The organism is Mesorhizobium sp. USDA 4413 (genome assembly GCF_056280365.1).
Genome location: NZ_JBVPRP010000001.1, coordinates 7,501 through 228,435 on the forward strand (window position 1 = coordinate 7,501; position 220,935 = coordinate 228,435).

A 220,935-nucleotide genomic window follows, 5' to 3' on the forward strand; every position below is an offset into this window, starting at 1 on the left:
TGGAAAAGGTGGTGCGGGATGCCAGCAACGGTTTGAGCGACGGCGCCGTCCAGGTCGCAGCGCTGCACTATGTCGATCCGCAGCGATTTGGCGACGCCTTCGCCGAATCGATGGCCGGCTCCTACGACGTGAAGATTACGCAGGAAAATGTTTCGGTGGCGCCGCGTGCCACCCCCGACGACCAGACGCCGGCATTCGCCGAGGAAATCATTCCCTTCACCAGGGACACCGATATCGCCGAGGCTTATGCCGATTCGGGCTACACCGGCGACGACGCCACCGGCATGGCGGAAGCGATCGGCAAACTGTTGAACGCCACGGCGCTCAAGGCCGGAACGGTGCTGCGCGTCGGTCTGGAAGTGCGCGGCGATATCGCCAAGGTCGTGCGCACCAGCGTCTATGACAAGACCACGCATATCGTCACCATCGCGCTCAACGACCGCGGCCAGTATGTGCCGGCGCAAGAGCCGGAGCCCAATCCCGAGCTTTTGACGGCGTTCGACGATTCGCAGCCCGTCGTGGTGCGCGGAAATCTTCCCAATATCTATGACGGCATCTACCGCGCCGCCTATTCCTACGGCATGTCGAAGGCGATGACGCAGAAGCTGATCAAGCTTCTCGCCTCCGACGTCGATTTCCAGTCGCGGATCTCGCCGGCCGATCGCCTCGAGGTCCTGTTCTCGCAGCCCGACGGCGACGACCAGACCTCCGACAATTCCGAGCTCCTTTATGTATCGGCGACCTTCGGCGGCCAGACGAAGAATTTCTACCGCTTCCAGATGCAGGACGGCAGCACCGACTATTTCGACGAAAACGGTTCGAGCGCCCAGCAATTCCTGCTGCGCAATCCACTGCCCGCCGGCAAATTCCGCTCCGGCTTCGGCGCACGGCGGCACCCGATTCTGGGCTATGTGCGCATGCATACCGGTGTGGACTGGGCGGCGCCCATCGGCACGCCGATCATCGCCGCCGGCAACGGCGTCATCGAGAAGGTCGGCTGGGCCGGCGGCTACGGCAAGCAGATCATCATCCGCCACGCCAATGGCTATGAGACCTCCTACAATCACCAGAGCGCTTTCGCCCAGGGCATCGAGCCCGGGATGCGCGTGCGCCAGGGCCAGGTGATCGGCTATCTCGGCCAGACCGGCCTCGCCACCGGTCCGCATCTTCACTACGAGCTGATCGTCAACGGCACCAAGGTCGACCCGATGCGCGTGCGCCTGCCGGTCGGCAAGGTGCTGAAGGGCGACGATCTCGTTGCCTTCAAGCGCGAGCGCGAGCGCATCGACGATCTTCTGAAGCAGGAAGACGGCAACGCGCTGAAGGTCGCCAGCGCCAAGACTGATTCGCAGCTTCCCAATTAGTCGCGCGAATTATTTGCCCGAACCCTCGCCTCGCCGCGGCCAGGGCGACGCCTGCCCGGGCACAGTGAGCCAGGCAATGATCGACGACAACAGGCAAAGCAATGTCGTGACAGCGGCGACTGCAGCAAAAGCCGAATCGCTTGCCGTAATCCGCACCGCGTCGAGATTGGCCGCCAGCCCGGCCGTGGGCGGCTCGCCGAAACCGGGCATACCGACAGGGTTGCCGGTCAGTCGCGCATAGACGAAAGCCGCCAGCGAGCCCATTGCAGCCACCGCGATCAACCCGCCGACGCGCGAGACGGCATTGTTGATGCCTGATGCAGCCCCCGTGTCCTTGTCGTCGACCGAGGTCATGACCGCCGTCGACAGTGGCGACACAACGAGCGCCATGCCAAGCCCCATCAAGGCCATCAGCGGAAAGGCGCCGGTCCAGAAATTGTGGATGCCGGCATGAGAGAGCAGGGCGAGCCCGGCAAAGGCGATGGCAACGATGAAGCTGCCGGCGGCGATCGGCAGACGCGGGCCGATCTTGTCGGACCACTGGCCGACCGGCCCCGACAGCAACGCGATCGAGGCCGACAACGGCAGGAAGATGAATCCGACCTCGGCCGAGCTCAATCCCCAACCAGCGATCAGAACCATCGGCAGGTAGAAGAGATTCGCCGACAGCGCGAAATAGAGGAAGAAGGTCGCCAGATTGGCGCCGGCGAAGGCGCCGATGCGAAACAGGCCGAGATCGATCATCGGCTCGCGCTGCCAGCGCTCGTAGAGAATGAAGACGAAAAGCAGGACGACGCCGGCGACGATCGCAGGCCCGGCCATCATCCCGCCGCCCTCGGCGTTCATCGCCGTCAATCCATAAGCCAATGATCCGAACGCCAGCGTCGCCAGTGCCGCCCCCGTAAGATCGAGGCTGCGTTTTTCAGTGGGCTGGTCGGCCGGCACCTTGGCCAGAAGCAGATAGATCGAGATCAGTCCAAGCGGCAGGTTGATGGCGAAGATCGCGCGCCAGACCCCATTGCCGAAAATCGTCAAAACGAAGCCGCCCAGAACGGGGCCGAGCGCCGTGGTCAACGCCGATGCGGCGGCCCAGATGCCTATCGCCCGGCCGCGTTCCTTCTTCGGATAGGCATTGGCGATGATGGCGAGGCTGCCCGGCACCATGATCGCGGCACCGATGCCCTGGATGGCGCGGAAAACGATCAACATGGCCGGGTTGGGCGCCATCGCGCAGGCAAGCGAGGCGGTGATGAACAGCGCGATCCCGGTCACGAAGGCGCGCCGCAGGCCAAACCGATCACCGGCAGCGCCCCCCGCCAGGATCAGCGCCGACAGCGTCAGCGCATAGGCGTTGGAAATCCACTGCGCCTCGGCCAGGCTGGCGCCGAGGTCAACGCGCAATGCGGGCATCGCGATCGCCAGGATCGAGCCGTCGATAAAGCCGAGCGCCGAGGCGAGGATCGCCGCCACCAGCACGAATTTTCGCTGCGTCTGAGGACAGAACGTGCCGTTCGCCCGCGTGGGCGAATGCAAATCGGCAGTGATTTCGTTCGTGGATGACATGAACCTCTGCTTAGCCCTCCGGCAGTTGCGCAACAACAAGCCAGAGCATCGCTGTTCTTGAAACCAGATGACGCTGGAGCGTCATGCCGAAAACTGTGAATTGGTTTTTTGCGCTTTGATCGGAGCCGCATCGGGAGACGAGCGCCAATCCTGATGCAAACCGCCGGCAGCGTGCTAGGTTCCATCATCATGCGTGAGGGGGGAAGCCATGAAGCGGCCGCTCGAACCGTCAGCGGAAGGACGCGGACGCATTGTCGGCATAACCGACGGTGTCTTCGCCATCGCGCTGACCTTGATCGTGCTGGAGATCAGGGTGCCGTCGCATGAGGCGGTGCATTCGGAGGGCGAGCTGCTTGCCGCGATCCTGGCGCTGGCGCCACGATTCCTGACCTATGCGCTGAGTTTCCTGACGCTGACCATCTTCTGGTTCGGCCAGCAGGCGCAGCATGGGCTGATCGCAAGGTCGGACCGCAGGCTGGCGACGCTCAACCTGTGCTTCCTTGCCTTTATCGCGCTGCTGCCGTTCTCGACCGACCTGCTGGCCGATTTCCTGGAATTCAGGATGGCGGTGCTGGTCTACTGGCTGAACCTGCTGATGCTTGGCGCCACGCTGTTCGCGAGCTGGTGGTATGCCGACAGGAACGGCATGGTCGCCGAGGATGTGGACGCCGAGACACGGCGCACCGTCTACAATCGCATCGTCAAGGCGCAAATTCTGTGGGCGGTGGGCGCGGCGCTTTGCCTGATCACGCCGCTGCTCAGCATCGTCTTCATCCTGCTGGTGCAGCTTATTTACGCCGCCGCGCCGCGCAGCTCACTGCTGCGTAAACTCATCGGTTGAGGTCCCGCCGACCTCCGCGATTGTTGCTCCGCCGACGAACTCCACCGTGACGCCCGGCGACACAAGCTTGGCGAGCTCGCGTGCATCCCAGTTGGTCAGTCGGACGCAGCCATGGCTCTCGGTCTTGCCGATCTTGGAGGGGTCGGGCGTGCCGTGGATGCCGTAGGTCGGCTTGTCGAGCGCGATCCAGACCGAACCGACCGGACCGTTCGGCCCCGGCGGGATGGTCAGGATCTTGTCATTCTGGCCCTGCTTGAAATTGATGTTCGGGTTGTAGGTGTAGTTCGGGTCGAGCGCGATGCGCGAGACGGCATGGATACCGGTCGGCGACGGCGTGTCGGCCGAGCCGATGGTCGCCGGATAGGCCGCGACCAGCTTGCCGCTGCCGTCATAAGCGTAGACTTCCTTCTTGGTCTTGTCGGCGACGATGCGCGTTACCGGCGTCGAGACCAGCTTGCCGAAATTGGCGACCTTGATCATCGTGCCGGGGCGATTGAAATCCACGCCCTTGTTGATCGACTTCAGATAGGTCTCGTCCATGTGGAAGCGTTCGGCCAGCGCCTCGGTGACCGAGGTGTAGCACATGCAGTTGAGCTTGGCCTTCTGGCTGTAATCCTCAGGAATCGAAGCCACATAAGGGCCGGCCACATCTTCCGGCGTGATCGTATAGTTGGCGAACGGGTCGCCGCCCGACTGGGCGAGCGCCGCCTGGATGGCGACCGCATCGGTCGATTTCAGATTGGTGCCGTTTATTTCGTTGTAGGCGGCCAGCGCCTTGTCGACATTCGAGCCGAAGCGCCCGTCGATCACGCCGGGCGAAGCACCGCCGCGATCGAGCAGCACCTGCAGCGCGGCGACGTCCTGGCGCACCCCGAGCGACAGCGACGGATCGACCGTGGCCTTGCCGCCGGTGTTCGGCGGCGGCTGGACGTCCGGATTGGTCTGGATCACTTCGCCCTGGCCCTGCTGCTCCGGATCGATCGACGCCTCGTTCAGCGGCTGGCGCTTGATGGTGTTGGACCTCGGCGCCTCCGGATAGGTGGTGGCGTAGCCTTCGTCATTGTCGAACGCCGGCGGATAGGCATCGACGGAATTGTCGTCATATTCGTCGACCGGCGGCGGGATGACGCGGCCGTTCTCCTCCAATTGCCGCCGGCGGAAACGGGCCATGTCCTCGGGGTCGTCGAGATAATATCGGTCGTCCTCGGCCGGCGCGCGACCGAGCTCCTGCATCCGCATCTGCCGGCGCAGCGCGCGGCGGTCGAGCCTGCTTCCCGGCGGCTGGATGGCGATCACCTTGCCGGTGTCGGCATCGACCAGCACGCGGTTGCCCCTTGCGTCGTAATAGATGTCGATATTGCCTTCCTGGGCCAGCATCAACGCGCCGCGCTGGGCGGGCCGTGTCGCCTGCGGCGCACCATCCACGCTCGGCGTGGCGAACGCACTGGAGGCCACCAGCCCGGCCGCGAGTGCCGAAAGGGAAAAGATCAAGCGCAGCATGGGGTTCTAGCTCTCCGGTCGACTGGGCTCCTGGCGGGCGAATCTTCGCCAGCAAACCAGTTATCCAAATTAAGGTTCCGATATGAACCGGGCATGAAGATGGCGGTTCTCCGTTGCCTGGAGGAATATCGGCCAACGCATGTCGCGCAAAAACTGTGCCGCGGCTTTGCGAGGACAACATGCATAGATCCTTAAAGCATGTCTTCCGAAAGCGAACCGGTCTCAAAAGCTCGCGACGCGCTTCAGGACGCGGCTAGGCCCAATTCCTTGCGTGCCTGTTTGGTCAGTTTGAGGCCGACCAGGCGATGGCTCTCGCGCAGATAGTCCTTGAGCGCCGCATCATCCATGCTTTGGCTTGTCTGACGCTGGATCCATTTCATGCCGCGCGAGGCAAGATAGGGCGCCGGCCGGCAGCCCGGCTGGTCCTTCAGAACGTCATAAGCCATCTCGGAACATTTGAAGGTGACGAAAAGCTGCCCGCCCTCGTTCCAGCCGCCGATGGCAAACACCTTGCCGCCGACCTTCCAGACATGGGCGCCACCCCACTGAACGACATGCGTCGTGGCAGGCAGCGAAGCGCAGAAGCCGTTGTAATCGTCGAGCGTCATCGAGTCCTTCCCAGCCATTCGAATCGGCAGCCGATTATGCGCAGTCACCGTAAATAACAAAGCGCGCCGCACCGGTCCGGTGCGACGCGCTTCGCGTTCATTCAAGTTCGATCAAGATCAGGCGGCAGCTTCGGTCGCCACCACGGTCGGCTTCGAGCGGAAGTTCAACCGGTCGGAGCCCGCCGTGACCTTGACCGTCGAACCGTCGAGGATCTCGCCGAGCAGGATCTTCTCCGCCAGCGGATCCTGCAGTTCCTTCTGCATCACCCGCTTCAGCGGCCTGGCGCCATAGGCCGGGTCGTAGCCCTTCGATGCCAGCCACTCGATCGCGTCATGATCCAGCGACAGCGTGATCTTGCGGTCGGTGAGCAGGTTCTCCAGCCGCCTGAGCTGGATCTCGACGATGCGGTCCATGTCCTGACGGCGCAGCCGGTGGAACAGGATCACCTCGTCGACGCGGTTGAGGAACTCCGGCCGGAACGAGGCTTTCACCACGGCCATCACCTCGTCGCGCACGGCATCGACATCCTGGTCGTCGCCAAGATTGACCAGATATTCGGCACCGAGGTTGGACGTCATGATGATCAGCGTGTTGCGGAAATCGACCGTGCGGCCCTGACCATCGGTCAGCCGGCCGTCGTCGAGCACCTGCAACAGCACGTTGAACACGTCCGGATGCGCCTTCTCGATCTCGTCGAACAGCACGACCTGATAGGGCCGGCGCCGCACCGCTTCGGTCAGTGCTCCGCCTTCCTCATAGCCAACATAGCCGGGAGGCGCGCCGATCAGCCGGGCGACGGAGTGCTTCTCCATGAACTCCGACATGTCGATACGCACCAGCGCGGTCTCGTCGTCGAACAGGAAGCTGGCCAACGCCTTGGTGAGCTCGGTCTTGCCGACGCCGGTCGGTCCGAGGAACATGAACGAGCCGATCGGCCGGTTCGGATCCTGCAGTCCGGCGCGGGCGCGGCGCACGGCCTTGGACACCGCCTGCACGGCTTCGCCCTGGCCGACGACCCGCTTGCCGATCTCGTCTTCCATGCGCAAGAGCTTCTCGCGCTGCCCTTCCAGCATCTTATCGACCGGAATGCCGGTCCAGCGCGACACGACATGCGCGACATGGTCGGGCGTGACCACCTCTTCCACCATGCCGGTCTTGCCGTCCTGCGCCTCGGCTTCCTTGAGCTTCTTCTCGAGCTCCGGGATCTTGCCATAGGCAAGCTCGCCGGCGCGCTGAAACTCGCCCTTGCGCTGCGCGATCGCCAGTTCGTTGCGCGACTCGTCGAGCTGCTTCTTCAGGTCGGCGGCAAAGCCAAGCTTCTGCTTTTCAGCCTGCCACTTTGTGGTCAGCTCGCTCGATTCTTCCTCGAGGTCGGCAAGCTCCTTCTCCAGCCGGGCAAGCCGGTCCTTCGAGGCCTCGTCCTTCTCGACCTTCAGCGCCTCACGCTCGATCTTGAGCTGCATGATGCGGCGATCGATCTCGTCCAGCGCCTCGGGCTTGGAATCGACCTGCATGCGCAGCCTGGAGGCCGCCTCATCGACCAGATCGATCGCCTTGTCCGGCAGGAAGCGGTCGGCGATGTAGCGGTTGGAAAGCGTCGCCGCCGATACCAGCGCGGAATCGGAGAGATGCGCACCTTGTGATGCTGCTCGTATTTCTCCTTCAGGCCACGCAGGATCGAGACAGTGTCCTCCACAGTCGGCTCGTCGACGAAGACGGGCTGGAAACGGCGGGCAAGGGCGGGGTCCTTCTCGACATGCTTGCGGTATTCGTCGAGCGTGGTCGCGCCGACGCAGTGCAGTTCGCCGCGCGCCAGCGCGGGCTTCAAAAGGTTCGACGCATCCATCGCGCCGTCGGCCTTGCCGGCGCCGACCAGCGTGTGCATCTCATCGATGAACAGGATAATGTTGCCGTTGGCCGAGGTGACCTCGTTGAGCACGGCCTTCAGCCGCTCCTCGAACTCGCCGCGATATTTGGCGCCGGCAATCAGCGCGCCCATGTCGAGCGCCATCAACTGCTTGTCCTTCAGCGATTCCGGCACGTCGCCATTGACGATGCGCAGCGCCAGGCCTTCGGCGATCGCCGTCTTGCCGACGCCCGGCTCGCCGATCAGCACAGGGTTGTTCTTGGTGCGCCGCGACAGCACCTGGATGGTGCGGCGGATCTCGTCGTCGCGGCCGATGACCGGGTCGAGCTTGCCGGAGCGGGCGTCGGCGGTCAGGTCGCGCGCGTATTTCTTCAGCGCGTCATAGCCTTGCTCGGCGCTGGCCGAGTCGGCGGTGCGGCCCTTGCGGATATCGTTGATGGCCTGGTTGAGCGCCTGCGCGGTGACGCCCGCCTTGGACAGGATGTCGGCGGTCTTGGCCGACTTCTCCATGACAAGCGCCTGCAGCAGCCGTTCGACGGTGACGAAGCTGTCGCCGGCCTTCTTGGCCAGGTCCTCGGCGGTCGAAAACATCTTGGCGAGAGGCTGGGCCAGATAGAGCTGGCCATTGCCGCCCTCGACCTTGGGCATGGCTTCGAGCGCGGCCTCGACGCCGAGCTTGACATCGCGGGCGCTGCCGCCGGCGCGCTCGATCAGGGACGCGGCAAGGCCCTCGTCATCGTCGACGAGCACCTTCAGAATATGTTCGGGGGTAAATTGCTGGTGGTTGCGCGAGAGCGCCATGGTCTGCGCGGACTGGATGAAACCGCGCACGCGCTCCGAGTATTTCTCAAGATTCATGTCTGTCTCCTTCCGTCACCGGCCCGCTTTGCGGCACCGGATCAGATTGCGGTGACGGACCCGCCCATAAGAGCCGAGCCCTGTTCAGCCGAGATATGGTGTATGGGGTGCGGTCCCTCAAGAAGCCTTGACGTCGATCAAAGCAGAATATTCCAGCTGCGCACGAACGAAAACGGCGGAGATTGCTCTCCGCCGTCTGCAATGCCCGGAATGGCCGTCCGGATCAGTTGTTCGCGTCGGCGGCGACAGGCTCGCCGGGGGCTTCGCTGGCAACGGGCGCCGGCTCGTTGGCGACCGGCTCGATCGCCCGGTCCGCTTCCTCGGCCGGCTTGGCGCTGGCGTGATCGCCATTGCCCACCGCGCTGCGCGTTTCGCCTGAACTTTCGGAGCCGGCAGCTTCGGGGCTCAAGCCCTCCTGCTGGTCGCCCTGCTGGCCATTGCCGGCCTGATCGGCATAATTGCCGCGCGGGCGCCGCGGGCGCCGGGGCCGACGGCCGCCACCGCCATTGTCCATGGCGGCCTCGTTGAGCTCGGCCTGGGCTGCGAGCGCGGCCGGCGAGAAACCATCGAACTGCGGCGTCTGCTCACCCTGGGAGCCGGCCTCGCCGGCTGTCTCGGGCTGCGCCTCATTGCGGCGGTTCTGATCGAACTGCTGGCCGCCCTGCTCGCCACGCTGGCTATTTTCACCGCGCTGGCCGTTCTGGCCATAGCCGCCGTTGCGGCGGTCGCGATGCCGGTCGCGACCATTGTTGTCGCGGCGATTGCTGCTATCGCGTCCGTTTTCCTGGTTGTAGGCGAGTTCCGCCGGCGTGCCTTCGATCACCGGCTGCGGCCCGGAGCCGTTCGCCGGCGCCCCGGCGCCGTTGCCGGCGTTGTCGAACTCGTCGCGGTCCTCATCGAGATCGTCATCGAACTCTTCGCGGTTCTGCGAAACGTTCTGGATCGGCATCTGCGCCTGTGCGGCGGCAATGATGCGATTGTAGTGTTCGGCGTGCTGGAGATAGTTCTCCGCCATCACCCTGTCGCCCGAGCTTTGCGCGTCACGGGCGAGTGCGGCGTATTTTTCGGCGATCTGTTGAGCCGATCCGCGGATCTTCACGTCCGGGCCGTTGCTCTCGTAAGTGCGGGTCAGGGGATTCGGCCCCTTGCGGTTGTTGTTGTTGCCACCGCCGCCATTATTGTTGCGACCGCGCATGCGCCTGTTCTGCTGTTGTGGCCTCATTAGACTCTCTTCATAGTGAATTTTCGAAAAGCTCTTTACGAACGGAGGCGCTCATGCAGCCAGCCGTTTCGTTTCTTCACCGGCGTTCGCCCGCATCAATTGCGTTGGCGCCACGTGCCATCCTGTTCCGGTTACGTCACTTGCCGGGTGATTCCCGCACGAAGCTTGGGCGTCGTTTGCGCAAGAAGGCAGCTATTTCCAAGGAAAACCGAATCGCTGGGAGCACTGCCTGCTTCGTCTCATCCGGTTGAGCCGGACCCTAACTGCATTCCCCGGTATTGCCAAGCGGTTTTTTCGCACTGCATCAGGGCTTTCAACGCTCGAATACCAGAACTCTGTCGTTGCCGCCGAGGTCCGGGTAGGCTCCGGCAAGCCCGTAGCCGGCTGCCGCGAAAATCCCGGTGACCTCTTTTTTCTGCGTGTGGCCGATCTCGACCGCTACCTTGCCTTGCGTTTCCAGAAATCCCGCCGCCTCGGCGGCGATGACCCTATAGGGATCCAAACCATCCGCGCCGCCGTCCAGGGCCCAGTGCGGGTCGAAATCGCGGACCTCGTCCTGCAGATTTCCGATGTCTCGACTGGGTATATAGGGAGGGTTCGAGGCAATTACATGGTAGCGGCCCGAAACTTTTTCGAACCAGTTGGAATGCAAGGCTTTGAAGCGCTCGCCAAGCCCCAGATTCCGGGCGTTTCGGGCGGCAGTCGCCAATGCGTCGGGCGAAATGTCGACGCCCGTCGCGGTCGCCGCCGGGACAGCACCTAGCAGGGCCAGCGCGATGGCGCCGGTGCCGGTGCCGAGATCGAGAATACGGCATCCGCCAAGCCTTTCGGCCGTTGCCCGGGCGAAGGGCAGGACGGCGTCGACCAGCGTCTCGGTGTCAGGCCGGGGCTCCAGCGTCTCCGGCGACAGCGACAGGCGCAAACCGTAGAATTCGCGGTAGCCGAGGATGCGGTGCACCGGTTCGCCTGCGACGCGACGCGTCAGCGCCGCTTCAACGGCCGAAAGCGCCGCCGAACCCACCTCGTGCCCCGGCTCGGCGATCGCCCGGGTGCGGGTCGTGCCGGAGAAATGCTCGACGATCAGCCGGGAATCGAGTGCCGCATCGTCGATGCCGGCGGCGGCGAGACGCTCGCGCGCCGCCCTAAGCAGCGGCCCGAGCGCGGCGGGCAGTCGATCAGCCATCGAGGCTCATATCGGCCAACAGCTTCGACTGATGGTCGGCAATTAGCGCGTCGATCACCTCGTCGAGCTCGCCCATCATCACCCGGTCGAGCTTGTAGAGCGTGAGGTTGATGCGGTGGTCGGTGACGCGCCCCTGCGGGAAGTTATAGGTGCGGATGCGCTCTGAACGGTCGCCCGAGCCGACCTGCGATTTGCGCGACTCCGAGCGTTCTTCATCGGCCCGGCTGCGCTCCAGGTCATAGAGGCGCGCGCGCAGTATCTGCATGGCGCGCGCCCGGTTCTGGTGCTGCGACTTCTCCGCCTGCACCACCATGATGCCGGTCGGCAGATGGGTGATGCGCACCGCCGAGTCGGTGGTGTTGACGTGCTGGCCGCCGGAGCCTGAGGCGCGCATCGTGTCGATGCGGATGTCCTCGGGCCGGATCTCGATATCGACCTCCTCTGCCTCGGGCAGGACGGCGACCGTCGCCGCCGAGGTGTGGATGCGCCCGCCGGCTTCGGTTTCCGGCACGCGCTGGACACGGTGCACGCCGGATTCGAACTTCAGATGCGCGAACACGCCCTTGCCCGATACCGAGGCAATGATTTCCTTATAGCCGCCGACCTCGCCTTCGCTCGCCGACACCACCTCGAAACGCCAGCCGCGCGACGCGGCGTAGCGCTCATACATGCGGAACAGATCGCCGGCGAACAGCGCCGCCTCGTCACCGCCGGTGCCGGCGCGGATTTCGAGAATGGCATTCCTCTCGTCGGCCGCATCCTTGGGCAGAAGCAGGATCTGGATGTCCTTCTGCAGCGCCTCGATGCGGCTCTCGACCTCCGGCAGGTCCGCCTCGGCCAGCGCCCGCATGTCGGCGTCGGTCGTCTTGTCGCCCAGCATCGCCTCGAGATCCGCCTGCTCCTGCTCGGCGGCGCGCAACGCCCGGATCTTGCCCACCATCTCCTGGATGTCGGCATATTCGGAGGCCATTTTGACATATTGATCGGCGGCGGGTCCGGCCGCCATCTGCGCTTCGAGCATGTCGAAACGCTTGACGACTTGATCCATACGGTCGCGGGGCAGGTTGATCATGATGGAGGCTATAGCGGAATCGAACGGTCGTCGGCAAAGGCCTGAAGCAAGGCCCGCATCGGCGTCCCTTGGCTGGGCGCCATCAGGTTGTCCTTGAAGAAGTCTTTCAGCTCCTGCAGCGGCAGCTCGGTCAGCATCGCCTTGACCGGGCCGATCGAGGCCGGTGACATCGAGATCGAGCGGAAGCCCAGGCCGATCAGCGCCATGGCCGAGATCGGCTTGCCGGCAAGCTCGCCGCAGAGCGTCACCGGCGTGTTGTTGCGCACGCCGGCATCGGCAATCGTCTTCAGCACCCGCAGGAACGGCGCCGAAAGCGTGTCGAAGCGGTCGGCGAGTTGGGTGTTGCCGCGATCGACGGCCATGACGAACTGGAAGAGGTCGTTGGAGCCGACCGAGACGAAGTCCACCGCCTTCATCAATTCGTCGAGCTGGAACAGGAGCGAGGGCACTTCCAGCATCGCGCCAAGCTTGAGGCTGGTGGGCAGATGATGGGCAAAGCGCGACAGATGCCTCACCTCGCGATCGATGATCTCGCGTGCCTGCGCGATCTCCGACAGCTCGGTCACCATCGGCAGCATCAGCTTCAGCTCACGGCCGCCGCAGGCCTTCAGCAGCGCCCGGATCTGCGTCCTGAGCAGGCCTGGGCGATCGAGCGTCAGCCGGATTGCCCGCCAGCCGAGCGCCGGGTTCTCTTCCTGCACCGCCCCTTTGAAATAGGGCAGCACCTTGTCACCGCCGATGTCGATGGTGCGGAAGGTCACCGGCTTGCCGCGCGCGGCCTCGAGCACGTCGCGGTAAAGCCGCTCCTGCGCCTCCGCGCGCGGGAAGGTCGAGGCGACCATGAACTGCAATTCGGTGCGGAAGAGCCCGATGCCGGCGGCGCCCGACTCGCTCAGCTGCGGCAGGTCGACGGCAAGACCCGCATTGATCAGGAGATCGACCGGTACGCCGTCCTTGGTCAGCGACGGCTTCTTGCGCAGTTCCCGGTACACTTCCTGGCGCCGCGCCCGGAATCGGACTTTTTCGGCGTAAGCGGCTTCCAGGTCGGATTGTGGCCGAAGATGGATGGTGCCTTCCTCGCCGTCGACGATGATAGCGTCGCCGTTTTCCGCCATGGAAACGGCGCCCTTCATCTGGCCGGCCACCGGAATGCCCATGGCGCGCGCGACGATGACGACGTGGCTGGTCGCAGCGCCGTCCTCCAGGACCAGGCCGCGCAGCTTGTCGCGCGGATAGTCGAGCAGTTCGGCCGCGCCCATCGAGCGGGCGACGATGATGGCGTCCTTGGGCAGCGAGGCCGCGACGTCTTCCGGGCCGCGACCCATCAGCTGGCGCAGGAGCCGGTTGGCGAGGTCGTCGAAATCGCTCATCCGCTCGCGCAGATAAGGGTCGGTCATATGCAGCATGCGGGCGCGCATGTCGCTCTGCACCTTCTCGACCGCCGCTTCCGCCGTCAGGCCGTTGCGGATCGCCTCTTCCAGCCGGCGCACCCAACCGCTGTCATTGGCGAACATGCGATAGGCCTCGAGCACCTCGCGGTGCTCGCCCTCGAAGGCGACCTCGCGCCGCTCCAGCATGTCGTCGATGGAGAGCCGGAGCGAGCCGAGCGAGGATTGCAGCCGGCGGATCTCCTCCTCGCTGTCCTCGTTGAAGAGGTTGGTGACGACGATGCGCGGCTCGTGCAGCACGACATGGCCGAGCCCGACGCCTTCGTTGAAGGAAAGACCGGTGAAGCTCACTGGCCGGCGCAGGTCGAGCTCCAGCCCGGGCCGGGTGAGGCGCGCGAGATCGCCGGTGGCGATCATCTCGGCGATCACCATCGCCGTGGTTTCCAGCGCCTCGACCTCGTCGTCGCGGTAATGGCGCATGGTCTTGTTCTGCACCACCAGCACGCCCAGCGTGCGCCCTGCCCTCAGCACCGGCACGCCGAGGAAGGAATTGTAGATCTCTTCGCCCGTCTCCGGCAGATAGGCGAAGGCGGGATGCTCCTGCGCGTTGGAAAGGTTGAGCGGCCGCGCGCTGGCGGCGATCGTGCCGACCAGGCCCTGCCCCAGCCTGAGCTGCGCCAGGTGGACGGCGTTGGGGTTCAGACCCTCGGTGGCGTAAAGTTCGAGCACCGAGTCCGCGCGCAGCACGTAAAGCGAGCAGACTTCGGCGACCATGTTGGAGGCGATGTCGCGCACGATGCGGTCGAGCCGCTCCTGCGGCTCCAGCGGCTCCTGCATGAGCTCGCGGAGCCGTTTGAGCAGAACGCGCGGGCCACTGGCCGTATCACGCATCGCGGCTTGTTCTCCAATGGGCATTTCGCCCGCCGCAGTTTCTCCCGCGGCCGGCGTTCACGCAACAACTGACTCAGTTCTTGCTATTGCTTATCCAGACCGTAGACGGAATGCAAAGTGCGAACCGCCAGTTCCGTATAGGGACCGTCGATCAATATCGAGATTTTGATCTCGGACGTGGTGATGGCACGGATATTGATCGCCTTGTCGGCCAGCGCCTTGAAGGCGGTGGCGGCGACGCCCGCGTGGCTCCTCATGCCGATGCCGATGACCGAGACCTTCGACATGCCGGCTTCCGACTGCACGACATCGTAGCCGACTTCCGGCTTCAGCTTCTCTAGGACGGCAAGCGCCTTGTCGACATCCCCGGACGGCACGGTGAAGGTCATGTCGGTGAACTTGCCGTCCTCGGAGATGTTCTGGACGATCATGTCGACATTGATGTTGGCCTCGGCCAGCGGGCCGAAGATGCCGGCGGCAACGCCTGGGCGGTCGCCGACGCGGCGCAGCGAAATCTGCGCTTCGTCCTTGGCGTAGGCAATTCCGGTGACGACCTGCTGTTCCACGATCTCTTCCTCGTCGCAAATGAGCGTTCCGGGCGGATTGAGCAAATCCCCCATTCCGGGCGCATCGGGATCGTCGAAGGACGACCGCACGAAGGTACGCACCCTGTGTACCATGGCAAGCTCGACCGAGCGCACCTGCAGCACCTTGGCGCCGAGCGAGGCCATTTCGAGCATTTCCTCGAACGAAATCTTGGCGAGACGCCGTGCTTTCGGCTCGATGCGCGGATCGGTCGTGTAGACGCCGTCGACATCGGTGTAGATGTCGCAGCGGTCGGCCTTGACCGCCGCGGCGATCGCCACGGCGCTGGTGTCGGACCCGCCGCGGCCGAGCGTCGAGATGCGGTTGTCCGGTCCGATACCCTGGAAACCGGCGATCACCGCCACCTGGCCCTCGCCGAAACGCTTGATCAGGAAGGCGCCATCGATGTCGAGGATACGCGCCGCGCCATGCGCGTTGTCGGTCTTGATCGGGATCTGCCAGCCCTGCCAGGATCGTGCATGGACGCCCATGTTCTGCAGCGTGATCGCCAGAAGACCGGCGGTGACCTGCTCGCCCGATGCGACAACGGCGTCATATTCGCGCGCATCGTGCATGGGGGATGCTTCGCGCGTCCAGGCGACCAGCTCGTTGGTCTTGCCAGCCATGGCCGAGACCACCACGGCAACATCGTGGCCGGCATCGACCTCGCGTTTGACATGGCGCGCAACATTGCGGATGCGGGCGATGTCGGCGACCGAGGTTCCGCCGAATTTCATCACGATACGCGCCATGGGAGCGAAATGCCTTTGACTAAAGCCGGCTCAAGGCCGGAACGGGTGGAAACGCCTGGGGAAGCCCGGCGCCGGAATGCGCGGCCTCCTTAGCCAAAACAGCAAGGCTTCGCAAGCGAGCGCGGCCATAAGCAGCCCGCCACCGTCTATCCTGACAGAATCCTGTCGCCGATCATGCCATAAGATCACCGAAACGGCCCGATGGAGATTCTGATGACCGAGACACTTGAAATCGTCACCTTCCGGCTCAAGCCCGGCACCGAAGCCGACTTTGTCGCCAACAACGGCATCATGACCGACTGGCTCACCCGGCAGCCGGGCTTTCTCAGCCGGCATCTCGGCAGGCGTGAGGATGGAAGCTGGGTGGACGTCGTGCGCTGGCAGAACCTCGATCAGGCCCAGGCGGCAGCCGACCGCATCATAGCCGAGATCGGCGACAGCAAGGCCGTGCAGGCAATAGAGCCGGCCAGCGTCACCATGAGCCATGCCGAGGTTGCGCTGTCGCGCTAGGCCCGGCACAAGCCCACATCTCCCGCTGGGCAAACGGCTCAGGCAGCGCTTTGCCACAGGCCCGGATAATCGAGAACGAAACCGGCCGACGAGACCGTCAGGACAGCCTCATAGCCGAAGGCCGGCGCGGCATAGGCGTAGCGGTTTTCGTCCAGTCGCTTATAGGTCTGGTCGAGACGCGTGAGCCTGAGCTCGGGAAAAGCCAGGTAGGCGGCAGGAGCCGGCGTCGCCATGCCGACAACAAGGTTGAAGCGACGGACCGCCAAGAGGTTCGTGGCCGGCGTGAAGCCAAGGTCGACATCGACGAGACCCGCGGCTTCGGCCTGGCCCACGCCGTTCAGCATCCATTGGCCATCGGCTCGCCGCTCGACCTCGTAATGCAACTCCTTCACGCCGGCAAAGCCCTTGACGCGCGCGAAGCGCGTACTCCAGCCGGCATCGCAATCCACCGCATAGGCAAGGCTGCAGGGCTGGCCGTCATGGAGGAAAAGCGCATGCCCCTGGAGACGCCAACCGCTCTCGGTCGCGCAAAGCATGCAGGCATCATGGCCTTCCAGGTCAAGACGGCGCCAGAGGATCGAGGGCTGCATGATCGGGTTCCTTTTCGACAGTCTATGCCGTCCATTCGTGCGAAGTCGCAGTCCCGTTTCGCCATCACTCCGACCAAGCTGCCACGTGCTGACAGTGGGAGAGCTTGGCAACAGCTGAAAAAACCTGCCTTGACATTCCCTCCCCCGCACCCGACTTCCTAACGTCCGAGGAGGCCTACTATGCCAGAACCCCGCCGATCGACCATCGATGCAGGAGAAGTCGAGCGCTTCTCCGCCCTTGCCGCCGAATGGTGGAACCCGAACGGCAAGTTCCGTCCGCTGCACAAGTTCAATCCGGTGCGGCTTGCCTATATCCGCGACCAGGTGGCGACGCGTTTCGGCCGCGATCCGCGCGCGGCTAGGCCGTTCGAAGGCCTGCGCTTCCTCGATATCGGTTGCGGCGGCGGCTTGCTGTGCGAGCCGATGGCCAGGCTTGGCGCCGAAGTAGTCGGCGCCGACGCTTCCGCCACCAACATCGAAGTGGCCAAGCTGCACGCGGCGGAGGCCGGCGTCAACATCGACTACCGCGCCACGACCGCCGAGGCGCTGGCCGAAGCCGGCGAGACCTTCGACGTCATTCTCAACATGGAAGTGGTCGAGCATGTCGCCGATGTCGACCTCTTCGTCGCCAAATGCGGTCAGATGGTCCGCCCCGGCGGCATCATGTTCGTCGCCACCATCAACCGCACGCTGAAAGCGCTCGGCCTTGCCATCATCGGCGCCGAATATGTCCTGCGCTGGCTGCCGCGCGGGACCCATCAGTTCGGCAAGCTGGTCCGGCCGGAGGAACTGGCAAAAGCGCTGGGCGCCGCAGGCCTCACGGTGATCGACCGCACCGGCGTTATCTATCATCCGCTGGCCGACCGCTGGCAGAAGTCCAGGGACATGGATGTCAACTACATGATGCTGGCGGAGAAAGCCTCGGTCTGAGTTGCGCAGCTGAAGCGTTCGTTCTTACGCCGCCTGGCCTTGCATCCGAGTGCTTGTCAACCCCTGTGCCTTGGTCGTGATGAAGACGCCGGCGGTGATGATGGCGGCGCCCAGCCAGGTCAGCAGGCGGTAATGCTCGCCGAGGAAGATCGTGCCGGCGAACAGGCCGACAGCCGCCGCCACATAGCCGATTTGGCTGAGATAGACCGGGCCGCCGACCGCCTGCAAGCGGAAGAAGAAGGCGAACATCGCCGAGGCCGACGCTACTTGGCCGACCACCACCAGCGGCACGCCGCCGAGCGGGACGAAGGCCTGTCCGCCCAGAAGTGCCAGAATGCCGATGACCAGGAGCGTGGCCGAGGCCAGGTGGCTGCCGACGGCAAGCTCGATGGGCCCGGTGCCGTCCGGCCAGTCGATGGTGCGGTAGATGTTGCCGGCGGCAAGGCTGACCGGGATGAGCAGGCCGATCGCCACCCAGAAATAATCCGCCGGCTGGCCGGCCTCGCCACGCGTTAGTGCGACCATCACCGCGCCGACGAAGCCGACGGCGATGCCGATCACGCCGAGCAGATTGGGACGCCGGACACCGAGCAGGATCGACAATACCAGCGTGATGACCGGCGACAGCGTGAACATGATGCCGGTGTAGCCGGCGCCGAGATGCGGGATCGCCGAGAACATTAAAAGATTGGGAATGGCATAGGAAATCGCTGCAGTGACGAAGAAGTAGCGCAGTTTGTGCGGCGTCAGCCGGATGCGCTCGCCGCGCAGCAGAAGCGCCAAGAGCAGCACGCCGCCGGCGCCCAGCGAAATGACGAAGGCCCAGACCATCGCCAGCACTCCGGCCACGGTCGCAAGCTTGCCGAAGGGCAGCGTCATGCCGAGCAGGCCGCCCGTCACCACCAGAAGGCCGATCGCCGAATCCCAGAGAAATCTCATCGGACAGTCCTGTCGCTGCGCGACCGCTTGGCGGCCGGTTTAATCTGCGGTAAGATAGCGTAAAGATTCTTTATGTCAAGATACTTTTCGGTGAACCATATGGATAGAGCGGGCAGGGCCATGGAACAGTGGCGGCGGGAACGGCCGGATCTCGATGTGTCGCCAATGGGCGTCATCGGGCGTCTGAACGAGGCCTCGGCGCTGATCGCGCGCGACCGGCTCGCCCCGGTCTTCGCCCGCTTCGGACTGCAGATGGGCGAATTCGACGTGCTAGCGACGTTGCGCCGTTCCGGCGCGCCCTGCGCGCTGACGCCAACCGAGCTCTACGAGGCGACGATGGTGACGTCGGGCGCCATGACCGCCCGTCTTGACCGGCTGGAAAAGGCCGGACTGATCCAGCGCGCGCCACACCCCAGCGATAGGCGCGGCGTTGTCGTGCAGCTCACCGCGAGAGGCCGCGAACTCACCGACGACGCGCTCACCGCCCATGTCGCCAACGAGCATGAAATCCTCGCCGGCCTGACGCGCGAGGAGCGGGACATACTGGCGAAACTGCTGGAAAAACTGATCGGAAGCTTAAGCTCGCCGTCTTAGTTCCGGTCGTCGGGAAAGCTCGGGATCGGCATGAACTCGACGCCGTCTTCTATGAGGCTTTGCGCCTCTTCCGGTGTCGCCTCGCCATAGATGCCGCGCGGATCGGTCTCGCCGAAATGGATCTTGCGCGCTTCCTCGGCGAACTTGTCGCCGACATAGTCGGCATTCTCGCGTATCTTATCGGCCAGCGCCTTGAGCTGCGCGAGCGCCTGTTTTTGCGCCTCGCCCATGGCCAAGGCCACTTTCTCCTGCTTGCGCGAGGTCGAAACGGCCGGCGCCATCAGCGCCTTCTCGACCTTGTGGGAGCCGCAGGTCGGGCAATCGACGAAGCCGCGCTTTTTCTGGGTGTCGAAGTCGTCATTGCTGCGGAACCAGGCTTCGAATTCGTGCTCGCGTTCGCAGATCAGGGAAAAGCGGATCAAGAGGCAGCACCCCTCAGACGCGGCGCCTCGCTTGTCCCGGCATTGACGGTGAAATCCCGCGCATTCCTGAGATTGGGGATCTTGCGGCGCGCGGCAAGCGACTGGGCCGGATCGATCTCGGCGACGATCACGCCGGGCTCGTCATGCGCGGCCTCGGCGACGATGCGCCCCCACGGGTCGACGATCAGGGAATGGCCATAGGTCTCGCGCCCGTCCTCATGCAGGCCGCCTTGAGCGGCCGCAATCACATAGGCGCCGTTCTCGATGGCGCGGGCGCGCAGCAGCACATGCCAATGCGCCTCGCCGGTCTGGCGCGTGAAGGCGGCGGGCACCGTCAGCACCTCGGCTCCTGCAACCGCCTCGGCGCGGAACAACTGCGGGAAGCGCAGATCGTAGCAGACGGCAAAGCCCAGCCTCGTTCCGTTGATGTCGGTCACGGCCGCTTCCGTTCCCGGTTCGTAGGACGCGGATTCACGCCAGCTCTCGCCATTGTCGAGATCGACATCGAACATATGGATCTTGTCGTAGCCTGCAATCAGGGTGCCGTCGGGCGAAAACAGGAACGCGCGGTTGGCGAGCTTGCCGTCGGCGCGCAGGATCGCCGTCGAGCCGATATGCAGATAGATGCCGAGCTCCTTCGCCAGCCTGCGCGCGGTGGCGACGACCACGTCCTTGTCCTCGGTGGTGAAGGCGGCTGCTCCCGCCTGCTTGTCGCGGATCAGCGCGCCGGTCATTTCGGGTGTCTGGACGTAGGCGGCGCCCTGGCCGGCAGCCTGCCGGACCAGAACCTCCATGTCCTTTGCGTTGCGCTCCGGGCTGGTCCCCGAACGCATCTGCACCGCCGCCGCCTTGAAAACCCCCATGATCAAGCCCTCGCTCCGTTGGCAAGCAGCACGTCAAGCCGGCCCTGTGACTCCAATTCATGGAGATCGTCGCAGCCGCCGACATGTGTGTCGCCGATGAATATCTGCGGAAAAGTGGTGCGCCCATGCGCCCGCGAAATCATTTCCTGGCGCAATTCCGGCGAGAATGAAGCGTCATGCTCGGTATAGGCCACACCCTTGCGCTCGAGCAACCGCTTTGCGGCCGTGCAATAACCGCACATCATCCGCGTATAGATCGTCACATCGACCATCGATCAGCAATCCTGCCTGCGCATATCGCCCGACAGTTGTGCGAGAACGACATGCACCAAAACAACAACTTAAGCACTATATAGTTGCAGACTCATCGGGCCGAAAGTCCCCCGGCAGCACGCGGGCGAAAGTGAGGATGTCGACCGCCCCGGCGCCGCCTCTCTTCAACGCCTTGGCAACCGCCCTCACCGTGGCGCCGGTGGTGTAGACATCGTCGACGACCAGCACCCGGCGCCCCGCTATCTCGATTTCGGCGTCCGGTGGCACACGGAAAGCGGCGCGGACATTCTCCTCGCGCTCGTGCCGTTCGAGCCCGACCTGCTGACGCGTCAGCTTCACGCGCCTGACCGCGGACGGCGAGAAGGGCAGCCCGCCGAGCTTTGCAACGGCCCGTCCGAGTTCCGCCGACTGGTTGAACTGACGCCGGAAGAAGCGCCGCCAATGCAACGGCACCGGCACGACTAGGTCGGCCTCCGCGATCAGCTCCGCGCCGGCACGCATCATCCACTTCGCCATCCAGGGCGCGAGGTCGGTGCGATCCTGATATTTCAGCCCCTGCACCATCTGCCGCGCGACGCCCGAATAGATGACGGCCGCCCGAGCCCGTTGGAAGGGCGGCGGATCGGCGATTGCCTCGGCAGAAAGAAACCCCTCACCCATGTCGTGGGTGAAGGGCGTGCCCATCACTGGGCACCAGGGTTTTTCCAAAAGCCTCAGCTTCGGCCAGCAGGCGCCGCACAAGACGCCGGGCTGCGATACATGGCGACGGCAGCCGGCGCAAACCGGCGGAAACAACAGCCGCGCCGGCCAGGCAAGCGCCTGCCGCGTCATATCCTGGATCGCTATGCTCTTGATCTTGTGCACCGGATCGGCCACGTGAAAAGAAACCGCGCGTCACCTTAACACCACTCCGGCACGCGCGGACAACAGGAAGCTTTCATTGCAGCCCTTGATCGACACCGCGCTCTGGCTCGCGCGCAAGCGCCGGGCTCTCGCCCGCCCCGTCGAAGGCGCCGATTTCCTGATGCGCCGCACCGCGGAGGATCTTGCCGACCGGCTGGGTGCCGTCGAACGCCGCTTCGGCAAGGCGGCCGCACTGTTTTGTCAGACATCGGCGGCGGCACAGGTGCTTGCCGACAGCGGCAAGGTCGGCGAAATCCTGCGCGTCGAGATGGACGAAGCGCTTCTCGCCGGCAATCCCGGCCTGGTGGCGACGCCGGAAACCGTGCCGTTCGAGGAGAACAGCCTCGATCTAGTGGTCTGCCTGCTCTCGCTGCACGCGATGAACGACATTCCCGGTGTGCTGGCGCAAATCCGCCGGGCGCTGCGGCCGGACGGCCTGTTCCTCGGCGCTCTCGCCGGCGCGGGCACATTGGCGGAATTGCGCGAGAGCATGCTTGCGGCCGAGACGGAGCTTTACGGCGGCGCGAGCCCGCGCATCCTTCCCTTTACCGACGTGCGCGACGCGGGCGCGCTGCTGCAGCGCGCCGGCCTTGCGTTACCCGTTGCCGATGTCGAAACGGTCGCGGTGCGTTACGACACGCTGTTCGACCTTGCCGCCGATCTGCGCGCCATGGGCGAAACCAACGCTCTTCTCGCTCGCAGCCGCCGGCCGGCCGGCAGACGCCTGTTTGCCCGCGCCGCCGAAATCTATGCCGAACGGTTCTCGGATGCGGACGGCCGTATCCGAGCAAGCTTTCCGATCGTCTGGATGTCCGGCTGGGCTCCCGACGCTTCGCAGCAGAAGCCGCTCAGGCCGGGATCCGCCACGGTCTCGCTGAAGGCGATCTTGGAGAACCCGTCGAAGGGCTGAGCCGACGTTCTAGTGAGCGAAGGCGTTGACCAGTCTGCTGTTGTTGTCTGAGAATAGCCACTGGAGCGCATCCGCGGCCTTGCCGATGCCGCCAACGATGACAAGCGACAGCACGGTGAGGATCAGACCATATTCAATAGCCGTGGCGCCCGATTCATCTTCTATGAATTGCTGCAGCAGGTTTTTCATGGTCATCGATCCCTCTTGTCGGCAACCATAGTCCCTACCCGTTAAGAAAGGTTAACAGCAAAAGCTTAACAGCGGGTGAAACAGCCGCTTCTCGGTGAATTTATTAACCACGTCAGCACTCGCCGCTGCGGCTGCCGTCGTTGCGGATGACGCAGATTGAACTGGGCATTGGCTGCAGCACGCTGCGGCGCACGGTATATGTGTTCAGGCGATGGCCGATCGATCCGGTCGCCGTCATGTCGAGCCCGCCGGGGAAGCCGTCGCGGGCGCTTTGCGGCCGGGTCTGGTTATCCAGGAAAGGCGTCGCGATCAGCGCCAGCGCCACCGCGGCCGAACCGAAGAGAAGCGTGATCCGCAGGATGCCCATGCCGGCGTCCACCGCGCGGAAGCCTCGATCGGGCCGGATCGAGTCCCAGTCTCTTTGAAGGCTCATGCCGTGTTTCCCAATCATCGAGATCTCGCCGCGCGAACGGCCTCGTGCAATTTTTCACGTCGAGATAAATCTTCGATTAACGCTGGCTAAGCGGCTCCAGGAAAACATGCGGCAACATCCGCAGTCTTCGGAAACGGTTGGCGCCGCGAAAGCACGCCGCGAAATCACAAAAGATCGATGAGAAACTGGATCAGCGGCGCGTCGGCCGGCGGCATCGGATAGTCGCGCATCTGCCGCGGCCTGACCCATTTGAGCCCCTGCCCTTCCCTGGGCTGTGCGATGCCGCGGAAGCGGCGGCAGATATAGAGCGGCATCAGCAGATGGAAATCGTCATAGGAGTGGCTGGCGAAGGTAAGCGGCGCCAGGCACGGAATCTCCGTCTCGATGCCGAGCTCCTCGTGCAACTCGCGGACCAGGCACTCCTCCGGCGTCTCGCCGGGCTCGACCTTGCCGCCTGGAAACTCCCACAGCCCTGCGAGCTGCTTGCCCTCGGGGCGCTGCGCCAGGAGCACGCGACGGTCAGCGTCGACCAGCGCGCAGGCGGCGACCAGGAGCAGGCGCTTTCCGGTTGGTTTGATCTCGCTCATGCGCCTGGCGGCCGTCGATAGTGATAGCGATAGACTTCCTCGAAGCCGAGCGACCGGTAGAGCGAGAGCGCCGGTAGATTGCTGGCCTCGACCTGCAGCCAGGCCTCGCGCGCGCCGCGCAGCCGCGCCCATTTGAGCGCGGAGAGAATGAGGTTGCGGCCGTGGCCCTGTTTGCGTGCGGATTTTTCGGTGGCGACCTCGAACAGCCCGGCGAGGTCGCCGTCATGGACGCAGATCAGCGTCGCCAGCGCCTCGTTGCCGTCCTCCAGCGCGAACAGCCCCGCCTCCGGCTGGATGGCGCCGATGACCTCGGACAGGCCGGGCCGCAGCGATGCGTCCGAGCCGCTCGTCCTGAGCGACGCGCCGATGAAGCGGCTGATGTCCTTGAGCGGTATCTGGTCCATGGCCGCGCCAAGCTCGAGGTCCTTCAGCGGCAGCCGCATCACCAGGGATTCGTCGAACCTGTTCCAGCCGGCCTTGTCGAGATGCGTGGACAAGACCTGCCCCGACAGCGGCGACATGCGGAAGGTCAGCGGCCTGCCATAGGCGTCGAACCGCCTTGCGGCGCGGCCGATGCGCTCCTCGATGGCGTGCGTGTCGCCCGGATCGAGCGGATTGACCGTGTTGAGGCGCTTGGCGGGGTGCCCGGCCGTGAGCCGCACCACCCAGGTCCCATCATAATGGACGGCGGCCGCCGGCCAGGCGCGAAAACCCGCCGCCTCGTAGCGGCGCACGATTGCCAGCACGCTAGCCGGATGCCTGGACACCGGCGCCATCAGCTCCGGTAATCGCCGTTGATGGCGACATATTCCTTGGTGAGGTCGCAGGTCCACACCGTCGCCTTGCCCCGGCCGATGCCGAGATCGGCACGGATGCGGATGTCGTCGCGCTTCATATAGGCCGAGGTCGCTTCCTCCGAATAGGCCGGATCGCGCTCGCCCTCATGCGCCAGGCGGTGGTCGCCGAACCAGATCGACAGCCGGTCGCGATCGGCGGGCTCGCCGGCCTTGCCGACGGCCATGACGACGCGGCCCCAATTGGCGTCCTCGCCCGCGACCGCCGTCTTGACCAGGGGCGAATTGGCGATCGAAAGCGCAATGCGCTTGGCCGAACGCGCCGATTTGGCGCCGGTGACGGTGACCTCGACCTGCTTGCGCGCGCCCTCGCCGTCGCGCACCACTTGCAGCGCCAGCGACTTCAGCACCTTGCCGAGCGCCCGGCGGAACGCGCCGAGCCGCACGTCCTTCGGATCACTGATCGCCGGCGCCCCGCGCGCGGCCGCCTTGCCGGTCGCGAAGATAAGCAGCGTGTCACTGGTCGAGGTGTCGCTGTCGACGGTCACCGCATTGAAGGTCTTGGCCGTGCCGCGCGACAGCAGGTCCTGCAGCACGGGGGCGGTGATCGGCGCGTCGGTGGCGATGAAGGAGAGCATCGTCGCCATGTCGGGCGCGATCATGCCGGCGCCTTTGGCGATTCCGTTGATGGTCACGTCCGCGTCACCGAGCTTGACCGTCTGGGTCGCCACCTTCGGATAGGTATCTGTGGTCATGATCGCCTTGGCCCCCTCGGTCCACAGATCCGGCTTGCCGTCCTTGACCAGGCCGGCCAGCAGATGGCTGAATTTCGTGGTGTCGAGCGGCTCGCCGATGACACCGGTCGAGGCCAGGAACACTTCGCTCTCGGAACATCCCGCGGCCTTTGCTGCGGCCTCGCCGGTCAACGCCGTCGAAGCCTTGCCCTTCTTGCCGGTGAAGGCATTGGCATTGCCGGAATTGACCACCAGCACGCGCGCCTTGCCGGCAGGCAGGTTCTGGCGGCAGAAGTCGACCGGCGCCGACGGACATTTCGACCTGGTGAACACGCCGGCGACCGCCGTGCCCGGATCGAAGACCATGGCGAGCAGGTCGGTCCGATTCTTGTATTTGATGCCGGCTTCGGCGGTCGCGATCCGCACACCCTCGATGACCGGCATCTTCGGATATTTCTTCGGCGCGAGCGGCGAAATCGTAGCGGACATCGGGACCCCGGTGCGGCAAGAACACAAAAGGAAGGCCGGTTTGCCCGATAGCGCGCCCCGGCGCAAGGGGCGTTCTGGCCGCGCCGTTCCGGCTTGGCGGCGGCTCTGCAATCGGAAACGCGTCGTTTCGTTTCGTCGCCGAAGCCAATATGATCGGCGGCAGATTCACCGGCTAAGGAAGACCTCGATGGGCGAAGCCGCCGCTCGCGGGCGCAAGTCGATCGGCGCGAAACGCAATCCCGAGAGTGCCGATGCCATCGTCAGGGCCGCCGAGGCGGTGTTGCGGGAGGCCGGCTATGCCGGCTTCTCGATCGAGGCCGTGGCCCGGCGGGCGCGGGCGGGAAAGCCGACCATCTATCGCTGGTGGCCGAGCAAGGCGGCGCTGCTGATCGAGGTCTACCAGCGGCAGAAGCGCGTCGAGACGCCCGACACCGGAAACATTGAGGACGATCTGGTGGGCTTCCTGGAAAATCTCCTCGCGCATTGGCGCGACACCCCGTCGGGCAACATCTTCCGCTCGCTGATCGCCGAGGCGCAGTCGGACGAGGCAGCCGCCGCAGCGCTTGCCGAATATTCGAAGGGACGCCGCAGCCATACCGGCCGGATGATCGAGCGCGCCAAGATGCGGGGCGAGGTGGCGGCCGATGTCGATGCCGGGATCGTCGCCGACCTGATAGCGTCCTACGCCTGGCGGCATCTGCTGACCGACCGCCTCGACGACAACGAGGCGGCGATCCGCGCCGCCGTGCGCTACCTCACGCGGGGGATAACGACCGCCTGAGCCCCGGAAAGCGAAAGGGCGCCTACAAGGCGCCCTTTGCAGAACCATCCGGCGGATGCGGTTACTTGCCGCCTTCCAGCGTATCGACGTCCTTCTTGAGCTTCTGGTCCGGGATCTCGACCTTGGCGGCCGCGCGCAGGTCCTTGACCATGGCGAAATACTTGTCGCGGATCACCGCCTGCTTGGCCTGGTCCTTGACGTCGTCGAAGGCCGGCGGCTGCTTGGCGCGCTTGTCTTCGAGCTTGATGACGTGCCAGCCGAACTGCGTCTGCACCGGCTCCTTGGTGTATTTGCCGACGTCGAGCGCGAAGGCCGCCTTGTCGAATTCCGGCACCATCTGGCCCGGTCCGAACCAGCCGAGATCGCCGCCGTTGGTTTTGCCCGAGGGGTCATTGGTGTGTTCGTTGGCGAGCTTCTGGAAGTCGGCGCCGCCGTCGAGCTGCTTGATGATCGCCTCGGCCTCTTCCTTTGTCTTCACGAGGATGTGACGCGCATGCACTTCGTTGACCGGCGGCGTGTTGGCGATCTCCTGGTCGTAGCGGGCGCGCACTTCGGCGTCCGTCACCTTGTTGACCACTTCCTTCTCGACCACTTCGCCATGCAGGGCGCGGGCCTGCAGGAAAGCCATGCGGCGCTGGAAGTCGGCGTCCTTGTCGAGGCCGCTGTCGACCGCCTTCTTGGCCATGACGCGGATTTCGATGGCCGCCGAAAGGGCGGCCGCGCGGCGCTGGTCGGGCGGCAGTTGCGCGAACTGTTGCGACAGTTCGCCTTCGGCGAGCTGCAGGTCGGCCTCGGTCAGTTTCTCGCCATTGATGGTGGCGACCACGGCATTGGGGTCGACCGGCTTCGCGGGAGCGGCGGCAGGCGCGGCAGCATCCGCGGGCTTGGTCTCCTGTGCCATCAGCGGCGACAGGCAAAGAGCCGAGAGCCCGAAGGCCAGACCGAGGCTGGCGAGCGAGGCGCGGCGGAACGACAGGGACATCGAGAGAAACTCCAATGGGGATTGCCAATAAGGATCGCGTGAGCGAAAGGGTTCCTGATCAGTCGGATTGTGGCGGAATTTGGCGCTACCCATAGGGCTAACGCGGCGTTGACATCGATTGAGCCCCCTCTTATCTGTCCAACGACTTGGCGTCCAGAACCGTTTTCCGGGCGCTTTTTGCGTTTGTCCGCATTCACGCGGATTTGATGGGCCCGCCCGGTGCCTGTCGCAAACGGCTAAAATTGCTATCGAAAGGACCATTGGATGGTCAGTCTCGGCGGTCTCGCCCGTAAGGTTTTCGGTTCTTCCAACGATCGCCGCGTTAAGGCGACCCGGCCCAGGGTCGAAGCCATCAACGCCATGGAAAACGAGATGCGGGCGCTTTCCGACGCCGAGCTTGCGGGGCGCACTGAAAAGTTCCGCCAGGATCTCGCCAACGGCGCTTCGCTCGACGATCTCCTGGTTCCGGCCTTCGCCACGGTACGCGAAGCGGCCCGCCGCGTGCTCGGCATGCGGCCTTTCGACGTCCAGCTGATCGGCGGCATGGTGCTTCACAATGGCGGCATCGCCGAGATGCGCACCGGCGAGGGCAAGACCTTGGTCGCCACCTTGCCCGTCTACCTCAATGCGCTCGCCGGCAAGGGCGTGCATGTCGTCACCGTCAACGACTATCTTGCCAAGCGCGACGCCGAATGGATGGGCCGCGTCTACAAATTCCTCGGCCTGACCGTCGGCATTATCGTCCACGGCCTTTCCGACGATGAGCGCCGCGAGGCCTACGCCTCCGACGTCACCTATGCCACCAACAACGAGCTCGGCTTCGACTATCTGCGCGACAACATGAAGTATGAGCGCTCGCAGATGGTGCAGCGCGGACATTCCTACGCCATCGTCGACGAGGTCGATTCCATCCTGGTCGACGAAGCGCGCACGCCGCTGATCATTTCCGGTCCGCTCGAGGACCGTTCGGAAATGTACAACACCATCGACGCCTTCATGCTGAAGCTCGGCCCGGCCGATTACGAGGTCGACGAGAAGCAGAAGACGACGATCTTCACCGAGGACGGCACCGAGAAGCTGGAAAATATGCTGCGCGACGCAGGCCTGTTGAAGGGCGAGTCGCTCTACGACGTCGAGAACGTCGCCATCGTCCATCACGTCAACAACGCGCTGAAGGCGCATCTGTTGTTCCAGAAGGACAGGGACTACATCGTGCGCAACGGCGAGATCGTCATCATCGACGAGTTCACCGGCCGCATGATGCCCGGACGCCGCTATTCGGAAGGCCTGCACCAGGCGCTCGAGGCCAAGGAGCATGTGCAGATCCAGCCGGAGAACCAGACGCTGGCCTCCGTCACCTTCCAGAACTATTTCCGCCTCTACAAGAAGCTTGCCGGCATGACCGGCACGGCGCTGACCGAGGCCGAGGAATTCGCCAACATCTACAATCTCGAAGTCACCGAGATCCCGACCAACCTTCCGGTCGCCCGCAAGGACGAGGATGACGAGGTCTACCGGACGGTCGACGAGAAATACAAGGCGATCGTCAAGGAGATCCGCGACGCCCGCGATCGTGGCCAGCCGATCCTGGTCGGCACCACATCGATCGAGAAATCCGAGCTGCTGGCCGAGCGCCTGCGCAAGGAAGGCATCAAGGACTTCGAGGTGCTGAACGCACGTCACCACGAGCGGGAGGCGTCCATCGTCGCGCAGGCCGGCAAGCCCGGCGCCATCACCATCGCCACCAACATGGCCGGCCGCGGCACCGACATCAAGCTCGGCGGCAATGCCGAGATGCGCATCGCCGAGGAGCTTGGCGACATGCCGCCCGGACCCGAGCGCGAGGCCCGGGAAAAAGAGATCAATGACGATGTCGAGCGGCTGAAGGAAAAGGCGCTCGCCGCCGGCGGCCTTTACGTGCTGGCCACGGAACGCCACGAATCGCGCCGCATCGACAACCAGCTGCGCGGCCGCTCCGGTCGACAGGGCGATCCGGGCCGCTCGAAATTCTTCCTGTCGCTGCAGGACGATTTGATGCGCATCTTCGGCTCCGAGCGCATGGACGGCATGCTGCAGAAGCTCGGCCTCAAGGAAGACGAAGCGATCATCCACCCCTGGATCAACAAGGCTCTCGAGAAAGCGCAGAAGAAGGTCGAGGCGCGCAACTTCGACATCCGCAAGAACCTCCTGAAATATGACGACGTCTCGAACGACCAGCGCAAGGTGGTATTCGAGCAGCGTCTCGAGCTGATGGACGGCGAAGGCCTGTCCGAGACGATCGCCGAGATGCGCGAAGGCGTCATCGAGGAGATCGTCGCCAAGAACATTCCCGAAAACGCCTATGCCGAGCAGTGGAATGTCGCCGGCCTCAAGGAGGAGGTGGCGCAGTATCTCAATCTCGACCTGCCGATCGAGGAATGGGTCAAGGAAGAGGGCATCGCCGAGGACGACATCCGCGAGCGCATCACGGCCGCGGCCGACGCCGCCGCCAAGGAGCGCGCCGACCGCTTCGGCCCGGATGTGATGAACTATGTCGAACGTTCGGTGGTGCTGCAGACGCTCGACCATTTGTGGCGCGAGCACATCGTCAACCTCGACCATCTGCGCTCGGTCGTCGGCTTCCGCGGCTACGCCCAGCGCGACCCGCTGCAGGAATACAAGGGCGAAGCCTTCGAGCTGTTCCAGGCCATGCTCGGCAATCTGCGCCAGGCCGTCACCGCGCAGCTGATGCGCGTCGAGCTGGTGCGCCAGGCGGCCGACGCGCCGCCGCCCGAAGCGCCGGAGATGTTCGGAAGCCATATCGACGGCTCCACTGGCGAGGACGATTTCCAGGGCGGCGAGACCGCGCTTCTGATGCGCCAGGACACCAACGCCGTCGTCGCGCCGGAAAATCGCGACCCGAAGAACCCCGCGAGCTGGGGCAAGATCGGCCGCAACGAGCTCTGCCCCTGCGGCTCCGGCAAGAAGTACAAGCACTGCCACGGCGCTTTCGCCTGACGCTTATTTCCTTCTCCCCGTTCAACGGGGAGAAGGTGCCCGAAGGGCGGATGAAGGGCAGCGCCGGCGTTCCCGCGATCACGGTAGAACGTCGAGTTAGGCTTTCCTGGCAACCAGTGAGCACAGGTTTGCGTTGGCAGGCGGCATGCCTGCGGGATTGGCCGAAACCCTCATCGCGATCGTCATTCTAGGGCGGAGCAGGAGCGAAGCTCCGTCGCGAAGACCCTAGAATCCATGCCGTTACCTTCGCCAAGGCGTGCAGCGGAGCAGAATTCTGCACCGTGGCGGCGCTTCCAGATCATGGAATGGATTCTATGGTCTGCGCTGCGTCGCTTCGCTCCTTGCTCCGCCATAGAATGACGAGGTTGGGGCGGCTTCAGCCAATCCCCGGTGTTTGCGCTGATTTCACACAAATGGATGGAAAATCCTGCACTAAGACAAACGTCAACTTTTCAAAATCGTTGTGTCGGGCAAACTAGGTGCGTTTCGCCGTTTCCGTGAAACCGCGAAACGCACTGACCATCACACCAGCCCCGACGCGCGCGCCGCGGCCGCCGCCTCGCCGCGCGAGATGACTTCCAGCTTCTCCAGCACCGCCGAGACGTGGTGATCGACCGTCTTGGGCGAAATCGTCAGATGCGCGGCGATCTTCTTGTTCGAAAAACCCCGCTCGAGAAGTTCCAGGACTTCCATCTGGCGCTGCGTGAGGCCGGCCTGGTTGGCACGCGTCGCCTGTCGCGGTCCTCTCGCGATGTGACTGACGCCGCTTTCGCGCATAAGGCTGCGCGCATGCTGCGCGACCGCCCTCGCGCCGAGATCCGCGAAAATGGCGAGCGCCTGGCGCTGCGCCGCTTCGTCGCCGCGCAGCAAGGCCATCGCCTGTTCGAAAGGCGCGCCCATTTCAGCCCACAGCGCGGCGGCCGCGCGCCAGTCGCCGGTCAGTTGCAGGCGATGCGGCTCCGCCATGCCGTCCGTGTCGGCGGGATCCGAACCAGGCGACAACAGCTCCCGCCAGACAGCGAGTTCGCCGAACACGGCCGGCGTTGGCGCGAGGCTTTCGGCAACCGAAATCAGGCGCAGGGCTTCCTGCCTGTCGGCTTGCCGGAGCCAGGCCAATTCGGCCAGCACCCCGGCAAAGGCCACGAGGCGCTGCAGCTCCATGCCCTTGTCCAGAAACCGCCTCATCTCGTCGACGATCGGCTCGGCCGACGGGTCGCCGCGGCGGATGCGCAACCTTGCCAGGGCCACCAGCGACGGATAGCGCACGAGCGGCGTCGTTGCATCGTCGTCGACCACCTCATGCGCCACTGTCGCGGCATCGTTCCAAAGGCCGCGCCGGAGCAAAAGCTGCGCCTGCACGCCGCGCATATAATCGCGCCATGTCGCGAGATCGTTCTCGACGCAATAGCCGATGCCGCGATCCAGGAACGATGCCGCCTCCTTGAAGTTGAGCCTGTTCATCTCGACGCAGGCGCAGTTCGTGAAGGCGCGCGCCGCATGCTCCTGGAAGTTGCCCGACAATGCGATTCCCAGACTACGGGCGAGATCGCGCCGCCCTTTGGCAAAATCCAGCCAATGTCCCGCAGCCCCGACATTGTTCAGCGCATGACAGAGAATATCCGGCCGGTTGAGCCGCTCCGCCAACTCGACCGCCTTGCCGCCGAGGGAAAGCGTGTCGTCGAGCCGCTCGGCGAGCATCGCCAGTTGCGAGAGGTTCGAATAGGCCATCGCCAGCTCGGCGCTGCCGGGGGCAGTCTCCAGAAGTTCCACGGCCTGCTCGCCGAAACGGTCGGCCGATTCGCGATCGCCGAGCAGATAGGCGAAGCGCGACAGGCACCTGAGGCTATCGCCTTCCTTGAGCCGGTCGCCCAGTGCCTGGCGCAGCACGCGCGCCCGGTCTTGCGCTTCCATCGCCGCGTCGACACGGCCGATCAGGTGGCATTCGAAGGCATGGCCTTCGTAAAGCTCCGCCCGCTTGTCTATCGGCAGAACATCCGCATAGCGCAGGGCGACTTCGTAATAGCCCGCCGCATCGCGATGCGCGCCGACGCGGGAAGCCTCGCGCGCGGCGACCGGCGCGAGTTGGCGCACCACGTCCAGGTTTTGCGCTTCCACGGCATGATGCACCAGCCTCGCGGTGGCGACCTGCGGATTGTCCCGCAAGGCTGCCAGGGCGCGCTCATTGTATTCGCGCCGTTTGCTTGGCGTCAGCGCCATCTCGATGGCCGTGCGGGCGATCTCGTGCCTGAAGGCATAGCCGTCGCCGAAATCCTCGAGCAGTCCATGGGAGACACATTCGGCCAGCTGGCCCGCCTCGGCAATTCCGCATAGGCCGCTGAGCGCCCAGGCGTCGGCGCGGCGCGGAAACACCGACACCGCGTCGAGCATCGAGCGAGCGCCCGGCGACAGTTTCTCGGCGCGCGCCAGCACGGCGTCGCGCACGCTTGCCGGCAACGCGCCATCGCCTTCGGCAGCGAGCAGCTCGGTTACGAAGAAGGCGTTGCCGGCGCTCGCCCGGTAGATTGCGTTGCCGTCGCGCTCGGCCGCTTCGGCCAGCGAGAGCACCGCGCTTTCGCTGAGCAGCGGAACGTCGATGCGCACGACATTGCCGGCCGGGATCTCGCCGAGCGCCCGGCGCACGCGCATTTGTCCTTCGCTGCGATCGGTTCTGGCCGTGATGAGAAGCAATATGTGGCTGTTCGCGATACGCCGTCCGAGAAAGCGGACGAAGTCGAGCGTCGCGTCATCGGCCCAATGTAGGTCTTCGATGACGAGCAGGCATGGGCTTTTGGCCTCAAACACGTCGAGCGCCTCCGAAAACAGCGGCAGCCGTTGCACCTGGCGGTCGTCCCGCGGCAGCTCCCACTGCCCGTTGCGCGCCAGATCGTAAAGCGGCCCCAGCGGATCCGGAATGGACAGGTCCTCGCAGGCGCTGCGAAGCACGGTCAGGCCATCGTCCAGCCGGCTCGCGAACGCTTCGACCAGCGCCGTCTTGCCGGCGCCGGCCTCACCCGAAACGACCACAACGCGGCCGCGGCCCGCTGTTGCTTCCGCCAGCAAGGTGTCCATCTGCTGCAGCTGCGGCTGCCGTTCCAGAAGCATCATCGCTCTCTCGCGAAATCGGAATTCCATCGTGGCGGGCCGCCGCCGCGATAGCTTGGGAAACGGCACAGAAATGTGACTTTCCACACATTAGGGTGCCATCTTCCACATAAAACGTTCCAAAGATAGGGAATCGTCCCGGCCAATATAGGGAATGGCTCCGATGCGCGGTGTTTGCGGACATGGTGGGATCGGCCTTGCTCGAACGAGCACAGGGCAATTCCGGGAAAGTGCGCAGCGGTTGGGCTCGGCGACTTCGCTACAGCCGCCCGTCCGGAATTGCGTGGAGACTTGGAATCCAATCACGAAAGGAACGACGATCGTGCCACGTTATCTGGTTGAACGCACATTCCCGGAAGGCCTGAACGTACCGATGAACGATGCCGGCGCCACAGCGATGGGCGGCGTCATCGCCCGAAATGCGGAAAAAGGCGTCACCTGGGTGCAGTCCTTCGTCTCGCCCGACAAGTCGAAGAGCTTCTGCATCTACGACGCGCCCTCGCCGGAGGCGATCCGCAGCACGGCGCAGAAGAATTCGCTCCCCGTCGACAAGATCACGGAGGTGCGGGTCCTCGACCCCTACTTTTACCGCTGACCGGACAGACCATGTCGGGCAGATCAGTCCCGTCGCCGGCGGACCTGACGCCGTGCCAGAGGACGAGGCTGTATCCGCCGCGGCGGATATCGTCCCGCCATGGTGCGGCTACATGCGACGGGCCCTGTCGGCGCTGCTTTCGCCCTTGCGGAGCCGGCGCCGCCTTCTGCCGCCTCAGGACGATTACCTGAGACGCGATATCGGCCTGGAAGAGCGCCCGAGCGAATACTGGGACTATTGGTGGCATCACCGCTGATGAGAAGCGCCCTTCCTTCTCCCCGTTTCACGGGGAGAAGGTGGCCCGAAGGGCCGGATGAGGGCGGCGCCTGCGATTGCGACTGGCCGCCGCTCGCGCGCGAGGAGGGGTGCTTTTCTGTCGAGAAGGAATCCTTCCGCAAAGGAGTGCTCCCACGCTAACTTTCGAAAGCCGGCTCCGCCCCTCATCCGCCTGCCGGCACCTTCTCCCCGTATAGCGACGGGGAGAAGGGAAGCTCTCCACCCAACCGTTTCTTAAGGTGTTTCCGATAGATCGAAACCCTGGAAAGAGGCGGAAAACGGAGAGTTTTGGGTGCGCTTTTCCGCGGCGACGACTGCCGGGCGGTTCCTGCCGCAGCGCTGGGCGCTGCGCATGCGGCCGTTGCTTGGCCGCATCGACGCCGTGCTGTTCACCGCCGACGAGCGCGGTGAAGCCGGGCGCATGTCGCTGATCGCCTTTTCCATCCGCATCATCAGCGCCTTGATCGCCTTTGTCAGCCAGGTGCTGATGGCGCGCTGGATGGGATCGTTCGAATACGGCATCTCCGTGCTGGTCTGGGTGACGATGGTCATCGTCGGCAATCTCGCCTGCCTCGGCTTCCATACCTCGGTCATCCGCTTCATTCCCGAATATCGCGAGCGTGGCATGCTGGCCGAGCTGCGCGGCATCGTGCAGGCGAGCCGCCTTTTCGTGCTCGCCGCCTCGACCCTGGTTGCGGGCCTCGGCGCGCTTGGCGTGTGGCTCGCCTCGAATTGGATCGAGAACTATTACGTCATCCCCTTCATCCTCGGCGTCATCTGCCTGCCGATGATCGCGCTCGGCGATCTGCTCCAAGGGCTGGCGCGCGCCAATTCCTGGGCGCTGCTGGCGCTATCGCCCACTTATCTGGTGCGCCCGGTGCTGATCCTGTTGTTCATGGCGCTGATGCTTGGCCTGCACTACGTGCCCGACGCCAAGACCGCGATCTTCGCTTCGATCGCCGCAACTTATGTCACCACGCTCGGCCAGCTGATGGCCGTCACCTCGCGCATGGACAAGAAAGTGCCGGCCGGACCGAGGACCGTGCATTTCGGCCACTGGATGCTCGTCTCGCTGCCGATCTTCCTGGTCGAGGGCTTCTTCTTCCTGCTCACCAACGCCGACGTGCTGATGGTGGGCGCCTATCTCGATCCCAATGACGTCGCCGTCTACTTCGCCACGGTGAAGACACTGGCGCTGGTGCATTTCGTCTACTTCGCGGTCAAGGCCGGCGTTGCCCAGCGCTACGCCCAGTTCACCCATGGCGAGCCGCACCGGCTCGCCGCCTTCGCCCGCGAGACCGTCTCCTGGACGTTCTGGCCTTCGCTGCTGATGGCGCTGCTGGTGCTGGCGCTGGGCGAGCCGATGCTGGTGCTGTTCGGTCCTGAATTCACCGCCGGCTATCCGCTGCTCTTCCTGCTGGTGCTGGGCGTCGTCGCGCGCGCCGCCGTCGGCCCCTGCGAGAGCCTGCTCACCATGAGCGGGAACCAGAACATCTGCGCCGCAGTCTACGCCATGACGCTTGCGCTCAACATCGGCCTCAACGTGATCCTCATCCCGCTCTTCGGCCTCTGGGGCGCGGCGATCGCCACCAGCCTCGCCATGGTGTTCGAGGCCAGCGCGCTCTCCTTCACCGTCTGGCGCAAGCTCGGCATCGTGATGGCGATCTTCGTGCCTGCAAAGAAGGAAATTGCCTGATGGCCGCCGTCCCATTGCTCGAAGAGACCAGCGGCGGCCCTGCCGGCGCCATGGTCTCCAACCTTGCCGGGCTGGCGCGCGAGGCCGACCCGGCCCATATCGAGCTCTTCGCCAGCAACAGGCCGGAACGCAAGCTCGCCATCTATCCGGCCTCGGCCGGCTTCGACCTCGTCGAGGAGCTGGACTATCTCAGCGCCCGCACGATCGAGCCCAATGTCTTCTTCAACCCGCGCTTCCTGGCGCCGGCGATGCCGCGGCTGGAAGACCGCGAGGTGCGGCTGGCCGTCATCCGCGACGGCGACGAGTACCGCAACCGACTGCGCCTTCTGGTGCCGTTCTCGGTCGAGCGGCCGGCGATCCCGCTCGGCGTTCCGGTGATGCGCACCTGGTCGAGCCCGTTCGGCCCGCTCGGCACGCCGCTGGTCGACCGCGACGATCCGATCGGCGTCATCGAGGATTTCTTCTCGATGCTGTCGAGGCCGCATCTCAAGCTGCCCAGGGTCTTCGTGCTGCCCGATATGCGCCTCGATGGTCCGGTCGCGAGCCTGCTCACCTCCTTTGCCGACAGCCGCGGCCTGACCCTGGTGACCACCGGCAAGGTCGAACGCCCGGTGCTCGAGAGCGACGCAGACGGCGAGGACTACCTCAAGGCGTCGCTGCGCGCGCATCACTATCGAGAATTCCGCCGCCTGAAGCGGCGCCTTGCCGATCAAGGCAGGCTCGAGCACATCGTGGCGCGCGGGCCGGACGAGATCCGCCACGCCATCGAAAGCTTCCTGACACTGGAAGCGGCCGGCTGGAAAGGCCGCGAACGCACCGCAATGGCGATCGACCGCTACCGCGCCGCCTTCGCTCGCGAGGCGGTGCACAGGCTGGCCGAGCAGGACATGTGCCGCATCCACCTCTTGACGCTCGACGGCCGCACCATCGCCTGCCTGATCGTCTTCGTCGAGGCCGGCGTAGCCTATACGTGGAAGACGGCCTATGACGAAACGCTCTCCGCCCATTCACCGGGCACGCTTTTAATGATCGAGGTGACCAAGCAGCATCTCGACGACCCCAACATCGTCATGACCGATTCCTGCGCGGTTCCGGACCATCCGGTGATGAGCCGCCTATGGGCGGAGCGCAAGCCGATGGGCACGCTGGTGATCGGGCTGACGCCGGACGCCGACCGAACGGCCCGTCAGGCCGCCTCGCAACTGCACCTCTACCGCGAGACCCGCAACATGGCGCGCATCCTGCGCAATCGCATGCGGAGCCTGCTGAAAAGACGCTAGATGGGCGGCAAAACACCGGCTATGGCTAGCGGCGCCCGGACCCGGCCGGCCCTCACCACAAAGCACTTCCAGATGATCGATATCGTCCTGCGCCTCGCCCGCTTTTGTGCGCCGCTTGTCCTGCTCGCCCTGTTTCCGGCTCGAGCCCTCGCCGATACTTGCCCGGAGGATTGCTCAGACCCGCCGCCCGCGCCGGTCAACATCTACAGCCAGACCACTTCCGGCCATCTGAGCCCCGCCACGGCCGGCGCACTGCCGCGCGTCTATGTGCCGAACCGCTCCTCCAACTCCGTCTCGGTCATCGACACCGTCACCTTGAAGGAGGTCGGCCGCTTCCCGGTCGGCAGCAAGCCGCAGCATGTCGTGCCGTCCTGGGACTTGAAGACGCTGTGGGTCGCCAACAACGGCACCGGCAGGAACGGCAGCCTGACGCCGATCGACCCGATGACGGCCAAGCCCGGCCAGCAGGTTGCGGTCGACGACCCCTACAATCTGTATTTCATGCCGGATGGCAGCGCCGCAATCGTCGTCGACGAGGCGATGAGGCAGCTCGATTTCCGCGACCCGCACACCATGGCGTTGAAATCGAGCCTGCCGACCCCGACCTGCCCAGGCATCAACCATGCCGATTTCTCTGTCGACGGCTCCTATGCGATCTTCACCTGCGAATATGGCGATGGCGGCCTGGCCAAGATCGACCTGAAGAACCAGAAGGTGCTCGGCCATCTCGACCTCTCCAGGATGGGCATGCCGCAGGACATCCGGCTCTCGCCCGACGGCAAGGTCTTCTATGTGGCGGACATGATGAATGACGGCGTGTTCCTGGTCGACGGCGACAGTTTTCAGGAAATCGGCTTCATCCCGACCGGCATCGGGACGCATGGCTTCGTTGTCAGCCGCGACGGCAAGCGCCTCTACGTCTCGAACCGTGGCTCGCACAAGATGGAACAGGGCAAGGCCAAGGGCCCGGGCAGCGTGACCGTGATCGACTTCGCCACCCGCTCAGTGGTCGCGCAGTGGCCTATCCCCGGCGGCGGCAGCCCCGACATGGGCAATGTCAGCGCCGACGGCAGGCAGCTCTGGCTCTCCGGCCGCTTCGACAGCGAGGTCTATATGATCGACACGGTGAGCGGCGCGGTGACCAAGATCCGCGTCGGCGCCGAGCCGCATGGCCTCACCGTGTGGCCGCAGCCTGGGCGCTACTCGCAGGGGCATACGGGGAATATGCGGTAACGTGCTTCACCTGACCTGCCAAGCGAGCTCGTGGAACAACGGCCTGCCGCCGAAAGCGCGCAAAAGGATGGCCCGCCATCGGAAGCTCGCAGAGCGAAGGATGGTGCCCCTAGCCGGGATCGAACCAGCACTCCTTGCGGAACTCGATTTTGAGTCGAGCGCGTCTACCAATTCCGCCATAGGGGCTCAGGCCGGGCGGCCTGGATGGGCGCGGACTATACGGGCGGATGGGTGTTCGTCAACTGGCCTGTTGCGGATTTGCTTGCGCAACCGGCGGCATTGCCCCACCCTTCGGCCTCGTGGCGACGCAGACATTGTGCGTCGCGGAAAATCTTTCTAGACAGGCGAAGCCTCAAGCGCCTCGCATCCGGAAGCTGGATGCGGCGCTTTGGGTCCTTGTCTTCCTGCCTGCCGTTGCCCACAACCGCCAGGCGTCTCGGGTGCCATTGATTAGAGCAAAGTGCGCTGCGGTTTTCCGTCAGGAATTGCGGCAACTGCATTAGGAGAGCCGATGCTTCGCCGACTTTACGACTGGACCCTGTCGCTGGCGGCGCGCAAATCCGCCGAATGGTGGCTGGCCTTCATCGCCTTCGTCGAAAGCTCGGTGTTCTTCATACCGGCCGACGTGCTGTTCCTGCCCATGGCGTTGGCGGCCCCCAAACGCGCCTATCGCTACGCGCTGACCGCCACGGCTGCGTCCGTGCTGGGCGGCATTGCCGGCTGGCTGATCGGCTACTATGCCTACGATACGATAGCACGCCCGATCCTGGAGCATTTCGGCGGCCTTGCCACGTTCGAGAGGTGGCAGTCGTCAGGCGCCGGGTTGATGCTGGTGCTGCTCGTCACATCCGGCGCCGCGCACCTGCCGCCGATCAAGGTGGTCACCATTCTGGCCGGGGCGCTTCACGTCAATCTTTTGGTCTTCATCGTCTCGTCCATCCTGGCGCGCGGCGCGCGTTTCCTGCTGCTTGCCTGGCTGCTGCGCCGCTATGGCGAAGAGATCAGGGAGTTCATCGAAAAGCGCTTGGGATTGATTGTCGGCGCCGGCGCCGCTGCCCTGATTTTGCTCTATATTCTCGTCAGATACGCCCACGGATAGCGACGCAACAACGGACCCCATCATGACCGCGACCATGAATGCCGACACCGGACGCCAGCGCACGCGCGCGGCGCTCTTTCTCGCCGTCGCCATGGCCGCGACCGTCGGCTCGGCGCTCGCCTTCCAATATATCGGCGGCTACATCCCCTGCCATCTCTGCCTCGAGCAGCGCACGCCCTATTATATCGGCGTGCCGCTGATGGCGATGGCGGCGATCGCCTCGATGCTCAGCGCGCCGGCCTGGGTGACGCGCGGGCTGCTCGGGATCGGCGGCTTGCTGATGCTCTACGGCCTCTATCTCGGCGTCTACCATTCCGGCGTCGAATGGGCGTGGTGGCCGGGGCCGGCCGACTGCACCGCCGGCGCCGGTCCGGTCGACACCGGCGGCAAGGGCGTGCTCGACGCACTCGACAAATTCGTGCCGCCCTCCTGCGACAAGGCCGCGCTTCGCATCCTGGGCCTGTCGCTCGCCGGCTGGAACGCCATCGCCAGCCTCATCCTCGCCGCCGTCGCCTTCCGCAGCGCATTGTCCCGCGACTGAGCCAATTTTCTACCGGACGGCACGGCGGAGAGTTCGTCCAGAAACTCGCCAGCCCGGATTGGCTGGCGCGGCTTTCGAGAACCGGAGCGGAGCGTACTTAAGTACGTGAGCACCGGAAGCGCAGAAAGCTGCGGCAGACGGCCGGGCTCGCGGATTTCTGCCGAACTCTAGGGTTCGAGTTCGACATCCCAGTACAGATAATCCATCCAGCTTTCATGCAGATGGTTGGGCGGGAACAGGCGGCCGTTGTTGTGCAGATCGTGCACCGTCGGCTGATAGGGTTTCTGCAGCGGCCACATCTTGGCCTGCGCCGGCATCATCCCGCCTTTACGAAGATTGCAGGGCGAGCAGGCGGCGACGACATTCTCCCAGGTCGTCGCCCCGCCGCGGTGGCGCGGGATGACATGGTCGAACGTCAGGTCCTCCGGCGTTCCACAATACTGGCACTGGAAGCGGTCGCGCAGGAACACGTTGAAGCGGGTGAAGGCGGGGTGCCTGGACGGCTTCACATAAGCCTTGAGGCTCACCACGCTCGGCAGCTTCATCGAGAAGGTCGGTGAGGGAAACGGCGTGCTCGTATTCGGCGACGATGTTGACCCGGTCGAGGAACACAGCCTTGATGGCATCCTGCCACGACCAGAGCGACAGGGGGTAATAGCTGAGCGGGCGGTAGTCCGCATTCAGCACCAGCGCGGGAAGCCCATCCGGAGATACGGCAACCGTCACGTCCTTCGCCTCCTTCGTTCTAAACCGAACGGCGCGGATACTGTAAGCCCGACATGACAGGGATGTGAAGCGGATTGTCTCTCGCCGAGACTCTCAAAAACGCATGATTTTCATGCTTTTTCGGCCATTTCGACGGGAGGCGCCGCGTCCCTGCCCTTCAGTTCACGGTAGTAGGCCCAAAAAAGCCGCGACGCGACACCCCGCCAGGGGCTCCATGATTCGGCCAGCCGGATAAGCATTTTTTCCGGCGGACGCGGGTCGATGCCGAGCGCATGACCGACCGCCGTCTGCAGCGCGACGTCGCGCGCGGGGAATACATCCGGATGGCCGGCGGCGAACAGCAGATAGCATTCGGCCGTCCATGGGCCGATGCCGGGCACGGCCGTCATCGCGGCGATCGCCTCGCCGGCGTCCAGGGCGCACAGGTGATCGAGATCCAGCCCCCCGGCCACCGCTTCGGCGACGGCGAGCAGGCCGCGCTGCTTCGGCCGCGACAGCCCGGCCTCGCGAAACACGTCCTCGCCGGCGGCGAGGATTGCCTGCGGCGTCAGCGGATCGACCAGCTTGACCAGTCGGCCGAAAATGGCGTCAGCGCTGGCGCGGGAAACTTGCTGCGAAACGATAATGGAAGCAAGGCTTCTGAACCCCGGCTCCGACAGCCGGAGCGGCACCTCGCCCGCCTTGCCGCGCACTGTCTCCAGCCGCGGATCGATCCGGCAGAGGGCGTCGAGCCCTGCCGCAATATCGTCGAGCGAGGCGATGCGTTGCACGTTCTTGTTCCCAGGGCGCCCGCGAAGTGGCAATTGATGGCTTAGTACCAATTGGCAAAAGCGCCTTTCAACCCGAATGCCGCCTGAAAGATGACGCTCCTGACATTCCGCCTCGCGCCGAGCCCCAACGGCGAATTGCATCTCGGCCATGCTTACTCGGCCCTGCTGAACCAACAGATGGCGGCGCAAGCGGGCGGACGCTTGCTGCTGCGCATCGAGGATATCGACATCGCCCGCTGCACGCCGCAATTCGAAGCCGGCATTTTTCGCGACCTCGAATGGCTGGGACTGCGCTGGGAACAGCCGGTGCGTCGCCAGTCGGAACATTTTGCCGAATACCGGGCGGTGCTCGACCGGCTGATCGCCGAGGAGCTCGTCTATCCGGCTTTCATGAGCCGGGGCGAGCTCCGCGCCTTCATCGCCGAGAGAGGCGGCCGCCACTGGCCCCGCGATCCGGACGGCGTCCCGCTTTACCCGCCGCTCGACAAGGCTCTGCCGGCCAGGGAGCGCAAGCGGCGCATCGCCGAGAACATGCCCTTCGCATGGCGGCTTGATGTCGAGGCGGCGACGGCGCGCCTCACGGCCGGCCTGGCATGGACGGAGTTCAACGACGAGACGATGTCCGCGACGCGGGCGGTCGAAGCACGACCCCAGGCCTGGGGCGATGTCATCATCGCTCGCCGTGACGTCCCGACCAGCTACCATCTCGCCGTCGTCCTCGACGACGCGCTGCAGGGCGTCAGCCATGTCGTGCGCGGCCAGGACCTCCATGCGGCGACCGGGGTGCAGCGCCTGCTGCAGGATCTGCTCGGCCTCTCGCCGCCGCGCTATTTCCACCACCGCCTGATCCTTGGCCCGGATGGCCGGAAACTGTCCAAGAGCTTCAAGGACACAGGTCTTGCCGCGCTTCGAGAGGCTGGAATGTCGCCGCAGGACATCAGGCGACTGGTCGGCTTATGACCCGAGGCGGGCCATCCCGGCCTTGATAGTACGTGAGCACCGGAAGCGCAGGAGGCCGCCGTTCGCAGGCCGGCTCGCCTGAATATCGGCGCGTTGGCTAGAGGCGGGCCATCCCGGCCTTGATCAGCGCCAGCACGCTGATGAAGGAAAAGGCGCCGCCCAGCCCCCAGGCGACCGCCAGCTTGAGGTCGCTCAGGCTGATGCCATGCTTGTGGGCGATCACCACCGCGGCAAAAAAGCCGAAGATGAACAGCAGCGTGTTGCCGGTCGGGCCGAAGCCGCTCTCCTTCATGATCGCGTCGAGCGCCGTGCCGAAGAAGAAGCCGAAGCCGGCGATGATGGCGAAGCCGAACAACAGCGAGCTCGTGTCCAGATGCAAAAACATGCCTCACCGTGGCGCGACGACGCGCCATGCCCCTGTTGGCACGGTTTGTTGAATTCGACTTAGCTTATGAATCAACCGTTTCGTTTTGCTTGCGGGATTGATCGGCATTAGAGCAAATGCCGTCATCAACCGTTCACCCCGGCAGCCTCCCCTCATGCAGAGCATCAAGCGGTTCATTCCCGCCTCCTTCGTCGTTCTGTGGGCGACAGGCTTCATCGGCGCGCGCTACGCCATGCCCTGGGCGGAACCCTTCACCTTCCTTGCCATCCGCTTCGTGATCGCAGCGATCCTGTTTGCCGGCCTCACCGTTCTCATCGGCTCGCGCAAGGCGACGCGCGACGAGGCGCTGCACGCGACGGCGGCCGGCGTCCTCATGCACGGCATCTACCTCGGCGCCGTTTTCTGGGCGATCCACCGGGGCATGCCTGCCGGGTTTTCGGCGCTGATCGTCGGCCTGCAGCCGCTGATCACCGCCGTGCTCGCCGGAAAATTCCTGGGCGAAGCGATCCTGCCGCGCCATTGGGCAGGCCTCGCCGTCGGCCTGCTCGGCGTCGTCATCGTGCTGTGGCCGAAGCTCGGAGCGGTCGGCGGCGGGGTGACCGCGGCAACACTGATCGCCTCGCTCGTCTCGGTGCTCGGCATGAGCGCCGGCACCATCTGGCAGAAGCGCTATGCCTCCGGCGGCGATCTCGTCTCGGCGACGATGTGGCAATATGTCGGCGGCTCCGCCGTGATGATCCTGGGCTCGCTCTCCTTCGAGACGCGCGCCGTCACCGTCAATGGCGAGTTGATCTTCGCCATGGCCTGGCTGGCCCTGGTGCTGTCGGTCGGCGCCATATTCCTGTTGATGGTGATGATCAGGGACGGCGAGATGTCGAAGGTCGCCTCCCTGTTCTACCTGGTGCCGGCCGTGACCGCCGTCATCGCCTGGATGCTTTTCGACGAGCAGCTCAACCTGCTGCAGATCGCGGGCATGGCGATCGCGACCCTTGGCGTCGCGCTGGCGACGGCGGGGCAGGGGAAGGGAAGAGGAATTGAGGAACTGAGGAACTGAGGAACTGAGGAACTGAGGAACTGAGGAACTGAGGAACTGAGGAACTGAGGAACTGAGGAACTGAGGAAGGCGGCAATAACTTGCGCTGTGTTTTTCTTCAATTCTTCATTTCTTCAGTTCTTCAATTCTTCAGTTCTTCAGTTCCTCTGCCCGGCGCCAACTCACCCGACCCTCGCCCGCGCCTCCAGATACCGGCTGATCGCGGCGTTGAGCTCGCCGCCAAGGATGAAGATCGCCGATATGATGTAGAGGAAGACGACCGCGATCATGATCGATGCGAGTCCGGCATAGGTCGTCACATAGGACGAGAAATGGTCGAGATAGGTGGCGAAGATCGTCGACCCGACCAGCCAGGCAATCAGCGTGAAGACGATGCCCGGTATGATCGAGACGAAGCGGCGCTTGCCGGCCGGCAGCCAGATATGCACCGAAAACAGTCCGATGACGATCACCGTCGAGGCGATCACGTAACGCCAGATGGTGATCGTGCCCATATAGGGCTTGATCCATTCCAGATGCGCTTCCGCCAGCCGCGCGAGCAGCGGCGCGAACACGAGAAGCACGCTGATGGCGAGAAAGCAGGCGGTGGCGATCAGGACGAAGATGATGCTTTGCACGCGGCGGTGGATGATGCCGCGTGTCTCGGTGACCCGGTAGGCGCGGTTGAGCGAGGTGCGCAGCGCCTCGATGCCATTCGAAGCAAAATAGGCCGCAAGCAGCACGCCATAGGTCAGCAGGTCGGTGCGCCGGACCGTGAGCACGTTCTGCACCTCATGCGCGATCGGCTTGGCGATCTGCTCCGGCCATGTGTCGAAGACCAGGTGCACGGCCGTGTCGGCGAAGGCGCGCGCGCCCAGGAAGCTGGCAAGCGTAGTGGCGAAGATCAGGAACGGAAACAGCGCCATCAGCGAGGTGATCGCCAGATGGCTGGCCATCGCCCAGCCGTCATCGGTGGTGAAATGGCCTATCGCATCGTAGAGCACGCGCTTGAGGGCGACGATATTCCGCAACAAGGGCCCGCGCTCCGCTCGATTGTGTCAACGCCGCGAATATGGGAAGTGATTGCGGCAAATGGCAACCCCAGGTCCCACAACGCGCCCCGCCGCCGAAGAGTTGCGCACCGTCATCGTCACCGGGGCCTCCTCCGGCATCGGCGCCTATTGCGCGCGGGCGCTGAAGGCGGAAGGCTGGCGGGTCTTCGCCACGGCGCGCAAGCCGGGCGATATCGCCGCGCTCGAGGCCGACGGCATCGAGGCCTTCTATCTCGACTATCGTGAGCCCCAATCCATCGCGGCATTGGTCGAGGAAGTGCTGGAGCGCACCGGCGGCCGGCTCGACGCGCTGTTCAACAACGGCGCCTACGCCCAGCCCGGCGCCGTCGAGGACCTGCCGGTCGCGGCACTTCGCGAGCAGTTCGAGGCCAACTTCTTCGGCTGGCACGACCTGACCCGGCGCATCGTGCCGGTCATGCGCCGCCAGGGGCACGGCCGCCTCGTCCACTGCTCCTCGATCCTCGGGCTGGCGCCGGTCCGCTTCAGAGGCGCCTATTCGGCCTCCAAGCACGCGATCGAAGGGCTGATGCTGTGCATGCGCCAGGAGCTCGAAGGCAGCGGCATCCACCTCTCGCTCATCGAGCCGGGACCGGTGACGTCGAAGATCGCCAGCAACGGCCTCGCCTGGTTCTTGAAAAACATCGATGTCGAGAATTCCGTCCACCGCGCCGACTATCAGGCGCAGCTCGCCAGGCTTCAGGCCGGCGGCAGCGTGTCGAAGCTGAAGCCCGGGCCGGAGATCGTGCACGCAGCACTGCGCCACGCGCTTCTGTCACAGCGCCCGCGCCCGCATTATGTGGTAACGCTGCCGGCCAGGATCGGCGTGGCGCTGAAGCGCATCCTGCCGGCGTCCCTGCTCTATCGCGTGCTCGCCAGGCGCGCCTGACCGAACCCGAACCGGAGCCAGCCAGATGCTCATCGTCTTCAAGATCCTTGCCATCGTCGCGATGGCCGCCGTGGTGATCGTGCTGGTCCGCGGCCTGATCAACATGATGCGCGGCGGCTCGGGCATCACCTCGAACAAGCTGATGCAGGCGCGCATCATGCTGCAGGCCGTGGCCTTGGCGTTGCTGTTGCTGGTGGTCTATTTCACGCGCAAATAGTGCGGGCTCAGCGATTCCAGGAGAAGATGCAGACGGTTTTCCGGCCGCAATCGTATCAGGAAAGTCGCTTAAGGAGGATGGCGTGGTCAAGCTCAACAAGATCTACACCCGCACCGGCGACGACGGCACGACAGGGCTCGGCACCGGCGAGCGGCGGCTGAAATCAGACCTGCGCGTCGACGCCTACGGCACCGTCGACGAGGCCAATGCCTGCATCGGCATGGCCCGCATCCACACCGCCACCGAACATCCCGCGATCGACGCCATGCTGTCGCGTATCCAGAACGATCTGTTCGATCTGGGAGCCGACCTTGCCGTGCCGGACGACGGCAAGCCCCTGGACTTCGAGCCGCTGCGCATCGTCGCCGTCCAGACCGATCGCGTCGAACAGGACATCGACGCGCTCAACAAGGAACTGCAGCCGCTGAAATCCTTCGTGCTGAACGGCGGCACGCCGGCCGCGGCCGCGCTCCATCTTGCCCGCACCGTGGCGCGCCGCGCCGAGCGCCTGATGGTGGCGCTGGCGCAGGATCCGGCCGAGCATGTCAACCGCGAGGCGCTCAAATACATCAACCGCGTGTCGGATTTCCTGTTCGTCGCCGCCCGTGCGGTCAATGACAATGGAAGGGCCGACGTGCTATGGGTTCCCGGCAAGAACCGCTGAATCCGGAGGCGGGGGAGGCCCGATGTTCATCCCGCTTTACGACACCAACAGGCTGCGCCACATCCGCCTGCAATATGTCACCATCGGCCTGATCGTGGCGAATGCGCTGGTCTATCTGGCGACCACGCTTGGCGGTGAGAACTTCACCAATGCCGCCGTTCTCGGTCTCGGCTTCATCCCATCGGTGGTTCACGACAAGGTCGAGCTGTCGCCCGAATTCGTCGTCATCCCCGAGAGCCTCAGCTACCTCACTTATTCGTTCCTGCATGCCGACATCTTCCATCTCGGCGGCAACATGCTGTTTCTCTGGGTGTTCGGCGACAATGTCGAGGATGCGCTCGGCCACCTCCGCTATCTGATCTTCTATCTGGCCTGCGCCGTCGCCGGCGCCTTCTTCCAGGGGTTGGTGGCCTGGGACTCGCAAGTGCCGCTGATCGGTGCCTCGGGGGCCATCGCCGGCGTCGTCGCCGCCTATCTGATCCTCTATCCCCGGGTGAAAGTCTGGGTGCTGGCCTTTGCCCGCATTCCGTTGCGCATCCCGGCCTTCATTCCGCTGATCCTGTGGATCCTGTTCCAGGTCGTGATGTTTGCGCGAGCCGCTGTGGGCGGCGACGAGGACCAGATCTCCTGGGCTTGCCATATCGGCGGCATCATCGCCGGATCGATCCTGGTGCTGGTGCTGCGCAGCCGCGGCGTGCCGCTGCTGGCCGGCGCCGACGGCGAGCCGGACCCCACGCCGAACATCCAGCAGCCGCCTGTCCCCGTCGAGCCGGCGGCGGGCGATCCGGCGCAGCCGGCGTCGCAATGGGGCCGTGGAGCAGCGACGCGCCGGGACTGAACCGATTTGGGTGCGTCGTGGGATATTGACGCGCCGGTTTGCCGCCACTACGGAAACGGCACCGCTGGGCGGATATTCCGCCCATAATGTCGGCTTTCGACAACTCTGACAGGGCGCACGCTGCTATAGCGCCCCGACTATCTCAGGAGAGGTGACAGGAAAATGAAGATCCTTGTGCCCGTGAAGCGGGTTGTGGACGCCAACGTCAAGGTCCGGGTGAAAGCCGACGGACTGGGCGTGGAGCTTGCCAACGTCAAGATGGCGATGAACCCGTTCGACGAGATTGCCGTCGAGGAAGCGATCCGCATCAAGGAAGCCGGCAAGGCGGAAGAGATCATCGTCGTCTCGATCGGTCCGCAGCAGGCGCAGGAGACGCTGCGCACCGCGCTCGCCATGGGCGCCGACCGTGCCATCCTGGTCAAGACCGACGAGCAGACCGAGCCGCTCGGCGTCGCCAAGGTGCTGAAGGGCGTGGTCGAGGCCGAGAAGCCCGGCCTCGTCATCCTCGGCAAGCAGGCGATCGACGACGATTCCAACCAGACCGGCCAGATGCTGGCCGCACTCCTCGGCTGGTCGCAAGGCACCTTCGCCTCCAAGGTGGAGCTGGCCGGTGACAAGGCCAAGGTGACGCGCGAAGTCGATGGCGGCCTGCAGACCGTCGAGCTGAAGATGCCGGCGATCGTAACCGCCGACCTTCGCCTCAACCAGCCGCGTTATGCCTCGCTGCCCAACATAATGAAGGCCAAGAAGAAGCCGCTCGACGAGAAGAGCCCGGCCGACTTCGGCGCCGACGTCAAGCCGCGCCTCAAGGTGATCAAGACCGAGGAGCCGGGCGGCCGCAAGGCGGGTGTCAAGGTAACGTCGGTGGCCGAGCTCGTCGAGAAGCTGAAGAACGAAGCCGGCGTGCTCTGAGGAAATCCGATGAGGCCGGCCTGCAAACGGCTGGCTTCTGCGCTTCCGGTGCTCACGTACGGATGTACGCTCCGCTCCGGTTCTCGAAACCAACCGTTTTCGGCTCGGCCTGACCGGATTTCAGGGAGCCTTGAAGACGAAAGTCAGGGATAAAACAATGGCAATTCTGCTTATGGCCGAACACGACAATGCAAGCCTTTCCGACCAGACCGCCAAGGCGCTGTCGGCCGCGCTCCAGATCGGCTCGGATGTCGACGTGCTGGTCGCGGGCAATGGCGCCAAGGGCGCGGCCGATGCCGCCGCCAGGCTGAAAGGTGTTCGCAAAGTGCTGCTCGCCGAAGCCGACGAGCTTGCAGAGCGCCTCGCCGAGCCGACCGCGGCTCTCGTGGTGTCGCTTGCGGGCGGTTACGACACGATCATCGCGCCGGCGACCTCCGCCGGCAAGAATATCGCCCCGCGCGTGGCGGCGCTGCTCGACGTCGCGCAGGTATCGGAAATCATCGAGGTGGTCTCGCCCGACACGTTCAAGCGGCCGATCTATGCCGGCAACGCCATCCAGACCGTGCAGTCGACCGACGCCAAGAAGGTCATCACTGTGCGCACGGCTTCCTTCTCGGCGGCGCCGGAAGGTGGTTCCGCCTCGGTCGAGACAGTCGGCGCCGCAGCCAATCCCGGCCTGTCCTCTTTCGTCGAGAACAAGCTTTCCGAGAACGACCGTCCGGAGCTGACTTCGGCCAAGATCATCATCTCCGGCGGCCGCGCGCTCGGCTCCTCGGAGAAGTTCCAGGAAGTCATCCTGCCGGTCGCCGACAAGCTCGGCGCCGCGGTCGGCGCCTCGCGCGCCGCGGTCGACGCCGGCTATGCGCCGAACGACTGGCAGGTCGGCCAGACCGGCAAGGTGGTTGCGCCCGACCTCTACATTGCCGTCGGCATCTCCGGGGCCATCCAGCACCTCGCCGGTATGAAGGATTCGAAGGTCATCGTCGCCATCAACAAGGACGAGGAAGCGCCGATCTTTCAGGTTGCCGACTACGGACTGGTCGGCGATCTCTTCGTCATCCTGCCGGAGCTGCAAAAGGCGCTTTGACGCGGTCAGTTCTGGCATATTAAAATCCGAAGGGTGGGGTAGACGAAGTCGCCCCGCCCTTTTAGTTTGCACTGCACAAAAAGCAGGCCGCCAAGGTCTGAGCCATTCCGGCGGTTTGCATCGGAATTGCTAGGAACAAACAAGCAGGAGCGTTCAAGCGGAATTGCTCCGGACGGGATTGGGGTCATGAGCAAGATCGAGACGATCGGCATTGTCGGCGCGGGCCAGATGGGTGGCGGTATCGCCCATGTTTCGGCGCTGGGTGGCTACAAGGTCCTGATCCACGACATATCGGCCGACCGGATCGAGAAGGGCATCGCCACCATCAGTGGCAACATGGCCCGCCAGGTCGGCTCCGGCAAGCTCGATGAAAAGGCGCGCAATGAAGCGATGGCGCGCATCTCGGCCGCCCCGGACATGGCCGACCTCGCCGCCGCCGACCTTGTGATCGAAGCGGCGACCGAGGACGAGACGGTTAAGCGCAAAATCTACGCGCAGCTCTGTCCGCAGCTCAATCCGGAAGCGATTCTCGCCACCAACACCTCGTCGATCTCGATTACCCGGCTTGCCGCCCAGACCGACCGCCCCGAGCGCTTCATTGGCATCCACTTCATGAACCCGGTGCCGGTGATGAAGCTGGTCGAGCTGGTGCGCGGCATCGCCACGGAGGATCAGACCTTCGAGGCGGCCAAGACCTATGTGAAGCACCTCGACAAGACGATCACCGTCTCGGAGGATTTCCCGGCCTTCATCGTCAACCGCATCCTTTTGCCGATGATCAACGAGGCGATCTACACGCTCTACGAAGGCGTCGGCACGGTCGATGCCATCGATACCGCCATGCGGTTGGGGGCCAACCACCCGATGGGGCCGCTGCAGCTCGCCGATTTCATCGGCCTCGACACCTGCCTGTCGATCATGCAGGTTCTGCATGAGGGCCTGTCGGATTCGAAATACCGCCCCTGCCCGCTGCTGGTGAAATATGTCGAAGCCGGCTGGCTCGGCCGCAAGACCAGCCGCGGCTTCTACGACTATCGCGGCGACCATCCGGTGCCGACGCGCTGATCTTTTCCGATTGAACGTCCTCGCAGCGGCAAAGGCGTGACGCCGTCTTTCGCAACATCGTCATCAGGCGAAGCGTCGTCGGGCGCGGCGGAAACGCAGCCGCGGCCGTCTTGACGGCATAGCAGGCGGCGTCGGCCCGGGCGATGATCTCGCCGACGTCGCCGCAGCGAGCGGCGGCGACCGCTCCGCTAACCGGCAAACAATTGCCGGCATGATTAAGGTACTGTTTCCAAAACAGTACCGAAGATCGGTGCGGTGCCTACCAGCGCACGAACAGCCGCCCGCCGATGGCGCCGAGCAGCGTCAGGAAGGCGATGGCGATCGTATACCAGGTGGCGACGAAAAGCGGCGAATCGTCGAAGCAATGCGCGGCATAGAAGGTTGCCGCGAGCCCACCCGCGAGCAGGCCGGCCACCGCGCCCGCCAACACCGGCCGCGTCGGCGCGCCGTAGCGCAGCATGCCGAGGAAGACCGCCAGCGGACCGATGCCGATCAGCGGGATGAAACTCATGCAGATCATCATGTTCGAGCCGATAAGCCGCTTGCCCCAATCGGCCTCAGGCACGACGAAGAGCTCCAGAACCACCGCCAGCGCGACCAGAAGCGGCGCGGCGAGCATCCAGGCCATCCTCCGCCTGGTCGAAGCGCCCGGCACCGACAACGCGCGGATCAGCGCGAAGGCCCTGGCCGCGAGAACCAGCGTGAACACGAATTTCGACGTGAAGCGCATCGTGTGCATGGCGGGCATGATGTCGGGCCGCGGCCCGATGGTCGCAAAGAAGACTGCCCCAGCGATCACCACGGCCACGCCTACCGCCAGCCACCAGGCCTTGCCGAGCGGCATCGCCTTGTCCCGGGCGTCGGCGTCGAGCGCTTTGATGAGATCCTCTGTCCTCATATCACTGTCGTCCAAACCGTTTGGCGATCGCGGTGAGGCCGCGATGCAGCGATACGCGCACCGCCGTCTCGCTGATGCCGAGCTTCACCGCCGTCTCGCCGATCGAATGACCGTCGACCGAGATCGAGGACACCACCGAGCGCTGCGCCGGCGGCAGGCCGTCGAGCGCCCGGTTGATGTCGCGGTCGCTCACCGTTTCCGCCTCCGGCTCGGCGAAGGTTTCGGCGATCTCGTCGATCTCGACCTCGATGCGCCGTCCGCGCCGGCGGAACGCGTCGATGAGCTTGAAGCGGGCAATCGCATAGACCCAGGGCAGCACCGGCGCATCCTCGCGCCAGGTGTGGCGTTTGACGTGAATGGCCAGCAAGGTTTCTTGCACGACATCCTCTGGGTCGACCCCGCCCTGTACGATCTTGCGCCGGACAAAGCCGCGAATGAGAGCGGCAATCCGGTGCAGAAAGTCGGCATATGCCCTTTCATCGCCCGCGATTGCAGCCCTGAACAGCCCTGAGAGCTCGGCCTCGTCCTTGCCGGTCACAGAGTCCACTCCCCCGATTTTCGTGCTTCGGCCCTGGTTTGTTACGTGGTCGGCGAAATAATGTCCAAGCCAAACCATCGCAAAATCACGAAAGTTTGCGGATCATGCTTTACCGCAAGGTCGGATCACGCCTTGCCGATCGACAGGGAGTTTTTCAGGAACTTTAACCCTTTGCGTGCGGTCAATTTTCGGCGCCTCTTTCGGTACCTCCGTCTTAGCTCCGCCAACATCTCTAAGTGGCTCTTGTCGATCTGAGGGACAGAAGCCGCATCGCGAGCTGCCGGGAGCGCAAGCAGGGCGTCAGCATGCATGTTGGCGTAAGGCGAAGAATCATAGGTATCGAAGGGCGTGGGCGGATAGCTCAGTATCGTAGGGTTGGTGTTAATCTCGAACACTTGGATGCGGCCTTCCACGAAGGCGTAGTCAATGCGACCGTAAGAAATTCGGGCCATCTCAAAGACCTTCTGAAGTTCGACCGCATGCGGGTGCGTGCGGACGTACAGATGATGCTCATCCAAATGCCGGCCCGACAAACCACGTCCTGGGTCCTTTATGAACCAGTCGGTGCTCGCGAAACAGTGCTGGGCGTAACTCTTGTCGCCGACCCGATAGGCTGAATATTTTCGGTAGTATCCGTCTGCCTCGGGCTTGGACCCAAACTCGACGAGCATGGGGCTAGCCCAAGTCAGGGTCTGCAGCTCGACGAAGCTTGATTCGACCTCCGTCAGAGATCGCAGGAGGCGCGGGGGCTTGTAAGCAGCGCCGACCTCGTCGCGCAGGAACACCGGATACCGCAACGAGTCCGGTAACGAATGGGGTCTGAACACGCGGAAATCATTGATCCCCTCATGGAACAGCATGCGCAAGAGATCGTATCGCCGGAGGCTGTCGCAAGGATGGTTGAGTTGAGCCAACTCAGGGCAATTCCGCTCAATCTGGTCCCGAATTCGGCCCGCTTTGGCGACTTCGGTCGAATTTAGCCGATCCATGTCCGACCAGATGATGGTTCCCCGCTCGACCCTCAGGAGCAGATCGATTTCGTCATACCCGACCAGACGAAAAATGCGCTGAAGGTCTGTCCGATAATAAAGAAGCAGACAGGCCTGCGTATACGAATGCGATCGCTGACAAACATAAAAAATCATGATTTCACCCACCCTCCCCCAAACTGCCTGGGCGGGTGACAAAATCAAGGTCTTCCTCTTATAAGATTGTGCTCAGACAACCTACTTTTCGAAAATGACAAAAATCACGTTTCATAGGATTGAAGAGAGCGACATTCCGCGTATGGCGGCAATGGAAGCAGCATCATGGGGTTCTTTGGGCGCAGACGAGACGACAATCCGCCAGCGTCTGTCGCTTGGTCACACCATGATCGCAGCCGTTCGAGACACGGTCATCGCCGGAGCCGTCTGCTTTGTGGAGACCATTCAGGACCCGCGCGACAGGGCGACCTTCCCGGCAACCTTTACCGCTTATTCTTCCCTTGCGCGCTCCGCTCCTCCAAAATCTCTCTATGTCTACAATCTGGGCGTACGCCCAGAGTTTCGGGGAACACCTCTCTCGCGACGGCTATTGGCACGTCTTGTTGATTATGGTCGCGAGGCAGGGACGCGCTGGATAGTCGGCGACGGCCGCTGTCCTTCTTATGGCGGAGCTCAACAAGATTCTCCGGACAAGGTAGCGATAAATGCCGGCTTCCGAAGAACGATTGACGAATGGCACCGCACCGGAAGCATGCCGTCTGTCAGCGATTTGACCCAGGATCCTTTGCTCAACTTCTATCATCGGCTTTTGAAATGCGAGTTTCTTCATCTTGCGCCGGCCTTTCTTCCCGAAGACCTTAGCTCTGGCGGGTATCGAGTTATTTTTGCAGTTGATCTCTGTAAATGACTGAGCATCGAGACTTGTTCGATCCGTTAGCACTCGGCAGCGATCCATTTCCGGCGTTCGCCAGCCGACGCAAGGCGGGCGGCAGCGCTTGGGGGAGGCCGCCATACCCCGAGTTGAACGGGGCTTTGTATGTGTTCAGTCACAAACTCGTTTCCGAGGCCCTGAAACATCCTCTGCTCCTGCAGGCCCCGCCTGGCGCATACCAGGAGGTCCGGCAGAAGATCACATCGAGCGACGCGCTCGGCCTTCTAACCCGATCGATGCTGCTGTCGGATCCACCCCGTCACCTGCAGCTGCGCCGGCCGTTGTCGGGCCAGATGACCGGTTCTGCCAGCCATGGCATGATCGCAGATCTCCGGCGAGATGCATTGGCGCTCGCCCGCGCCGCCGTAACCGGCCGACGGTTTGACGCAATCCGGGAGCTCGCCATACCGTTTTCGGTGGGCGTGCTCGCCAATATACTTGGGATCGACATCGAGGACCCCTCACGCGTCGCTGACCTCGCGCAACGCATGGCCGATGCGCTGGACGTCAGAACGGCCCAGGTCAGCGAGGATGCGAATCAGGCCTGCCGCGAGTTGTCGGAATGGGTAAATCACATCCTTCAGACCGGCAGGATTCGCTCCGGCGGCCTGGTTGCTCGCATGCTTTCAGAGGCAGAGTTGGGCAAATGGGAGAGGGATGATGTCGTAGCCAATGTGGTGTTCCTGCTTTTCGCCGGTCAAGCAACAGTGGTGGACACGTTTGGAAATGCCCTCCTCGCGCTGTCCGCATTCCCGGAGCAGCTGGAGCTGTTGGAGAGCCAGACAGTGTCTTGGCAAACCGCTGCCGAAGAACTGTTGCGGTACTGCGCTCCCGTGCACTACGCAGGAGCACGCATAGCTGCCGAGGGACTGCAATTTGCTGGCCAATTCATCGAGGCCGGGCAAGCTGTCGTACCCGTATTGGCCAGCGCCAACCGGGATGAAGCAGTCTTTCTAGCCGGCGACAGCTTGGATCTAAGGTCGCGAGTACCGTCTACTCTCACATTCGGCACGGGCCTGCATATTTGCTTGGGGCAACATGTCGCGAGGCTGGAATTGGCTGTCCTGCTTGAAGCCGTGTTCACGGTCGCCAAGGGCTGGCGACTGGACCTTGAGGCCTGCGTCAGACGACCATCGGTTCTCCTGTTCGGCTTGAAAAGCGCGCCGATGCTGGCTCGACCAGATCCATGACTATCTGCCCGAATCCGACACCCGGCGCTTCCACCAGAAGCCGCGAGCGACCAATTGAAGCGGCGCCGCAATGTTGACTTTCTCAATCAGGTATCGATAGGTGCGATCCGATTGACCCCCTGTCTCCAGTTTTGAGGACGATGCCCATGAAGATTGCCCTTTCCACGCTTGCCGGCGCCGTGCTGGCGCTCGGCCTGATCGCCGGCCCGGCCATGGCCGAGGATCAAGGCATCATCGTCTACAATGCTCAGCATGAGAGCCTTGCCAAGGAATGGGCGAAAGGTTTCACCAAGGAAACCGGCATCAAGGTCACGCTGCGCAATGGCGGCGATAGCGACTTCTCCAACCAGATCGTCGCCGAGGGAGCGGCCTCGCCGGCCGACGTCTTCCTGACCGAGAACTCGCCGGCCATGGCCCTGGTCGAGGCTGCCGGCCTGTTCGCGCCGGTCGACGCCGATACGCTGGCCCAGGTTCCGCAGGAATACCAGCCTTCGAGCGGCAAGTGGGTCGGCGTCGCCGCCCGCAGCACCGTCTTCGCCTACAACAAAGACAAGCTCAAGGAAGACCAGCTGCCCAAGTCGCTGCTCGACCTCGCCGATCCAAGCTGGAAGGGCCGCTGGGCCGCCTCGCCGTCCGGCGCCGACTTCCAGGCTATCGTCAGCGCGCTGCTCGAGCTCAAGGGCGAAGCCGCCACCGCCGATTGGCTGAAGGCGATGAAGGAGAACTTCACCGCCTACAAGGGCAACTCGACGGTGATGAAGGCGGTCAATGCCGGCGAGATCGATGGCGGCGTGATCTACCACTATTACTACATCGGCGATCAGGCCAAGACCGGCGAGAACAGCAAGAATGTCGGCCTGCACTATTTCAAGAACCAGGACCCGGGGGCCTTCGTCTCGATCTCCGGCGGCGGCGTGCTGGCTTCCAGCAAGCATCCGAAGGAAGCCCAAGCGTTCTTGAAGTGGGTGACCGGCAAGGGCGGCCAGGACGTGCTGAAGAACGGTACGTCCTATGAATATGCGGTCGGCAAGGATGCCCAGTCCAACCCGAAGCTGGTGCCGCTGGCCGATCTGCAGGCGCCGAAAGTCGATCCGGCAAAGCTGAATTCCAAGAAGGTCATCGACCTGATGACGCAAGCCGGCTTGCTTTAGTTCGCGTTCGTCCTAAAAGGGCGAACGACCGTGCTCCCGCGGCAATTCGCCTTCCGCGGGAGCGTTTTTATTTGGAGATCGCTTCGTCGAATGACGATCGGCTGCGCTTCGAGCCGCTTACGCGGCCTGTCAGATCGCTTCCGCCATGCGGCGTCGGCGACATGGTGGCGCGCCTGATGCAGTCGGCGATCGACACGACCCCGGCAAGACTGCCGGCGTCCGGGATGAAGAAGCGGCGGTCCACGTCGTGGATCACGCTCGCCGCGGCTCTCATCTCGCTTCTCGCGCTGCTGCCGCTCGCCTTCATCGTCTGGGTCGCGATCCAGACGGGCTGGGACACGGTGGTGGCGCTGATCTTCCGCCCGCGCGTCGGTGATTTGCTGGTCAACACCGCGCTCCTCGTCGCTGTCGCCGTGCCGATCGCCATCGTGCTCTCGGTGGCGCTGGCCTGGCTGACGGAGCGCAGCGACCTGCCGGGCAACCGTTGGTGGTCCTGGCTTTCGGTCGCGCCGCTCGCCATCCCGGCTTTCGTGCACTCCTATGCCTGGATCAGCTTCATTCCGGGCCTGCACGGGCTCTGGGCCGGCGTGCTGGTCTCCGTCATCGCTTATTTCCCGTTTCTTTATCTGCCGATCGCGGCCGCGCTGCGCCGGCTCGACCCGGCGCTGGAAGATGCGGCCGCAGCGCTAGGCCTTGGCCCGTGGCGGGTTTTCGCGCGCGTCGTGCTGCCGCAGCTCAGGCTCGCCATCTGCGGCGGCTCGCTGCTGGTCGGCCTGCATCTCTTGGCCGAATACGGCCTCTATGTCTTCATCCGCTTCGACACGTTCACCACCGCGATCGTCGACCAGTTCCAGTCGACCTTCAACGGTCCGGCCGCCAACATGCTGGCCGCCGTGCTGGTGGTGTGCTGCCTTTTCCTGCTCGCTCTCGAGGTGATGATCCGCGGCGAAGAGCGCTATGCTCGCGTCGGTTCCGGCGCCGCGCGCAAACAACAGAGGGCCCGCCTCGGCCGCGCCACCCTGCCCTGCCTGCTTTTCCCGGCGGGCATCGCGCTGCTGTCGCTCGGCGTGCCCTTCGTCACCGTCAGCCGCTGGCTGCTCGCCGGGGGCACGGAAGTCTGGCGCTGGGACGAGATCGGCCTGGCGCTCGGCCAGACGCTGTTCCTCGCCATTGCCGGCGCGGTGCTTGCGACGATTGCCGCCATGCCGATGGCCTGGATCTCGATCCGTTCCCCGGGGCCGCTGCAGCGCCTGCTCGAAAGCTGCAATTACATCGTCGGCGCCTTGCCGGGCGTGGTCACCGCGCTGGCGCTGGTGACGATCACCGTGCGCATCGCGCTGCCGCTCTATCAAACGCTGTTCACCATCCTGTTCGGCTACGCGCTGATGTTCCTGCCGCGCGCGCTGGTCAGCCTGCGCGCCTCGATCGCGCAGGCGCCGGTGGAGCTGGAGCGCGCCGCCTCCAGCCTCGGCCGGTCGCCGGTCAAGGCGCTGTGGTCGACGACCATCCGTCTGTCGGCGCCGGGCGCGGCAGCCGGCATGGCCATGGTGGCGCTCGGCATCACCAACGAGCTCACCGCCACCCAGATGCTGGCGCCCAACGGCACTCGCACGTTGGCGATGGCCTTCTGGTCCTATAGCGGCGAGATCGACTACGCCTCCGCCGCCCCTTACGCGCTGATCATGGTGGCGATGTCGCTGCCGATGACCTGGTGGCTCTACATCCAGTCGAAGCGGATGGCCGGACGATGAGCTTTCTCGAACTCAGCGGCGTCGCGAAGAGCTACGGCCCGGTGACGGCCCTCGCCGGCGTCGACTTGACTGCTGAAAGCGGCAGCCGCACCGCGATCGTCGGACCGTCCGGCTGCGGCAAGACTACCTTGCTCAGGCTGATTGCCGGTTTCGAGGCGCCGGACCGCGGCCGCATCGCGCTCGACGGCAAGGTGCTGGCCAATGGCGGCGCCGCCGTGCCGGCGCATCGCCGCGGCATCGGCGTGGTGGCCCAGGATGGCGCCCTGTTTCCGCATCTCAGCATCGCCGACAATATCGGTTTCGGCATGGCGCGTGGCGAAGACAGGCGCAACGAGCGCATTGTCGAGCTCGCCTACATCGTCGGATTGGACAAGGCGATCCTGAAGCGCCGACCGCACGAATTGTCCGGCGGCCAGCAGCAGCGCGTCGCGCTTGCTCGCGCCATGGCGATGAAGCCGAGGCTGATGCTGCTCGACGAGCCGTTCTCGGCCCTCGACACCGGGCTTCGTGCCTCGATGCGCAAGGCCGTGGCCGAGCTCCTGGAAGAGGCGGGCATCACCACCATCCTGGTCACGCACGACCAGGCCGAGGCGCTGTCCTTCGCCAGCCAGGTGGCGGTGATGCGGGACGGCCTGTTCTCGCAGGTCGGCACGCCGCGCGAGCTCTATTTCCAACCCAGGGACAGGATGGTCGCCGAGTTCCTCGGTGACGCCATCATCCTGCCCGCCAGGATCGCCGATGGCTTTGCCGTGTCGCGGCTCGGCCGCATCCCGGTCGACACGAAGGAACGGCGCGATGTCGCGCGCATCATGCTGCGGCCCGAGCAAATCCTGCTCAAGCTCACCTCGCGCGAAGGCATGTCGGGCACGCCGGACATGCTGTTCGGCGAAGTGACTGACTGCGAATTCGCGGGCTCGATCTGCACCGTCGCGGTGCGGCTGCTCAACAGCCCGGATCCGCCCGATGCGGCCGCGATCGGCAACACGCCGCTCATCCTGCGCCGGACAGGCATGGACGCGCCGGCGATCGGCGAGATCGTCCGCCTCACCGTCGCCGGCAAGGCGCATGTATTCGCCTAGTTCCTCGTGAAAATAATGCAGTTTTGCATTATTCTGGTGCTCGGAGGCATTCATGACGACATTGACGGTCACGGCGCGGGGCCAGGTCACATTCCGAAAGGACGTGCTCAAGCACCTCGGCATCCGGCCCGGCGGCAAGATCAGGCTCGACCTTCTGCCGGGCGGGCGGGCGGAGCTGAAGGCCGAACAGGGCAAGGGCTCCTGGCAAGAGCTGAGCGGGATGCTCAAGGACAGGACGAACGGCGCACGGCTGTCGATCGAAAAGATCAACGATGCGATCGCAGAAGCCGGCGCTTCGGGCGGGATGCGCGGTATCGGGCGCACGTGAAGATCGGCCTCGACACCAACGTGCTGTTACGCCTTGTCGCGGGATGACGAAGCGCAGCGGGCCTTGCTGTGCTCGACGCCGGTGGCGATTTCGCGGATGGCGTGATCGCATTCGACGGTCAGTGGCTCGGTGGCCAAACCTTCGTGACCTTCGACAGGAAAGCGGTAAAGCTCGTTGAAGGGTTGGGAACGCCCACGTTGCTGCTCGAGTGATCTACCGCACGCGCTGCCCGGTCGCCGGCGACCAGAGCGGCCATTGCTCCAGGAAATCGTGGCTGTGGATGACGACGCGGGCGCCGTCGATCAGGATGATCGAATAGGCGGGCGGCGCCTGCTCGACAAATTCGTCGCCGACGAGATCGAGCATGAAGCGGGCATGCAGGCCGCGCTGCACCGAGAAGGGAATGCCGGCGACGGTGCCGGCTATGTCGCGGTGGACATGGCCGAAGAAGATGTACCGGACATTGCCATGGCGGGTCAGCACATCGATGAGCCGCTGCGGCTGTTCGAGGCCGAGCGGGTCGAGCAGCGTGAGCCCGAGCTCGACCGGCGGATGATGCAGAAAAATATAGGCCGCCTTGCCTGCCGCCTCACCAAGCCGTGCGTCGAGCCAGCCAAGCCGGCTGTCGCACAACTCGCCCGTCACGCGGCCTTCCGCCAGGCTGTCGAGGAAAATAAGCCGCCCTTCCGGCGTATCGAAAACCGACTGCACGAAGCCGTTGCCGTCGGTTCCGTTTTCCGGGAAGGCGGCGATGAGGTTGGCGCGCCGGTCGTGATTTCCGGGCAATAGACGGTAAGGCACGGTGAGCCGGCTCAGCGCCGCCTTCAGGTCGGCATAGCTCTCGGCCTCTCCGTCATCGGTCAGGTCGCCCGTGAAGATGCAGAGCGTCGCATCGCTGTGCCGTTGATTGCTATGATCGATGCATCGATCGAGACGCTCATTCAGGTTTGCGCCATAGCGCATCTCGCGCCGACGGCCGAGATGGACGTCGGTGATCTGGATTATTTTCATGCGTGAACCCTCAATCAGTGCTTTCGAAATCGCGGGAAGGATCGCCTACAGCGCCGGTTCCGGCACCGAGGCCTTGAACACGTCGAGCCGAGCGCCGGTCTCCGAGGAGAAGAAGTGCAGGTCCGCTTCGGCGAACTGCAGGCCGACCGTGCTGCCCGGTTCGGGGTGGACGGTCTCGGACGTCACGATGGAGAACGGCGCGCCGTCGAGATCGACATAGATGACGCGGCCCGCGCCCAATTCCTCGATCAGGTCGACGCTCGCCTCGAGCGCTCCGGGCGCCCCCGGCGCCACCATGCGCACCGCCTCCGGCCGGATGCCGACCGCGACCTTCGAGCCTACGGCAAGACCCGTGCGCGACACGTTGAGCTTGCGGCTGTCGCCGAGCAGCGACAGCCCGTCCAGCGTGACCGCGCCTTCGAGCATGTTCATCGCCGGCGCGCCGACGAAGGTGGCGACGAAGCGGCTTGCCGGCCGGCTGTAGACTTCCGCCGGCGTGCCGACCTGCTCGACGCGGCCGCCATTCATCACCACCAGCCGGTCGGCCAGCGTCATCGCCTCGACCTGGTCATGCGTGACGAAGACCGATGTAGCGCCGAGGCGCCGGTGCAGCTTGCGGATCTCGGAGCGCATCTGCACGCGCAGCTTGGCGTCGAGGTTGGAGAGCGGCTCGTCGAAGAGGAACACCTTGGGTTCGCGGATCATGGCGCGGCCCATGGCGACGCGCTGGCGCTGGCCGCCGGAGAGCGCCATCGGCTTACGGTCGAGCAGGTGCTCCAGCTCCAGGACGCGTGCCACCGCCTGGATGCGCTGGGTGCGTTCGGCCGGCGGAACGCCGGCCACCTTGAGCGAATAGCCGATGTTCTGCGCCACGCTCATATGCGGGTAGAGCGCGTAGTTCTGAAACACCATGGCGCAGCCGCGTTCGCGCGGCTCGAGCTTGTTGACCACGGTGCCGTCGATCGCGATCGTGCCGTCGGAAATCTCTTCCAGCCCCGCGATCATCCTGAGCAGCGTGGACTTGCCGCAGCCCGACGGCCCCAGGATGACGACGAATTCGCCCGAGGCGAAATCGAGATCGACGCCATGTACGACCTGCGTCTTGGCGTAGTTCTTCTTGACGCCGCGAATGGTGATGGAGGCCATTTTCCGTCTCCCTATTTTTCGGTGGCGATCAGGCCGCGCACGAACCAGCGCTGCATCAGCACAACGACGATCATCGGCGGCACCATGACGATCAGCGTGCCGGCCATGGCGATATGCCATTCCGGCGCGCCGCCGACATTGGGGATGAGCTGCTTCAGTTCTGTCACCGCCATCGCGTGCGACTGGTCGGTGGTGATAAGCAGCGGCCACAGATACTGGTTCCAGGCCCACAGGAACATGATGGTGCCGAGCGCCGCCATGTTGTTGCGCGACAGCGGCAGAAGAATATCGACGAAGAAGCGCAGCGCGCCGGCGCCGTCCATGCGCGCCGCCTCGGTCAATTCGTCCGGCACGGTCAGGAAGAACTGGCGGTAGAGAAACGTGCCGGTGGCGGTGGCGACCAGCGGCAGGATCAGGCCGCTATAGGAATTGAGCAGTCCCAGGCTGAGCTGGACCTGAACCCCCGATATCTTCTGGATCAGCCAGGAAAGCCCCGTCAGGTCCATCATCGCCTGATAGGGATCGAGAACGTTGGCGACAACCGCGTAGGTCGGAACGATGCGCACTTCCAGCGGCAGCATCAGCGTGACGAAGATCAGCCAGAAGATCAGCATGCGGCCCGGATAGCGGAAATAGACGATCGAGAAGGCCGTCAGGGCCGAGACGATCACTTTGCCGGCGGCGACGCCGAACGCCATGATGAAGGAATTGAAGAGCTTCGGGCCGAGATCGGCGGTCGTCCAAGCCGTCTTGATGTTGACCCAGAAATCGCTGCCCGGCAGCAGCGACATCGGCACATCGTTGACGTCCTTCAGATTGTGCGAGGCGGCGATCGCCACGATGACGAACGGCGCCACGCAGAATACGAAGCCGGCGAACAGGATCAGATGCGTGAAGAAGTTGAGGATCGGGGTGCGCTCGACCATGGCCCGCCTCAACGATAATGCACGCGCCGCTCGATGAAGCGGAACTGGACGATGGTCAGCGCGATGATCAAGAACATCAGGATGATGCTCTGCGCGGCGGCGCCCGAATAATCCAGGCCTTTGAAGCCGTCGGAATAGATCTTGTAGACCATCAGATTGGTGGCGTTGGCCGGTCCGCCCGCCGTCATGATGTCGACGATGCCGAAGGAGTCCTGGAAACTCTCGGTGATGTTGATAACCAGCAGGAAGAAGATCGTCGGCGTGATCAGCGGGAACTGGATGTCCCAGAAGCGCCGGATGACGCCCGAGCCGTCCATGGCGGCGGCCTCGATCAGCGAACGCGGGATCGCCTGGAAGGCGGCGAGGAAGAAGATGAAATTATAGCCGACATATTTCCAGGAAAAGGCGATGATGATCGAGGCCATCGCGTCGGCGCCGTCGAGGCCAGGGTCCCAGAAGCCCGGCCAGACCTTGTTGACGACCGCCATGAAGCCGGCCTCCGGCGCCAGGATGAAACGAAACGCCAGCGCCAGGGCCGGCGCTGCAATGCCATAGGGCCAGATCAGCACGACGCGATAGAGCCATGAGCCGGCAAGCTGCCGGTCGGTCAAGGCGGCGAGCACCAGCGCGATGACCATCGCAAGGCCGGTGCTGATGCCGGCAAAGATCATGCTGGCGGTGATGGAATTCCAGTAGTCGGCGTTGGCGAGGATCGAGCGGAAATTATCGAGCCCGACCCAGATGTTGCCGCCGCCCCAGGGTTGCTGCAGCGTCAACGACCAGTAAACCGCCTGGCCAGCCGGCCAGTAGAAGAAGGTGAAGATCAGGATGAGCTGCGGCACCGCGAACAGGATGCCGATCGTCCATCTGCCGAAAGTGACGCGTTTTTCCATCGATCCACCGATGAGTGGAACACCAGCCCGCCTTCAGGGCAAACCTAGATGTGAAATGGCCGCCCGTCGATTCCCGGCGGGCGGCCGCTCCAACATCCGGGATCAGGGCAGGGTCTTACCCGGATAGGTCTGCTGGAAGCGCTCGAGGATCGCGTCGCCATTCTTGACCAGCGTGTCGAGGCCTTCCTGCACGCTGACCTTGTTGGCGAAGATCGCCTGCATCTGCGGACCGAACTCGGCGCGGATCTGAGTGAAGTTGCCGAGGCGGATGCCGCGGGTGATCTCGGTCGGCTCCGAAGCGGTCAGGCTCTCGATCGCGACCTCACGGCCCTTGTAGGGCGCCTTGTCGTAGAAGCCGTTGGACTTCATGAAATCGAAGCCCGACTTCGTCACCGGAATGTAGCCGGTGTTGGTCGACCAGAACAACGCGGTCTTTGGGTCGTGGATGAAGTTGAGGAAGGCGGCAGCGCCTTTGTATTCGGCGTCCGACTTGCCGGACAGCACCCACAGCGAAGCGCCGCCGACCAGCGAATTCTTGCGCTCGGTGCCGGCATAGACCGGCAGCTCGGCGACATCCCAGTTCATGCCCTCCTTCTGGGTGCGGCCGACCGTGCCGTGGTCGCCGACCGAGGTCAGGATGACCTGGCAGGTGCCGGTGGCGAAGGCCTGCACCATATCCTGGCCGAGGTCCTTCGACTTGATCTTCACCAGGCCGGCGTCATACCACTTCTTCAAGTCGGTGACGTACTGGACGAACTTGGTCTTGTTGACTTCGAGACGCGCGTCGAGACCGTCATAGCCGTTGTTCTTGGTGGCGATCGGCTGGTTGTGCAGCGCCGAGAACTGCTCCATCAGCTGCCAGCTCTCATTGGCCGAGATGTTGATCGCCATCGGGCAATCATAGCCGGCGTCCTTCAGCGCCTTGAGGTCGGCGGCGACGTCTTCCCAGGTCTTCGGTGCCTCGGTCTTGCCGATCTTGGCGAAGGCGTCCTTGTTCCAATACATCAGCGCGGTCGACGAGTTGAACGGGAAGGACAGCATCTCGCCCTTCGAGGTCGCGTAATAGCGCGCGATGCCGGGGAAATAGTCGCTGTAGTCGATCTTGTAGCCGTTCTCTTCCATCAGCTTGTCGGCCGGCTTGTAGGCGCCCGACAGCATCATGGTGGCGGTGCCGACATCATAGACCTGAACGACGGTGGGCTGCTTCCCGGCGCGGAAGGCGGCGATCGTGTTCTGCAGCGTGGCGTCGTAATTGCCCTGGCTGGTGCAGACGACCTCGTAGTCCTTCTGGGAATCGTTGAAGTTCTTGCACAGCGTGTCGACGACGCGGGCGAGGTCGCCCGAAAGACCGAACCAGAAATCGAATTTGACCGGCTCGGCAAAGGCAGGAACCGCGAGCGCGGTGCTGAGCGCGCCGGCGGCAAGGGCAGCGAAGCCCCGCTTGATGATCGTCATGGTTTTCCCTCTTGAGTGGCAGTGTGACAAGGGTTTTGCGCAAGTCCTTGCCCGCTCTCATAGAGAAGGTATGTGACAGTTCTGTTGTGGCCCCTGGACCGGTAAGCGGCCCTGTGGACAGCCAATCTCTCCTCCCCTGGCAGCGGTCGCGCCGGCATGAAAACGTCACATCGGCGCTCTAGAGAGCTAGGGCGCCGCTCAGCGGCGAAAAGACCTCTTTGATTAACCGGCTAACTGAATGGAAAGAGACATGCTGGTTCCGCAGCTCACGCACGTGCCGGTCGCCATCCGCAACGCCATGCGGGACGGACCGCGCGACAGCGCCACGCATTTGCGCCACGCCGCCGCCGTTCCCGCTCTCGGGGAGATCGAGATCGGCGGCCAGGCGTCGGGCAGAAGCGTCGGCGAGAGCCTGACGGTGATGGCCTGGAACGTCGAGCGGCTGCGTCATGTCGATGCCATTGCCGCCACGATCGCCGGCCAGGCGCCGCACGTCGTGCTGCTGTCCGAGGTCGACAAGGGCATGGCGCGCTCCGGCAACAGCCATCTTTTGAGCCGGCTTGCCGATCGTCTAGGCCATTCCTACGCCTATGGCGTCGAGTTCCTGGAACTCGGCACCGGCAATGAGGCGGAGCAGGCGGCAAATGGCGGCGCCGAGAACATCGAGGGCTTCCACGGCAACGCCGTAACCAGCGCCGTCCCGCTGCTGCGGCCCTTCCTCGTTCGGCTGGACGCCGCCGGCGCCTGGTTCCTGCCCGAGCACGGCCAGCCCCGGATCGGCGGCCGCATGGCGCTCGGCGGCCAGGTTATGGTGGGCGAGCGCCGGGTCACCGTCGTTTCGGTGCATCTCGAGAACCGCACTAATCCCGCCGGCGGCGCCGACCAGACGCGCCACCTCCTTGACGCCATCGACAGATATGACGCGGAAGCGCCGGTCCTGATCGGCGGCGATTTCAACACCCTGACCGCCACCTATGAAGAGCGTCACGCCGATCCGGCCGCATGGCAGGCCCGCATTGCCGCCGAACCGGACCGGCTGATGTGCCCCGACCGCCACGAGCCCCTCTTCGCCGTCATGGCCGAGCGCGGATACGACTGGCGCGGCGCCAACGCGTTCGACAAGCCGACGCAGCGGCGCATGGCAGGCGACTTGACACCTGTCGGCCACATCGACTGGTTCTTCACCCGCGGCCTCGCGGCAAGCGCGCCCGCGACGCTGCCGGCGGTGCTGCCGGACGGCAGCCCGAGCGCCGACCACGAGGCGCTGGTGGTGACGGTGCGGGTGAGATAGCGGTCGCGATCAGGGTTCGAGCGCCGCTTCCACCAGCCGCTTGGCGTCCGGGCTCGACCATTCGGCCGGGCCGTTCATATGCGCGATCAGGCAGCCATCGGCGTCGATCAGCATGGTCACGGGAAGTCCGAGCGCCAGCCCGCGCGTCTTCGCTTCGTTGAACAGCGCGATCGTGGGGTCTCGGTAGAAGCCGAGCGTTTGAACGCCGATCTCCTTGAGGAACTTCTTCGGCTTCGTGTCGTCGCCGGTATCGACATTGACGGCGATGACCTCGAAGGCATTGCTGCCCTTTTCCTTCTGCAGCGCATCGAGGGCCGGCATCTCGGCGCGGCATGGCGCGCACCATGTTGCCCACAGATTGAGCAGCACCGTCTTGCCGGCATGGTCGGCAATCGTCATCGGCTTGCCGTCGGAACCGTTGAAGGCAAGGCTCTTCAGCGACTGCGGCGGATCGGCCGGCTGCAGTGCCGCGACCTGGCCGACGGCCTTCGAAGCGACAGTCTTGGCCCGGTCGGCCTTGGCCGCGCAGGCGGCATCGTCCTTGCCGGCGGCAGCGGCGACCTTCTCCGGCGCGTTGTTGCCAGAACCGCTCTCGCTGACATATACCGCGACCGCGCCGGCCAGCACGCCCGCCACCAAGGCGGCGAGGATGAGGCGCGTAGCCGGAAAAAAGAACCTATTGCCGTCTGCCATTTTCAAAACTGCTCCGGAGCACGGGTTATAGCGATGAGCGACAAGAAGGCCAGCAACCAGATGTGGGGCGGACGTTTTGCCTCGGGTCCGGCCGCGATCATGGAAGCGATCAACGCGTCGATCGGCTTCGACCGCAAGCTCTATGCGCAGGACATAAGCGGATCGATCGCCCATAGCGAGATGTTGGCTGAAACGGGCATTATTTCGGCGTCCGATCAAGAAAAAATCGCTCACGGGCTGAACACGATCCTGAAAGAGATCGAGGCCGGCACGTTCGAATTCTCGACCAAGCTCGAAGACATCCACATGAATGTCGAGGCCCGCCTTGCCGACTTGATCGGCCCGGCGGCGGGACGCCTCCACACCGCCCGCTCGCGCAACGACCAGGTCGCGGTCGATCTGAGGCTCTGGGTCAAGCAGGAATGCCAGCGCGTCGCCCTGGCCTTGAAGGACCTGATCGCTGCGCTCCTGGAACGCGCCGAGGAGCATGCGGCGACCGTCATGCCCGGCTTCACCCATATGCAGGCGGCCCAGCCGGTGACCTTCGGCCATCACTGCATGGCCTATGTCGAGATGTTCGGCCGCGACCTCTCGCGCGTCCGCGACGCCATCGAGCGCATGGATGAAAGCCCGCTGGGCGCGGCGGCCCTTGCCGGCACCAGCTTTTCCATCGACCGCCACATGACGGCCAGGGCGCTCGGTTTCCGCGAGCCGACGCGCAATTCGCTGGACAGCGTCTCGGACCGCGATTTCGCGCTCGAATTCCTCAGCCTCGCCGCGATCTGCGCAACGCACCTCTCCAGGCTCGCCGAGGAGATCATCATCTGGTCGACGCCGCAATTCGGCTTCATCCGCCTGTCGGACTCCTTCTCCACCGGTTCCTCGATCATGCCGCAGAAGAAGAATCCGGACGCCGCCGAGCTGGTGCGCGGCAAGACCGGCCGCGTCAACGGCCATCTCGTCGGCCTGCTGACCGTGATGAAGGGCATGCCGCTGACCTATGGCAAGGACATGCAGGAGGACAAGGAAGCGGTCTTCGACGCCGCCGAGACGCTTGACCTGATGCTGGCGGCGACGACCGGCATGGTGCGCGACATGACCGTCAACGCCGCCGCCATGAAGAAGGCCGCCGGCGCCGGTCACGCCACGGCGACCGACCTTGCCGACTGGCTGGTGCGCAATCTCGGCCTCCCCTTCCGCGAGGCGCACCATGTCACCGGCCGCGCCGTCGCGCTCGCCGAGGAGAAGAAGGTCGGCCTGGAGAAGCTCTCGCTGGACGACCTGCGCTCGATCCATCCCGGCATCACGGAAGACATCTTTTCGGTGCTTGCCGTGCAGAATTCGGTGAAGAGCCGCACAAGCTTCGGCGGCACCGCGCCGTCGGAAGTGCGAAAGCAGATCCGCTATTGGAAGAAGCGGCTCGCCAAGGCTTGATGCATGTCGCCCAGAAGTGTGTAGCGGTTCTGGGGCAACGACATGCATCAAAACAAATGCATGTCGCTCAGAAGTGTGCAGCGGTTCTGGGACAACGACATGCATCAAAGCAATTGCCGGGATGCAAAGCGCTGAAAACTCGGCTAAAAGCGGCGGCACAATAAACAGTTTCGAACGGATGGATCGATGACCCGTAGCAGGATTTTGGTGACGCTGGCGCTGCTGGCGGCGGTTGTCACCGTCACGGCCTGCGGCAGGAAGACCGGCCTCGACACGCCTTATGAGGCGGCGGAGCAAGCGCGCAAGGATGCGGAAAAAGCCAAGCAGCCGGTGCCGCCCGAGCCGGAAAAACCGGTCAAGGACAGGAAATTCATCCTCGATCCCCTGCTCTAGAGCCGATGAGATCGATCGATCTCATCGAGCTTCAACTTTCCGGAACCGATACCCGTGAACCATTTCGATTACCGTGACGGTGTTCTCCATGCCGAGGACGTCGCGATCCCCGACATCGCAGCCGCGGTCGGCACGCCCTTCTATTGCTACTCGACGGCGACGCTGACCCGGCACTTCCGCGTCTTCAGAGAGGCTTTCGCCGGCCTCGACGCGCTGGTCTGCTACGCCATGAAGGCGAACTCCAACCAGGCCGTGCTGAGGACGCTGGCCAGGCAGGGTGCTGGCGCCGACGTGGTCTCAGAAGGCGAATTGCGCCGCGCTTTGGCCGCCGGCATCCCGGCCGGCAAGATCCTGTTTTCCGGCGTCGGCAAGACCGCGCGGGAAATGGACTTTGCCCTCAATGCCGGCATTCTTTGCTTCAACGTCGAATCCGAGCCGGAGCTCGAGCTTTTGTCGGCGCGCGCGACCGCGCTCGGCAAGGTGGCTCCGATCTCGCTGCGCATCAATCCGGACGTCGATGCAAGGACGCACAAGAAGATCTCGACCGGCAAGGCCGAGAACAAATTCGGCATTCCATGGCAGCGCGCGCGGCAGGTCTACGCCCGTGCGGCTGAATTGCCGGGCATCAAGGTGACCGGCATCGACACCCATATCGGCAGCCAGATCACCGAATTGCAGCCCTTCGACGACGCCTTCGCGCTGCTCGTCGAACTGGTCGGCGCGCTGCGGGCCGACGGACATTCGATCGAGCATGTCGATCTCGGCGGCGGCCTGGGCATTCCCTACCGCGTCGACAACAGCCCGCCGCCGCTGCCCGACGCCTATGCCGAGATCGTCAGGAGGCATGTCACAAGGCTAGGCCTCAAGGTGATGTTCGAGCCCGGCCGCCTGATCGTCGGCAACGCCGGCATCCTGGTATCTGAGGTGATCTATGTGAAGGAAGGCGACGCCAAGAACTTCCTCGTCGTCGACGCCGCCATGAACGACCTGATCCGGCCGACGCTTTATGACGCATTCCACGATATCAGGCCTGTGGTGCAGCAGCCCGCCTCGACGCCGCGCATGAAGGTCGATGTCGTAGGCCCGGTCTGCGAGACCGGCGACTTCATCGGCCTCGACCGCGACCTGCCGAGGCTGAAGGCCGGCGACCTGATCGCCGTTTCCACCGCCGGCGCCTATGGTGCGGTGCAGGCCGGCACCTACAACACCCGGCTTCTGGTGCCGGAGGTTCTGGTCGACGGCGACCGCTTCCATGTCGTGCGGCCGCGCCAGACCTATGAGGACCTGATCGGGCTGGATTCGGTCCCCGACTGGCTGAAGTAGCCTTGAGAAGCGCTAGATCTTCCGCTGGATCAGCGCCTTGGCTTCGGCGATCCGGTCCTCGTCCCGGCGATAGAAGATCCACTGCTTGGTGCGCTTGGTGCTGAGCAGACCGGCCTGGGTCAGCACACGCATATGCTCGCTGAGCGTTGCCTGGGTTATGCCGAGCTTTTCGGCGATCAGCAGCGCGCAGACGCCGTCCTCGACCAGATCGCCATCGGCCTGGCGCGGAAAATGCGCGCGCGGATCCTTGAGCCAGTCGAGGATCTGCAGCCTGCGCTCATTGGCGATCGCCTTGAAGATGTCGACCTCTTGCATTTAGCCATTTTGCTAAGTTACTAATTGAAGTCAATCCCGAGGAGCAGCTCATGCTGAACACCAGAACGATCACGCGCGAGCGCATCGCCGCTGTCGAACCGCGCATCCGGCCCTATGTGCGCCACACGCCCGTCATGCGCGTCGACATGGCGGATTTCGGCGGGCCTGCCTTTCCGGTCGACCTGAAGCTCGAATGCCTGCAGCATTCCGGCTCGTTCAAGGTGCGCGGCGCCTTCACCAATCTGCTCGAACGTCAGGTGCCCGAAGCCGGCGTGGTCGCCGCATCCGGCGGCAATCATGGCGCCGCCGTCGCCTACGCCGCCATGAAGCTCGGACACAAGGCCAGCATCTTCGTGCCGGAGGTCAGCCCGCCGGCGAAGCTCGCGCGCATTCGCGGCTACGGGGCGGAGCTGGTGGTCGGCGGCGCGCGCTATGCCGAGGCGCTGGCCGCCAGCCAAGACTTCGCCGCCAGGACCGGCGCCCTGCAGATCCATGCCTTCAACCAAGAGGAAACGCTGCTCGGTCAGGGCACGCTCGGCCTGGAGATCGAGGCCGACCTGCCGGAAATCGACACGCTGCTGGTCGCCGTCGGCGGCGGCGGCCTGATCGGCGGTATCGCCGCATGGTTCTCGGGCCGCATCCGCATCGTCGCCATCGAGCCCGAGGGCGCGCCGACGCTCTACCGCGCGCTGGAGGCCGGAGAGCCGGTCGATGCGCCCGCCGAAGGCATCGCCGCCGATTCGCTGGCGCCGAAGCGCGTCGGCGAAATGATGTTTCCGATCGCCGAAGCTTTCGTCGAGCGCTCGATCCTGGTCAGCGACGACGACATCGTCGCGGCGCAGAAGGCGCTGTGGGACCGTGCGCGAATCATCGCCGAGCCGGGTGGCGCCGCGGCCTTCGCCGCCATGCTTTCCGGACGCTATATGCCCGCGGACGGCGAGCGCGTGGCCGTCCTGGTCTGCGGTTCGAACACGAATCCCGCCAATTTCTGATCATAACCCGGCCAAACCGCTTCACGTTTTTGGAACCCGCCTCGCCTTTGCCGTGTTTGTTGGTATCCTTCTGGCGATGACGTCCGGGCTATCGCGCCCGGGCAGGAAGGGCCGATGACGGAACGACCCACTTCCAGCGGCGAACGCGGCTTGGCCTCGCGCCTGGCGCTCAGCCGGTTGGCGACACGGGCCTCGATACTCTTCGAGCGCGCCTGGCCGCTCGTGCTGCCCTTGCTGGTCGTCGCCAGCCTGTTCCTCAGCTTTTCATGGTTCGGCCTGTTCCCGCGCCTGCCGGACACCGCGCGCATCGGCCTTCTGATCCTGTTCGCGCTGGCGGCGGTTGCGGCGCTCTATCCGCTGCGCTTCTTCCGCATGCCTTCGGCCGCGGAGGTCGACAGGCGCATCGAGGCGGCGAACGAATTGCTCCACAGCCCGGTACAGGCGCAGACCGACCGGCCGAGCGGCGCCGAGAGCATCTTCTCGCAGGCGCTGTGGCGCGAGCACCAGAAGCGCATGGCCGAGCGGCTCTCGAGCCTCGGCGCCGACCGGCCGCGCAGTAACGTGCCGGACTATGACCGCTGGGGCCTGCGCGCCGTGGCGGGGCTGCTGTTCGTCACCGCTTTGGCCTTCTCCTTCGGACCCTTTGGCGGCAGGGTCGGTGACGCTTTTGTCGCCCGCGCTTCGCACGACACCGTGCCGCCGCGCATCGACGCCTGGGTGACGCCGCCGGCCTATACCGGCAAGGCGCCGCTATTCCTGACCGCCGATGCCAACCAGGCCGTCCAGACCTTTTCCGTCCCGCAAGGCAGCGACATCTCGCTGCGCGTCACCGGCGGCTCGGGCGAGGAAACGCTGAACTACGCCGATCAGGCCGGCAATGACCGCGCCATCGAGCCCGCGGCGCCCCCCGGAGCGCCCAGGGAGACCGCGGCCCCCGCCGCCGGCCAGACGGCACCAAAAGTGCGCCAATTCGCGGATAAGCTGAACACCAACGGCACGCTGACGCTGAAATCGGGCGACAGCGACCTCGGCCACTGGGCGTTTGCCGTCATCCCCGACAAGCCGCCGACGATCCGCTTCGTCGGCGAGCCGAAGCGCGCCGTCAACGGCGCAATGGAGCTCAATTACCAGATCGACGACGATTACGGCGCGGCCTCCGCCAAAGCCGTTTTCGAACTGTCCGATCCACCGGCCGCCAACGCGCATCCGCTCTACGGCCGGCCCGACATGCCGCTGACGCTGCCGCGCCGTGGCGGCAAGGCGAACGCGGCCAAGACGACCAAGGACCTGACCGAGCATGTCTGGGCCGGCAGCAGCATCAAGCTGACGCTGAGCGTCACCGATGATGCCGGTCACACCGCGACCAGCGAGACCAAGACGCTTGTGATGCCCGAGCGGCCCTTCGCCAATCCGCTGGCGCGCGCGGTGGTCGAACAGCGGCGGCTGCTGGCGCTCGACACCAATGCCAAGCCGCGTGTCCTCGACCTGATGGACGCGATCACGCTGCGGCCCGAGGACACGTTCGACAACATGTCGAACTATCTCGCGATCATGAGCGCGCGGAGCCGGCTGAAGCTCTCCGAGAGCGACGACCAGTTGCGCAATGTCGTGTCCTATCTGTGGGAGATCGCGCTCGGCATCGAGGAAGGCAATCTGTCGGCCGCCGAGCGGCGGCTGCGCCAGGCGCAGCAGGCGTTGCAGGACGCCATCAAGAACGGCGCCAGCGATCAGGAGATCGAGAAGGCGATGAAGGAACTGCGCGAGGCGATGAACCAGTTCCTGCAGGAATTCGCCCAGCGCGCGCAGCAGAACCCGAACGCGCCGCAGATGCAGCAGAACGGCCGCGAGCTGCGCCAGAGCGATATCGACCGCATGATGGATCAGATCGAGAATCTGGCCAAATCGGGCGATCGCGACAAGGCGCAGCAGCTTCTCTCGGAGCTGCAGGATATGATGAACAACCTGCAGGCCGGCCGCCAGCAGCCGGGTGGCGAGCAGGATAGCGAGATGCGCCAGCAGATGGACAAGCTCGGCGATATCATGCGCCGCCAGCAGGAGATGATGAACGACACCTTCCGCCTGGACCAGATGCAGCGCGGACAGCGCGGCGAGGGCGGCGAGCAGCAGCAGCTTGGCGAGGATGGCGAACCAGGCCAGCCGAATGACCAGCAGCGGCCGGGGCCAGGTCAGGATCGCGATCCGCTGGGACGCCCGAAAATGTCGCCGAAGGATCTGGCCGATGCGCTGAAGCAGCTGCAGGAAGGCCAGGGCCAGCTGCAAAGCGAGCTCGATCAGTTGAAGAAAGGGCTTGAAGGTCTCGGCATGGAACCCAATGAGGGCTTCGGCGAGGCCGGCAAATCGATGGGTAACGCCGAACGATCGCTCGGCCAGGGCGATGGCGACCAGGCCGTCGGCCACCAGGGCCGTGCGCTGGAAGCCTTGCGCCGCGGCGCCAAGGAGATGATGAAGCAGATGCAGGCCATGCAGGGCGACCAGGGCGGCAGTGAGCAGGGCGGTCGCCAGCAGGACGCCGACCGAGATCCGCTGGGACGGCCGCGCGCCACCAACGGCCCCGATGACGGCACCTCGGTCAAGGTTCCCGACGAGATCGACGTGCAACGCGCCCGCCAGATCCTCGACGCGATCCGCAAGCGGCTCGGCAATGCGCTCAGCCCCGACATCGAGCGCAGCTATCTCGAACGGCTGCTGGAGCTGAAGTAGTCCGTCATCGGGGTGCGAGATTGCCCTGCACATTCAGAACCGGTAGCGTCATGGCCGAGGGCACAGGGCGATGATCGACTTCTGGTTTTCAATCGGCAGCACCTACACCTACCTTTCGGTGATGCGACTGGCGAAGATCCAGGCTGAGACCGGCATCGAGTTTCGCTGGCGGCCATTCAACGTGCGCTCGATCATGATCGCGATGGACAATATCCCCTTCGCCAAGAAGCCGGTGAAGGCCGCCTATATGTGGCGCGACATAGAGCGTCGCGCGGCTATGTACAGGATGGTGCCCAAGCTGCCCGCGCCCTATCCGCTCGCCGAACTTGAGCGCGCCAATCGCGTCGCCGTCATTGCCGCGCGGGAGGGCTGGTGCGAGGCCTATGCCGAGGAGAGCTACCGGCGCTGGTTCGAGATGGGTGAGCCGGCGGGCCGCGAGCCGAACATCTCAGCGAGCATCGAGAAAGCGGGGCAGAAACCGGAACTGATCCTGCCGGAGGCTGACAGCGATGCCACCAAGGCTGATCTCGCCGCCGCGACCGAACAAGCCAAAGCGCTCGGCATTTTCGGCTCGCCGAGTTTCCTCGTCGACGGCGAGCTGTTCTGGGGCGACGATCGCCTGGATGATGCCATGCGCTGGCTCAGGCAGATTGAAAGCGCCCCGCCGGATTAGGCCCGGCCGTCGCGCCCGTCTGCCGGGTCAGCATGAACGCCTCGCGGATCGCGTTCTCCATGCCGTCGATCGCATCGCCGGTCGCCAACGGATTGCGGTGCAGGACGACGTTGGAGGAATCGATGTCGCCGAAGCCGTCGGCGGCCGTCAGCTCGCGGCAATCAGGCGGGATGTTGCTGCGCGAGATCGGCGCGATCGCCAGGCCTGAAGTGACCGCGAGCGTCAGGCCGCCATTGGTGTCGCTGGTGTAGGCGACGCGGTAGTCGAGGCCGCGCTGCTGCAGCGACTTGATGGCGAAGTCGCGGCACCAGCCGTTGCGGCTGTAAAGCGCGATCGGCACCGGCCGCTCCTCATGCATGTGGTGCAGCGTCGATGTCACCCAGACCGTCGGGTCGTGCATCAGCACCTCGCCGCCGGAAGAGCCCTCCCATTCGAACACCACCGCAAGATCGAGCTCACCGGCCGCGAGCGCCCGCACCTGCGAATCCGAATGCGCGTAGCGCACCGTGACCTCGACGCGCGGGTGCCGCTTGGCAAATTCGCCCAGCGCCCGCGACAGGATCGAACGTCCATATTCGGCCGGGATGCCGATGCGCACCAGGCCGCCGAGCGGCGGCGCCACCAGCGAGGCCGCCGTTTCGTCGAGCAGGGAGACGATCCGGCGGGCGTTGACGATGAGCTCGCCGCCACGGCGCGTCAGCGCCACGCCGCGCGAGCCGCGCTCGAACAGATCGTCGCCGACCATGTCCTCGAGCTTCTTCATCTGCATCGATACGGCCGATTGCGTACGCCCGGCTTTCTCCGCCGCACGCGTGAAATTGCCGGTCTCGGCCACCGCGACGAAGGTGCGCAGGAGATCGCTATCGAGGACTGGTCTCATCGGAGTCGCCATAAGAAAACTTGATCGCTGGCATCATTCCAATTCGTTTGCAACATGTCAAACGCCGCGGGATAGTCACTGCACCCATTGGATATGCGACCGCGAAATCGGCCGCGGACCAATCGAAGAGTCCTCACTCGTGCCCGCTGCCTGCAAACGGTGGCGGGTTCTTTTTCGCTGGATCGACCATGCAAAACCGGACGGTGCTTGGCATTCTGAGCCTCTGCCTCGGCGTGCTGGTCTTTTCGCTGCAGGATCCGCTGGTGAAGGCGGTGTCGGCCGGCTATCCGGTGACCGAGGTGATGGCGATCCGCGCCCTCGTCGCGCTGCCGATCCTGATCGTCATTGTCCAGGCCGATGTCGGCCTGAAGGCGGTGCTGTCGAAGCGCTTCGGCATGCTGACGCTGCGCGCCTTCATCCAGTTCTCGTCCTACACGGTCTATTATCTGGCGATCGCCGCACTGCCGTTGGCCGATGCGGTGGCGCTCTATTTCATGGCGCCGCTGTTCATCATGGCGATGGCCGGTCCCTATCTCGGCGAGCGCGTCTCGTGGAAAACGCTGTCTACGGTGCTGATCGGCCTGGTCGGCGTGCTTGTGATGGTGCGTCCCGGCGCCGGCGTGTTCGACTGGGCGGCGCTTTTGTCGCTGGGCTCGGCTTGCCTCTACGGCTTTTCGCAACTGATGGCGCGCCGCATCGGCGACACCGAATCGTCGACAGTAATGGCTTTCTACCAGAACGGCGCCTATCTCAGCGGCGCCGTCGCCGTGGCAACCGTCTTCCACCTTGCCGGCATCACCCATGCGGCGCATCCGAGCGTCGAATTCCTGGTGCGGCCATCGGTGTGGCCGACAATGCCGGATTTCCTGAAGATGGCAGCCTGCGGCCTGGTGGCTTCGGCCGGCATGATCCTGTTGTCGCAGGCCTACCGGATGGCGCCGGCCAACCGCGTCGCCACCTTCGAATATACCGGCATCCTGTGGTCGCCGCTGTGGGGCTTCCTGTTCTTCGCCGAAGTGCCGCGCGAAACCACCGCGCTGGGCGCGGCGCTGATCATCGGCGCCGGCCTGCTTGCGCTCAGCGGCGGGCGTCGGCGAAGTGCCGCGCCGGCGGCAGGCGCGGTTTCAAGCGAAGCAGCTTAACGCCTTGCCGACGCGGGCGCGGATCTCGGCCAGCGTGAACGGCTTTTGCACGACGTCTAGGATGATGCCGTCGAGCTCCTCGGCGCGTTCGCGCTGATCGGCATAGCCGGTCATCAGCATGATCCTCATGGTCGGGAACTCTCTCGCGGCGGCGGTCGCCATCTCGATGCCGTCCATCTCCGGCATGCGGATGTCGGACACCACCAGATCGTAGCCGCCGCGGGCTTGCCGGATCATGACCAGCCCCTGCGCGCCGTCGGTGGCGACGGTGACATTATGGCCGTCGCGCTCCAGCGCGCGGGCGGCGAGGGTGCGGACGGACTCATCGTCCTCGACGATCAGAAGCTTTGCCATGCCGAGATAGATGCCGCCGAAACGTTGATGTTTTCTGAAAATTCTAACGATCGGCAGTTTTTCGGAAGGACCTCGGCACCTCTCAGACGTCGCCCTTCACCACCCCGACAAAGGGCAGCTCGCGGAATGCATGGGCTACATCCATGCCGTAGCCGACGACGAAATAGTCCGGGCAGTCGAAGCCGACATAGTCGGCGTTGAGCGAGGTTTGGCGACGCATCCGCTTGTCGAGCAGCACCGCGATGGCACAGCTCCTGGCGCCGCGCGAAAGCATCAGGTCACGGCTGTAGGAAAGCGTCTTGCCGGATTCCAGTATGTCGTCGATCAACAGCACGTCGCGGCCGGCGACTTCGTTGTCGATGTCGCGCAACACCCTGACCTCGCCGCTCGTGGTGCCGGCGCCATAGCTGGAGATGAAGATGAACTCGACTTCCGGCGACAGGCCGACATCATGCATGGCGCGGATGAGATCGGCGGCGAAGACGAACGAGCCCTTGAGGATCGAGATCACCAGCAGGTCCTGGTAGTCGCGCCCGGCGATCTCCTTGGCGAGCTCGAGATTGCGGCGCGCGATCGCCGATGCCGAAAACAGAACCTCGATGTCCTTGCCGCGCACAACTGGCATAGCTTTCTCCTTCAAGATCGGCAGCAACGTCGGTAGACGGGTTGAGATTCAGGTCAGGCCGAGCCGAACCGGAGCGTACGTTTTAGTACGTGAGCACCGGAAGCGCAGGAAGCCGCTATTTGCAGGCCGGCCTCACCTGAATATCGACCCGTCTAGCCGGCGAAGACGACTGCGACGGTCCTGATGCCGTCTTTAGGCACATCCAAGCGGCTGGAAAAGCCGAATCTTTCTCCGGGCGCCAGGGAACGGTTGGAGGTCCCCAGCCTATAGCGGACGATGTTGGCATTGTTGTCGGTGACGCGGATCTCGAGCGGCGGCAGCGTTTCCCCCGCCGCACCCCGTCATTCGCCGCCTCCCCGTCCACGAACAGCACCGGCTTCAAGCCCGACGCATCGATGCGCGACGTCACGCCGGAAATGGTGAGCGCGCTCGCCGGCGAGGCGGTCGTCCAAAAGGGGCTCTGCCGGACCAGCGCATGCCCTCCCGACACCCAGAAGGAGATCAGCGCTATGCCGACGCCGGCGATCCAGAATATCGGACCGCCGCGTGAAGACCGCGACGGCACGGCCTCCGGCTTGCGCAGCATGCCCATGCCTTCGACGGCCGGCGTCAGCGGGCTCTGTGGCGGGGCCGTCGCCGGCGCCGCGGCAAAACGCGGCAGCACCACATAGTCGGCATCGACGATATCGGCAGCATCGAAAACGACGCGCTCCGCCGCGGCATTTGTTGCCGGACCGGCCATGATTTCGCCGGAAACAGGGCGCGCGGTTCTCTCGTCAGCCATTACGGCACCAATGCAGTCTTCGTTTCTTTTGCGTAAACGGAATTGGTTAACGCTTCCCCACCGGAATGGCTTTGATGCACACCGAACGTCGCAAAATTAACCGCCGGTTAACCATGCCGGCGGATGGTCTGTTAAAGTAGATTGTGGCGCGTCGCCGCCGAAAGTTTCAGGTCGCCGAACGTGATCCGCTTCGAAAATGTCGGCCTCCGCTATGGCATGGGTCCGGAAATCCTCCGCGACATTTCCCTGCACATTCCGGAGCGCTCCTTCCAGTTCCTGAGCGGCCCTTCGGGCGCCGGCAAAACGACCTTGCTGCGCCTTTTGTTCATGTCGCTGAAGCCGACACGCGGGCTGATCACCATCTTCGGCAAAGACCGCTCGCGCATCTCGCGCAGCGAGTTGCCGTTGCTGCGCCGCCGCATCGGCGTGGTGTTCCAGGATTTCCGCCTGCTCGACCATATGACCACCTATGAGAATGTCGCGCTGCCCTTGCGCGTGCGCGGGCGCGAGGAGGCGAGCTACCGCACCGACGTGACCGAGCTTCTGAAATGGGTCGGCCTCGGCGACCGCATGCATGTGCTGCCACCGGTGCTGTCGGGCGGCGAGAAGCAGCGCGCCGCGATCGCCCGCGCGCTGATCGAACAGCCGGAGATCCTTTTGGCCGACGAGCCCACCGGCAATGTCGACCCGCCGCTGGCGCGCCGTCTGCTCAGGCTTTTCATAGAGCTCAACCGGCTGGGCACCGCGGTGGTGATCGCCACTCACGACCTTGGCCTGATGGAGCAGGTCGACGCACGACGGATGATTCTGGCCGGCGGAAGGCTGGACGTCTATGACTGACCTTCCGGCCGATCACCTCCATGAGGGAGCCGAGACGCCGGCCACGGTCCGGCGTGTGCAGCGCAAGACGGCGCCGATCGTGCCGGCCCAGAACATCGCCGGCCGGGCGCTGGTGCTGGTCATCGCCATCATGACCTTCCTGTCCTGCCTCACCTTCGGCGCCGTGACGCTGGTGCGCGATACCGCGTCGAACTGGGAGAACCAGATCTCGCGTGAGGCGACGATCCAGATCAAGCCCGCCGACGGTCTCGACATGGACGCGGCCCTTGCGCAGGCCTCGCAGATCGCCAGCGAGTTCCCCGGCGTGAAGGGCACCAAGATCATCGACCGCGACGCGACGGCGCGCCTTCTGGAGCCATGGCTGGGCAGCGGCCTCAACATCGACGAACTGCCGGTGCCGCGCCTTATCATCGTCACCATCGACGAGGCCAGCCCGCCGGACTTCGCCGCCATGCGCGCCGCCATCACGCCCAAGATCCCGACCGCCGCGCTCGACGACCATCGCACCTGGGTCGACCGCCTGGTCGCCATGGCGCACACGACGGTGACGATCGGCATCGCCGTTTTGGTGCTGATGCTGTCGGCGACGGTGCTGACGGTGGTGTTCGCCACACGCGGCGCCATGGCCGGCAACGGCCATATCATCGAGGTGTTGCATTTCGTCGGCGCCGAGGCGCGCTTCATCGCGCGCGAGTTCCGCTGGCATTTCCTGGTCACCGGCATGAAGGGCGCGGCCACCGGCGGCGCTCTGGCGATCGCCGTCTTCATCGTCTTTTCCTGGTGGTCGTCGCGCAACATGGCCACGCCCCAGGCCGACCAGGCGACCGCTTTGTTCGGCAATTTCGCCATCGGTTCGGCCGGTTATTTCGGCGTAGGCCTGATGGTGCTGGTGATCGGCGCGCTGACCGCCGCCACGTCGCATGCGACTGTCGTCGCCTATCTCAGCGACATCGATGTTCGCCAGCCGGATGCGGGCTGATGATGAGCTCAAACCGAAAACCGTCGCAAGGCGTTGTATACACACGAGACAACGATCACACACGGGATACTTGCCGTAACGCAATGTGCGCCGTCCCGCCTATCAATGGGGCCGTTTCGGAGTTAACCATTAGAAGCTTTCAGGATTAACCTGGGGATGATGGAAGCGCGGGATTCTATCGAGACGGCTGGACGGATGCCGGCGATGCCCATGCGCAGCGCTGTCCCCGCCGGTTTCGGCCGTCTGCGGCTCGCTCTGCGCGTCTGCGGTTTCGTGGTTCTTGCCGCGCTGGTGCTTTTTGCCGGCGGCTTCGGCTGGTTTGCCGACAAGGTCAGCCACATGACGACCCCGACCAATCCGGCCAGGGCCGACGCCATCATCGTGCTCACCGGCGGTCAGTCGCGGCTCGACGCGGCGATGGACCTGCTGGCCTCCGGCAAGGGCGAACGATTGCTGATCAGCGGCGTCCACCCGTCGGCCACCAGGCGCCAGCTGCAGGCGGCGATGGGCGGCGACAAGCAGCTCTTCTCCTGCTGCGTCGACATCGACCGCGCCGCTCTCGACACCATCGGCAATGCCGAGGAAAGCGCCAAATGGGTGGAGAACCACGCCTATGGCAGCATCATCGTTGTCACCAACAACTACCACATGCCGCGCAGCCTGCTCGAGATGAGCCGGCTACTGCATGGCGCGCGCCTGGAGCCCTATCCGGTGGTCAACACCAATCTCGGCAATGGCGGTTGGCTGACCAAGCCGGAAGCGCTGCGCGTGCTGCTGACCGAATACAGCAAATATGTGCTGTCGCTGGCGCGCGGCTTCCTGCCGCTTCGTGCGACGCCTCAGGGCGTCACGCTGGCGGAAGCATCGACTACGGTGAAGAACTAAATTTTAGCCGCCGCATTATCGCGCAAGCGCGCAATCTCCTGCTCCAGGCCGGCTATGCGCCGATCGCGCTCGGCCAGCGCCGCCGCGACATCCGCCGCCTCGAAACGCTGGGGGATGTGCTGCGGGCAATTGGCATCCCAGGCCGTGACCGTGAACAGCATCGCCTGCTCCGGCCGCGCCTTGTAGTCCGCCGGCATCAGCCTCGTTATCAGCTCCGGGTCATTTTCAGCTACCCGCGCCCTGCCCCAGATCTTGATGCGCTGCCTGAGCCTGTAGTCGATCAGGAACAGAAAGGCTCGGTCGTTGTCCTCCAGATTGCCCTGGGTGATGAACTGACGGTTGCCGGAGAAATCGGCAAAGCCGATCACCTGCTCGTCCAGCACCTTGAGGAAGCCGGCCGGCCCGCCGCGATGCTGGATGTAGGGCTGGCCTTGGGCGTTTGCCGTCGCCAGGAACACGCTGGTCTGCGCTTCGATGAAGGCGGCGAGGTCCGGCGTGATCGTTGCCCGCCAGCCGCCGCGCTGCTCGACCCGCGCATAGGACTCGCGCGATCCCTTGCGGGACTGGATGGCCTTGACCGTCGGCGTGAAGGCGACGTCGCTGGTGGTGAATTCATTCATGCCGGCGCTCCTAGAGCATGATGCCGAAAAGTGTGAAGCGGTTTTCGGACGACATCATGCTCTATCTCTTTGATTTAGAGACGGATTCAGGTTTCAGGTCGATTCGACCTGAAATCATCCGGCTCTAGGCAGGATCGCACGTTATTTACCCTCTTCCGAAAATCGGATGTAGAGAGCATATTTGGAACTCATCCTTCCATACTTCGGGAGAATAATGGACCGCCTCGACGCCATGTCGCTGTTCGTCGCCACGGTGGAGGCCGGCAGCCTATCCGGCGCGGCGCGGCGCGCAAGCGTGCCGCTGGCGACCGTCAGCAGAAAACTTTCCGAACTGGAGAAGCACTTGGGGACGCGCCTGCTCAACCGCTCGACGCGGCGCCTGACGCTGACCGACGCCGGCCAGACCTATCTTGCCGCCTGCCGCCGTATCCTCGACGAGGTGAGCGAAGCCGAACGCATGGCGGCCGGCGAATATTCGAGCCCGACCGGCGAGTTGGTCATCACGGCGCCGGTCGTCTTCGGGCGCCTGCATGTCTTGCCGGTGATCACCGGTTTTCTCGCCGTCTATCCGCAAGTGGACGTCCGCCTGACCTTGTCCGACCGGATCACCCAACTGGTCGAGGAGCATATCGATTTGGCCGTACGCATCGGCGAGCTGCCGGATTCGGCCATGGTCGCGATCCGCGTCGGCTCGATCCGCCGCATCGTCTGCGCAAGTCGCCGCCTATCTCGCCATGCATGGCACTCCGGAGAAGCTGGCGGAACTTGCAGGCCACAACTGCATCACCTTCGAAGGTCTTACCGCTCCCGCGACATGGAGCTTCGGGACAGGCAAGGCGGAAACCTCGGTTCCGGTCCGCTCGCGCCTGCAGGTGAACACCGCCGAGGCGGCCATCGATGCCGCGATCGCTGGCCTCGGCCTGACGAAAGTTCTCTCCTACCAGGCCGATGCCGCCGTGCGCGCCGGCGCGCTGCGGGTGGTGCTTGAGCCGTTCGAGCCGCCGCCCTGGCCGGTTAGCCTTGTCCATGCCGGCCGGGGCCGGCTGCCGGTGAAGCTGCGCGCCTTCCTCGATTTCGCCGGGCCGCGCCTGAAGGAGCGGCTGGCGCGGTCACTTTAAGCAATTCCAGGAAAAGCATCGTGGTCAGGTTCGCCGACTTCGCCGTAATCTCCGTCCGAAATTGCGGCGAACAAGAGTGGCCAGCATTCGACCACCGTGCCGTTTCCTTTTTGCCGCCGCTTGGTGTACCAACGCACACTTCCTCACGGGCCTCTTGCATGCTCATCATCCGCTCGCTGGCGTTCAACCTCGTTTTCTATCTTAGCCTGATCGTTCAGATGATCTTCTGGACGCCTTTCTATTTCCTGTCGCCGCGCCACCGCGCCTGGTTCGTGCCGAAATTCTGGTCGCGCACCTCGATGTGGCTCTATGACAAGATCGCCGCGACGAAAAGCGAGATCACCGGTGTCGAGAACCTGCCCGAAGGCTCCTTCATCCTGGCGCCCAAGCACCAGTCCTTCTGGGACGCGATCGCCTTCTTCCCCTATCTCGACGACGCGCTCTACATCCTGAAGCGCGAGCTGACCTGGATCCCCTTCTTTGGCTGGTACATCATGAAGATGCGCATGATCCCGGTCGATCGCGGCAGCCGTTCGAAAGCGCTGAAGGCGGTCGTCGTCGCGACAAGGCAGGAGATGAACCGCAATCCGCGCCAGCTCATCATCTACCCAGAAGGCACCCGCCGCCCGCCAGGCGCCGAGCCGTCCTACAAATACGGCATCGTCGAGCTCTACACGCAGCTCGGCGTTCCCGTGGTCCCGGTGGCTCATGTCGCGGGCCTCTACTGGCCGCGCCGCAAGTTCATGCGCTATCCGGGCACCATCAAGGCCCGTTTCTTGCCCGCGATCCCGCCTGGGCTCGGCAAGGAGGAATTCATGCAGCGGCTGATCGGCGAAACCGAAGCCGCCTGCGATCAGCTTTTGGTCGAGGCGGCGCAAGCGCCGAACCCGCCGCCCATGCCGCCGACCGCGGTCAAGCGCCTGGCCGAACTCGGCATAACCGCGAAGTCCTGATCGGTTACCGCAGCGCCGCCAGCAGAGTTGTCAGCACCAGCGTCGCCGCAAACACCAGATTGATGATCCGCGACGTCAGCGGATGGCGCAGGAACCGCGCGAAAGCCGTTCCGGCGAGCAGCCACACGACATGGATGGCGACGATCATCGCGGTAAGCACCAGCAGTCTGGTGGAAACGCCGAGCGGATCGTCCTGCGAGGCGGCGCCGGCGAAGACGGCGGCGATCGCCACATAGGCTTTCGGATTGGCGACGGCGAGCATGAAGCCGCCGGGAAAATCGGGCTTCGTCGCCGTGCTGCCACGCTCGGCCAATGGCGGCGCGGTCGCAATCCTGAAGGCGAGATAAAGGATGTAGGCGGCCGAAAGAATCGCCAGCACCATGGCTAGGCCGGGGATCGAGGCGAGCATGCCGACGATGCCTGCGGCGACGACCAGAAGCACGGCGATGGTTCCAAGAACCACGCCCCATGTGTAACTCAGCGAAGCGCGCAGACCGAAAGCCACGCCGACCGCGGTCACGCTGATAGTCGCGGGTCCCGGGCTGCCCATGACGACCGTCGCCGCCAGCACCAGCGCCAGTATTTGCTGCCAGGGCTGCGCTCCAGACAGAGCTTCTCCGGTCATGCCGAACCTCAATTCCTGCCGCGTTGCGGCAAGGAACTATCGCGAGGTTCCTGCATGGTCTTGGACGATCGTGCGCGGACTTGCCTGACCGGGCGTGTTGCTAGGAGCTGGCGCGATCGAGGGCGGCGATGTCATCCGCTGAAAGCTTGAGCGATGCGGCGCGGATCAAACTGTCCATCTGGGCCGGCGTCGTGGCGCTGGCGATCGGGGCAGCGATGCCCGGACGCGCGATGATCCAGGCCAGCGCCACTTCCGCCTGCTTTGCCGAATGGCGCTCGGCCACGGCATCGAGCGCGGCAAGGATGCGCATGCCGCGCTCGTTGAGATAGCCGGCCACGCCCTCGCCGCGCGCGCTTTGGCCGAGATCGGCCTTGCTGCGGTATTTGCCGCTCAAAAATCCCTTGGCCAGGCTGAAATAGGTGATGACGCCGATATCCTCGGCCTTGCAGAGGTCGAGCAGCGGTCCGTCGAGCGAGGAGCGGTCGTACAGATTGTATTCAGGCTGCAGAACCTCGTAGCGCGGCAGGCTGCGCAGGCTGGCGACGTCGAGCGCGGCGCGTAGCTGTCCGGCATCGAGATTGGAGCAGCCGGGATAGCGGATCTTGCCCTTTTCGAGCAGGCGCTGATAGGCGCCGAGCGTTTCCTCATAGGGCGTGGCCGGATCGGGCCAGTGCGACAGGTAGAGGTCGATGACATCGACCTGCAGCCGCTTGAGCGACGCGTCGACCGCCTTTTCGATATAGGCGGCGGAGAGGTCCTTCTTGCCTTGCCCCATATCGGAGCCGACCTTAGTGATGACGATGACCTTGTCGCGGTTGCCGCGGCTCTTCATCCAATTGCCGATGATGGTTTCCGATTCGCCGCCCTTGTTGCCGGGAACCCAGCGCGAATAGGAATCGGCCGTATCGACTGCGTTCAGGCCCGCGCCGACGAACCGGTCGAGCAGGTCGAAGGAGGTCTTCTCGTCGGCGGTCCAGCCGAAGACGTTGCCGCCCAGGACCAGCGGCGCGATGAAAAGATCGGTTCGACCGAGACGACGTTTCTGCAAGACTGATCTCCATTGTGCTGGAACGGGCCTGACGCCCAGGGATGGGATGCCGCTAAGCTAGGTCGTGGCCGACCGAGGTCAAAGGCATGGTTTTGCTTTTTGATCGGACCAGAGCAATTCCAGCAAAGGTGTGTCGCGGTGTTGCGTCCCGAATTGCGTAAACAAAAAGCCGCTCACGAAGGCGCGACCCGGCGGCCCACCTCCTCCAGCCAGTGATCGCGGATGCCGAGCGCCTCGAGATGTTCGAGCGTGCTCAAGACATAGTCCTCGTTCCGCCCGGATTGGCCGACGGCGCCGCGAACGAGTTCCGCCGCGTGACCGGCGTCGAGCGCGCCGGCATATTGCTCATGACGCCGGTCGACGATGTAGGCGACCGCCTCGACCATGCCCCCGCCATCCAGCCGGATGTCGAGCACGCGTTCGAGATAGACGCTGGTCACCAGCTCGCGCTCGCGCAGATAGGAAAGCACCTCGTCGCGCAAATTGCCGGGGACACGATAAGCCAGGCCGATGCAGGAGCCGCCCCGGTCGAGACCGAGCACCAGGCCAGGCCGTCCGCGGGTGCCGCGATGCACGAAGGAATAGACGCAAAGCGAGCGGCGATAGCCGTAAAGCCGGGCACGGCGCGTCTCAACATGGGCAAATCCGGGCCGCCAGATCAGCGACCCATAGCCAAAAACCCAAAAATCGCCCATATCGCCAAGCCTGATCGCGTTCGAGTGAACGACACCGCACCGCCGGAGTGCTTGTTCTGTCTCGCGCTCGTTCGCGTAAGAGTGAACCGTCCCGCTCGCCACATGAGGGGTTACCGAGAGCCGCAGCATGACGTCAAGTGACGAGCGATCGCCCAAACCCCGCCGCCGGCTGCTTTGGCTCGCGGCGCTCATCGTCGTGCTGTTTGCCGTCTACAGCGGCGGCTGGTTCTATCTGGCCGACAGGCTCAAGACCGAGGCCGACCAGGCGGTGGCGCGGCTGGGCAGCAAGGGCATCGCCGCCGGCTGCGCCAACCTCACCGTCAGCGGCTATCCGATGAGCTTCACGGTCTCCTGCGACAACATCGCCTACGAGGACGACGCCCGGAAGGTCGCCGCCTCCACAGGAAGCTTCAATGCCGTCGCCGGGATCACCGGGCCCTTGTCGCCGGTCGCCGAGCTGCGCGGACCGCTGAGGACGATAGCGCCCGGCATGCCGCCGCTCTGGATCGACTGGGACCAGTTGCAGGCCAATGTCAAAGTTTGGTGGCCGCTGCCGCGCAGCGTCTCGCTGCGGGCTGAAGGCCTGAACGGTCAGACCGACCCGCAGGACGACACGGATCCGATGCAATTGTTCAGCGCCGGCAAGGCGGCCGGCCAATTGCAGCCGGTCGGCCAGGACATCAACTATGTCGGCAGCTTCGGCGATCTGGAGATCAACGCGGACGCCATCGACGGACGCGTGCTGCCGGCGCTGGATGGCAATGGCGACGTAACGCTGAAGAACGGCATGGCGCTGATCGCAGCACCCCCGAAGAGCCTCCGCGGCCAGTCGATCGACATCGCTAAGCTCGACCTGTCATCGGGGACGGCGCGCATCACCGTGTCCGGGCCTGTCTCCGTCGACACGGATGGCCTGATCGACGCAAGTCTGACCATCAAGCTCAAGGACCCCAAGGCCGTGGCAGCCATCCTTGGCGGCGCCATCCCGGAGCACAAGAGCGAGATCGAGCAGGGATTTGCCGGCATCGCCATGCTTGGCAAGGAGCCGTCCTTGCCGCTCAAGATCGTCAAGAGCAAAGCTTCGCTGGGCTTTATCCCGCTCGGCAAGATCAAGCCGCTTGAATAATGCAACCATGGCGAAGCCGGTCAGACTGCTCAGCGTCGGCGCCTTCACCCTCGACACCATCCTTCGCGTCGAGACGCTGCCGGCGCATCAAGGCAAGTTCATCGCCAGCGACGGCGTCCAGATCGCCTCCGGCATGGCGACAAGCGCCGCCTGCGCCGCGCATCGCCTCGGCGCCGAGGTCTCGCTATGGGCGAGCGCCGGCGACGATCCGGTCGGTGACCAGCTGATCGCCGACATTCAGGCCGAAGGCGTCGACTGCAGCCTTATCCGCCGGGTTGCCGGCGCGCGTTCGGCGCTGGCCGCGATCGTGGTGGATGCGCATGGCGAGCGCATCATCGTCCCCTTCTACGACAACAAGGCGCAGGCCGATCCCGAAGCGCTGCCGCTTGCCGACCTCTCAGGCTTCGACGCCGTGCTGGTGGATGTCCGCTGGCCGGGCGCCGCGGCACTCGCTTTGGACGCGGCCAGATCGATCGGCCGTCCGGCGATCCTGGACGCCGACACCGCACCCGTGGAGGTGCTGGAGCGGCTCTTGCCGTTGGCCTCGCACATCGTCGCCTCGGAGCCGGCGGCGCGCATTGTCTGCGGCCACGCGCTCGACCCCGAAAGCGCCTGCGCCGACCTCGCCTCGCGCACCGAAGCCTTTGTCGCGGTGACCGGCGGCGGAGCCGGCACCTGGTGGCATGACCGGACGACCGGGCGCGTGCGCCATGTCGAGGCGCCGAAGGTCAAGGCTGTCGACACGCTTGCCGCCGGCGACGTCTTCCATGGCGCCTTTGCCGTCGGCCTCGCCGAGGCCATGCCGATGGAGGAGGACCTGCGCTTTGCCAGTGCCGCCGCCGCGCTCAAATGCCTGCGCTTCGGCGGCCGCCTCGGCGCGCCGGACAGGGCCGAGACGCTGGCCATGGTGACGGCGCACTGGCCGTCATCGGGGCAGACGAAGGAAAACGCTTAGGGCTTTGCGCCGGGGTGCTCGACCGCCTGCCGGCCAAAATCCGGCACGTCGATATCTTGGCCGGCCTCGATGATCGAGCGGCGGATGGCGCGCGTGCGGGTGAAGAGGTCGAACAGCTTCTCGCCATCGCCCCAGCGGATCGCCCGCTGCAGCGAGGCGAGATCCTCCGAGAAACGCGCCAGCATCTCCAGGATCGCGTCCTTGTTGTGCAGGCACACGTCCCGCCACATGGTCGGGTCGGAGGCGGCAAGGCGGGTGAAGTCGCGGAAACCGGAGGCGGAGTATTTGATGACCTCGCTCTTGGTCACCGCTTCGAGGTCGTCCGCCGTGCCCACGATGTTGTAGGCGATGATATGCGGCAGATGCGACACGATCGCCAAGGTCATGTCGTGATGCTGCGGGTCCATCGTATCGATGTTGGAGCCGCAGCGCCGCCAGAATTCCGAAAGCGTCTCGAGTGCGGCGGGATCCGTGCCCGGCAGCGGCGTGAAGATGCACCAGCGGTTCTCGAAGAGATCGGGAAAGCCGGCATCGGGTCCGGACTTCTCCGTGCCCGCCAGCGGGTGTCCGGGGATGAAGTGCACGCCTTGAGGCACATGCGGCTGCATCTGCGCGATGACGGAAGCCTTGGTCGAGCCGACATCGGTAAGGATGGCGCCTTTCTTCAGCGCCGGCGCGATCTCGGCCGCGACCTCGCCGGACGAGCCGACCGGCACCGAGACGATGACGAGGTCGGCATCGCGCACCGCTTGCCTAGCATCCGTCGTGTAGGAATCGCCAAGGCCGAGCTCCTCGGCCCGCTTCAGCGTGGAGGCGCTGCGCGTCGCGATGGCGATATGGCGCGCCAAGCCCTCGCGGCGGATGACGCGGGCAAGCGACGAGCCGATCAGGCCGATGCCGACCAGCGCTACTTTCTCGAACATCGGTGATGCCATGGTGTTCTAGCTTTTCAGGAAGGTCTTCAGCGCGTCGATGACGCCGCGATTGGCCTCCTCGGTGCCCACGCTCATGCGCAGCGCGTTGGGGAAGCCGTAGCCGGTCACGCGGCGCAGGATATAGCCGCGCGCGCTCAGATAATCGTCTGCGGCCGCCGCCGAATGTTTCTTGCTGTCGGGAAAATGGATCAGCACGAAATTGCCGACGCTGGGTGTGACGCGCAGGCCGAGCCCAGTAAGCTCGGCGCTGAGCCAGGCCAGCCATTTCTCGTTGTGCGTCACGCTGCGCTCGATATGGGCGCGGTCGCGGATGGCGGCGATGCCCGCCTCGATCGCGGTCGCATTGACGTTGAACGGGCCGCGGATACGGTTGACCGCATCGACGATATGCGCCGGCCCGTACATCCAGCCGATGCGCGCGCCGCCGAGGCCGAGCTTGGAGAAGGTGCGGGTCATCACCACGTTTTCGGAGCTGCCGGCGAGCTCGATGCCGGCCTCGTAGTCGTTGCGCCGCACATATTCGGCATAGGCCGCATCAAGCACCAGGAGCACGTTCTTCGGCAATGCCGCGTGCAGCCGGCGCACCTCCTGGAACGGCAAATAGGTGCCGGTCGGATTGTTGGGATTGGCGAGGAACACGATCCGCGTCGCCGGCGTCACCGCGGCCAAAATCGCATCGACATCGGCGCGCTCATCGGTTTCCTTCACCGCCACCGGCTTGGCTCCCGCCGCCTGGATATAGATCTTGTAGACCATGAAGGCGTGTTCGGTGAACACGGCCTCGTCGCCCGGCGCCAGATAGGTCTGCGCCAGCAGGCCAAGGATCTCGTCTGAGCCGTTGGAGCAGACGATGTTCGCCGGGTTCAGCCCATGCACCTCGGCGATCGCCTCGCGCAGCCGCCGCGCCGTGCCGTCAGGATAGACGTCGAGCTTCGCCGCCACTTCGCGCGCGGCCTCGATCGCCTTTGGCGACGGCCCGAGCGGGTTTTCGTTCGACGACAGTTTGTAGACTTTCGTCACGCCGGCCGGCGCGGTGCTTTTTCCCGGCACATAGGCCTCGATGTCCATGATGCCCGCGCGGGGCGTCGGACGGGGCTGATCCTGCTTCATGTCACAAATCCGTCGAGAAGGCCTTCAAGGCCGCAGCGGAAATACAGGCGACGGGCTGGAATGTCGAGTGCCGGCGCCTGGTGCCCGCCTCGCACCGCTACAAGCCTACCCGTTGACGAAGCGCGGCGCTGGTCCTAGAAGGACTGCTCAGACTTCCGTGGTGATTTGGCCGGTCGGCTTGCAGCCACGTTAAACAACTCGCTAAAGGGCCGTTTGCAACCTGTAACCGGCTTTGCGACGGCAATGCCGGTTTTTTGTTGTCCGCTGCCGGCCGGACACGGCACCGGGACGAGACCGATGCGGCACAGGATGAGGACGGACATGGCCGCTCAGCGCGCTGCAAGAACCAAGGACGAGGTCGACCATCCGTCGAGCCCGGTGTTGCAGTTCGGCCCTGACAAGCCGCTGAAGCTCGACGCCGGCACCCTGCTCTCGCCCTTCCAGATCGCCTACCAGACCTACGGCACACTGAACGACGCGCGCTCCAACGCCATCCTCGTCTGCCACGCTCTGACGGGTGATCAGCACGTCGCCAACACCAATCCGGTGACCGGCAAGCCGGGCTGGTGGGAGGTGCTGATCGGCCCCGGCAAGATCATCGACACTAACCGCTTCTTCGTCATCTGCTCCAACGTCGTCGGCGGCTGCCTCGGCTCGACCGGGCCGGCCTCGACCAACCCGGTCACCGGCAAGCCCTACGGGCTCGACCTGCCGATCATCACCATCCGCGACATGGTGCGCGCGCAGGCGATGCTCATCGATCATTTCGGCATCGAAAAGCTGTTTTGCGTGCTTGGCGGCTCGATGGGCGGCATGCAGGTACTGGAATGGGCCGCAAGCTACCCTGAGAGGGTCTTCTCGGCGCTGCCGATCGCCACCGGCGCTCGCCATTCCTCGCAGAACATCGCCTTCCACGAAGTCGGCCGGCAGGCCGTGATGGCCGATCCCGACTGGCATGGCGGCAAATATCTCGATTTCGGCAAGCGGCCGGAAAAGGGGCTGGCCGTCGCGCGCATGGCCGCCCACATCACCTATCTTTCCGAAGCAGCGCTTCACCGCAAGTTCGGCCGCAATCTGCAGGACCGCGAGGCGCTTACCTTCGGCTTCGACGCCGATTTCCAGATCGAGAGCTATCTGCGCCACCAGGGCATGACTTTCGTCGACCGCTTCGACGCCAATTCCTACCTCTATCTGACCCGCGCGATGGACTATTTCGACCTCGCCGCCGATCACGGCGGGCGCCTCGCCGATGCCTTTGCCGGCACCAAGACGCGCTTCTGCCTGGTTTCCTTCACCAGCGACTGGCTGTTCCCGACCGAGGAGAGCCGTTCGATCGTGCATGCCTTGAACGCGGCGGGCGCTTCCGTCTCCTTCGTCAAGATCGAGACCGATCGCGGCCATGATGCCTTCCTGCTCGACGAGCCGGAGCTGTTCGCGGCCATCAACGGCTTCATCGCCTCCGCCGCCCGCGCCAGGGGGCTCAGCCTATGAGCGTCAATCGCGCCCAGCGTGTCGACCTGGAGGTCGTCACCGATCTTATTCCTGCCAATTCGCGAGTGCTCGATGTCGGCTCGGGCGACGGCGTGCTTCTGGAGCTCCTGCAGGAGACCAAGCAGGTCGACGGCCGAGGGCTGGAACTGTCGCAGCGCGGCGTCAACGAATGTGTGTCGCGCGGACTTTCGGTCATCCAGGGCGACGCCGACACGGATCTGAAATTCTACGCCGACAAGGGCTTCGACTTCGTCGTGCTCTCGCAGACGCTGCAGGCGACGCGCAATCCGAAGATCGTGCTCGATGAGTTGCTTCGGATCGGCAACCGCGCCATCGTCTCCTTCCCCAATTTCGGTCACTGGCGCGTCCGCTTCTCGCTGCTGATCAAGGGCAGGATGCCGGTCACCAAGGACTTGCCCTATTCCTGGTACGACACGCCCAACATCCACTTCTGCACCATCCGCGACTTCGTCAACCTGTGTGAGGAGCTTGGCGCGACCGTCGAGAAGGCGACCGCGCTCGACGCCAACGGCCAGAAGATCGGCCTGTCGATGCCTTGGTGGTTCTGGAACTTCTTCGGCCAGCAGGCGGTGTTTTTGTTGAGACGCTGAGGGGAATGCACTTCGTTCGTCGATCACCGGCAGTGGTGGAAATTCCGCCAAACATTCTGTCCGAGCTACGGGCGGGAATTCTCATCTGCACGTCACCGCGCAGCGGCAGCAATCATCTCGCGGGATTGATGGCTTCTGCTGGGCTGGGCCATCCGCTGGAATGGTTTGGCGGGCGACGTCTGCTGGAGTTGCCGGGTTACCCGCGAGATCCCCGCGCGCAGCTTCTGCGTGCGCTCACGGACGGGCGATCTTCTACCGGAGTCTACGCAATCAAGCTCTTTGCGAGTCAGTTCACACAGCTTGCCAAGACGGTGAAACTGCCAGCCAGCCTTCCGAATTTGAACTATGTACGCTTGACCCGTGACGATCTGCTCGGCCAGGCGATCTCTTGGGCACGTGCGCGTCAAACCCGTGAATTTCGGTCCACCGAAATCAGTGATGTACCGCCACGCTATAACGGCCAGGCCATCGCAAAGTCTCTGGAAAAGCTGTTGATGGAGAACGTGGCATGGGACGGTTGGTTCGCTAAGAACGGGCTGTCCTTCCTCTCCCTGACTTACGAGCAGCTTCAGCGTGATCCGGCAGGGAGCCTGGCGAAACTCGCGCAGTTGGTGGATGTGGAGCTCAACTGGGATACCAAGCTCCAGTCAGGTCTCGAAGTCCAGCGCGATGCAATCAACGAAGAATGGCGAAAGCGTTTCCTGTCCGAGTATGCCGATCCGTCCAGCTTCCGGAACCGAACGATTAAATAGCTCCTTCAGCAAATTCTCAGTGCACAATTGCATCTCGATCATTTGACAGCATGCTGTCAGAGCTATAGCCACTGGTTTTGATAACTGGTTGGGTCGCGATGACTGTACATCCTACCTATTCTATCATCGTGGAGATGGAGAATGCCAAATCCATCGACTGGGATGAGATTGGCCTTGGGCTGAAAGCCTTGGCGCGTGAAATCGCCCAAGTTTCCGCTAACGGATTTGCGAGGCCGAAGGTCATTATTTCGCATGGCGGGCTCGAAACCGACGCCGTCTCATTGCGAAGCAGCATAGTGACCGAAGCGCCCCAATTGGCGCAGGTTGCCGATCTGGCCTTCGCTGCCTGTCCCGGCGGCAGATACTACGACCTCAAGAACAACGGCATTCCGTGGAGCGAAGGAAACATCCTTGTTTTTCTCGATTCCGATACAGTTCCGGAACGAAGCTGGCTCTCAACTCTACTGAAACCCTTCGTAGACCGGCCTGAAACCATCTGCGTGAATGGGCACACCTATCTTTCATATGATGACTTCTTTTCGCGAACCTTCGCATTGATCTGGTTCTTCCCAATGGCCGAGGGAGATAAGAGGTTCGCCTCAAAGCGTGCTATCAACGCCAACAACATTGCCTTCCGGCACGACTGGATATCCTGCCACCCATTTCCACCACATAACGGCTTTAAGGTCTCATGCACGCTGCTGATGCATCAGCTTTGGAGCGAAGGCCACAAAATAGTCAACGTGGACGCGCGCGTTCACCACTACTCGCCACGCGGCTGGCGCTTCTTCTTTTGGCGCGCGCTAGTGACCGGCAGAGATGCCGACAGAAAGTTCGTCGAGCTCCATTCCCCCACTCGCGCGCGGCGGGTCGTCAAGTCGTTCAGCCGCTGGGGAACCATGTCGTGGCGCACGATACGACGCGTCATAAGTCATGCGCCCAGAACGGGTATGCCGCGTTGGCAAATCCCGTTTTCGCTGGCGGTCGGTTTGGCATTTTATACTCTGGCGTTTTTTGGCCATTTCAGCTTGGCGGCCGGCCTCGTTCGCGATGAGATCGAAATCGTACCCGCCTATGTCGGGCACAGTTAAGCAGTTCAGTGAAGCGTGCAACCGTTGGGCTCGACCGTAGTGTTCAGTCGGGGATTGCGCAGAAACAAAGGACCCTGCCGATTTCCAGCGCAGGACACCAGTGCTGTTCTGCTAGCGCAGCGGCATTTCTCAGCTGGCGTGCGTGACACAAAGGTGGCTTTTTTGCAGCGTCGGCCGCAAATTAGGGGCGGGATACGGAGATAGGCATCAGACCCATCCGACAAACGCCAGATCCGACCGGTGGTGGCAGCCCGATGTCGAGCCCGGACGTTCCGCTGATCTCAGTGATCACGCCGACCCACAATCGGCGCAGCCAGGTCGTTCGCGCGGTGGAAAGCGTTCTGGCGCAGACACTTACCCGCTTTGAGCACATCGTGGTCGACGACGGTTCGACCGATGGGACGGCTGCCGCGCTCGGCGAGATCCGCGACCCGAGGCTGATCTATGTCGGCGCCAAATGGCGCGGGGCCAACGCCGCGCGCAATGCGGGCATAGAGCGCGCGCGGGCGCCGGTCGTAACGTTCCTCGATTCGGACGACGTCTATCTGCCGGACCGGCTGGAGCGGACGCTGGCGCGCTTCGACGCGAACCCTTCGCTCGAGGTCCTCATCAGCTCGTTCGTGTCGCTGAAAGGCGGCCGCAGCACAAAATGTGTCAATCGCGACGCCTTCCTCGACAAGGGCATGCTGCAGCGCGCCCTTGTCTCGCAGACCATCTTCATTGCCGGTTCGGCGATCACGGCAAGGCACGAGGCGCTGCTGGCGATCGGCGGCTATGACAGCGACATCACCCGCATGCAGGATCGCGAGCTTCTGCTGCGCTTCGCCCAGCGCGGCGGCGCCATGCTGTCGCAGCACATCGATTGGAAGAAATACAATTCAGAGAATTCGATCTCCGGCCGCCGCGACGGCTATGTCCAGGCCTATGCCAATCTGATCGACAAGCATCCTTATATCGCCGACCGCTATCCCGACGTTCCGCCTTACATGATTGCGCGGCAGATCATCGCCGATATCCTCAAGGGCAGGTTTCCGCAGGCGTTTTCGGGCTATCACGCCAACCGGTCGTCCAAGTCGCTCGGCTACTCGCCGGCCGAACTCCTGCGCGGCTATGTCGTCGGCCGCCGCTGGCGGCGCGACTGTTACGACGAGTTCCGCGCCAAATACGGCGCCCGGGCGCTCTGACCGCCTTTCCGGACGGAAAACCTCACATTTTCTCCTGGAATTTGCTTTAAGCTTCGGTGGATTCCTTCTTGCGGCGAGCCGCCGGAGGCGGCGGCTCGATCGCGCCGGCTCGAACGCGCGCGGGCTTCAGTGCCTGGGCTCCGGTATCCTTCACGATGTTCAGCGAGCGCGGGAAGAACTGGTCGTTCTGCTGACCGCGCCCGATATTGATGATCGCGGTTTCGGGCAGACGCTTCTCCAGCATGGCGAGCACCCGCCGCAGCGTCGGGCCGTCGAACGCGTCGAGCGCTTCATCGATGATCACCCATTTCGGCTTGCGCAAGGCGAGCCTGGCGAAAGCCAGCGCCCGTTGCTCGTCATCGCCGAGCTCGCGTTCCCACCGCCCGGGACGGTCAAGCGCGGTCGACAGCCGATCGAGGCCGACCTCCTCGAGCACCGCCGCGATCTCGGCATCGCTGGCCGGGGCCTCGCCGTTCGGATGATCGAGGACCTCGCGCAACGTGCCGGCCGGGAAATAGGGCACGCGGGGCACGAAGATGGCGGCCTCGCCGGCCGGCAGGCCGATCCGGCCGCTTCCCCACGGCCACAGGCCGGCAATGGCGCGGAAGAACAATGTTTTGCCGGCGCCCGGCTCGCCGGTGATCATGACCCGCTCGCCGGGACGAATTTCGACTTCCGTCTGGGCAAGCTTGGTGCAGCCTTCCGGCGAAGCCACTTCGAGCCTGTCGAAGGTCAGGCTGCCATTGGCGTTTTCAACGAATTGGATGCGTTTTTCCTTGTGATGCAGCGCATCGGTCTCGGTGAGCGCAATGCGGAAATCGGCCACGCGCATCAGCGTCGCGCGCCAGTCGGCGATGCTACCGATATTGTTGATGAACCAGCGCAGGGACGAATGAACCTGGTTGAAGGCGCCGACCGCCATCATCAACCCACCGAACGAGATGTCGCCCGAGAAATAGACCGGCGAAGCCACCAGAATGGGCGCCACCACCGTTATCCAGCCATAGGTGTCGGTCACCCAGGACAGGTTGATCTGCGCGGTAAAGATGCGCCGCATGGCGCCGAGCACCGTGCCGAGGTCGAGCTCCAGCCGACGCCGGGCGTCGGGCTCGCCATGGTAGAGCGCGATCGCGTCGACGTTCTCGTTGACCCGCACCATGGAGGAGCGCAGCTCCGCTTCGCGGGTATAGCGCTCGCTGTTGAGACCGATCAGCGGGCGCCCGACCAGCCAGCTCAGCCACGAGGCGATGCCGGCATAGAGGAAGGCCGCCCAGACCATGTAGCCCGGTATCGCCAGTGAATAGCCGCCGATGTGGAAGACGAAGCCCGAAGACAGTTCCCAGAGCACGCCGATGAAGGAGACGAGCAGGATGAATGACTGCAGCAGGCCGACGCCGAGATCCGTCGACAGATCCGACAGGTGGGCGGCATCCTGCTGCATGCGCTGGTCGGGATTGACGCCGATGGCGCCGGCATTGGCCAGCCGGAAGGCGCGCGCCGGGCGCATCCATTGATCGATAAGGTCGAGCGTCAGCGCCTCGCGCAAGCTCAGACGGATCATCTGGTTGAGCCAAGTCTGGCCGATATTGAGCACCAGAAGTCCGCCGGCGATCATGGCGAAGACCAGAAGCTGGTGCAGAAAGTCGTTCATGTCGCGCCGGGCCAGCGCATCGTAGAAAGGCTGGTTCCAGCGGTTGAGCAGGACCTGTCCGATCGCGGTGGCGACGATGACCGCGACGATGCCGATCGAGACCCAGGCAAGTTGCTTGCGTACCGGCGAGGTTTTCAGCCCCAGCTTGATCGCCGTCACCTGGTCGGTGAGGCTGCTCGCCTCGACCGAGACGGCGGGTTTCTGCGGGCCCGGCTTTCTATCGGTCTGGTCGTCCATGAAGGATATTCCTGGTTTCCGCGGCGATCATGAATGCCACGCCAAGCGGCATGCTCAGATCGGGCATGCCTCAGATAGGGTGATGATCGCCGCGCGATGCAAGGCGCGGCGGCGATCACGAACGCGTCACTTGGACGCGCCGTCGGTCGCGAGCCGGCCAAGCCGCGTCGCCCCCTGCGGCGAGAAGACCGGCACGAAGACACGGCGAGAGGCGCGTTGCACGACGGGCACGCCCTGATAGAGCCGCTTCTGCGCCTCGACGACGATGACGCCGGAAAAGATCGGCCAGAACCGCCGGCCGGCTTTCTCCAATACATTGTGGAACCGCATCATGAAGCGGGTTGGCGACGGAGGGAAAAACAGCGCGTCAGACCAGGACGCGGGCGTAAAATTCGCCTCGCGCAGCAACTCGGTCAACTGGCCGCGCGAGAACGGTCGGCCGTTGCCGAAGGGCGTGTGCTCGAATCGCGCCCACACGCCGCGCCGGTTGGGCACGACGATGACGACCCTGCCCGCCGGCGACAGCACGCGCCAGATCTCGTTCAGCGTCTCGCGCGGGTTTTCGGCATGTTCGAGCGAGTGCACCAGGAGCACGCGGTCGATGCAGGAATCGACCAGCGGCAGCTCCTCGTCGAAGACCAGCGCCGTCGCCGCTGGCCCGGTCGCCGGCCACACCACCGCGCCCTGCGTCGCCGGCATGAAGGCGAAGACGCGCTCGGCATCGGTGCCGAAGCGTTCCAGCCATGGCAGCGTGTAGCCGAGGCCGACCAGCCGCTCGTTGGGCACGGTTGCCCATATGGACGACAGCGCCATGGTGATCGAATGCTCGGCCAGGCGGCCGAGCGTGGACGAGTAGAAGGAGCGCAGGTCGACGATATCCGAATGCATGCGCGGGACGGTAGCTGCGAACCCTGCCAAGTTCAACAAAGGCGCTCGGTTCAACAAACCCGTCAGGTTCAACAAACGCAGATGACATCGGCCGCCGCCCGCCCTATGTCTGCGACGACAAAGGGAGACATGCGATGCCGGTCGAAATCGAGCAGTTCATGTGCCGCACCGACAATTTCGGCGTGCTGGTCCACGATCCGAAAAGCGGTGAGACAGCGGTCATCGACGCGCCGGAAGAGGCGCCGATCCTGGCGGCGATCAAGCGCACCGGCTGGACGCCGACATTGATCCTCACCACGCACCATCACGCCGACCATGTCGAAGCCAATCTGGCGCTCAAGGAGCGCTTCAAATTGCGCATCGTCGGCCCGGAAGCCGAAAAGGCGAAGATCCCCGGTATTGACGAAACGGTCAGCCAGGGCTCGGTCGTGCGCCTTGGCGCGGAACGGATTGAGGTCATCGAGACGCCTGGCCATACCGCCGGCCACGTCTCCTATTATTTGCCGGCCTCGAAGGTGGCCTTCACCGCCGACACGCTGTTTGCGCTGGGTTGCGGCCGCCTGTTCGAATGCAAGCCGCCGGTCATGCATGATTCCTTGAAGAAGCTGGCGGCGCTGCCGGCCGAGACCGCCATCTATTGCGGCCACGAATACACCTTGGCCAATGCCCGCTTCGCGGTGACGGTCGACCCCAGCAATCCGGCGCTGAAGCAGCGCGCGGCAAGGATCGAGGCGCTGCGCGCCGACAACAAGCCGACGCTGCCGACGACCATCGGCGAGGAGTTGTCGACCAATCCGTTCCTGCGTTGGCATGACCCGGCGATCCGCAAGCATCTCGGCATGGAGAAGGCCTCGGACGTGGAGGTGTTCGCCGAGATCCGCAAGCGCAAGGACAATTTTTGATGCATGTCGCTCAAACTGTGCAGCGGTTTTGGGATAACGCCATGCATCAAGACGAAGAATGCGAATGACCCCCAGCGCCGCCGAGATCATCGCAACGCTAGGCCTTCAGCCGCATCCCGAGGGCGGCTGGTACGCCGAGACCTTTCGCGACGGCGCGGGTGGCCCGCGGGGTCATTCGACCGCGATCTACTTCCTGCTCGAGCAAGGCCAGCTTTCGGCCTGGCATCGGGTGAAGGACGCGGCCGAGGTCTGGCACTTCCATGCCGGCGCTCCGCTGGCGCTGTCGATGCATGAGGAAGGCGCGGGCGTGGTTATCGAGCAGGTGCTGGGCACGGCCCTTGCCGCCGGCGAGCGGCCTCAGATCGTCGTGCCGGCCGGCTGGTGGCAGTCGGCGCGCAGCCTTGGCGAATGGACGCTGGTCGGCTGCACCGTGGCGCCGGGCTTCGATTTCTCCACCTTTGAGCTAGCGGAGCCGGGCTGGCAGCCAGTCTAGAGCATGACCCCGGAAAGTGGGAACCGGTTTTCGGAAAGATCATGCTGCAACAAGAGTTAGAGCAGGATGGCGATTCAACGAAACGTTATCCTGCTCTAGGCGAGCAGAAAACCCAGCGTGATCGCCAGTTGGGCAGCGTAATAAAGCACCCAGACCGCGTAGCGCATCCACAGGCGCTGCGGCGAGATCGCCGCGAGCAGGAAGCGCTCGGCCGCCAGCAGCCCGTCCGAGGCGACGAACAGCACCGCGCCGGCGATCACCCAGCGGTTCTCCGTAGTGAGCGCCGAAACGCCCATGGCGAGGATGGCCGCGACATAGACGGCCACCGGAATGCGCAGTTGCGGGCCGACGCGGCGCCAGAGCGCGGCAAGCATGACGATGCTGAATACGGCCATGGCGAGCGCGATCGCGCCCCGCCAGGATTGGGCGGTCAACAGCCCGAGCCCGCCGCCCGCCTGCGCGAACAGCACGACATAGGCGATGTGGCCGGCGAGAAAGCTCGCCAGCCCGCCGAGAAAGGCCTTTTCGCCGTCGCGCGACAGGAAGGCGTCGCCGGCCGCGCTGAGCGCCAGCGCCGCGACGAGCAGCGCCGGACCACCCTGCGTGGCGGCAAGCACCGCCAGCAAAGCCACGGCAAGCGTCTTTGCCGCCGTGCGCGTCCATTTCGGCGGCATGTCGAGCGCAAAAAGGTAGATCACGGTCGCGACGAACGAGAACAAAAGCGTCGCGTTGGCGTTCGCCTCGATGCCGCCCGGAAACGGCATCATGCATTGACCTCTTTTGCCGCCGGCTTGCGCATCAGCAGCGACTTCGCCGCAAGCGCGGCGCCGCCGGTGATGAGCAAGCAGGCAGCGAGGATGCGCAGCGACGGCTCGGCGACGCCGGCAGCGATCAGCACCAGCGTTGATAGGAGCGGGGCGGCGTAACTCGCCGCGCCCAGCACCTGGATGTTGCCGCGCTTGACGCCGATGTCCCAGGCGTAGAAGGCCGCGCCAACCGGCATCAGGCCGAGCCCGATGACGGCCAGCCACTGTCCAGGACCATCCGGCAGCACGGTCTTCTCAAGCAGAAAATGGCAGACCAGCGACAGCACCGACGTCGCCGCGCAGAACCAGGTGACGATCGAGGTCGGCACCGATGGGAAACGTCGCGACAGAAGTGAATAGGACGACCACAGCAGCGCGCAGACGGCCGCCATCGCGTAGCCGAAGGCATAGCGCGCATCGAAGGCCAGCGCGCCGCCCTTGGTGACGATCAGGAAGGTGCCGGCTAGGCCGAGCAGCGCGCCGACGACATGGTTCCAGGCAAGCCGCTCACCCGGCATCAGCGCCGAGCCGAGCACGATCAGCAGCGGCCACAGATAGGCGATCAGGCTCGCCTCGACCGCCGGCGCGTTGCGCAGCGCCGTGAAGTAGAAGAAGTGGTAGCCGAACAGCCCAGCTATACCGATCACCCAGACTTGGCGAGGGATTTTCCGGTTTCTGTCGGCAGGCGTCACCAGCCGCGCCGCCAGCCCGACGCAGGTGCCGATGGCGAAGGTGATGGCCGACAACAGGAACGGCGGCACCTGCCCCGAAGCGTCGGTGAGCAGCGCCAGCAACGCCCACATGGCGACCGCCGAAAACCCGATCAGTGTTGCGCGCGCCATATCTCCCCCGCCGGCGCGCGACGGCGCCTGACCTAATTTACCGCTTCGAACCGTCTTGCGCTGATGGTCAGCGGACCGATCTGGGTCCCGACCGTGGCGCGGATCGGCGCATATACGCCGGATTGGCCGACCGGTGCAAACGTCACCAGCATGCGGCTCTTGTTCTTGAGGAAGTTCAGCGCCTTGCGGCCCTTGCGATAGCCCGCGACCGGCTCGAAGCCCATCTTGCAAGTCACCGTGTCGCCCTTGTAGCCCGGCACCGAGATCGAACCCTTGGAGGCATAGGTCAAGCTCAGGTCGGCGCGCATCTCGCCGTCATAGAATTTGACCGTGCGTCCGCAGACTTTGTCCAGGCTGTCGGCATGGATGACGGTCGCGGCCATCGGATCGAGCACCGATTTCAGGTCTCCGGGACCGATCGGCACCCAGCTCTTCGGGTCGCGCTTGCCTGGAGCGGGAACCACTTGCGTTGAGGTGACCGCCCCGTTGCTGAAGCGGATGTCGACCATCGAGGCCTTTTTGCCGGACGTATAATCGGCCCTGAACACCCGCGGCTGCATCTGCTTGCCGGAAATCGTGCCTTTCGAGGAAATCGTGCCTTTCGTGTCGTCGAAGAGCTTGCCGAGGCCGGCGGCGGAGACGGTGCCGTCGATGGCATAGCTGTCGCCTTCGTAGCGGCTGGAAAAGGTCGCCCTGGCGATCGAAAGGCCGAGATAGGACACCGTATATTCGCCCTTGAAGGATTGCGGCGCCGCGGCGGCGAAGCCTGTTGTCGACGCGGCAAGGGCAAGCAGGGTGGCGAATGCATGAGATGGACGGAGCATGGCGGCTGGCGAATCCCTGGCGGTTGGCCGGAACGCAGAGGCTCCAGCCTGGCATATCCCTTCGCGAAGGGCTTATAGTTTGAAATCCGGCCTTTATATGGAGCGCGACCGACAGCCGGCGATGCGCCGGAGCTTGACGCAATGGCGAAATGCCACTATGGAACGCCAACTTTTCCAAAGGCCGCCTGACCGACACCGCGCGCCGCCTGGCGCGGGCAGAATGGTTTGGCAGGTTTAGAAACTGAAGGTTAGACAAGATGTCCCGCACCTGCGAACTCACTGCCAAGGCAGTCCAGACCGGCAACAATGTGAGCCACGCCAACAACAAGACCAAGCGTCGCTTCCTGCCGAACCTGGTCAATGTGACGCTCATTTCCGAAGCGCTGAACCAGAATGTTCGCCTGCGCATTTCGGCCAACGCGCTGCGTTCGGTCGAGCATCGCGGCGGCCTCGACGCCTTCCTGGTCAAGGCCGACGTCAAGGAACTGTCGCAGCGTGCCCGCCTGCTGAAGAAGCAGATCGCCAAGAAGCTGGCCGAGCAGTCGGCCGCTTAAGCACCTCTCAGGCGGGGGACGACCGCCTCGGGCGCCGGCCGGGCGGTGCCCGGAGTAAGAGCGAGCGTCGGCATGACGCTCGGCTGGTTCCATTACCCAGGATAAAAAAATGAATTTCCTGACCCGATATCTGCCCTTCGTGGCCGCCATGGCGCTTGTCGTCGTGGCCTCCAATATCCTCGTGCAGTTCCCGATGCAGGGCGAGATCGGCGGCCTGTCGCTCGCCGACCTGCTCACCTGGGGCGCCTTCACCTATCCCTTCTCCTTCCTGGTCACCGACCTCGCCAACCGCCGCTATGGCCCGGCCGTGGCGCGCAAGGTGGTGTTCGTCGGCTTCATGACCGCGGTGACCTGCTCTATCCTGGTCCCGCCCTTCCTGTTCCGCCATGGCCTGATCGAGTTCGAGACCGCCGCCGACCGGCTGGTGCGCATCGCCGCCGCTTCAGGCGCCGCTTTCCTCACCGCGCAATTGCTCGACGTCACCGTCTTCAACCGGCTGCGCCGGCAGAGCTGGTGGCGCGCGCCCATCGTCGGCACGCTGGTCGGCTCGGTGTTCGACACGGTCGTCTTCTTCGGTGTCGCCTTCTCCGCCGCTTTCGCCTTTGCCGGCCCCAATGACAGCTTCGCGCTGGAGAACGCGCCCCTGATGGGCGTGCTGCCGGTCGAGGCGATGCGTTGGGTTTCCTGGGCGCTTGGCGATCTTTCGGTCAAGCTCATCATTGCCGTCGTGGCGCTGATACCCTACCGGCTGCTTGCTGCGCGCTGGAGCCAGCCGGCGGTCGCGGTCGGAGCATGATTGCAGCCAGTGTAATCAGGTCATGATCCCCTGGGTTCAGCTTGATTCCGCCCGAACGCCCGATGGCGCACAGGAGCTGCGCCTTAAACAGCGCGGCACTGAATTTTCGATCATGCTCGGCAACAATGAGCTGATGAACAGCCGTCTCAGCGGCTCCGAGGAGGCTCTCGCCAGGCTTTCCTGCGAGCGGATCGCCGGCCGCAAGCGGCCGAACCTCCTCATCGGCGGGCTCGGCATGGGCTTCACCTTGCGCGCCGCCCTCGCCGCGCTCGATGGCGACGCAACCATCACCGTCGCCGAACTCGTCCCCGCGGTCGTCGCCTGGGCACGCGGCCCGATGGCGAAAATCTTCGACGGCTGCCTCGACGACCCTCGCGTCACCATCCGCGAGGCCGATGTCGGCCAATTGATAAGGTCGCAGAACGCCGCCTGGGGCGCTATCCTGCTCGACGTCGACAACGGTCCCGAAGGCATCGTCTATAAGGGCAATGACACGCTCTATGGCGCGGCCGGCCTGGCGGCCGCGCGCGCCGCCTTGACGCCGGACGGCGTCTTGGCCGTCTGGTCGCAGGGGCCGGACAGCGGCTTCACCCGGCGGCTGAAACAGGCCGGCTTCGCGGTCGAGGAGATCAACACGCGGGCCAACGGCAAGCGCGGCGCCCGCCACGTCATCTGGATTGCGACCAACCGGCCCTGACGCTTTCAGCCACAGCCGCTGCTGCTTTACGCTTTGTTACGGCCGATGATGCAGGATCACGGAAATCTCCAGAGTGGGTTCGCCGTTTCACGGACGGCGAACCCACTCTATCTCACTGTTTTCTAAGGCCTCGCGACCAGCATGACCGTGCAAGGCACCGGTTGGAAAAACGATCTCCTGCTTGCGTTGAGCGCCACGCTGGTGGTGCTGGCGATCAACGCGGTTTCCGGCTTCCCCACCCTTGCGGATTACGGCGCCGACAATGACAGCATGCTGCGCCTGGTCGAGGTCCGCGACCTGCTCGGCGGCCAAAGCTGGTTCGATCTCCATCAATACAGGATGGGCACCTCGGGCGGCTTCGTCATGCACTGGTCGCGGCTGGTCGACACGCCCCTTGCGCTCATCATCATGGCTTTCGATGCGCTGGGCGCCGGCACCGCCACCGCCGAACGGGCGGCGCAGATCATCTGGCCGACCCTGCTCTACGGGCTGACCATTTTCGTGCTGATGCGCGCCTCGCAGCGCTTCGCCGCTACGAATGTAGGGATGCCGGCGGTCATTCTGTCGACCGCGGCGCTGTTCTTCCTGGTGATCTACAGCCCGGGTGTGATCGATCACCACAACGTCCAGCTGCTGCTGACGGCGGCCAGCCTCTGGCTCCTGATGGAAGCGCCCTCCGGGCGGCCGGCTGCGCTTCTGTCGGGCATTTGCGCGGGCCTGACGCTCGCTGTCGGCATGGAAACCGCCCCCTATGTTGCGGTGCTCGGCATCTGTGCCGCTGTCCTGTTCATCCTCGACGGCAAGGAGCGCGCAACGGCGAGAGGCTTCGGCCTCGGATTTGCCGGCATCGCCTCGCTGGTCTTCGTGGCGACCATCCGGCCGGCCGACTGGGGCGTGGCTCAATGCGACGCCTTCTCATCCTTCCAATTCGCGGTAGCAGCGCTGTCCGGCTTCGGCCTGGCGATCGCCGCGTCGTTGACCGCGTCGACCGCCCGGGCGCGGCTGGTTTCCATACTGGCGCTGACGGCGGTGGTCGCAGCCGCCGTGACAGCATTTTTCCCGCAATGTCTGGCATTGCCCTATGCGGGCATGGACGAGCGCATCCGCACCTATTGGCTGGCCGACGTGGTCGAAGCGCAGCCCTTCTGGAGCGTCGCCATCCACCAGCCGAAGCTGATGGCGACGCGCTATGTCACGCCCTTCATCGCGATCCTGCTGATCGGCTTTCAGTTGCAAAGCCGTGGCCTGCGCCGCGAGGAAATTCTCGCCGCCATCCTGCTCCTCGTCGCCTTCGGCGTCAGCCTCTGGCAGGTGCGCGGCTCGACCTTCTCCGTCGCCTTCGCCGTGCTGCCGCTCTCGGCCTGGATCGCGAAAATCCGCCTGCGGGCGGACGCTGCGCCCTCATGGCGCCTTTCCACCGGCATCGTCATGGCGTGGCTGGTCTCGCTCAACGCGACCTGGGCCGGGGTCGCGGTGGCGGCGCAATCCATGGTCCAGAAGGCGCCGCAGCGGATCAATTCCGATCCCGACCATGCGGTCACTTGCGGCAGGCCGGGCGACTTCCGCGATCTTGCCGCCATGCCGTCGACGACGGTGCTTGCCTCGTCCAATCTCGGCTCGGGAATATTGATGTTTACGGGCCATCGGGCATTGGCCGGCCCTTACCACCGCAATGTCGGCGGCAATTTGGCCATGCTCGACGCGTTCATGGGAGCGCCGGACGCTGCCCGCGCCGTCATCGAGCGCGAGCATGTCGGGCTGATCGCGATCTGCCGCGGCAACACGGAAGAGATATCGCTGGGCCTGGACGCGCCGAGTGGCCTTGCCGCGGCGTTGCTGCGGGGCGACCCGCCGACATGGCTCGAACTGGACCAGTCTACCGCTGGAAAGCCGATCGAGATCTACAAGGTCCGTTGAATATCGGCTTGCGGCCATATCAGCATCGTCGGCCGCACGCTTTGCAAAGCGCTCGTTTTGCGCCGATGCAATATGCCCTCATGATTTAGAAAACCGCGATCGAGATCAATCGGGTGGGTCGTTGCAATCCAGCCTGTGCTTTGGTTAGCATTTCGCTCGGGCAGCGATATATGTATTCAAGCAATTTGGATTCGGGGTTTTAGGGAGAAGGTATCCATGACGGCCATAAATAGTGCGTTGGCGCCTGCGTCAGCCGCACAAACGCTGCAGCATGTTGTCTCGCACATGGTGGACGCCGTGAACCGCGCCGCCTTTGTGGAAAAGCCGTTCTGGCATCTTGAGATGACGGATGTCTTTCCGGCGGACCTCTATCTGCGCATGCGCGCCGCCATGCCCGAGGCGCGCGAATATCGTGCGCTCAAGGGGCGCAACAATGTGAACATCAAGGCTGACGGAACCGCGACGCGGATCAAGATCGACCTCTACCCCGAATATATCCGCCACCTGCCTGGCGAGAAACGGGCCGTCTGGGCCTTGGTCGGCAAGGCATTGCATGCGCCGGAACTGAAAGACGCCTTCATGCGCCGCCTTGCCCCGGGCCTGGAGCGGCGGTTCGGCTCGGATTTCATGAAGGTCGGCATGTATCCGGTGCCGATGCTGACGCGCGACGTGGCGGGCTACAAGATCGGCTTCCACACCGACACGAAATGGAAGGGCATCACGGTCCAGTTCTATCTGCCGGAGGACGAGTCGATCAACCATATCGGCACCCGCTTCGCCGAGCGCATGCCGGACGGGCGTTTCGAGAATTCGCACCGGATGTCGTTTTCGCCGAATACCGGCTACGCCTTTGCGGTCGGCACCGACACCTGGCATGCGGTCGACACGGTCGGACCGGAAGTCCGCACCCGCGACAGCATCCTTCACACCTATTTCGTGGACAACACCGCGACGCTCAAGATCCGCAACCGGAGCAAGCGGGCGGCCAATTTCGTGATGAACGAAGTCCGCCACATCGGCCGGTAACGCAATTCCAGAACCGTTTTTCCGAGCGGCAGGCGGCGCCCGCCGTCCTCAGTCCTGGTGCAGGATAAATTCCAGATAGAGGTTGCGCTGCAGGATCGAGTGGTTGTCGTCGGATACCAGCGACACCATCAGCGCGCCGTCGTCGCGCGTCCAGACGTCCAGCCCTTCCATATTGTCGATCTGGTAGCCCATGTCGGCCTCCATCAGCACCGGCCCGTCGGCGACCGCGCCCCTTTCGACGCTTTCGCCGTAGATGCGCCGCAGCCGCATCTTCACTCCGCGCGCGATCGAGAAACTGCGCTCCAGGAGCAGCAGATCGCCGTCCGGCAGGAAGGCGCCGTCGGTTATGTCGAATTCGCCGTCGCGCTTGACGGTGAAGACGCCCTTATGCGGTCCCCCGATGACGGCGGCGTAGACATTGCCGGCTTCGTCGAGGCTCCTCTCCGAGACCACGACCAGGCTGCCCGCGTGCTGCCCATAGGGATTGGCGTGGGTGACCGTCTCGAAGCCGCGGTTCTGGCGCAGCTCCTGGGCGGGGATCAGGTAATCGAGCTGCCTGACCGGAGCCTTCATATTGTCGGGATCGATCTTGAACTGGGCGACGCGCTGGTCGCGCTCGAAGCCGACGGTGGCGATGCCGTCCTTGACCGCAAGCCCCTCCGCGTCGACTTCCCATTTCTTGTCGATCGGCCGGCCCGAGGCGTCGACCATCTGCTGCATGCGGAAATTCTTGACGCCCGACGGTCGCCTGCCGGCGTCATGCGTGATCGTGCCGAAGAACCAGAAGCCGGTGTCGGCGACGCCGATGAAATCGCCGCCCGGCTTCAGAAAGCGAAAGGCCGACAGCGCGCCGAAATCGCGCGTAGGCGAGGTCATCTCCAGCCCGCCGACGAATTCGAGCGGCCCGAACCGCGTCTCGTCATGGCCGACATGGAACTGGCTGATCGGCCGCGCCGAAATCTCGACCGTCTCGACGGGAGCTCCCAGGCCAGCAATTGCTGGCGAGGCGCAGGCCAGCATGCAGGCGAAAAGCGTCCGCCGCGCACGCCGCCCCGAAAAGATCATCCGGCGCGCCGCAAGCCGCCGCGCCGCGTGTCGCGCGCGCTTTCCTCGCCGAATAGCGAGGCAAGCTGCTCCGTCATGGCGCCGGCCAGTTCCTCCGCATCGACGATGGTGACGGCGCGGCGATAATAGCGCGTGACGTCATGGCCGATCCCGATCGCCAGCAGCTCGACCGGCGAGCGCGTCTCGATCAGCTCGATGACCGCCCGCAGATGCCGCTCCAGATAATTGCCCGGATTGACCGAGAGCGTGGAATCGTCGACCGGCGCACCGTCCGAGATCATCATCAGGATCTTGCGCTGCTCCGGCCGGCCGATCAGTCGGTTATGCGCCCAAAGCAGCGCCTCGCCGTCGATGTTTTCCTTGAGCAGGCCCTCGCGCATCATCAGCCCGAGATTGCGCCGCGCGCGCCGCCACGGATGGTCGGCGGATTTGTAGATGATGTGGCGCAGGTCGTTGAGCCGGCCGGGATTCGGCGGCTTGCCGTCCTTCAGCCATTTCTCGCGCGCCTGCCCGCCTTTCCACGCCCGCGTGGTGAAACCGAGGATTTCCACCGAAACGCCGCAGCGCTCCAGCGTGCGCGCCAGGATGTCGGCGCAGGTCGCAGCAACCGTGATCGGACGCCCGCGCATGGAGCCCGAATTGTCGAGCACCAGCGACACCACCGTGTCGCGGAACTTGGTATCGCGCTCCTGCTTGAAGGACAGCGGCTGCATCGGATCGATGACGACACGCACCAGGCGCGCCGGATCGAGATAGCCTTCCTCGAGGTCGAAATCCCAGGAGCGGTTCTGCTGCGCCATCAGCCGGCGCTGCAGCCGGTTGGCGAGCCGCCCGACGACGCCCGAAAGATTGGCGAGCTGCTTGTCGAGGAAGGCGCGCAGCCGGTCGAGCTCCTCTTCCTCGCAAAGGTCCTCGGCGCCGACCGTCTCGTCGAAGGCGGTGGTGAAGACCTTGTAGTCGATCTCCTTTGGCAGGTTGAGGAACGGATTGTCGTTGCGCTTGGCCTCGCCCGGCGTCTCGGCGTCGGAATCATCCTCGTCGGACAAGTCGTCCGAGGTGGCGTCGGTCGCTTCCGTCTCGGCCGACTCTTCCTCGTCGGCGGAGGCTTCGGCATCTTCCGACTGCGACTGCTCGGAGCCTGAATCCTCCTCGCCGCCTTCCTCGCTCTGTTCCTCGCCCTGCTGCTCGTTCTCTTCGTTTTCCTCGGAATCGTCGGTTTCCTGGTCGTCGCCGAGCTCCTCGGCCATTTCCATGGAAACCAGCATGTCGCGCACGACGCGGGCAAAGGCCTGCTGATCCTCGAGCTTGGCCGACAGGCCGTCGAGATCGGCGCTGGCCTTCTCCTCGATCCAGGGACGCCAGAGGTCGACCAGCCGCTCGCCGCTCTTGGGCGCGGGACGTCCGGTGAGCTTTTCGCGCACCATCAGCGCGACCGCCTCTTCGAGCGGCGCGTCCGCCTTGTCCCTGACATCGACAAGGTTCGCCTTGGCGTATTTGTCCTCGAGCATCGAGCCGATATTGTCGGCCACGCCCTGCATGGCGCGACTGCCGATCGCCTCGACGCGGGCCTGCTCGACGGCATCGAAGATGGACCGCGCGAGCTTGCCTTCCGGCGCCAGCTTGTTGTGGATGCGCTGATCGTGGCAGGCGCGCTTCAGCGCCATGGAATCGCCGATGCCGCGTGTGATCGCGATGTCGTTGCGGGACGCTTTCTTGGGCAGTTCGGGCAGGCGCGCGCGATTTCCCGCCAGAGCCGGCCGGTCCTTGGCGAAGCCGACCTCGAGGTCCTTGTCGCCGGCGACGGCGCGCATGCACACCGTCACGGCGCGCTTGAAGCTGTCGGCTTCAGAACCCGTCTTCGGCTTGTTGCGCGTGTTGTCGCCCGGACCCGCCATTGATCATTCCCTGCGCGTTTTCATGCTGGAAGGCTGGAGGCCTTTCAGCAGCGCGCCTAACCCAGCACCACGTTGGCGGCGCTTTCCGGCAGATCCTCGCCGAAGGCGCGCTGGTAGAACTCGGCTACCACCGAACGCTCCAGCTCGTCGCATTTGTTGAGGAAGGTCAGCCGGAACGCCATGCCGATATCGCCGAAGATCTCGGCGTTCTCGGCCCAGGTGATGACCGTACGCGGGCTCATCACGGTCGACAGGTCGCCATTGATGAAGGCCGAGCGCGTCATGTCGGCGACGCGCACCATCTTGTTGACGATGTCCTTGCCCTTGTTGTCGCGATAGTGCTTGGCCTTGGCCAGCACGATGTTCACTTCATTGTCGTGCGGCAGGTAATTCAGCGTGGTGACGATCGACCAGCGGTCCATCTGCGCCTGGTTGATCTGCTGCGTGCCGTGATAGAGGCCGGTGGTGTCGCCGAGACCGACCGTGTTGGCGGTGGCGAACAGGCGGAAGGCAGGGTGCGGACGAATGACGCGGCTCTGGTCGAGCAGCGTGAGCCGGCCCGACGATTCCAGCACGCGCTGGATGACGAACATCACGTCCGGACGGCCGGCGTCATATTCGTCGAAGCAGAGCGCGACATTGTGCTGATAGGCCCAGGGCAGGATGCCGTCGCGGAATTCGGTGACCTGCAGGCCTTCCTTGACGACGATGGCGTCCTTGCCGACGAGATCGATACGGCTGACATGGCTGTCGAGGTTGACGCGCACGCAGGGCCAGTTGAGCCGCGCCGCCACCTGCTCGATATGGGTCGACTTGCCGGTGCCGTGATAGCCCGACACCATGACGCGGCGGTTGTAGGCAAAACCCGCGAGGATCGCCAGCGTCGTCGCCTTGTCGAACAGATAATCCGGGTCGATGTCCGGCACGTGCTCGGTCGCCGCCGAATAGGCAGGGACGACCATCTTGGACTCGAAGCCGAATTTCTCCTTCACCGACACCGTCGTGTCGGGCAGGTTGGCGATGTCGCGATCGACCTTGTTCATCTCTATCAACGTCTCCACGGGCGAAACGCCGCGTTTCGCCGGCAATCGATTTTGTCCGGGGGCGGTCTTAGAGCCTTTTCCAACCTTATGAAAGTTGGAAAACGACACGGACCGTAGGGCCGCTCAGCACAATCCTGCTTGCTTGAGCACGCGATAGGCCTGCAGCACATCGCGGAACCGGTCTTCCGAACCTCTGTCGCCACCATTCGCATCCGGATGGTGGCGCTTAACGAGTTCCTTATAGCGCGCCTTGATGTCCTGGCCAGTCGCCTTTGTGTCAAGGCCAAGCGTTTCCAGCGCTTTGGCCTCAAGCGGCTTTGCCTTGCGCTCGCGCGGCTCGCGCGCCCCTGAGCCGAACAGATTGAAGGGATCGCGCATGCGGTTGTAGTAGCCGGCACGACCCGAACGCTGCTGCGCGAAATCCGGCGCCGAGCGCGTTCCGCCGCCATTGGCGCCCATGCGCCATGTCGGCCGGTGGCCGGTCAGCGCCTCTTTCTGGAAGCGCGCGATCTCGCTGTCCGACACGCCGGAGAAGTAGTTGAAGCCCTTGTTGTATTCGCGCACATGCTCGAAGCAGAAGCGGAAATATTCACCCTCCTTGAGGCGCCCGACCGGCGCGCGATGTGTACCGGCCTCGTTGCAGCCGTCCCACTGGCAGATCGGGGCGCGCGACTTCAGCTCCGCGTCCTTCTCCGGCCGGATTCGAATTTTCTCGAAATATTTGGGATACGCTTTCATCTCCCCCATTTATGGGCCGTTCGCATGTGCGAAACAAGAATTGACATTTCGCCGATGATCGCCCTAACCGCTGAATCGCGGCTTAAAAAGCGGTCGAATTCAAGATTTTGCGGCTGTGCCGCAGATAGGTTGCGGCTACACCGTCATGTGGGAAAAGGAAGCCCGGATGTCCATACAGTCGACGATGGAAAACAAGCTGAAAGCGGCGTTTTCGCCAGAAAGGCTCGCCGTCATCAATGAAAGCCACCTTCACGCAGGCCATCACCATGTCGAGCACGGCCACGAGGCCCACTTCGACGGCACCGGCGAAACGCATTTCCGCGTCCGGGTCGTCTCGGCCGCCTTTGCCGGCATGAGCCGCGTCGACCGTCACCGCGCCGTCAACGAACTGCTTGCCGACGAATTGAAAGCCGGCGTGCATGCGCTGGCGATCGAGCCGGCCGCGCCCGGCGAGAAGACGCGCTGGTAAGCGCTCACCCGACGGTCGCCCTGAGAAACGCCATCGCTGCCGCGGTCAAGGCGTCGCCGTCCTTGCCGAAATCGCCATTGATCGACATGTGCGTATAGGCGCTGCCGTCGAACAGCGTAACCTTGGTTCCCGTGGCGCGCAGGCGTTTCGCGAAAGCTTGCGACCCTTCGCCTCGCCCGGGTGCACGCGAATAGGCGATGAAGGTCGGCGGATGCTTCCTGCCGTCGACATAGCTCGCCGGCGACAGCGCGGTCCATTGCGCGGGATCGGAGAAGGCGCGCGCATAGGCGCGAACCATGCCGCCACTCCTGGAGAGCGCGGTAAGATCATAGGCTCGGGTGTCGTCGAGGATCAGCCCTGCGACGCCGGGCAGTCCTCCTCGCATGCCGGTCAGCGCAACCAGATGGCAGCCGGCCGAATGGCCCATGCCGACGATGCTGTTCGGGTCGCCGCCATACCGGGCGATATTGGCGCGCACACAGGCATAGGCCTTTTCGACGTCGCTGGCCTGGCTCGCGACATCGGCTTGCGGCAACATGCGGTAATCGATCGAGACGAAGAGGAAACCGTTGGCAAGCAGGAAGCCCGGCTTGGCGCCGACCTGGCTGCGGTCGCCGAACCGCCAGGCGCCGCCATGGACGAAGAAGACCACCGGCAGGTTCTTCGCGCCGTCCGCGGCATAGATGTCGAGCTTGGCCGGACCGTAGTCGCGGGTTTGCGGTTCCGGCTGGCTTGGACGCCCAGCGGCTGACGCACCTGCCGGCAAAAGCGCCACCAAGGATGCCACGATGAAGCTGCGTCGATCGATCATCGCCGTCTTTGGACAGGTTGCGCCGCGAGGGGCACGGATGCTAGCCGCGCCTCGTTACGGACCAAAAATGATAACTTTCGGTGCGAAAACAAATCCACTCCTTGACCGTCCGCTGGCAATCACCACGTATGTTCACAGGCGAGCACTTTCGGCCGCGTCGGGGTATCAACCGAGGTCAATGCCAGATTGCATGCGCTATCCTTCACAGTGAGGGAACCAACAGTGCTTTCCGGCAGTTGATGCAGCGATGAGCCGATTGGCAGCCCATCGGCTCCGAGGCAAAGCATCATGCGCGAGAACCAATCAGACGTCTTCGACCTTTTTTCGGAGATTTATTCCAACGCGGCCCAGGAAGAGATCAGCCTGCAGCAATATTTGCTGGCCTGCCGCGAAGACAGATCCATGTACGCTTCGGCGCCCGAACGCATGGTCGAGGCGATCGGCGAGCCGAATCTCATCGATACCAGCAAGGACGAGCGGCTCGGCCGCATTTTCTCCAACCGCACCATCAAGATCTATCCCTCTTTCTCCGACTTCTACGGAATGGAGGACACGATCGAGCGCATCGCCGGATATTTCCGCTATGCCTCGCAAGGGCTCGAGGAGCGTAAGCAGATCCTCTATCTTCTTGGCCCGGTCGGCGGCGGCAAGTCCTCGCTTGCCGAACGGCTGAAGAAGCTGATGGAAGAGCGCCCGATCTACACGCTCAAGGTCGGCAACCAGATCAGCCCGATCTTCGAATCGCCGCTCGGTCTTTTCCATCCCGATCGCATGGGCGATCTGCTGGAAGACAAATACGGCATCGCCCGCCGCCGCCTGAACGGGTTGATCTCGCCCTGGGCGGCCAAGCGTCTAGACGAACTGTCGGGCGACATCTCCAAATTCAGCGTGGTCAGGCTGATGCCGTCGCGGCTGCGCCAGATCGCCATCGCCAAGACCGAGCCCGGCGACGAGAACAATCAGGACGTCTCGGCCTTGGTCGGCAAGGTCGACATCAGGCAATTGGAGAATTTTAGCCAGTCCGATCCGGACGCCTATTCCTACAGCGGCGGCCTCAACCGGACGACGCAAGGGCTGCTCGAATTCGTCGAGATGTTCAAGGCGCCGATCAAGGTCCTGCATCCGTTGCTGACCGCAACCCAGGAAGGCAGCTACAACGGCACCGAGAATTTCGGCGCTTTCCCCTATCAGGGTATCGTGGTCGCCCATTCCAACGAATCGGAATGGCAGCAGTTCAAGAACAACAAGAACAACGAGGCCTTCCTCGACCGCATCCTCGTGGTCAAGGTCCCCTACTGCCTGCGCGTCACCGAGGAACGGCATATCTACGAGAAGCTGCTGCGCGAGAGCGAGCTGGCGAACAGCCCTTGCGCGCCGGAGGTGCTGGACATCCTCAGCCGCTTCACCGTCTCGACCCGCCTTGCCGAGCACGAGAACTCGCCGCTTTACACGAAGATGCGCGCGTATGACGGCGAGAACCTCAAGGAGGTCGATCCGAAGGCGAAGTCGGTCCAGGAATATCGCGACGCCGCCGGCGTCGACGAAGGCATGACCGGGGTCAGCACCCGCTTCGCCTTCAAGATCCTGTCGCAGACCTTCAACTACGATACCAAGGAGGTCGCCGCCGACCCCGTGCACCTGATGTACATCCTCGAGGAGGCGATCAAGCGCGAACAATTTCCGAAGGAAACGGAAGCCGCCTATCTGGAGTTCATCAAGTCTGAACTCGCGACGCGTTATGCCGAGTTCATCGGCCACGAGATCCAGAAGGCCTATCTGGAATCCTACAGCGAGTACGGCCAGAATCTCTTCGACCGCTACATCGCCTACGCCGATGCCTGGATCGAGGATCAGGACTACAAGGACCCCGATACCGGCCAGATCCTCAACCGCGAGGTTCTCGACAAGGAATTGTCGCAGGTCGAGAAACCCGCCGGCATCGCCAATCCCAAGGACTTCCGCAACGAAGTGGTCAAATTCACCTTGCGCGCGCGGGCGCGCAACCATGGCCGCAACCCCTCCTGGACGAGCTATGAAAAGCTTCGCGAGGTCATCGAGAAGCGCATGTTCGGCCAGGTCGAGGACCTGTTGCCGGTGATCAGCTTCGGCTCCAAGCAGGACAGCGTCACGGAGAAGCGGCACAATGAATTCGTGCAGCGCATGGTGGAGCGCGGCTATACCCAACGGCAGGTGCGACGGCTGGTCGACTGGTACATGCGCGTGAATAAGGCGGGATGAGCAAAGCGGACGGTTCCATGCCGATCTTCATCGACCGCCGCCTGAACCCGAAGGACAAAAGCCTGGGCAACCGCCAGCGCTTCCTCAGGCGTGCCCGCGAGGAGCTCAAGCGCAGCATCCGCGACCAGGTCCGCACCGGCGGCATCGCCGAAGTCGACCGCGAGCATGCCGTGCCGATGCCTCGCAAAGGCACCGGCGAGCCGACCTTCGGCGACGACAAGGCAAGCGGCCGGCGCCAGCACATCCTGCCGGGCAACAGGACGTTCAGTCCCGGCGATCTGATCTCCAAGCCGGGCGGCGGCGGAGGCTACGGGTCGGCCCCGGGTACCAGGGAATCCGAAGACGACTTCCGTTTCGTGCTGTCGCGCGAGGAAGTGCTCGACCTCTTCTTCGAGGATCTCGAACTGCCCGATCTGGTCAAGCTCAACCTCAAGCAGATATTGAGCTTCAAGCCGCGACGGGCAGGTTTCACGGCAAGCGGGGCGCCGACCAACATCAATGTCGGGCGCACGATGCGCAACAGCCATGGGCGGCGCATCGCGCTGAGACGCCCCAAACAGGAGGAGCTCGACGCGATCGCCCGCCAGATTGCCGAACTGGAAGCAAAGCCGGCAAGTGCTGCGGTGAGCGAACGCATCGCCGCCCTGCGCGAGGCGTTCGAGCGGCTTGAGCGCCGGCGCAGGCGCATTGCCTATGTCGACCCGGTCGACATCCGCTTCAATCGCTTCGATCCCCAGCCCGTGCCCAATGCGAATGCGGTCATGTTCTGCCTGATGGACGTCTCCGGCTCGATGGGAGAGCGCGAGAAGGACCTGGCCAAACGCTTCTTCGTGCTGCTGCATCTGTTCCTGACGCGCCGCTACGAACGCATCGAGGTGGTCTTCATCCGCCATACCCACGAAGCCAAGGAGGTGGACGAGCATACATTCTTTTATCACACCGAAAGCGGCGGCACGGTCGTCTCAACCGCGCTCGAGGAAATGCACCGCATCATCGAAGAACGCTATCCGGTCGCCGAATGGAATATTTACGCCGCCCAGGCCTCCGACGGCGACAATTTCGCCACCGACTCCGAGCGCTGCATAGAACTGCTCGACCGCAAGCTCATGCGGCTTTGCCAGTATTTCGCCTATGTGGAGATCATCGACGAGCGGGAAAGCCATATTTTCGGCTCGACCGAGAACGGGACGTCGCTCTGGCGCGCCTACAATGCCGTCGACGGGAAATGGCCGAACTTCCAGATGAGGCGCATCGCCGCGCCGGCCGACATATACCCGGTCTTCCGACAGCTCTTCGCCAGGCAGCCTGATCTGCGCAAGAGCGCTTGAGGGCCTCGGAAATGGTCAACCAGGCGCGCAAGTCCGAACTGCTGTTTTCCGGGTCGGACTGGGATTTCAAGAAACTGTCCCGGGCTTATGAAGAGATCGAGGCGATCGGCCTCGAGGAGCTTCGCCTCGACATCTACCCGGTGCAGATGGAGGTCATCTCTTCAGAGCAGATGCTCGACGCCTATTCCTCGGTCGGCATGCCGCTGATGTACCGGCACTGGTCGTTCGGCAAGCGCTTCCTCTACGATGAGCTTCTCTACCGCAAGGGCGCGCGCGGTCTGGCCTATGAGCTCGTCATCAATTCCAACCCCTGCATCGTCTATCTCATGGAAGAGAACACCATGGCTCTGCAGGCCCTGGTGACCGCCCATGCCGCGCTTGGGCACAACCATTTCTTCAAGAACAATCATCTCTTCCAGCAATGGACCGACGCCGGCGGCATTTTGAGCTATCTGGATTTTGCCAAGAGCTACATCGCCCGATGCGAGGAAAGGCACGGCCTGGCCGCTGTCGAGGCGATTCTGGATTCGGCCCACGCGCTGATGGAGCAGGGCGTGTTCCGCTACCATCGGCCGCCGAAACTGTCATCGGAGCAACAGCGCGAAGGGCTGCGCGAGCGCCTCGAATATGAGGAGCGCTCCTTCAACGATCTGTGGCGGACGCTGCCGCCCTCGCAGGGAAAGAGCAAGCCTGAAGCAGGGGAAGACAACCTTGCCGAGAGGAAGAAATCGCTCAATCTGCCGGAGGAAAACCTGCTCTATTTCCTCGAGAAGAACAGCCTCGTCCTTGAGCCCTGGCAGCGCGAGATCGTCAGGATTGTGCGTGTCATCGCGCAATATTTCTACCCCCAGCGGCAAACCCAGGTGATGAACGAAGGCTGCGCCACCTTCGTCCACTACACGCTCATGAACACGCTTTTCGATCGTGGCCGCATCAGCGAAGGCGCCATGCTCGAGATCTTGCGCAACCACTCGAACGTGGTCTTTCAGCCGTCTTATGACGATCCTCGCTTTTCCGGCATCAATCCCTATGCGCTCGGTCTCGACATGATGCAGGACATCCAGCGCATCTCTACCGCGCCGACCGCCGAGGACCGCGACTGGTTTCCCGACATCGCCGGCCGCGGCGACTGGCGCGACACGCTGCTCGACGCCTGGGCAAATCACCGCGACGAATCTTTCATCCGCCAGTATCTGAGCCCGGCGCTGATCCGCAAATGGCGGCTCTTCGTGCTGGCCGACGGCGCCGACGAGCCGCATTACGAAGTCGCCTCCATCCACAATGAGCGTGGCTATGCCAAGATACGGTCGGCTCTGGCGCAAAGCTACGACATCGGAGCCAGCCGTCCCGACATCCAGGTGGTCGATGTCGACCTTCTGGGCGACCGCCACCTGCGGCTCCAGCACACGGTGAAGGACGGCGTCATGCTCGAGGCCGAAAGCCGCGACGCGACATTGCGCCATGTCCGCAACCTCTGGGGCTACGACGTCAGCCTGGCCGCTATCGACGGCGGAACCGGCGCGATGCTCAGCGAGCGCTGGACCAAGGAACTTTGAGCGAGATTGTTCGTACCTTAGGTCGCCTCAGCCCTCGCCGGCGGGCCTGATCCTCAACCTCGCAATGCGGTTCTTGTCGCGCTTCATCACCACGAAACGCTTGCCGTGGAAGGTGAAAGCCTGCTTCTCCTCCGGGATCGACTGCGTCTCATGGATGACGAGACCGGCAATCGTCGTCGCCTCCTCGTCGGGCAAGTCCCAGTCGAGCGCGCGGTTCAGGTCGCGAATCGGCACCGTGCCGTCGACGACGACCGAGCCGTCGGCTTCCTTCTTTACGCCCTGCATGTCGATATCGTGCTCGTCGGCGATCTCGCCGACGATCTCTTCGATAATGTCTTCAAGCGTCACCAGTCCTTCGACCTCGCCATACTCGTCGACAACGATGGCGAAATGCGTCTTGCGACGCAGGAAGGCGTTAAGCTGTTCCTGCAAGGTGGTGGTATCCGGCACGAACCACGGCTTCGCCGCGATCTTCATGACGTCGATCCGCGAAAAGTCGTTGCCGACCTCGTTGAGGGCTCTCAGCAGATCCTTCGCATGCAGCACGCCGACGATGTTGTCGAGCGAGCCCTTCCACAGCGGCATGCGGGTGTGCGGGCTCTGCAGGATCTCGCGCACCACCGCTTCGGGCGCATTGTCGGCATTGACCGAGCGCATATTGGTGCGGTGGACCATGACGTCCGATACTTCGAGCTCATCGAGTTCGAAGAGGCCCTCGAGCCGGTTGCGCTCCTCATCGGCAGCCGCGCCCTCGCGGCGGGCATCGTCGCCGTCTTCATCCTTGCCGTTGCGCTCGGATCGCTGCGGCGGCTCGATCGGCCGCAGCGCGTAGCCGCAAGCGGCAAGCAAGCGGGCGCGGAACAGAAGCGCCAAAAGCACGATGGCGGCGAGGACGGCGGCGACGATCCAGCCGGCGCCGGTCATCTAGGATGGCTCACTTTGAGCCTTCCGGGATGGCTCAGCTTGAGGAAGGAGAGCACTTCCGAGGGCGGCACGTCCTTGGCGATGAACGACTGGCCGATGCCGCGCGTCAGGATGAAGGTCAGCGCGCCGCGCGAGACTTTCTTGTCCTGGGTGATGAAGCCGAGCAGCGTCTCGGCGTCGGGTAGCCCGCCCGGAATATCAGCCATCCGCCAGGGCAGGCCGACGGCGCGCAAATGCGCCTCCACGCGTTCCGCGTCGTCCGGGCTCGCCAGGTTGAGCCGCGCCGAAAAACGATGCGCCAGCGCCATGCCGATGGCGACGCCCTCGCCATGGACGAGGCGCGCGCCATCATATTGGGTGGCGGCTTCCAGCGCATGGCCGAATGTGTGGCCGAGATTGAGCAGCGCGCGGTCGCCGGTCTCGAACTCGTCGCGGGCGACGACGTCGGCCTTGGCGCGGCAGGCCTCGGCGATCGCCTCGACCCGCGCCGGACCGCCCGCAAAAACGTCCCGCCAGTTCTGTTCCAGCCAGGCGAAGAAGGCCGGGCGATCGATCAGCCCGTATTTGGCGAGCTCGGCATAGCCGGCGCGGAACTCGCGGACCGGCAGGGTGTCGAGCACATCCGTGTCGGCGAGCACCAGCCTGGGCTGGTGGAAGACGCCGACAAGGTTCTTGCCGCGCGTGCTGTTGATGCCGGTCTTGCCGCCGACCGAGGAATCGACCTGCGCCAAGAGCGAGGTCGGAATTTGCACGAAATTCATGCCCCGCCGCACGATGCCGGAAGCGAAGCCGGCAAGGTCGCCGATGACGCCGCCGCCGAGCGCGATCACCACGTCGCGGCGTTCGAGCTTTGCGGCCAGCACGCCGTCGACCACCTCCTCGAGATGGGCGAAACTCTTGGTCTTTTCGCCCGCCGGCAATGTGATGACGGCGGACTGGATGCCGCCTTTCTCCAGCCCTGCCTTCAGCGCGTCGAGATGCGCGGCGGCGACGTTCTCGTCGGTGACGATGGCCGCGCGGGTACCGGGAAGGCGGCGCGCGATCTCTTCGCCGGAGCGTGCGAGCAGGCCTGAGCCGATGAGGATGTCATAGGCGCGGTCGTCGAGCCCGACCTCGACCTTTACCGGTTCGGCATGGCTCACGACTGCACCTCGTCGGTTGTGGTGCCTGTAGCGCCCGTCGCGATCGCCTCGACGCCGAGATGGGCGCAAAGCGCCGCGACCACTTCGCCGGCGATGATCTCCTTGCGGTCGTCGCGCGTCGGCACGGTCAGGTCGGCGGTGGCATAGACCGGATAGCGCTCGCCCATCAGCTTCTCCAGCACGCCGCGCGGATCGGGATTCTTGAGCAGCGGCCGGTTCTGCTTCTTGGAGACGCGCTCCATCAACAGGTCCAGATCGGCCTTCAGCCAGACCGATACGCCATGCGCGGAAATCGCCTCGCGCGTCTGCGCATTCATGAAGGCGCCGCCGCCGGTCGACAGCACTTGCGGCCCGTTCTCCAGCAGACGCAGGATCACGCGCTGCTCCAGCGCCCGGAATTCCGGTTCGCCATAGCGCTCGAACAGCTCCGGCACCGTCATGCGCGAGACGCTTTCGATCTCCTGGTCGCTGTCCATGAAGGGCAGCGAAAGCATCGTCGCCACCTTGCGGCCGATCGCCGTCTTGCCGGCTCCCATCAGCCCGACGAAGACGATCGAACGGCTGCCGAGCGCTTCGATCAGCGCGGCACGGCCTTCGTCCGTCGGATTGGGTGGCAAAGCGTTCATCGGGGCCTCTTTGCGCCGTATCGACATCAAAAGCCTGTTTGCGTCAAGCACAGCCGGACAAAGGTCCAGGAAGCTTTTCCGGGAAAACCTGTAGCGACCGGAATCCTTCGTCCTTGAATTGCCTGGATTGGCGTCCCATAAGGGCACAGGGCTTTGGAAACGCAGAACAACAAGACGGGCGAAAATTGAATGCCGACTTTGTTTCGCTTCGTCGTGACGCTGGCGGTTCTAGCAGGCATTGCCTATGGCGTGATGTTCGCCTTGGCGATGTTCGTGGAGCCGAGAAAGGCGGAAATGAGCATCCGTATTCCGGCCGAAAAACTAAACCCCAAGAAAACCGACGAAGCACTAATCCCGGCCCGATGAGCAGCGCCGCCCGCATCGAAGCCTTCCTCGAAATGATGAGCGCCGAGCGGGGCGCGGCCGAAAACACGCTTTCGTCCTACCGCCGCGATCTGGAGGACGCTTCCGAGGCGATCGAAGGCGGGCTTGCCGGCGCGGGATCGGCCGACATTCGCGCCTATCTCGACGACATTGCAGCGCGGGGCTTCGCGCCGACCTCGCAAGCGCGCAAATTGTCGGCGATCCGGCAGTTCTTCAAATTCCTCTATGCCGAAGGCCTGCGCGGCGATGACCCGACCGGCACGCTGGACAGCCCACGCAAGGGCCGGCCGTTGCCGAAGACGATGAGCGAGGCCGAGATCGGCCGCCTGCTCGACCGGGCGGCGCAGGAGGCGGCCGAAGCCGGACCGGATGGTGACCGGTTGGCGGCGTTGCGCCTGCACGCGCTGGTCGAGGTGCTTTACGCCACCGGGCTGCGCGTGTCGGAGCTGGTCGGACTGCCGGTGACGGTGGCGCTGCGCGACGACCGTTTCTTCATGGTGCGCGGCAAGGGCGACAAGGAACGCATAGTGCCGCTCTCGGCCAAGGCGCGCGCCGCCATGCGCGCCTGGCTTGCGGCCAGGGCCGGGCGGCCGGCCTTCGCCGAGAGCCCGTTCCTGTTTCCGGCCTCTTCCGACAGCGGCCATCTCTCGCGGCAGGTTTTCGCCCGCGATCTCAAGGGCTTGGCCGCGCGGTCGGGGATAGCTGCAGCCAAGATCTCGCCGCATGTGCTTCGCCATGCTTTTGCCAGTCATCTGCTGCAGAACGGCGCCGATCTCAGAGCCGTTCAGCAACTGCTCGGCCATGCCGATATCTCGACCACGCAGATCTACACCCACGTGCTGGAGGAGCGGCTGGTGCGGCTGGTCAACGATCATCATCCGCTTGCCGACTAGGCCTCATATCGCTATGTGAGGGCGACGTTCCCCCGCCCGGAGCCGGCATTTCAGCGGTTCCGCCAGCCATTTTGCCTTCCGACGGATCGGTCCGCTCAAGCATGTACAACTACCTCGACTTCGAAAAGCCGGTGCAGGATCTGGAGCTCAAGATCCTTGAGCTGAAGAAGCTTGCCGAGAACGGCGAGGCGGTCGATGTCGGCGAAGAGATTAGCAGGCTGGAAAAGCGCTCGCGCGACGCGTTGCGCGACCTCTATAAGGCGCTGACCCCCTGGCAGAAGGTGCAGGTCGCGCGCCATCCCGATCGCCCGCATTGCGTCGACTACATCAAAGGGCTGTTCACCGATTTCACGCCTTTGGCCGGCGACCGCAATTTCGGCGACGACCAGGCGATCGTCGGCGGCTTCGCCCGCTTCCGCGGCGAGCCGGTGGCGGTCATCGGCCAGGAGAAGGGCTCCGACACGGCAAGCCGCATCAAGCACAATTTCGGCTCGGTGCGGCCGGAGGGCTACCGCAAGGCCGTGCGCCTGATGGAGCTGGCCGACCGGTTCAATATCCCACTTTTGACGCTGGTCGACACGGCCGGTGCCTATCCCGGCGTCGGCGCCGAGGAGCGCGGCCAGGCCGAGGCGATCGCGCGTTCGACCTCGGCCTGCCTTTCGCTGAAGGTGCCGTCGATCTCGGTGGTTATCGGCGAAGGCGGCTCCGGCGGCGCCATCGCGATCGCCACCGCCAATCGCGTCTACATGCTGGAGCACGCCATCTATTCGGTGATCTCGCCCGAGGGCGCGGCGTCGATCCTGTGGCGGGACACCACCCGCTCGAAGGACGCGGCGACGAACATGAAGATCACCGCGCAGGATCTTCTCGAGATGAAGATCATCGACGCCATCATCCCCGAGCCGATCGGCGGCGCCCAGCGCGCGCCGGAAACGGTGATTGCCTCCACAGGCGATCTTATCGCCCGGACGATGAAGGATTTTGCCGGCGCCAATACCGATTTCCGCGAGCAGCGCCGCGAGAAATACCTGGCGATGGGGCGCAGTCTCTGACCCGCCAACGTTCAACTGTGGCCAAGATGAGCATTTTTGCCACAAAAATGCCGCCGGATTCGGCTCAATGGGATTTGCCGTGAGGGGTTTGCGAAGGCTTGCGGTAAGGAATTTTCAAGGTTAACGGGCTTATGGTCCACTGGTGTTCAGCCTGCGGGCCCGGCCATGCCGAGAGCCGTTGGCCCGAGAGAAGAGACGTAGCCGCATCGATGTTTGCCAAGCTTGCCCGCACCGGAGTCCTGATCGCCGCCATCGGCGTCGCCGGCTGCAACGATTCCTCGATGAAGGATTTCGCGCCGGAGGCCAACAAGCCGCTGCCGGACAAGATCCTGGCCGACATGAAGGCCAAGGGCATGGTGCGCACCTCCTCGGTGATGGCCCGCATCTTCAAGGAGGAAGGCAAGCTCGAGATCTGGAAGGCCAAGACCAATGGCCGCTACGATCTCGTCGCCACCTACGACATCTGCAAATGGTCGGGCAAGCTCGGCCCCAAATACACCGAGGGTGACCGCCAGGCGCCGGAAGGCTTCTACACGGTTCGTCCTTCGCAGATGAATCCGCGCTCGCACTACCATTTGTCCTTCAACATCGGCTTCCCCAACGCCTACGACCGCGCCAACGGCCGTACCGGCCAGAACCTGATGGTGCACGGCGCCTGCTCGTCGTCCGGCTGCTACTCGATGACCGACGCGCAGATCGAGCAGATCTACGCCTTCGGCCGCGATGCCTTCGAGGGTGGCCAGACGGAGTTCCAGATCCAGGCCTTTCCGTTTCGCATGACCGCCGCCAACATGGCGCGCTACCGCAACGACCCGAACTACGAGTTCTGGAAGATGTTGAAGGTCGGCTACGACAATTTCGAGATCACCAAGGTGCCGCCGAAGGTCGACGTTTGCGAGAAGCGCTACGTCTTCAACCAGGTGGCGCCGGAGGGCACGACCTTCGATCCGACCGGCCCCTGCCCCGCGACGACGCAGCCTGACTCGCTGAAAACGGCCTATGCCGACTACGAAAAGCGCTACGACGCGGCCTTCAAGGCAGCTGTCAATTCCAGCACGCCGCCGCCGAAGCCGACCATTGCCGGCATCAAGGAAGCCAGCCTCGTTTCCGACTGGTCGAAGCGCCGCGCCCGCGGCGAGCGCGTGCCGATCGAGCCGCCGTCGATGAATGCCGACGGCTCGGTGACGGAAACCACCCGCATGGGCCGTATCGATTCCCCGCTTGGCCGCAAGATGGCCGCCCTCGACGCGGAGAAGGAAGCCAAGCGCAAGGCCGAGGAGCAGCGTCTGGCGGCGATCGCGGCGGCCAAGGCCGCCAAGGAACAGGCCAAAGCGCAGGCCCTGGCCGAGAAGGAAGCCGCCAAGCAAGCGGCGCAGCAGCCGGTCGTCACGGCCGGAGTCGAAACCGCGCCCGCCCAGCCGGCGCAGGAAGTGCAGGCCGCCGACGCCGATCAGGGCACCGTGTCGAAACTGAAGAAGAAGCTGCTCGGCATGTTCGGCGGCTGAGACCTTTATGCATCCCGCCCAAAGCATGCCCTCGGGCATTGACCTAAGGCGGTTTGGGATCAGGACATGCCTGAACAAAAGGCGAAGCCGCCGGCCATCTACGATCTCAAGGGGCTGAACTGCCCGCTGCCGGTGCTGAAAGCCCGCAAGCGGCTTGCTGCAATGCGGCCCGGCAGCCGGCTTTGGCTGGAAACCACCGATCCGCTCGCGGTCATCGATATCCCGGCCTTCTGCGCCGATGCCGGTCACCAGTTGGTCGAAACGGCCGCGGTCACGGGCGGCCATCGTTTCCTGGTCGAGCGCGGCAGCGCGGCCTGAGCCGGCGTCGTTGTCGGCCTACAACCCGGCTATTGCCAGCGGATTGGCTTCGAGCGCCGCCCGGTCCGGCGTGTCGATTGACGGCTTGTTGGTGAAGGCGGCGAACAGCCGCTGGATGTAATCGTCCGGCATGTCGAGCGTGATCAGCACCAGCCTGGTGCCGCGCTGGCCGTCCGGCCAGGCCGGCAGCCTCGCCGGCGGATGCAGGATCTTCTGCACGCCGTGGATGACCAGCGGCCGCGACGGATCCTCCGCGAGCTCGATGACGCCCTTCATGCGCAAGAGCTTTTCGCCATGCGTCGAGCGCAGAAGATCGAGGAACATCTCGATCGCCGAGAACGGCACCGGGCCGTCATGGACGAGCGAGTGCGTGCGCACCCGGGTGTCGTGGCGATGCTCGTGATGGTGGTGATCATGATCGCCGTCATGGTGATGATGATCATGATCATGCGCCGCCTCTTCACCAAGCCAGCGCCGCACGTCGGCGGACTTGGTCTGAGGGTCATAGAGACCGCAATTGAACAGCGCCGCGGCGCCCGTGCCGGCCTCGTTGACGTCGAGCAGGAGGGCGCCCGGATTGATCTGCCTCAGCCTCGCCCGCAACGCCTCGACCTCGGCCGCGTCGGCAAGGTCGGTCTTGGTCAGCACGATGCGGTCGGCCACCGCCGCCTGTTTCACCGCCTCGACATGGGCATCGAGGGTTGCCTGGCCATTGACGGCGTCGACCAGCGTGATGACGCCGTCGAGCCGGAAAGCCTGCACCAGCGCCGGGTGCGCCATGATCGACTGCAGCACCGGCGCCGGATCGGCCAGGCCCGTCGTCTCGACGACGACACGGGCCAGTTTCGCGATACGGCCGGTCTGCAGCCGGTCGACGATGTCGGCGAGCGTGTCGACGAGGTCGCCGCGCACCGTGCAGCACAGGCAGCCGTCGGAAAGCTGGATGATGCCGTCGGACGCCTGCTCGACCAAAAGATGGTCGATCGCCACCTCGCCGAACTCGTTGATGATCACCGCCGTGTCGGCAAGCGCCGGATCCTTGAGCCGCCGGTTGAGCAGCGTCGTCTTGCCGGCGCCGAGAAAACCGGTGAGCACCGAAACGGGAATGGGAAAGCCGCTACCCATGACGCAGCTCAGTTGGCCTTGGCTGGTTGGTCGCCCTGCGCCCCTGCGGCGGCGGTTGCCACCGGCTCGGCGCCGGCCGGCGCCGGCCTGTCTGGCCGCCAGCTCGGCAGCGGCACATCGGCATAGTTCTGATCGGCCTGATCGACGAACGCCTTGGGCGCCGGCCCTGTGGCGCCACCCAGGCCGACGGCGATGAGCGTCGGGTGCTCAAGCTTTACCTGATAGGGCGATTTCGGCCTGCCCTTGGCCGCGACCTCGGGAGCAGCCTCGGACTGCTCCTCCTTCGGCTTCTTCTTGCAGATCTCGTCATGCATGTCGTTGGGCGACAGCGTGTCGCCATAGGGCTTGAGCATCGCAAGCGTGGTCGAAGTGGCGGCGGGCATGTCGAAACCCTTGTCGAGCAGCTTTGCCGCCGCTTCGGCGCGGCTGATCGCCGATCTCTCGCCCAGCACCACGGCCACCAGGGTGCGCCCGTTGCGCGTTGCCGAGCCGATCATGTTGAAGCCCGACGAGCAGACGAAACCGGTCTTCATGCCGTCGGCGCCCGGATAGCGCCCGATCAGCAGGTTGTAATTCGGGAGAGCCTTCTTGCCGACGGCGAGGCCTTCGATCGAGAACCACGGGGCATATTGCGGAAAATCATTGCGCAGCGCCGTCACCAGCACCGCCAGGTCGCGGGCGGTCGTATATTGCTCGGGCGAGAAAAGCCCGTTCGGGTTGACGAAATGCGTGCCGACCATGCCGAGCCGCGCCGCCTCGGCGTTCATGCGGTCGGCAAACGCGGCCTGCGATCCGCCGATATTCTCGCCGACGGCCATGGCGATGTCGTTGGCCGACTTGACCAGCATCATCTTCAGCGCATTGTCGAGCCGCATCACCGAGCCGGGCTTGAAGCCCATTTTGCTCGGCGGCTCGCCGGCCGAATGCTTCGTCACTTTGATCGGCGAATCGAGCGCTACCTCGCCGGCCTGGATCGCGCGGAAGGCGACATAGGCCGTCATCAGCTTGCTGAGAGAGGCCGGATACCAGCGCTTGAACGCGTCCTGATGCTCCAGAATGGACCCGCTTTTGAGGTCGAAAAGCACGACCGGGTTGGCTCGAGCCGCGCCGGCAAAGGCCGCAATCGCCAGCGCGCCTGCCAGCAACAGGTTGAGGAAATGCCTTTGCCGCATGATCAAATCCGAAATCGCCTCTTGCCGTAATCGCCACTGGCTCCGTAAGATTTCGTTACTCATCGCCAGCATAATGCGGGCCGACCCTCGCCCCGGACCGCATTGTTGCGGTGCTATTTACCCTATGTGTCGCCAAAATGGCAAAGTGCTAGACATCACAATTGACAATCACGATTGCTGAGCATCGGCTCTGAACCGACTGCCGCCAATCAATCAAGAGATGGAACGATCATGCCGATTCTGAACCGAGCCGCGCAAATGCAGGAAGAAGTCGCCGGCTGGCGACGGCATCTGCACCAGACACCGGAGCTGAATTTCGACGTGTTCCAGACCGCCGCCTTCGTCACTGAGAAGCTGAAGGCCTTCGGCTGCGACGACGTGGTGACGGGGCTGGGCAAGACGGGCGTCGTGGGCATCATCCGCGGCCGCAAGGGCGATGGCCCGACGATCGGGCTGCGCGCCGACATGGACGCGCTGCCGATCGACGAGATCACCGGCAAGCCATGGGCCTCGACCGTGCGCGGCAAGATGCATGCCTGCGGCCATGACGGCCATACCGCGATGCTCTTGGGCGCCGCCAAATATCTTGCCGAGACGCGCAACTTCGCCGGCACCGTGGCGGTGATCTTCCAGCCGGCCGAGGAAGGCGGCGGCGGCGGCAACGAGATGGTCAAGGACGGCATGATGGAGCGCTTCGGCATCGAGAAAGTGTTCGGCATGCACAATATGCCGGGCCTGCCGGTCGGCCAGTTCGCCATCAAGCCCGGCCCGATCATGGCCGCGACGGCCGAATTCACCATCACGGTCAGGGGCCGCGGCGGCCATGCCGCGATGCCGCACGGCACGATCGACCCAATTGTCATCGCCAGCCAGCTGGTTGGCGCACTGCAGACCATCGCCTCGCGCAGCACCGATCCGGTCGAGGCCGTTGTGGTATCGGTGACGAAGTTCCACGCCGGCGACGCCTATAACGTCATTCCCGAAAGCGCCGAGATCGCCGGCACCGTGCGCACGCTGAAGAAGGAAGTGGCCAAGAAGTCGGAAGAGCGCATCCGCGCGCTCTGCGCCGGCCTCGCCGCGGCCTTCGGCGCCACCATCGACGTCGATTACGACGCCAATTATCCTGTCACCTTCAACCATGCCGAGGAAACCGCGTTTGCGGGCGATGTCGCCGCCGATATCGCCGGCGACAGCCATGTCCACCGCGCCATCCAGCCGGTGATGGGCGGCGAGGATTTCTCCTATATGCTGGAAGCCCGTCCCGGCGCCTTCATCTTCATCGGCAACGGCGACTCGGCCGGCCTGCATCACCCGGCCTACGATTTCAACGACGAGGTCATCCCGCACGGCATGAGCTACTGGGTGAAGCTGGCCGAAACCGCGCTGGCCGCCTGAGCGCCTGCGCGCGAAGGCGGCAAGCGTCCGTCATACCGCTCGGCCGGTCGGCCGTTCGGCCTTGCCGAGATGAGTTGCAGCCTGAGGGGGGGTCAGCATGCCCCTTGGCGAACCGGCCCGAAGCGTTTATGTGTCGGGCCGCGTGGTCCCGTAGCTCAGTAGGATAGAGCGGCAGATTCCTAATCTGTAGGTCACAGGTTCGATTCCTGTCGGTGATCACCAAGCTTTTCAAGGGGTTGGCGAGCAGATCGCCGCACGGTGGGCGGCGTCAGAGCGATCCTGACGTGAACGGCCCCGAAAGATGGTGCCTGCGCAGAAGTGTGGAGAGGCGGTTCGCGGCCTCGGCGAACGCTTCGCCTCCGGAAGCGATCACTGCCGGTCGTTCCTGCTCGGACGCAGCCTGCATGCGTTCCCAGAACGCGGCGACGGCAGCGCTCGACCGGGCGAGATCGGCGGCCACGGCCTTATCGTCGGCCAGCGCCGCCAATTGCCGAGGATCGATGCCGCCGATGCCGGGCGGGACTTTCGCTCCCATGTCGACGAAGCCCGGAGGCAGCGACCCTTTCAGATTGTGAACGCGGTGCTCGACGATGGCGGCGTAGATCTGATCGACGGCCTGCTTGGCGCCCGCGACGCGGGAGGGATGATCGGTATCGGCCGCGGCATGGGGGAGAAGTTCCAAACGCTGGCCATAGGCTTCGACCAGCTTGAGATAGGGCAGCATCGGTCCCGAAACCGTACCGCCGTCATTGAACAGATCCGCATCGATCGCCGCATGGGAGATGCGCCCCGACGCCAGCGCGCGCTCCAGCGCCGCCACGTCGACCAACTCGCCGCGGTCATAGTTGATGAGCACGGCGCCGTGGTTGAGAACGGAAAGCACCTCGTCTCCGATCAGTCCGGCATTGGCGTATCGTTGCTGGCCGGCATCGAAGGCACCCAGGCCCAGATGGACCGAAAGCACGTCCGCGCCGCGCGCCGCATCCACCATGCTTGCGGCATAATCGAAGCCTTCCAGCTCGATCCACTTCCGGTGGCGGGGCCGCGCATAAATGGTGACCCGCATGCCGAAGGCCTGCCCCAACCTGGCGAATTCCCGGCCGATATTGCCATAGCCGATCACGGCCAGCCTTTTGCCTTCGAGCTTCTCGGTCGGGTAATGGCGCAGGTCCTTTCCCGTATCGAACTGCCCGCCGGCGACCAGGCTGTTGAGCTTGCCCACGGGAAGATCCGGCCTGACTTTCAGCAGCGCCTTCATGGCCATTTGCGCGGTGGCGCGGCTGTTGATGCCGGGCGTGTTCATCAACGGCGCCTCGCCGCCTTCGCCACTGCCTCCGCCCCAGGATGCCGACCCCATATTGCCGGTGCCGGCGCCGATGCGCACGCCGCCGAGGCGAAACCTGGCCTCGGCCGGAACGAACGTCGCGGCGGCGATGACGGCGTCGTAGCGGCCATCGCTGGCCTCAGCCAACAATTCCTCGCGCGTGCTCAATTGCGGTTGGTAGAAGAAATGCAGCCTGCCGGGGTCGAGGACGCCGGCCTTGGCGATGCCTGTCTGGTGGAACACGCCACCCTTGGCTTCGATATAAGCCCTGACCTCACTGTGGTCGGGATTGCCGTCCGCGCCAAAGCGCAGCCCGACAAAATCGCAGATCAGAATATTGGCTGATGTCATGACGCGTCGTTTCCCTGCAACTGTCTCCAGCTACTCCAATCCGTTATTGGATGGACCGACGCGAAGCGGCATATACGGGTCGCAAGCGAGAGATCTGCCCTGAGGAAGCCAGAATCGTGATCAGATGGCCCGGCCGGGTCAGCCTGAGATAATTTCGTAATGAAGGTTCTGGGCGTCGCCGAGGGAGGATCTGCGTCCAGGCGAGATGATGCCGGAGCCGAAGAGGAGAATATCTTCGCGACGTACGAATACTTCTTGGTTGGTCCCCATCGACACAAATGTGCCCGACGAGCTTCGCTCGATAAGCCAGGCCTTGCCATTCGAAATGGTGAAGGTCGCATGGTGCCGTGAGACCCAGGGCCGCTGGACGACGATATTGCATTCCGGAGATCGGCCGATAGTCACGAATTCGTTGTTTCGGCAGGATTGCAACAGATCGCCATAGCGGATGACCAGATTGATCTGACGCGGTAAGGCGGAGCGCCTGTCGACAAAGGTGCCCCGCCTGGCGATGTGCGTGGTGAGGGCCCCATCGTCGCTTCCCAACGTATAGACATCGAAGAGTTCTTGCTTCCCCTTGAAGGCCATTTTGTCGAGGAGCCGCAAGGCACCGCGGCTGCCCGCGGAAAGGGCTTCGAAGAAGCTCTGGCTTATCAGAACCTCCCCGGGGTTGGCCGTGGCGGACAACCTCGCGGTGACATTGACAACGTCGCCGAATACCGCGCCCCGCGCGCGAATGACCGCCCCGAAATGCAATCCGATCCGGGATCGCAATGGCCCTTTCGTCAGTTGGCTGCTGATTTCGCAGACGGCCTTCAGCGCCGCCTCCGGTCTCTCGAACAGGCTGAGCACGTCATCACCCTTCGAGTAAATGAAATCACCGCCGTGCCGGGCGACGATCGCGCGTATCGCGTCGAGGCAATTCGAGATTTGCTGCAGAGCGGCATCGTCGCCGATGCGCTCATAGAGCGGCGTGCTGCCCACGACATCAGCCAAGAGGACTGCGGCTAGAAGTCTCTCCTGATCCATCGACTCGTATCCGGCCCGAGAACGCAGCGTGTATAACACACCCAAGTCGACCTTGACCTATCTACCTGCTCGCCGGGGGCCGCAAGGCGCCACGGGGCAAGCGTTTTGGCGGGGTTGTCGGAACGGACAGGCATCTGCCTTCGCTCGTCCCGCCAAACGACACGCTTCTCCCCACGGGATTTGCACGCATCGCGATCGCGCTCACACTGGCCGCCATGCGCCCCGCAGGCCGATAGCTTTCTGCGGCAGGCATGATGACGCGCAGCCGCAGCATTCCCCTCGACCATCGATTGCGACTCCCCGCGCCACGCCGCGCGACGGACGATCTTTGCATGGAGCGCAGCTACGGGGCTCCCACACCTGTCATGCAGGGTGACCGGATCGGCCTGCGAAGCGTTGGGTCGCCTCATCGGCTTCCCAACCGGCCGCTGGTGTTACTGATTGTCGACGCAGGCGTCAGCCAAGCATCCCTCGATCTGCTTGAGAAATCTGATGCCAGGGGTGTCATCTTCGAGGATTCTTTCCATCATGACCCCGTCGGCGTGACAGGCCGTTGCCTTGTGTAAGCCCACCAGGGCCTGGGACAATGTTTGCGCTTCGGACCCATTGAGCGTCAGCGCGCCCGGGGGCTCGAAAAACAGCGCGGCGACAAGCGCGCCTTTCAGCAGCTCTTGCGCGTCGATGGCCTTCCCTAGCGATATCAAGACCGTCTGGTCCTTCGGCTCGAGTGTCACATTTGCCTGAGGACCGATATCGCAAGCGAGTGCCGAACTGCTCGAGAGCACGACCGTTGCAAAAGCCACAATGGAACGCATTCGATCTTCCCGCAAAGACCACCGGCTGCCGCGCCACTCTGCTGCAAGCCGCGCCAGAATTCAACTCGGGCGATCCGGCGTCCATGAGGACACGCGAAAGTCGAGCTAGCCCGGGCTGCCGGCCGCTGGATTGGCGATGATCGCCGCCCGGAAGCGGGTGACGAAATCGTCCAGCGCCGGGCGTTCGGCATCCGAAATCGCCCAGTAGGCGAAGGCATCGTCGGTCCAGTGGACCAGAAGGAAGCCGCCGGCTGAGAGATCGTCCGCCACCGGCACCGATTTGGCCTCGTTCTGCCGGGGCGCGGCCACCAGCGTGATCAGGTGCTCGTGATGGCGGTAGACCAGCGCCGGCATCGGCCTGTCGCCGATCACCTCGACACGTCCGCCGAGCAGCGCGTAGCCATCCTTGGCCATGTCCGGTGCCGGCGGCGACACGCCGATGCGCCCGTCGAGCCACGGCTTCACCGTGTGGCGGTCGGACGAGACGATGTCGACCGGGCTCGCCGCGAGCAGGCTGCGGCGATGGCCATTGGCGACGGCGACCGCGAAGCTCTCGGCGCTATTGTCCGCCGTCACCAGCCACTGCGTCGCGCCGCTGGCGAGGAACGCCGTCAGCACGATCGAGGCCGCCATTTGGCGCCAGTCGAAAGAGTTGAACCAGCGTGCCGCGCGCGGCCGCATCTCGACGACGTTGCTCTGCTGCTGCGGCTGAACGGAGGGCCGCACTTCCGCCTTTACGGGCCCAGCCCGTGCGGCTTCCACATCCTCTGCGTCTTTTGCCGCGCCGATCGCCGCGATGCGCGTCAGGAAATCGTCGCTGACCGTCGGGCGCGGCAAGCTGGCGAGAGCGCCGCGCAGCGCCACCAGCCGCGCATGCTCGGCAGCAAGCTCCGGATCGGCGGCCATGCGCCGCTCGACCGCCAAAGCGGCCGCGGCATCGAGCTCGCCATCGACAAGGGCGTGGATCATCAGCTTCATATCCTGCGGGTCTTGCGGCAATCCATCCTCACGCGGGCGATTTTCATGCGGGCTCATGGTGGCGCCCTCCGAGTTCCGTCATCAAGAGGCCGCGGGCCCGTGCCAGCCGCGACATCACCGTGCCTTGCGGCACGCCGAGCATGGCGGCGATCTCGCGGTAGCTGAGGCCGTTTATGTCGCGCAGCACCAGCGTTTCGCGGAAGGCTTGCGGCAACCCGGCGATCGCCGCTTCCACAGCCGCCGAATTCGCCTTGGCGATCAGCGCAGCCTCCGGGCTGTCGTCATTGTCCGGCGGCGGCGACACATCGTCGAGATCGGCGAGGTCGCCGACGGCGACCACGCTGCGCGGACGGTTCTTCGCCATCCATGTATAGGAGGCGTTGCGCACGATGGTCAGCAGCCACGCGCGGGGGTTTCCCCCAGCGAAGCGGGCAATGCCCGCATGCGCCTTGAGGCAGGCCTCCTGCACGACATCCTCGGCATCGGCCTGATTGCCGGTCAGCCAGCGGGCGAGCGACAGCGCATCGCCAAGATGCGGCAGCACCACCTCGGTGAAACGCGCGGCCAGCATCTTTTCGCTCAACACCGTTCCGCCGTCGGGCGCTCCCGCCATGGGTCTGCCGCCCTCAGCGGGAGGCGGCGATCTGTCCCTGCTCGTGCGGGAAAAGATCGCGACCGCAGGCGATGGCGCCTGCTTCGAGGGAGGAGAAGGCATCGGTATCACCGGAGTCAAGGGTCTCGGAAGCAAGGGGCGCCTCGAAAGGGGACGGCGCATCGCTGGCTGCAACGTGGTGCTCGCCGTCATCGTCGTGCATCTCGATGGTTGCGATCGGCACGGATCAGGGCCGACGGCGGGGCGGTACCGCCCGGAACAGATGCGCCCAACCGCAACGCTCCAAGGGACGACGGCGGCTGAGGCCTTCGCCCTCTTCAGCGCGTGCGTATTTGTCTTCGTGCCGCTGCATAACGGTCTCCTGCTGTTGCGCACAAAGGCGCATACCCTGGAGACCGGCGGACCGGGCCGTTTATTCCCGACCGGTCGGCCTTTTCGTTCACGCTAACGTGATCGGAGGCGCATTGCCCTACAGCGTCAACAGCGCAAGCCCGGCCAGCGCCGAGGCCGCCAGCGTCGGCAGCATGCCGAGTTTCAACCTGAACATGGCGACCATCGCCGCCGCCGAGAGCAGCGCGGCGCGCCAGTCGAGCAAGGACAGGACCGGCACCTCCACGCCCCAGCCGACGCTTGCGACTTTGCCGAACACGACATGCAGCGCGAACCACAGTGCAAGGTTCATGATGACGCCGACGACCGCCGCGGTGATCGCGCCCAGCGCCGCCGCCAACGCCTTGTTCTGCCTGAGCTGCTCGATGTAGGGCGCGCCCAGAAATATCCAGAAGAAGCAGGGGACGAAGGTGGTCCAGAGCGTCAGCGCCGCACCGAGCGATCCGGCAAGTAGCGGGCTGGCCATGCCGGCATGGCGATAGGCAGCGGCGAAGCCGACGAATTGCAGCACCAGGATCAGCGGCCCGGGCGTCGTTTCGGCAAGGCCCAGCCCGTCGACCATTTGTCCAGGCGAAAGCCAGCCGAACGAGGTCACCGCTGCCTGCGCCACATAGGCGAGCACGGCATAGGCGCCGCCGAAGGTGACGACGGCCATCAGGCTGAAGAAACCGCCGATCTGCGCCCACACGCTGCCTGGCCCCGCCAGCAAGGCGATCAGCGCCACCGGCCCCAGCCAGACCGGCAGCCAGATGGCGACGGTGCGGATGGCGTGCCCTCGCTTCGGCATGGTGTGGCCGAGTTCGCCTCGCTCGAACATCAGGTCGACCACGCCCCGGCTGTCGGCGGTTTCGCCCTTGCCGTGCGCCGAGCCCGAAAACAGCCCCGGCGCGAAGCGGTTGCCGGCCCAGCCGATAAGCCCGGCTGCGAGTACGATCAGCGGGAACGGCAGCTTCACGACATAGATGGCGAGGAAGGCCGCCACGGCGATCGCCACCATCGCGCGGTTCTTCAGCGCCCGCTTGCCGATGCGGATCACCGCCTCGACCACGACGGCGAGCACCGCCGCCTTGACGCCGAAGAACAGCGCCTCGACGACCGGCGCGTCGTTGTAGAGCATGTAGAAGCTGCTCAGGCCAAGCATGACCAGCGCGCCGGGCAGCACGAACAGGATGCCCGCGACAAGCCCGCCTGCGGTGCGGTGCAGCAGCCAGCCGACATAGACGGCAAGCTGCTGCGCCTCGGGCCCAGGCAGAAGCATGCAATAGTTGAGCGCGTGCAGGAAACGCTCCTCGCCGATCCAGCGGCGTTCCTCGACCAGTTCCTTGTGCATCAATGCGATCTGCCCGGCAGGCCCGCCGAAGGACAGCAGACCAATCTTGGCCCAGAGCCGCGTCGCCTCGCGGAAGCTCGGCACGGCCGCGACATCGACCGTCGGCGCGGTGCCGTCCTTGGTGAGGGATGTCATTGTGCCTTGCCCCCGACCGGCCAGTTATGCGTCTCGTCGGTGGCATCGCGGCACCAGCGGAAGAAGGCGTCATAGAGGAGCATGCCGGCGTCGAGCTGCTCGAGATCGTCGCGGAACATGCGCGACAGGCCGAGCGAGGCGGCGAGGAACCCGGCCGCCTGCGGCGCGAGGTCGAGGCGCGCCGTGTCCGCGCCGCGCACGATCAGCGCCAGGCGGTCGAGCGCATCGACGCGCAGGCCGAATTCCTCGATCATCGTGTCGAAACTGCAGCGATCGCCGCGGTGGCTCCAGAACACGCCTTCGATATCGAACGGAACCGCGCCGAAGCGGTCCGCCACCAGAGGCACCTCGGCCGGATCGACGAACAGGAAAACCGCATCGGGATCGACGAAGCGACGGATCAACCAGGGGCAGGCGATGCGGTCGACCTTCGGCCGCGAACGCGTGACCCATACTGTGCGTCCCTTTTCGTCGCGCGGCGGGATCGCGCCGGCGTTGACCAGCGGCGCCTTGGCGCCGGCCCAGGCTTCGAAGCCGCCTTCAAGCGACTCGGCCGGAATGCCTTCATGACGCAGCCATGCGGCAACGCCTTGCGAAAGCTTCTGCCCTCTCTGGCAGATCACGACGACTTTGCGCCTGGAAAATTCCGCAGCCCAGGTCGAGACGGTCCTGAAATCGCGCCGGCAAGACGCCGGCAGCAGGCGCGGATCGGCTTCGTAATCCTCATCGATGCGCACATCGACCAGGCAAGGCGCATCGGGCAAGCCGACGAGACGCGAAAGTTGCGGAACGGTGATTGCGGTTGTTGATGGCATGGCGTCCACCTCCTGAACAAGAGAGCCTGGACGCGATCGTTGGGCTGACGCCTCACGGGGTCATCGCGAGGAACCCCTTGCGGGAATGCTGGAACGGTCCCCCGCGATTGTCAAGAATTCAAATTGCCAGGGCGGGAACTCCGCCCCGCGCTTTAACCGAAGCGGCCGTTGTCCTTACTGCGCCGTCCAGCCGCCATCCATCGGCAGGGTCGTGCCGGTCATCTGCTTGGCGGCGTCCGAGCACAGGAACAGCGTCAGCGCGGCAAGCTCCTCGACGGAGACGAATTCCTTGGTCGGCTGCGCGGCCAGAAGCACGTCCTGCTTGACCTGCTCCTCGGTCATGCCGCGCGCCTTCATCGTGTCGGGGATCTGCTTTTCGACCAGCGGCGTCCAGACATAGCCGGGCGCGATCGCGTTGACGGTGATGCCGTCTTGCGCCACCTCCAGCGCCACCGTCTTGGTCAGGCCGGCGATGCCGTGCTTGGCCGAGACATAGGCCGACTTGAACGGCGAGGCGACCAGCGCATGCGCCGAGGCCGTGTTGATGATGCGGCCCCATTTGCGGCTCTTCATGCCTGGCACCGCCGCCTTGATGGCGTAGAAGGCTGCCAGAAGATTGATGCGGATGATGGCTTCCCATTTGTCGTCGGGAAATTCCTCGATCGGCGCGACATGCTGGATGCCGGCATTGTTGACCAGGATATCGAGGCTGCCGAACGCCTTCTCGGCCTCAGAGACCATGGCGGTGACGGCAGCGCCGTCCATCATGTTGGCGCCCGAATAGCGGCACTTGACGCCGAAATCCTTCTCGATGCCGGCCCGCTCCTGCTCGATCGCCGCGGCGTCGCCCAGGCCGTTGATGGTGATGTTGGCGCCCTCGGCGGCGAAGGCACGCGCGATTGCAAGGCCGATGCCGCTGGTCGAGCCGGTGACGAGCGCATTCTTCGAAGACAGGGAACCCATGGGAGATCTCGCGACAGGAGGACAGGAGAGAAGAGTATGACGGCAGACAACCCGGAAGGCACATGCTTTGTGCGCCGCAGCATCACAATGCCACACCCATATGTCGGCGCTGTTACAGCGTCGAGAGGGCGCTTGCCGGCTTTGGGGAAGCGCCGTCTTTGGCATTGACACGGCACTGTCATGCTGCCGTGCAACATATTTGCCAGCGCATTCGCGCGCGGTTGTTTTCAAACCTGTTTGGGGCACCAGCCATGGAAATCGCCGATGTTGTGAAGCGCGCCTATGCGATGCCGCTCACCGACCCGTCATTCCCGCCCGGCCCTTATCGGTTCTTCGACCGCGAATACATCATCATCACCTACCGCACGACGCGCGAAGCCCTCGAGGCCGTCGTGCCGGCGCCGCTCGAGATCGACGAGCCGCTGGTCAAATACGAGTTCATCCGCATGCCGGATTCGACCGGCTTCGGCGACTACACCGAGACCGGCCAGGTCATCCCGGTGCGCTACAAGGGCCAGCATGGCGGCTATGTGCATTCCATGTATCTCGACGACGACGCACCGATCGCCGGCGGGCGCGAGCTCTGGGGTTTCCCGAAAAAGCTCGCCAACCCCAAGATCGTGCATGAAGGCGAGGTGGTGGTCGGCACCCTCCATTACGGCAGCGTGCTCTGCGCCACCGGCACCATGGGCTACAAGCACCGCGAGGCCGACCACGATCAGGTTCTGGCCTCGCTCGCCGCGCCCAATTTCCTCATCAAGATCATCCCGCATGTCGACGGCAGCCCACGCATCTGCGAGCTGGTCCGCTATTACCTGACCGAGGTCACGCTGAAGGAAGCCTGGACGGCGCCCGCCGCGCTCGACCTGCGCCCTCATGTGATGGCCGACGTCGCCAAGCTGCCCGTGCTCGACATCGTCTCGGCCGTTCACTTCACCGCCGACCTGACGCTCGGCCTCGGCGAAGTCGTGCACGATTATCTCGCTGACAATGGCCGATCGGCCGGCGCGAAGGAGCTGGAGAAAGCCGGTGCTTGAGCGTACCCGCAACAAGGCGGCTGCCGCCACTATCCAGGAGATCACCGCGCAATATGATCGCATCGCCCTGGTCTTCCAGGGCGGCGGCGCGCTCGGCGCCTATCAGGCGGGAGTCTATCAGGCGCTTGCCGACGCCGGCTGCGAGCCAACCTGGCTGTCCGGCGTCTCGATCGGCGCCATCAACGCCTCGATCATCGCCGGCAATGAACCGAGCCGCCGCCTGCAGCGGCTGGAGCAGTTCTGGCAGACGATCTCGGGCCGCAAGATCTGGGCCTATACGCCCGAAGGCGACATCTATCGCGACATCCGCAACCAGACCTCGTCATGGATGACGATGACCATGGGCCAGCCCGGCTTCTTCAAGCCGCGCAGCCCCAACCCCTGGTTCCAGCTCTCGGGCGCGGAAGGCGCCACCAGTTTCTACGACACCGCCGAGCTCAAGGACACACTGGAAAGCCTGATCGACTTCGACGTGCTGAACGACGGCAAGAAGCGCTTGAGCGTCGGTGCGGTCAATGTCAGGACCGGCAACTTCGTCTATTTCGACACCGACAAGGTGCGCATCGGGCCGGAGCACATTATGGCGAGCGGCGCGCTGCCGCCGGCCTTTCCGTCGATCCGCATCGAGGGCGAATATTACTGGGACGGCGGCATCGTCTCCAACACGCCGCTGCAATATCTGCTCGACCAGGAGGAGGACCGCTCCTCGCTGGTGTTCCAGGTTGACCTGTTCAGCGCGCGCGGCGTGCTGCCGCGCGGCATGGCCGACGTCCTGTCGCGCCACAAGGACATCATGTATTCCAGCCGCACGCGCCAGAACACCGACAACTTCCAGCGCATCCACGCGCTCAAGATGAAGCTGCTCGATGCGTTGAAGCGCGTGCCGCCGGACCAGCTCAAAGACGGCGAGAAGGAATTGATGGCCGACTATTCCGATGCCGGCGTGGTCAACATCGTCCACCTGATCTACCAGCACAAGGGCTATGAGGGCCACGCCAAGGACTATGAGTTTTCCGGCACCTCGATGCGCGAGCACTGGGAGATGGGCCTGGAAGACACCGAGCGCACGCTGCGCCACAAGAAATGGCTGATGCTGCCCGACAATGCCGAAGGCGTCACCATCCACGACCTGCACCGCGAAGACCCAACCTGATCAGTCCTGCGCGGCGGCTTTTCAGTGGGCATCGTATCCGTTGGCGGTGAGAATCCAGTCGTTCGATCGAGCGGATCGGCCCTACGAGATTGTCGAAACCCTCCTCGCGTCGTCATCCACGGGCGGAGCAGCCGCGAAGCGGCGTCGCGGAGACCCGAGGATCCATTCCGTGACCTGGCGCGAATGGTAAAGACGGCGCAGCACAGGGGTCGTTCTGCACCGCCGTGACGCTCATAGGTAACGGAATGGATTCTATGGTCTACGCCGCGTCGCTTCGCTCCTTGCTCCGCCATAGAATGACGACGTGAGGGGCGCCTCGGCTATCCCCAGCGCTACGTCGACGCAACAAATACATCCCTTGCGACTCGTGTCCCGAACATGGGTTTTGCCCAAAAAAAGGCAGCGCCGGCGACCGGCGCTGCCTTTTTTGGAGGACGCTTCCGCCGCTCAGAAGACGTGGCGGAAGATCACGAACAGCACGAAGGCCAGCGCGATCGAGCAGGGCAGCGTGAGCACCCAGGCCAGCAGAAGGTTGCGCACGGTCGACCACTGCAGGCCGGAGCCGTTGGCCGCCATCGTGCCGGCGACGCCGGACGACAGCACATGGGTGGTGGATACCGGCAGGCCGAGGCGGTCGGCCATGCCGATGGTGATCATCGCCACCAGCTCGGCGGCGGCGCCCTGGCCGTAGGTCAGGTGGCTCTTGCCGATCTTCTCGCCGACGGTGACGACGATGCGCTTCCAGCCGACCATGGTGCCGAGCCCGAGCGCCAGCGCCACGGCGATCTTCACCCAGAGCGGGATGAACTTCGTCGCGTTGTCTACCGCCTTGTGATAGTCGGTGACCGCCTTGAGGTCGTCGGCCTGCATTGGCAGCAACTGCTTCTTGTCGATCAGCTTCAGCGCTTCGCCGATCAGGTAGATGTCGTTGCGTGCGTTGCTGACCAGATCGGTCGGAACCTTGTCGACCGTGGCGTAGGGCTGCAGCCCGGCTGTCGTGTTATGAATATAGGTCTGCAGCGCGAGCGTCGTCTGATCGTTCCACGACTTGCTGCGCACGGCTTCCTGCACGGCCGCCTTGGCAGCGTTGGCATCCGCGACGGTGACGCCGGGCTTGACGTATTTGCCCAGCGCCTGCTCGACAGACACCGATGCCGACTTGTAGGCGTCGAGATAGTTGATGTCGGGCGTGCGGTTGAGCGCGTAAGCCGTCGGCACCACGCCGATCAGGATCAGCATGATCAGGCCCATGCCCTTTTGGCCGTCATTGGAGCCGTGCGCGAAGCTGACGCCGGTGCAGGTGAAGATCAGCAGCGCGCGGATCCACCATGGCGGCGGCGTGTTGCCCTTCGGCGCCTCGTAGAGCGCCGGGTTGCGCACCAAGAGCTTCATTGCATAGAGCAGCGCCGCGGCGGCGAAGAAGCCGACGATCGGCGAAACCAGCAAGGTGGTGCCGACGTTGGTCGCCTGACCCCAGTCGACGCCGCTGGTGGCGCTGCCGACCGGAGCCATGAACTGGTTGGCAAGGCCGACGCCGATGATCGAGCCGACCATCGTGTGCGAGCTCGAGGCCGGCAGGCCGAGGAACCAGGTGCCCAGGTTCCACAGGATGGCGGCGACCAAAAGCGCGAACACCATGGCGAAACCGGACGACGACCCGACCTGGAGGATGAGCTCGACCGGCAGCAGTGACAGGATGCCGAACGCCACCACGCCGCTCGAGGTCAACACGCCGAGGAAGTTGAAGACGCCCGACCACATGACGGCGAATTCGGCCGGCAGCGAACGCGTGTAGATGACGGTGGCAACAGCGTTGGCGGTGTCGTGGAAGCCGTTGACGAACTCGAAGCCCAGGGCAATCAGAAGCGCGATGCCGAGCAGGATCCATGGCACCGTCTTGGCGATGGCCAGATCCTGGCTGAGCGCATAGCCGACATAGATGATGCCGGCGAGCACCAGCACGCCGAAAGCCGGCAGGAACCATTTGGCCCCGCCCGATTGTTGCAGGGGATGACCCGGTCTCGGGATTCCCGCCTCACTGGAAACTACGTCCACCATTGTCCCACTCCTTTTGCATTGCAGCAAAGAACCGGGGAGGACGGTATGTCCCCAGGATGAAGCTCGTGTGACGCTCTTAACCGTTTGGTCACCACCAAACAGTTTGGTCATGACCAAACAGTTCGGTCACCTATCCCGCTATCTTCAGGAGCGAGGACACCAAGAGCTTGCGCTCGTCTTCGGAAAGCACGTCTGAATCGAACAGATTCATGCTACGCATTCCCTCAATGGCGAGAAAGCAGACCAGCAGCGAGCCGAGGTCCGCCGTCTCCCCCTTCAGCCGCTCGAACAGCTGGTGCTTGAAGGCTTTTATCGGCGTCAGGAAATCGGGATCCTCCGCGATGGCCGAGAACATCCAGGACGCCGAGGGCTTCGGCCGCTCGCAGTCGTCGGCCGACAGCTTGATATAGGCCGAGAGCACGCTTTCGTGGCCGGCCTCGGCGGCCCGGGCCTCCAGCGCTTTCTGGAAATCGCTGAGATAGTTTTCGACCAGCCCCTGCATCAGCTTGGCCTTGGTCGGGAAATTGTAAAGCAGCCCGCCTTTCGACACCCCGGCGCGGCTGGCGACCGCCTCGAGAGACAGGCTTCCCGGGCCTGCCTCGCGTGCAACGTCGGCGGCGGCGGCAAGTATCTTTTCGCGTGAGTTTGCCCTGGGTGCTCTCATCGCGCCTCCCCCTACATTAGCCTAGGCGGAATTGACAAGACCGTCCAGCCGGTACAGTAAGGCGCGCCATTTGAAATCGGGACCTGTCGTCGATATGTGTCCCGGCATCGATCGATTTGCCTGTTGCCGGCTCGAGGGGACCATCCGTGAAGCGCTTTTTTATCATCGCCGGATTCTTGCTGCTGCTCGCCTTGGTGTGCGTCGGCATCGTTGGCTTCAATTTCATGCGCGACGCCGGCATCAAGCAATATTTCGCCACCATGAAGCCGCCGGCCGCGACGGTTTCGACAGTGACGGTCAAGCCGTCGGAATGGACCCCCGGCGTCGAGGCGATCGGCACCGTCAATGCCGTGCGGGGCGTCGACCTTACCGTCGAGACCAGCGGCATCGTCAAGGACATCCTCTTCCACGCCAACCAGAAGGTTGCCGCCAACGCGGTGCTCCTGCAACTGGATGACGCGGTGGAGAAAGCCGACCTGGTGGCCCAAAAGGCGCAAGCCGCCTCGGACCAGGCCGCGCTGACCCGCGCGGTCGAATTGCAGCGGCGCGGCGTCGGCACGGACGCGACGCTCGACGCCGCGCGCGCCGCTGCGGACGCCTCGGCCGCGCAGGTCAACAAGCTGCAGGCGGTGCTCGACCAGAAGCAGTTGTCCGCGCCCTTCGGCGGCACGGTCGGCATTCCGAAGATCGATATCGGCCAGTATCTGGCCCCCGGCAACTCGGTGGTGACGATCCAGGACCTGGACACGATGCGGGTCGACTTCACGGTTCCCGAGCAACAGCTGCCGCTGCTCAAGATCGGCCAGACCGTCAAGCTTGGCAGCAGCATCGCCGACATGCCCTTTGCCGGCTCCATCCGCGGCATCGACCCCAAGATCGACCCGGCAAGCCGGCTGGTCTCGATCCGCGGCGAGGTCGCCAATCCGGAAGGCAAGCTGACGCCCGGCCAGTTCGTCCAGATCCGTGTCGAGCTGCCGCAGGAAAACAACGTCATCTCCGTGCCGCAGACGGCGGTGACGACGAGCCTCTATGGTGATTATGTCTTCGTGGTTCAGCCCGCGAAACCCGCCGAGGGCGCGGCTCCGGCTCCGGCAAAACCGGATGAGCAGAAGGCCGGCGCCGACAAGGCGGCCGGCGATGCCGCCAAGCCGCAGGCCGACGCCTCCAAGCCTGCGGACAACGCGGCGAAACCGGCCGACGCCGCCGCCAAGCCGGCCGAGGCCGCGCAGCAGCCGGCGCTCACCATCTCACAGGTCTTCGTGAAGCTCGGCCGCCGCAACAACGGCATGGTCGAGATCGTCGAGGGCCTCAAAGACGGCGACCAGGTCGTGACGGCGGGCCAGAACCGGCTCTTCAACGGCATGTCGGTTGCCGTCGACAACACCGTCGACCCCAGCAAATCGGCGAACAAGCAGGTTCAGCAATGAGCTTTTCCGATCTCTTCATTCGCCGGCCGGTGCTCTCGACGGTGCTGGCATGCATGATCCTGCTTCTGGGCTTCCAGGGCATCTTCGGCTTGTCGATCCGCCAGTATCCGAAGGTTGACGAGACGGCGATCACCATCACCACGGCCTATCCCGGCGCCAGCGCCGATCTGATCCAGGGCTTCATATCGGCGCCGATCGCGCGCGCCGTCGCCTCGACCGAAAATATCGACTACGTCACCTCGTCCAGCCGTCCGTCTTCGAGCACGGTCACGGTGCAGATGAAGCTCGGCTCCAATCCGGACGTCGCGCTCGCCGAGGTGTTGTCCAAGGTCCAGGGCGTGCGCGGCACCCTGCCGGAGGCCTCCAAGGACCCGGTTATCGTCAAGGGCACCGGGCAGCAGTTCGCGATGATGTACATCTCGATGCAGAATCCGAACATGACGAAGGAGCAGCTCACCGAATATATCGAGCGCGTCATCCGGCCTCGCATCTCGACCGTGGAAGGTGTCGCCGACGTGCAGATCTTCGGCGCCCAGGAATATTCCATGCGCATCTGGATCGACCCGGTCCGGCTCGCCGCCCGTGGCGCCACGGCGGTGGACGTGCTTACCGCCATCAACAACTCGAACTTCCTGTCGGCGCCCGGCAATACCCAGAACGAATATGTGGTGTCCTCGATCACCGTGCACTCGACCTTGCAGACGCCCGAGGCCTTCGCCGAGCTGCCGATCCGCTCGACGAACGGCGAGGTTGTGCGCCTGCGCGATGTGGCGCGTGTCGAGCTCGGCGCGGAGAACACCGACACCAGGGTGAGCTTCAACGGCAAGCCGGGAACCTTCCTGGCCATCTTCCCGACGCCGGCGGCGAACCCGCTGACGACGGCGGCGGCGCTCACCAAGCTGGTGCCGCAGATCCAGGACACGCTGCCGAAAGGCATGACGATCGAGATCGTCTACGACGCCACCGGCCAGATCAGCGCCTCGATCGAGGAAGTGTTCAAGACCATCGGCGAGGCCGTCGCCATCGTCATTGTGGTGATCCTTCTGTTCCTGGGCTCGTTCCGCTCGGTGATGATGCCGATCGTCACCATCCCGCTGTCGCTGATCGGCGTCTGCTTCATCCTGTTCGCAGTCGGTTACTCGATCAACCTTCTGTCGCTGCTGGCCATGGTGCTGGCGATCGGCCTTGTCGTCGACGACGCCATCGTGGTGGTGGAGAACATCCACCGCCACATGGAGGAGGACCACATGTCGCCGATGCAGGCGGCCTTCAACGGCATGCGCGAGATCGCGACCGCCATCGTGGCGATGACCATCACGCTGGCTGCCGTGTTCGCCCCGCTTGCCTTCACCGGCGGCCTGACCGGCGCGCTGTTCCGCGAATTCGCGGTGACGCTGGCCGGCTCCGTGGTGCTATCGGGCCTGATCGCCATGACGATCACGCCGATGATGTCCGCCCGCCTGCTGAAGCCGGGCCAGCACGGCCGTTTCCAGCGCATCGTCGATGGGACCTTCAGCCGTGTCGAGCGTGTCTATGAGCGGGCGGTCACCGCCTCGCTCAGGAACCGGCCGGTGACGCTGATCATTGTCGTCGCGCTTGTCGCCCTCACCGGCTTCATGTTCACCAAGACCTCGACCGAGCTCGCGCCGGAAGAAGATCAGGGCTTCCTCCTGTCGTTGGTAACCGCGCCGCGCTATGCGACGTCGGATTACACCGAGACCTACGTCAACCAGATCCTCGGCCTTGTGAAGGACATTCCCGAGACCCGGGCGCAGTTCTCCGCCGTTGCCTTTGGCGGCGCCACCAACAGCGCCTTTGTCGGCTTCGCCTTCAAGGACTGGGCGGACCGCAAGCGCAATTCGAAGGAACTGCAGGCCGACATCACCGCACGGCTCGCCAAGGTCGCCGGCGTTCAGGCTTTCGTCTTTGCGCCGCCAACGCTGCCGGGTTCCGGCGGCGGCCTGCCGATTTCCATGGTCGTGCGCTCCACCGGCGACCCTTCTGAAGTCTTCGAGCAAGCGGAGAAGATCAAGAACAAGGCGCAGGCCTCGGGTCGCTTCATCGTCGTCCAGAACTCGATGGCTTACGATGCGCCCCAGGTGACCGTCACCATCGACCGTGAGCGCGCGGCGGCGTTGAACCTGCCGATCGCCGATATCGGCAACACGTTGACGCTTCTGGTCGGCGGCGCCGAGGTGGCGCAGTTCGATCGCGACTCCAACAGCTACGACATCATCCCGCAGGTGCCGCAGGAATTCCGCGACAATCCCGAGAAGCTCGGCGAATATTTCGTTCGCAGCGTCGACGGCAAGATGGTACCGCTGTCGGCGGTCGTGAAGATTTCGACCAATGCCTCGCCGGCGGCCATCGAGCAGTTCAACCAGTTGAATTCCTCGACGATCTCGGCCCTGCCCTTGCCGGGCGTGACCACCGGCGACGGCCTCAAGGTGCTGGAGGATCTCGCCAGGGAGACGCTGCCCGACACCTTCTTCATCGACTATTCGGGCCAGTCGCGGCAGGAGAAGGAACAGGGCAACACCATCCTGATCGCCTTCGCGGCGGCCGTGATCGTGATCTATCTGGTGCTGGCGGCCCAGTTCGAGAGCTTCCGCGATCCGCTGATCATCATGATGGCGGTGCCGCTGTCGATCTTCGGCGCGATCGTGCCGCTCAACATCGGCCTGGGCACGCTCAACATCTACACCCAAGTCGGCCTGATAACGCTGATCGGCCTCATCACCAAGCACGGCATTCTGCTGGTCGAGTTCGCCAACCAGCAGCGTGAGATCCACGGTATGCGCCGCCGCGATGCCATCATCGCCTCGGCCAAGGTGCGCCTGCGGCCGATCCTGATGACCACGGCGGCCATGGCGCTCGGCGTCGTGCCGCTGATCATCTCCAGCGGCGCCGGTGCGGCCGCGCGCTATTCGATGGGCCTGGTCATCTTCACCGGCATCCTGGTCGGCACCATGTTCACGCTCTTCGTCGTGCCGATGTTCTACACCTTCATCGCCAGCAAGGACCTGCCGCATCTCGCCGAAAAGCCCGATCCGAAGCTGATGCCGGCGCTGCCGAGCTGAGACGGCGACCAAAGCGAAAAACAAAAGAGGCCGGAAAAATTCCGGCCTCTTTTTTGGCGGCTGCCTCACGGCTTCGCGATCAACGGAAGGCGGCAACCGGCCTGCTACTTTATCCCAGTGCGTTACTTCACCCAGCTTGTTATTTGACGATGACGATGCTGGTGTTGGAGGGCCCGAAGACCTCGACCAGCTGATAGAAATCGGCAGCCGCATCGGGATGCAGCCGCACGCAGCCATGCGAGGCGGGACGGCCGAGACGGCTGATGGCGTAGGTGGCGTGAACGGCATAGCCGCCGCTGAAGAAGACCGAATGGGGCATCGGCGCGTTGTCGTATTTCTTCGAATACCACATCTCATGCATGCGGGTCGGCTTGAACGAACCGGTCGGCGTGATGTGCCCCCTGGCGCCGGTCGACACCTTCCAAATGTAAGTCGGACGGCCATCGACCGTGACTTCCATGATCTGCTGCGACAGCGAGACCTTGGCGACGATCTGATTGGCGTGGGCGGCGTTGCCGGTGCCGAACAGCAGCGCCGCGCCGGTGAGCGCGGCGGCGGTGATATGGATGAGCTTGGCGGAAATGGCGGTATGCATGACGATCCCTCTCTGTTTTTTGCCGGTCGCGCCGGCTTCAATTTCGATGGGCTCTTATCGTGATCGTCGGTTTCCGACCTATTTCGCTTGATGCTCGTTTCTGTTTCGAATTCGTTTCTGCAAGTTAACGGCAAAGGCCGGCTGAACGACACCGGAAGTCTTTCCGGGACGTGACGGTCAGGCGCCGTACAATGAGCTTCACCCGGAAACGAAAGTTCATTTTGCCTTTATATGAAAGACATAGGGCCGTTGTCGAAACCAATCTGCAACAAAGTGCGGCCACGGCGGCATGATCTGGATACAGGCCGGCGGCAGATTTGACGCAACGGGAACAGACATCTGCAAACGAAATGGGCAGGAAATCGAAACTGGCTTCTCGGGATTAGCGTCTCGGCGATCGTGCTCGGCGGCGCCGGCTCAGTGGCCGGCAACCCGGCGACGACGCTGGCGGCGATGAGTACCGGCGAGATTTCGACCCTGCACATGGCTCTGTTCATCGCCACGGTCTGGATTGTTTCCAGCCTGCGCGTCCACCGGCTGAAGGCCCTCTGGCGGGTCGGCCGTCGGCTGACGAGGACGCGCGGCCCCTCCGGCTACTTGCTGCCGAGAGGACCGAAGGCCCGCGCCGCAGCGGGGGGCTCCGTCAGCGGCGCGGGCGCTTCGGGAGTTTCCTGAAGCGCGACGATATCGAGATTGGGGATAGGACATGAAGACGAATATTGCCGCCTCGGTGCTTTCCGCACTCCTTTACGCGCAAGGCCTGCTCGGCTTCGCCGCGCTGGCGACGGTGCTGCTGAAGGAGCGCGCCCCGGCCGAGATAACCGTCAGCGCCAACGTTCCAACCGGACCCTCGGTCGTCGTGGTGCGCTGAACGCCGGGCGCACCGGCCCAAATGACCACCGCCTTGGGGACTCCGATGCTCGACAACCTCGCCGACCTGAACTCACTCGTTGCGCGAGAGCGGGGGATCGAAACGATAGCCGGCGCCGCGGATGGTGGTGATGGTCTCGGTGTCGAGCTTGCGGCGCAGCCGCACGATGCGCGAATCGATCGACCGGTCGAAAGCGTCGGCATTCTCGGCCGGTGCCGCGGCAATGATGTCGTCGCGCGTCAGCACCTTGCGCGGGCTGGCCAGGAACAGCTTGAGCAGCGCCACCTGCCCGGGAGAAAGCTGCTCCTCCGCGCCCGAGCGATGCATTACGATGGCCGACCGCAGATCGACGGTGGCGTTTTCCAGCACGATGAGTTCCCCGGGGGATCTGCCGCGTCTCATCAGCAGGCCGCCGATGCGCGCGGCAAGCTCGCGCACGTTGAGCGGACTTTCGATGACGTCGGCGGCACCGAGCTCGAGCGCCAGCACCTTGTCGACGAGGTCGCGCGGCCGGCAGATCAGGATGAAATCAGGACCGCCCTCGCCACCGCCGCCTTGGCTGCTGTAACGCCTGAGCAGTTCGCGGCCCCTCGGCCTGGGTGACTTCGTCGCCGACCACGACGACATCGATGCCGCCGGCCGAAAGCAGCGTCTCCGCTTCCCAGGGCTGGCGCGCCTGGCGCACGTCGTGCCCGCGCCGTTCGAGATGGTCGGCGAGATCGCCCGCCACCACCTCGGCGACGGACACAAGCGCAATGACGGATCGTGCAGCCATTTTTCTTCACCCCGCCACAGACAACTCGAGATGAGTGCTGGACATCATGTTTATACCCAATCTACTTTCTGCTGAAAGCGGGAGCGAGCGCGTCGTGAAGGCACGCATCATCGTCGTCGAAGACGAACTGGATCTGAGGGAAGCCGTGGCCGAGTATCTCGGCGCCAGCGGCTATGACGTCGTGACGGCGGAGAATGCCGTGGCGGCGCGCGCGCTCTTCGAAGCGCAGCCCTTCCACCTCGCCATCCTCGACATCGCGATGCCCGGCGAGGACGGACTGTCGCTTGGCCGCTGGCTGCGCTCCAAAACCCAGATCGGCATCATCTATGCTACGGCCGCCGGCACCGCGCTCGACCGCATCGTCGGGCTGGAGCTGGGCGCCGACGATTACATCGTCAAGCCATATGAACTGCGCGAGGTGCTGGCGCGGGTGCGCAGCGTGCTGCGCCGCGTGCCGCAGCCGGCCGAGCCGCAGGCGCAGAAGGCCGAAGCCGGCAATCGCCGCTTCATGAATTTCGGCGGCTTCCAGGCCGATTTCGACGGCAGGCTGGTCACTGCCGCCAATGGTGCGGTGATCGAGATGGCCAAGAGCGAGTTCGACGTGCTCGAGGTTTTCCTCACCCGCGCCAACCGGCTTCTGACGCGGGCGGCGATTTCGGAGGCGATCGGCTTCGTCGAGGATCCGGAATCCTCGCGCGCGGTCGACATCCGCATCATGCGGTTGCGAAAGAAGATCGAGGCCGACCCCGCCAATCCGAAATTCCTGCGCACGGTGCGCGGCGAAGGCTATATCTTCTCGCTGCCGAGCGGCGAGGCCAATTAGGGCAATTCGAGGAAAAGTGTGAGCGGTTAGGCTCGGCGTCTTCGCCATAGCCTTCCGTCCGGAATTGCGTCAAAACAGAGCGATGGAGCGCTTTCCGTGCAACGGAGGGACGCTCTGAACGACCGATGTCCGGGCCTGGAATGACCATGACAGCTGATGCAGCACGCACCGATATGCAAGGCTCGCGTCCGGGCGGCGCCGCGATGGCGGCCGTCCATGTCGTGCGCCGCCTGCGCGAGGCAGGCGACTGGCAGCGCGAGATGGACGACATATTGGGAACCATGTGCCGCAAGATGGATTGCCAGCGCGGCATTCTCTTCCGTCTGCGTGAGTTGCCGGGCGAAGGCTTCGCCCAGTCCGTCGCCGCCTATTGGATCGATCCTGACTTCGGCGGGGAACTGGCCTCACCCACCGTGATCATGCAGTCGATCATCAACTCGGATTCGCTTCTGGAGCGGCTGCAGGAGGACGAGCGGCAAGGCAAGATCTTCTCAGGCCACACGCGCGACCTCGAGGGTTTCCTGCGGGCCGACTTCGAGAAGCAGAACATCAAGTCGTTTCTGTCCGTCTCCGTTTTCGCGCATGGCCACCTTTGGGGTACGCTGGCCATCAACGACTGCGTCGCCGAGCGCGAATGGACGGATGAAGAGGAAGCGACCCTGCACATCATCGCCTTGGCCATCGGCGACGCCATCGAGCGCTCGCCATCGGAGGCGCATGCCAGCGAAGTGATCCGCCGCACCATGCTGCAGGCCTCGCTCGACGCCATCATCGTCATCGACGAGACGGGGTCGATCATCGAGTTCAATCCGGCGGCCGAGAAGATGTTCGGCTTCCAGCGCAGCGCCATCCTCGGCAAGGACCTGCTCGACACCATCGTTCCGGTATACTACCGCAAGGGCTATGCCTCGGGCGCCGAATACATGGCCGGCCGCGGCGCGCCGATGGTCGGCCAGCGGTTGGAGACCGTCACGCAGAACGCCGCAGGCGAGATTTTCCCGATCGAGCTGACGGCGACCGAGATGCGCGTTGCCGATCGTCGCCTGATCTTCGGCTCGATCCGCGACCTGCGCGAGAAGCTGCAGGCCGAGGAGGAGATCAACCGCCAGCGCGAGAAGCTGCACCAGAACGAGAAGATGGCGGCGATGGGCTCGCTGCTTGCCGGCGTCTCGCATGAGCTCAACAACCCCTTGGCGGTGGTGGTGGCGCAGTCGACGCTGCTGCATGAATTCGCCGGCGACCCGCAGACCAAGGTGCGCGCCGAGAAGGTGCGCGCCGCCGCCGAGCGATGCGGCCGCATCGTCAAGAGCTTCCTGTCGATGGTGCGGCTGCACCCGACCGAGCAGGCCGAGACGGATCTCAACCAGGTGATGCGCTCGGCGCTCGAAGTCACCGCCTATGGCGCGCGCTCGAGCGGCATCATCATCGACACCGACTTTGCCGACGGGCCGCTGCTTGCCATGGCCGACGCCGACCACATCACGCAGGTGGTGGCCAATTTCCTCATCAACAGCCAGCATGCGCTGGCCGGCGTCACGGGCGAGCGGCACATCAAGGTGCGGACTTTCCGCAACGAGCACGGCGATCCGGGCTTCTCCGTCGAGGACAACGGCCCGGGCATTCCCGAAGCGATCCGCGCGCGTATCTTCGAATCCTATTTCACCACCAAGCCGGTCGGCGTCGGCACCGGCATCGGCCTGTCGATCTCGAAATCGATCGTCGAGCGCCACAATGGCAGCATCCGATTCGAGGAAGTGCAGCCGAACGGCGCGCGCTTCGTCGTGCAATTGCCGGCGATCGCGGGCGGCAGCGCCGCGCCCGGCGAAGGTCCGGCGCGGTCGAGCGGGCTGCGTCATGCGCTGGTGATCGACGACGAGCCGGACGTCGCGGGCTCGCTCTCTGACATATTGGAGCTGATGGGGGTGAAGTCGCGGGTCGTTGCAAGCTGGACCTCTGCCGGCGAGGCACTGAGCGGGCACATGCCGCCCGACATCGTCTTTTCAGATCTGCGGATGCCAGGTACCAGCGGTATTTCGATCTACCGCGAATTGCTGGCCGAACGCCCGGACCTGGCGCAGCGCTTCGTGCTGGTCACCGGCGACTTGATCGGCGCCAAGGCAGAGATCGAGGCGCTCCCGCCGCATCAGCGGCCGCACATCCTGGAAAAGCCCTTCTCGACCCTCGACGTGCGCGGCATCCTCTCGACCGTCGCCGACGAGGCCGCGGCCGACAACGGCGCCCACCTTTGAGCGGGACTGGTCTTGCGATGAAGCTTGCAAGCGGATGCGTGACCCGGCCTGAACTTGCGCCGCCGCAGGATCTGCCGAGATTCAGGTCAAGCCGAGTCGAAAATGATGGATTCCGAGAACCGGAGCGGAGCGTACTTGACCTATGTGAGCACCGGAAGCACAGGAAGCCGCCATTTGCAGACCGGCCTCACCTGAATATGGACAGACCCAAAAAAGAGGCTCCCGTCCGACTTCAGCGGCGGGAGCCTGACTGGAGCGCAGGAGGGTGCGCTCAGGGGAGCTCTTAAAAAACGTTCGGCGTGTTGGTGAGCGGCGCGGCGTTGGCGATCATGCGCACCGGGCGCTCCCGGTACCGGCCGGACTGCTCGGCGATGGCGCGCAGGCAATCGAGGCTCTCGGCGCCCCAGTTCTGGCCCTTGCAGGCAAAGTCGACCGCGGATTCCGGCAGGCGGGCGGTCTTGAGCGTAGTCTGCGCGCCCTGGATGACATTGGCGGGCGGATTGATCGAAGCGAAAGCCGGGCCTGAGGCAGGTGCCGCCAGCATGCCGACGAAGGCGCAGGCGCCGATCGCGATGAACATCGCCATCGGATGGTCGCTCGCGCGTTGCCGCAGCGCCAGCTTCGGCCGGCGATCGTTGCGCTCCGGGCCGTGTGCGCGGCGACTGGCTTCGGCGGTCTGGACTTTCGCAAACATCGGTTGTTCCCTTCGGTATCTTTCTTATTCCCATGAAACGAACCTAACCGCGCCACGTAACGGCCCGATGGTCGACGGCAATTTCCCCTGTAACAGGATTGAAACAGGGTTGGATCGCTACCCTCCGCCCTGCTCGCCGCCGGCGGGCGTTCACCGCGACTGGTCTGCGGGAAATACCCCCGCGGATGCAGGAGACTGTAAGCGACCTCACACACGGCCCGGTTTGGCATGCGGTCGAGGACGGAGCGGACGTCTCGCAACCTGCGACCCTGGCGCTGGTGCTCATTGCCGGCCATTCTGGCGGCATGCTGTCACGGCATCGGTACAAGCTGCGGGAGATGTTCGCTTCGCCGATCTGCGGGCGCTGGCCGTCGCTCATCTTGATCATGCCAGCGTTCGGCTGCAGCACTGGGGCGGTTGCCCACAACAGCTGTGCATCGACCCCGGGCCGGGTGCCAGCAGCCGACGCGCGCCGGTTTGGGCGACATATTCAGGATACGCTTCAGTGGTGACAATCCAGCCTGCTCATTGACTGACGGTTGGGAAGCCTGAAACGCACACGCATGACAAAGCAGAAGATTCTTTTCGATACTGACCCTGGCGTGGATGACGCCCTCGCACTTCTTTATCTGCACCGCCATCCGAACATCGATCTGCTCGGCATTACAACCGTCTTCGGCAACGCACCCATCTCGGTCACAACGCGCAATGCCAGGTTCCTCGCCGAGGCATGGGGAATCAAGGCTCCCGTTCATGCTGGCGCGGCCGTTCCGCTAAACTGGTCTGGGGCGCCCCATCCCTATCCTGTCCATGTTCATGGCGCAAATGGGCTGGGGGACTATCCCATAGCCCAAGAACCGCGGGAGGAAATGGATACCGCCGCTCGATTTATCGTGGATAGCATTCGGCAGAACCCGGGTCAGGTGAGGCTGCTGGCGGTCGGTGGCCTGACCAACTTGGCGCGCGCACTGGAGACCGATCCGGCGATAGCAGACCTGGTGCAAGATGTCGTCGTCATGGGTGGAGCGTTCGAGATCCCCGGCAATGTGTCGCCAGTCGCGGAGGCTAATATTTATGCCGATCCGCACGCAGCCGATCGAGTGTTTGCAGCCTCCTGGAAAGTGACCGCGGTTCCGCTCAATCTCACAGGTCGGACTGTGATCACGCGTGAGGCTCTCGCGACGATATCGGCAGATGCCAATCCCGAAATGCAGATGGTTGCCGCACTGTCTCAAGGATATATCGACTTCTACCTGCAATGGGGCGAAGCGGGGATGCTGGTGCACGACTGCAGTGCCGCTGTGTTTTTGACCGATCCCGATTTATTCACCACCCGGCCTGGTTCGGTCGTCGTGATCAAGGAGGGGCCCGCAGCGGGTTTGACCCTGCAGAGGTTGGGCGCTGCCCGCTATTCTCCGAGCGAATGGGATCGGCGTCGGATGCAGCTGGTATGCGTTGGCGGCGATGCTGCAGGAATCTTGGCCAGAATCTACGATGTTTGCGCAACGCCAAGAAACTAAAAAGGCTCGCTCCTAAGAGCGAGCCGAAGTTGCAGAAGCCGAACCGGAAGGTGGCTTCTACCCGCAGCTAAAAGATAGCATGCAGGTCTGCCGTGTTGAATAACATTTGTTAAACTCACTTTCCGATTGCCACTGACAGGAAAGCTGCCAGCGTCCGCGCGCCTCTACTTACTCGATAACAGACGACGAAGGCACAATGCGCTTTAGGGCGACCAGAAAGATACGTTTGTTAGCTGTGCACCTGTCGGGCTCAACCTCCGCCGCATCGGTCTGAAGTTCCCCGGGATGGCCGCGAACCTGTCGAACGTCTTGGCAGACATGCCGAGTGCGCCGGCTGCGGGTTAAGGCGCGGATTTTCCGGGATCTTTCTGGCGTGGCGCGCCTCAAAGCCGCCGCCTAGGAAGTTTCATATTCCTACAAACCATTGCATTTCAATGAGAAATATGCTTATATTGAATGAGTATTCAACAAAAAGAAGAGCATGCCGATGAACCCGCACCTCCGTGATGTGGCGATCCCCAACGATTGGGACCGGAGGGGTTTGCCGGGGTGGAGCTACCATTCCAATGCCCTTCTCGAGCTCGAGAAGGAATATGTCTTCCGCAATCACTGGCAGATCGCCGGCCATGTCTCCGACCTGCCGAACCCGGGCGACTATCTGACCATGGATGTCATCGGCGAGCGCGCGCTGATCGTGCGCGGCAAGGACGGCATCGTGCGCGCCTTCAACAATATGTGCCGCCACCGCGGCAGCCGGGTCGTCGCCGACAGCCAGGGCACCTGCAAGAACGCGCTGGTGTGCCCGTTCCATGGCTGGGTCTACAATCTCGACGGCACGCTGCGGGGCGCTGCCCGTCCGCGCTCCTTCCCCGAGCTCGACAAGACCGAGTTCGGCCTGATGCCGCTCGACCTCGAAATCTGGATGGGCTTCATCTTCATCCGCTTCCGCAAGGGCGGCCCGCAGCCTTCGGTGGCCGAGCTGCTCAAGCCGATCGAAGCCGAGATCGCGCATTACAACGTCGCCGACATGGTGCCATCCTGGGGCATCTGGACGCAGAAATCGCCGGTCAACTGGAAGTCGGTACGCGACGTCGACAATGAAGGCTATCACGTCGCCATGGCACATCCGGCGCTGCAGGACCTCTATGGCGCGACCTATTTCGACGAGCCTTTCGTCAACGGGGTGTCACGGTCCTTCGCCACCTACAATCCGCATGCCGGGCGGCGCTGGAGCGTGCGCGAGTATATCAAGCTCGCGCCCGAGGCCACGCATCTGCCGGAGCATCTGCGCAAGGCCTGGATCTATTACGGCATTTTCCCCAACAACGCGCTGTCGATCATGCCGGAATCCGTCCAGTTCTATCAGGAGTTCCCGCTGTCGACCGGGGAGACTCTGTTGCGCGGCGCAATCTATCGCTACAAGGACGAGAGAAGGGAGCAGGCCGCGGCGCGCTATCTCGCCTACCGCATCGATCGCGACACGATGAACGAGGACGTCCAGCTCTCGGTGTGGTCGAACGAATCCATGCTTTCGGAAGCCTTCGAGGGCTTTTACCTCTCCGACCTCGAATATGGCGTGCGCACCCACCATGATCATTTGCGCAAGCAAGTCCCGGTGCTCAATCTGGAAACGGCGCCCGAGGAAAAGGACATGTGGGGATTGAACGACGCGCTGCGGTCGAGGGGGTAACTCTTCCTTCTCCCCGTTCCACGTTCCACGGGGAGAAGGAAAGAGCTAATTACCCTCGCCACAGCCCTTCCTTCCTCAGATCATCCATAGTCCGCGAGATACCCTCGCGCAGGATCGCCACCATGTCGTCGACCTGCTCGCGGCTGATGATCAGCGGCGGCGACATCACGCACATATTGATCAGCGGCCGCACCAGAAGGCCGAGTTGGTGGCAATGCGCGTCGATGCGTTTTCCGACATCCTTGTCGAGCTGCAGCGGATCCTTGCTCTCGCGATCGGCCACGCATTCGACGCAAGCCATCAGGCCGACGCCGCGCACTTCGCCGACCAGCGGCAGCTCTTCCAGCGTCTTCAGTTTTGCCTGGAAATAGGGTGCGATCTCGCGCGTGTGGGCAAGCACGCCCTCTTCCAGCAGGTCGAGATTCTTCAGCGCCACCGCGCAGCCGATCGGATGGCTGGTGTAGGTAAGGCCGTGACCGAACAGCGCGTCGGGATGATTGGAGCGGCGCAGCTCTTCGAGCAGCCGCTCGGAGATGATGACGCCGCCGAGCGGGAAATAGCCCGACGTGACGCCCTTGGCGAAGGTGATCATGTCCGGATCGATGCCGAACACGTCGCCGGAGGCGAAGACATGGCCGAGCCGCCCAAAGCCGGTCACCACCTCGTCCGAGACATAGAGGATGTCGTTCTCGCGGCAGATCTCGCGGATGCGCTTCAGATACCCGTCCGGCGGCACGACGACGCCTCCGGAAGCCTGTACCGGCTCGCCGACAAAGGCGCCGATGCGCTCCGCGCCGATACGCGCGACGCTGTCGCGGAACTGGTCGACGAGGAAATCGGTGAAGGCGGCGATGCTCATCTCCTTCGGCCGCCGGAACGGATCGGGCGAGGACAGCTTCACCACCAGATCGTCGGCGCCGTCCATCCAGTCGCGGTCGCGCGGGCGGCCGTTGAGCGAGGCCGAGAGATAGGTCGAGCCGTGATAGGCGCCGCCGCGGCTCAGGATCAGCTTCTTCTCCGGCCGACCGCGGACGTTGTTGTAGAACTGCATGAAGCGCAGCGCCGTCTCCACCGCCGACGAGCCGCCGGTGGTGAAGAAGGTGTGGCTGAGGTCGCCGGGTGCGGCATCGGCGATGCGCCGGGCAAGCTCGGCCGAAGGCGCGTTCATCGTGTACCAGGGCGTGTTGTAGGAGAGCGCCATTGCCTGGTCGTACATGACCTTGGCCAGTTCTTCGCGGCGATGGCCGACATTGATGCACCACATGCCAGCCGGCCCGTCGATCAGCCGCTTGCCGGAGCCGTCGGTGATGTAGATGCCGTCGCCCTCGCCGATCAGCGCGCGGGCCTCGTTGCCGACCGAACCGGCATAGGGCCAGGGCTGTACGAGATGACGCTTGGCGAGCTCGACCGCGTCCTCATCGTCGGCGTCGATGAGTTCGCTTGCCTTGATCTTGCTTTGAGCCGCCATTTTCGCCTCGCATTGCCAGATTGTCGAATTCTCGTCGGATATCAAACGCCGCGGAAAACCATGGAAATTCGGCCTTTCCTCACTTGATTTTGAATATCCGTTCAATCAATATCGCAGAAATAGCGCTTGATTTCAATTGGCGGATACGCTCATGATGAAAGAAAGCCGGCAAGCCAGGAGCGATCGCGCTCCAAACATAATTCGGGAACAGGCGGCCGGCGCCAGGAATGGGAAGACCGCATGGCGGGACAGTCCGAGCCAGCTACCGAAATCACGCCCGGAGCGCTGCAATGACGGTTGCCGCGGAAGGGTCGCCCCCGTTGCGCATGGCGGGATCGAGACGAAGTCCCCTTCTGCAATCGGAAGCCGTCCAGGGCTTTGCCCTGATCAGTCCCACCTTCGTCTATGCTCTTATTCTGCTTGTCCTGCCGATCCTGGTCGTCATCGCCCATTCCTTCTGGACGCAGAACTATCTCACCATCGACCACACCTTCACGCTGGAGAACTACCGGATCGCGCTGACCGAGCCGATCTATCGCGACCTGCTCTGGCGCTCGCTCTACATCTCGCTGACGGTCAGCCTGCTCACCGTGGCGCTTGCCTACCCGATCGCCTATTTCATTTCCTTCCATGGCGGCCGGCATAAGGGCCTGTGGCTGTTCCTCATCACCATCCCGTTCTGGACCAGCTACCTGCTGCGCGTGATGTCGTGGAAGGTGATCCTCGGCTACAACGGCGTGCTCAATTCCGGCCTGATGGGCCTCGGCATCATCGACGAGCCCTCGACGGCGCTCCTCTACAATTCCAGCGCCGTCATCATCACGCTCACCCACGCCTGGGCGACTTTCGCCATCCTGCCGATCTTCGTTTCGCTGGAGAAGGTCGACCGCACTCTGTTCGAAGCCGCGACCGACCTCGGCGACGGGCCGCTGCGCTCCTTTCTGCGCGTGACGTTGCCGCTCTCGGCGCCCGGCATCATCTCGGCGGCGCTCATCGTCATGATCCCTACCGTCGGCGACTATGTCACGCCGAAGCTGGTGGGCGGCAAGGACGGAGTCATGATCGCGAACGCCATCCAGGCGCAGTTCGGCAAGGCGTCGAACTGGCCGCTGGGTGCAGCACTTTCCGTCACCACCATGATCATAGTCTCGCTGATGGCCGGCGCCACCGTGCTGGTTATCCGCGCCCTGCAGAGGCTGGCGCGATGACGGCGATAACACGCTTCCTGCCCGGCTGGCTGCCGAGCTACGCCGTCCTCTATCTGCTGTTCCTTTATCTGCCGGTGATCTTCCTGCCGATCTTCTCGATCAACACGGCGGCGACGCCCAAATTTCCGCTCTCTGGCGTCACGCTGCACTGGTACGAGGACCTGCCGCACACGCCGGCGCTGATCGACGCCACCTGGAACAGCCTGATGGTCGGGGTCTCCGCCTCGATCCTGTCGACGGTGCTGGGCATCCTCGCCGCCCGCTCGATCACCCGCTACCGCTATCCGGGCCGCCGAGCCATCAACGGCCTGATCATGGCGCCGCTGGTGTTGCCCGAAGTGATCGTCGCCATCTCCATGCTTTTGGTCATGCTGCAGCTGGGCCTCAGCCTGTCGCTCTTCACCGTCGTGCTCGGCCATGTGCTGGTCTGCATCCCCTATTCGATGACCGTGCTGACCTCCGGCTTCGAAGGCTTCGACCGCAGTCTCGAGGAAGCCTCCGCCGACCTGGGCGAATCTGCCTTCGGCACTTTCCGGCGGGTGACGCTGCCGATGGTTGCGCCGGCGATCATCTCCAGCCTGCTCGTCTGCTTCACCATTTCGCTGGACGAATTCATCATCGCCTTTTTCCTCACCGGAACCGAGGCGACGCTGCCGATCTACATCTGGGGCCAGTTGCGCTTCGCGGCCAAACTCCCCGGCGTGCTGGCGCTCGGCACCTTGCTGCTCTTCGCGTCCTTCGTGCTGATGACGACTGCCGAAATCCTGCGCCGCCGCGCGGCGAGACGCACCCACAATGAGGGAGGCCTCCATGCTTGAGCGGGTCCAATCCCAATCGGATCGAACCATGATCGAGATCCGCGACGTCACCCGCAGCTACGGATCGTTCAAGGCGCTGGACAACGCCTCGCTGGCGATCCGTGAGGGCGAATTCTTCTCGCTGCTCGGGCCTTCCGGCTGCGGCAAGACCACGCTGCTGCGCATGATCGCCGGCTTCGACGCGCCGACCAGCGGCTCCATCGCCGTCGACGGCCAGCCGATGGACGGCATCCCCGCCAACCGCCGGCCGACCAACATGGTCTTCCAGAGCTACGCGATCTTTCCGCATCTCAATGTCGAGCAGAATGTCGCCTATGGGCTGAAGCGGCTGAAGCTCGCTGCCGGCGAGGAGAAGCGCCGCGTCGAGGAAGCGCTCGCGCAGGTCTCGCTCACCGGCCTCGGCAAGCGCCGCGCCACGGAGCTTTCCGGCGGCCAGCGCCAACGCGTGGCTCTAGCCCGGGCGCTGGTTATGCGGCCCAAGGTGCTGCTGCTCGACGAGCCGCTCTCGGCGCTCGACAAAAAGCTGCGCGAGCAGATGCAGGTCGAGTTGCGCCGCCTGCAGCTGGCCGTCGGCATCACCTTCGTGCTGGTCACGCACGACCAGTACGAGGCTCTGGCGATGTCGGACCGCATTGCGGTGATGTTCGGCGGCCGCATCGCGCAGGTCGCCTCGCCGAAGGAAATCTACCAGCGCCCGGTTAACCGCCAGGTCGCCGATTTCCTCGGCGGCATGAATTTCGTCAAGGCCGAGATCGTCGAGGAGAACGGCGCTTCGCTGGTGCTCGACACACTGGGCTTCGGCCGCGTCAGGACCGACAAGCCGAAGGCTTTCGTGCGCAATGGCGGCGCGGCGACCCTTGGGATCCGCCCAGAGCGCCTGCGCGTTTTATGGGACAATGCAACGGCCAAATTCGAGGTCGCCGGCAAGGTCGTCGAGCGCCACTATTTCGGCGAGATCACGCATCTGATCGTCGAGATACCAGGGCTCGAAAAGCCGCTCTCGGTGACCGAGACCAACGATTTCGGCGCCGACGACATTCCTGTCGGCGCGCCGATCCGCCTCGCCTACGACCCCGAGGCGCTGGTGGCGATGGCCGACTGAATCTTTGCGGCAGCGATGCGCCCGGCGACGATCGCGCCCTCGACATAACCCGGGAAAGACGGCGACATTTCCGAAGCGGCGAAATAGACCGGCGGCGCGCCGGCGAGGATCACGCGCTCGGCATCGCGGGCGGTCACATCGGTGATGAGATCGCTATAGGCTCCGCCGCTCCAGCGGTCATGCGTCCAGTCGCGCGCGCTGAAATCGACGATGTCGGCGGCCTGCGGGCCGAGTGCCTGGACGAGTCTGGCTGTGATTTCCGCCTGCAATGCCGCCTCGCCGAGCGGATGCCAGCGCAATGCGAGCGGCCCGCCGACAAAGACCACAAGCGCGGCATGGTCGATACCCTTGCTGGCGTCGCAGGCAAACAGCCCCGCCTGATCGCGCCACATCACCATGCCGGACAGGCCTCGTTCGCGCCAGAACGGCGTTGCGTAGCGCACCAGGATCTTGATCACCGCGCCGCTTTCCCAGACGCCGAGCGCGCTTGCGAGTTCCGCCGGCAAAGCCGGCGCGAAATTGAGCTTCGCGGCCGTCGCCGGCGGCAGTGCGATCAGGACCTCGCGCGCTTCGATCGTGCTCGCGCCGGTGCTGACGCGAACGCCTTGCGGGGCGCGCTCGACACGCGTCACCGCTTCGTTCAGGCGCAGCCGGTCGCCGAGCTCGGCGGCAAGGTCCTCGGCCAGCGATTGCATGGTATCGCCCAAAAAATACTGCAGCTCGAACACCTCGTTGGTGATGCGGCGATCATTGTCGATCAGGTACCAGAGCGGCACCTTGTCCGCCGCCAGGCACCACAGACCCTCGACCAGCGAGCGGAAAGCGGCCTTGGCATCGGCCTCATCATGCTGGCGTTCCAGCCAGTCGGCGACGGTCAGCCCGGCAATCGCCGGGTCGTCCGGATCAATCCGGTTCATGCGCTCGCGGATCGCCATCGAGACATGATAGGTCCGCTCCGCCCGCGCCGGCGTCATTGACGGATAGGTGATGAATTCGCCCTCGACATAGGTCTCGACGAAGCTCTTGCCGTAGGCCTTGGCCAGCGCCATCACTTCGGGCATGTCCACACATAGAAACTGGCCGCCGCTGTCGATACGCTCGCCGAGCCCATTGCGGACAGCCTCCACCCTGCCGCCGACGCGATCGCGTGCCTCAAGGACAAGGAAATCGACGCCGGCGCGCTGAAGGTCGAGCGCGGCGCATAACCCGGTAAAGCCGGCGCCGACGATGACGACGTCGGTTCTTTCAACGCTGCTCTTCAATAGCCGGCCTTAATCTTCTCGAACTCGGCGATCATCTTCAGCTTCAGCTCCGAAGGCAGCGGCTGCTGGAACAGGGTCTTGTCGACCCACTTTTCCACATTGTCGTAGCCCTTTTCCTTCAGGATCGCCGGGTCGACGCCGGCCATGCCCTTGGCATTGGCCTGGCCGTAGCCCCAGTCCTTGACCAGCGTCTTGGCGACCTCGGGATCGTTCACGGCGTTGAGATAGTCATAGGCCTTGTCGATGTTGCCCGGCGCGTCCTTGAACAGCACATAACCGCAGACCCAGGTCGACATGCCCTCGTCGGTGTCCTTCTTGGATTTGATCGGCACACCGGCCTTGACGGACTGCACCGTCGCGTCGTTCCAGGCCCAGGCGAGGTCGACTTCGCCGCCGCTGAGCAGTTGCACGATATCGGTGGTGTCTGTCCAGTAGGAACGGACATTCTTGTGCACCTGGCGCAGGAAATCGGATGCCTGCTTGAACTGGTCGTCCGTCATCTTGGTCCAGTCCTTGAGCCCGATGGCGAGGCTGGCCAGAGCATAGGCGTCGTCGACATTGTCGCCGATCGAAACCCTGCCCTTATATTTCGGATCGGCGAATGCTTTCAGCGACTGGACGTCCTTTTCGGCGATCTTGTCGGAATTGTAGGTGAGCTGGGTATCGCCCCAGTCCCAGGGCATGAACCAGGCCTTGCCGTCGGACGTCGTGGCGAGATCCTTCATCGCCATGATGCCGGGATTGAGGTCCTTCCAGCCGGTGATCTTCGAGGTGTCGAGCGGCTGCAGCAGCCCCGCCTCACGCCACTTCACGACGCTCTGCGAGCAGGGATGGCCGAGATCGGATTTGAAGCCGGAGCGGATCTTTTCGAACGCCTCGTCCTCGTCGCCGAAGAAGGCGAAGGTCGGCGAATCGCCGTTCTTCTCGACATATTTGCCGTGGAAGCTCGGATCCTCGTAGCCGGACCAGTCGAACACGATCAGGTCCTTATCGGCGGCGACGGCGAACGCCGCCGCCGAAGCCGCGATCGCGCTCCCAAGCGCCAAGGTCAGTGTCAGGCGTCGGCTGAATTTCCTCATGCTGTTCCATCCTCTTTTGTTTTTGCCGGTCTTGTTGGCCGGCTGTTGCTAATCCCGGCTTTTGCTAGCCCCAGTTCTCGCTAACCATAGTGTTTGGGGAAGGCGGCGGCCAAAAACGCATTCGCGGCCTGCAATGCGGTCTCTCGCGTGGTGTCCTCGGTTCCCATCATCAGCCGCAGCCACAGGCCCTCGAGCATGGCGCTGAGCGCCAGGGCGATGGCCTGAGGGTCATAGGTGTAGCCGCCGCTCTCTTTGAGCGTCGTGCAGAGATCGATGAAGACCTGCTGGTAATAGGCGTCGCGCGAGCTGCTTAGCGCCTGGTAGGTCGGCCGCGACTTGGCCTCGCCCCAGAAGGCGAGCCAGGCGGCGAGCTTGCGCTTGTTGCAGATCGAGCGGTCGAAATCGGCCCACACCAGCTGCTGCAGCTGTCGCGCCGGATCGTCGCCCGCCTTCTGCAGGGCGGTGCGCCAATGCGCCGAGTACTCGTCATACATATGCTGCAGTGTGGCGATGAGCAGCTTTTCCTTGCTCTCGAAATGGAAGTTGACGATGCCGCGCGACAGGCCCGCGCCGTCGGCCACGTCAGCCATCGTCGTTTCGGCATAGCCGCGCTTGGCAAGTGAATCGATCGTCGCCTCGATCAGCTGCAGCTGCCTGACCTCTTTCGAAGCCTTGCGGCCGCGTTTGTCGGCATCGCCCTTTCGCGCCGTTTCGGGGAGAGCATCGCTCGCCTCTGCAGTCTTCATGGGTGTGACGGTCTCCAGCATTGCCGGCTATCCGACCGGCTTCCAACCGCGCAGATGAGTGGGGCGGTGCTCGCCACTGTCAAGCACCTTCTGCATCGCCTCCCAGGTCTTGATGTTCTTGTCGACATAGGCCGCGCCGACCGCTGCCGCGGCCTGCGCGTAGAGCGGCCCCTTGAGCCGCGAAAGCTCTTGGCGCGCGACCTCGCGATACCATGGGTTGCGGTCGCGCACCGTGATATCGGTAAAGCCGGCGCGCCGCATCGCCTCGGCATAGCGCGCCGGCGAGGCCATGGCGAAGGAGAGCCCTTCGGCCGCGATATAGGCCTTCATCTGAGGCGACGCCTCGCCGTCATGCCCGATCATCCAGTTCGACGCGGCAAACACCCCGCCCGGCTTCAGTACACGAAAGATCTCGGCGAACAGCGCGTCCTTGTCCGGCACATGCAGCAGCGCGTCCTTGGAGAAGACGACGTCGAAGGAAGCGTCCGCGAAAGGCAATGGCCCCGGCGGCGCCTGGACGAAGCCGACGCGATCATCGAGGCCTTGCCTGATCGCCCCTCGCCTCGCCGCCTCGATCACCGGCTTTTCGACGTCGAAGCCGGTGGCTCGAGCCGCGCCATGCGCTGCCGCCAGATGCAGCGTGATGCCGCCGGCGCCACAGCCGATATCGAGGATCGTCTTGCCCCTGAGCGAGAGGCCTTCGACCACGCGGTCGACCTCGTCCGGACCGCCCGGCGACAGATAGCCCTCGCCCCACAGTGCCTCGAGGAAGCGGACAGCGGTGTCGTCATATTCCGGCTCGGCGTCAGCCGTTTCGATCATCGGATATTCAACCCCAAATGCCGATGTGGGCCAGTCCAGAAATCAAGGCAAAGCCTAGCGCATCAACAGGAAAACGCAACATCATTTGTTGAACATTCATTCAAAATGGCTAGACAAAAAACTGTAATCCATGTCAAATTCGGGCAATCAGGGAACAAAACGCACCGGGCAATTCCAGGAAAAGCGTGACGCCGTTTCCGTCCCGGAATTGCGTAAAAACAAGAAGATAGGGCAACCGGATGGAGGTTCTGCGCGCATGAAGGCATGGGACGCGATCGTCATCGGCGGCGGCCATAACGGCCTGGTCAACGCCTGTTATCTGCAGCGCGCCGGACTGGACGTGCTGGTGGTCGAGAAGAACGACTGGGTCGGCGGCGCCGCCACCAGCCGCGAGCTGACCCCGGGCTTTCTCTATTCCAACTGTTCCTATGTCTGCTCGCTGTTCCGGCCCGAGATCATGCGCGATTTGGAACTGCCCCGCTTCGGCCTGCAGGTGATCTCCTATGAAGGCGGCGCGGTGTTCACGCGCGACGGCGACTATCTCGCCAACTACCGCGATCACGACGCGCATCGCCGCGAGTTCGCCCGTTTTTCGAAGCGCGACGCCGAAGCCTATGATCGCTATTCGCGCGACGTCACGAGGCAGTGTCGCTTCATCCAGCCGCTCCTGATGCGCACCGCGCCCGACCCGACCAGCTTCAGGCCGCGCGACCTCGGCGAGCTGCTCTATCTCGGCAAGAAGTTTGCCGGTCTCTCCGCCGAGGAGATGGCGCTGACCTTGCGCTTCTGGACGATGTCGATCTCGGACTTCCTCGACGAATATTTCGAGACCGACGTCATCAAGGCCAACTTCGCGCTTTCCGGCATCATCGGCACGGCGCTCGGCCCGATGTCGCCCGGCACGGCCTATGTGCTGCTGCATCACTATATGGGGGAGGTCGACGGCTCGGTCGGCGCCTGGGGCTATGCGCGCGGCGGCATGGGCGCCATCACCAAGGCGCTGGCCTCCTCCTTCAAAGCTTCCGGCGGCACCATCCGCACCGGCGCCGAGGTCGACCGCGTGCTGATCAGGAACGGCAAGGCCAAGGGAGTGGTGCTCGCCGGCGGCGAAGAAATCTATGGCAAGCTTGTCATCTCCAACGCCGACGTCAAGCGCACCTTCCTGAAGCTGGTCGAGGCGAAGGAACTGCCCGACATCTTCCTGAGGCGCGTCAGGAATTTCAAAATCCGCGGCTCGTCCGGCAAGGTCAACATCGCGCTGGATTCGCTCCCCGAATTCCCGGCTCTGCCCAAGGACTCCCCAGTCTACCGCGCCGACATGCACTTCACCGATTCCATCGAACGCATGGAGCGCGCCTATGACGATTGGAAGGCCGGGCGCTGGTCGGCCGATCCCTTCCTCGACATGGTGATCCCGACCACGCTCGACCCGACCATGGCGCCTCCCGGCAAGCACTTCATGAGCTGCTTCGTGCAATATGCGCCACCCAAGATAAATGGCCGCGACTGGACGGACGCCGACCGCGACGGCTTCGCCGAAAGCGTGATTTCCCAGATCGCGCAATATTCGCCCGGCTTCCGCGACCGCATCGTCCACATGGAGGTGCGCACGCCGCGCGAAATCGAGGACGAGGTGGGCTTGACCGAAGGCAACATCTTCCAGGGCGAGCTCACCTTCGACCAGTTGCTCTTCAACCGCCCGGTGCCGGGCTACGCGCAATACCGCTCGCCGGTCGGCGGGCTCTATATGTGCGGCTCCTCCACCCATCCGGGCGGCGGGGTGATGGGCGCGCCGGGGCGCAACGCCGCCGCCGAGATCCTGCGCGACCTCGCCAAGCCAATCTTGCATATGAGCCCGGCCCATGACGTCATCTGATCTGAACTGGGACGCCATCGTCATCGGCGGCGGCCATAACGGCCTTGTCGCCGCCGCGACGCTGGCCAAGTCCGGCCGCAAGGTGCTGCTGCTCGAGGCCGGGAACGAAATCGGTGGCGCCGCGCGAACCGAGGAGTTCGCGCCGGGCTTTCGCGTTTCCGCTGTCGCCCATCTGCTCAACCGCCTTCATCCCGATGTGGTGAAGACGCTGGAGCTGGAACACCACGGGCTGAGGATCGAGCGCGGCGATTTCGTGCCGTCGGTGGCGCTGTCGAAGGACGGTCCGCTGGTGCTGCACGGCGCCTATGGCGAGGTGCTGACGGGCGCCAGCGCATCTGAACAGTCCGCCTGGAAGGAGCTTCGCGCGCAGCTGCTGCGCTATGCCGGCGTCTTGAAACCTTTCCTGTCGCGCCGGCCGCCGGACCTCGGCAACATCTCGCTCGCCGAGACGATGGGGCTTGGCCAGACCGCGCTGGCGCTGAAGCGGCTCGGCAAGGAAGACATGCGCGATTTCCTGCGCGTTCTTCTGATGAATGTCTACGATCTGCTCGACGAGCAGCTTTCGGACGACCGGCTGAAGGGCCTGCTCGCCTTCGACGCGACGCTCGGCTCGCATCTTGGGCCGCGTTCGCCGACCTCGGTGCTTGGCCTCTACTATCGGCTTGCCGGCGAGATCGGCGGTCTTGCAGGGGCGCAGATGCAGCCGAAAGGCGGTATGGGCGCCATCGTCGCCGCCATCCGCGCGGCGGCGGAAAAAGCCGGCGTTTCGATACGCCCGGCATCGCCGGTCGCCAGGGTCATCGTCGAGAAAGGCCGCGCCGCCGGTGTCGTCACGCGGAGCGGCGAGACGCTGCGCGCCAGAACCGTCGTTTCCGCCATCAACCCGGCGACCGCGATCCTCGATCTCGTCGGACCGCGCGAAGTCGATACGGGCTTCGTGCGCAAGATGAAGAACATCCGTATGAGGGGCGATGCGGCCAAGCTCCACCTTGCGCTCGACCGGCCGCCGCAATTCACCGGCCTCGACGCCGCCGGCCACAAGGGCCGCCTCGTCATCGCCCCTTCGCCTGACCATGTCGAGCGCGCTTTCAACCCGTCGAAATATGGCGAGTTCTCGCCCGAGCCGGTGATGGAGATCACGCTGCCCAGCCTCGTCGATCCATCGCTCGCGCCCTCCCGCGCCTGCGTGCTGTCGGCGGTGGTGCAATACGCGCCCTATGCGCTGAGAGAGGGCTGGACCGCCGGCAAGCCGCGCTTCCTCAGGGCGATTATGGCGCAGCTCGAAGCCCATGCGCCGGGGATCGGCGCAACGGTCCGCCACGCCGAGCTTTTGACGCCCGCCGACATCGAGGCGCGCTACCGCATGCCCGGCGGCCACTGGCACCACGGTGAATTGCAAGCCGACCAGATGCTGATGTCGCGGCCGGTCTCCGGCTGGTCGGGCTACGACACGCCGCTCGAAGGCCTGTTCCTTGCCGGCGCCGGCTCGCATCCGGGCGGCGGTATCTCCGGCGCGCCCGGCCTCAACGCCGCACGCCGCATCATCGCGATGAGGGCATGAGGATGATTTCGCTATTCACAAACGCAGCGCTCTACGGCGAAGGAACGCCGTCATGAACCATCATCCCACCATAAAGCCGTCAACCGACGTCCGCGCCTTCGCCCAATCGCATTTCCGCACGCTCAGGCCCGGCACACCCTTCCAGCCGCGCATCGACGCGCTGGGACTGAAGCAGGATTGGTACAATTGGGCCGGCTACCGCGCACCGCATTCGCTGTGGGACGAGGAGCTGGAATATTTCGCCATCCGCAGCCAGGCAGCACTCTTCGACATCTCGCCGATGACCAAGTATCAGATCGAGGGGCCGGACGCCGAGGCCTATCTCGACCGCCTCACGCTGCGCGACGTGACCAGGCTTAAGCCCGGCCGCGTCCATTACACCGCCTGGTGCGACGATGAAGGCTTCGTGCTGGACGACGGCACGTTGTTCCGGCTCTCGCCGACCCGCTTCCGGCTGTGCTCGCAGGAGCGGCATCTGCCCTGGCTGCTGGACAGCGCGATCGGCTATGAGGTGAGCGTGGCGGAAGAAACCGAAGCGGTCGCCGGCCTCGCGCTGCAAGGCCCGACGTCCTTCGCCGTCCTGCGCGACGCGGGCTTTGCCGGCGTCGAGCGGCTGAAGGTCTTCGACCTCGCCGAATTCGCGCATGACGGCGGAACCGTCACGATTTCCCGCACCGGCTTCACCGGCGATCTCGGCTACGAATTGTTCGTGCCGGCGGACAAGGCGCTGAGCCTGTGGGACCGGCTTATGGCGGCGGGCGAGTTGCGCGGCATCCGCGCCATCGGCTATACGGCGCTGAACCGCGCCCGGCTGGAAGCCGGGCTGATCGTCGCCAATGCCGACTTCACCACGTCCGAGCACGCCATCCGCGCCGACCGCCTGCGCATGCCCGACGAGATCGGCCTCGGCTTCATGATCGATCCCGACAAGGGACATTTCAACGGCCGCCGCGCCATCCTCGAAGCCCGCGCCAAGAAGAAGCTGCGTCACGTGCTGGTCGGGCTGGAGATCGAAGGCAACATTCCGGCCGAGCATGCCATCGTCTATTATCGCAAAAGCCGGGAGGTCGGGCTGGTGAGCGCGGCGATGTGGTCGCCCATGGCCAAGCGCAACATCGCGTTGGCTTCCTTGCAGCGGCCCTATGGCGACACGATCGTCGACGACCTCTGGGTCGAGATTTACGCCATGCGCGAGTTGCAGTACCAGAAGCTGATGAAAAAGGCGAAGGTGGTGCCGCGGCCCTTTATCAAGCTCGACCGCCGCACCGCCAACCCGCCGGCGGATTTCTGACGATGGCGAGCGAAGCGGAAGACGTGGAGGCGGAAGCCGCCGAGCAATGGCAGCTCGTCAACACGCCGCTCGGCGAGATGTGGTCCGGCCGCACCCGCTACGCGGCGGCCATGTTCTTCTTCAAACGCGGCCAGATGAATGCCGAGACGCTCGAAGTTTATCGCATCTGCGCCCGGCTCGACTACGAGAACCCTCTGTCGATCATCCGCGACCGCGGCGTCGGCAAGGGACTGGCTGAAGCGCATGGGTTGCGCGCAGTAGGCGCGCTTACCCAATCGTCCTTTCCAGCACGCTCAACCAGTTCCGATAAGCGATCTTCTCGATCAGCGCGCGTCCGAAACCGCGCGCGGCGAGCGCGTCGATCAACTTGGGCAGGCCGGCGACGTCGCCGATGACGGCCGGGATCATGGCGCCGTCGAAATCGGAGCCAAGGCCGACGCCGTCCTCGCCAAGCGCCTGTAAGAGCGAATCGATGTGGCGCACCATGATTTCGAGGCCGGTGTCGGCATTCATGCGGCCGTCCTCGCGCAGGAAGCCGGTGGCGAAGTTGAGGCCGACCATGCCGCCCGACTCGCGGATCGCGCCGAGCTGCCAGGCGGTCAGGTTGCGCGAATGACCGCAGATCGCATGCACGTTCGAATGGGTCGCGACCAGCGGCGCGTCGCTCAAGCCCGCGACATCGCGAAAACCCTTCTCGTTGAGATGCGACAGGTCGATCATGATCCTGAGCTGGTTGCAGGCCTTGACCAGCGCCTTGCCGGCATCGGTGAGGCCCGGCCCGGTGTCGGGCGAGGACGGAAAGCGGAACGGCACGCCATTGCCGAAGGCGTTGGGACGGCTCCAGACGATGCCCAGCGAACGCAGGCCGGCGGCATGCAGCACGTCGAGCATGGCAAGCCCAGGGTCGATCGCCTCGACGCCTTCGATATGGAACACGGCCGCGATCGAGCCCTTCGCCATCGCATCGCGCACATCGCCGGCGCTGCGGCAGACGGTGAGCGCGCCGGCGCGCTCCAGCCTAAACAGGATCGAAGCCATGCCGATGGTCGAGGTGATCGCCTCGGCCTGCGGCAGCTCCGGCGGCAACGGCTCGTTGTCGCTCGGTGCCGGCGGCACGGCGCTGCGCTTCGACTTTTCGACCGGCGGCGGAAAGATAGCGAACATGCCGCCGGCGAAGCCCCCCTTCCTGGCGCGCGGCTGGTCGATATGCCCGCCCGGCGTCCCCTCGATGAACAGCTTTTCGACATCGGTTTCCTTCGACTGGTAGAGCCGAAGCAGCGTGTCGTTGTGTCCGTCGAAAACGGGGATCAGGTCGGTATCGGTCATCGGGGAAGCCATTCAAATCGGTGACGAGCGGGACGACAGGTTTCGTCCGAAGCGAACCGTCAACTTAGGCAAGATGACCGGGCCGTGCAAATGCCAAAGCTTCCCTTCCCCTTGTGGGAGAAGGGAAAGACGACACTACTGCTTCAGCACATCCGCCCATTCCGGGTGGCGGCGGAACTGGGCGTTGGCGAAGGGGCAGAGCGGGATGATTTTCTTGCCGGCGGCGCGCGCGTCCTCGACCGCGCGGGTGACGAGCCGAAGCCCGGCGCCCTGACCGCCGAAAGACATCCGGCACCTCGGTATGTTCGATGATCAGCTGGTGTTCGCCGATCTTGGTGAAGGTCATCTCGGCCTCGGCGCCGCCAGGGCCACGCAGCACATAGCGCCCCTTGGAACCGTGGTCCTCCAATTCGATCTCGGGCAGTTGGTCAGCCATTTTGTTCGCCTCCTTCGGCAACGGGCGCCGGCGCGAAAAGCCGCCGCAGCACTTCATTTTCGTTCGGCCGAACCTCATGCCCGCCGTCATGCCATTCCACTGTGACATCGGCGCCGTCGGCGCGCAAATAGGCCTCGAGCCGCGACGTCAAATTGGGCGGACAGATCGGATCGCGCCTGCCGGCCGTGATCAGGATGCGGCGGCCGGCAAGGCTGCCCTGGACATTGGGTTCGAACGGGATCAGCGGATGCATCAACGCCGTGGCATCGAACAGGCGGGGCTCGGCAAACACGACCGAAGCCAGGATGTTGGCGCCGTTGGAGTAGCCGAGGCCGAACACCGCCGAAGGTTTCGCCGCTTCGACATGGGCCTTGACGAATCCCGCCATCTTCGATGTCGCGCGCGCCAGGTCGTCCATGTCGTAGACGCCCTCGCCGGTGCGGCGGAAGAAGCGCGGGGCACCGTGCTCCGACACATCGCCGCGCGGCGAAACGATCGTCGCGCCGGGCAACAACTCACGGCCGAAACCGAGAAGCTGGTTCTCGTCCGCGCCGGTGCCGTGGAAGACGAAGAGCAGTGGGCCGCCCGGCGAACCGGGCAGCACCTTGTGGATGTAAGCGTCCTTGCTCATGGCTCAGTCTTCCAGCTTCTGCAGGTGCTCTTCGAGGTAAGACCTCAGATGCTGATGCTGCGTCGGCAGCTTCAGTGCCTCGCCGAGATGCGCGGTATCCTCGTCGCGGTCGAAGCCCGGTTCGTTGGTGGCCACCTCGAACAGCACGCCGCCCGGCGTGCGGAAATAGATCGCCCAGAAATAGTCGCGGTCGATGACCGGCGTCACGCCATAGCCCGTGTCGACCAGCGCCTTGCGCACTTCGAGCTGCTTGGCGCGATCCTCGACCGCGAAGGCGACATGGTGCACCGAGCCGGCGCCGAGATTGGCGAAGCCGGCAGTGGGCAGCGATTCGATGTCGACGACGTCGGCGCCATTGCCGTTCTTGATCGCCAGCCGGCGGATGTTGCCGGACTTGTCGACCTCCTCATAGCCCATGAACTTCAGCAGTTCCTCGGTGGCGCCGCCATCCTTCAGCCGCAGCGAGACCGAGTGAAAGCCGCGGATCGCCTCGTCCGCGGGAACGCCGCCCTTGACCCAGGGCGCTCTGCTGTCGGCCTTGTCCTCGACAAGGGCAAAACTGTCGCCGTCCGGGCCGGTAAAGGTGAGCCGCTTTTCGCCGAAGCTTTCGGTACGGGCAACATTGCCCACGCCTTCGTCGGCGAAGCGCTTTTCCCAATAGGCCGGCGTGCCTTCCGGCACCGAGAACACCGTCGTGCCGACCTCGCCGACGCCGTGTCTGCCCTTGGCGATATCGGGGAACGGAAAATAGGTCATCACCGAACCCGGCGTGCCCACCTCGTCTGCATAATAGAGATGATAGACGTCCGGCGCGTCGAAATTGACGGTCTTCTTGACCCGGCGCAGGCCGAGCTTCTTCGTGAAGAACTCATTGTTGCGGCGTGCGTCGCTCGCCATCGAGGTGACGTGATGCAGCCCCTGGATCTGATTGAGCATGATCGTGCTCCTTCCCTTGTTCTTGTGCGGCCCTCGCCGCTGTCCACGCCAATATGAGGATGGGCGGGCCGACGGCAAAGCGGGCAAACACAGAATGGACTGTGTCATAAAAGTGAACGACTGTTCGAAATATGTTCACCAGACAATCACCGACATAGGCTTGCAACGCCGGTGATTTCCATTCCATCTGAGCGCTTCCACAAGGGAGACGATCTTGGTCAATCCGATGAGCCGCCCGAATGTTCTCCTCATCACCTGCGACCAATGGCGTGGCGATTGCCTGTCGGCCGCCGGCCATCCAGTGGTGAAGACGCCGAATGTGGACGCGCTCGCCGCGGAAGGCGTGCTTTTCCGCCGCCACTATGGCGGGGCCGCACCTTGTTCTCCTGCCCGCGCCTGCCTCTATACCGGGCTCTATCAGATGAACAATCGCGTTTGCCGCAACGGCACGCCGCTTGATGCGCGCCACGGCAACATCGCGCTTTCGGCGCGCGCGGCGGGCTACGACCCGACCCTGTTCGGCTATACCGATGTCTCGCTCGACCCGCGCCGGCTTGCGGCTGGAGATCCGAGCCTGCGCAGCTACGAGGGCGTGTTGCCGGGCTTCACCGTGCGCCAGGCCCTGCCCGAGCATCAGAAGCAGTGGCTGTCATGGCTGCGGGCACAAGGCGTCGACACGGGCGGCGGAAGCCCCGGCATCCACCGTCCGGCCAGCGGCCAGGACAAAGGCGACGTCACCAACGCGCCGCCGGTCTACTCCAAGGACCAGACCCCGAGCGCTTTCCTCGCCGGCGAATTCATTCGCTGGCTTGGCGAGCAGGAGGAGGGAGCGCCATGGTTCGCGCATATTTCCTTCATCAGCCCCCACCCGCCCTTCATCGTGCCCGAACCCTACAACAGCATGTACGATCCGGCTGCAGGTCCCGCCTTCAAGCGCGCGGCAAATCCGCAAGCCGAAGCCGGAAGCCATCCCTATCTCGCCTACGATCTCGCCGGTCAGAAGCGGACAAAATTCGTCCCCGGCATCGAGGGCAAGGTGGCGGAGTGGAGCGAGGAGAACTTCCGCCGCATCCGCGCGATCTATTACGGCATGATCTCGGAGGTCGACGCCCAGCTCGGCCGCGTCTGGCAAGCGATCAAGTCGGCGGGCGCCTGGAACGACACGATTATCGTGCTGACCTCCGATCACGCCGAGATGATGGGCGATCATTTCATGCTCGGCAAAGGCGGCTTCTTCGACGCCAGCTACCACATTCCGCTGATCATCCGCGATCCACGGCGCAAAGCGACAGCCGGCCTATCCGTCGATCGCTTCACCGAGGCTGTAGATATCTTCCCGACCTTGCTCGACCTGATCGGCGCAGCGCCGCAGCGCCATCTCGACGGCCGCTCGCTCGCGCCCTGGATCGACGGCAAGGAGCCGGAGAGCTGGCGCGATGCCGCGCATTGGGAGTTCGATTTCCGCACGGTCGCCGAAGGCGAGGCCGAACGCCATTTCGGTATCGAATCGCGCGCCTGCAACCTTGCGGTCATCCGCACGGCGGACTTCAAATATGTCCATTTTGGCGGCCGCCTGCCGCCGCTTCTGTTCGACCTGTCGAAAGACCCCGGAGAGCTGAACAACGTGGCAAACGATCCGGCCTGTCTGCCGGTACGGCTGGAGTTCGCGGAAAAGATGCTCGCCTGGCGCGCCGCTCACCTCGACCAGTCGCTGGCCTTAGCGGAGCTGACGGAAGATGGCGTGGTCGGGTACGTGAGTAGGCAGTAGGCAGTAGGCAGTAGGCAGTAGGCAGTAGGCAGTAGGCAGTAGGCAGTAGGCAGTAGGCAGTAGGCAGTAGAATGTCCCGGCTGCCGGGTGATTTGCCAACTCTTCTTTAGCCTACTGCCTATTTCCTACTGCCTATTGCCTTACTTCAACATCATCCGCTGCTGGTCGCGGTTGGCGGCATAGCTGCTCTTGTCATATGCCGTCTGCGCCTGCAGCTGTTCCTTGGTGAAGTTGGTGTAGAGATATTTCTTACCATTCTTGTCGGTCATGAATTTGAGCTTGTCCATGCCGATCGCCACTTCCTTGGCGCCGATGCCGAGGAAGCCGCCGACATCGACGATGACCGCGTCGGGCTTGTTGTCCGGCGTCAGCACGACGTCGCCGATCGAACCGATCTCGGCATCGTTGGCGCCATAAACCGTCGTGCCCTTGAGGTCGTCGACGCGCATGTTGCCCATCGGCATCTCGGTCAGCGTCGACTTGTCGATCGAGGCTGTCTTGGTCGTATCGGTGGCGGCTGTGCCGGTATCGGCCGGCTTGTTCTCAGCCGTGGTATTCGCAGCCGGCGCCGCAGGCTTGTTTTCGGCCGTCGTCTGGGCCGGCTGAGCTGGTTTGGCCCCCTTGTCGGCCGTGGTATCGGACGAGGCCACGGCGGGAGTGGTCGTCGCCGGAGCGTTGTTCGAAGCCGCGGTGGCTGCGGCCGGCGCGGGATCGTAAGCCTTGCGGTTGAAGTCCGGCTGGGCCTGCAGCTCTTCCTTCGTCGTTTCGGCGATCAACCAGCGATCGCCATTCTTTTCCGCCCATTTGGCCTTGGCGAAGTCGAAGGTAACATTCTTCTCACCAATGCCGAGGAAGCCTCCGACGCCGATCACGAGGGATTCAGCCTTGCCGTCCTTGGCAAGAACGATGTCGTTGACGTCGCCGATCTTTTGGGCGTCGTCGGCAGTGCCGTTATAGACCGACTCGCCCATGATGTTGGTGGCGAGGTTGCCTTCGGCCTTCTTAACCGCGGCTGGGCCGGCTGCGCGGGCGCTTGCGCCGTTCCGGTGGTCGCAGGCTGCGTGGCATCGGTCGTTTGCGCCGGGGCCGGATCATAGGCCTTGCGATCGAAGGCCGGCTGCGCGTTCAGCTCGTCTTTGGTCGTCTTGGCTACGAGCCAGCGGTCGCCGTTCTTCTCGGCCCATTCCAGCTTGCTGTAGTCAAAAGCGACGTCCTTCTTGCCGACGCCTAGGAACCCGCCGACTCCGATAATGGCGGATTTGGCATTGCCGCTGGAATCGAAGACCACATCATCGACCTTGCCGATGTCCTGGGCGTCGTCGCCCGTGCCATTATAGACGGATTCGCCTATGATGTTGGTCATCAGCGCGCCTTCGGCGCGCGGAACCGGAGCTGTGCTTTCGGCTGCCGGGGCCTGTTGGGCCGGGGCGGGCGTCGTCTGTGCAAAAGCCCCGGTCGCGAGCAGCGTCGCGATCGCGGTGGTCGCAAAAAGAGTGCGGATCATCATAATCTCTCCTCGTGCCTGATCTGTGCATGCCGCATGCTCGACCCGCCGCAGAACGGCGGATCTGGAGCGGCAGTGTCGACATGGTCACAACGTTGTGACCGAGGTGTTGTTCCAACCACACCACCTTCGCGCGCCCCGGGCTTCGCGCGCCCCGGGGCCTAAGCTCCGACGGAACCTTTTGCGGCCGCATCTCGTTTCAGCCTGCGGCTGAGGGGTCTGCCCGCTCAAAGTGACCTGAGGCTAATGCGGAGTGGTGTATGCGGTTTGCTGCGGTGCTGAACCAGGACGGCGGCACGCTCCGCACCATCGACGTTGAAGCATTTTCGGAACAGCTGCGGCAGACCCTCGAAGCAGCGGGACATTCGGTCGAGCTCGACATCGTCGCCGGCTGCGACCTCGCCTCGGCCCTGGAAAAGGCAATCGCCAGGCGCAATATCGATGTCATCCTTGCGGGAGGTGGCGACGGCACGATTTCCACCGCGGCGTCCCTTCTCATGAATAAGAAGAAGGCCCTAGCCATCCTGCCAGCTGGCACGATGAACCTCTTCGCGCGCGGGCTGGGTATTCCGCAGACTTTGGAAGGGGCGTTGCGATCCTTTGCCGATGGCGAGGTGATCGCCGTCGATATGGCCAGCGCCAACGGCCAGCCTTTCGTGCATCAGTTCTCTGTCGGCATGCATGCCAAGATGGTTCAGTTGCGCGAAAAAATGGATTTCGGCTCGCGCCTTGGGAAGATGCAAGCCTCCGTGCGCGCCGCATGGGAGGCGATCAAGAACCCGCCGGCGCTGAAAGTGAGCCTGAGCGTTGGCAAGGCGGAGATCGTCACCCGCACGACCGGCATCGGTGTTTCCAACAATCTGTTCGGCGAAGGCCACCTGCCCTATGCAGACAACCCGGCCGGGGGCGTGCTCGGTATCTATGTCAGCGTCGCGCGCCGTCGCCATCATTTGGTAAAGCTCTTGCTGGACATGCTGCGCGGCAGATGGCGCCAGAGCGCGCATGTCGAGGTCCATCAGGCTGACAGGGCGGTGCTGAAAATCCACTCTCCGATCAAAAAGGTTCGCGCCGTCATGGACGGCGAGTTGATCCAGGTGGCGCGCGAGACGACGATCCAAATTCACCCCGGCGCTCTGAACGTCCTCGTTCCGTCGCGCAGCGTCAGCGCAAAGGCGGCTTGAACGGAAAGCGCTTCTTCAGGGTTGCGAGGTCGGTTGGGCGGGAGCGGGACCCTGCTCGGTGCCGGGCGGCTGCGGTACATGCTGCGCGCCGGAATCCGGCGACTTTATCAATTCCCCGTAAATCTCCACCGCACCCCACGCAATGAACGCCAGCAACAGGCCGGCGATGAGTATCCTCAAAGCGTGCCAGCCCCAGTGTCCCTGACGGGCTTTGTCTTCAGGAACGGTCTTGGTCATGGTTGGCCTCCATGTTACGCGGCGGCGGCCATTTCAGGCACGGCACCGTCGGGTAACGGGTCCTTTGCGTGAAGGTTCCCGACCGCGTGGCATCGCTTTTCGCGATCATTGGCCGAATGAGGCCAGAGCATGCGTTTGAAACTGGCGAGCAGGCCGTCAAGCCAAATGCTGAAGGCGGACACCGGCCCGTCGACAGGCCTAATGCATGTCTTCCGGGTCCGATTCGCGCGGCTTCGGCTTGGCGTTCTCGCGATAGATGGCGTAGGCGACGACCGCCAGGGCCGGAGCGATGACGGCTCCCAATCCGCCCTTGCTCTTGGCCAGGGCCGGAAGCAAGGCAAGTGCCGCGGTGACGCCCAGCGCGGTCATGTCGGCCTGCCGCCGCCGCGCGCGCCGCCTGCTGCGCATGCTCTTGGTCAGCTTGTGAACGACAAGGATGAGCCCCGCAATCACCAGGAATCCTATGCCGAAGCCGAGGCTGGTCGCCAGCGGTCCATAGCGCGCCGCCAGCCAGATATAGAGGGCGCCGATGAGAAAGCCGACACCGCACAGTGCAAAAATGGCGGCAAGTCCGTAAAGGATTGCCGTCATCCGCGCTCTTTGCAAAGCGGCCATTGCCTCGCCCGAGGCAAGGGCCGAGATCAGCGAGACAAGCGTCCCCATCTGAGGCTAGCGGCGGGAAAGCAGGGCGAAGAGAAAGCCGACACCCGCTGCGACCGCCAGCGACGTCACCGGCTTCTCGCGCACTTTGGCGATCAACTGCGCTTCGATGTCCTCGGCGCTGCCCCGCACGCTCTCTAAGGCAGCTTCGCCTTGCGCGCGCAATTGTTCGACGCTGTCCGCGGCAACGCGACGGGCCGCGCCATAACCGTGTTGACCGGTCTTTGCGAGTTGCTCCGTCAGATTCCGGATATCCGCTTTCAGCTGCTCGATATCAGCTTCCAGGTCGGCGGTGGTCGCTTGATCGGTTGCGGATTTGCCTGCGCCGGTTGCCATCTCTAACTCCTTGCGTTTGCTTGGATTTCAACGTTCGTTCTGCGTCAAAGTTCCCGATCCAATGGCCCAAGGCGGCCTAGATCAGCGGCCTGCACTCCTCGCCCAGACCCTCCCAGCGGGCAAGCTTCTTCAGTCCGTCATAGTCGATCACTTCGCAGCCGCCGTCTCGCCACATGACGAGCTTGCGGTCCATCAGCTTGCGGATCGTCTTGTTGGTATGGACAAGCGAAAGACCGAGCGTGTCGGCGATGTGCTGTTGCGTGATCGGAATCCCCACCGATGTCTTGCCGTTCAGTCCGGCGGCGCGCGCACGACTGGCGATGAAGGCGATGAGGTAGGCCGCCCGTTCAAGCGCGGTGCGGCGGCCGATGCTGAGCAGGTTCTCATCCAGCATGCGTTCCTCGCGCGACGCGATCCAAGTGATGTCATAGGCAAGGCCGGGATGGTTACGATAGAGTTCCTGCAGTTGTTCGCGCTCGAAGAGGCACAGCAGCATCGGTGACAAGGCCTCGACGGAATGCTGCATCTCGCCCATCAGGCTTCCCTGCAGGCCGATAAGGTCGCCAGGCATGGAATAATTGAGGATCTGCCGGCGCCCGTCGGGCAAGAGCTTGTAGCGGAACGCCCAGCCCGACAGGATGGTGTAGAGATGGGCGCTGTGGCTGCCTTCCACGAGAACTGTCGCCCCCTTGTCGACGGCGAGTTCTCCGCGCTTGAAAGCGCTTACGAACGCCAGTTCCTGCTTTTCGAATGCGCGAAAGGCGGGCAATGGCCGCAATGGGCACTCTTCGCAAGGATATTGGCGACTCGCACCCGGATGTGCGACTAGACCGGACATTTCGACCCCTCTTCGAAACCCTGCCCATACAGGCGCAAAGAAACGCTTGAGACCGTCAACGGTTCCGCGAGGCTAAGGCCCCTGTCTTTTTAGCCACGTCTTTTTTAAATGACATGGCGGTGAATTCCGCGCATGAGTGCGGCCCTGCCGAGGAGACACCGATAAGTGCCAGAACTGCTTGAGGGACTGCGTATCCTCGTCCTGGAAGACGAGTTCCTGATCGCGATGGACGTCGAGCAGCTTTGCCGCGACCACGGCGCGGCGGACGTGACGATCGTGCGCGAGCTCGGCGAGATCGATGGACAGGCGCTGCCCGAGCGCTTCGACGCGGCGGTGGTCGACCTGATGCTCGGCGACGTTTCGACCCTGGATTTCGCCGCCCGTCTGCGCCGCGAGGGCATACCCTTCGTATTTGCCTCCGGCTATTCGGATTCGGACGAGGTCAAGGACGCGTTCCCGGACATCCAGCTCGTCACCAAGCCCTACTCGGGCGACGATCTGATCGAAGCCGTGGCCATGGCCTGTGGCCGCGCAAAGGGGGCCTGACGCCATCCTTGCAATCGGCAAGGCAAGGGTCGGCTCAAGCCGCGTTCGAACCTGTGACCTGCGCCGAGATCGCGTCGGGCCCGAACTCGTCCTCTCCGGAAATCTTGAGGATCTCCTGCAGCCTGGCGCGCGCCCGGCTGACGCGGCTCTTGATCGTGCCGACCGCGCAGCCGCAGATCTCGGCGGCTTCTTCATAGGAGAAGCCTGAAGCGCCGATCAGGATGATGGCTTCGCGCTGGTCCTCGGGTAGTTGCTCGAGCGCGCCGCGGAAATCCTTGAGGTCGAGCTGGCCGTGCTGTGCCGGATGGACGGCCAGCCGGGCGGTCATGATGCCGTCGCTGTCCTGCACTTCGCGGCCGCGCTTGCGCATCTGCGAATAGAATTCGTTGCGCAGAATGGTGAACAGCCATGCCTTGAGATTGGTGCCCGGCTGGAAGCTTTCATGCTTGTCCCATGCCTTGACCAGCGTTTCTTGGACGAGGTCGTCGGCTCGGTCCGCATTCTGCGTCAGCGACACGGCGAAAGCGCGCAGACTCGGGATGGCGCCGAGCAGCTCGGTCTTGAAGCTCTGGGATACCGCCGCCATGCCTCAGTCCTTTTTCTGGGCGGGTTCGGCCTGTTCCAGCTGGCTGAGCAACTGAGCGAAACGGTCCGGCACCTGGTCCGAGACCAGCTCATCATAATACTGCTTGAGCTTGCGCGCGATTTCGGAATTCACCCCCAGCGGATTGCCGTCCCCATTCCGATGCCTGCTTGCGGCATCGGCCATCTGCTTTTTTGACATTTCTTTCATAGTAGCCCTAATTTCCAGCACCCGAGCCGCTCTTCGATTTCAAATCACAACGCAAGCGGAACCCTCGTCTGGTTGCCCATCCCGAGACTCCGAAACGCCTGCTTCCCAATTTAGTTCCACGGTTGGCGGAACTTTTTCCGGAAGCCGGCGTTTGATTTTGTGGGGCGTGCATTCAGCGTGGCCTTGAACCTCCAACGTCATCTGAGGGAGACGTCAATAATGAGTTTGTCAGCTACCATCGCCCCGCATCTTCCGTTCCTGCGCCGCTTCTCGCGGGCGGTATCGGGATCGCAGGAGAGCGGTGACGCGCTGGTCGCCGCGATGCTGGAAGCCATCATCGCCGACACCGATATCTTCCCTGAAGCCTCGAGCGACCGCATCGCGCTCTACAAGGTTTTCGCCAGATTGTTCACCTCCGTAGCCATCCGCGTGCCGCAGGAACAGGCACAGACCGCCTGGGAGCAGCGGGCCGCGGCCAATCTGAATGCGCTCGCCCCCCGTCCCCGGCAGGCTTTTCTTCTGGTTGCCGTCGAGGGCTTCAGTGAGGATGAGGCAGCGGAGATCCTCGATGTCGACGAGGAAGAGTTCTCGGAGTTGCTTGCCCAGGCGAGCAACGAGATTTCCCGCCAGGTGGCGACCGACGTGCTGATCATCGAGGATGAGCCTCTGATCGCCATGGATATCGAGGAGATGGTCGAAAGTCTCGGCCACCGCGTGGTTGGTACGGCGCGCACGCATGCCGAGGCGGTGGCCCTGTTCGGCAAGACGCGGCCGAAAATGGTCTTGGCCGACATCCAGCTCGCCGACGGCAGCTCGGGCATCGAAGCAGTCAACGAGATTTTGTCTTCGACGCCGGTGCCGGTGATCTTTATCACCGCCTTCCCGGAGCGCCTGCTGACCGGCGAGCGACCGGAGCCGGCCTTTCTGGTCACAAAGCCCTTCAATCCCGACATGGTCAAGGCATTGATCAGCCAGGCCCTGTTCTTCGACCGCCAGGCCAAAGCCGCCGCCTGAACCGGCGGGACCCAAGCTCTTGGAGCGCCACGCGAGGCTTTTTTGCCGCGCGTGACGATTGCCTGTTTCCGATTTGAAAAGCCTTTCAGGGGGATCGTCTTTTTCGGCAAATGGTGGAACAAACCACACCGAGCCACGTTCTTTCCCCGACAGAAGAAGGAGACGCATCATGCTGTACTGGGCGCTCGTATTTCTCGTAGTTGCGATTATCGCCGGCGCGCTTGGGTTCGGCGGCATCGCCGGCACATCGGCGGGCATCGCGCAGATTCTGTTCTTTGTCTTTCTCGCCTTCCTGGTGATTTCGCTCATCGCCGGTCTCATCAGGAGAGCCTGACGCAACACTGGAAGCCGCACCCCTCAAACGGTTTCCAGCCCCCGCCGGACGGCGCCTCGAAAGAGCACCGTCCGGCGGACCGTTTTTTGGAGAGCCCTGCGGTTGCGGTAACTCGCGGAACCACTTGCAAATTGATCCGTTCAAAGACCGAGCGCGGGTATTTCCAATGCCTTCCGAGGGTCACACGAAAGATAGGGATAAGAAGCAGAACGGCGAAGTGATCGCGATGCATCCCTCGGAAAGCGGGATGCAGTTGGGGCGGGCTTTGCTTCATGCCCTCCACAATGCCGGGATCTCGGTTCTCTACCAGGACCGGCAGATGAAAACGGTCTGGGCGCGCAACATGAGCGCGCCGTGGGCGTCCGAAACGGCCGACGGAAAGGATTTGCTTTCGCCGGCGCAGGCCGAGCGAATACAAGCCGCCAAACTCAGGGTGATCGAATCCGGCAACGCGGATCAGCTCGAGCTCAGCATTCCCGGAAGCCAGGGCGTCCGTTGGTTCCAGCTTTGGATCGATGCCGACCGCGGGGAAGCCGGCGACGTCCTCGGCGTCGTCACGACCATGGTGGAGACGACGGAGCAGAAACGCCGCGAGCAGACGCTGAAGGCATTGCTGCGCGAAGTCAGTCATCGATCGAAAAATCTCCTGGCCATCATCCAGAGCATCGCCACGCAGACCGGGCGCTATACGGAGACGCTTGGCGACTTCCTGGCGCGCTTCCGCGGCCGGCTGCAATCGCTTGCTTCCTCGCAGGATCTGGTCACATCCTCCAACTGGCGCGGAGCCGCGCTGCGGGAGCTCGTGTCCGGCCAGGTCGGCCGCTACAGCGGTGATCTGGCCAAAAGCCTGCGGTTCACAGGCGAAAATCCTTATCTCAATCCCAACGCCGCCCTGCATATCGGCCTGGCGATTCATGAGCTGGCCGTGAATTCGGTGAGCTACGGCGCATTGTCTCGGCCGGACGGCCATGTCGAAGTGCGCGCAAGGCTCGATACCGAAAACGGAACCCCGCCCAACCTTTTGCTGACCTGGACCGAGGCGGTCGGCGACATGCCACGCAACGAGAAGCGCTTCGGCAGCGTGGCGCTGGAACGCGTCGTGCCGATGTCGCTGAATGGCTCCGCGACGCTGGAAATCGGCAAGGACCGCATGGAATACCGCCTCACCGTCCCGCATGGGAATTTCGAGACGGATTGATCGTGCCGCCGATGGCGCAAGAGCAAGTCCAGGAAAGTGCGTAGCCGGTTCCGTGTGGAATTACGGCAAAACAGAGCCTTGCCGGCAATGGTCTTTAACCGGCTGTTCACCATAAAGTCGGATTCTGTGCTCCCGGCTAGATGCGCCGGATATCCATCCGCGGCCCACCGCGACCTTGGAGACTGACGACACGATGGTCGCCGACATGAACAGGCTGGAACAGGCCGCCCGCGTCTCGATGAGCGGCTTCCAGGATGCCGAGCCGCCGCCGGTGCCGCGATCGTGGCATCTCCCGCTCCGCCTGAGCGCGATCGCGCTTCTGGCCGCCATGGCCGTGACCGCGGCGTGGCAATTGTTCTGACCCGCGCGGGATCAAGCAAACCTTTGCAGCGTCGCCTGTAATCCGTTCGACGCTCCGGGCCCGGAACTTTCGTTCGCAGACAATCGTTGTCTGCGGCGAGAGGTTTGGAGCCATGGAACACATCGCCGCACTGCTTTTCGTCGTCGGCTGTTCGAGCACGATGACGGATTGCCGAGAACTCGAAGTGCCCGTCAGCGTCTTCGAGACCGCGCAGGCCTGCGCCGCCGAAAGGCCGTTCGCCCTCGGCGACTTGCAAGGTCAGGCCCCTCATATTGTCGGCGAATGCCTCACCGTCGATCCGGCGCTGGAGGACGATTATGACCAGATCGTCTGGAATGTGCGGCCCGACGGCACGCTGGCCGCATCGCTGGAGGTTTCCGGCACCCTCGTCGCGTCGAATGCCGAGCACCCCGAAAAAGACTATCTTAAACAACAGTAAGATCGGGCAGGCAGAGGCTGTTTTTTCGTGCTAAACGGCTGTTGGCACTGCCAAAAGTGAGGACAAAAGTGAGGAGCAATTTTATGCGGAAGATGATCATTGCCATGGTTGCCGTGGTCGCCGTCAGCGGCTGCACCACGACCGAGCAGGATGTCGTCGGCGGCGGTCTGATCGGCGCCGGTGTGGGCGGCCTGGTCGGCGGCGGCAAGGGTGCGCTGATCGGCGCGGCTGTCGGCGCCGGATCGGGCCTCCTGGTTCGCAACCTGCGCAACGGCTATTGCCAGTATCGCCGTCATGACGGCACGATCTACACCGCCCGGTGCAACTGATCTGAAGACAGAACAATTCCAGGAATGCGCTGCGGTTCGCTCCGCCCGGAATTGCATTGAACAGTCACTGGAGGCCGGCAATCCGGCCTCCATTTCTATGCCCGATTTGTTGTGCTTGAACACGTGATCGCCGGCCCCCGGGCGCCGCCGCTCACGGCATCAGCGGAATCCTTATCTCCACCTTCAGTCCATCGTCGCGATAGTCGCGCGCGATCGTGCCGCGCAATTCGCGCGTGACATTGAGGTCTATCAGCTTGGTGCCGAAGCCGGTCTTGGCCGGCGTCTCCAGTTTTTCCTGCCCTGTCTCGCGCCAGTTGAGCACCAGCGTTCGGCCTTGCTGTTCGAGGCTCCAGTCGACTTTAAGCGCGCCCATCGAGCTGCCGGCTTCGCCGTATTTCAGCGCGTTGGTGGCGAGTTCGTGGAAAGTCAGCCCGAGCGCTTGCGTCGTCGTCTCGTCGAGCAGCACCTCCGGCCCCGACAGCACCCCTTCGGGAAGATCCTTGCCGAACACCTGCCCGAGTTCGGTGCGCAGCAGGTCGCCAAGATCGGCCTTCTGCCACCGCGAGCGCGTCAGCATGTCCTGCGATGCCGCCATGGCCTGGAGGCGCGCCGAGAACGAAGCCGAAAACTCATTGACGTCGGTGGCTTGCGAGGCGGTCTGCCGCGCGATCGCCAGCACGCGGGTGATCGAATTCTTGATGCGGTGCTTCATCTCCTGCAGGATCAGGTCCTTTTCCAGCAGGCTCTTTTTGGTCGCCTCGTGCAGCGCCGATTTCGCCTCATAGGCGCGTTCCTGGTAGCGCGCCACCAGCGCGATGGCACCGGCGAGCAGAAGGCCGAACAGCCCGAGCATTACCGGAATGGCGCGCGAGGACGGCGGGTCGAAGGCGCTTGTCGGCCTGAACAACACGGTCCAGGGCCGGCCCGCGACAACGATATCGCGACGCGCCAGAAGCTTCGCTCCGATGCGTTCTGCCGGCGGCGCTTCCGAACGGAACAGAAGATTGCCGTCCTCGGGCTTGCCGTCATAGACCTCGACATTGACCGGCAGCAGCGGCGAGTGGCTGAGCGCGACCTGGAACAGATCTTGCGCGCGGAAGGCAGCGTAGAGAAAGCCGGCTGTGGAGGAGCGGCTTGCATTGATCACCTCGGGCGCGGTTTCGACGTTCAGCCGAACGAAAACCAGGAATCCGGTGAAGGTCTGTGTCACGCCGGCGCCCTGGCCGAGCTGGACGATGCCGCTCGCATGCTGCTGGTCGTCGGCCATCGCCTTTTCGATCGCCTCGCGCCGTACCGGCTCGGTGAACATGTCGAAGCCGATGATCGACTGGTTGGACGTATCGAGCGGCTCGAACAGCACGATCGGCGTGCGCCATTGCTGGGTCGTCGCGGGGTAGATCGGGTGCGCCGACCCGAGGTCGTGCAGGATATCGCGTTCGACTGCCGCCTCGTCGCCTGTCTTTGCGAGCCTCAGGAAGCCGATGCCGCGAAGCCCCGCGAAATCGTCGTCGATGTCGAGCGCACTGAAGAAAGCCTTGAATTCGCCGCGCGTGATATCGCCGTTGCGGGCATCGAACAGCGCCTGCGTCGAGCGCAGCAGCGACAGATGCAGGTCTATGCGGCTCTCGATTCTGTTAAGCGCGTCATCGGCGATACCCTCGAACTTGATCCGAGCCGCCTCCTGTGTCGCGAAATAAGCGAACCCCGCCATCGTCAGGCTGATCAGCGCGACGGCGACAAAGGCGAGGATGGGAAAAAGCTTCTTCAAATCAAGGATGCGGCCCGTGGACGGTCGACGATCTTTATGGGCAAGTCTCCGCGCCAACACAATGGCGCGGTCAAATCATCACCCCGGCTGGTCCATCACGCGGCCGTCAATTAGCCGGCTACCCATCCGGCTTATGCCGCTATTTTCAGCGCTCCGGGACCGGGAATCGCGCCGGGCGGGCATTTGCCGAGGATGATCATGCCGAGCACCTCGTCCTGGGTGACATCGGTCGTGCGGGCGGTGCCAACCACCTGGCCGTTCTTCATCACGCAGACCCGGTCGGCGAGCTCGAACACGTCGTGGATGTCGTGGCTGATCAGGAAGATGCCGATGCCGTCGGCCTTGAGCTGCTTGACCAGTTCGCCGACCTGCGCCGTCTCCTGCGGGCCGAGCGCCGCCGTCGGCTCGTCCATGATCAGGATGCGGGCGTTGAACAGGATCGCGCGCGCTATCGCCACAGACTGCCGCTGTCCGCCCGACAGCTTGATGACCGGCTCCTTGAAGCGCTGGAAACGTGGATTGAGTCGGCCCATCACCTTGCGCGCCTCGGCTTCCATGGCGGCGTCGTCCAGCGTGCCCCAGCCGGTCATCAGCTCGCGGCCGAGGAAGAGGTTGGCGGCGGCATCGACATTATCGGCCAGCGCCAGCGTCTGGTAGATCGTCTCGATGCCGTATTTCTTGGCGTCGCGCGGGTTGGAGATCGAAGCCTCTTCGCCATTGATGAAGATCTGTCCGCCGTCACGCTTGTAGGCGCCGGACAGGATCTTGATCAGCGTCGACTTGCCGGCGCCATTGTGGCCGAGCAGCGCCATCACTTCGCCGGGGAAAAGATTGACGGAGGCATCGTCGACGGCGCGGATGCCGCCGAAGGCGATCGAGATGTTGCGCATGTCGACCAGCGGAACGCCGGCGGGAGCGGTCTTGTCAGCCATGATCATCTTCCTCCCTGCTCAGACGCGCTTGCGATAGAGGGTGTCGAGCCACACCGCGACGACCAGCACGGCGCCCACGACGATGCTCTGCAGCGGCGAGTCCACGCCGAGCAGCACCATGCCGGACTGCAGCGACTGCATCAGAAGCGCGCCGAGCATGGCGCCGAGCACGGTGCCCGAACCGCCGGCGAGCGAAGTGCCGCCGATGACGGCCGCGGCGATGACCAGCAGCTCGTCGAGCGTTCCGAGCGCATTGGTGGACGAATTCTGCCTGGCCGACGAGATCGCCGCCGCGATCGTCGCCAGAACGCCCATGATCATGAACACCTTCATGGTGATCCAGCGCGTGTTGATGCCGGCGAGGTTAGCCGCTTCCGGATTGCCGCCGATGGCAAAGACATAGCGGCCGAAGCGCGTGCGCTTGGTGACGAAGGTCATGATCAGGCCGACGGCGACCGCCATCAGCACCGGAATGGCGATGCCATGCGCGATGAACAGCCCGCCTTCGGGGACAGTGATGTTGTTGGCGGCGGCGTAGCGGTTCACGATGCCGACCGGCCACGGATAGGAGTTGGCGAGCCACACGGCACCCAGAATGATCGCGCAGGTGACCGTGGCAAGCAGCGTCTCGGCCCAGACCGGGCGCAGCGGGAAGCGGAAGCGCTTGCGCTGGACGCGGCCGTTGAAATGCATGAAGATGACAGCCAGGCAGGCGACGATGCCGACGACCCAGCTCCATGTGGCGCCGATCGAGCCCGCCGGGCCGCCGCCCATCAACTGGAAGGTGGCATCGAGCGGCGCAACGGTCTGGCCGCTGGTGACCCACCAGGCAGCGCCCCGCCATACCAGCAATCCGCCTAGCGTGACGATGAAGGCCGGCACTTCGAGATAGGCAATGATGAAGCCCTGGAAGGCGCCGATGATGAGGCCGAGCGCCAGGCCGATCAGCAATGCCAGCACCCAGATCCACGGGTTGCCGAGCTCAAGCCCGACGAAGCGAACCAGGAAATGCGCCTGGGCAAAGCCCATGACCATGCCGATCACGCCTTCGGCCGATCCGACGGACAGGTCGATGTTGCGCATGACGATGACCAGCACCATGCCGGAGGCCATGATCGCCACGGCCGACGTCTGCACCGACAGGTTCCAGAGATTGCGCGGCGTGAGGAAGGTGCGGCTGTCGAAGTCGAGCGGATTGACGCCAAGCCGCAGGCTGGAGATCACATGCAGCCCGATCCAGATCAGGAGCAGCGCGCCGATCATGCCGAGCATGCGGGTGTCGAGCTCGGTCGCCTTCAGGAACCTGGCGACGGCGCCGAGTTCTGACGCGCGCGCGGTGTCCGCCGGTTGCATGGACGTCGTGTCGGTCATGATTTCCTCCCGCCGGCTGGCGCGGATGCCTGGCCAAGCCTAGAAGCTATCCGCCAGAGGCGGAAACACAAATCTTTTGAGAAAACGCCGCGGCTTTAAAGCAAATCCCGGGAAAGGCGCGTAAGCGGGTTTCCGTCCGGGATTGCGGCAGCAGAGAGCTGGAGCGGTTCATTGAACCGCTCCAGCCTGCGGCGCAGGATTTCGGTCGAAAGTCGGCAAACTCAGTTGCAGACCTTGACGCTGCCGGCGGGCACGCCCGCGCAGACTTCGTCCTTCTTGATCCAGCCCGCGTCGATGACGACGTTGAGATTGTCCTTGGTGATCGCGACGGGCGTCAGGAACAGCGACTTGACGGTGTTTCCGCCAGGCGTGGTGAAGTCCTTGGCGCCGGCGATGTCGCCCATTTTCTTGCCGTCGGCGAGCTGCGAAGCGATCTCGGCGGCGTTCTTGCCGAGCTCGCGAGCGTCCTTCCACACGGACACGGTCTGCGTGCCGAGCGCGATGCGGTTGAGCGCCGCGTGGTCGCCATCCTGGCCGGAGACCGGAACGGTGCCGGCCAACCCTTGAGCCGTCAGCGCAGCGACGACGCCGCCAGCGGTGCCGTCATTGGCCGCCACGACCGCGTCAACCTTGTTGTCGTTGGCGGTCAGGAACTGCTCCATGTTCTTCTGCGCGTTGGCCGGCAGCCAGCCGTCGGTATAGGCCTCGCCGACATTCTTGATCTTGCCGCTGTCGATCGCGTCCTTCAGAACTTCCATGGAACCCGAGAACAGGAAGTCGGCGTTCGGATCGGCGCCCGAGCCCTTGATGAAGACGTAGTTGCCTTCGGGTTTCACCTTGAACACCTCGCGGGCCTGCATGCGGCCGACTTCCTTGTTGTCGAAGGTCAGGTAGAACACGTCCTTGTTTTCGATCAGCCGGTCGTAGCCGACGACCGGGATGCCCTCGTCGAGCGCCTTCTGCACCGCCGGGCCGATCGCCGAGGCATCCTGCGCCAGGATGATCAGCGCATTGGCGCCCTGCGAGATCAGGCTTTCGACATCGGTCAGTTGCTTGCCCGGATTGGACTGCGCGTCGGCCGAAATATACTTGTCGCCGGCGGCCTCGATGGCGGCCTTCATAGCCGCTTCGTCGGTCTTCCAGCGCTCTTCCTGGAAATTCGACCACGACACGCCGATCACCTTGTCCTTCGCCTCGGCGACCGACGCCAGCGTCAGCGACATGGCAACGCCCGCCAGGATGGCGGCTGCGAATTTCTTCATGATATCCTCCCTGCGCTCCGTATGGCGCGACCCAGACTGGCCCGAAGGCCGGTACAGAGGCTTTTTTTCGAGCCTCAAAAAAATAGTGGTCCAGTAAAACGACGCTGTCAACCGCGATCTTGATGGGTTTTGATGGGTTCAGGTATTTTTTTCGGCGTCCGCAATAAATAATGACATGGACCCGGGGTTCTGCCACAATCGACAAGCAATCCCAGGAAAAGTGCGCAGTGGTTTTTCCGCCCGGAATTGCGTCGGACCAAAAAGACGAACGGTTCGCCGTTTTCGGTAAATGGTGAACCGTCTAGCGTGTCAGCGACAGGCCATGGCATCATCACAAGGCCGCGATGACTCGGGAGGACGTGCGAGACAATGTCGGTGGGAATCCGCCACGACGATTTGCGCCGGCGCAACCGCGCCATGGTGATTTCGGCGGTGCGCCGCGCCGGCCAGCCGTCGCGCACGGAGATTGCCGCCACCACCGGGCTTAGCCACTCAACCATTTCGGCGATCTCCGCCGACCTGATCCAGGAGGGCATTCTCAGCGAAAGCAAGGCCAGCGAGCCGACGGCGTTGAAACGCGGCCGGCCGCAGATCGGCCTGGCGTTGAATCCCGAAGCCGCCGCTGTGCTGACCGTGGTGTTGTCGCTGAACTTCCTGTCGGTCGCTGTGATCGACTATGCCGGCCAGGTGGTTGCCGAGGAGCAGCTGCGCCTGGACACGCTCGTCATGCCGCGCGACGAGCTGATCGGCGAATGCCTGGCGATCGTCCGGCGCCGGCTGCATGATCCCGACCTTGACGTCGGCAGCGTCGCCCGCATCGCCATGGGCATTCAGGGCATCACCGATACCCATTCACGCGTCATGCTGTGGTCGCCGATCACGCCGCTGACCGACATCCCCTTTGCCGACATCCTGGAGAAGGAATTCGGCATCCCCGCCACAATGGAGAACGACTGCAACATGATGGCGGTGGCGCTGCAATGGCGCGATCCTGAACGCTATCGCGACGACTTCATCGCAATCCTCTTGTCGCACGGCATCGGCATGGGTCTGGTACTGAAAGGTGCGCTGTTCACCGGCACGCACTCCTCGGGCGGTGAGTTCGGGCACATGATCCACCGGCCCGGCGGCGCGCTTTGCCGCTGCGGCCGGCGCGGCTGCGTCGAGGCCTATGCCGGCAATTACGCCATCTGGCGCAGCGCCATGGGCATAAGCGAGGATGCCGCGCCGACGGATGTCGGCGACGCCGACATGCGCGCGCTTGCCGCGAAGGCCCGGCAACAGGACGGCCCCGAGCGCGAGGCCTATCGCCGGGCCGGCGAGGCGCTGGGCTTCGGCCTCGGCAGCCTGTTCGCGCTGATCGACCCGGCGCCCGTCGCCATGGTCGGCGTCAGCGCGGCCGCCTTCGACCTGATCGAGCCCGCGCTGAGGGAGGCGATCGCCCAGACCGCCGGCGGCCAGCACTCCGAATCGATCTCCTTCGACACCGAGCCGAACGAGCTGCCGCTGATCCGCGAAGGCTGCGCCATGCGCGCGCTGACCTTCGTCGACCAGGAGATTTTCGCGCCGGGAGGCCAGGCAAGAACCGGCACCGTCGGGAAGAACGTGGCCTAAGTAGGACCGAAAAATGCGAGCGCTGGGATATCCTGAGATTCAGGTCAAGCCGAGTCGAGAATGGTGGATTCCGAGAACCGGAACGGAGCGTACTTTTGGATACGTGATTACCGGAAGCGCAGGAAGCCGCCATTCGCAGGCCGGCATCACCTGAATATCAGGATATCCCTAGTCCTCGCGGATCGCGTAGCCCGCCCCCCGAATGGTACGTATCACGTCCGGCATGCGGCCGTTGTTGACCGCCTTGCGCAGGCGCCCGACATGGACGTCCACGGTGCGCTCGTCGATATAGATCGTCTCGCCCCAGACATTGTCGAGCAGCTGGCTGCGCGAGAACACGCGGCCGGGATGCCGCATCATGAATTCGAGCAGCCGGAACTCGGTCGGGCCGAGCCTGATCTCGCTCTTCTTGCGGTAGACGCGGTGCGATTCGCGGTCGAGCACGATGTCGCCGACCTTGAGCACGCTGGACAGCACCTCCGGCTTGGCGCGGCGCAGCAGCGCCTTGACGCGCGCCATGAACTCCGGCGTCGAGAACGGCTTGACCAGATAGTCGTCGGCGCCGGTCGAAAGGCCGCGCACGCGGTCGCTTTCCTCGCCCCGCGCCGTCAGCATGATGATCGGCAGCCGCTCGGTCTCGGGCCGCATCCTGAGGCGCCGGCAAAGCTCGATGCCGGAAACCGCCGGCACCATCCAGTCGAGCACGAGCAGGTCGGGAACGTTTTCCTGAAGGCGGATTTCGGCCTCGTCGCCGCGGGTCACCACTTCGACTTGGTAACCCTCGGATTCGAGGTTGTAGCGGAGCAGCACCCCCAGCGGCTCCTCGTCCTCCACCACCATGATGCGTGGCGCGATCATCGGGGTAACCTTTTCGTCAGGCCGCCGGCGCCGACATTGCCGTCTCGTCCTGCTTCGGACGGTTGGCGGGCAATTGCGTGCCGGTCAGCACATAATAGGCGTTCTCGGCGATGTTGGTCACATGATCGCCAATGCGCTCCAGATTCTTGGCGCAGAACAGAAGATGCGTGCAAGCGGTGATGTTGCGCGGATCCTCCATCATGTAGGTCAACAGCTCACGGAAGACGGATGTGTATTTGACGTCGATGCGTTCGTCGTCGTTGCGAAGCTTGGCCAGCGCCGTAGCGTCGCCCACCGTATATTCCTGGATCACGCCCTGCACCTGGATCAGCACCATCTGCGCCATGGAATCGATCGAGTGGGTGAGGTCGCGCGGCGCGGCGCTGACGCCGACCGAGCCGACGCGCTTGGCGATGTTCTTGGCGAGATCGCCGATGCGCTCGAGGTCGCCCGCCATGCGGATCGAGCCGACCACGTTGCGAAGATCGTCCGCCATCGGCTGGCGCTTGGCGATCAGCGTGATGGCGCGGTCGTCGAGCTCGCGCTGCCTTGCGTCCATGATCGCGTCGTCGGAAACGACGCGCTGCGCCAGCGCATTGTCGCTTTCGAGCAGCGCCTTGGTCGAGGCGCCGACCATCGAGCCGGCAAGGTCACCCATGTCGTTGATGAGCCGGCTGATCTGCCTCAGATCCTCGTCGAAGGAGGCGACGGTATGTTCGGCCATGATGATGTCCTCGTATGAGCTCAGCCGAAGCGGCCGGTGATATAGTCCTGCGTGCGCTTCTCGCGGGGCGAGGTGAAGATCTTCTCGGTCCGGTCGAACTCCACCAGCTCGCCCAGATACATGAACGCCGTCTGCCGCGACACGCGCGCCGCCTGCTGCATGTTGTGGGTGACGATGACGATCGTGTAGTCGGCCTGCAATTCGTCGATCAGTTCCTCGATCTTCGCCGTCGACAGCGGATCCAGCGCCGAGGCCGGCTCGTCGAGCAGGATGACCTCGGGCTTCACCGCCACGGTGCGGGCGATGCAGAGCCGCTGCTGCTGGCCGCCGGAGAGGCTCTGGCCGCTGGCATTGAGCTTGTCCTTGACTTCGCTCCAGAGCGCGGCGCGCTTCAGCGCCGACTCGACCCGGTTGTCCATCTCGGCTTTGCTGATCTTCTCATAGAGCCTGACGCCGAAGGCGATGTTCTCATAGATCGACATCGGGAACGGCGTCGGCTTCTGGAACACCATGCCGATCTTCGTGCGCAACAGGTTGAGGTCCTGCGAACGGTCGAGGATGTTCTTGCCGTCGAGCAGCACCTGGCCCTCGGCGCTCTGCTTCGGATAGAGCTCGTAGATGCGGTTCAAGACGCGCAGCAGCGTCGACTTCCCGCAGCCGGACGGGCCGATGAAGGCCGTCACGCTGCGCTCGGGCAGGGACAGGTTGATGTCCTTCAGCGCCTTCGACTGGCCATAGTAGAAGTTGAGGTTCTTGACCTCGATCTTGGCCTTCTCGACGGTGGCATCGGGTGCGTTAAGGTCGGTGGACAACATCGGTTTCATCTGTCCTCTCTGCGTCCGGTCAGGCTACGGGCGAAGATGCTCAGCCCGAGAACCGTCAGGGTGATTATGAGTGCGCCCGTCCAGGCCAGCTGCTGCCATTCCTCGTAAGGGCTGAGAGCGAACTGGAAGATGGTCACCGGCAGGCTGGCCATCGGGGCATTGAGATTGCTCGACCAGAACTGGTTGTTGAGCGCGGTGAAAAGCAACGGCGCCGTCTCGCCCGAGATGCGGGCGATCGCCAAAAGGATGCCGGTGACGATGCCGGACAGCGCCGCGCGGTAGGCGACCGAGCGGATCACCACCCAGCGCGGCGCGCCGATGGCGGTGCCGGCCTCCCGCAGCGCGTTGGGCACGAGGTTCAACATGTCCTCGGTGGTGCGCACCACGACGGGGATCACCAGGATCGACAGCGCGACGGCGCCGGCGATCGCCGAGAAGTGCCCCATCGGCCGCACCATCAGCTCATAGACGAACAGGCCGACGATGATCGACGGCGCCGACAACAGGATGTCGTTGATGAAGCGCACCACCGTCGTGAGCCGCGAGAAGCGTCCGTACTCGGCCATGTAGGTGCCGGCCAGCACGCCGATCGGCGTGCCGACGACGATACCGATGATCGTCATGATGATGCTGCCATAGATGGCGTTGAGCAGGCCGCCGGCATCGCCGGGCGGCGGCGTCATTTCCGTGAACACCGCCAGGTTCACCCCGGAAAGCCCCTTGTAGAGGAGGGCGCCGAGGATCAGCGCCAGCCAGGCCAGCCCGATGCCCGCCGCGATGATGCACAGCGCCATCATCACGGCATTCTTGCGTTTGCGGCTTCGGTGAAGCGATTGGGCAGTCGACATCGGTCAGGCTCCGGTGCGGCTATCGATGCGCAACAGCATGTAGCGTGCGAGCGCGAGGATGATGAAGGTGATGATGAACAGGATCAGGCCGAGCGCCACCAGCGAGGACGTATAGAGCGCGCCATCGGCCTCGGTGAATTCGTTGGCGATGGTCGCCGAGATGGTCGTGCCCGGCGCGAACAGCGAGGCGCTGATGCGATGCGCGTTGCCGATGACGAAGGTGACGGCCATCGTCTCGCCGAGCGCGCGGCCGAGGCCGAGCATGACGCCGCCCATGATGCCGACGCGGGTATAAGGGATGACGACGCGCCGCGTCACTTCCCAGGTCGTGCAGCCGATGCCGTAGGCCGACTCCTTGAGCACGGCGGGAACCGTGTCGAACACGTCCTTGGTGATCGAGGTGATGAAAGGCAGCACCATGATGGCCAGGATCAGCGACGAGGTCAGCAGGCCGATGCCGTAGGGCGGGCCGGCAAACAGGCTGGAAAGCCCCGGTATGCCGTGGAAAATGCTGATGATGAAGGGCTGGATCGTCGTCTGCAGGAACGGCGCGAAGACGAACAGGCCCCAGATGCCGTAGATGATCGAGGGAATGCCGGCGAGCAGCTCGACCGCGATGCCGATCGGGCGCCTGAGCGGGCGCGGGCAAAGCTCGGTCAGGAAGACGGCGATGCCGATGCCGATCGGCACGGCGATGAGGATGGCGATGGCCGAGGTGACGATGGTGCCGTAGATGGGCGCTAGCGCGCCGAAATTCTCGGTGACGGGGTTCCAGGATTCGGTGGTCAGGAAGGAGAAGCCGAACTTCGACAGCGCCTCCCACGATCCGGCGATCAGCGAGATCGCGACGCCGCCGAGGAGAACCAGCACGAGGATGGCGGAAGCGCGCGTGGCTGCCCGGAAGACCATGTCGGTGACGGCGAAGCGGCGCACTGTCGCTTCCCTGGTCCGCATGGCGGATGATGTCGCAGCTTCGGAAACGGCCGTCATTGAGCCCCTCGCATTCGAAAGAGACAGGAGGGCGCCGAAGGCGCCCTCCTTATTCGCCAAGAATTACATGCCGGAGTAGAGCGGCTTGCCGTTCGCGTCGACGATGTCCTTGCTCCACATCTCCTCGACGCTCTTCACGACGGCGTCGGGCATCGGAACGTAGTCCAGGCTGGCGGCCAGCTCGTCGCCCTTGGCATAGGACCAGGCGAAGAATTTGAGCGCTTCGGCCGTGGCCGCCGCGTCGTCGGGCTTCTTGTAGACGAGGATCCAGGTGGCCGACGTCATCGGCCAGGATTCGGCGCCGGCCTGATTGGCGAGGATAACGCCGTAGCCCGGCTGCGAGCTCCAGTCGGCATTGGCCGCGGCGGCCGAGAACGCGGCGGCGGTCGGCTCGACCTTCTTGCCGTCCTTGTTCACCATGTCGGCATAGGTGAGCTTGTTCTGCTTGGCATAGGCATATTCGACATAGCCGATCGCGCCGCCGGTCTGCGAGACGTTGTTGGCGACGCCTTCATTGCCCTTGGCGCCGATGCCCACCGGCCATTCGAGCGCGGTGTTGACACCGACCTTCGACTTCCAGTCGGCGCTGACGTCGGCCAGGTAGTAGCTGAAGTTGAACGTGGTGCCCGAGCCGTCCGAACGGTGGACGACCGCGATCGCCTGGTCGGGCAGCTTGACGTCGGGGTTGAGCTTCTTGATCGCTTCGTCGTTCCAGTTGGTGATCTTGCCGGAGAAGATGTCGGCCAGTGTCGGACCGTCGAGCACCAGTTCGCCCGGCTTGACGCCTTCGAGGTTAACGACCGGAACGATGCCGCCCATCACCATCGGGAACTGCGCGAGCCCGGTGGAGTTGAGATCCTCGCCCTTCAGCGGCGCGTCGGAAGCGCCGAAGGTCACGGTCTTGGCCTTGATCTGCTTGATGCCGCCGCCGGAGCCGATCGACTGGTAATTGAGACCGATGCCGGTCTCCTTCTTGTAGGCGTCGGCCCACTTCGCATAGATCGGATAGGGGAAGGTGGCGCCGGCGCCGGAGATGTCGGCAGCCATCGCGGCCGCCATGCTAAGGGTTGATGCCGCAGCCATTGCAATCGCAACGGCCGCCGAGCGGATGAAATGTCTCATGTGGCCTGCTCCTGTTCGGAAGATGGTCTTTCGGCACCCGTTCTATCGGCGCCCGGTGAGCGCAATAGCCCTCGATTATTACAGTCGCATGACAGTTTCGTGTCAGCCTGGTAACGCCTGAAAAGGGGATGTCCGGAGAGATCCGCGGCGGCCCCGAGAGACCGGCCGGAGTTTGCCCCGGGAATCAGTAACTTGTCTGACTTTTGAATAAAAAATTATCCCGGCGGCCGGGTCGCGGCCGCCGGGAAATAAAATCCGGACGAGAGCGCGTTGCCCGAACGCCAGAGCGGATCATGGCTTGGCCATCGCCGAAAACAGGGTCCGTTGGGGTAGAGTCGACGCTGTTTCTTGTTGGCGGTCGCTGCTCCCGCCCGTAACCGAAGAGCGGAATCAATGACCACATTGTCCGTGCATGGCTTTTGCTTTGGTATGGTGCGATCGCACCATACGCATGCGTCAGTCTCTTGCCGCTGTCTTGCCCGCCGAATCCGCTCTAACCGGCATTGCGCCGGGTCTCGACGTCCGATCCCAGCCAGCGCTCGAGCTTTTCGAGCAGTGCCCGCGGACTGATCGGCTTCGGCAGGTAATCGTCCATCCCGGCTTCCAGGCAGCGTTCGCGGTCGCCCTTCAGCGCGTGCGCGGTGACGCCGACGATCGGCACATGCGTGCCCATGTCTTCCTCGAGCCGGCGGATGGCGCCCGTCGCCTCCAGACCGTTCATTTCCGGCATCGACACATCCATCAGGATCATCCGCGGATTGAGCCTGCCGAAGGCGTCGAGCGCCTTGCGGCCGTTGCCTACAATCTCGAAGCGGTAGCCGGTCTCGCCCAGGATCTGGGTGAACACCAGCTGGTTCACCTCGTTGTCCTCGGCGACGAGGATGTCGAGCCCGCGCTCCGCATCGGTTGGGCGTGGCCGCGCCCGCACCGGCGGCGGCTGCAGCATGGCGCGCTCCGATGCCGCCGCCGGCTCCGGCGCGGCCGGCGGCGTGCCGGAGCCGGCGGCTGGTTGCGCCGCGGCGCTGCTGTGGCGATGACGCTGGATGGTCGCAACCAGCGTTTCCAGGAGGACGGAGGAGCGCGCCGGCTTGATAAGCTGCGCGTCGATGCCGAGGTCTCGATAAGTCGTGTTGGCAAGCGACTGGTCGACCGAGGTCAGCATGATGATGGGCGTATGCGCCAGGCCCGCCGTGTTGCGCACGATGCGCGCCATCTCGGCGCCGGTCATGCCGGGCATCTGGTAGTCGAGCACCACGCAGTCGACCGGCACGCCATAGGCGGCGGCGGCAATCAGCACCTTCAACCCCTCGGCGCCGCTTTCGGCCGCGCAGGAATCGAACGTCCACGACGCCATCTGCTCGCTCAGGATCGAGCGGTTGACGGCGTTGTCGTCGACGATGAGCACGCGCGCGCCGGTGACATCGACCGGCATGATGCGCTGTCCGCCCTGCTCTGCCCGGGGCAGCGTGACCGTGAACCAGAAGGTCGAGCCCTTGCCCTCGGCGCTGTCGACGCCGATCTCGCCGCCCATCATCTCGACCAGCCGCGACGTGATGGCAAGGCCAAGTCCGGTGCCTTCATGCCGCCTGGTCGAGGAGGTGTCGACCTGGCTGAATTTTTCGAACACCAGCTTAAGCTTCTCTTCCGGAATGCCGATGCCGGTGTCGGTGACCGATATGGTGAGCCTTGTTCCCGCCGGAACCCGCTCGCCCGTGACGTCGACCAGCACATGGCCTTCGTCGGTGAATTTTACGGCGTTGCCGAGCAGGTTGGTGACGATCTGCCTGACGCGGCCAACATCGCCGACGAATTGGCCCTCGAGCCCCGGCTGGATACGGACGATGAGTTCGAGGTCCTTCTCCTTGGCGCGCGTCGATACCAGCGTAGCCACATCCTCGATCGCCTCGGCGAGGTTGAAGGGCGCGGGATCGAGCACCAGCTGGCCGGCGTCGATCTTGGAGAAGTCGAGGATGTCGTTGATGATGGTGAGCAGCGCGTTGCCGGATTTGACGATGATATCGGTGAACGTCTTCTGCTTCGGATCGAGGTCCGACTTTGCCAGCAGTTCCGCCATTCCAAGGACCCCGTTCATGGGCGTGCGTATCTCGTGGCTCATATTGGCGAGGAATTCCGACTTGGCCCGGTCGGCGAGCACGGCACGCCGCCGCGCTTCGCTCAGCTCGGCCTCGCGCTGCTTGAGCTCGGTGATATCGGTGGTGGAGCCGATGAGGTAGAGCGAGCCGTCCGAGGCGATCATCGCGCCCTTGCGCGCGAACTGGTGTCTGACGCTGCCGTCCGGCAGCGTCACCGTCTCCTCGATCTCCTGCGTTTCGCCGGTGCGCAGCACGGCTAGGTCGCCCGCCACGAAAGCTTCACCGTCCGCACCGAAGATCTCGACGTCGGTCTTGCCGACCGCTTCTTCCTTGCTGAAGCCGGTGAGATCGCACCAGCCCTTGTTCACGTAGAATTGCCTGAGATCCGAGCGCTTGGCATAGATCGACACCGGCACATTATCGATGAGGCTGCGGAACACCTCGTTCTCGCTCATACTTTGCTTGAGCGCCTGTTCGCGCGCTTTCACGTCGGTGATGTCGGTGCTGGAGCCGACCAGATGCACCGAGCCGTCGGTCGCCACCAGCCGGCTCTTGCGCGTCATCAGCTGCCGTACCGTGCCGTCGCGGTGCGTGACGGCTTCCTCGACCTCGCGCCCTACACCGGTCGTCACGACTTCGATGTCGTCATTGCTGAAGCCGTCGGCCTCTTCCGTCGCGAAAAGCTCGCGATCCGTCTTGCCGAGCACCTCGTCCTTGGCGAGCCCGGTCAGCGCGCACCAAGCCTTGTTGACGAATTCGATGCTGAGATCGTCGGCCTTGATGAAGGCGGCCACCGGCAGCTCGTCCATGACGTGCCGGTAGAGGTCGATCTGGCGCATCGAGTCGCGCAGCGCCTTCTCGCGGACCTTGATGTCGGTGATATCGACGCGCACGCCGATGAACGTGCCGTCGTCGGTGCGCATGTCGTAGACCTGGTACCAACGCCCGTCCGGATTGAGGCGCTCGTAGGAAGAGTTCGGCAAATGGTACCGCTTCAGCATGGCGTCGAGCCAGCGCTCGGTGTCGACGCCATACAGATCGTCGATCTCGGTATCGCCGCTCGAGCGGAAATAGCCGACCGAATGGCCGAGAGCCAATGCCTCGCGGAATGTGCGGCCCGGCTGCCAGGCCGGCTTCAACGCTGGCAGCGTGTCCTGCAGCTTGCGGTTGGCGAAGACGAAGCGGTCGTCGCGGTCGTAGATGATGACGCCCGCCGGCAGCGACTCCAGCACGGTGGCGAGATTCCTGCGCGCGTCCTCGGCCTCGGTCTCGCGTTGCTTCATGTCGGTGATGTCGACATAGGAAATCAGCCGCTTGCCGCCGGGAAGGGGCGCCAGCGAGGCAATCAGCGTGCGGCCATCCTTTCGCGGCAATTGCCTGGATCCCGCGGCACCGGCCCGGATTTCGGCCTCTCGTTCGGCCACATGGTTTTGCCAGGCCTGTTCCTCGCCGCCGAACGGATCGACCTCACGGCTGGCTTCCATAATGTCGCGAAAGCGGCTGCCGGCCGGAGCGCGCCGCGGATCGATCTTCCAGAAGTCGTAGAATGCCCGGTTGACCACCTCCGCCCGCAATTCGGCATCGAGAACGACGACGCCGATCGGCATGGAATCGACCATCAGGCTCAGATTGGCAAGCGCCTCCGAGGTTCCGGCCATATCGCCGAGAAAGGCCCCGTTGCCGCGCATATCCGCCTTGTCGAAATTCCGCGCGCTGTCCGCCCCGACAATTCCGTCCGTATCCGCCATTCCTACCCCCAAGGCCGAACCGTGCCGGTTCATCGGCGGAATGTGCCCGACAAGCATTAACGATCCGCTAACCATAATGATTGCAACGGCCTGCCGTCGGTGCCGTTGAGCAGATTCCCATTGTCGCGCCGGCTGCGGTAATCCGCCCGTTGGCGATCAAGGCAACGACGCATTATAAGGTGTCTGAGGTGTTGCTAATGTTTGATCGAATCGCGGCTTTCATCCTGTGCCCGGCGCTGCTTGCGGCGGGTGGCTGCGCGCGCAGCGACGACGGCACGGTCATCGTTCCGAGCCGTATGGATGTCAGGCGTGTCTGGGACGAGGCGCCGCCCGGAACGACCGCATCGCGGCAGATCGTCTCGGATGTGTTTCCTCTGCCGCCGAGCCCGCTGCAGACCCCCGCGGTGCGGCGCCATTCCAGATCCGCTCCGGCGCGGCCCTCCTACAACCAGGATTCGCCCGATCAGTCTTCCGACGCCCAGAACCCCCTCACCTGCAGGAATGTCGGCGAAAGCGGCAAGCGCTACCGCGTCGTCTGCGAGTAACTGGCCCTAAATCCGCCGGTCGATGCCGGCTCGACGGCCTGCCTCGATGCGGATGCCTCAGACCGGGAACGGCGGCCGGTTCAATTCGCCGGGAAGAAGGCCGGCCCAACGATGCGCACCGGCTTCGCGCCTGCCGGAGCAACCGCCCCGGACCGTGCGATCGAGTTGGTGGCATTCGCTTTCGCGCCATGAGCATTGCCCGACGGAATATCCGAGACCGTGCCAAGGTCCGGCCTCGATGTCGGCAAGGGCGTTTTCCATGTTGCCCGGCGTCACCGTGCGTGCCCTGAGCTCGGCCACACGCTCGGAGTAGCGCTTGAGATCGCAGGCCTTGAACTCAGCGGCATCGCGATAGCGGAAGGCGGTTGGCAGCTCGGTATAGGGCTTGCGCGTCTCGACCGCCACCATCTGGTCGGTCTCGAGGCTCGGATCGCTCAGCGTATAGAGATCGACGCCCGCATCGTCGCAGATGTAGCGGCATTGATCGACCATATCCTTGAGGTCCCTGGCCCGCGCGAATTGCGAGTTCGGCGCGGGGAAGAAATAGCCGTCCGAGAGGCGGACGCAAAACAGCATCGCGTTCCCGCCGAACGCCTCCGTGTTGGATGCCTGCTGCTGGGGCGCCGGCTGGCGCTTGGGAGCCGCCTGACAACCGAGGGCGACGTATCTTGCCTGCAACCCGGAGGAATCGCGGCCGGAATTGCCGATGCTGGCGATCCGGCGCTGCACCTCGGTGCGGCTCCGGATGAGATCCGCGCAGGCATTGAAGAAGCCCCCGACAGCGCCGCTGGCGGTGCATTGGCGCTGCCTCTCCAGCCCTTGGATCGCGGCCAGCTGGCGCCGCAGTTGCGCAAGCTCGGGGCTTGCCGCGTCGCGACCGCTGGACAGCATCTGCCTTCTCAGCGTCGAGCAAGAATCGGCGTAAGAAACCTGCGTCATCGCCAAGATCGCCGTGGACACCAGAATTGGTGCCTTAAGAAACCGTAACCTCGTCATCGGGCGCCACCCCTGTTCGAAAAACGAGTTCGACTTAATTGACGCTGGCTAAATGAGAAAATTCTGATGTATAGAAAGGTTAGACAGGAACTATCTTAAGTATTATGCTCAATTTTGTGAAGCAAAAATTACGCTTTCACCTCAAGATTGAGGCAGTAGGGCGAAAACCATCCGGCCGTGGTCAGGGCGAGGCGCGACCACGCATCGCCGATGAAACCTTTGACCGGTGATGAACGTTGTTGGCGTTGATGTGACCCGCGCAGCGAAGAGGAGACCGAAGATGTCCTTTCACTTCACCGTCTCTGGCCTGACCAGGAACCTGATCCACTCGCTTGGCCTGGATCATGAGCGCGCGCCGAGACCCCTTACCCCCGAGCAAAGCCTTCTGCTGGATTGTTATCTGGCCGGGCAGATCCCGGACTCCGCCTGGAGCGACTACGTCTTCGAGATGCCGGAACTGGAAAAGCACGCCCAGGCCAGGCGCACACGCGGTTAACCTGAACGCAATTCCACGAAAGTGCGACGCGCTCTAGGCTCGGCGCCTGCACCGTGGCTTTCCGTCCGGAATTGCTTGCAAATAATAGTCAGGCTGCCGCCTACTTCTTCGGCGAGTTGAACTGCAGCGTGAAAACGTTTCCGGCAATGCCTTGCGCCAGCGAGGGCGAGAAGCTGAGCGGCAGACAATCCTGCATGGCCTTGGTCGCCGCGTCGACATAGGCTTTGCGCGCCTTGTCGTCGCCACTGACATGTATGGCGGTCGTCTTCGGCGGTCCGATCAGTGTGCCGTCGCGTTTGAAGCTGAAGCTGAGCGTGACGGAGGAATTGTCGGAATTGGCCGGCGGCGTCCAGCAGGCGAGCAGGGCGGCGCCGACGTCGTTCATGCTGTTGAGCGATGCGGCTATAGATGGAAAGGGCACAACCGACAGCACGCCCGCTGTCATCAAAAATCTTGCCATGTTCATCGCAGGTCCTCGTCGCCGTCGCTCAGCCCCCTCACGGTATCGTACGATCCATGGCGAGGATGACAATAGGGTTTCAGTCCGCCCGTCGGCGACGCAATCATACTGTCGTGATTTCGGCGCGACGGCCGCAAAAGCAAAAGGCCGGCACGCAGCCGACCTTTCCCTTGCCTCGTCATGGCGCCAGTACATCCGTGGTCGCGGCGAGGACTGGAACCAGTAGACAGATCTTAGGTAAACGAAACCTTAACGCGAGGGCGGCTTATGCACTGGCCTGCGATTTCACATGCGCGATGTAGGCGCGCACGTCGCCGGCCGGCTCCGAATAGGCGTTGCCGAGCTTCTTCTCCATTGCCGCCATATATTCCTTCGCCCAGTTGGGCAGCGCATAGTCGATGACCGCCAGGAATTCGAGCGTTGCCGCCAGCCTTATATCGGCGATCGACGGATTGTTGCCGCCAATGAATGGTTTGCCGTTGCGGAAGAAGGAGTGAAACACCTCGAGCGGCTCGGCGATCGCGGCCATCGCCGCCTTTTGCGCTTCCGACTTCTTGTCAGGGTGCGCGTCGCTGTGGCCGACCTCGCCGGCATATTGCGGAAAGCCGAGCGCCGGATAGGTCGCGCGGGCGACGTAAGGATAAAGCGTGCCGACCAGGTAGAACATGGCGCTGTCGATCATCGCCCGCTTTGCCGGTGCCTTCGGATAGAACTTATCCAGCCCATGCTTGTTGGCGAGATACTGCATGATGGCGCAGCTTTCCCACAGCACACCGCGCGGCAGGCCCTTGTCCTCGATCATGGGGGTCAGATGCGCTGGATTGCGCGCCAGGAACTCGGGCGAACGCGTATGGCCCCAGGCATCGGTCTCCGCATGATCGAGCCCGGCTGCGCGCGCGAACACCCGCACCGTCATGTTGTTGACGCTCGGCCTCAGCATGCTGAGCTTCACGCCAGGCTTCCTGGCCGGCTTCGCCTTGGCTTTAGAAGCGACCTTTGCCGTCGCTTTAGGCGCGGCTTTTGCCGTCGCTTTAGGCGCGGCTTTTGCCGTCGCCTTGGTCGCGGCTTTCGTATTCACCTTCGCGGCGGTTTTTGCCGCGGCCTTGGCCGCGGGTTTCTTCGCGCTCTTCGTTGCAGCCTTTGCCATGTCGGTCCTCCCTCTGACCTGGTTAATAAGGATTTTTTGCCGCCCTGTTTTCCGACAGCGTTTCGCGCGACCGCTCGACCAGCGCTTGGATGGCGTCCGCGAGATGGACTTCGGCGATGTTGTAGTCGCCGCGCGCCACACGGATCTTGTGCGCTTCCATCAGCACGTCGGCATGGGTGAAGCCGGCCGGCGGTTCGAAGCGGTAGGAAGCAAGCTCGATCAACAGTCCCAGTGGATCCTCGAAGTAGATCGAGTCCATGAAGCCGCGGTCCTTGACCCCGCTGTGCTTGATGCCGCGCTCGTCGAGCCGCGCGACCGCCTGCAGGAAGGTGACCCGCGACACCGAGAAGGCGATGTGATGGACGCAGCCGATATCGGTCGGCGTCCGCCGCTTGACCGGGGTGCGGCTCTCGTCGGTGAAGACGGTGATCAGACGCCCATCGCCCGGATCGAAATAGAGATGGCTTTCGCTCGCCTTGTCGAGATTGGGCTGCTCGAAAATGAAAGGCATGCCGAGCACGCCCTCCCAGAAGTCGATCGAGGTCTGGCGCCCGGCGCCGACCAGCGTGATGTGATGAACGCCTTGCGACTGCAGCTTCCGCATTGGCTCCTCCCTCCTGCTTTTGCCGGCCGGCAGGAATTCGGATGCCTAGCCGCCATTGGGTTAGCGCTTGGCGCGACCGCCGCCCGGTTCCCCTGCGCTTCTTGTTCCGCACTATGTTCGATTGCGGCATGCGCATTCATGAAGAGATGCTAATTCAATCCGCGGCGATGCGCCAGAAGCACAGTGCCCTCAGCGGTCCGTGAGCGGGAAGAAGCTTGGTACGCCCAAGGGGAATCGAACCCCTGTTCCCGCCGTGAGAGGGCGGTGTCCTGACCGCTAGACGATGGGCGCGCTCAAGAACCGGCTACATAGGCTGGCGGCGGGGAAAAAGCAACTGGGGTTTCGACTGCTTCCCGTGCTTAACGAGTAACTTGTTCAGCCCTATCGTTTCGGCTCGATCAGGTCCCAGAGATTGCCGTAGAGATCGGAAAAGACCGCCACCGTGCCATAGGCCTCGAAGCGTGGCGTCTCGCGGAACTCGACGCCCTTGGCGAACATCGCCTGATGGTCGCGGGAAAAATCGTCGGTCTCGAGGAACAGGAAGACCCGGCCGCCGGTCTGGTTGCCAATGCGGCTTGCCTGCTCTTCGCCGGATGCCTGCGCCAGGAGCAGCCGCGCGCCCTGGCCCCTCGCCGGCGCGACGGTGACCCAGCGCTTGCCGCCGCCGAGATCGACATCCTCGGCGAGCACGAAGCCGAGCCGCTCGACATACCAGCGAACCGCCTCGTCGTAATCGGCGACGACGAGCGCAACGGTCGCGACGCTGCGGCGTTCGGCAAAGCCGCTCATTTGCGAATCGCGAATTGGCCGATGATGCGGCGCTCGGCGATGTCGTAGACGAAGATCGAATGGCTGCCGTCGGTAAGCTCGGCATCGATCGACAGGCGGTTGCCAGAGAGCGACTGGCTGATCACCTTGGCGCCGACGGGGAGCACGATGTCGCCCGACAGCGGCGTGCCGGCCGGGGCCTGGACATCGCCGGCAGGCGCAGGGCCGGCCGCCGGCGCATTGCGGGCTTTGTAGACAAGCGCGCCGATCACCACCATAAGGGCGAGAAACAGAAGGCCGAGATTGACGATCATGAAGCGGACGAGCTTGCGGCGCACTTTTTCGGCCGCGGGGTCGAGCGGCTTTTCCTCATCTTCTTCGGCGATCGGCCGGGCCATGGCTAAACAATCCGCAACGGGTTTCGATGAGCGCTCATAACGAAGAGACCCCGATATTGATAGAGGACGAATTGGCTGACGAGGAAACCGGTGAGGCCGTCGTGCTCGAAGCCGGTGCGGACGCCGTCGGCCAGCGCCTCGACCAGTGGCTCGCCGCCAGGCTCGGGCCGGAGCTCTCGCGCAGCCGCGTGCAGGCGCTGATCCGCCAAGGCGCGGTCTCCATCGCCGGCAAGGCGGTGCTGGAGGCCAAGCGCAAGCTCACGGCCGGTGAGCGTGTCGAAGTCCTGGTGCCCGCGCCCGAGCTGGCCGAGCCGCAGGGCGAGGACATCCCCCTCGACATCCTCTACGAAGACGACGAGCTGATCGTCATCAACAAGCCGGCGGGACTGGTCGTCCATCCCGGCGCCGGCAACTGGACCGGCACGCTGGTCAATGCGCTGATCCATCATTGCGGCGACAGCCTCTCCGGCATAGGCGGTGTCAGGCGGCCGGGCATCGTCCACCGGCTGGACAAGGAAACTAGCGGCGTCATGGTCGTGGCCAAGACTGACCGCGCCCACAAGGCCCTGTCGGAAGCCTTTGCCGACCACGGCCGCACGGGCGACCTCGAACGCGCCTATCTGGCGCTGGTGTGGGGCATCCCGCAGCGGCCGACCGGCACGGTCGATGCTGCCTTGGGCCGTGCCGCCGATCGCGTGCGCCGTGCGGTGGTGCCGGAAAACCGTGACGATGCCCGCCATGCCGTCACGCATTTCAGCGTCGTCGAGCGTTTCGGCGAGGCACAGCAGGCTTTCGCCACCGCCAGCCTCCTCGAATGCCGGCTGGAGACCGGCCGCACCCACCAGATCCGCGTCCACATGGCCCATATCGGCCACCCGGTAGTCGGCGACCCGGATTACGGGCAGGCCTTCCGCACCAAGGCCAACCGGCTGCCGGAACCCTTGAAAACCAAGGTCAACGCCTTTCCCCGACAGGCCCTGCACGCCTGGCTCCTTGAATTCCGGCACCCGACCACCCATCTAACGATGAGGTTCGAAGCGCCGATACCGGGAGACGTGGAGGAACTCGTCGGCGGCTTCCGCAAACTTTGAACCCGCCACGAACAAGCTGCAAACCAGCCATCAAAAAACCTGACTGGCGTTGTTCACTTCAGCGTGACAGACTGTTTAGCGTTGAACAAATGCCTGTCTTGTCTGGTTTTGTTCCTATATATACAGGTTGTCGCGGGTGAGCCTTTGGCATCCGCGTCGCATGCCCGCCGAGTTTCGGGGGCAATTCACTCCAAGAGAGGGGGCGCTATCATGGCCCAATCATTACCCAGTATTGTTTCCGGTGAAGGCGGTCTCGCCCGTTACCTGGAAGAAATCCGCCGCTTTCCGATGCTTCAGCCGCAGGAAGAGTACATGCTCGCAAAACGCTACGCCGAGCATCAGGACACTTCGGCTGCCCACAAGCTCGTCACCAGCCACTTGCGGCTCGTCGCCAAGATCGCCATGGGCTATCGCGGCTACGGTCTGCCGATCGGCGAGGTGATCTCGGAAGGCAATGTCGGCCTTATGCAGGCCGTGAAGAAATTCGAGCCGGAGCGTGGTTTCCGGCTTGCCACCTATGCCATGTGGTGGATCAAGGCCTCGATCCAGGAATATATCCTGCGCTCGTGGAGCCTGGTCAAGATGGGCACCACCGCCAACCAGAAGCGTCTGTTCTTCAACCTGCGCAAGGTGAAGGGCAAGATCCAGGCGCTCGATGAAGGCGACTTGAAGCCCGACCAGATCGCCGAGATCGCCACCCGCCTGAACGTTTCCGAGGCCGAGGTGATCTCGATGAACCGCCGCCTGTCGGGCGATGCTTCGCTCAACGCCCCGATCCGGGCAAGCGAAGGCGAGTCCGGCGAATGGCAGGACTGGCTGGTCGACGACCACGAAAGCCAGGAAGAGATGCTGATCGAGCAAGACGAGCTGGAAAACCGGCGCGCCATGCTGTCGGGCGCTCTGTCGGTCCTCAACGACCGCGAGCGGCGCATCTTCGAGGCGCGCCGCCTCGCCGAAGAGCCGCTGACGCTGGAAGAGCTGTCGGCCGAGTTCGACATCAGCCGCGAGCGTGTGCGCCAGATCGAGGTGCGCGCTTTCGAGAAGGTGCAGGATGCGGTCAAGGCCGCCGCCAAGCGCCAGACCCAGGCGCTGCGCACCATCGAAGCGCAGCCGGCGGCTTAAAGCTCAAGTCACCAATGAATAAAGGCGGCGCTTCGGCGCCGCCTTTTTGTTTTGCAACGTCTGCGATCGGCGAAAATAGCGGACCAGCCCTTTCTCCCCCTTACTACACGGGGAGAAGGAAAGCTCAGGCCGTCGGTTGCTTCGTCTTCCTTAGGTACGGCAGCACCGTCTCATACGCCCCAAAGCGCTTGACAGCGTCCTCGTTGGAGACCGCGGCGGTGATGATGACATCGTCGCCTTGCTTCCAGTTTGCCGGCGTCGCCACCTGGTGCTTGGCCGTCAGCTGGATGGAATCGATGACGCGCAGGATCTCGTCGAAGTTGCGGCCCGTGGTCATCGGATAGGTCAGCACCAGCTTGATCTTCTTGTCCGGGCCGATGACATAGACCGAACGCACGGTGGCATTGTCGGCCGGCGTACGACCCTCCGAGCTCTCGCCGGCGCCCGCCGGCAGCATCTCGTAAAGCTTAGCGACCTTGAGGTCCTTATCGCCGATCAGCGGGTAGTTCACCGTCTGGCCGGTAGCGGTCTTGATGTCGGCCTGCCACTTGTCGTGGCTCGATACCGGATCAACCGAGATGCCGATGATCTTGACATTGCGCTTTTTGAACTCGCTTTCCAGCCCTGCCATCGTGCCCAGCTCGGTCGTGCAGACAGGCGTGAAGTTCTTCGGATGGCTGAAAAGCACCGCCCAGCCGTCACCAATCCATTGGTGGAAATTGATCGTCCCTTGCGTGGTCTCGGCCGTGAAATCCGGTGCGATATCGTTGATACGAAGGCTCATGACGTGTTCCCTACCCTTGTGACATACCGCCCGCATGGGCCAATCCCATCGGCGTGGCTCAGCCTTCTATACCGCCGCACGGTCCGGTTCAAAAGGGTTGTGTCTGCCGGCATGATCGAGAGAGCGGAAAAATTTCGTCTTTTCCTGGAAAAGACAGGCGGAATTTCCGCGACGGATGCCGGGAAGATTGGATGACGCGGCCTAAGCCTTCTTTATCGCCAGCGTCGCCGTGAGATCTTCCATGCGTTGCGCGAGCGCGGCAAGCGCGGTCGTGAGCACGCTGTCGCTCTTGTCGGCCTTGGTCAGCGCCTCGTCGCGCGTCTTGCGCAAGGTGAGCACCTCGCTCTCCATGCCCTTGACGCGCTTGGTGAGCTCCGAGAGCTCGTCCATCACCATGATGCCGGCCATGACCGTAAGCCGCTGGTCGCCGATCTCGCCGAAGGAATCCTTCAGATGCGAGACATACCGGTCGAAGCGCTCGGCAAGGTCGATCAGATGCTCTTCCTGGCCCTCGTCGCAGGCCATCCGGTATTGCTTGCCGTCGATGGAAACCGTGACCTGTGCCATTGCCTTACCTGTCCAGAACCGCGCGGATGGTTTCCATGGCAGTCACTAGCCGCCGCGACACTTCCTTGTTGGCGTCTTCCAGACGCTCGGCGCGCGCTTCGGAATTGTCGAGCTCCTGCGCCAGGCGCGAACGGTCGGCGTTCATGCGCTGCACCTCGGCCTCGGCTTCCGAATAATCGCGCTCATGCTCGAGCTTCGCCGCCACGGCGTTTTCCAGCCCTTCCATGGCCTTGCCCAGCCTGGCGATGACTTCCTTGAGGGTCGTTTCCCCGGTCATGGCCTTCGTCCTATGCCCTGCCCATCACCGAATCGCACGCGTTCAGAACGCGTTACCTCGGAAAGATTAGGCACCGGGTGAAGGGCGCGTCAACAAAGCTCTCGCGACTGTCCCCCGCTATCGCTAATGTAAGGCGCCCGATCTCATCACAAGCCCGGCAAAATCCGCCCCGATTTGTTGACTAAAAGGCCGCGCCTGCTATGTGTCGCGGCATCCTTTTCCAAGGGTTCTCCCCAGGCTCCAACCCACTTCCGGAGGAAGCATGACCTCGCGTGAACAACATGATCGGATGGCCAACGCGATCCGTTTCCTTTCCATGGACGCCGTCGAGAAGGCGAACTCCGGTCACCCCGGCCTGCCCATGGGCTGCGCCGACATCGCCACGGTTCTGTTCAGCCGCTTCCTGAAATTCGACGCCAAGGCGCCGCATTGGGCCGACCGGGACCGCTTCATCCTGTCGGCCGGCCACGGCTCGATGCTGCTCTATTCGCTCCTCTACCTCACCGGCTATGAGGACATGACGATCGACCAGATCAAGAATTTCCGCCAGCTCGGCTCCAAGACCGCCGGCCATCCCGAATACGGCCATGCCGCCGGCATCGAGACCACCACCGGCCCGCTCGGCCAGGGCCTTGCCAATTCGGTCGGCTTCGCGCTCGGCGAGCGCATCATGAACGCCGCCTTCGGCAACGACCTCGTCAACCACTATACCTATGTGCTGGCGGGCGACGGCTGCCTGATGGAAGGCGTCTCCCAGGAAGCCATCGCGCTGGCCGGGCATCTGAAGCTGAACAAGCTGATCGTCTTCTGGGACAACAACAACATCTCGATCGACGGCCCGGTCTCGCTTGCCGACAACACCGACCAGGTCGCCCGCTTCCAGGCCAGCGGCTGGAACGCCAGCCACATCGACGGCACCGATCCGGAAGCGATCGCCTACGCCATCGAGGCGGCGCGCCATTCCGACAAGCCGACAATGATCGCCTGCAAGACCACCATCGGCTTCGGCGCCCCGACCAAGGCCGGCACCAACAAGGCGCATGGCTCGCCGCTGGGCGCCGAGGAAATCGCCGGCGCGCGCAAATTCTTCAACTGGGACTCGCCGCCTTTCGAAATTCCGGCAGACATCCTCGACGCCTGGCGCGCCGTGGGCAAAAAGGGCGCTGAGGCCCGCGCCGACTGGGAAGGCCGCCTGGCCAAGGCCGAGCCGAAGCTCAAGGCCGAGTTCGAGCGCCGTCTCGCCGGCAAGCTGCCCTCCAATTTCGACGCCGTCATTACCGACTACAAGAAGAAGCTGTCGGTCGACAAACCGAAGGTCGCTACCCGCAAGTCGTCGGAAATGGCGCTGGAGGTCATCAACGGCGCGGTGCCGGAGACGATCGGCGGCTCGGCCGACCTCACTGGCTCCAACAACACCAAGACCAGCCAGACCAAGAACATCACGCCCGACGACTACGGCCAGCGCTATGTCCATTACGGCATTCGCGAGCACGGCATGGCGGCGGCCATCAATGGTCTCACGCTGCATGGAGGCCTGATCGCCTATGGCGGCACCTTCCTGTGCTTCTCCGACTATGCCCGTCCCTCGATGCGACTGGCCTCCCTGATGGGCATCCGCTCGATCTTCGTCATGACGCATGACTCGATCGGTCTCGGCGAGGACGGCCCGACCCACCAGCCGGTCGAGCATCTGGCAGCACTTCGCGCCATTCCGAACCACAATGTCTTCCGTCCGGCCGACGCGGTCGAAACCGCCGAATGCTGGCAGATCGCGCTGGAATCGGAAAAGACGCCCTCGACGCTGGCGCTGACCCGCCAGAACCTGCCGACCGTGCGCACCGAGCATTCGGCGAAGAACCTTTCCAGCCAGGGCGCCTACGAGCTTGCCGCCGCCAGCGGCGAGGCCGTGGTGACGATCTTCGCCACCGGCTCAGAAGTCGAGGTGGCTCTCGGCGCGCGCGACGTGCTGGAAAAGCACGGCCATCCGACCCGCGTCGTCTCGGTGCCCTGCTTCGAACTGTTCGACCGGCAGAGCGACGATTACCGCAGGAAGACCATCGGCAACGCCAAGGTGAAGGTCGCGATCGAGGCCGGCATCCGCCAGGGCTGGGATCACCTGATCGGCACCGACGGCATTTTCATCGGGATGCATGGTTTTGGCGCCTCCGGCTCGATCGAGCAGCTCTATCCGCATTTCGGCATCACCGCCGAGGCCGCGGCCAAGGCGGTCGAAGCCCGCCTGCACGGCAAGTAGGAATTGGCTCGGGCCTGGCAGCTCCGATCGACGGCTCCGCCGGGCTGGGCCAACCTAATCGATTTAGATGCGACCTTCTGCGGCTGGATTCTTGCGCCTTCCGCCGTTATGAAACTGCGGACCCATCCGCTTTCCAGCCCCCAAGGGAGAGAACAATGACCGTCAGAGTTGCCATCAACGGATTTGGCCGGATCGGCCGCAACATCCTGCGCGCCATCCATGAATCCGGCCGCAAGGACATCGAGGTCGTCGCCGTCAACGACCTCGGCCCGGTGGAGACCAACGCGCACCTCCTGCGCTACGACAGCGTGCATGGCCGCTTCCCGCATGAGGTGACCGTCGACGGCGACCAGATCTCGATAGGCAAGGAGAAGTTCAAGGTCACTGCGATCAAGGATCCGACCCAGCTGCCGTGGAAGGACCTCGGCGTCGACATCGCGCTCGAATGCACGGGCATCTTCACCGCCCGCGACAAGGCCGCCGCGCACCTGACCGCCGGCGCCAAGCGCGTCATCGTCTCGGCCCCGGCCGAAGGCGCCGACCTCACCGTCGTCTACGGCATCAACCACGACAAGCTGACCAAGGACCACATCGTCATCTCCAACGCCTCCTGCACCACCAACTGCCTGGCGCCGCTGGCGGCCGTGCTGCACGAGACCGTCGGCATCGAGAAGGGCATGATGACGACGATCCACTCCTATACCGGCGACCAGCCGACGCTGGACACCATGCACAAGGACCTTTACCGCGCCCGCGCCGCGGCGCTGTCGCAGATCCCGACCTCGACGGGCGCCGCCAAGGCGATCGGCCTCGTGCTGCCCGATCTCAAGGGCAAGCTCGACGGCATCTCGATCCGCGTGCCAACCCCGAACGTCTCGCTCGTCGACTTCAAGTTCGTCGCCAAGCGCTCGACCACCGCGCAGGAGATCAACGAAGCGGTCATCGCCGCTTCCAAGGGCAAGCTGAAGGGCGTGCTGTCGGTCACCCATCACCCGAACGTGTCGATCGACTTCAACCATGATCCGCATTCCTCGATTGTGGCGCTCGACCAGACCAAGGTGATGGACGGCAACTTCGTTTCGGTCCTGTCCTGGTACGACAACGAATGGGGCTTCTCGAACCGCATGGGCGACACCGCCGTCGCCTTCGGCAAGACCATCGCCTGATTTTAGGCTCGCTTCAGGTTTTGAAACGCCCGGCTTGGCCGGGCGTTTTTTATTGGCCGGCGGAGCCAAAAAACATGCTGTTGCCTTGCACTGGTCATGTCTTCGCCCCACTCTCCCGTAAATCGACAAATGAGAGGGACTTGAGGGGCACTGGCTGATGGAGCATGCGATCTATCTCGTGACGCTGGTCGGCACGGCGCTCATCGTCGCCGCCGCGTTTTCGAGCCTGATCGCCTTCCGCTTCGGCGCTCCTTTGCTGCTCCTCTTCCTCTGCATCGGCCTTGCTACCGGCGTCGACGGGCTCGGCATCGAATTCGACAATGCGCGGCTGGCTTATTTTGCCGGCTCACTGGCCTTGGCCATCATCCTGTTCGATTCCGGTTTTGGCACGCCGCTCAACGCGCTGCGCCAGGCGGCCGGGCCGGCGCTGTCGCTGGCCACGGTCGGCGTCATCCTGACCACCGGCATTTTCGGCGTGGCCGCATACTATCTGCTCGACCTAAACTGGCTCGAATCCTCGCTGCTTGGCGCGGCCGTCGCCTCGACGGACGCAGCGGCCGTGTTCTTCCTGCTGCGCGCCGGGGAAATCCATCTGCGCGAGCGCGTGCGTTCGACGCTCGAAGTGGAATCCGGCACCAACGACCCGATCGCCATCTTCCTCACCATCACGCTCGTCGAGATCATCGCCGCGCACGCCGACCCCGAAGCAAATGTGCTGGCCACCAACCTTTTGGTCGGCTTCCTCGCCAATATGGGGGTCGGTGCCATTGTCGGCGTGCTCGGCGGCTTCGGCATCGTGCGCCTCGTGGAGCGGCTCAACCTCGACCACGGCCTGCTGCCGATCTTCGTGCTGACGTTGTCGCTGATGGTGTTCGCGGCGGCCGGCGCCATCGGCGGCTCCGGCTTCCTCGCCGTCTACCTTGCCGGGCTGATCGCCGGCAATTCGGACATCCGCGCCGTCACCATCCTGAAGCGCTTCCAGGACGGCATGTCGTGGCTGGCGCAGATCATCATGTTCCTGATCCTCGGCCTTTTCGCAACGCCCTCGCAATTCCCCGAGATCCTGGTGCCGGCGGTCCTGCTCGGTCTGTTCCTGATCTTCGTGGCCCGGCCTTTGGCCGTCTGGCTCTGCCTGATGCCGTTCCGCCTGCCGCGCCCCGAGGTCGCCTTCGTCTCCTGGGTCGGCCTGCGCGGCGCGGTTTCGATCCTGCTTGCCATCACGCCGCTGCTCGGCGGGCTCGAGCATGGCCGGCTGATCTTCAACGCCGCCTTCATCATCGTGCTCGTATCGCTGGTGGTGCAGGGCTGGACGGTCGGGCCGCTGGCGCGGCGCCTGGGCCTTATCGTCCCCGCGCGTCTCGGGCCGCTCGACAAGGTCGAGCTCGAACTGCCGGGCTCGGCGCATCATGAGCTGCTTGCCTATCGCGTAGCACCCGGCAGCCCGGTGGCGCGCGGCGAGCGCATTCCCCGCTGGGCAAGGCCCTCGCTGGTGCTGCGCGACGGCCGCTCCATGCGCTTCCAGGACATGGGCCGGCTGGCGGCCGGTGATCAGGTCTACATCTTCGTGCCGGACCGCTATCCGCGCCTGCTCGACAAGCTTTTCGCCAGCCGCGCCGTGGTCGATCCGGAGGATGCCGATTTCTTTGGCGCCTTCGCCGTCGATCCTGCTCGCCCGGCGGCGGAACTCGAGGCAGCCTATGCGCCGGGCCTGACCGAGGCCGAACAGAAGCTCACGGTCGCCGCGCTCGTTACCGAGCGGCTCGGCGGCCATCCCGAATATGCCGACCGCGTGATGATCGGCCCGATCGAGCTGATCGTGCGCGACGTCGACGAGAAAGGCAGGATCACCGGGCTCGGCCTGTCCTTCGAGCCGACCGCGCCGGTGGCGCGCGTGCCGGTTTTCCTGAGCGCCGGCGAGATCGCGGATCGTATAGCCGCCATGATCCGCAGCTGGCGCAAGCCCGCGCAACAACAGCCGGCAGAGGACGTGCCGAGCGACAGTGCGGCGCCGGCACCGGACGGGCGGAAGGCAGCCGGCGAAGGCTGATGTCTCACGCCGACATCATTTTTGCGCCCCCGCCGTCAACGCAGCGCTTGCATCGTGGTTCGCGCCGGGTAAGGTCGCCGCGTTTTCGCGAAAGGAACGGATCATGGCCGGCTTCAAGACACTCGACGATATCGGTGCCGTCAGCGGCAAGCGCGTCTTGGTGCGCGTCGACCTCAACGTGCCCGTCGCCGACGGCAAGGTCACCGACGCCACCCGTATCGAGCGCATCGCGCCGACCATCGCCGAGCTCTCGAAAAAGGGCGCCAAGGTTATCCTGCTGGCGCATTTCGGCCGACCGAAGGACGGACCTTCGGACGAGTTCTCGCTGGAGCCGATCGCCCGCGCCACGGCGGAAGTGCTCGGCCGTCCGGTCGGCTTCGCCGCCGACTGCATTGGCGACAAGGCTGCCGAGGCCGTCGCCGTCATGAAGGACGGCGACGTGCTGCTGCTCGAGAACACCCGCTTCCACAAAGCCGAGGAAAAGAACGAGCCGGCCTTCACCGAAAAGCTCGCCGCCAATGGCGACATCTATGTCAACGACGCCTTTTCGGCCGCGCATCGGGCGCATGCCTCGACCGAAGGCCTGGCGCGCCACTTGCCGGCCTATGCCGGCCGCACCATGCAGGCCGAGCTCGACGCGCTGGAAAAGGGCCTCGGCAATCCGGTCCGGCCGGTGGTGGCCATCGTCGGCGGCGCCAAGGTCTCGACCAAGATCGACCTTTTGACGAATCTCGTGAAGAAGGTCGACGCGCTGGTGATCGGCGGCGGCATGGCGAACACCTTCCTGGCCGCGCGCGGCACCGATGTCGGCAAGTCGCTCTGCGAGCATGACCTCGCCGGCACCGCCAAACAGATCATGATCGAGGCGGCGCAAGCCGGCTGCGCCATCATCCTGCCCGCCGACGGCGTGGTCGCCAGGGAGTTCAAGGCGGGTGCGGCGAGCGAAACCGTCGCCATCTCGGACGTGCCGGCCGACGGCATGATCCTCGACGTCGGCGCAAAGACCGTGCAGAGCGTCAACGACTGGATCGACCGGGCCGCGACGCTGGTCTGGAACGGTCCGCTCGGCGCCTTCGAGATCGAGCCCTTCGACCGTGCGACGGTCGCGGCGGCAAAGCATGCCGCGGCCCGCACCAAGCAGGGCAAGCTAGTCTCGGTCGCCGGCGGCGGCGACACGGTGGCCGCGCTCAACCATGCCGGTGTCGCCGACGACTTCACCTATGTCTCGACTGCCGGCGGCGCCTTCCTGGAATGGATGGAAGGCAAGCCGCTGCCCGGCGTCGAGGTGCTGAAGCGGTAAACAGTCCGAGACGAGGCAAGGCCCGCGCGGCTTTCAATCGATTCTAGCTTTCCGGGGTCATTCCTTTGGCGGTAGTGTTCTGCTAGCGCGGAACAAACGCAGCGTAGGAGAGCACCCATGAGCGAACGTCTCGAAGATATCGCCACCGCGATGGTGAGCGGTGGCAAGGGCCTTTTGGCCGCCGATGAGAGCTCCGGCACCATCAAGAAGCGTTTTGACGTCATCGGCGTGGAATCGACCGCCGACAACCGGCGCGACTATCGCGAGATGATGTTCCGGTCCAAGGAGGCGATGACCAAATACATCTCCGGCGTCATCCTCTATGACGAGACCATCCGCCAGAAGGCCGCCGACGGCACGCCGCTGGTCGACATCATCAAGGCTTCCGGCGCTATTCCCGGCATCAAGGTCGATCTCGGCGCCAAGCCTCTGGCCGGCTTTCCCGGCGATACCATCACCGAGGGCCTGGACGGGCTGCGCGAGCGGCTTGCCGACTATTACAAGCTCGGCGCCCGCTTCGCCAAATGGCGCGCGGTGATCGACATCGACACAGCCAAGGGCGTGCCGTCCGCCACCTCGATCGCCTCCAACACCCATGCGCTGGCCCGCTATGCAGCACTTTGCCAGGAAGCCGGCATCGTGCCGATCGTCGAGCCGGAAGTGCTGATGGACGGCGCTCACTCGATCGACACCTGCTACGACGTCTCCAGGGCGACGCTGGTCAAGCTCTATGATGAGCTCTACGCCGCGCGCGTCGTCTTGGAAGGCTCGATCCTGAAGCCGAACATGGTCATCTCGGGCAAGAAGTCAGGCAAGACTGACAGCCCCGAGGAAATCGCCGAAAAGACGATAAAGCTGTTCCGCGAAGTGGTGCCGGCGGCGGTGCCGGGCATTGCCTTCCTCTCCGGCGGCCAGGAAGACGAAGAGGCGACCGCCAACCTCAATGCCATCAACGCCATCGGCCCGCACCCCTGGAAGCTCACCTTCTCCTATGGCCGGGCGCTGCAGGCCGCACCACAGAAGGCGTGGAGCGGCAAGGCCTCGAACGTCGCCGCCGGCCAGGCCGCGTTCACCCACCGCGCCCATATGAACCATCTGGCGGCGCTAGGGAAATGGCAGCCGGCGCTGGAAAAGGCCGCCTGAAGCCAGCCCTTCCACTCCACAGCGAAAACCCGGGCCGCTGGCCCGGGTTTTGTTTTTTATACGCCGCATTCCTACCTGATGCAGCGAAACAGCGGCGGCTGTGTCGGGTTGAGCCGATGTCGAACGTCCTTGGCAGGAGAGGACAGGAGATGGTCATGCAACGCAATGCCGTGGTTTCGCGCGATGACTGGTTCGAGGCGCACCGAAGGCACCTCGAGCGCGAGAAGGAGCTGACACGCTTCCGCGACCTTGTTGCCGCCGAGAGGCGGCAACTGCCCTGGTTCAAGCTGCGCAAGGATTATGTCTTCGAGAGCGAAACGGGGCCGAAACATCTCGCCGAGCTATTCGCGGGCAAGAGCCAGCTCATCGTTTATCATTTCATGATGACGCCGGGCTCCGACCACCGCTGCGAGGGCTGCTCGTTCCTTGCCGACCACATCGACGGCGCCAACCAGCACCTGAAGCATCATGACGTGTCGCTGGTCGTCGTCTCGCGCGCGCCGCTGGCCGAGATCCTGCCGTACAAGCAGCGCATGGGGTGGAAGTTCGACTGGATGTCGTCCTACGCCTCCGATTTCAATTTCGACCTTCAGGTCTCCTTCACCGACAAGCAGATCGCGGCGGGCGAAACCACCTATAATTTCGAGAAGCGCCCGCTGCGGTCGAAGGACCTGCCCGGCACCAGCATCTTCTATCGCGACGAGTGCGGCGACATCTTCCTGACCTTCGTGTCGCGCGCCCGCGGCGGCGACGCGCTGATCGGCGCCTATCACTATCTCGACATGACGCCGAAGGGCCGCAACGAGACGGGCCCCTATCATGGCCTGATGGACTGGGTGCGCCTGCACGACGAGTATCAGGACAAGGCCGAGGAGCGGCCGGACTGCTGCGCGTGAACGGCATCGTTCACCGGCGGCCTGCTCTACGCGCTGCGTGCCAAATGGCCGGAAGCGCGCGTGGTGTGGTCGCCGGTGCTGGAATTCACCCGCGCCGGCAATGCCGCCGTTGCTCGGCGCCCTCCTCGAGATCCGCGCCACGGAAATGAACCGGATGGGCGTGCGGCTCTGCAACGAACGCGGCGCCATTGCCGCCGCGCGCTGCCGATCACCAAATCCCGAGGCGGGCTTCGGGTGCGATGGCTTCCACGCCTCGGAAGCGGGTTGCCGCGGCTGGGCGGAGCATCTGGTGGATTTCGTGCCTGGCAATTGAGCAACCTGGCCGAGTCGGCCGAGCTTAAGTCCAATGCCCAAGCACAGCGGCAAGCGATATCGCCGCCATCGCAAGCAGCGCCAGCTTCCAGAAATCGCCGCGCCGCTTCAGCCCTGGCCATCCGAGCGGCTTGATGACCTGGATCAGCATGATGCCGATGATGACAAGGGCGAGCAGTTTCGTCATGCCGCCTTTGAGCAACATCGATGGCGCCTGTCAAAGCTGTTCTTAAGGCATCTTCGGGGCCAGGCATTCCTGACAGAAATCGGGCTCATCGCGACCCTGCGAGAGGCGCCGCACCGCTTTCTTGGTCACCCTGCCAAGCTCCTGACAGACTGCTGTCAGGAGGGGTGTGCGATACTCTTCCCATCAAAAAGAGAGGAGTGAGGTCATGAACGGTTTTACCATTCTGCGCAGCGTGCAGCACTATGTCGGCAGGATCCGCACCGTGCGCAACGAGATCCGCACCCAGCGTTTCCTGAACACGTTGCCGGCGGACATCCGCAAGGACATCGGCTGGCCGGACCTTTACCAGGGCCGCGTGCGCGAAAACTGAAATTTGTCGCCGCAACTTGGATTGTGGCGCTGTCGCGCCCAGATGTAATGCGGCCAGTGATGTTGAGTTCAGGGAAGAAGCCTTGCCGATGATTTCGCCGCAGCCTCCTGACAGGATGTTGTCAGGAGGGCTGCGGTAATTGGAACGGCTTGATCCTGACAGTGATGAACACGAGCCGACGATCCGGAGTGATCCGCGCATGGTGAAGAGCTGGAATGACAGGCTGAACACGCCGGGCATCAACGGCATCAAGACGTCGCCGCGCACGGTCGGCGATGTCGTTGAAGGCCAGTCGATGCTGGTGCCGACCGCGCGCCAGGTCGACGACTTCATCCGCTCGATTCCCGAAGGAGTGGAGATGGACGTTCGTGCGCTGCGCACCGCTCTGGCCATCGAGCACGGCGCCGAAGTGAGATGCCCGGTGACGATCGGCTATCATCTTCGCACCGTTGCCGAGGCCGCCCACGAGGATCTCGAGCGCGGCATGGCGCTGAGCGACGTCGCGCCGTTCTGGCGTGTGCTGGGTGCAAAGACGCCGACCACGGGCAGACTGTCTTTCGGGACGAAATTCGTTGCCGCGCAGCGCAAGCGCGAAGGGCTGAAGCCATAAATCCCGGGGGAGAGATCGATGCGCCGCGCCGACAGGCTTTTCCAGATCGTGCAGCATTTGCGGGGTGGCCGGCTGGTCACCGCGCAGAAGCTCGGCACGTGGCTCGAGGTTTCCGAACGCACCATTTACCGCGACATAGCCGACCTGCAGTCGACCGGCGTGCCGATCGACGGCGAAGCGGGCGTCGGCTACATGATGAGGGAGGGTTTCGATCTTCCGCCGCTGATGTTCACGCGTGACGAGATCGTGGCGCTGGTTGCCGGCGCGCGCATGGTGCGCGCCTTTGGCGGCGCGGCGATGGCAAGGGCCGCCGACGAGGCGCTGGTCAAGATCGGCGCCGTGCTGCCCGATACGGAGAAGGACCGCATCGCCCGTACCGAGATCCACACGCCGATGTGGGTGGTGAGCGATGCCGCGCGCGAGGCGATCGACCTGATCGAGCGTGCCATTGAGAAGCGCCAGGTGCTGACCATCGA

212 protein-coding genes, 3 tRNA genes, 9 pseudogenes and 1 riboswitch (2 of these 225 cut by a window edge) are annotated in these 220,935 nt (G+C 64.0%); of the genes and pseudogenes, 111 read left to right on the forward strand and 113 right to left on the reverse strand.

What is annotated here, in order from left to right:
* On the forward strand, window positions 1-1,364 hold the 3' portion of the coding sequence (locus tag ACVMIM_RS00035; protein ID WP_476109623.1) for a M23 family metallopeptidase. 616 nt of this gene lie to the left of the window's left edge; 1,364 of the gene's 1,980 nt are visible here — the last part of the coding sequence; the start codon falls outside the window, past its left edge; it ends in the stop codon at window positions 1,362-1,364.
* Between the two features lie 9 nt (window positions 1,365-1,373).
* Here the strand turns inward: ACVMIM_RS00035 and ACVMIM_RS00040 are convergent, their stop codons facing one another.
* Window positions 1,374-2,927 (reverse strand): MFS transporter, encoded by a 1,554-nt coding sequence (locus tag ACVMIM_RS00040; protein ID WP_476109625.1) that lies wholly within the window; start codon window positions 2,925-2,927, stop codon window positions 1,374-1,376.
* Between the two features lie 208 nt (window positions 2,928-3,135).
* Between ACVMIM_RS00040 and ACVMIM_RS00045 the strand changes: the two genes are divergently transcribed.
* Window positions 3,136-3,768 (forward strand): TMEM175 family protein, encoded by a 633-nt coding sequence (locus ACVMIM_RS00045; protein WP_476109626.1) that lies wholly within the window; start codon window positions 3,136-3,138, stop codon window positions 3,766-3,768.
* Here the strand turns inward: ACVMIM_RS00045 and ACVMIM_RS00050 are convergent.
* The 8 genes and pseudogenes from ACVMIM_RS00050 to ACVMIM_RS00085 form a co-directional block, all read right to left on the reverse strand.
* The gene (locus ACVMIM_RS00050; protein ID WP_476109628.1) at window positions 3,742-5,268 is read right to left on the reverse strand and encodes a L,D-transpeptidase family protein; all 1,527 of its coding nucleotides are present in this window, start codon (window positions 5,266-5,268) and stop codon (window positions 3,742-3,744) included. The genes ACVMIM_RS00045 and ACVMIM_RS00050 overlap by 27 nt on opposite strands.
* Before the next feature lie 242 nt (window positions 5,269-5,510).
* Window positions 5,511-5,876 (reverse strand): MmcQ/YjbR family DNA-binding protein, encoded by a 366-nt coding sequence (locus ACVMIM_RS00055; protein ID WP_040998456.1) that lies wholly within the window; start codon window positions 5,874-5,876, stop codon window positions 5,511-5,513.
* A gap of 117 nt (window positions 5,877-5,993) precedes the next feature.
* Window positions 5,994-8,602 (reverse strand): annotated as a pseudogene (gene clpB, locus ACVMIM_RS00060) (ATP-dependent chaperone ClpB).
* Between the two features lie 223 nt (window positions 8,603-8,825).
* On the reverse strand, window positions 8,826-9,824 hold the full coding sequence (locus ACVMIM_RS00065; RefSeq protein ID WP_476109630.1) for a DUF4167 domain-containing protein: 999 nt from the start codon (window positions 9,822-9,824) through the stop codon (window positions 8,826-8,828).
* A 313-nt stretch (window positions 9,825-10,137) separates the two neighbouring features.
* Window positions 10,138-11,007: a peptide chain release factor N(5)-glutamine methyltransferase gene (gene prmC / locus ACVMIM_RS00070; protein WP_476109631.1), complete on the reverse strand. Its 870-nt coding sequence runs from the start codon at window positions 11,005-11,007 to the stop codon at window positions 10,138-10,140.
* Window positions 11,000-12,079 carry a peptide chain release factor 1 gene (gene prfA, locus ACVMIM_RS00075; protein ID WP_040998459.1) on the reverse strand — a complete coding sequence of 360 codons (1,080 nt, stop codon included), beginning with the start codon at window positions 12,077-12,079 and terminating at the stop codon, window positions 11,000-11,002. Before prfA ends, prmC begins: the two co-directional genes overlap by 8 nt.
* 8 nt (window positions 12,080-12,087) lie before the next feature.
* Window positions 12,088-14,358 carry a phosphoenolpyruvate--protein phosphotransferase gene (gene ptsP / locus ACVMIM_RS00080; protein WP_040998460.1) on the reverse strand — a complete coding sequence of 757 codons (2,271 nt, stop codon included), beginning with the start codon at window positions 14,356-14,358 and terminating at the stop codon, window positions 12,088-12,090.
* 83 nt (window positions 14,359-14,441) lie between these two features.
* Window positions 14,442-15,695: an aspartate kinase gene (locus ACVMIM_RS00085; protein ID WP_040998461.1), complete on the reverse strand. Its 1,254-nt coding sequence runs from the start codon at window positions 15,693-15,695 to the stop codon at window positions 14,442-14,444.
* Between the two features lie 213 nt (window positions 15,696-15,908).
* On the opposite strand from ACVMIM_RS00085, the gene ACVMIM_RS00090 reads away from it, so the two are divergent.
* Complete coding sequence (locus ACVMIM_RS00090) at window positions 15,909-16,205, forward strand: antibiotic biosynthesis monooxygenase family protein (RefSeq protein WP_476109634.1); 297 nt, start codon at window positions 15,909-15,911, stop codon at window positions 16,203-16,205.
* Between the two features lie 38 nt (window positions 16,206-16,243).
* Here the strand turns inward: ACVMIM_RS00090 and ACVMIM_RS00095 are convergent, their stop codons facing one another.
* On the reverse strand, window positions 16,244-16,795 hold the full coding sequence (locus ACVMIM_RS00095; RefSeq protein WP_476109635.1) for a putative glycolipid-binding domain-containing protein: 552 nt from the start codon (window positions 16,793-16,795) through the stop codon (window positions 16,244-16,246).
* A 180-nt stretch (window positions 16,796-16,975) separates the two neighbouring features.
* Between ACVMIM_RS00095 and ubiG the strand changes: the two genes are divergently transcribed.
* The gene (ubiG, locus tag ACVMIM_RS00100) at window positions 16,976-17,725 is read left to right on the forward strand and encodes a bifunctional 2-polyprenyl-6-hydroxyphenol methylase/3-demethylubiquinol 3-O-methyltransferase UbiG (protein WP_040998462.1); all 750 of its coding nucleotides are present in this window, start codon (window positions 16,976-16,978) and stop codon (window positions 17,723-17,725) included.
* Between the two features lie 24 nt (window positions 17,726-17,749).
* Here the strand turns inward: ubiG and ACVMIM_RS00105 are convergent, their stop codons facing one another.
* The gene (locus ACVMIM_RS00105) at window positions 17,750-18,664 is read right to left on the reverse strand and encodes a DMT family transporter (protein ID WP_476109636.1); all 915 of its coding nucleotides are present in this window, start codon (window positions 18,662-18,664) and stop codon (window positions 17,750-17,752) included.
* Between the two features lie 99 nt (window positions 18,665-18,763).
* Here ACVMIM_RS00105 and ACVMIM_RS00110 point away from each other — a divergent pair, with 99 nt between their 5' ends.
* Window positions 18,764-19,258, forward strand: coding sequence for a MarR family winged helix-turn-helix transcriptional regulator (locus ACVMIM_RS00110; RefSeq protein WP_476109637.1), 495 nt, complete (start codon window positions 18,764-18,766; stop codon window positions 19,256-19,258).
* On the opposite strand, the gene ACVMIM_RS00115 is transcribed toward ACVMIM_RS00110, so the two are convergent.
* The 4 genes from ACVMIM_RS00115 to ACVMIM_RS00130 all read right to left on the reverse strand — a co-directional run bounded on the left by ACVMIM_RS00115 (window position 19,255) and on the right by ACVMIM_RS00130 (window position 21,692).
* Window positions 19,255-19,680 carry a DUF1178 family protein gene (locus ACVMIM_RS00115; protein WP_476109638.1) on the reverse strand — a complete coding sequence of 142 codons (426 nt, stop codon included), beginning with the start codon at window positions 19,678-19,680 and terminating at the stop codon, window positions 19,255-19,257. The two genes, ACVMIM_RS00110 and ACVMIM_RS00115, sit on opposite strands and share 4 nt — an antisense overlap.
* Complete coding sequence (locus ACVMIM_RS00120) at window positions 19,677-20,543, reverse strand: carbon-nitrogen hydrolase family protein (protein WP_476117048.1); 867 nt, start codon at window positions 20,541-20,543, stop codon at window positions 19,677-19,679. Before ACVMIM_RS00120 ends, ACVMIM_RS00115 begins: the two co-directional genes overlap by 4 nt.
* Window positions 20,544-20,545: 2 nt before the next feature.
* The gene (gene grxC, locus ACVMIM_RS00125) at window positions 20,546-20,815 is read right to left on the reverse strand and encodes a glutaredoxin 3 (RefSeq protein WP_040998470.1); all 270 of its coding nucleotides are present in this window, start codon (window positions 20,813-20,815) and stop codon (window positions 20,546-20,548) included.
* 76 nt (window positions 20,816-20,891) lie between these two features.
* Window positions 20,892-21,692: a ComF family protein gene (locus tag ACVMIM_RS00130; RefSeq protein WP_476109640.1), complete on the reverse strand. Its 801-nt coding sequence runs from the start codon at window positions 21,690-21,692 to the stop codon at window positions 20,892-20,894.
* Between the two features lie 64 nt (window positions 21,693-21,756).
* Here ACVMIM_RS00130 and ACVMIM_RS00135 point away from each other — a divergent pair, with 64 nt between their 5' ends.
* Entirely contained in the window at window positions 21,757-22,629 is an 873-nt protein-coding gene (locus tag ACVMIM_RS00135; RefSeq protein ID WP_476109641.1) for a methyltransferase domain-containing protein, read from the forward strand.
* A 9-nt stretch (window positions 22,630-22,638) separates the two neighbouring features.
* Here the strand turns inward: ACVMIM_RS00135 and ACVMIM_RS00140 are convergent, their stop codons facing one another.
* The 5 genes from ACVMIM_RS00140 to argJ all read right to left on the reverse strand — a co-directional run bounded on the left by ACVMIM_RS00140 (window position 22,639) and on the right by argJ (window position 25,855).
* Window positions 22,639-22,824, reverse strand: coding sequence for a Flp family type IVb pilin (locus tag ACVMIM_RS00140; protein ID WP_476109642.1), 186 nt, complete (start codon window positions 22,822-22,824; stop codon window positions 22,639-22,641).
* Window positions 22,825-22,930: 106 nt separating this feature from the next.
* Window positions 22,931-23,251: a hypothetical protein gene (locus ACVMIM_RS00145; protein ID WP_476109643.1), complete on the reverse strand. Its 321-nt coding sequence runs from the start codon at window positions 23,249-23,251 to the stop codon at window positions 22,931-22,933.
* A gap of 164 nt (window positions 23,252-23,415) precedes the next feature.
* Window positions 23,416-23,838 (reverse strand): (deoxy)nucleoside triphosphate pyrophosphohydrolase, encoded by a 423-nt coding sequence (locus ACVMIM_RS00150; RefSeq protein WP_040998478.1) that lies wholly within the window; start codon window positions 23,836-23,838, stop codon window positions 23,416-23,418.
* On the reverse strand, window positions 23,835-24,614 hold the full coding sequence (locus ACVMIM_RS00155) for a GNAT family N-acetyltransferase (RefSeq protein WP_476109645.1): 780 nt from the start codon (window positions 24,612-24,614) through the stop codon (window positions 23,835-23,837). The genes ACVMIM_RS00150 and ACVMIM_RS00155 overlap by 4 nt, the downstream gene beginning before the upstream one ends.
* The gene (gene argJ / locus ACVMIM_RS00160; protein ID WP_476109646.1) at window positions 24,614-25,855 is read right to left on the reverse strand and encodes a bifunctional glutamate N-acetyltransferase/amino-acid acetyltransferase ArgJ; all 1,242 of its coding nucleotides are present in this window, start codon (window positions 25,853-25,855) and stop codon (window positions 24,614-24,616) included. Before argJ ends, ACVMIM_RS00155 begins: the two co-directional genes overlap by 1 nt.
* Window positions 25,856-26,042: 187 nt before the next feature.
* On the opposite strand from argJ, the gene ACVMIM_RS00165 reads away from it, so the two are divergent.
* Entirely contained in the window at window positions 26,043-26,636 is a 594-nt protein-coding gene (locus ACVMIM_RS00165; protein ID WP_476109648.1) for a TetR/AcrR family transcriptional regulator, read from the forward strand.
* 61 nt (window positions 26,637-26,697) lie between these two features.
* Here ACVMIM_RS00165 and ACVMIM_RS00170 read toward each other — a convergent pair whose 3' ends face one another.
* Window positions 26,698-27,618 carry a peptidylprolyl isomerase gene (locus tag ACVMIM_RS00170; RefSeq protein ID WP_476109650.1) on the reverse strand — a complete coding sequence of 307 codons (921 nt, stop codon included), beginning with the start codon at window positions 27,616-27,618 and terminating at the stop codon, window positions 26,698-26,700.
* Between the two features lie 264 nt (window positions 27,619-27,882).
* On the opposite strand from ACVMIM_RS00170, the gene secA reads away from it, so the two are divergent.
* Window positions 27,883-30,615: a preprotein translocase subunit SecA gene (gene secA / locus ACVMIM_RS00175; protein ID WP_476109651.1), complete on the forward strand. Its 2,733-nt coding sequence runs from the start codon at window positions 27,883-27,885 to the stop codon at window positions 30,613-30,615.
* Window positions 30,616-31,137: 522 nt separating this feature from the next.
* Here secA and ACVMIM_RS00180 read toward each other — a convergent pair.
* Window positions 31,138-33,720 (reverse strand): helix-turn-helix transcriptional regulator, encoded by a 2,583-nt coding sequence (locus ACVMIM_RS00180; RefSeq protein WP_476109652.1) that lies wholly within the window; start codon window positions 33,718-33,720, stop codon window positions 31,138-31,140.
* A gap of 319 nt (window positions 33,721-34,039) precedes the next feature.
* Here ACVMIM_RS00180 and ACVMIM_RS00185 point away from each other — a divergent pair, with 319 nt between their 5' ends.
* From ACVMIM_RS00185 to ACVMIM_RS00205, 5 genes are all read left to right on the forward strand, one after another.
* A complete protein-coding gene (locus ACVMIM_RS00185; protein WP_040989229.1) occupies window positions 34,040-34,312 on the forward strand; it encodes a DUF4242 domain-containing protein in 273 nt (90 codons plus the stop codon).
* A gap of 52 nt (window positions 34,313-34,364) precedes the next feature.
* Window positions 34,365-34,568 (forward strand): hypothetical protein, encoded by a 204-nt coding sequence (locus ACVMIM_RS00190; protein WP_476109654.1) that lies wholly within the window; start codon window positions 34,365-34,367, stop codon window positions 34,566-34,568.
* A 312-nt stretch (window positions 34,569-34,880) separates the two neighbouring features.
* Window positions 34,881-36,284, forward strand: a complete 1,404-nt coding sequence (locus tag ACVMIM_RS00195) for a lipopolysaccharide biosynthesis protein (protein ID WP_476109656.1) — start codon at window positions 34,881-34,883, stop codon at window positions 36,282-36,284.
* Window positions 36,284-37,564 (forward strand): GNAT family N-acetyltransferase, encoded by a 1,281-nt coding sequence (locus ACVMIM_RS00200; protein ID WP_476109658.1) that lies wholly within the window; start codon window positions 36,284-36,286, stop codon window positions 37,562-37,564. The genes ACVMIM_RS00195 and ACVMIM_RS00200 overlap by 1 nt, the downstream gene beginning before the upstream one ends.
* 72 nt (window positions 37,565-37,636) lie before the next feature.
* Complete coding sequence (locus ACVMIM_RS00205; protein ID WP_476109659.1) at window positions 37,637-38,797, forward strand: YncE family protein; 1,161 nt, start codon at window positions 37,637-37,639, stop codon at window positions 38,795-38,797.
* 101 nt (window positions 38,798-38,898) lie between these two features.
* On the opposite strand, the gene ACVMIM_RS00210 is transcribed toward ACVMIM_RS00205, so the two are convergent.
* Window positions 38,899-38,983 (reverse strand) — tRNA-Leu (locus ACVMIM_RS00210).
* A 325-nt stretch (window positions 38,984-39,308) separates the two neighbouring features.
* Here ACVMIM_RS00210 and ACVMIM_RS00215 point away from each other — a divergent pair.
* Both ACVMIM_RS00215 and ACVMIM_RS00220 read left to right on the forward strand, forming a co-directional pair.
* Window positions 39,309-39,896, forward strand: a complete 588-nt coding sequence (locus ACVMIM_RS00215; protein WP_476109661.1) for a YqaA family protein — start codon at window positions 39,309-39,311, stop codon at window positions 39,894-39,896.
* Between the two features lie 22 nt (window positions 39,897-39,918).
* Complete coding sequence (locus ACVMIM_RS00220) at window positions 39,919-40,437, forward strand: disulfide bond formation protein B (protein ID WP_476109663.1); 519 nt, start codon at window positions 39,919-39,921, stop codon at window positions 40,435-40,437.
* Window positions 40,438-40,604: 167 nt separating this feature from the next.
* On the opposite strand, the pseudogene ACVMIM_RS00225 reads toward ACVMIM_RS00220, so the two are convergent.
* Window positions 40,605-41,163: pseudogene (locus tag ACVMIM_RS00225) on the reverse strand (HNH endonuclease).
* A 110-nt stretch (window positions 41,164-41,273) separates the two neighbouring features.
* On the reverse strand, window positions 41,274-41,933 hold the full coding sequence (locus ACVMIM_RS00230; RefSeq protein ID WP_476117049.1) for a DNA-3-methyladenine glycosylase family protein: 660 nt from the start codon (window positions 41,931-41,933) through the stop codon (window positions 41,274-41,276).
* Between the two features lie 90 nt (window positions 41,934-42,023).
* Here ACVMIM_RS00230 and gluQRS point away from each other — a divergent pair, with 90 nt between their 5' ends.
* Complete coding sequence (gene gluQRS, locus ACVMIM_RS00235) at window positions 42,024-42,893, forward strand: tRNA glutamyl-Q(34) synthetase GluQRS (protein WP_476109665.1); 870 nt, start codon at window positions 42,024-42,026, stop codon at window positions 42,891-42,893.
* Window positions 42,894-42,990: 97 nt separating this feature from the next.
* On the opposite strand, the gene ACVMIM_RS00240 is transcribed toward gluQRS, so the two are convergent.
* Window positions 42,991-43,278 (reverse strand): hypothetical protein, encoded by a 288-nt coding sequence (locus ACVMIM_RS00240; protein ID WP_476109666.1) that lies wholly within the window; start codon window positions 43,276-43,278, stop codon window positions 42,991-42,993.
* A 154-nt stretch (window positions 43,279-43,432) separates the two neighbouring features.
* Here ACVMIM_RS00240 and ACVMIM_RS00245 point away from each other — a divergent pair, with 154 nt between their 5' ends.
* A complete protein-coding gene (locus ACVMIM_RS00245) occupies window positions 43,433-44,332 on the forward strand; it encodes a DMT family transporter (RefSeq protein ID WP_476109668.1) in 900 nt (299 codons plus the stop codon).
* 161 nt (window positions 44,333-44,493) lie between these two features.
* On the opposite strand, the gene ACVMIM_RS00250 is transcribed toward ACVMIM_RS00245, so the two are convergent.
* Entirely contained in the window at window positions 44,494-45,345 is an 852-nt protein-coding gene (locus tag ACVMIM_RS00250) for a YihY/virulence factor BrkB family protein (protein ID WP_040998519.1), read from the reverse strand.
* Between the two features lie 58 nt (window positions 45,346-45,403).
* On the opposite strand from ACVMIM_RS00250, the gene ACVMIM_RS00255 reads away from it, so the two are divergent.
* From ACVMIM_RS00255 to ACVMIM_RS00285, 7 genes are all read left to right on the forward strand, one after another.
* Window positions 45,404-46,270, forward strand: a complete 867-nt coding sequence (locus ACVMIM_RS00255) for an SDR family oxidoreductase (protein ID WP_476109671.1) — start codon at window positions 45,404-45,406, stop codon at window positions 46,268-46,270.
* A 25-nt stretch (window positions 46,271-46,295) separates the two neighbouring features.
* Window positions 46,296-46,487, forward strand: a complete 192-nt coding sequence (locus ACVMIM_RS00260; protein WP_040998521.1) for a twin transmembrane helix small protein — start codon at window positions 46,296-46,298, stop codon at window positions 46,485-46,487.
* A gap of 82 nt (window positions 46,488-46,569) precedes the next feature.
* Complete coding sequence (locus tag ACVMIM_RS00265) at window positions 46,570-47,151, forward strand: cob(I)yrinic acid a,c-diamide adenosyltransferase (protein WP_476109672.1); 582 nt, start codon at window positions 46,570-46,572, stop codon at window positions 47,149-47,151.
* A gap of 22 nt (window positions 47,152-47,173) precedes the next feature.
* The gene (locus ACVMIM_RS00270) at window positions 47,174-47,989 is read left to right on the forward strand and encodes a rhomboid family intramembrane serine protease (RefSeq protein ID WP_476109673.1); all 816 of its coding nucleotides are present in this window, start codon (window positions 47,174-47,176) and stop codon (window positions 47,987-47,989) included.
* Window positions 47,990-48,151: 162 nt separating this feature from the next.
* Window positions 48,152-48,901, forward strand: a complete 750-nt coding sequence (locus ACVMIM_RS00275; protein ID WP_040998525.1) for an electron transfer flavoprotein subunit beta/FixA family protein — start codon at window positions 48,152-48,154, stop codon at window positions 48,899-48,901.
* 157 nt (window positions 48,902-49,058) lie between these two features.
* The gene (locus ACVMIM_RS00280; RefSeq protein WP_476109675.1) at window positions 49,059-49,988 is read left to right on the forward strand and encodes an electron transfer flavoprotein subunit alpha/FixB family protein; all 930 of its coding nucleotides are present in this window, start codon (window positions 49,059-49,061) and stop codon (window positions 49,986-49,988) included.
* Between the two features lie 186 nt (window positions 49,989-50,174).
* Complete coding sequence (locus tag ACVMIM_RS00285; protein ID WP_040998530.1) at window positions 50,175-51,053, forward strand: 3-hydroxybutyryl-CoA dehydrogenase; 879 nt, start codon at window positions 50,175-50,177, stop codon at window positions 51,051-51,053.
* Window positions 51,054-51,312: 259 nt separating this feature from the next.
* On the opposite strand, the gene ACVMIM_RS00290 is transcribed toward ACVMIM_RS00285, so the two are convergent.
* From ACVMIM_RS00290 to ACVMIM_RS00300, 3 genes are all read right to left on the reverse strand, one after another.
* The gene (locus tag ACVMIM_RS00290) at window positions 51,313-51,951 is read right to left on the reverse strand and encodes an NrsF family protein (RefSeq protein WP_476109677.1); all 639 of its coding nucleotides are present in this window, start codon (window positions 51,949-51,951) and stop codon (window positions 51,313-51,315) included.
* A gap of 1 nt (window position 51,952) precedes the next feature.
* Window positions 51,953-52,489 (reverse strand): sigma-70 family RNA polymerase sigma factor, encoded by a 537-nt coding sequence (locus ACVMIM_RS00295; protein ID WP_476109678.1) that lies wholly within the window; start codon window positions 52,487-52,489, stop codon window positions 51,953-51,955.
* A gap of 125 nt (window positions 52,490-52,614) precedes the next feature.
* On the reverse strand, window positions 52,615-53,634 hold the full coding sequence (locus tag ACVMIM_RS00300) for a hypothetical protein (RefSeq protein ID WP_476109680.1): 1,020 nt from the start codon (window positions 53,632-53,634) through the stop codon (window positions 52,615-52,617).
* 94 nt (window positions 53,635-53,728) lie between these two features.
* Between ACVMIM_RS00300 and ACVMIM_RS00305 the strand changes: the two genes are divergently transcribed.
* From ACVMIM_RS00305 to ACVMIM_RS00335, 7 genes and pseudogenes are all read left to right on the forward strand, one after another.
* The gene (locus ACVMIM_RS00305) at window positions 53,729-54,382 is read left to right on the forward strand and encodes a GNAT family N-acetyltransferase (RefSeq protein ID WP_476109682.1); all 654 of its coding nucleotides are present in this window, start codon (window positions 53,729-53,731) and stop codon (window positions 54,380-54,382) included.
* A gap of 14 nt (window positions 54,383-54,396) precedes the next feature.
* The gene (locus tag ACVMIM_RS00310; RefSeq protein ID WP_476109684.1) at window positions 54,397-55,596 is read left to right on the forward strand and encodes a cytochrome P450; all 1,200 of its coding nucleotides are present in this window, start codon (window positions 54,397-54,399) and stop codon (window positions 55,594-55,596) included.
* Between the two features lie 146 nt (window positions 55,597-55,742).
* The gene (locus ACVMIM_RS00315; RefSeq protein WP_040998538.1) at window positions 55,743-56,747 is read left to right on the forward strand and encodes an iron ABC transporter substrate-binding protein; all 1,005 of its coding nucleotides are present in this window, start codon (window positions 55,743-55,745) and stop codon (window positions 56,745-56,747) included.
* A 224-nt stretch (window positions 56,748-56,971) separates the two neighbouring features.
* Complete coding sequence (locus ACVMIM_RS00320) at window positions 56,972-58,498, forward strand: ABC transporter permease (RefSeq protein ID WP_476117050.1); 1,527 nt, start codon at window positions 56,972-56,974, stop codon at window positions 58,496-58,498.
* A complete protein-coding gene (locus ACVMIM_RS00325; RefSeq protein ID WP_040998540.1) occupies window positions 58,495-59,577 on the forward strand; it encodes an ABC transporter ATP-binding protein in 1,083 nt (360 codons plus the stop codon). Before ACVMIM_RS00320 ends, ACVMIM_RS00325 begins: the two co-directional genes overlap by 4 nt.
* Window positions 59,578-59,629: 52 nt before the next feature.
* Entirely contained in the window at window positions 59,630-59,905 is a 276-nt protein-coding gene (locus tag ACVMIM_RS00330; RefSeq protein ID WP_476109686.1) for an AbrB/MazE/SpoVT family DNA-binding domain-containing protein, read from the forward strand.
* 56 nt (window positions 59,906-59,961) lie between these two features.
* Window positions 59,962-60,117: pseudogene (locus ACVMIM_RS00335) on the forward strand (PIN domain-containing protein); the annotation flags it as partial.
* A gap of 1 nt (window position 60,118) precedes the next feature.
* Here the strand turns inward: ACVMIM_RS00335 and ACVMIM_RS00340 are convergent.
* The 5 genes from ACVMIM_RS00340 to ACVMIM_RS00360 form a co-directional block, all read right to left on the reverse strand.
* Window positions 60,119-60,916 (reverse strand): phosphodiesterase, encoded by a 798-nt coding sequence (locus tag ACVMIM_RS00340; protein ID WP_476109688.1) that lies wholly within the window; start codon window positions 60,914-60,916, stop codon window positions 60,119-60,121.
* A 45-nt stretch (window positions 60,917-60,961) separates the two neighbouring features.
* Window positions 60,962-62,062, reverse strand: coding sequence for a sn-glycerol-3-phosphate ABC transporter ATP-binding protein UgpC (gene ugpC, locus ACVMIM_RS00345; RefSeq protein ID WP_476109689.1), 1,101 nt, complete (start codon window positions 62,060-62,062; stop codon window positions 60,962-60,964).
* 11 nt (window positions 62,063-62,073) lie between these two features.
* Window positions 62,074-62,988, reverse strand: a complete 915-nt coding sequence (locus tag ACVMIM_RS00350) for an ABC transporter permease subunit (RefSeq protein ID WP_476109691.1) — start codon at window positions 62,986-62,988, stop codon at window positions 62,074-62,076.
* Between the two features lie 8 nt (window positions 62,989-62,996).
* On the reverse strand, window positions 62,997-63,881 hold the full coding sequence (locus tag ACVMIM_RS00355) for an ABC transporter permease subunit (protein ID WP_040998550.1): 885 nt from the start codon (window positions 63,879-63,881) through the stop codon (window positions 62,997-62,999).
* Window positions 63,882-63,983: 102 nt separating this feature from the next.
* Complete coding sequence (locus tag ACVMIM_RS00360; RefSeq protein ID WP_476109693.1) at window positions 63,984-65,336, reverse strand: extracellular solute-binding protein; 1,353 nt, start codon at window positions 65,334-65,336, stop codon at window positions 63,984-63,986.
* Between the two features lie 250 nt (window positions 65,337-65,586).
* On the opposite strand from ACVMIM_RS00360, the gene ACVMIM_RS00365 reads away from it, so the two are divergent.
* Window positions 65,587-66,627, forward strand: coding sequence for an endonuclease/exonuclease/phosphatase family protein (locus tag ACVMIM_RS00365; protein WP_476109695.1), 1,041 nt, complete (start codon window positions 65,587-65,589; stop codon window positions 66,625-66,627).
* Between the two features lie 9 nt (window positions 66,628-66,636).
* Here the strand turns inward: ACVMIM_RS00365 and tlpA are convergent, their stop codons facing one another.
* A complete protein-coding gene (gene tlpA, locus ACVMIM_RS00370; RefSeq protein WP_476109697.1) occupies window positions 66,637-67,320 on the reverse strand; it encodes a thiol:disulfide interchange protein TlpA in 684 nt (227 codons plus the stop codon).
* A 33-nt stretch (window positions 67,321-67,353) separates the two neighbouring features.
* On the opposite strand from tlpA, the gene argH reads away from it, so the two are divergent.
* The 3 genes from argH (at window position 67,354) to lysA (ending at window position 70,470) form a co-directional block, all read left to right on the forward strand.
* Window positions 67,354-68,754, forward strand: a complete 1,401-nt coding sequence (gene argH / locus ACVMIM_RS00375) for an argininosuccinate lyase (protein ID WP_476109699.1) — start codon at window positions 67,354-67,356, stop codon at window positions 68,752-68,754.
* A 186-nt stretch (window positions 68,755-68,940) separates the two neighbouring features.
* A complete protein-coding gene (locus ACVMIM_RS00380; RefSeq protein ID WP_127253283.1) occupies window positions 68,941-69,147 on the forward strand; it encodes a lipoprotein in 207 nt (68 codons plus the stop codon).
* A gap of 54 nt (window positions 69,148-69,201) precedes the next feature.
* Complete coding sequence (gene lysA, locus ACVMIM_RS00385) at window positions 69,202-70,470, forward strand: diaminopimelate decarboxylase (RefSeq protein ID WP_476109702.1); 1,269 nt, start codon at window positions 69,202-69,204, stop codon at window positions 70,468-70,470.
* A 12-nt stretch (window positions 70,471-70,482) separates the two neighbouring features.
* Here lysA and ACVMIM_RS00390 read toward each other — a convergent pair whose 3' ends face one another.
* A complete protein-coding gene (locus tag ACVMIM_RS00390; protein ID WP_476109704.1) occupies window positions 70,483-70,785 on the reverse strand; it encodes an ArsR/SmtB family transcription factor in 303 nt (100 codons plus the stop codon).
* Window positions 70,786-70,835: 50 nt separating this feature from the next.
* Between ACVMIM_RS00390 and ACVMIM_RS00395 the strand changes: the two genes are divergently transcribed.
* The 3 genes from ACVMIM_RS00395 (at window position 70,836) to ACVMIM_RS00405 (ending at window position 75,171) form a co-directional block, all read left to right on the forward strand.
* Window positions 70,836-71,777, forward strand: a complete 942-nt coding sequence (locus tag ACVMIM_RS00395; RefSeq protein ID WP_476109706.1) for a threonine/serine dehydratase — start codon at window positions 70,836-70,838, stop codon at window positions 71,775-71,777.
* A gap of 114 nt (window positions 71,778-71,891) precedes the next feature.
* Window positions 71,892-74,498 carry a TIGR02302 family protein gene (locus ACVMIM_RS00400; protein WP_476109707.1) on the forward strand — a complete coding sequence of 869 codons (2,607 nt, stop codon included), beginning with the start codon at window positions 71,892-71,894 and terminating at the stop codon, window positions 74,496-74,498.
* Window positions 74,499-74,568: 70 nt separating this feature from the next.
* Window positions 74,569-75,171, forward strand: a complete 603-nt coding sequence (locus ACVMIM_RS00405; protein ID WP_476109708.1) for a DsbA family protein — start codon at window positions 74,569-74,571, stop codon at window positions 75,169-75,171.
* Here the strand turns inward: ACVMIM_RS00405 and ACVMIM_RS00410 are convergent.
* Complete coding sequence (locus tag ACVMIM_RS00410; RefSeq protein ID WP_476109710.1) at window positions 75,140-76,051, reverse strand: LysR family transcriptional regulator; 912 nt, start codon at window positions 76,049-76,051, stop codon at window positions 75,140-75,142. The two genes, ACVMIM_RS00405 and ACVMIM_RS00410, sit on opposite strands and share 32 nt — an antisense overlap.
* A gap of 188 nt (window positions 76,052-76,239) precedes the next feature.
* Here ACVMIM_RS00410 and ACVMIM_RS00415 point away from each other — a divergent pair, with 188 nt between their 5' ends.
* Window positions 76,240-77,193, forward strand: a complete 954-nt coding sequence (locus ACVMIM_RS00415) for a DMT family transporter (protein WP_476109712.1) — start codon at window positions 76,240-76,242, stop codon at window positions 77,191-77,193.
* Here the strand turns inward: ACVMIM_RS00415 and ACVMIM_RS00420 are convergent.
* From ACVMIM_RS00420 to ACVMIM_RS00430, 3 genes are all read right to left on the reverse strand, one after another.
* Window positions 77,176-77,547: a response regulator gene (locus tag ACVMIM_RS00420; protein ID WP_040998572.1), complete on the reverse strand. Its 372-nt coding sequence runs from the start codon at window positions 77,545-77,547 to the stop codon at window positions 77,176-77,178. The two genes, ACVMIM_RS00415 and ACVMIM_RS00420, sit on opposite strands and share 18 nt — an antisense overlap.
* A gap of 82 nt (window positions 77,548-77,629) precedes the next feature.
* Complete coding sequence (gene hpt / locus ACVMIM_RS00425; protein ID WP_476109714.1) at window positions 77,630-78,172, reverse strand: hypoxanthine phosphoribosyltransferase; 543 nt, start codon at window positions 78,170-78,172, stop codon at window positions 77,630-77,632.
* 115 nt (window positions 78,173-78,287) lie between these two features.
* Entirely contained in the window at window positions 78,288-78,956 is a 669-nt protein-coding gene (locus ACVMIM_RS00430; protein WP_476109716.1) for a hypothetical protein, read from the reverse strand.
* 180 nt (window positions 78,957-79,136) lie between these two features.
* Here ACVMIM_RS00430 and ftsE point away from each other — a divergent pair, with 180 nt between their 5' ends.
* The 3 genes from ftsE to ACVMIM_RS00445 all read left to right on the forward strand — a co-directional run bounded on the left by ftsE (window position 79,137) and on the right by ACVMIM_RS00445 (window position 81,660).
* Window positions 79,137-79,796: a cell division ATP-binding protein FtsE gene (gene ftsE, locus ACVMIM_RS00435; RefSeq protein ID WP_040998894.1), complete on the forward strand. Its 660-nt coding sequence runs from the start codon at window positions 79,137-79,139 to the stop codon at window positions 79,794-79,796.
* Window positions 79,789-80,775 carry a cell division protein FtsX gene (locus tag ACVMIM_RS00440; RefSeq protein ID WP_476109718.1) on the forward strand — a complete coding sequence of 329 codons (987 nt, stop codon included), beginning with the start codon at window positions 79,789-79,791 and terminating at the stop codon, window positions 80,773-80,775. The genes ftsE and ACVMIM_RS00440 overlap by 8 nt, the downstream gene beginning before the upstream one ends.
* Before the next feature lie 210 nt (window positions 80,776-80,985).
* On the forward strand, window positions 80,986-81,660 hold the full coding sequence (locus ACVMIM_RS00445) for a YdcF family protein (protein ID WP_476109720.1): 675 nt from the start codon (window positions 80,986-80,988) through the stop codon (window positions 81,658-81,660).
* On the opposite strand, the gene ACVMIM_RS00450 is transcribed toward ACVMIM_RS00445, so the two are convergent.
* Window positions 81,657-82,280: a pyridoxamine 5'-phosphate oxidase family protein gene (locus ACVMIM_RS00450; RefSeq protein WP_476109722.1), complete on the reverse strand. Its 624-nt coding sequence runs from the start codon at window positions 82,278-82,280 to the stop codon at window positions 81,657-81,659. The genes ACVMIM_RS00445 and ACVMIM_RS00450 overlap by 4 nt on opposite strands.
* A 214-nt stretch (window positions 82,281-82,494) precedes the next feature.
* Here ACVMIM_RS00450 and ACVMIM_RS00455 point away from each other — a divergent pair.
* Together ACVMIM_RS00455 and ACVMIM_RS00460 are read left to right on the forward strand one after the other, a co-directional pair.
* Window positions 82,495-83,398: pseudogene (locus tag ACVMIM_RS00455) on the forward strand (LysR family transcriptional regulator).
* Between the two features lie 158 nt (window positions 83,399-83,556).
* A complete protein-coding gene (locus tag ACVMIM_RS00460) occupies window positions 83,557-84,351 on the forward strand; it encodes a lysophospholipid acyltransferase family protein (protein ID WP_040998585.1) in 795 nt (264 codons plus the stop codon).
* A gap of 4 nt (window positions 84,352-84,355) precedes the next feature.
* Here the strand turns inward: ACVMIM_RS00460 and ACVMIM_RS00465 are convergent, their stop codons facing one another.
* The 3 genes from ACVMIM_RS00465 to ACVMIM_RS00475 form a co-directional block, all read right to left on the reverse strand.
* Window positions 84,356-84,976 (reverse strand): LysE family translocator, encoded by a 621-nt coding sequence (locus ACVMIM_RS00465; protein WP_476109724.1) that lies wholly within the window; start codon window positions 84,974-84,976, stop codon window positions 84,356-84,358.
* A 100-nt stretch (window positions 84,977-85,076) separates the two neighbouring features.
* Window positions 85,077-86,024, reverse strand: a complete 948-nt coding sequence (locus tag ACVMIM_RS00470) for an aldo/keto reductase (RefSeq protein WP_476109726.1) — start codon at window positions 86,022-86,024, stop codon at window positions 85,077-85,079.
* Window positions 86,025-86,197: 173 nt separating this feature from the next.
* Window positions 86,198-86,719: a gamma-glutamylcyclotransferase gene (locus tag ACVMIM_RS00475; protein WP_476109727.1), complete on the reverse strand. Its 522-nt coding sequence runs from the start codon at window positions 86,717-86,719 to the stop codon at window positions 86,198-86,200.
* Between the two features lie 127 nt (window positions 86,720-86,846).
* Between ACVMIM_RS00475 and ACVMIM_RS00480 the strand changes: the two genes are divergently transcribed.
* On the forward strand, window positions 86,847-87,845 hold the full coding sequence (locus ACVMIM_RS00480) for a DUF2125 domain-containing protein (RefSeq protein ID WP_476109729.1): 999 nt from the start codon (window positions 86,847-86,849) through the stop codon (window positions 87,843-87,845).
* Window positions 87,846-87,852: 7 nt separating this feature from the next.
* Window positions 87,853-88,800, forward strand: coding sequence for a sugar kinase (locus ACVMIM_RS00485; protein ID WP_476109731.1), 948 nt, complete (start codon window positions 87,853-87,855; stop codon window positions 88,798-88,800).
* Here the strand turns inward: ACVMIM_RS00485 and ACVMIM_RS00490 are convergent.
* Together ACVMIM_RS00490 and hisC are read right to left on the reverse strand one after the other, a co-directional pair.
* The gene (locus ACVMIM_RS00490; RefSeq protein ID WP_476109732.1) at window positions 88,797-89,735 is read right to left on the reverse strand and encodes a prephenate/arogenate dehydrogenase family protein; all 939 of its coding nucleotides are present in this window, start codon (window positions 89,733-89,735) and stop codon (window positions 88,797-88,799) included. The two genes, ACVMIM_RS00485 and ACVMIM_RS00490, sit on opposite strands and share 4 nt — an antisense overlap.
* 6 nt (window positions 89,736-89,741) lie before the next feature.
* The gene (hisC, locus tag ACVMIM_RS00495) at window positions 89,742-90,845 is read right to left on the reverse strand and encodes a histidinol-phosphate transaminase (protein ID WP_476109734.1); all 1,104 of its coding nucleotides are present in this window, start codon (window positions 90,843-90,845) and stop codon (window positions 89,742-89,744) included.
* Window positions 90,846-90,992: 147 nt separating this feature from the next.
* Window positions 90,993-91,070, forward strand: a riboswitch (SAM riboswitch).
* Window positions 91,071-91,166: 96 nt separating this feature from the next.
* Between hisC and metX the strand changes: the two genes are divergently transcribed.
* The 5 genes from metX to ACVMIM_RS00520 all read left to right on the forward strand — a co-directional run bounded on the left by metX (window position 91,167) and on the right by ACVMIM_RS00520 (window position 95,974).
* Complete coding sequence (gene metX, locus ACVMIM_RS00500) at window positions 91,167-92,336, forward strand: homoserine O-acetyltransferase MetX (RefSeq protein WP_476109736.1); 1,170 nt, start codon at window positions 91,167-91,169, stop codon at window positions 92,334-92,336.
* Window positions 92,333-92,947, forward strand: coding sequence for a methionine biosynthesis protein MetW (metW, locus tag ACVMIM_RS00505; protein WP_040998603.1), 615 nt, complete (start codon window positions 92,333-92,335; stop codon window positions 92,945-92,947). Before metX ends, metW begins: the two co-directional genes overlap by 4 nt.
* Window positions 92,896-93,699 (forward strand): Stf0 family sulfotransferase, encoded by an 804-nt coding sequence (locus ACVMIM_RS00510; protein WP_278051362.1) that lies wholly within the window; start codon window positions 92,896-92,898, stop codon window positions 93,697-93,699. Before metW ends, ACVMIM_RS00510 begins: the two co-directional genes overlap by 52 nt.
* Before the next feature lie 98 nt (window positions 93,700-93,797).
* Complete coding sequence (locus ACVMIM_RS00515) at window positions 93,798-94,790, forward strand: glycosyltransferase family A protein (RefSeq protein WP_476109737.1); 993 nt, start codon at window positions 93,798-93,800, stop codon at window positions 94,788-94,790.
* A 254-nt stretch (window positions 94,791-95,044) separates the two neighbouring features.
* Window positions 95,045-95,974: a glycosyltransferase family 2 protein gene (locus ACVMIM_RS00520; protein ID WP_476109739.1), complete on the forward strand. Its 930-nt coding sequence runs from the start codon at window positions 95,045-95,047 to the stop codon at window positions 95,972-95,974.
* A gap of 46 nt (window positions 95,975-96,020) precedes the next feature.
* On the opposite strand, the gene ACVMIM_RS00525 is transcribed toward ACVMIM_RS00520, so the two are convergent.
* Together ACVMIM_RS00525 and ACVMIM_RS00530 are read right to left on the reverse strand one after the other, a co-directional pair.
* Complete coding sequence (locus tag ACVMIM_RS00525) at window positions 96,021-97,862, reverse strand: ABC transporter ATP-binding protein/permease (RefSeq protein ID WP_476109740.1); 1,842 nt, start codon at window positions 97,860-97,862, stop codon at window positions 96,021-96,023.
* Between the two features lie 126 nt (window positions 97,863-97,988).
* The gene (locus ACVMIM_RS00530; RefSeq protein ID WP_476109741.1) at window positions 97,989-98,750 is read right to left on the reverse strand and encodes a class I SAM-dependent methyltransferase; all 762 of its coding nucleotides are present in this window, start codon (window positions 98,748-98,750) and stop codon (window positions 97,989-97,991) included.
* A 134-nt stretch (window positions 98,751-98,884) separates the two neighbouring features.
* Here ACVMIM_RS00530 and gloB point away from each other — a divergent pair, with 134 nt between their 5' ends.
* A complete protein-coding gene (gene gloB / locus ACVMIM_RS00535) occupies window positions 98,885-99,652 on the forward strand; it encodes a hydroxyacylglutathione hydrolase (RefSeq protein ID WP_476109743.1) in 768 nt (255 codons plus the stop codon).
* 64 nt (window positions 99,653-99,716) lie between these two features.
* Complete coding sequence (locus ACVMIM_RS00540; protein WP_476109744.1) at window positions 99,717-100,145, forward strand: cupin domain-containing protein; 429 nt, start codon at window positions 99,717-99,719, stop codon at window positions 100,143-100,145.
* A 95-nt stretch (window positions 100,146-100,240) separates the two neighbouring features.
* Here ACVMIM_RS00540 and ACVMIM_RS00545 read toward each other — a convergent pair whose 3' ends face one another.
* The 3 genes from ACVMIM_RS00545 to ACVMIM_RS00555 are packed head-to-tail and all read right to left on the reverse strand — an operon-like array spanning window position 100,241 to window position 102,617.
* Window positions 100,241-100,912: a lysoplasmalogenase family protein gene (locus tag ACVMIM_RS00545; protein WP_476109745.1), complete on the reverse strand. Its 672-nt coding sequence runs from the start codon at window positions 100,910-100,912 to the stop codon at window positions 100,241-100,243.
* Window positions 100,909-101,793 (reverse strand): aromatic amino acid exporter YddG, encoded by an 885-nt coding sequence (gene yddG / locus ACVMIM_RS00550; protein WP_476109747.1) that lies wholly within the window; start codon window positions 101,791-101,793, stop codon window positions 100,909-100,911. Before yddG ends, ACVMIM_RS00545 begins: the two co-directional genes overlap by 4 nt.
* Window positions 101,794-101,825: 32 nt before the next feature.
* The gene (locus tag ACVMIM_RS00555; protein ID WP_476109749.1) at window positions 101,826-102,617 is read right to left on the reverse strand and encodes a DUF3108 domain-containing protein; all 792 of its coding nucleotides are present in this window, start codon (window positions 102,615-102,617) and stop codon (window positions 101,826-101,828) included.
* A 257-nt stretch (window positions 102,618-102,874) separates the two neighbouring features.
* Here ACVMIM_RS00555 and rpmB point away from each other — a divergent pair, with 257 nt between their 5' ends.
* The 5 genes from rpmB (at window position 102,875) to ACVMIM_RS00580 (ending at window position 107,607) form a co-directional block, all read left to right on the forward strand.
* The gene (rpmB, locus tag ACVMIM_RS00560; RefSeq protein ID WP_040989302.1) at window positions 102,875-103,171 is read left to right on the forward strand and encodes a 50S ribosomal protein L28; all 297 of its coding nucleotides are present in this window, start codon (window positions 102,875-102,877) and stop codon (window positions 103,169-103,171) included.
* Window positions 103,172-103,280: 109 nt separating this feature from the next.
* Window positions 103,281-103,967 carry a queuosine precursor transporter gene (locus tag ACVMIM_RS00565; RefSeq protein WP_476109751.1) on the forward strand — a complete coding sequence of 229 codons (687 nt, stop codon included), beginning with the start codon at window positions 103,281-103,283 and terminating at the stop codon, window positions 103,965-103,967.
* Between the two features lie 22 nt (window positions 103,968-103,989).
* Window positions 103,990-104,664, forward strand: a complete 675-nt coding sequence (locus tag ACVMIM_RS00570; protein WP_476109752.1) for a hypothetical protein — start codon at window positions 103,990-103,992, stop codon at window positions 104,662-104,664.
* A gap of 141 nt (window positions 104,665-104,805) precedes the next feature.
* On the forward strand, window positions 104,806-106,581 hold the full coding sequence (locus ACVMIM_RS00575; RefSeq protein WP_476109754.1) for a GtrA family protein: 1,776 nt from the start codon (window positions 104,806-104,808) through the stop codon (window positions 106,579-106,581).
* 216 nt (window positions 106,582-106,797) lie between these two features.
* On the forward strand, window positions 106,798-107,607 hold the full coding sequence (locus ACVMIM_RS00580) for a hypothetical protein (protein WP_476109756.1): 810 nt from the start codon (window positions 106,798-106,800) through the stop codon (window positions 107,605-107,607).
* Between the two features lie 48 nt (window positions 107,608-107,655).
* Here ACVMIM_RS00580 and ACVMIM_RS00585 read toward each other — a convergent pair whose 3' ends face one another.
* The 4 genes from ACVMIM_RS00585 to ACVMIM_RS00600 all read right to left on the reverse strand — a co-directional run bounded on the left by ACVMIM_RS00585 (window position 107,656) and on the right by ACVMIM_RS00600 (window position 112,357).
* Window positions 107,656-108,672, reverse strand: a complete 1,017-nt coding sequence (locus tag ACVMIM_RS00585) for an esterase-like activity of phytase family protein (RefSeq protein ID WP_476109758.1) — start codon at window positions 108,670-108,672, stop codon at window positions 107,656-107,658.
* Window positions 108,669-110,567 (reverse strand): cobaltochelatase subunit CobT, encoded by a 1,899-nt coding sequence (gene cobT, locus ACVMIM_RS00590; protein ID WP_476109760.1) that lies wholly within the window; start codon window positions 110,565-110,567, stop codon window positions 108,669-108,671. The genes ACVMIM_RS00585 and cobT overlap by 4 nt, the downstream gene beginning before the upstream one ends.
* Window positions 110,568-110,623: 56 nt before the next feature.
* A complete protein-coding gene (cobS, locus tag ACVMIM_RS00595; RefSeq protein WP_041000295.1) occupies window positions 110,624-111,610 on the reverse strand; it encodes a cobaltochelatase subunit CobS in 987 nt (328 codons plus the stop codon).
* A 123-nt stretch (window positions 111,611-111,733) separates the two neighbouring features.
* On the reverse strand, window positions 111,734-112,357 hold the full coding sequence (locus ACVMIM_RS00600; protein ID WP_040989310.1) for a J domain-containing protein: 624 nt from the start codon (window positions 112,355-112,357) through the stop codon (window positions 111,734-111,736).
* 157 nt (window positions 112,358-112,514) lie between these two features.
* On the opposite strand from ACVMIM_RS00600, the gene ACVMIM_RS00605 reads away from it, so the two are divergent.
* Window positions 112,515-112,817, forward strand: coding sequence for a BolA family protein (locus ACVMIM_RS00605; RefSeq protein WP_278051378.1), 303 nt, complete (start codon window positions 112,515-112,517; stop codon window positions 112,815-112,817).
* A gap of 4 nt (window positions 112,818-112,821) precedes the next feature.
* Here ACVMIM_RS00605 and ACVMIM_RS00610 read toward each other — a convergent pair whose 3' ends face one another.
* Window positions 112,822-113,628, reverse strand: a complete 807-nt coding sequence (locus ACVMIM_RS00610; RefSeq protein WP_476109762.1) for an alpha/beta hydrolase — start codon at window positions 113,626-113,628, stop codon at window positions 112,822-112,824.
* Between the two features lie 288 nt (window positions 113,629-113,916).
* On the opposite strand from ACVMIM_RS00610, the gene ACVMIM_RS00615 reads away from it, so the two are divergent.
* Genes ACVMIM_RS00615 through ACVMIM_RS00625 form a run of 3 tightly spaced genes read left to right on the forward strand, consistent with a single transcriptional unit; the run spans window position 113,917 to window position 118,750 of the window.
* On the forward strand, window positions 113,917-115,866 hold the full coding sequence (locus tag ACVMIM_RS00615; RefSeq protein ID WP_476109763.1) for a PrkA family serine protein kinase: 1,950 nt from the start codon (window positions 113,917-113,919) through the stop codon (window positions 115,864-115,866).
* A gap of 17 nt (window positions 115,867-115,883) precedes the next feature.
* Entirely contained in the window at window positions 115,884-117,194 is a 1,311-nt protein-coding gene (locus ACVMIM_RS00620) for a YeaH/YhbH family protein (protein WP_476117052.1), read from the forward strand.
* 11 nt (window positions 117,195-117,205) lie between these two features.
* Window positions 117,206-118,750 carry a SpoVR family protein gene (locus ACVMIM_RS00625; protein ID WP_476117054.1) on the forward strand — a complete coding sequence of 515 codons (1,545 nt, stop codon included), beginning with the start codon at window positions 117,206-117,208 and terminating at the stop codon, window positions 118,748-118,750.
* Between the two features lie 27 nt (window positions 118,751-118,777).
* On the opposite strand, the gene ACVMIM_RS00630 is transcribed toward ACVMIM_RS00625, so the two are convergent.
* The 3 genes from ACVMIM_RS00630 to ACVMIM_RS00640 are packed head-to-tail and all read right to left on the reverse strand — an operon-like array spanning window position 118,778 to window position 121,442.
* Complete coding sequence (locus ACVMIM_RS00630; protein ID WP_476109765.1) at window positions 118,778-119,674, reverse strand: HlyC/CorC family transporter; 897 nt, start codon at window positions 119,672-119,674, stop codon at window positions 118,778-118,780.
* Window positions 119,671-120,816: a 3-dehydroquinate synthase gene (gene aroB, locus ACVMIM_RS00635; protein ID WP_476109767.1), complete on the reverse strand. Its 1,146-nt coding sequence runs from the start codon at window positions 120,814-120,816 to the stop codon at window positions 119,671-119,673. Before aroB ends, ACVMIM_RS00630 begins: the two co-directional genes overlap by 4 nt.
* Window positions 120,813-121,442, reverse strand: a complete 630-nt coding sequence (locus ACVMIM_RS00640) for a shikimate kinase (RefSeq protein WP_476109769.1) — start codon at window positions 121,440-121,442, stop codon at window positions 120,813-120,815. Before ACVMIM_RS00640 ends, aroB begins: the two co-directional genes overlap by 4 nt.
* Window positions 121,443-121,631: 189 nt before the next feature.
* Here ACVMIM_RS00640 and ACVMIM_RS00645 point away from each other — a divergent pair, with 189 nt between their 5' ends.
* The 5 genes from ACVMIM_RS00645 (at window position 121,632) to ACVMIM_RS00665 (ending at window position 125,594) form a co-directional block, all read left to right on the forward strand.
* The gene (locus tag ACVMIM_RS00645) at window positions 121,632-121,808 is read left to right on the forward strand and encodes a hypothetical protein (RefSeq protein WP_040998648.1); all 177 of its coding nucleotides are present in this window, start codon (window positions 121,632-121,634) and stop codon (window positions 121,806-121,808) included.
* On the forward strand, window positions 121,805-122,719 hold the full coding sequence (locus ACVMIM_RS00650; RefSeq protein ID WP_476109771.1) for a site-specific tyrosine recombinase XerD: 915 nt from the start codon (window positions 121,805-121,807) through the stop codon (window positions 122,717-122,719). The genes ACVMIM_RS00645 and ACVMIM_RS00650 overlap by 4 nt, the downstream gene beginning before the upstream one ends.
* 101 nt (window positions 122,720-122,820) lie before the next feature.
* Window positions 122,821-123,771: an acetyl-CoA carboxylase carboxyltransferase subunit alpha gene (locus ACVMIM_RS00655; protein ID WP_040998652.1), complete on the forward strand. Its 951-nt coding sequence runs from the start codon at window positions 122,821-122,823 to the stop codon at window positions 123,769-123,771.
* 209 nt (window positions 123,772-123,980) lie between these two features.
* Complete coding sequence (locus tag ACVMIM_RS00660; protein WP_476109773.1) at window positions 123,981-125,276, forward strand: L,D-transpeptidase family protein; 1,296 nt, start codon at window positions 123,981-123,983, stop codon at window positions 125,274-125,276.
* Window positions 125,277-125,342: 66 nt separating this feature from the next.
* The gene (locus ACVMIM_RS00665) at window positions 125,343-125,594 is read left to right on the forward strand and encodes a sulfurtransferase TusA family protein (RefSeq protein WP_278051384.1); all 252 of its coding nucleotides are present in this window, start codon (window positions 125,343-125,345) and stop codon (window positions 125,592-125,594) included.
* A gap of 18 nt (window positions 125,595-125,612) precedes the next feature.
* On the opposite strand, the gene ACVMIM_RS00670 is transcribed toward ACVMIM_RS00665, so the two are convergent.
* Both ACVMIM_RS00670 and ACVMIM_RS00675 read right to left on the reverse strand, forming a co-directional pair.
* Window positions 125,613-126,719: a CobW family GTP-binding protein gene (locus ACVMIM_RS00670; protein WP_476109775.1), complete on the reverse strand. Its 1,107-nt coding sequence runs from the start codon at window positions 126,717-126,719 to the stop codon at window positions 125,613-125,615.
* Window positions 126,720-126,727: 8 nt separating this feature from the next.
* Entirely contained in the window at window positions 126,728-127,891 is a 1,164-nt protein-coding gene (locus ACVMIM_RS00675) for a D-alanyl-D-alanine carboxypeptidase family protein (RefSeq protein ID WP_476109776.1), read from the reverse strand.
* A gap of 231 nt (window positions 127,892-128,122) precedes the next feature.
* Between ACVMIM_RS00675 and ACVMIM_RS00680 the strand changes: the two genes are divergently transcribed.
* Together ACVMIM_RS00680 and ACVMIM_RS00685 are read left to right on the forward strand one after the other, a co-directional pair.
* Window positions 128,123-129,286 carry a M20 aminoacylase family protein gene (locus ACVMIM_RS00680; RefSeq protein ID WP_040998661.1) on the forward strand — a complete coding sequence of 388 codons (1,164 nt, stop codon included), beginning with the start codon at window positions 128,123-128,125 and terminating at the stop codon, window positions 129,284-129,286.
* 144 nt (window positions 129,287-129,430) lie between these two features.
* A tRNA-Arg gene (locus tag ACVMIM_RS00685) sits at window positions 129,431-129,508 on the forward strand.
* Window positions 129,509-129,554: 46 nt separating this feature from the next.
* On the opposite strand, the gene ACVMIM_RS00690 is transcribed toward ACVMIM_RS00685, so the two are convergent.
* The 5 genes from ACVMIM_RS00690 to ACVMIM_RS00710 all read right to left on the reverse strand — a co-directional run bounded on the left by ACVMIM_RS00690 (window position 129,555) and on the right by ACVMIM_RS00710 (window position 134,396).
* Window positions 129,555-130,961, reverse strand: a complete 1,407-nt coding sequence (locus ACVMIM_RS00690) for an NAD(P)-dependent oxidoreductase (protein WP_476109778.1) — start codon at window positions 130,959-130,961, stop codon at window positions 129,555-129,557.
* A 138-nt stretch (window positions 130,962-131,099) separates the two neighbouring features.
* The gene (locus tag ACVMIM_RS00695; protein ID WP_476109779.1) at window positions 131,100-131,990 is read right to left on the reverse strand and encodes an adenylate/guanylate cyclase domain-containing protein; all 891 of its coding nucleotides are present in this window, start codon (window positions 131,988-131,990) and stop codon (window positions 131,100-131,102) included.
* Window positions 131,991-132,424: 434 nt separating this feature from the next.
* Window positions 132,425-132,805 carry a hypothetical protein gene (locus tag ACVMIM_RS00700; RefSeq protein ID WP_476109781.1) on the reverse strand — a complete coding sequence of 127 codons (381 nt, stop codon included), beginning with the start codon at window positions 132,803-132,805 and terminating at the stop codon, window positions 132,425-132,427.
* Window positions 132,806-132,910: 105 nt separating this feature from the next.
* Window positions 132,911-133,840, reverse strand: a complete 930-nt coding sequence (locus ACVMIM_RS00705) for an anti-sigma factor family protein (RefSeq protein ID WP_476109782.1) — start codon at window positions 133,838-133,840, stop codon at window positions 132,911-132,913.
* A complete protein-coding gene (locus ACVMIM_RS00710) occupies window positions 133,827-134,396 on the reverse strand; it encodes a sigma-70 family RNA polymerase sigma factor (protein WP_476109784.1) in 570 nt (189 codons plus the stop codon). The genes ACVMIM_RS00705 and ACVMIM_RS00710 overlap by 14 nt, the downstream gene beginning before the upstream one ends.
* On the opposite strand from ACVMIM_RS00710, the gene ACVMIM_RS00715 reads away from it, so the two are divergent.
* Window positions 134,395-134,844: a hypothetical protein gene (locus ACVMIM_RS00715; protein ID WP_476109785.1), complete on the forward strand. Its 450-nt coding sequence runs from the start codon at window positions 134,395-134,397 to the stop codon at window positions 134,842-134,844. The two genes, ACVMIM_RS00710 and ACVMIM_RS00715, sit on opposite strands and share 2 nt — an antisense overlap.
* A 21-nt stretch (window positions 134,845-134,865) precedes the next feature.
* Here ACVMIM_RS00715 and chrA read toward each other — a convergent pair whose 3' ends face one another.
* From chrA to ACVMIM_RS00730, 3 genes are all read right to left on the reverse strand, one after another.
* A complete protein-coding gene (gene chrA, locus ACVMIM_RS00720) occupies window positions 134,866-136,251 on the reverse strand; it encodes a chromate efflux transporter (protein WP_476109786.1) in 1,386 nt (461 codons plus the stop codon).
* A complete protein-coding gene (locus ACVMIM_RS00725; RefSeq protein WP_476109787.1) occupies window positions 136,248-137,066 on the reverse strand; it encodes a chromate resistance protein ChrB domain-containing protein in 819 nt (272 codons plus the stop codon). The genes chrA and ACVMIM_RS00725 overlap by 4 nt, the downstream gene beginning before the upstream one ends.
* Before the next feature lie 174 nt (window positions 137,067-137,240).
* Window positions 137,241-138,029 (reverse strand): 3-hydroxybutyrate dehydrogenase, encoded by a 789-nt coding sequence (locus ACVMIM_RS00730; RefSeq protein WP_476109788.1) that lies wholly within the window; start codon window positions 138,027-138,029, stop codon window positions 137,241-137,243.
* A gap of 251 nt (window positions 138,030-138,280) precedes the next feature.
* Here ACVMIM_RS00730 and ACVMIM_RS00735 point away from each other — a divergent pair, with 251 nt between their 5' ends.
* Together ACVMIM_RS00735 and ACVMIM_RS00740 are read left to right on the forward strand one after the other, a co-directional pair.
* Window positions 138,281-139,066 carry an acetoacetate decarboxylase gene (locus tag ACVMIM_RS00735; protein WP_476109790.1) on the forward strand — a complete coding sequence of 262 codons (786 nt, stop codon included), beginning with the start codon at window positions 138,281-138,283 and terminating at the stop codon, window positions 139,064-139,066.
* On the forward strand, window positions 139,059-140,219 hold the full coding sequence (locus ACVMIM_RS00740; RefSeq protein WP_476109791.1) for a patatin-like phospholipase family protein: 1,161 nt from the start codon (window positions 139,059-139,061) through the stop codon (window positions 140,217-140,219). Before ACVMIM_RS00735 ends, ACVMIM_RS00740 begins: the two co-directional genes overlap by 8 nt.
* A 447-nt stretch (window positions 140,220-140,666) precedes the next feature.
* On the opposite strand, the gene ACVMIM_RS00745 is transcribed toward ACVMIM_RS00740, so the two are convergent.
* Complete coding sequence (locus ACVMIM_RS00745) at window positions 140,667-142,277, reverse strand: inorganic phosphate transporter (RefSeq protein ID WP_476109792.1); 1,611 nt, start codon at window positions 142,275-142,277, stop codon at window positions 140,667-140,669.
* A 130-nt stretch (window positions 142,278-142,407) separates the two neighbouring features.
* Window positions 142,408-142,941 (reverse strand): TetR/AcrR family transcriptional regulator, encoded by a 534-nt coding sequence (locus ACVMIM_RS00750; protein ID WP_476109794.1) that lies wholly within the window; start codon window positions 142,939-142,941, stop codon window positions 142,408-142,410.
* 146 nt (window positions 142,942-143,087) lie between these two features.
* Between ACVMIM_RS00750 and ACVMIM_RS00755 the strand changes: the two genes are divergently transcribed.
* Both ACVMIM_RS00755 and ACVMIM_RS00760 read left to right on the forward strand, forming a co-directional pair.
* A complete protein-coding gene (locus ACVMIM_RS00755; RefSeq protein ID WP_476109795.1) occupies window positions 143,088-144,368 on the forward strand; it encodes an efflux RND transporter periplasmic adaptor subunit in 1,281 nt (426 codons plus the stop codon).
* Window positions 144,365-147,448 carry an efflux RND transporter permease subunit gene (locus tag ACVMIM_RS00760; RefSeq protein WP_476109797.1) on the forward strand — a complete coding sequence of 1,028 codons (3,084 nt, stop codon included), beginning with the start codon at window positions 144,365-144,367 and terminating at the stop codon, window positions 147,446-147,448. The genes ACVMIM_RS00755 and ACVMIM_RS00760 overlap by 4 nt, the downstream gene beginning before the upstream one ends.
* 139 nt (window positions 147,449-147,587) lie before the next feature.
* Here ACVMIM_RS00760 and ACVMIM_RS00765 read toward each other — a convergent pair whose 3' ends face one another.
* Window positions 147,588-148,043, reverse strand: coding sequence for a L,D-transpeptidase (locus ACVMIM_RS00765; RefSeq protein ID WP_040998688.1), 456 nt, complete (start codon window positions 148,041-148,043; stop codon window positions 147,588-147,590).
* 453 nt (window positions 148,044-148,496) lie between these two features.
* On the opposite strand from ACVMIM_RS00765, the gene ACVMIM_RS00770 reads away from it, so the two are divergent.
* Complete coding sequence (locus tag ACVMIM_RS00770) at window positions 148,497-148,718, forward strand: hypothetical protein (protein ID WP_476109799.1); 222 nt, start codon at window positions 148,497-148,499, stop codon at window positions 148,716-148,718.
* Window positions 148,719-148,749: 31 nt separating this feature from the next.
* Window positions 148,750-148,914, forward strand: coding sequence for a hypothetical protein (locus ACVMIM_RS00775; RefSeq protein ID WP_278051403.1), 165 nt, complete (start codon window positions 148,750-148,752; stop codon window positions 148,912-148,914).
* A gap of 72 nt (window positions 148,915-148,986) precedes the next feature.
* Here the strand turns inward: ACVMIM_RS00775 and ACVMIM_RS00780 are convergent.
* A pseudogene (locus ACVMIM_RS00780) lies at window positions 148,987-149,689 on the reverse strand (winged helix-turn-helix domain-containing protein).
* Between the two features lie 94 nt (window positions 149,690-149,783).
* On the opposite strand from ACVMIM_RS00780, the gene ACVMIM_RS00785 reads away from it, so the two are divergent.
* Together ACVMIM_RS00785 and ACVMIM_RS00790 are read left to right on the forward strand one after the other, a co-directional pair.
* Complete coding sequence (locus ACVMIM_RS00785; RefSeq protein ID WP_278051404.1) at window positions 149,784-150,512, forward strand: response regulator; 729 nt, start codon at window positions 149,784-149,786, stop codon at window positions 150,510-150,512.
* Window positions 150,513-150,658: 146 nt separating this feature from the next.
* The gene (locus tag ACVMIM_RS00790; protein ID WP_476109801.1) at window positions 150,659-152,761 is read left to right on the forward strand and encodes an ATP-binding protein; all 2,103 of its coding nucleotides are present in this window, start codon (window positions 150,659-150,661) and stop codon (window positions 152,759-152,761) included.
* A gap of 283 nt (window positions 152,762-153,044) precedes the next feature.
* Here the strand turns inward: ACVMIM_RS00790 and ACVMIM_RS00795 are convergent, their stop codons facing one another.
* Window positions 153,045-153,455, reverse strand: coding sequence for a hypothetical protein (locus tag ACVMIM_RS00795; RefSeq protein ID WP_476109802.1), 411 nt, complete (start codon window positions 153,453-153,455; stop codon window positions 153,045-153,047).
* Between the two features lie 563 nt (window positions 153,456-154,018).
* On the opposite strand from ACVMIM_RS00795, the gene ACVMIM_RS00800 reads away from it, so the two are divergent.
* Both ACVMIM_RS00800 and ACVMIM_RS00805 read left to right on the forward strand, forming a co-directional pair.
* A complete protein-coding gene (locus ACVMIM_RS00800; RefSeq protein WP_476109804.1) occupies window positions 154,019-154,975 on the forward strand; it encodes a nucleoside hydrolase in 957 nt (318 codons plus the stop codon).
* Window positions 154,976-155,462: 487 nt separating this feature from the next.
* Window positions 155,463-156,665, forward strand: coding sequence for an aromatic ring-hydroxylating oxygenase subunit alpha (locus tag ACVMIM_RS00805; protein ID WP_476109805.1), 1,203 nt, complete (start codon window positions 155,463-155,465; stop codon window positions 156,663-156,665).
* A gap of 49 nt (window positions 156,666-156,714) precedes the next feature.
* On the opposite strand, the gene ACVMIM_RS00810 is transcribed toward ACVMIM_RS00805, so the two are convergent.
* Complete coding sequence (locus ACVMIM_RS00810; protein WP_476109807.1) at window positions 156,715-158,133, reverse strand: aminotransferase; 1,419 nt, start codon at window positions 158,131-158,133, stop codon at window positions 156,715-156,717.
* A gap of 290 nt (window positions 158,134-158,423) precedes the next feature.
* On the opposite strand from ACVMIM_RS00810, the gene ACVMIM_RS00815 reads away from it, so the two are divergent.
* Genes ACVMIM_RS00815 through ACVMIM_RS00825 form a run of 3 tightly spaced genes read left to right on the forward strand, consistent with a single transcriptional unit; the run spans window position 158,424 to window position 161,261 of the window.
* Window positions 158,424-159,341: an ABC transporter permease gene (locus ACVMIM_RS00815; RefSeq protein WP_476109808.1), complete on the forward strand. Its 918-nt coding sequence runs from the start codon at window positions 158,424-158,426 to the stop codon at window positions 159,339-159,341.
* Entirely contained in the window at window positions 159,338-160,159 is an 822-nt protein-coding gene (locus ACVMIM_RS00820) for an ABC transporter permease (RefSeq protein ID WP_476109810.1), read from the forward strand. The genes ACVMIM_RS00815 and ACVMIM_RS00820 overlap by 4 nt, the downstream gene beginning before the upstream one ends.
* 28 nt (window positions 160,160-160,187) lie before the next feature.
* Entirely contained in the window at window positions 160,188-161,261 is a 1,074-nt protein-coding gene (locus ACVMIM_RS00825; RefSeq protein ID WP_476109812.1) for an ABC transporter ATP-binding protein, read from the forward strand.
* Here the strand turns inward: ACVMIM_RS00825 and ACVMIM_RS00830 are convergent.
* From ACVMIM_RS00830 to ACVMIM_RS00845, 4 genes are all read right to left on the reverse strand, one after another.
* Window positions 161,225-162,523: a flavin monoamine oxidase family protein gene (locus ACVMIM_RS00830; protein ID WP_476109814.1), complete on the reverse strand. Its 1,299-nt coding sequence runs from the start codon at window positions 162,521-162,523 to the stop codon at window positions 161,225-161,227. The genes ACVMIM_RS00825 and ACVMIM_RS00830 overlap by 37 nt on opposite strands.
* Complete coding sequence (locus ACVMIM_RS00835; RefSeq protein WP_040998709.1) at window positions 162,520-163,602, reverse strand: ABC transporter substrate-binding protein; 1,083 nt, start codon at window positions 163,600-163,602, stop codon at window positions 162,520-162,522. The genes ACVMIM_RS00830 and ACVMIM_RS00835 overlap by 4 nt, the downstream gene beginning before the upstream one ends.
* An 80-nt stretch (window positions 163,603-163,682) precedes the next feature.
* On the reverse strand, window positions 163,683-164,369 hold the full coding sequence (gene betI, locus ACVMIM_RS00840; RefSeq protein WP_278051414.1) for a transcriptional regulator BetI: 687 nt from the start codon (window positions 164,367-164,369) through the stop codon (window positions 163,683-163,685).
* A gap of 6 nt (window positions 164,370-164,375) precedes the next feature.
* Complete coding sequence (locus ACVMIM_RS00845) at window positions 164,376-165,170, reverse strand: class I SAM-dependent methyltransferase (protein ID WP_476109816.1); 795 nt, start codon at window positions 165,168-165,170, stop codon at window positions 164,376-164,378.
* A 256-nt stretch (window positions 165,171-165,426) separates the two neighbouring features.
* Here ACVMIM_RS00845 and ACVMIM_RS00850 point away from each other — a divergent pair, with 256 nt between their 5' ends.
* The 4 genes and pseudogenes from ACVMIM_RS00850 to ACVMIM_RS00865 all read left to right on the forward strand — a co-directional run bounded on the left by ACVMIM_RS00850 (window position 165,427) and on the right by ACVMIM_RS00865 (window position 170,159).
* Window positions 165,427-167,046, forward strand: coding sequence for a phytoene desaturase family protein (locus tag ACVMIM_RS00850; protein WP_476109818.1), 1,620 nt, complete (start codon window positions 165,427-165,429; stop codon window positions 167,044-167,046).
* Window positions 167,033-168,607, forward strand: a complete 1,575-nt coding sequence (locus ACVMIM_RS00855; protein WP_476109819.1) for a phytoene desaturase family protein — start codon at window positions 167,033-167,035, stop codon at window positions 168,605-168,607. The genes ACVMIM_RS00850 and ACVMIM_RS00855 overlap by 14 nt, the downstream gene beginning before the upstream one ends.
* 52 nt (window positions 168,608-168,659) lie before the next feature.
* On the forward strand, window positions 168,660-169,898 hold the full coding sequence (locus ACVMIM_RS00860; RefSeq protein ID WP_040998718.1) for an aminomethyl transferase family protein: 1,239 nt from the start codon (window positions 168,660-168,662) through the stop codon (window positions 169,896-169,898).
* Between the two features lie 2 nt (window positions 169,899-169,900).
* Window positions 169,901-170,159, forward strand: a pseudogene (locus ACVMIM_RS00865) (hypothetical protein).
* Between the two features lie 6 nt (window positions 170,160-170,165).
* On the opposite strand, the gene ACVMIM_RS00870 reads toward ACVMIM_RS00865, so the two are convergent.
* The 4 genes and pseudogenes from ACVMIM_RS00870 to ACVMIM_RS00885 form a co-directional block, all read right to left on the reverse strand.
* Window positions 170,166-171,224 (reverse strand): dipeptidase, encoded by a 1,059-nt coding sequence (locus ACVMIM_RS00870; protein WP_476109821.1) that lies wholly within the window; start codon window positions 171,222-171,224, stop codon window positions 170,166-170,168.
* Between the two features lie 135 nt (window positions 171,225-171,359).
* Window positions 171,360-171,660: pseudogene (locus tag ACVMIM_RS00875) on the reverse strand (GNAT family N-acetyltransferase).
* Entirely contained in the window at window positions 171,653-172,291 is a 639-nt protein-coding gene (locus tag ACVMIM_RS00880) for an alpha/beta hydrolase (RefSeq protein ID WP_476109822.1), read from the reverse strand. Before ACVMIM_RS00880 ends, ACVMIM_RS00875 begins: the two are co-directional and overlap by 8 nt.
* Window positions 172,292-172,294: 3 nt before the next feature.
* Entirely contained in the window at window positions 172,295-173,227 is a 933-nt protein-coding gene (locus ACVMIM_RS00885; RefSeq protein ID WP_476109824.1) for a VOC family protein, read from the reverse strand.
* A gap of 226 nt (window positions 173,228-173,453) precedes the next feature.
* Between ACVMIM_RS00885 and ACVMIM_RS00890 the strand changes: the two genes are divergently transcribed.
* A complete protein-coding gene (locus tag ACVMIM_RS00890) occupies window positions 173,454-174,995 on the forward strand; it encodes an alkaline phosphatase family protein (RefSeq protein ID WP_476109825.1) in 1,542 nt (513 codons plus the stop codon).
* Between the two features lie 140 nt (window positions 174,996-175,135).
* Here the strand turns inward: ACVMIM_RS00890 and ACVMIM_RS00895 are convergent.
* A pseudogene (locus ACVMIM_RS00895) lies at window positions 175,136-176,499 on the reverse strand (PRC-barrel domain-containing protein).
* A gap of 260 nt (window positions 176,500-176,759) precedes the next feature.
* Here ACVMIM_RS00895 and ACVMIM_RS00900 point away from each other — a divergent pair.
* Window positions 176,760-177,680 carry a diacylglycerol/lipid kinase family protein gene (locus ACVMIM_RS00900; protein ID WP_476109827.1) on the forward strand — a complete coding sequence of 307 codons (921 nt, stop codon included), beginning with the start codon at window positions 176,760-176,762 and terminating at the stop codon, window positions 177,678-177,680.
* Window positions 177,681-177,695: 15 nt separating this feature from the next.
* Here the strand turns inward: ACVMIM_RS00900 and ACVMIM_RS00905 are convergent, their stop codons facing one another.
* From ACVMIM_RS00905 to ACVMIM_RS00920, 4 genes are all read right to left on the reverse strand, one after another.
* Window positions 177,696-177,917, reverse strand: coding sequence for a hypothetical protein (locus ACVMIM_RS00905; protein ID WP_476109829.1), 222 nt, complete (start codon window positions 177,915-177,917; stop codon window positions 177,696-177,698).
* Window positions 177,918-178,115: 198 nt separating this feature from the next.
* Window positions 178,116-178,580, reverse strand: a complete 465-nt coding sequence (locus ACVMIM_RS00910; protein WP_476109830.1) for a phage holin family protein — start codon at window positions 178,578-178,580, stop codon at window positions 178,116-178,118.
* Between the two features lie 6 nt (window positions 178,581-178,586).
* Entirely contained in the window at window positions 178,587-178,913 is a 327-nt protein-coding gene (locus tag ACVMIM_RS00915) for an ElaB/YgaM/YqjD family protein (protein WP_278051426.1), read from the reverse strand.
* A gap of 76 nt (window positions 178,914-178,989) precedes the next feature.
* Window positions 178,990-179,751 (reverse strand): Crp/Fnr family transcriptional regulator, encoded by a 762-nt coding sequence (locus ACVMIM_RS00920; protein WP_476109832.1) that lies wholly within the window; start codon window positions 179,749-179,751, stop codon window positions 178,990-178,992.
* A 165-nt stretch (window positions 179,752-179,916) separates the two neighbouring features.
* Here ACVMIM_RS00920 and ACVMIM_RS00925 point away from each other — a divergent pair, with 165 nt between their 5' ends.
* Complete coding sequence (locus tag ACVMIM_RS00925) at window positions 179,917-180,297, forward strand: response regulator (RefSeq protein WP_476109834.1); 381 nt, start codon at window positions 179,917-179,919, stop codon at window positions 180,295-180,297.
* Between the two features lie 34 nt (window positions 180,298-180,331).
* Here ACVMIM_RS00925 and ACVMIM_RS00930 read toward each other — a convergent pair whose 3' ends face one another.
* Complete coding sequence (locus ACVMIM_RS00930) at window positions 180,332-180,883, reverse strand: RNA polymerase sigma factor (RefSeq protein ID WP_040985057.1); 552 nt, start codon at window positions 180,881-180,883, stop codon at window positions 180,332-180,334.
* Window positions 180,884-180,886: 3 nt separating this feature from the next.
* The gene (locus ACVMIM_RS00935; RefSeq protein ID WP_476117055.1) at window positions 180,887-181,090 is read right to left on the reverse strand and encodes a NepR family anti-sigma factor; all 204 of its coding nucleotides are present in this window, start codon (window positions 181,088-181,090) and stop codon (window positions 180,887-180,889) included.
* Window positions 181,091-181,309: 219 nt separating this feature from the next.
* Between ACVMIM_RS00935 and ACVMIM_RS00940 the strand changes: the two genes are divergently transcribed.
* The 6 genes from ACVMIM_RS00940 (at window position 181,310) to ACVMIM_RS00965 (ending at window position 184,765) form a co-directional block, all read left to right on the forward strand.
* Complete coding sequence (locus ACVMIM_RS00940) at window positions 181,310-182,104, forward strand: response regulator (protein WP_040998744.1); 795 nt, start codon at window positions 181,310-181,312, stop codon at window positions 182,102-182,104.
* A 169-nt stretch (window positions 182,105-182,273) separates the two neighbouring features.
* Window positions 182,274-182,438, forward strand: a complete 165-nt coding sequence (locus tag ACVMIM_RS00945; RefSeq protein ID WP_040998746.1) for a DUF1328 domain-containing protein — start codon at window positions 182,274-182,276, stop codon at window positions 182,436-182,438.
* Between the two features lie 166 nt (window positions 182,439-182,604).
* Entirely contained in the window at window positions 182,605-183,636 is a 1,032-nt protein-coding gene (locus ACVMIM_RS00950; RefSeq protein ID WP_476109837.1) for a sensor histidine kinase, read from the forward strand.
* 193 nt (window positions 183,637-183,829) lie between these two features.
* The gene (locus ACVMIM_RS00955; protein ID WP_476109838.1) at window positions 183,830-183,997 is read left to right on the forward strand and encodes a hypothetical protein; all 168 of its coding nucleotides are present in this window, start codon (window positions 183,830-183,832) and stop codon (window positions 183,995-183,997) included.
* A gap of 112 nt (window positions 183,998-184,109) precedes the next feature.
* A complete protein-coding gene (locus ACVMIM_RS00960) occupies window positions 184,110-184,436 on the forward strand; it encodes a hypothetical protein (protein ID WP_476109839.1) in 327 nt (108 codons plus the stop codon).
* An 83-nt stretch (window positions 184,437-184,519) separates the two neighbouring features.
* Entirely contained in the window at window positions 184,520-184,765 is a 246-nt protein-coding gene (locus ACVMIM_RS00965; RefSeq protein ID WP_476109840.1) for a YMGG-like glycine zipper-containing protein, read from the forward strand.
* Between the two features lie 151 nt (window positions 184,766-184,916).
* On the opposite strand, the gene ACVMIM_RS00970 is transcribed toward ACVMIM_RS00965, so the two are convergent.
* The 4 genes from ACVMIM_RS00970 to xylF all read right to left on the reverse strand — a co-directional run bounded on the left by ACVMIM_RS00970 (window position 184,917) and on the right by xylF (window position 190,098).
* Complete coding sequence (locus ACVMIM_RS00970) at window positions 184,917-186,533, reverse strand: CHASE domain-containing protein (protein ID WP_476109841.1); 1,617 nt, start codon at window positions 186,531-186,533, stop codon at window positions 184,917-184,919.
* 131 nt (window positions 186,534-186,664) lie between these two features.
* A complete protein-coding gene (locus ACVMIM_RS00975) occupies window positions 186,665-187,465 on the reverse strand; it encodes an ATP-binding cassette domain-containing protein (protein ID WP_278051431.1) in 801 nt (266 codons plus the stop codon).
* Between the two features lie 18 nt (window positions 187,466-187,483).
* Complete coding sequence (locus ACVMIM_RS00980; protein WP_476109842.1) at window positions 187,484-188,836, reverse strand: sugar ABC transporter permease; 1,353 nt, start codon at window positions 188,834-188,836, stop codon at window positions 187,484-187,486.
* Between the two features lie 221 nt (window positions 188,837-189,057).
* Window positions 189,058-190,098 (reverse strand): D-xylose ABC transporter substrate-binding protein, encoded by a 1,041-nt coding sequence (xylF, locus tag ACVMIM_RS00985; RefSeq protein WP_476109844.1) that lies wholly within the window; start codon window positions 190,096-190,098, stop codon window positions 189,058-189,060.
* Between the two features lie 369 nt (window positions 190,099-190,467).
* On the opposite strand from xylF, the gene ACVMIM_RS00990 reads away from it, so the two are divergent.
* Window positions 190,468-191,712: an ROK family protein gene (locus ACVMIM_RS00990; RefSeq protein ID WP_476109845.1), complete on the forward strand. Its 1,245-nt coding sequence runs from the start codon at window positions 190,468-190,470 to the stop codon at window positions 191,710-191,712.
* A 168-nt stretch (window positions 191,713-191,880) separates the two neighbouring features.
* Here ACVMIM_RS00990 and phoB read toward each other — a convergent pair whose 3' ends face one another.
* From phoB to ACVMIM_RS01025, 7 genes are all read right to left on the reverse strand, one after another.
* Window positions 191,881-192,570 (reverse strand): phosphate regulon transcriptional regulator PhoB, encoded by a 690-nt coding sequence (phoB, locus tag ACVMIM_RS00995; RefSeq protein ID WP_010911896.1) that lies wholly within the window; start codon window positions 192,568-192,570, stop codon window positions 191,881-191,883.
* Between the two features lie 16 nt (window positions 192,571-192,586).
* A complete protein-coding gene (gene phoU / locus ACVMIM_RS01000) occupies window positions 192,587-193,294 on the reverse strand; it encodes a phosphate signaling complex protein PhoU (protein ID WP_040998760.1) in 708 nt (235 codons plus the stop codon).
* Window positions 193,295-193,314: 20 nt separating this feature from the next.
* Complete coding sequence (gene pstB, locus ACVMIM_RS01005) at window positions 193,315-194,118, reverse strand: phosphate ABC transporter ATP-binding protein PstB (protein WP_040998761.1); 804 nt, start codon at window positions 194,116-194,118, stop codon at window positions 193,315-193,317.
* Window positions 194,115-194,966: a phosphate ABC transporter permease PstA gene (pstA, locus tag ACVMIM_RS01010; protein WP_476109847.1), complete on the reverse strand. Its 852-nt coding sequence runs from the start codon at window positions 194,964-194,966 to the stop codon at window positions 194,115-194,117. Before pstA ends, pstB begins: the two co-directional genes overlap by 4 nt.
* Window positions 194,967-194,969: 3 nt before the next feature.
* The gene (gene pstC / locus ACVMIM_RS01015) at window positions 194,970-195,956 is read right to left on the reverse strand and encodes a phosphate ABC transporter permease subunit PstC (protein WP_040998765.1); all 987 of its coding nucleotides are present in this window, start codon (window positions 195,954-195,956) and stop codon (window positions 194,970-194,972) included.
* A 63-nt stretch (window positions 195,957-196,019) separates the two neighbouring features.
* The gene (pstS, locus tag ACVMIM_RS01020; RefSeq protein ID WP_476109849.1) at window positions 196,020-197,078 is read right to left on the reverse strand and encodes a phosphate ABC transporter substrate-binding protein PstS; all 1,059 of its coding nucleotides are present in this window, start codon (window positions 197,076-197,078) and stop codon (window positions 196,020-196,022) included.
* A 493-nt stretch (window positions 197,079-197,571) separates the two neighbouring features.
* Window positions 197,572-200,919 carry a response regulator gene (locus tag ACVMIM_RS01025; protein WP_476109850.1) on the reverse strand — a complete coding sequence of 1,116 codons (3,348 nt, stop codon included), beginning with the start codon at window positions 200,917-200,919 and terminating at the stop codon, window positions 197,572-197,574.
* Between the two features lie 197 nt (window positions 200,920-201,116).
* Here ACVMIM_RS01025 and ACVMIM_RS01030 point away from each other — a divergent pair, with 197 nt between their 5' ends.
* A complete protein-coding gene (locus ACVMIM_RS01030) occupies window positions 201,117-201,464 on the forward strand; it encodes a hypothetical protein (RefSeq protein ID WP_476109851.1) in 348 nt (115 codons plus the stop codon).
* 57 nt (window positions 201,465-201,521) lie between these two features.
* Here ACVMIM_RS01030 and ACVMIM_RS01035 read toward each other — a convergent pair whose 3' ends face one another.
* Window positions 201,522-202,403 carry a DUF2865 domain-containing protein gene (locus tag ACVMIM_RS01035; protein WP_476109853.1) on the reverse strand — a complete coding sequence of 294 codons (882 nt, stop codon included), beginning with the start codon at window positions 202,401-202,403 and terminating at the stop codon, window positions 201,522-201,524.
* 337 nt (window positions 202,404-202,740) lie between these two features.
* On the opposite strand from ACVMIM_RS01035, the gene ACVMIM_RS01040 reads away from it, so the two are divergent.
* Entirely contained in the window at window positions 202,741-202,956 is a 216-nt protein-coding gene (locus ACVMIM_RS01040) for a hypothetical protein (protein ID WP_476109854.1), read from the forward strand.
* 100 nt (window positions 202,957-203,056) lie between these two features.
* Here ACVMIM_RS01040 and ACVMIM_RS01045 read toward each other — a convergent pair whose 3' ends face one another.
* The 6 genes from ACVMIM_RS01045 to ACVMIM_RS01070 form a co-directional block, all read right to left on the reverse strand.
* Window positions 203,057-203,422, reverse strand: a complete 366-nt coding sequence (locus ACVMIM_RS01045; RefSeq protein ID WP_040998771.1) for a hypothetical protein — start codon at window positions 203,420-203,422, stop codon at window positions 203,057-203,059.
* Window positions 203,423-203,681: 259 nt separating this feature from the next.
* Window positions 203,682-204,563 carry a glutathione S-transferase family protein gene (locus tag ACVMIM_RS01050; protein WP_476109856.1) on the reverse strand — a complete coding sequence of 294 codons (882 nt, stop codon included), beginning with the start codon at window positions 204,561-204,563 and terminating at the stop codon, window positions 203,682-203,684.
* Window positions 204,564-204,585: 22 nt separating this feature from the next.
* Complete coding sequence (locus tag ACVMIM_RS01055; RefSeq protein ID WP_040998775.1) at window positions 204,586-205,167, reverse strand: VOC family protein; 582 nt, start codon at window positions 205,165-205,167, stop codon at window positions 204,586-204,588.
* A 216-nt stretch (window positions 205,168-205,383) separates the two neighbouring features.
* Window positions 205,384-205,458: transfer RNA gene (locus ACVMIM_RS01060), tRNA-Glu, on the reverse strand.
* Between the two features lie 90 nt (window positions 205,459-205,548).
* Window positions 205,549-205,956 carry a VOC family protein gene (locus ACVMIM_RS01065; protein WP_476109858.1) on the reverse strand — a complete coding sequence of 136 codons (408 nt, stop codon included), beginning with the start codon at window positions 205,954-205,956 and terminating at the stop codon, window positions 205,549-205,551.
* On the reverse strand, window positions 205,953-206,333 hold the full coding sequence (locus ACVMIM_RS01070) for a hypothetical protein (protein WP_040998779.1): 381 nt from the start codon (window positions 206,331-206,333) through the stop codon (window positions 205,953-205,955). Before ACVMIM_RS01070 ends, ACVMIM_RS01065 begins: the two co-directional genes overlap by 4 nt.
* Before the next feature lie 26 nt (window positions 206,334-206,359).
* On the opposite strand from ACVMIM_RS01070, the gene ACVMIM_RS01075 reads away from it, so the two are divergent.
* Window positions 206,360-207,424, forward strand: coding sequence for an RluA family pseudouridine synthase (locus ACVMIM_RS01075; protein WP_476109860.1), 1,065 nt, complete (start codon window positions 206,360-206,362; stop codon window positions 207,422-207,424).
* A gap of 210 nt (window positions 207,425-207,634) precedes the next feature.
* Window positions 207,635-208,546, forward strand: a complete 912-nt coding sequence (gene rpoH / locus ACVMIM_RS01080; RefSeq protein WP_040998783.1) for an RNA polymerase sigma factor RpoH — start codon at window positions 207,635-207,637, stop codon at window positions 208,544-208,546.
* Between the two features lie 124 nt (window positions 208,547-208,670).
* Here rpoH and ACVMIM_RS01085 read toward each other — a convergent pair whose 3' ends face one another.
* The 3 genes from ACVMIM_RS01085 to ACVMIM_RS01095 form a co-directional block, all read right to left on the reverse strand.
* Entirely contained in the window at window positions 208,671-209,330 is a 660-nt protein-coding gene (locus tag ACVMIM_RS01085; RefSeq protein WP_476109862.1) for a peroxiredoxin, read from the reverse strand.
* A gap of 201 nt (window positions 209,331-209,531) precedes the next feature.
* A complete protein-coding gene (locus ACVMIM_RS01090; RefSeq protein ID WP_140755654.1) occupies window positions 209,532-209,897 on the reverse strand; it encodes a cell division protein ZapA in 366 nt (121 codons plus the stop codon).
* Window positions 209,898-209,901: 4 nt separating this feature from the next.
* A complete protein-coding gene (locus ACVMIM_RS01095) occupies window positions 209,902-210,174 on the reverse strand; it encodes a DUF4164 domain-containing protein (protein WP_023763725.1) in 273 nt (90 codons plus the stop codon).
* Window positions 210,175-210,436: 262 nt separating this feature from the next.
* On the opposite strand from ACVMIM_RS01095, the gene tkt reads away from it, so the two are divergent.
* The 7 genes and pseudogenes from tkt to ACVMIM_RS01130 form a co-directional block, all read left to right on the forward strand.
* On the forward strand, window positions 210,437-212,428 hold the full coding sequence (tkt, locus tag ACVMIM_RS01100; protein WP_476109865.1) for a transketolase: 1,992 nt from the start codon (window positions 210,437-210,439) through the stop codon (window positions 212,426-212,428).
* Window positions 212,429-212,583: 155 nt separating this feature from the next.
* Window positions 212,584-213,594 carry a type I glyceraldehyde-3-phosphate dehydrogenase gene (gap, locus tag ACVMIM_RS01105; RefSeq protein ID WP_476109866.1) on the forward strand — a complete coding sequence of 337 codons (1,011 nt, stop codon included), beginning with the start codon at window positions 212,584-212,586 and terminating at the stop codon, window positions 213,592-213,594.
* Window positions 213,595-213,751: 157 nt separating this feature from the next.
* Entirely contained in the window at window positions 213,752-215,641 is a 1,890-nt protein-coding gene (locus ACVMIM_RS01110; RefSeq protein ID WP_476109867.1) for a potassium/proton antiporter, read from the forward strand.
* Between the two features lie 103 nt (window positions 215,642-215,744).
* Complete coding sequence (locus tag ACVMIM_RS01115) at window positions 215,745-216,941, forward strand: phosphoglycerate kinase (protein WP_476109868.1); 1,197 nt, start codon at window positions 215,745-215,747, stop codon at window positions 216,939-216,941.
* Window positions 216,942-217,058: 117 nt separating this feature from the next.
* Window positions 217,059-218,084 carry a class I fructose-bisphosphate aldolase gene (locus ACVMIM_RS01120; protein WP_476109870.1) on the forward strand — a complete coding sequence of 342 codons (1,026 nt, stop codon included), beginning with the start codon at window positions 217,059-217,061 and terminating at the stop codon, window positions 218,082-218,084.
* Window positions 218,085-218,239: 155 nt separating this feature from the next.
* Complete coding sequence (locus ACVMIM_RS01125; RefSeq protein ID WP_476109872.1) at window positions 218,240-218,980, forward strand: DUF899 domain-containing protein; 741 nt, start codon at window positions 218,240-218,242, stop codon at window positions 218,978-218,980.
* 15 nt (window positions 218,981-218,995) lie between these two features.
* A pseudogene (locus ACVMIM_RS01130) lies at window positions 218,996-219,293 on the forward strand (SGNH/GDSL hydrolase family protein); the annotation flags it as partial.
* Window positions 219,294-219,317: 24 nt separating this feature from the next.
* Here ACVMIM_RS01130 and ACVMIM_RS01135 read toward each other — a convergent pair.
* Complete coding sequence (locus ACVMIM_RS01135; protein WP_476117454.1) at window positions 219,318-219,497, reverse strand: hypothetical protein; 180 nt, start codon at window positions 219,495-219,497, stop codon at window positions 219,318-219,320.
* A gap of 187 nt (window positions 219,498-219,684) precedes the next feature.
* On the opposite strand from ACVMIM_RS01135, the gene ACVMIM_RS01140 reads away from it, so the two are divergent.
* The 3 genes from ACVMIM_RS01140 to ACVMIM_RS01150 all read left to right on the forward strand — a co-directional run.
* On the forward strand, window positions 219,685-219,849 hold the full coding sequence (locus ACVMIM_RS01140; protein WP_095767353.1) for a hypothetical protein: 165 nt from the start codon (window positions 219,685-219,687) through the stop codon (window positions 219,847-219,849).
* Between the two features lie 199 nt (window positions 219,850-220,048).
* A complete protein-coding gene (locus ACVMIM_RS01145) occupies window positions 220,049-220,459 on the forward strand; it encodes a hypothetical protein (RefSeq protein ID WP_476109874.1) in 411 nt (136 codons plus the stop codon).
* 18 nt (window positions 220,460-220,477) lie between these two features.
* Window positions 220,478-220,935 carry the 5' portion of a helix-turn-helix transcriptional regulator gene (locus ACVMIM_RS01150; RefSeq protein ID WP_192257602.1) on the forward strand. Its footprint extends 262 nt past the window's final position, so only the first 458 of its 720 coding nucleotides appear in the window; the start codon lies at window positions 220,478-220,480; the stop codon falls past the right edge of the window.

Bases quoted from the DNA above. Each gene is read 5' to 3' on its own strand.
- ACVMIM_RS00040 (WP_476109625.1), bottom strand. From the start codon at position 2,927: ATGTCATCCACGAACGAAATCACTGCCGATTTGCATTCGCCCACGCGG.
- ACVMIM_RS00045 (WP_476109626.1), top strand. From the start codon at position 3,136: ATGAAGCGGCCGCTCGAACCGTCAGCGGAAGGACGCGGACGCATTGTC.
- ACVMIM_RS00050 (WP_476109628.1), bottom strand. From the start codon at position 5,268: ATGCTGCGCTTGATCTTTTCCCTTTCGGCACTCGCGGCCGGGCTGGTG.
- ACVMIM_RS00055 (WP_040998456.1), bottom strand. From the start codon at position 5,876: ATGACGCTCGACGATTACAACGGCTTCTGCGCTTCGCTGCCTGCCACG.
- ACVMIM_RS00065 (WP_476109630.1), bottom strand. From the start codon at position 9,824: ATGAGGCCACAACAGCAGAACAGGCGCATGCGCGGTCGCAACAATAAT.
- prmC (WP_476109631.1), bottom strand. From the start codon at position 11,007: ATGGCTGATCGACTGCCCGCCGCGCTCGGGCCGCTGCTTAGGGCGGCG.
- prfA (WP_040998459.1), bottom strand. From the start codon at position 12,079: ATGATCAACCTGCCCCGCGACCGTATGGATCAAGTCGTCAAGCGTTTC.
- ptsP (WP_040998460.1), bottom strand. From the start codon at position 14,358: ATGCGTGATACGGCCAGTGGCCCGCGCGTTCTGCTCAAACGGCTCCGC.
- ACVMIM_RS00085 (WP_040998461.1), bottom strand. From the start codon at position 15,695: ATGGCGCGTATCGTGATGAAATTCGGCGGAACCTCGGTCGCCGACATC.
- ACVMIM_RS00090 (WP_476109634.1), top strand. From the start codon at position 15,909: ATGACCGAGACACTTGAAATCGTCACCTTCCGGCTCAAGCCCGGCACC.
- ACVMIM_RS00095 (WP_476109635.1), bottom strand. From the start codon at position 16,795: ATGCAGCCCTCGATCCTCTGGCGCCGTCTTGACCTGGAAGGCCATGAT.
- ubiG (WP_040998462.1), top strand. From the start codon at position 16,976: ATGCCAGAACCCCGCCGATCGACCATCGATGCAGGAGAAGTCGAGCGC.
- ACVMIM_RS00105 (WP_476109636.1), bottom strand. From the start codon at position 18,664: ATGAGATTTCTCTGGGATTCGGCGATCGGCCTTCTGGTGGTGACGGGC.
- ACVMIM_RS00110 (WP_476109637.1), top strand. From the start codon at position 18,764: ATGGATAGAGCGGGCAGGGCCATGGAACAGTGGCGGCGGGAACGGCCG.
- ACVMIM_RS00120 (WP_476117048.1), bottom strand. From the start codon at position 20,543: ATGGGGGTTTTCAAGGCGGCGGCGGTGCAGATGCGTTCGGGGACCAGC.
- grxC (WP_040998470.1), bottom strand. From the start codon at position 20,815: ATGGTCGATGTGACGATCTATACGCGGATGATGTGCGGTTATTGCACG.
- ACVMIM_RS00140 (WP_476109642.1), bottom strand. From the start codon at position 22,824: ATGACCATGAAAAACCTGCTGCAGCAATTCATAGAAGATGAATCGGGC.
- ACVMIM_RS00145 (WP_476109643.1), bottom strand. From the start codon at position 23,251: ATGAGCCTTCAAAGAGACTGGGACTCGATCCGGCCCGATCGAGGCTTC.
- ACVMIM_RS00150 (WP_040998478.1), bottom strand. From the start codon at position 23,838: ATGAGCGAGATCAAACCAACCGGAAAGCGCCTGCTCCTGGTCGCCGCC.
- ACVMIM_RS00155 (WP_476109645.1), bottom strand. From the start codon at position 24,614: ATGGCGCCGGTGTCCAGGCATCCGGCTAGCGTGCTGGCAATCGTGCGC.
- argJ (WP_476109646.1), bottom strand. From the start codon at position 25,855: ATGTCCGCTACGATTTCGCCGCTCGCGCCGAAGAAATATCCGAAGATG.
- ACVMIM_RS00165 (WP_476109648.1), top strand. From the start codon at position 26,043: ATGGGCGAAGCCGCCGCTCGCGGGCGCAAGTCGATCGGCGCGAAACGC.
- ACVMIM_RS00170 (WP_476109650.1), bottom strand. From the start codon at position 27,618: ATGTCCCTGTCGTTCCGCCGCGCCTCGCTCGCCAGCCTCGGTCTGGCC.
- secA (WP_476109651.1), top strand. From the start codon at position 27,883: ATGGTCAGTCTCGGCGGTCTCGCCCGTAAGGTTTTCGGTTCTTCCAAC.
- ACVMIM_RS00180 (WP_476109652.1), bottom strand. From the start codon at position 33,720: ATGATGCTTCTGGAACGGCAGCCGCAGCTGCAGCAGATGGACACCTTG.
- ACVMIM_RS00200 (WP_476109658.1), top strand. From the start codon at position 36,284: ATGGCCGCCGTCCCATTGCTCGAAGAGACCAGCGGCGGCCCTGCCGGC.
- ACVMIM_RS00205 (WP_476109659.1), top strand. From the start codon at position 37,637: ATGATCGATATCGTCCTGCGCCTCGCCCGCTTTTGTGCGCCGCTTGTC.
- ACVMIM_RS00215 (WP_476109661.1), top strand. From the start codon at position 39,309: ATGCTTCGCCGACTTTACGACTGGACCCTGTCGCTGGCGGCGCGCAAA.
- ACVMIM_RS00220 (WP_476109663.1), top strand. From the start codon at position 39,919: ATGACCGCGACCATGAATGCCGACACCGGACGCCAGCGCACGCGCGCG.
- gluQRS (WP_476109665.1), top strand. From the start codon at position 42,024: ATGACGCTCCTGACATTCCGCCTCGCGCCGAGCCCCAACGGCGAATTG.
- ACVMIM_RS00240 (WP_476109666.1), bottom strand. From the start codon at position 43,278: ATGTTTTTGCATCTGGACACGAGCTCGCTGTTGTTCGGCTTCGCCATC.
- ACVMIM_RS00245 (WP_476109668.1), top strand. From the start codon at position 43,433: ATGCAGAGCATCAAGCGGTTCATTCCCGCCTCCTTCGTCGTTCTGTGG.
- ACVMIM_RS00255 (WP_476109671.1), top strand. From the start codon at position 45,404: ATGGCAACCCCAGGTCCCACAACGCGCCCCGCCGCCGAAGAGTTGCGC.
- ACVMIM_RS00260 (WP_040998521.1), top strand. From the start codon at position 46,296: ATGCTCATCGTCTTCAAGATCCTTGCCATCGTCGCGATGGCCGCCGTG.
- ACVMIM_RS00270 (WP_476109673.1), top strand. From the start codon at position 47,174: ATGTTCATCCCGCTTTACGACACCAACAGGCTGCGCCACATCCGCCTG.
- ACVMIM_RS00275 (WP_040998525.1), top strand. From the start codon at position 48,152: ATGAAGATCCTTGTGCCCGTGAAGCGGGTTGTGGACGCCAACGTCAAG.
- ACVMIM_RS00280 (WP_476109675.1), top strand. From the start codon at position 49,059: ATGGCAATTCTGCTTATGGCCGAACACGACAATGCAAGCCTTTCCGAC.
- ACVMIM_RS00285 (WP_040998530.1), top strand. From the start codon at position 50,175: ATGAGCAAGATCGAGACGATCGGCATTGTCGGCGCGGGCCAGATGGGT.
- ACVMIM_RS00290 (WP_476109677.1), bottom strand. From the start codon at position 51,951: ATGAGGACAGAGGATCTCATCAAAGCGCTCGACGCCGACGCCCGGGAC.
- ACVMIM_RS00300 (WP_476109680.1), bottom strand. From the start codon at position 53,634: ATGATTTTTTATGTTTGTCAGCGATCGCATTCGTATACGCAGGCCTGT.
- ACVMIM_RS00305 (WP_476109682.1), top strand. From the start codon at position 53,729: ATGACAAAAATCACGTTTCATAGGATTGAAGAGAGCGACATTCCGCGT.
- ACVMIM_RS00315 (WP_040998538.1), top strand. From the start codon at position 55,743: ATGAAGATTGCCCTTTCCACGCTTGCCGGCGCCGTGCTGGCGCTCGGC.
- ACVMIM_RS00320 (WP_476117050.1), top strand. From the start codon at position 56,972: ATGAAGAAGCGGCGGTCCACGTCGTGGATCACGCTCGCCGCGGCTCTC.
- ACVMIM_RS00325 (WP_040998540.1), top strand. From the start codon at position 58,495: ATGAGCTTTCTCGAACTCAGCGGCGTCGCGAAGAGCTACGGCCCGGTG.
- ACVMIM_RS00330 (WP_476109686.1), top strand. From the start codon at position 59,630: ATGACGACATTGACGGTCACGGCGCGGGGCCAGGTCACATTCCGAAAG.
- ACVMIM_RS00340 (WP_476109688.1), bottom strand. From the start codon at position 60,916: ATGAAAATAATCCAGATCACCGACGTCCATCTCGGCCGTCGGCGCGAG.
- ugpC (WP_476109689.1), bottom strand. From the start codon at position 62,062: ATGGCCTCCATCACCATTCGCGGCGTCAAGAAGAACTACGCCAAGACG.
- ACVMIM_RS00350 (WP_476109691.1), bottom strand. From the start codon at position 62,988: ATGGTCGAGCGCACCCCGATCCTCAACTTCTTCACGCATCTGATCCTG.
- ACVMIM_RS00355 (WP_040998550.1), bottom strand. From the start codon at position 63,881: ATGGAAAAACGCGTCACTTTCGGCAGATGGACGATCGGCATCCTGTTC.
- ACVMIM_RS00360 (WP_476109693.1), bottom strand. From the start codon at position 65,336: ATGACGATCATCAAGCGGGGCTTCGCTGCCCTTGCCGCCGGCGCGCTC.
- ACVMIM_RS00365 (WP_476109695.1), top strand. From the start codon at position 65,587: ATGCTGGTTCCGCAGCTCACGCACGTGCCGGTCGCCATCCGCAACGCC.
- tlpA (WP_476109697.1), bottom strand. From the start codon at position 67,320: ATGGCAGACGGCAATAGGTTCTTTTTTCCGGCTACGCGCCTCATCCTC.
- argH (WP_476109699.1), top strand. From the start codon at position 67,354: ATGAGCGACAAGAAGGCCAGCAACCAGATGTGGGGCGGACGTTTTGCC.
- ACVMIM_RS00380 (WP_127253283.1), top strand. From the start codon at position 68,941: ATGACCCGTAGCAGGATTTTGGTGACGCTGGCGCTGCTGGCGGCGGTT.
- ACVMIM_RS00390 (WP_476109704.1), bottom strand. From the start codon at position 70,785: ATGCAAGAGGTCGACATCTTCAAGGCGATCGCCAATGAGCGCAGGCTG.
- ACVMIM_RS00395 (WP_476109706.1), top strand. From the start codon at position 70,836: ATGCTGAACACCAGAACGATCACGCGCGAGCGCATCGCCGCTGTCGAA.
- ACVMIM_RS00400 (WP_476109707.1), top strand. From the start codon at position 71,892: ATGACGGAACGACCCACTTCCAGCGGCGAACGCGGCTTGGCCTCGCGC.
- ACVMIM_RS00405 (WP_476109708.1), top strand. From the start codon at position 74,569: ATGATCGACTTCTGGTTTTCAATCGGCAGCACCTACACCTACCTTTCG.
- ACVMIM_RS00410 (WP_476109710.1), bottom strand. From the start codon at position 76,051: ATGAGACCAGTCCTCGATAGCGATCTCCTGCGCACCTTCGTCGCGGTG.
- ACVMIM_RS00415 (WP_476109712.1), top strand. From the start codon at position 76,240: ATGCAAAACCGGACGGTGCTTGGCATTCTGAGCCTCTGCCTCGGCGTG.
- ACVMIM_RS00420 (WP_040998572.1), bottom strand. From the start codon at position 77,547: ATGGCAAAGCTTCTGATCGTCGAGGACGATGAGTCCGTCCGCACCCTC.
- hpt (WP_476109714.1), bottom strand. From the start codon at position 78,172: ATGCCAGTTGTGCGCGGCAAGGACATCGAGGTTCTGTTTTCGGCATCG.
- ACVMIM_RS00430 (WP_476109716.1), bottom strand. From the start codon at position 78,956: ATGGCTGACGAGAGAACCGCGCGCCCTGTTTCCGGCGAAATCATGGCC.
- ACVMIM_RS00440 (WP_476109718.1), top strand. From the start codon at position 79,789: ATGACTGACCTTCCGGCCGATCACCTCCATGAGGGAGCCGAGACGCCG.
- ACVMIM_RS00445 (WP_476109720.1), top strand. From the start codon at position 80,986: ATGCGCAGCGCTGTCCCCGCCGGTTTCGGCCGTCTGCGGCTCGCTCTG.
- ACVMIM_RS00450 (WP_476109722.1), bottom strand. From the start codon at position 82,280: ATGAATGAATTCACCACCAGCGACGTCGCCTTCACGCCGACGGTCAAG.
- ACVMIM_RS00460 (WP_040998585.1), top strand. From the start codon at position 83,557: ATGCTCATCATCCGCTCGCTGGCGTTCAACCTCGTTTTCTATCTTAGC.
- ACVMIM_RS00465 (WP_476109724.1), bottom strand. From the start codon at position 84,976: ATGACCGGAGAAGCTCTGTCTGGAGCGCAGCCCTGGCAGCAAATACTG.
- ACVMIM_RS00475 (WP_476109727.1), bottom strand. From the start codon at position 86,719: ATGGGCGATTTTTGGGTTTTTGGCTATGGGTCGCTGATCTGGCGGCCC.
- ACVMIM_RS00480 (WP_476109729.1), top strand. From the start codon at position 86,847: ATGACGTCAAGTGACGAGCGATCGCCCAAACCCCGCCGCCGGCTGCTT.
- ACVMIM_RS00485 (WP_476109731.1), top strand. From the start codon at position 87,853: ATGGCGAAGCCGGTCAGACTGCTCAGCGTCGGCGCCTTCACCCTCGAC.
- ACVMIM_RS00490 (WP_476109732.1), bottom strand. From the start codon at position 89,735: ATGGCATCACCGATGTTCGAGAAAGTAGCGCTGGTCGGCATCGGCCTG.
- hisC (WP_476109734.1), bottom strand. From the start codon at position 90,845: ATGAAGCAGGATCAGCCCCGTCCGACGCCCCGCGCGGGCATCATGGAC.
- metX (WP_476109736.1), top strand. From the start codon at position 91,167: ATGGCCGCTCAGCGCGCTGCAAGAACCAAGGACGAGGTCGACCATCCG.
- metW (WP_040998603.1), top strand. From the start codon at position 92,333: ATGAGCGTCAATCGCGCCCAGCGTGTCGACCTGGAGGTCGTCACCGAT.
- ACVMIM_RS00515 (WP_476109737.1), top strand. From the start codon at position 93,798: ATGACTGTACATCCTACCTATTCTATCATCGTGGAGATGGAGAATGCC.
- ACVMIM_RS00520 (WP_476109739.1), top strand. From the start codon at position 95,045: ATGTCGAGCCCGGACGTTCCGCTGATCTCAGTGATCACGCCGACCCAC.
- ACVMIM_RS00525 (WP_476109740.1), bottom strand. From the start codon at position 97,862: ATGGACGACCAGACCGATAGAAAGCCGGGCCCGCAGAAACCCGCCGTC.
- ACVMIM_RS00530 (WP_476109741.1), bottom strand. From the start codon at position 98,750: ATGCATTCGGATATCGTCGACCTGCGCTCCTTCTACTCGTCCACGCTC.
- gloB (WP_476109743.1), top strand. From the start codon at position 98,885: ATGCCGGTCGAAATCGAGCAGTTCATGTGCCGCACCGACAATTTCGGC.
- ACVMIM_RS00540 (WP_476109744.1), top strand. From the start codon at position 99,717: ATGACCCCCAGCGCCGCCGAGATCATCGCAACGCTAGGCCTTCAGCCG.
- ACVMIM_RS00545 (WP_476109745.1), bottom strand. From the start codon at position 100,912: ATGATGCCGTTTCCGGGCGGCATCGAGGCGAACGCCAACGCGACGCTT.
- yddG (WP_476109747.1), bottom strand. From the start codon at position 101,793: ATGGCGCGCGCAACACTGATCGGGTTTTCGGCGGTCGCCATGTGGGCG.
- ACVMIM_RS00555 (WP_476109749.1), bottom strand. From the start codon at position 102,617: ATGCTCCGTCCATCTCATGCATTCGCCACCCTGCTTGCCCTTGCCGCG.
- rpmB (WP_040989302.1), top strand. From the start codon at position 102,875: ATGTCCCGCACCTGCGAACTCACTGCCAAGGCAGTCCAGACCGGCAAC.
- ACVMIM_RS00565 (WP_476109751.1), top strand. From the start codon at position 103,281: ATGAATTTCCTGACCCGATATCTGCCCTTCGTGGCCGCCATGGCGCTT.
- ACVMIM_RS00570 (WP_476109752.1), top strand. From the start codon at position 103,990: ATGATCCCCTGGGTTCAGCTTGATTCCGCCCGAACGCCCGATGGCGCA.
- ACVMIM_RS00575 (WP_476109754.1), top strand. From the start codon at position 104,806: ATGACCGTGCAAGGCACCGGTTGGAAAAACGATCTCCTGCTTGCGTTG.
- ACVMIM_RS00580 (WP_476109756.1), top strand. From the start codon at position 106,798: ATGACGGCCATAAATAGTGCGTTGGCGCCTGCGTCAGCCGCACAAACG.
- ACVMIM_RS00585 (WP_476109758.1), bottom strand. From the start codon at position 108,672: ATGATCTTTTCGGGGCGGCGTGCGCGGCGGACGCTTTTCGCCTGCATG.
- cobT (WP_476109760.1), bottom strand. From the start codon at position 110,567: ATGGCGGGTCCGGGCGACAACACGCGCAACAAGCCGAAGACGGGTTCT.
- cobS (WP_041000295.1), bottom strand. From the start codon at position 111,610: ATGAACAAGGTCGATCGCGACATCGCCAACCTGCCCGACACGACGGTG.
- ACVMIM_RS00600 (WP_040989310.1), bottom strand. From the start codon at position 112,357: ATGGGGGAGATGAAAGCGTATCCCAAATATTTCGAGAAAATTCGAATC.
- ACVMIM_RS00605 (WP_278051378.1), top strand. From the start codon at position 112,515: ATGTCCATACAGTCGACGATGGAAAACAAGCTGAAAGCGGCGTTTTCG.
- ACVMIM_RS00610 (WP_476109762.1), bottom strand. From the start codon at position 113,628: ATGATCGATCGACGCAGCTTCATCGTGGCATCCTTGGTGGCGCTTTTG.
- ACVMIM_RS00615 (WP_476109763.1), top strand. From the start codon at position 113,917: ATGCGCGAGAACCAATCAGACGTCTTCGACCTTTTTTCGGAGATTTAT.
- ACVMIM_RS00620 (WP_476117052.1), top strand. From the start codon at position 115,884: ATGCCGATCTTCATCGACCGCCGCCTGAACCCGAAGGACAAAAGCCTG.
- ACVMIM_RS00625 (WP_476117054.1), top strand. From the start codon at position 117,206: ATGGTCAACCAGGCGCGCAAGTCCGAACTGCTGTTTTCCGGGTCGGAC.
- ACVMIM_RS00630 (WP_476109765.1), bottom strand. From the start codon at position 119,674: ATGACCGGCGCCGGCTGGATCGTCGCCGCCGTCCTCGCCGCCATCGTG.
- ACVMIM_RS00640 (WP_476109769.1), bottom strand. From the start codon at position 121,442: ATGAACGCTTTGCCACCCAATCCGACGGACGAAGGCCGTGCCGCGCTG.
- ACVMIM_RS00645 (WP_040998648.1), top strand. From the start codon at position 121,632: ATGCCGACTTTGTTTCGCTTCGTCGTGACGCTGGCGGTTCTAGCAGGC.
- ACVMIM_RS00650 (WP_476109771.1), top strand. From the start codon at position 121,805: ATGAGCAGCGCCGCCCGCATCGAAGCCTTCCTCGAAATGATGAGCGCC.
- ACVMIM_RS00655 (WP_040998652.1), top strand. From the start codon at position 122,821: ATGTACAACTACCTCGACTTCGAAAAGCCGGTGCAGGATCTGGAGCTC.
- ACVMIM_RS00660 (WP_476109773.1), top strand. From the start codon at position 123,981: ATGTTTGCCAAGCTTGCCCGCACCGGAGTCCTGATCGCCGCCATCGGC.
- ACVMIM_RS00665 (WP_278051384.1), top strand. From the start codon at position 125,343: ATGCCTGAACAAAAGGCGAAGCCGCCGGCCATCTACGATCTCAAGGGG.
- ACVMIM_RS00670 (WP_476109775.1), bottom strand. From the start codon at position 126,719: ATGGGTAGCGGCTTTCCCATTCCCGTTTCGGTGCTCACCGGTTTTCTC.
- ACVMIM_RS00675 (WP_476109776.1), bottom strand. From the start codon at position 127,891: ATGCGGCAAAGGCATTTCCTCAACCTGTTGCTGGCAGGCGCGCTGGCG.
- ACVMIM_RS00680 (WP_040998661.1), top strand. From the start codon at position 128,123: ATGCCGATTCTGAACCGAGCCGCGCAAATGCAGGAAGAAGTCGCCGGC.
- ACVMIM_RS00690 (WP_476109778.1), bottom strand. From the start codon at position 130,961: ATGACATCAGCCAATATTCTGATCTGCGATTTTGTCGGGCTGCGCTTT.
- ACVMIM_RS00695 (WP_476109779.1), bottom strand. From the start codon at position 131,990: ATGGATCAGGAGAGACTTCTAGCCGCAGTCCTCTTGGCTGATGTCGTG.
- ACVMIM_RS00700 (WP_476109781.1), bottom strand. From the start codon at position 132,805: ATGCGTTCCATTGTGGCTTTTGCAACGGTCGTGCTCTCGAGCAGTTCG.
- ACVMIM_RS00705 (WP_476109782.1), bottom strand. From the start codon at position 133,840: ATGAGCCCGCATGAAAATCGCCCGCGTGAGGATGGATTGCCGCAAGAC.
- ACVMIM_RS00715 (WP_476109785.1), top strand. From the start codon at position 134,395: ATGGGTCTGCCGCCCTCAGCGGGAGGCGGCGATCTGTCCCTGCTCGTG.
- ACVMIM_RS00710 (WP_476109784.1), bottom strand. From the start codon at position 134,396: ATGGCGGGAGCGCCCGACGGCGGAACGGTGTTGAGCGAAAAGATGCTG.
- chrA (WP_476109786.1), bottom strand. From the start codon at position 136,251: ATGACATCCCTCACCAAGGACGGCACCGCGCCGACGGTCGATGTCGCG.
- ACVMIM_RS00725 (WP_476109787.1), bottom strand. From the start codon at position 137,066: ATGCCATCAACAACCGCAATCACCGTTCCGCAACTTTCGCGTCTCGTC.
- ACVMIM_RS00730 (WP_476109788.1), bottom strand. From the start codon at position 138,029: ATGGGTTCCCTGTCTTCGAAGAATGCGCTCGTCACCGGCTCGACCAGC.
- ACVMIM_RS00735 (WP_476109790.1), top strand. From the start codon at position 138,281: ATGGAAATCGCCGATGTTGTGAAGCGCGCCTATGCGATGCCGCTCACC.
- ACVMIM_RS00745 (WP_476109792.1), bottom strand. From the start codon at position 142,277: ATGGTGGACGTAGTTTCCAGTGAGGCGGGAATCCCGAGACCGGGTCAT.
- ACVMIM_RS00750 (WP_476109794.1), bottom strand. From the start codon at position 142,941: ATGAGAGCACCCAGGGCAAACTCACGCGAAAAGATACTTGCCGCCGCC.
- ACVMIM_RS00760 (WP_476109797.1), top strand. From the start codon at position 144,365: ATGAGCTTTTCCGATCTCTTCATTCGCCGGCCGGTGCTCTCGACGGTG.
- ACVMIM_RS00765 (WP_040998688.1), bottom strand. From the start codon at position 148,043: ATGCATACCGCCATTTCCGCCAAGCTCATCCATATCACCGCCGCCGCG.
- ACVMIM_RS00770 (WP_476109799.1), top strand. From the start codon at position 148,497: ATGAGTACCGGCGAGATTTCGACCCTGCACATGGCTCTGTTCATCGCC.
- ACVMIM_RS00775 (WP_278051403.1), top strand. From the start codon at position 148,750: ATGAAGACGAATATTGCCGCCTCGGTGCTTTCCGCACTCCTTTACGCG.
- ACVMIM_RS00790 (WP_476109801.1), top strand. From the start codon at position 150,659: ATGACAGCTGATGCAGCACGCACCGATATGCAAGGCTCGCGTCCGGGC.
- ACVMIM_RS00795 (WP_476109802.1), bottom strand. From the start codon at position 153,455: ATGTTTGCGAAAGTCCAGACCGCCGAAGCCAGTCGCCGCGCACACGGC.
- ACVMIM_RS00800 (WP_476109804.1), top strand. From the start codon at position 154,019: ATGACAAAGCAGAAGATTCTTTTCGATACTGACCCTGGCGTGGATGAC.
- ACVMIM_RS00805 (WP_476109805.1), top strand. From the start codon at position 155,463: ATGAACCCGCACCTCCGTGATGTGGCGATCCCCAACGATTGGGACCGG.
- ACVMIM_RS00810 (WP_476109807.1), bottom strand. From the start codon at position 158,133: ATGGCGGCTCAAAGCAAGATCAAGGCAAGCGAACTCATCGACGCCGAC.
- ACVMIM_RS00815 (WP_476109808.1), top strand. From the start codon at position 158,424: ATGACGGTTGCCGCGGAAGGGTCGCCCCCGTTGCGCATGGCGGGATCG.
- ACVMIM_RS00820 (WP_476109810.1), top strand. From the start codon at position 159,338: ATGACGGCGATAACACGCTTCCTGCCCGGCTGGCTGCCGAGCTACGCC.
- ACVMIM_RS00825 (WP_476109812.1), top strand. From the start codon at position 160,188: ATGATCGAGATCCGCGACGTCACCCGCAGCTACGGATCGTTCAAGGCG.
- ACVMIM_RS00835 (WP_040998709.1), bottom strand. From the start codon at position 163,602: ATGAGGAAATTCAGCCGACGCCTGACACTGACCTTGGCGCTTGGGAGC.
- betI (WP_278051414.1), bottom strand. From the start codon at position 164,369: ATGCTGGAGACCGTCACACCCATGAAGACTGCAGAGGCGAGCGATGCT.
- ACVMIM_RS00845 (WP_476109816.1), bottom strand. From the start codon at position 165,170: ATGATCGAAACGGCTGACGCCGAGCCGGAATATGACGACACCGCTGTC.
- ACVMIM_RS00850 (WP_476109818.1), top strand. From the start codon at position 165,427: ATGAAGGCATGGGACGCGATCGTCATCGGCGGCGGCCATAACGGCCTG.
- ACVMIM_RS00855 (WP_476109819.1), top strand. From the start codon at position 167,033: ATGACGTCATCTGATCTGAACTGGGACGCCATCGTCATCGGCGGCGGC.
- ACVMIM_RS00860 (WP_040998718.1), top strand. From the start codon at position 168,660: ATGAACCATCATCCCACCATAAAGCCGTCAACCGACGTCCGCGCCTTC.
- ACVMIM_RS00870 (WP_476109821.1), bottom strand. From the start codon at position 171,224: ATGACCGATACCGACCTGATCCCCGTTTTCGACGGACACAACGACACG.
- ACVMIM_RS00880 (WP_476109822.1), bottom strand. From the start codon at position 172,291: ATGAGCAAGGACGCTTACATCCACAAGGTGCTGCCCGGTTCGCCGGGC.
- ACVMIM_RS00885 (WP_476109824.1), bottom strand. From the start codon at position 173,227: ATGCTCAATCAGATCCAGGGGCTGCATCACGTCACCTCGATGGCGAGC.
- ACVMIM_RS00890 (WP_476109825.1), top strand. From the start codon at position 173,454: ATGAGCCGCCCGAATGTTCTCCTCATCACCTGCGACCAATGGCGTGGC.
- ACVMIM_RS00900 (WP_476109827.1), top strand. From the start codon at position 176,760: ATGCGGTTTGCTGCGGTGCTGAACCAGGACGGCGGCACGCTCCGCACC.
- ACVMIM_RS00905 (WP_476109829.1), bottom strand. From the start codon at position 177,917: ATGACCAAGACCGTTCCTGAAGACAAAGCCCGTCAGGGACACTGGGGC.
- ACVMIM_RS00910 (WP_476109830.1), bottom strand. From the start codon at position 178,580: ATGGGGACGCTTGTCTCGCTGATCTCGGCCCTTGCCTCGGGCGAGGCA.
- ACVMIM_RS00915 (WP_278051426.1), bottom strand. From the start codon at position 178,913: ATGGCAACCGGCGCAGGCAAATCCGCAACCGATCAAGCGACCACCGCC.
- ACVMIM_RS00920 (WP_476109832.1), bottom strand. From the start codon at position 179,751: ATGTCCGGTCTAGTCGCACATCCGGGTGCGAGTCGCCAATATCCTTGC.
- ACVMIM_RS00930 (WP_040985057.1), bottom strand. From the start codon at position 180,883: ATGGCGGCGGTATCCCAGAGCTTCAAGACCGAGCTGCTCGGCGCCATC.
- ACVMIM_RS00935 (WP_476117055.1), bottom strand. From the start codon at position 181,090: ATGAAAGAAATGTCAAAAAAGCAGATGGCCGATGCCGCAAGCAGGCAT.
- ACVMIM_RS00940 (WP_040998744.1), top strand. From the start codon at position 181,310: ATGAGTTTGTCAGCTACCATCGCCCCGCATCTTCCGTTCCTGCGCCGC.
- ACVMIM_RS00945 (WP_040998746.1), top strand. From the start codon at position 182,274: ATGCTGTACTGGGCGCTCGTATTTCTCGTAGTTGCGATTATCGCCGGC.
- ACVMIM_RS00950 (WP_476109837.1), top strand. From the start codon at position 182,605: ATGCCTTCCGAGGGTCACACGAAAGATAGGGATAAGAAGCAGAACGGC.
- ACVMIM_RS00955 (WP_476109838.1), top strand. From the start codon at position 183,830: ATGGTCGCCGACATGAACAGGCTGGAACAGGCCGCCCGCGTCTCGATG.
- ACVMIM_RS00960 (WP_476109839.1), top strand. From the start codon at position 184,110: ATGGAACACATCGCCGCACTGCTTTTCGTCGTCGGCTGTTCGAGCACG.
- ACVMIM_RS00965 (WP_476109840.1), top strand. From the start codon at position 184,520: ATGCGGAAGATGATCATTGCCATGGTTGCCGTGGTCGCCGTCAGCGGC.
- ACVMIM_RS00975 (WP_278051431.1), bottom strand. From the start codon at position 187,465: ATGGCTGACAAGACCGCTCCCGCCGGCGTTCCGCTGGTCGACATGCGC.
- ACVMIM_RS00980 (WP_476109842.1), bottom strand. From the start codon at position 188,836: ATGACCGACACGACGTCCATGCAACCGGCGGACACCGCGCGCGCGTCA.
- xylF (WP_476109844.1), bottom strand. From the start codon at position 190,098: ATGAAGAAATTCGCAGCCGCCATCCTGGCGGGCGTTGCCATGTCGCTG.
- ACVMIM_RS00990 (WP_476109845.1), top strand. From the start codon at position 190,468: ATGTCGGTGGGAATCCGCCACGACGATTTGCGCCGGCGCAACCGCGCC.
- phoB (WP_010911896.1), bottom strand. From the start codon at position 192,570: ATGATCGCGCCACGCATCATGGTGGTGGAGGACGAGGAGCCGCTGGGG.
- phoU (WP_040998760.1), bottom strand. From the start codon at position 193,294: ATGGCCGAACATACCGTCGCCTCCTTCGACGAGGATCTGAGGCAGATC.
- pstB (WP_040998761.1), bottom strand. From the start codon at position 194,118: ATGAAACCGATGTTGTCCACCGACCTTAACGCACCCGATGCCACCGTC.
- pstA (WP_476109847.1), bottom strand. From the start codon at position 194,966: ATGTCGACTGCCCAATCGCTTCACCGAAGCCGCAAACGCAAGAATGCC.
- pstC (WP_040998765.1), bottom strand. From the start codon at position 195,956: ATGACGGCCGTTTCCGAAGCTGCGACATCATCCGCCATGCGGACCAGG.
- pstS (WP_476109849.1), bottom strand. From the start codon at position 197,078: ATGAGACATTTCATCCGCTCGGCGGCCGTTGCGATTGCAATGGCTGCG.
- ACVMIM_RS01025 (WP_476109850.1), bottom strand. From the start codon at position 200,919: ATGGCGGATACGGACGGAATTGTCGGGGCGGACAGCGCGCGGAATTTC.
- ACVMIM_RS01030 (WP_476109851.1), top strand. From the start codon at position 201,117: ATGTTTGATCGAATCGCGGCTTTCATCCTGTGCCCGGCGCTGCTTGCG.
- ACVMIM_RS01035 (WP_476109853.1), bottom strand. From the start codon at position 202,403: ATGACGCAGGTTTCTTACGCCGATTCTTGCTCGACGCTGAGAAGGCAG.
- ACVMIM_RS01040 (WP_476109854.1), top strand. From the start codon at position 202,741: ATGTCCTTTCACTTCACCGTCTCTGGCCTGACCAGGAACCTGATCCAC.
- ACVMIM_RS01045 (WP_040998771.1), bottom strand. From the start codon at position 203,422: ATGAACATGGCAAGATTTTTGATGACAGCGGGCGTGCTGTCGGTTGTG.
- ACVMIM_RS01050 (WP_476109856.1), bottom strand. From the start codon at position 204,563: ATGGCAAAGGCTGCAACGAAGAGCGCGAAGAAACCCGCGGCCAAGGCC.
- ACVMIM_RS01055 (WP_040998775.1), bottom strand. From the start codon at position 205,167: ATGCGGAAGCTGCAGTCGCAAGGCGTTCATCACATCACGCTGGTCGGC.
- ACVMIM_RS01065 (WP_476109858.1), bottom strand. From the start codon at position 205,956: ATGAGCGGCTTTGCCGAACGCCGCAGCGTCGCGACCGTTGCGCTCGTC.
- ACVMIM_RS01070 (WP_040998779.1), bottom strand. From the start codon at position 206,333: ATGGCCCGGCCGATCGCCGAAGAAGATGAGGAAAAGCCGCTCGACCCC.
- ACVMIM_RS01075 (WP_476109860.1), top strand. From the start codon at position 206,360: ATGAGCGCTCATAACGAAGAGACCCCGATATTGATAGAGGACGAATTG.
- rpoH (WP_040998783.1), top strand. From the start codon at position 207,635: ATGGCCCAATCATTACCCAGTATTGTTTCCGGTGAAGGCGGTCTCGCC.
- ACVMIM_RS01085 (WP_476109862.1), bottom strand. From the start codon at position 209,330: ATGAGCCTTCGTATCAACGATATCGCACCGGATTTCACGGCCGAGACC.
- ACVMIM_RS01090 (WP_140755654.1), bottom strand. From the start codon at position 209,897: ATGGCACAGGTCACGGTTTCCATCGACGGCAAGCAATACCGGATGGCC.
- ACVMIM_RS01095 (WP_023763725.1), bottom strand. From the start codon at position 210,174: ATGACCGGGGAAACGACCCTCAAGGAAGTCATCGCCAGGCTGGGCAAG.
- tkt (WP_476109865.1), top strand. From the start codon at position 210,437: ATGACCTCGCGTGAACAACATGATCGGATGGCCAACGCGATCCGTTTC.
- gap (WP_476109866.1), top strand. From the start codon at position 212,584: ATGACCGTCAGAGTTGCCATCAACGGATTTGGCCGGATCGGCCGCAAC.
- ACVMIM_RS01110 (WP_476109867.1), top strand. From the start codon at position 213,752: ATGGAGCATGCGATCTATCTCGTGACGCTGGTCGGCACGGCGCTCATC.
- ACVMIM_RS01115 (WP_476109868.1), top strand. From the start codon at position 215,745: ATGGCCGGCTTCAAGACACTCGACGATATCGGTGCCGTCAGCGGCAAG.
- ACVMIM_RS01120 (WP_476109870.1), top strand. From the start codon at position 217,059: ATGAGCGAACGTCTCGAAGATATCGCCACCGCGATGGTGAGCGGTGGC.
- ACVMIM_RS01125 (WP_476109872.1), top strand. From the start codon at position 218,240: ATGCAACGCAATGCCGTGGTTTCGCGCGATGACTGGTTCGAGGCGCAC.
- ACVMIM_RS01135 (WP_476117454.1), bottom strand. From the start codon at position 219,497: ATGTTGCTCAAAGGCGGCATGACGAAACTGCTCGCCCTTGTCATCATC.
- ACVMIM_RS01140 (WP_095767353.1), top strand. From the start codon at position 219,685: ATGAACGGTTTTACCATTCTGCGCAGCGTGCAGCACTATGTCGGCAGG.
- ACVMIM_RS01145 (WP_476109874.1), top strand. From the start codon at position 220,049: ATGGTGAAGAGCTGGAATGACAGGCTGAACACGCCGGGCATCAACGGC.